Consider the following 220,448-nt stretch of genomic DNA (forward strand, 5'->3'; position numbering starts at 1 on the left):
GGTCGCCGATGGTGATGCGCGCGGTGCCCTCGATCACGACCCACGTCTCCGCGTAGGGATGCCAGTGCAGGCCGGGCCCCTCGCCGGGGTCGTTGTCGACGTAGAAGTACGAGATGCCCGATCCGTGATCGCGCCCCACGAACCGGCGCGTCCGTCCGGAGCCGATGCGGAGCGCGTCGCCGGGGACGATCACCGGTTCGCTCGGCGGTGTCATCGTGGGTGCCATGGTGATCTCGGTGGAATAGGTCGCACTCGTCATCGGATGCCTCGATTCGGTCGTCGGGTCGCCATCCGGGTCAACACTGTCGGATGCCCCATGCGAAGTCGACCCGCCCCGCCGTCGGGCCGACCGCAGGGCGCCGGGGCTCTGGGGCCGACGTGACTCAGGTCGGAACCGGTCCGGAGGACCTGCGCACGACGAGCTCGGGCGGCGGCACGTCGATCGGGCGCACGTCGGTGCCCTCGATCTGCGCGAGGAGCGTCAGCAGGGTCTGGCGCCCGCGGCTGTCGAAGTCGATGCGCACGGTGGTCAGCGGCGGGTCGTAGTACGCCGCCTCGGGGATGTCGTCGATGCCGACCACGCTCACGTCGTCGGGCACGCGGAGGCCGCGCTCCTTGAGGGCGAGCATCGCGCCGAGCGCCATCTGGTCGTTGGCCGCGAGGATCGCGGTCGCGTCGAGGTCGGCGCGGGAGCGCACGGCCTCGTAGCCCGATCGCGCCGACCAGTCCCCGGCGAGGATGCCCGCCGAGGCCACGCCGGCAGCCTCGATGCCGGCCTCGTAGGCGAGGATGCGGTTGCGGCTCGCCGACCAGTTGCGGGGGCCCGCGATGTGCAGCAGCGTGCGATGTCCGAGGCCGACGAGGTGGTCGATGAGCGCGGGGATGCCGACGCCGTTGAGGTCGGTCGGATGCCCCGTGATCGCGTCGTCGGCCTCGGTGTGGATGAACGCGGGCACGCGGAACTCCGTCGTCTCGAACGCGCGCGTCATCTCGTCGGTGTTCGAGAGCGCCAGGACGCCCGCGAGGTCGTGCTGGGTGAGCATCTCGACGGACTCCTCGATCGCCCGCGGGTTGCGCACGTCGAGGGAGATGAAGTCGAGCACGTAGCCGGCCTCGCGCGCCGCGGCGCTCGCGCCCTCGGCCACGCGGCTCGGTCCCACCTGCGAGAGGTCGTGGGTGAGCGCGCCGATGCGGTGCGAGCGGCCCGACTTGAGGCTGCGGGCCGTGAGGTTGGGGCGGTAGTCGAGCTCGCCGAGCGCGCGCTCGACCTTCTCGCGGGTCTCGGGGCGGATGCCCTCGAAGCCCTTGAGGAAGCGGCTCACCGTCTGGTGGGAGACGCCGGCCGCCTGTGCGACGTCGTAGATCGTCGCCGGCTTCTGCTGCGGCGTCCCCGATGACAGCTCCACCGAGGTCGTGCTCTCGCTCATCCCCCGATCCTTCCCGAAGCGCGTGCCGCGTCACGACGCCCCGGAACGGGGGCCATTCGTCACGATGCCGAATTGATGCTTGACAAGCCGATGTTATCGGCAACATTCTGGTTTCCGTCAGATGTTGTCGAAAACATCCTGATCTTGCAGACGCCCGGAGCATCCGGCCAGCCGACAACGGAGTACGCATCAGATGCCTTCCCCCCAGCCCGTCCAGCCGCCGAGCGGCATCCTCTTCGGGGCCGCCTACTACGCCGAGTACCACCGCGACGAGCGCACCGAGACCGACCTCGACCTCATGAAGGAGGCGGGCTTCACGGTCATCCGCGTGGGCGAGTCGGTGTGGTCGACGTGGGAGCCGCGCGACGGCGAGTTCGACCTCGACTGGCTGGCGCCGGTGCTCGACGGCGCGCACGCGCGCGGCATCTCGGTCATCCTCGGAACCCCGACCTATGCGGTGCCGCCCTGGCTGCAGACGGCGTATCCCGAGATCGCCGGCGAGCGCCGCACGGGGGAGCCGATGCCGTGGGGCGCCCGCCAGGAGGTGGACTACTCGCACCCGGCGTTCCGGTTCCACGCCGAGCGCGTCATCCGGGCCGTCGTCGCGCGCTACGCCGACCACCCCGCGGTGATCGGCTACCAGGTCGACAACGAGCCGGGCATGCTGCTCTTCCACAACCGCGGCACCTTCAAGCGCTTCGTGCGCCGGCTGAAGGCGCAGTACGGCGACGTGGAGACGCTGAACCGCGAGTGGGGGCTCACCTACTGGTCGCACCGGCTCTCGGACTGGTCCGACCTGTGGACGCCCGACGGCAACACGCTGCCGCAGTACGACCTCGCGTGGCGGCGCTACCAGGCCGACCTCACGACCGAGTTCATCGCCTGGCAGGCCGGGCTCGTGCGCGAGTACGCGCGCCCCGGGCAGTTCGTGACCACGTGCATCGCCTATCCGCGCCCCGCGCTCGCCGACGAGCAGCTCGTCGAGACCCTCGACCTGACCGCCGGCAATCCGTACTACGCCATGCAGGACCACCTCGACGCCACCCTCGACCTCGAGCCCGTCACGCCGTGGACCACCTCGGGCGTCGCGGCGCTGTTCCGCCAGGCCGACCGCATGTACTCCTCGAAGCAGTCCCGCTTCCTCGTGACCGAGACCGACGCGCAGTCGATCGGCGGCTCCGAGTTCAACCTCCCGCCCTACCCGGGCCAGCTCGAGCAGGCGGCGTTCGCGTTCATCTCGCGCGGGGCGGCGATGATCGAGTACTGGCACTGGCACACGCTGCCCTACGGCACCGAGACGTACTGGGGCGGCGTGCTGCCGCACAGCCTCGAGCCCGGGCGCGTCTACCACGAGCTCGCCGGCGTCGGCGCCGCCCTCGGCGCCATCGGCGACGCCCTCGACGGGTACGAGCCCGACGCCGACGTCGCGATCCTGTGGTCGAACGACAGCCGGTTCGCGCTCGAGTTCTTCCCCCCGCTCGCCGCGGCGGACGGACAGCCCGACCGCACGTCGTACCAGCGGATCGTCGACGCGTTCCACCGCGGCGTCGTCGACGCGGGTGCGCAGTCCCGCATCCTGCACGTCGCACACGCCCACGACCTGGGCGCCGCGGCGCTCGCGAGCCGGTTCCCGGTGCTCGTCGCGCCGGCGCTGTACGCGGCATCCGACGCCGACCTCGACCTGCTCCGCGACTACGCGGCCGCCGGCGGGCACCTCGTCGTCGGCATCCGCACGGGCTATGGCGACGAGGAGGCGCGGGCGCGCGTCGAGGTCGCGCCTGCGCGGCTCGCCGAAGCGGCGGGCGTGCACTACGACGAGTTCTCGAACCTGCGCCACGACGTCGCGGTGGCCGCGACCGAGCCGTTCGCGGCATCCGGTGGCGCCACCGCCCGGCTCTGGGCCGACGGACTCATCGTCGACGGGGCCGACATGCTCGCGCGCTACGAGCACCCGCGCTTCGGCGACTTCCCCGCGGTCACCACGAACGAGCACGGCTCGGGCCGTGTCACCGTGGTCGGCACCGTGCCCTCGCCCGAGCTCGCGGCCGACCTTGTGCGGTGGGCCGTGCCGTCGCCGATCGCCGACGAGCTCGCCGCCGACCGCGCGCTGCCGGTCACCGTGGCATCCGGCTCGCTGCCCGACGGCCGACGCGCCTGGTTCGTCTTCAACTGGAGCTGGACCGAGACGACCGTCACCCTCGACCGCGACGTCACCGACGCGGTCACCGCCGCCGCACACGCGGCCGGCGCCGAACTCCCCCTCGCTGCATGGTCGACGCTGACCCTCATCGACGGGTGAGGCGACCGGGCCCCCCGGTCACCACGCAACCGAATACCAGACAGAACGCACGAGACGCACAGAACCCCACCGAACCGCACATCGAACCGATACGAACCACCAGAGGAAGAAGAAGGTCATGAGGAAGACACCAAGGGCAGCACTGGCGCTGGGCGCCGGCGCCTTCGTCACAGCACTGGTCCTCTCCGGCTGCACCCCCAGCAGCGGCGGCGGCTCCGACCAGGGGCCCGTCAGCCAAGACGAGATCGACAAGGCGATGACCACCCCGACCAAGCTCACGTTCTGGACGTGGGTGCCCGACATCGAGAACGAGGTGAAGCTCTTCGAGGAGAAGTACCCCGCGATCGACGTCAAGGTCGAGAACGTCGGCCAGGGTCTGCCGCACTACCAGAAGCTCCGCAGCGCCATCGAGGCGGGCGAGGGCGCACCGGATGTCGCGCAGATCGAGTACCAGTACATCCCGTCGTTCGTCCTGCCCGAGTCCCTGCTCGACCTGACGCCGTACGGCGGCGACGACCTCTCGAGCGAGTTCGTCGACTGGGCCTGGAACCAGGTCTCGCCCGGCGACGAGGTGTGGGCCGTCCCGCAGGACGTCGGGCCGATGGGCAACCTCTATCGCGAGGACATCCTCGCCAAGGCCGGCATCACCGAGGCGCCGGCGACCTGGGACGATTACGCGACCGCCGCGAAGGCCGTGAAGGACTCGACCGGCTCGTACATCTCGAACCTCGGCGCGACCCAAGCCGGCCAGATGATCGGCTTCTTCTGGCAGGCGGGCGTGAAGCCGTTCGGCTACGACGGCAAGGAGACGGTGAAGATCGACGTCAATAGCGACGAGGCCAAGCAGGTCGCCGACTACTGGACGAAGCTGATCCAGGCCGACCTGATCTCGACCGATGTCGACTTCAATGACACCTGGTACCAGGGCCTCGCGAACGGCAAGTACGCGGGCTGGCTCACCGCCGCCTGGGGTCCGATCTTCCTGCAGGGCACCGCGGAGAGCACGTCCGGCCTCTGGCGCGCGGCGGCGCTGCCGCAGTGGACCGCGGGCGATGAGGTCTCGGGCAACTGGGGCGGTTCGTCCGATGCGGTGCTCGCCTCGAGCAAGAACCCGATCGCGGCCTACGAGCTCGCGAAGTTCATCAACACCGACCAGGAGTCGGCGATGAAGCTCGCGACGGAGCAGTTCCTGTTCCCGCCGCAGGTCTCGGTGCTCGAGGACCCGGCGTTCGCCGACCAGGAGTCGGAGTTCTACGGGGGCCAGCAGGTGAACAAGCTGTTCGCCGACATCTCCACGACCGTCGACACCGACTTCCAGTGGCTGCCGTTCATGGACTACGTGTACTCCAGCTACGAGGAGACGATGGGCACGGTGATCGCCGACAAGGGCGACATCGCCGCCGCGCTCGACACGTGGCAGGACCAGCTCGTGAAGTACGCGAAGGACCAGGGCTTCACCGTCGAGTGAGCCCGCGGGGTGTCCGCCGCACCGCAGCGGCGGGCGCCCCGTCACCCCCTCCCATCCCGCCCCGCCAGCAGAGGGCATCCGTCATCAACCGAGAGTGAGGAGCCGCCGTGTCGTCATCACCGGCGCTCAGCGCCGAGCGCCCGATCACCGCGTCACCGCCGCGCCGCCAGGCCAGCTCGACCAAGCGCAAGCAGCGCGTCGCCGCCTACCTGTTCATCCTCCCGTTCTTCGTCGTGTTCATCACGATGCTCGTGATCCCGCTCGTCTACGCGGGCTATCTCAGCCTGTTCGAGTCGAAGCTCATCGGGGGCGACGTGTTCGTCGGCCTCGGGAACTACCTCCGGGCGCTCGGCGACTCGGCGTTCCTCGCGAGCCTCGGTCGCATGGGCCTGTTCTTCATCATCCAGGTGCCGATCATGCTGGGCCTCGCCCTGTTCTTCGCGCTCGCGCTCGACAGCGGCCGGGCGCGCGGGGCACGCAGCGTGCGGCTGCTCGTCTTCATGCCCTACGCCGTGCCCGCCGTCGTGGCGACCCTGATGTGGGGCTACCTCTACGGACCCGACTTCGGGCCGATCGCCCAGATCGCCCGCGGCCTGGGCTGGGGCACGCCCGACTTCCTCTCCCCGGCGAACATCCTCGGCTCGATGATGAATATCGTCACGTGGGAGTTCGTCGGCTACAACATGATCATCATGTACGCCGCGCTCCGGGCGATCCCGGGCGAGCTGTACGAGGCCGCCGAGCTCGACGGCGCGGGCCAGTTCCGCGTCGCGTGGAGCATCAAGATCCCGGCGATCCGGCCGGCGATCATCCTCACGGTCATCTTCTCGATCATCGGCACGTTCCAGCTCTTCGCGGAGCCGAGCCTCCTGAACGCGATCGCCCCCGACGCGATCACGAACTCGTTCACGCCGAACTACTACGCCTACAACCTCGCGTTCATCAACCAGGAGCTGAACTACGCGGCCGCGATCGCGTTCCTGCTCGGCATCGTCATCGCCGTGCTGTCCTACGTGTTCCAGCTCGCGACCGAGCGCCGAGAACGGAAGACCCTCGCAGAACGGGGGATCCTCCCATGACCTCGCTCGAGACCCGCGCGGCCGTGACAGTGGGCGCCCCTCCGCGCGCGCGCCTCGGCCGGCGCTTCGACCCCGAGAAGCGGCGCAGCACCCTGCTGACCATCCTGCTCTGGCTCGGCGTGCTGTACTTCGTGCTGCCGCTGTGGTGGCTGCTCGTCTCGTCGACCAAGGACAACGCGGCGCTCTTCTCCACGTTCGGCCTCTGGTTCGGCGGCGACCTCTCGCTCTGGGACAACCTGCAGACGCTGTTCACCGTGCGAGACGGCATCTTCACCCGATGGCTGGTCAACACGCTCGTGTACTCCGTCTCCGCGGCGATCGGCGCCACGCTGCTCTCGGCGATGGCGGGCTACGCGTTCGCGAAGTACGACTTCCCGGGCCGCAAGGCGCTGTTCAGCGCGACCCTCGGCGCGATCATGATCCCGCTCACGGCGCTCGCGCTGCCGACCTACCTGTTGTTCTCCTCGGCCGGCCTCACGGACACGCCATGGGCGGTCATCATCCCGTCGCTGGTCAGCCCATTCGGCGTCTACCTGATGCGGGTCTACTCGGCGGACGCCATCCCCGACGACCTCATCGAGGCGGCGCGCGTCGACGGCGCGGGGGAGTTCCGCATCTTCTGGCAGGTCGGCCTGCGCCTGCTCGGGCCGGCGCTCGTGACGGTGTTCCTGTTCTCGCTCGTGGCGACGTGGAACAACTACTTCCTGCCGCTCATCATGCTGAACACCTCGGAGCTCTACCCCGTCACGGTGGGCCTCGCGCAGATCCAGGCGGCGGCCTCCGCCGGCGGCGGCTCCCAGGCGCTGTTCTCCACGGTGATCACGGGCTCGTTCGTCTCGATCCTGCCGCTGATCATCGCCTTCCTCGTGCTGCAGCGCTACTGGCAGTCGGGCCTGGCCACGGGGAGCGTGAAGGGATGAGCCTCAAGTACGGCGGCGACTACAACCCCGAGCAGTGGCCGCGGGAGGTGTGGGACGAGGACGTGCGCCTCATGCAGCGCGGCGGGATCAACCTCGCGACGGTGGCGGTGTTCTCGTGGGCGCGCCTCGAGCCCCGTCCGGGCGGGTACGACTTCGCGTGGCTCGACGACGTGCTCGACACGTTGCACGCGGGCGGCATCCGGGTCGACCTCGCGACGGCCACCGCATCGCCGCCCCCGTGGCTGGCGAAGCGGCATCCCGAGACCCTGCCCGTGACCGAGCACGGCGTGCGCCTCGCGGTCGGCAGCCGGCAGCAGTACTGCCCGAGCTCGCCCGTCTACCGCGAGCACGCGCGGCGCCTGGTCGAACGCATGGTCGAGCGGTACGCGGGCCATCCGGCGCTCGAGCTCTGGCACGTCAACAACGAGTACGGATGCCACGTCAGCCGCTGCTACTGCGACGTGTCGGCCGCGGCGTTCCGCACCTGGCTCGAGGCGAGGTACGGCACGATCGAGGAGCTCAACCGCGCGTGGGGCACCGCGTTCTGGTCGCAGCGGTACGACGACTTCGACGAGGTCGAGCCGCCGCGGGCGGCGCCGACGTTCCGCAACCCGACGCAGCTGCTCGACTTCGACCGGTTCTCGAGCGACGAGCTGCTCGCGCTGCACCGGGCCGAGGTGGAGGTCATCCGCGCGGCATCCGACGTGCCGATTACGACGAACTTCATGGGCTTCTTCAAGCCGGTCGACTACTGGTCGTGGGCCCCGCACGTCGACGTCGTGTCCGACGACACGTATCCCGACCCCGCCGACCCCGACTCGCCGGCGTACGCCGCGATGGTGCGCGACCTCATGCGCTCGCTCGGAGGCGGCGCCCCCTGGCTGCTCATGGAGCAGTCGCCCAGCGCCGTGAACTGGCGGCAGCGCAACGCGCCGAAGGCGCCCGGCATGATGCGCGCGTGGTCGTACCAGTCGGTCGCCCGCGGTGCCGACGGCGTCCTGTTCTTCCAGTGGCGGCAGTCGGCTGCGGGCTCCGAGAAGTTCCACTCGGGCATGGTGCCGCACGGCGGCACCGACACCCGGGTGTGGCGCGAGATCGAGCAGCTCGGCGGCGAGCTGGAGCGGCTCTCGGAGCCAGAGGTCGGCCTCGAGGGCAGCCGCGTGCCCGCGAGTGTGGCCATCGCGCTCGACTGGGACAGCTGGTGGGCGATCGAGCAGCCCGCGTCGCCTACGTCGGTCTCGTACGTGCAGGTGCTGTTCGCGTGGCACCGGGCCTTCACGTCGCTCGGCCTCACGGTGGACTTCGTGCGTGCCGACGGCGACCTCTCGGCCTACCGCGTCGTCGTGGCGCCCGCGCACCTCGTCGCGACCGACTCCGAGGTCGCGTCGCTCGCCGGGTTCGCCGAGGCGGGCGGCACGCTCGTCGTCGGCTTCGGCACGGCCATCACCGACGAGGACCTGCACGTGCGGCTCGGCGGCTACCTCGGCGAACCCCTGCGTCGCGCGCTCGGCCTCCGGGTCGAGGAGTTCGCACCGCCCGCCGCGCCCGACCTCGGCGCGCTCGGCGGGGGCGTTCCGCCCACGGTCGCGCTCGAGGGCGACGTGGTCGGCGGCGCGGCATCCGGCTCGGTGTGGGCCGAGTTCGTGCGCGTCGACGACGCCGAGACGGTCGCGACCTTCACCGAGGGCGCGCTCGCCGGATGGCCCGCGGTGACGCGTCGAGCCGCGGCCGCGAACGGCGCTGGCGGGTCGGCCTGGTACGTTGCGACCCTGCCCGACCGCGAGGCGCTCTCCCGGCTCGCGTCGCACCTGGTCGAGGAGGCGGGCGTCGAGCTGCCGTCGTCACCGGTCGCGAGCGGCAGCGGCGTCGAAGTGGTCCGTCGCGGCGAGCTGACGTTCGTCATCAACCACGGGGCGGATGCCGCGGAGCTGCGCATCGAGGGCACGGACCTGCTGAGCGGGGCCGCGGCATCCGGCCTTCAGCTGCCGTCGCAGGGGGTGGCGATCGTGCGCCCCTGAGGCCCGCTCGGGGAATACCCGGGACCTCCTCCACGTTATCGAGAATGACTTTCAATAAGATGGAGGAGGTCCCCATGAAGGTACGTGCATCGATCAAGTCGCTCGCCGCCCAGCGTGGCGCGAAGGTGGTGCGTCGGCGCGGTCGCACGTTCGTGATCAACCCGTCGAATCCCCGCATGAAGGCCCGTCAGGGCTGACGCGGCGTCACGCTCGCGAATTCGGCGCCCCGGTTCCACGGAACTGGGGCGCCGTCGCGTCTGCACGCGTAGGCTGAGCGCATCATCATCGCCGTAGCGCGGGATGCCGCGCGGGGAGGCAACAGCAATGGAGCTCACGACCGACCTCACGACCGAGAAGATCGCACGCGCGTTCTCGAGCCATCGGTTCGACGTCGCGCTGCCGCATCTCGCCGACGACGTCGTCTGGACGCTGGTGGGGAACAAGCCGTTGCTCGGCCGCAAGAAGGTCGAGAAGGCGTGCAAGGCCACCGCCCACGACCTCGCCGAGGTCACCACCGAGTTCCAGCGCTTCCGCACCGTGGTCGGTGAGGACAGTGTCGTCGTCGACAGCCTCGCCCGCTACAGCGAGCCCGACGGGAACGTCTCGATCGTCGCCTCGTGCGACGTCTACGACTTCGTCGACGGGCGCATCAGCGAGATCGTCTCCTACACGGTCGAGCTCCCCGAGTCGTGATCCCGGGCGAGCGGATGCCGCGCCGGCTCCGTCGCTCGAGTCGTTCTCCACATCCGGGCGCTTCCTGATCCACCGCGGCCCCGCGGCCGCTAGGTTCGTGCCGTGCGCCCGAACACCGCCGTCGTCGCGACGGTCTCCCTGCTGCTGCTCGCCCTGACCGGTTGCGTCGCCCCTACCGCGAGCCCGGCCCCGACCGCCACGCCGTCGCCGTCGTCGTCGCCCGCGGCATCGGCGCTGACCTGCGACGAGCTCGTGCCACCCGAGCTCGTCGCGGCGGCGCTCGAGGGGGCCGACGGCGTGGCGGTCGAACCGGTTTCCGCCGTCAAGGACCGCGACGTGTTCGACGGGATGCTGCTCGAGGGCGTCGGCGGCCTGCCATGCTCATGGCGCGTGGGCAGCGGCATGCCCGAGTACAACGCGCCGAGCGACTGGGCGTACCTGCGCATCGACGTGCTTCCCGAGGCGGCCGACCAGTGGGTGCCGCTGCCGTCCGGGGAGGGTCCGTCGTCCGACACCCGCCGGCTCGCCGGCGTCGACGCCTCCTTCTCGGCGGGCGACCCGGGCTGGGCGTTCTCCGCGCCGGCCGGCGACGCCTGGGTCGACGTGCGCCTCAGCGCCGCCGGCCTCACCGGATCGGGCAGTCGGTTCGCGGGGCTCGACACCTCTGTCGTCGTCGACCGGATCGCGGCGGTCGCGGAGGCGGCGTTCACGACGGTTCAGCAGGCGGCACCCGCGCAGCTCGAATGGCCCGTGCTGGAATCGGCGCCGGGTGAGCCCGACTGCGCCGAACTCCTCGACGGGCCCGGCCTCGCCGCCGCGCTGCAGCTTCCCGAGGGCTCCACCATCGTGGTCGCGCCCGTCGACCCCGGCACGTCCGCGACAGCGGGGCTCCCGGGGGCGGTCCGCGCCGCCGCCGGCGCGTTCCAGTGCCGCGTCGAGGGAGAAGGCTTGAAGTGGACGACGGTCACCGTCGCCCCCGGGCTCGCACCCCTCGTCGACCGCTTCGCAGCACCCGATGGCGACGCGGGGTTCGAACCGCTCGCGCTCACCGGCGCTCCCACCGACGTCGGCGCCGTGATCCAGCGCGACGCCGACGGCGCGCCGTCGCTCGCGTACGTCTCGGTCGCCGGCACGGTGTACGAGGTCGAGGGCTCCGCACCGGCGGCGGTCGTCCAGGCGATCGTCGACCACGCGGTCTGAGGGCGCGCGCTCAGGCGGTCGTCGACTGGGCGTCGCGCGCGGCCTCATCCGCGGACGCGCGCCCGTGCGCGTTGCCCCGGATGAAGATGAGCAGCACGAACGCCACGGCGATGAGGAGGAACGTGGCCGGCCCGGCGAGTGCGAGCAGCGGGTTCTGCGAGGCCGCGTTCGCCTCGTCGACGCCGCCGACCGCGAGGAACGTGGTGGGGTCGGTCAGCGCGTGCAGGATGATCGGCCAGATGAGGTTGCCGGTCACGCGCAGCGTGAGGTACATGAGGAGCCCGAACGCGAACGTGTAGAGCAGGGTGAAGCCGACCGTCGCGATCGACTGCCCCGTGAACAGGTTCACGCTGTGCAGGAGCGCGAAGATCAGGGTCGACAGCGCCGCGACGACCCACTCGTTGTAGCCGCAGCGGCGCAGCAGCGTCACCGCGAGGCCGCGCGTGAGCAGCTCCTCGGAGAGACCGATGAACGCGCCCGCGACGAACGCCATCGCGATCACGCCCGCCGAGTAGGCGCCGTAGTCGATCCCGACGAGGCGCAGCACGATCGGGATGACCACGAGGACCGGGGCGATCCACATCCACCAGCTGCCCTTCACGGGCTGGCGGGCGAACAGCGGCTTCGGCAGCCAGCCGATCGACCAGGCGAACGCCAGCAGCACGATCGACCCGACGATGACCGGCAGCGCGAGGCCCACGAAGACGCTGCCGGGCGTGGCGAACACGTCGGCGTCGGCGAGGCCCTGCGTGAACGGCAGGGCCGCGAACGGCAGCAGCTGATACACGGCCAGGTACACGATCGCGAGCCCGAACGCCTTCCACCAGCCGCCTCGGTCCCAGAAGGCCTTCCAGCCCGAGGTGCGCGTGGTCGTCGTGTCGGTCATCGTTTCCCCCAGGTGTCGTCGGCCGCCGTCTCGTACGGATGCCCCTGCCAACCGTATCCGCGCCGTGGCTCCGCGACCGTAACGCGGCCTCGACGGCCGCCGCGCTCGCCGTGGCCGCCGCGCTCGCGTTCGGGCCGGTCGGCGCGCATGCTGGAGGAATGGCCGCTCGTCGTCGCCCCGGGAAGCCGCCCCGCTGGCTGCTGCGGGCGAGCGCGCCGTTCGCGATCGCCCTCGCGGGGCGCCGCTGGTTCCCGCTCTGGGCCGTCGTGCACCACCGCGGGCGTCGCAGCGGCACGGAGTACGACACGCCCATCGCGATCGTGCCGACCGTGGCATCCGATGTCGTGCTCATCGGACTGCCCTGGGGCCCGACGACCGAATGGGCCCGGAACGTGCAGGCCGCGGGCCGCGCGGTGCTCTCGTGGCGGGGCCGGATCGAGGTCGCCGACGAGCCGCGCGTCGTCGGGCCCGAGGTCGCCTCGGCGCTCGCGAAGCCGCCGTACCGGATGGTGGTGCGCCGCTTCCCGGCGTCGCTCGTGCTGACGCGTCGGTGAGGCATCCCCGTCGCGCCCTGCCGGCACGCGGGGCCCGCACCTGTCACACGCCGCCACCGGGCGGTGTCTCCATGACGAAGGCACACGATGCACGAGTCACAGGAGGAGACGACCATGGACGCGAGGATTCCCCCGACCGAGATCACCGGCCTGTTCGGCGCGGTGGTGAAGGTCGCCAGCCGGAAGATGCTCGGGCAGGTGCCCGACTCGGTCGGCGTGATGTGGCACAACCCCGCCGTGATGAAGGACCTGATGACGATCGGCCGCAAGTCCGAGAAGTGGGACGCGCTCGACCCGACCCTGTCGACGTTCGCGCGCATGGCGACGGCGGCGTACGTCGGGTGCAGCTTCTGCCTCGACCTGCACTACTTCCTGTCGCACGACCAGGGCCTCGACGAGGCACGAGCGCGCGAGGTGCCGCGTTGGCGCACGTCCGACGTGTTCTCGCCGCTCGAGCGCCGGGTGATGGAGTACGCGGAGGCGATGTGCCAGATGCCGCCCGCCGTGTCCGACGAGTTGTCCGCCGCGCTGCTCGACGAGCTCGGTGCGCCGGCGCTGCTGGAGCTCACCGCGAAGGTGGGGCTGATGGACGCGACCGCTCGCATGAACATCGCCCTCGGCATCCGCTCGGCCGAGTTCTCGGCCAGCTGCGGGCTGCCGCCGCTCGCGGAGCGCTCGGCCGCCGACGTAGGCTCGCCCGCATGAGCACCGACCCGTTCGTCGTCCACCGCGGACTGCTGTTCACGGTCGCGTACGAGCTGCTCGGCTCGGCGGCCGACGCCGAGGACGTGCTGCAGGAGTCCTGGTTGCGCTGGTCGCAGGTCGACCAGTCGCAGGTGCGCGAGCCGCGTGCCTACCTCGTGCGCATCGTCACGCGGCAGGCGCTCAACCAGCTGCGCACGGTGTCGCGCCGTCGCGAGGAGTACGTGGGGGAGTGGCTGCCCGAGCCGCTCATCACGAGCCCGGATGTCGCGGAGGACGTGGAGCTCGCCGAGAGCCTGTCGATGGCCATGCTCACGGTGCTCGAGACGCTCGGACCCACCGAGCGCGCGGTGTTCGTGCTGCGCGAGGTGTTCGACGTGCCCTACGACGAGATCGCCGAGGCCGTCGGCAAGACGCCCGCCGCCGTGCGGCAGATCGCGCATCGGGCGAAGGAGCACGTGGCGGCGCGCCGGCCGCGGATCGAGGTCGACCCGGCCGAGCAGGAGCAGGTGGTCGAACGGTTCCTCGCCGCGTTCAACACCGGCGACCTTCAGGGCCTCATGGACGCGCTCGCGCCCGACGTCGTCGCGGTCGCCGACGGCGGCGGCAAGGTGCGGGGCGCCGCCCGCCGGCCCATCGTCGGTGCCGACAAGCTCGTGGCCTACGTGCTCGGCGGCCTCGCGAAGTTCGGCGTCACGCCCGTGGCGACGCCGGCCTGGGTCAACGGCGGCCCCGGTGCGCGGGTCGAGGTCGACGGCGCGATCGTCGCCGCCCTGAGCTTCACCATCGAGCACGGCCGCATCACCCGGATCTTCTCGGTGGCCAACCCCGAGAAGCTCGAGCGCCTCGACACGGAGTCGGCCATCGCACGGTGAGCCGGCGGATTCCGCCGCCGCTCGGTCGCGGGGTTCAGCCCTCGGCCGGGCGACGGCGGTTCCAGTGCGCGAGCTTGCCCGGCGCCGCCGAGAGCCAGAGCTCCCGGATCGTCCCGTGCGCTCCGGCGTCGACGACGAGCACGCCGATGACCGTGCCGTCGTGCAGGCGCAGCGCCAGCCCCGGCGCGCCGTTCACGTGCACGGTCGCGAACGCGGCATCCGGATGCCGCACCCGCAGGTCGTCGAGCGCGCGCGCCACGTGCGCCCGGCCGCGCAGCTCGGCGCCCGTGGGGTCGCCCGTGTCGACCACGATGCTGCAGTCGGGATCGAGGAGGTGCGCCTCCGCGAGGTCGTCGCGTCGTTCGAGCGCGGCGAGCAGGCCCGCGACGAGGGACTCAGGCTGCACGGGAGGTCACGCCGCCGAGCTTGTTCGGGTTCATCATCCAGAGCACCTGGTCGATGCCCTGGTCGGATGCCACGACGGTGAGCACCGCGAAGGTGGTGCCGTCCTTCGACAGCAGCACCGATGGCTGGCCGTTCGTCTCGGTCTCGGTGACGGTGACGCCGTCCCAGAAGTGCGTGTGGAACGCCCGGACGAACTTCGCGACGGTGACCCGCCCGTGCACGGGAAACTTCGACGCGCGCACCACCCCGCCGCCGTCGGAGTACGACACGACGTCCTCGGCGAACAGCCGCTCGAGCTGCTCGAGGTCGCCCGTCTGCGCGGCACTCACGAACGCGGTGAGCAGGCGCTGCTGCTCCGACGTGGAGACCTCGCGCCGACGCTCGCCGGCGAGGTGCTTGCGGGCGCGGCTCACGAGCTGGCGCGCTGCGGCCTCGGAGACCTGGACGATCTCGTGGATCTGCGCGTACGAGTAGGCGAACGCCTCGCGCAGCACGTAGGCGGCGCGCTCGGTGGGCGTCAGCCGCTCGAGCATGACGAGCACGGCGTAGCCGAGGGCCTCGGTGCGCTCGGCACCCAGGGTCGGGTCCTGGCTCGTGTCGACGGGCTCAGGCAGCCAGGGGCCGATGTAGGTCTCGCGGCGGGCGCGCGCGGACTGGAGCGAGTTGATGGCGAGGCGGGTGGTCGTCGTCGCGAGGAACGCCGCCGGATCCTGCACCACCGACCGGTCGGTGCCCTGCCAGCGCAGCCAGGCCTCCTGCACGATGTCCTCCGCCTCGGAGGCGCTGCCGAGCATTCGGTACGCGATGCCGAACAGACGCCGGCGCACGGATTGGAAGACGGCGAGCGCGTCGTCGAGGTTCTCGTCCATCTGCTCATCCTGTCGGTCGGCGGGAGGCGGCGCATCCGCCTCCGCCTGCTCAGACCGGACGGGATGCCGAAGTGTGACGGGCCCGACGGAGATTCGTCCGGCGGTGGCCGCCGGGGGCACGCGAGCCGAGACCGCGCGCACCCCCGGGGTTCGGCCTCGGCTCAGGCGGCGGCGCGTTCGGCGGCCACCGCGCGCACGGCCTCGAGGATCGCGGCGGCGACGGCCTCGGGCTGCGAGACGCTGATGGCGTGCGACGCGCCCGCGACCTCGGTCGTGCCGCGTGAACCGGCGCGCTCGGCGCCGGCCCGCAGCACGGCGGCCGGGATGTTGCGGTCCTCGGCGCCGAAGACGTGCCACGACGGCCGGTCCTTCCAACCGGGCACGGATGCCTCGACGGCGTCCTTGAGCGCAGCCTCGGCGATGGGGCGCTGCGTCGCCGCCATCAGGCCCGCAACCGCCGCGGGCACGTCGGCGGCGAACTGCGCGTGGAACCGGTCGCGCCGGATCACGAGCTCGACGCCGCCGGTCGAGATCGGGTGCGCCTCGATCGCCTCGCCGAGCGTCGAGCCGGGCTCGCTCGCCGAGAGGCCGAATGCGCTGTCGCCCGTCTCGGGCACGAACGCCGAGGCGTAGACGAGTGCGGCCACCCGATCGTGACCGGCGGAGGCCTCGGAGATCACGAGCCCGCCGTAGGAGTGCCCCACCAGCACGACGGGGCCCTCGACGGCGTCGATGACGTCGCGGACGTATGCGGCGTCGCCGGCGAGGCTGCGGAGCGGGTTGGCGGCGGCGATCGAGGAGACACCGGCTTCAGAAAGGCGTTCGATGACGCCGTTCCAGCTGGCGGACTCGGCGAACGCGCCGTGGACGAGCACGACGGTGGGCAGGTGATCGGACATGGAGGTCTTCCTTTCGTACGGAGCGGGTTTCAACCGCTCTGACCGGATCCGGCGTGCGAGTGTGACACCGGTGCGCGACGATCCCCTATCCGAGTGGACGGTTGCTGCGGATGATCCCGTCGGGGTCGACCCGACGCTTCACGCCCGCCAGCCGGTCGACGACGTCGGCCGAGTAGGCGTCGGCGAGCGTCGTCCCGAGCCCGAGGAAGGTGGGCACGGTGGTGTCGCCGCGGTGCCGTGCGACGAGGTCGCGCATCGGCTGCAGCGCCGCCGCTGGGTCGAGCGACGGGTCCATCAGCAGCACCCCGCTGTTGAGGAATCCGCCGGCGCGCACGGCGCCCACGGCCGAGAACTCGGCGCCGAGCTCATCGGCGATCGCGCCGCCGAGCGCGCGCACGCTGCAGCGCATGAGGCCGTGCTCGGCGCCCGAGAGGAACGCGTCGACGAACTCCCGGGCGAAGCCGGCGTCGAGCGTGTCGACGGCGCCGCCGAAGTCCGCGTTCGGCATCGGGTCGACCGGCTCGGCCGCGACGGCGGCGAGCGACCCGATCGTGAACGCCGTGAGCGTGTCGGCGATCGGCTCGGCCACCGAGATGAGCCGATCGGCGTACGAGCGCCCGGTCGTCTCGTCGCCGACGTGCACGAGCGCGACCGTCGCGACGGTCTGGCCGCGCAGCGGCGGGGGAACGAGCGGCAGGTCGGGGAACTGCATCATGCCGACGTCGAGCCCGAGCTCGGGGACGTCGCGGGCGAGCTCGTACGCGGCGGAGATGACGTCGACCGCGTTCCGCGCGGGGAACGCCAGGCTTCCGCCGAAGAGTGCGTCGCCGGGATGGAGCGCGAGCTCGATGGCGGTGATCACGCCGAACAGGCCGCCGCCTCCGCGGAGCGCCCACGCGAGCTCGGCGTCGTCGGCGTCGGTGACCCGGCGCACCTCGCCCGCCGCGTCGACGAGCTCGACGGCGACGATGGAGCGCGCGGGGATGCCGTACCGGCGGCTGAACATGGACTGCCCGCCGTTGATGGTGAGTCCGACGACGTTGACCTCGGGGTTGGAGCCGGCGAGGCCGACGAGCCCCGTTCCGTCGAGGCGCTCGAGCGCGCGGCCCCAGTTCACGCCCGCGCCGACGCGGAGCAGCCGCGCCTCGGCGTCGACCGTGATCTCGTCGAACCGCGACGGCCGGATCAGGATCACGTCGGCGAGGTCGCCGTCGGCGCCGTGGCCGTTCGGCTGCGTGGTCACGCCGTACCCTCCGGTGCGCGCGGCGGCGATGATCGCCTGCACGTCCGCGACGTCGGCCGGCGTGGCGACCGCCGCGGGCCGCTGGTCGACGGCGAGGTTCCACGGCAGGCGTGCCGTGTCGTAGTCGGCGTCGCCTTCGAGCACGAGCGTGCCCTGCAGGTCGGAGCGGAGCCGTTCGAGTGCGGCGCGGTCGGAAACGGACATCTTCATCCCCCATTCGGTCCGGGGCCCACCGTATCGTCCGGCACCGACGTCGCGGAAGGTACGCCCAGCCGTCCGCTCCGCCGTCGGCTCGACGAGCGTAGGGTGAGGGTCGTGCCATCCGCTGCAGACCTGGATGAGGCGGCCGCCACCTTCGCGGAGCTCCGGCCGCGGTTGTTCGGCATCGCCTACCGCATGCTGGGCAGCGTCGCGGATGCCGAGGACGTCGTGCAGGACGCCTGGATCCGGTGGCAGGAGTACGACCGCAGCGCCGTGCGCGACCGGCGGCGTTCCTCGCCACGACGACGACCCGGCTCGCCATCAACGAGCTCCAGTCCGCGCGGGTGCGTCGCGAGGCCTACCTCGGTCCGTGGCTGCCGGAGCCGATCGACACCGGCGAGGACCCCGAACTCGCAGCCGAGCGCGACGAGGCGCTCGACTTCGCCGTGCTGCGGCTGCTCGAACGGCTCTCGCCCACCGAGCGTGCAGCGTACGTGCTGCGGGAGGCGTTCGCGTACCCGTACGACCGCATCGCGGAGATCGTGCAGACGACCGATGCGAACGCACGGCAGCTCGTGAGCCGGGCCCGCCGGCACATCGCCAAGGGTCGGCACGCATCCGTCCGACGGGCCAACCGGGACCGCCTGCACGACGCGTTCCTCGAGGCCGCGCACGACGGCGACCTCGAGGCGCTCGAGTCGGCCGTCAGGCCGCCGCGTCCGCCGAGTTGAGACTCGCGACCTCCACGACCGCCGCGGCGAAGGCCTCGGGCGCCTCCTGCGGCAGGTCGTGCCCGGCGTCGGGCACGTGCCGGTGCACGCGCGGCCCGGTGAAGTGCGCAGCGGATGCCGCGGCATCCGTCGCCGGGAAGTTGCCGTCGGCGAGGCCGTCGAGGGTCACCGCCGGCACGGGGATGGGCGGCAGCTCGGCCAGCCGGGCCTCGAGATCCCGGTAGGCGGGGGCACCGTCGACGTGGCCGAGCCGGTGCCGATACGAGTGGATGACGACGTCGACGTAGTCGGGATTCTCGAATGCCGCGGCGGCGCGGTCGAGCTCGGCGTCGGCGAAGGCCCATGCGGGGGAGTTGCGGCGCCAGATCACCTCGGCGATCTCCCGCCGGTGGGCGGCGAGGCCCGCGCGGCCGCGCTCGGTGAGGAAGTAGAAGAAGTACCAGAAGCCCGCCTCGAGCTGCGGCGGGAGCGGTGCCATCGCGGCGGACAGGTCCTGGACGAGGTAGCCGTTCACCGACACGATGCCCTCGACGCGCTCCGGCCACAGCGCGGCCGCAACGCATGCGGCGCGCCCGCCCCAGTCGTAGCCGGCGAGGACGGCGCGCTCGATGCCGAGGGCGTCCATGAGGTCGATGACGTCCCGGCCGAGCGCGGCCTGCTGCCCCGAGCGAGGGGTCGCGCGATCGCGGAACCGCGTGCCGCCGTGCCCGCGCAGGTAGGGCACGATGACCCGGAAGCCGGCTTCGGCGAGCCGCGGCGCGACGTCCACGTAGCTGTGGATGTCGTACGGGAAGCCGTGCAGCAGGATCACGGGACGGCCGTCGGCCGGCCCGGCCTCGAAGTACGTGACGTTCAGCACGCCCGCCGCGACGTGCCGCAGCGGCTCGAGCCGCTGGAGTCCCTCGCCCATGTGTCGCCCTCCCGGTCAGCGCCCCGGCCTCCGGCCTGGGTCACCAGCGAAGACCGGGCACGCGGCGGGATTGTGACCGGGCGACCGGGTCAGCCCGCGAGGACCGCGTCGAGGCTTTCCCGCACGATCGCGAGGCCCCGGCGGAGCTCGTCCTCGTCGATCGTCAGCGCGGGCAGGAACTTCAGCACCTCGTCGAACGCACCCGACGTCTCGATCACGAGTCCGCGACCGAACGCCTCCTTCGAGATCCGGCCGGCGAGCGTGCGATCGGCGTCGCAGGCGAGCCCGTACATGAGGCCGCGGCCGCGCACGACGAAGCCCTGCTCGGGGTGGTCGGCGGCGATGCGCTCGAGCTCGCTGCGCAGGAGCGCCGACTTCGCAGCGATCGCGTCGGTGAACGCCGAGTCGGCCCAGTAGGTCTCGAGCGCGACCCGCGCCGAGACGAACGCGAGGTTGTTGCCGCGGAACGTGCCGGTGTGGGCGCCGGGCTTCCACACGTCGACTTCGGGACGCAGCAGCACGAGCGACATCGGCAGGCCCGAGCCCGAGATCGACTTCGAGACGGTCACGATGTCGGGGACGATTCCCGACTCCTCGAACGCGAAGAACGCGCCGGTGCGGCCGACGCCCGCCTGGATCTCGTCGAGGATCAGCAGGATCCCGCGGGCGGCCGTCAGCTCGCGCAGGCGGCGCAGCCAGGTGGCGCGCGCGACGTTGATGCCGCCCTCGCCCTGCACCGCCTCGACGATCACGGCGGCGGGCAGGTCGAGGCCCGAGCCCGGGTCGTCGAGCATCTTCTCGAGCAGGTCGAGGGTGTCGACGTCGGCGCCGAGGTAGCCGTCGTAGGGGAGGCGCGCGACGTCGTCGAGGCTGACGCCCGCGGCGGAGCGGTAGTGGCTGTTGCCCGTCGCGGCGAGGGAGCCCAGGCTGAGCCCGTGGAAGGCGTTCGTGAACGCCACGATGGTCGACCGCCCGGTCGCCTGGCGTGCGACCTTGAGCGCCGCCTCGACGGCGTTCGCGCCGGTCGGGCCGGTGAACTGCAGCTTGTGGTCGAGGCCGCGCGGCGCCAGCACGATGCGCTCGAAGGCCTCGATGAACGCCCGCTTCGCCGAGGTGGCCATGTCGAGGCCGTGGATGATGCCGTCGCGCTCGAGGTACTCGATGAGCGCACGCGTGAACGCGGGGTTGTTGTGCCCGTAGTTGAGCACGCCGGCGCCGGCGAAGAAGTCGAGGTATTCGCGGCCGTCGGCGTCGACGAGGGTCGAGCCGGTGGCCCGGTCGAACACGGTCGGGAACGCACGGATGTAGCCGCGCACCTCCGACTCACGACGGTCGAAGACTTCCAGGGCTGCGACGCTGCTCATGGCAGGCGTTCTCCTCTCGAGGCGGGGGACGGTGAATCGACCCTACGTCCTCCAGCCGAGCGTTCCGTGCACGGGGCGTTCGACGGCGAGATGATGGGGGCAGGGGATCGCCACCCCGAGGAGCGACGACATGGCCCTCGACACGCCGAACGGCACCCGGGGCGCACGGCAGCCCGGCCGCAGCCGCATCGAGCAGCGCGGCAATCGCTGGATGGTCGACCGCATCCGTCGCAGGGGCGCGAAGGACGACCGCCAGGTCGTGCTCGTCACCATCGGCAAGCGCACCGGCCGGGAACGGATGAACCCGGTGCGCTCCTTCGCCGAGGCCGGCGGCTCGCGTCTCATCGTGGCGTCCGCGAACGGGGCCGCCCGCAACCCCTCGTGGTACTACAACATGGCGGCGAATCCCGAGCGGGTGCGCATCGAGTTCGCCGGTCAGCGGATCGAGGTGACCCCGTGGCAGCTGCACGGTGACGAGCGGGCGACGGCGTGGCGGCGCATCACCACCGAGGCTCCGGGATTCGCGAAGTACGAGAAGCTCACGGATCGCGAGATGCCGGTCATCCGGCTCACGCCGCGGGAGTCGAGCAGGTAGACGGGGCAGGGTCCTACGCTCGGGGCATGGCCGAGTCGACGACCGCGAAGTACGACGTCAAGCGGGAGCATCGCGAGCTGTACGCGCCCTCGGCGAAGGACTTCGCGATCGTCGAGGTGCCGCCCATGCGGTATCTCGCGGTCGACGGGCACGGCGATCCCAACACCGCGGCGGCGTACCGCGAGGCCGTGCTGGCTCTCTACGCCGTGGCCTACACCGTGAAGTTCGCGAGCAAGCGGAGCCTGGGCCGCGACTTCGTGGTCGCCCCGCTCGAGGGGCTGTGGTGGGCCGAGGATCCGAGCGCGTTCGTGGCGCGCGACAAGGGCGCCTGGAGCTGGACGATGCTCATCGCGCAGCCCGACTGGATCGACGAGCACGCGCTCGCCGAGGCCGTGGCCGCCGTGCGGGCGAAGGCGGCGAAGGCCGGAGACCCGGCGAACCCCGCGCTCGACCTGGTGCGCCTCGAGCGCCTGACCGAGGGCACCTCGGCGCAGATCCTGCACGTCGGCTCCTACGAGGACGAGTCACCGACGCTGGCGCGGCTCCACGACGAGTGGATGCCGCAGCACGGCCTCACCTTCAACGGCCCGCATCACGAGGTGTACCTCAGCGATCCCGGCCGCACCGCGCCCGAGAAGCTGAAGACCGTGCTGCGCCAGCCCGTGCGCCCGGCCTGACCGCACCCACACCCGCGCCCGCGCCCGCGCGGCCCGAGCACGCGGGTGAGACGATTCGGCGGCGGGTGGGACCAGCCGTGGTCTGCTTGGCGCAACCCCGTTCGGGAAGGCCGCCTGAAACCCAGTGCTCCCGCTCTTACCTCACGACTCGACCGAACCTGTCACCATCCCTGACCGACCTGCGCGCGCGGATGTGACGGGAATCGACCGCACCCCAGGTTGGAAACACGCTCGGCTGTGTTCTACTCCGCTCACGTCGGATCCGCCACCTTCCGGTGCATTCCGCACGGCTCGCACGCCCGGCTCTCCCCTGCGGCTCATGTGAAATCCGCCTCACATGAGGCGGCTTCGACAAGTGGCCGGAAGGAAGACCGGCCGCCGGCGACCATGGCGATCGTGACCGCCCGCCATCGAGCCGAGGCTTCGGCGCCGGGCTCCTCACTCAGGGTGGTTCCCCGCGGTGCCGTTGATCGTGAACGGCGTCGTCGCGCCGTCGTACATGACGTGGGCGATGAGCCCGTCGACCGCGTGGGGGAGGGTGTGACAGTGGTCGCTCCAGATGCCCGGGTTGTCGGCGACGAACGCGATGTCGTACGACTCGCCCGGGTGCACGTCGAGCGAGTCGACGATCCAGGGGCTGCCGGATGCCGCGACGCCGTCGCGTGACAGCACGACCACGTGGTGTCCGTGCAGGTGCATCGGGTGCACGTCGCCCGAGTCGTTCCGCAGGTGCATCACGACGATGTCGCCCTCGGACACGTCGAACATCGGCACGTCGGGGAACATGCGGCCGTTGATCGTCCAGAAGTTGCCCGGCCGGCCGTCGATGATGCCGAAGCGCCGAGCGATGACGTACTCGTACGAGCGATCGGGCAGCGTCGGGTCGAAGTCGAGCGGGGCCGGCGAGCCGTAGGCGAGCAGGTCGAGGCTCGTCGACGGCTGGGGCGTCCCTGCGCCCTGAGCCGGTCCCTGAGCCGGTCGAAGGGCCGACGCATCCCCGATGAGCACGCTGCGCGCGCCGCCCGTGTGCAGGCGCACCATCTCGCCGGGCGCGGGCGCCCGCACCGTGACGTCCGCGCGTCCGCCCGCCGGGATGAGCATGCGCTGCCCGACCACGTCGGTGGGCTCGTTCACCTCGTGCCCGTCGGTGGCGACGACGCGGAACGGGGCATCCGACCACACCGAGGCCGTGCCCTGGTCGGTGTTGATCACGCGGACGCGCACGGTCGATCCGGGTGCGGCGTCGACGCGTTCGTCCTCGACCGCGCCGTTGAGGGTCTGCTGGCCGCCGTACACGTGCAGCAGGGCGGTGACGTCGAGGGCGCCCGCCGCGGCATCCGTCGACGCAGCCGATGCCGTCGACGCTGCGGCCGGGTCGATCACGATCGCGCCGAGCAGCCCGCCGACGACCTGCTCGTGAGACACCTGATGCGAGTGGTACCAGTACGTGCCGGCGTCCGCCGCCTCGAACCGGTAGACGTACCGGCCGCCGACGGGCACCGCGTCCTGCGTGATGCCCGCGACGCCGTCGGCCGAGTTCGGCACGTCGATGCCATGCCAGTGCAGCGTCGCCCCGTCGGCCACCGACTCGTTCACGAAGGTGACCTCGACGAGGTCGCCCTGCCGAGCGCGGATCTCGGGTCCGGGCGACGTGCCGTTGACGGTGTAGCCCTCGATCGGGTGGCCGCCGGGCACGTCGATCGTGCCCTGCCGGGCCGTGAGCTCGACGCGCACGTCGGGCGCGCGGTCGGGGTCGGCCGCGAGGTCGGTGACGCTGAGCGCCTGCGCCGAGCCGACGGCGCCGGATGCCGCGGACGCACCCGACCCGGCGGGGCTCCCGTGCCCGCCGTGCCCGCCCTCGCCGCCGCTTCCGCCGCGGCCCATGTCCATGACGGAGTACTCGCCGAGCAGCGTGGAACTCCACGCGAGCGCGCCGGCGCCGAGCGCGGTCGTGACCGCGACGCCGACGACGGCGCACCGCAGGAGATCACGCCGAGAGGGCATCGCTCGTCGCCTCCTCGGAGGACCCGGCCGCGGCGTCGGCACCGGCGCGCGCCGCCCGCCCGCGGAACGCGGCGATCACGGCCGCCACGACGATCGCCGCGGCGTTCGCGCCGTGGATGAGGCCGAGGTACGGGACGTCCATGATCGAGAAGCCGAGCGTCACCTGCAGCGCGATGAGGGCGAGCGTGATCGCGGCCCAGAGCTTCGCGCCGCGGGCGCGCACGAAGAACGACACGATCAGCAGCGCGACGGCGAGCAGCGGCAGCACCACGCCGCCGACGATCCCGTGGATGAAGAAGCCCGACTCGCCGACGCCGCCGGCCGTGCGGCTCTCGAGCAGCGCCTTGTCGACCACGTCGCCGTTCGACACCCGGTTGAGCACGCCGCCGAAGGCGAACGCGATGGCGGCGGCCTGCACGACCACGCCGCCCGCGATGATCCAGGCCAGAGCCGTGTAGTAGACCTTGCGCATGATGTGACTCCCTGTTCGGTGCGGCGCGCCGTCGTGGCATCCGCTCGCCCCCGAGGCTCGTCGAACGGCGTGCGCGCCGGAACGCAGCAGGCCGGAGGTCGCGTGGCGGTCCGCCGCACACCGCATGGAGGCCAGCCGCCAAGGGACGGTGCGGATGCCCCTCTCCCGCGCGCGCGGCGAGAGGAGGACCATGGGAGTGTGCTCCGCAGGTGGGGATGGTTCGCAGCCCTGGCGCCGCTCGGAGCGGCGTGCATGCTGTACACCGTCGTGGCGCGCGGATTCGTGGCGGGCGACGCCGGTCCCGGCCTGACCTGGCCGCTGCTCGGCATCCTGCCGCTGTTCGTGTTCGGCATGTGGCTGCTCACGGTCTCGACGGCGCGCTCGGCCCTGTTCATCGCGTGGGCCGCGACGGCGATGGCCGTGGGCGCGGGCTTCGAGACGTTCCTGCAGATGAACCCCGACGTGGTCCGCGAGCCGTGGTTCCCGTTCCTGAACCTCGTCGGCCTGACCTCGTCGACGGTCGCGTCCGCCGCGTTCATCAGCCTCTTCGCGACCTTCCCCACGGGCATCCCCGAGCGCCGATGGCAGCGCATCTCGGTCGGCGTGTTCTGGATCCCCGTCGTGCTGGCGCCGTTCTCGATCCTGATCGTCCCGCACGTGCTCGCCGTGCAGGTCCACGCCGAGGCGGGCGTCGCGATCCCGAACCCGTTCGCCGTGCCCGCCCTCGCCTGGGCGGCGCCGCTCACGGAGTGGGTGGTCTACGCCTGGCCGGCGGTCTTCCTCGCCCTGGCGGTGCTGATCTCCCGGGCGTTCTTCGGAGATCCGGAGATCCGTGCCCGAACGCGACTGATGGCGTGGCTGACGTTCGCGATCGTCGTGAGCTACTCGATCTCGCTGTTCGTGCCCGAGAACCTGATCGCCAACACCGTGGTGCTCGCGCTGCTCGCGGCCGTCCCGCTCGTGGCGATCCACGGCATCCTCCGGTACGGCGCGTTCGACGTCGCCGTGGAGGATCGCGCCCGCTCCGTCACGCGGTCCTCGAACGTGCTCATCACGGTGCTCTACGGCATCGCCGTCGTCGCCCCCGCCGTGCTCCTCGTCGGCCTCATCACTCCGCTCGGGATCGCCTTCCTCACCGGCATCCTCGCGGTCGCCCTGCTGCCGGTCCGCGGATGGCTCCAGCGGTGGATCCACCGCGTGGTCTTCGGCGACCGCGACCGCCAGCTCGCGATGCTCAGCGAGCTCGGCGCCGAGCTCGAGCGCTCCGCGGACTCGGGTGACCTGCTCAGCCACCTGGCGAGCGCGGTGGCCGACGGACTGGGCGCGACGTGGGTGCGGATCCGGCTCGCGGGGTCGGACGGTGCGTTCGCCGCGTCGCCCGCCGGGATCGCCGGGGAGGTCGGTGGCGATCCGGTCGAGGGGGTCGATCTCGTCCACGCCGACGAGGTCCTCGGCCGGATCGAGGTGGGGCCGCGCCATCGCGGTGAGTACAGCGAGGCCGAGCGGGCGCTCCTGCGCACGGTGGCCGGCCAGGCCGCGGCATCCGTCGCCAACGTGCGCCTCACGGCGCGCCTCGCCCAGCAGCTCGCCGAGCTCACCGCTTCGCGGGAGCGGCTCGTGGCTGCGCAGGACGACGAGCGCCGGCGCCTCGAACGCGACCTGCACGACGGGATCCAGCAGGACATCGTCGCCCAGATCGCCGGACTCCGACTGGCGCGGAACCGGCTCGAGCGCGGCCAGCTCTCCTCGGCCGAGCTGGCGGAGCTGCAGGAGCAGGCCCGCCAGACGCTCACCGACCTGCGGGAGCTCGCGCACGGCATCCACCCGCCGGTGCTCAGCGACAACGGGCTCGTGGCGGCCATCGAGTCGGGCGCGGCGCGGTACCCGATCCCGCTCGAGGTGCATGCGGATGCGCGGGTCCGCGCCGAACGGTATCCCGCCGACGTCGAGACGACCGCCTACTACGTGGTGCGGGAGGCGCTGACGAACACGGCCAAGCACGCGAACGCGAGCCGGGCGTCGGTCGCGCTCGCGCGGACCGACGGGCGGCTGCGCGTCTCGATCAGCGACGACGGATGCGGCCTCGGATCGAGCTCCCCGGGGTCGCCGCCGAGCGGCGGGCTCGCGAACATCCGGGATCGCGTCGCGGCCCTCCGGGGCACGGTCCGCATCTCGGCCGCCGAGCCCTCCGGGGCCGGCACCACGATCGACGTCGACCTGCCCGTCGGCGCCGGCGCGCCCGCGCCCTGATCCGCCGTCACCGCGACACCGCGCCGAGATGGAGGCCAGCCTCCACGCGAGGACACGGAAGGCCCTCTCCCGCGAACAGCCCGGGAGGAGGACGATAAGAGCGTGGACCGCAGGTGGGTGTGCCTCGCGACGCTGGGCCCGATCGGGGTCGCCGCGCTGGTCTACATCGTCGTCGTGCGGGGCTTCATCGAGGCCGACGCCGACCACGGGCTCGCGTGGCCGATCCTCGGAGCGCTGCCGCTGTTCGTGCTCGGCATGTGGCTGCTCACGGTGACGAGGTCGCTCACCGCCGTGCTCATCGCGCTGGCGGCGACGGCGATCCTCGTCGGCTCCGCGTACGAGACGTTCCTGCAGCGCAACATCGAGATCATGGCGGAGCCGTGGTTCCCGCTGTTCAACCTGATCGGCCTCACCGCGGACTCCGTCGCGACGTCGGCGTTCCTCATCGTGTTCGCGACGTTCCCCGACGGCGTGGTCGAGCACCGGTGGCAGCGGATCGCGGTCGCCTTCCTCTGGGCCCCGCTGCTCATGGGCCCGCTGACGCTGCTCACCACGTCGCACGTCGTGATGTCGCCGTGGATCGGCATCAGCGGCGACGCCATCCCCAATCCCTACGTCGTGCCGTGGCTCGAATGGGCCGCACCCATCGTCACCGTCCTCTTCTTCCAGTCATGGCCCGCCGTGATCGTCGGACTCGCGGTGCTGGGCACCCGTGCGCTGTTCGGGACGCCGGAGGTGCGGACGCGCACGCGGGTCATGGCGATCACGGTCGCCGCGGCCGCGGCCGCGTTCGCGATCTGGCCGTTCCTGCCGTGGCCGGAGGTCGGGCAGTACCTCGTGTACGGGGCGCTCATCGCCCTGCCGATCGCCGCCGTGCACGGCATCTTCAAGTACGGCGCGTTCGACGTCGCGCCCGGCGACCGCGGCCGCAACGCCGCACGTTCCGCGAACCTGCTCATCACGGTCTTCTACGCCATCGCGGTCGCGACGCCGGCGATCCTGCTGGCGGGGCGGATCCGCGTCGTGCCCGCGGTGATCATCACGACCCTGGTCGCGGTCGCGCTGCTGCCGGTGCGCACGTGGGTGCAGCGCTGGATCCACCGCCGGCTCTTCGGCGACCGCGAGCGTCAGCTTGAACTGCTGGGCGAGCTGGGCGCGAGCCTCGAGGAGGCCGGCGAGCCGCGCGACCTGCTCACCCGGCTCACCGAGGCGGTGCGCGACGGCCTCGGCGCCACGTGGGTGCGGATCCGGCTCGTCACGGACGACGGCGACCTCGCCGCGTCGCCGATGGGCGCGGCCGGGGACGTGGACGGGGCCTCCGAGCCCGTGCTCTCGGCCGACCTCGTGCGCGGCGACGAGACGCTCGGGCGCATCGAGGTGGGACCGCGTCACCACGGCGAGTACAACGACGCCGAGCGGATGCTGCTGCGCACGGTCGCGGGCCAGGCCGCGGCATCCGTGGCCAACGTGCGCCTCACCGCGCAGCTCGCCGCGCAGCTCGTCGAGCTGACCGCGTCGCGCGAGCGGCTCGTGGCCGCCCAGGACGACGAGCGCCGCCGCCTCGAGCGCGACCTGCACGACGGGATCCAGCAGAACGTCGTCGCCCAGATCGCGGGGCTGCGCCTCGCCCGCAACCGCTTGCAGCGCGGCGAGCTCATGCCGGCCGAGCTCGGCGAGCTGCAGGACCAGGCGCGCGAGACGCTCACCGACCTGCGCGAGCTGGCGCAGGGCATCCACCCGCCGGTGCTGAGCGACAACGGGCTCGTCGCGGCGGTCGAGTCGGGGGTCGCACGGTACCCGATCCCGCTCTCGGTCGAGGCGGATGCCGCGGTGCGCGGGGAGCGGTACGCCGACGACGTCGAGACCACGGCCTACTACGTGGTGCGCGAGGCGCTCGCGAACACGGCGAAGCACGCGAACGCGACGCGCGCCTCGGTCGCGCTCGCCCGCTCGAACGGGCACCTGCGCATCTCGATCACCGACGACGGCCGCGGCATCGGGGCGTCGGCGACGGATGCCGCGGCGACGGCCTCGGCCTCACACGGCGGGCTCGCGAACATCCGCGACCGCGTCGCCGCGCTGCGCGGGACCGTGCGGGTCGCGCCGGCCGACACGTCGGGGCACGGCACGACGGTGCTCGTGGACCTGCCCGTGGGTGATCGCGTTGGATGACACGGGCGTGCTGCGCGTCGTCATCGCCGAGGACAACTACCTCGTGCGGGAGGGGCTGCGGCGCCTGCTCGAGGACTCCGGCGAGATCGACGTGATCGCGTCGGTCGGCAACGGCGTCGAGCTCCTCGACGCGGTGCGCCGGCTCGGCCCCGACGCGGTGCTCACCGACATCCGGATGCCGCCGGGCCACCACATGGAGGGCATCGAGGCCGCGCACGCGATCCGCGCGGCCTCGCCCGACACCGGCGTGGTCGTGCTGTCGCAGCACGCCGACGAGAGCTACGCGCTCGCCCTGTTCGACGACGGCTCGGCGGGGCTGGGGTACCTGCTCAAGGACCGGATCGGCGACCTCGAGGACCTCGTGCACGCGCTCCGCGAGGTGCGCGCCGGCGGATCGGTCATCGACCCGCAGATCGTGGACACGCTGGTGCGGCGGCGCAGCGCGGCCGGCGCGGCGAGTCCGTTGGCGGCCCTGTCGCCGCGTGAGCTCGAGGTGCTGCGCGAGATGGCCGCCGGCAAGACCAACGCGGGCATCGAGCAGGCGCTCTTCCTCTCGTCGTCGACCGTGGAGAAGCACGTCAACGCGATCTTCACGAAGCTGCGGCTGCCCGAGTCGGGCGTGCACCGGCGGGTGGCCGCCGTGCTCGCGTTCCTGCAGAGCTCGAGCGCGTGACGACGATCACTCGAGCAGCTCGACGACCTCGCCGGGCCGCCCGTCGTCGATGAGGCGTGCGACCTGCGTGGCGATCTCGCGTGGGGGGATCAGCGGCCCGGCCCGGTGCTGCTGCGCGGGCGTCAGGGAGGCGAACTCGTCGAGGGCGCGCGGGAGCCCGATCCAGCCTGGGACGACCGCCATCACGCGCACGTCGTCCCCGCGGTCGCCGAGCGAGCTCGTGAAGCGCCGCAGCGCCGCCTTCGCGGCACCGTACTCGGGGGAGGCGTAGGGCTCGTCGCCCTCGCCGGCACTCGAACCGACGTTGACGACCGCGCCGGTTCCGTGAGCGACCGCGTTCCACAGCAGCTGGGTCAGCCGCATCGGCGCCACGAGGTTCAGGGTCAGCGCCCGCTGCCACGCGTCGGCCGGGGCCGCTGGATACTGCCGACCCGGCTGCCAGCCGCCGGCGTTGTTCACGAGACCGCCCACGTCTTCGCGCCGTTCGAGCGCTGCGCCCGCGGCCTCGACGCCCGCGGGTGTGGCGAGGTCGGCCACGACGACCGGAACCGGGCGGCGATGGCGAGCCTCGAGGCGACCCGCTGCTGCGACGGCCGCGGCCTCGTCGCGATCGACGAGGATCACCGGACGACCGCGCGAGGCCAGCTCGTCGGCGATGACGACGCCGAGACCGGAGCCGCCGCCCGTGATCACGACGTGCGAGCGCATATCCCGATCGTTGTCCACCCCTCCGACACGGACACGCCCCCGCCTAGCCTGAGAGGAGCCTCCGGCGGCATCCGATCGCCGGGACGAACGAGGGAGTTGCGATCCAGATGGACATCACCGACAACGGGCCGGAGCCGAACGCGTTCGACATCGAGCGGGCGACGAAGGAGAACGACACCTACCGAACCGTCGCATGGAGCGGGAAGTACCTGCAGGTGACGCTCATGTCGATCCCGGTGGGGGAGTCGATCGGCCTCGAGGCGCACCCCGAGACCGACCAGTTCCTGCGCCTCGACGCCGGCCGCGGCCGAGCCAAGATGGGCCCGTCGAAGGACGACCTCTCCTTCCAGCAGGACGTCTCCGACGGCTGGAGCATCCAGGTGCCCGCCGGAACCTGGCACGACGTCGAGAACACCGGCGACGAACCGCTCCAGCTCTACGTGGTCTACGCGCCCACGCATCACGCCGCGGGCATCGTGCAGGCCACGGCCGAGGACGCCGAGCGCGACGAGGAGTCGGGTCGCGACGAGCCGCCGGCGTGGGCCGCCGAGCCGGAGGGCGGTCAGCCCGAGGACGAGCACGCCTGACGGCGTGCCCGTGGCATCGACTCCGGCCTAGGCGGCGCGGGCCAGCTCGTCGTGCTGCGGACGCGCCGCCCGCGCCACCGGAGCGACGCGCGGCACGCCCGCCGCGACGAACGCCTCGCGCGGGTTCTGCACCGAGAGCAGCGACACGATGTCGCGGCCGGCGACGAGCGCGCTCAGCCAGACGAGGAGCACGCGGAACTTGCGCTCCCACGTCGGGATCGCCAGCACGTGGTAGCCGCGGTGCATGACCCAGGCGAGGAACCCGGTCACCACGAACCGCTTGTACTGGAAGATCCCGCGGCCGAGCCCCAGCGTCGCGACCGCGCCGAGGCTCGCGTGGCGATACGGGCGCGTCCGCCGTCCGTGCAGCACGGCCACGATGTTCGCGGCCAGGCGCTTGCCCTGCCGCACGGCGTGCTGCGCGTTCGGCACCGTGGTCGTGCCGGGGATCGCCAGGTCGGGCACGGCGGCGTTGTCGCCGGCCGCCCACGCGTCCTCGACCGGGAGTGCGTCGGTGCCGACCCGCAGGTCGGGCCGCACGACGATGCGTCCGCGATCGTCGGTGGGCAGGTCGGTGTGCTTCGCGATCACCGGGTGCGCGCCGTTGCCGGCGGTCCAGACGATGAGGTTCGCGTCGAACTCCTCGCCGTTCGACAGCACGACGTGGCCGTCCTCAAGCGAGACCGCCCGCGCGCCGAGGTGGATGTGCCCGCCCCGCTGCTCGAGGTGGCGCACCACCCACGCGCCCGGCTTGTCGGTGACCTCGGGCAGGATGCGCGTGTGCGCCTCGACCAGGTGGAACGACAGGTCGGAGAAGGAGAGCTCGGGGTACTGCTTCAGCAGGTCGGTCGCGAGCGAGAGCAGTTCCGAGAAGCCCTCGACGCCCGAGAACCCGCCGCCCACGAAGACGACGGTCAGGAGGCGACGCCGCTCGGGCCCGTCGGGCAGCGCGGCCGCCCGGTCGAACGCGGTGAGCAGCCGGTCGCGGATCGCGACCGCCTCCTCGACGTGCTTCATGCCGATGGCCACGTCGTCGGCGCCCGGCACCGGGAGCTTGCGCGTGACGGCGCCGGCCGTGACGACGACGACGTCGTACGGGAGCGGGTAGTCCGGGGCATCCGTGGGACGCACCATGACGGTCTTCGTGGCGTGCTCGATGCTCGTCACGGTGCCCGCGATGACCTTGGTGCGCTGCAGGTGCTTGCGCAGCGAGACCGCGGCGTGCCGCGCCTCGATGGAGCCCGCGCTCACCTCGGGGAGGAACGGCTGGTAGGTCATGTACGGGCGGGGGTCGATGATCACCAGCTCCGCCTCGTGCGGCGACAGCTGCTTCTCGAGCTTCCACGCCGTGTAGAAGCCGGCGTAGCCGCCTCCGACGATCACGATCCTTCGCATGAGCTAGTGCTCCTTTCGGTCCTTACACCTGTTAAGACCGGAGAGGGGCCTGATTTGTGACAGCGCTTGCAGTCCCGGGGGTCGCGGGCGGTCGGATGCCGCGAGGCCTGGGTCAGATCGGCAGCGGGCGGTCGTCGACAATCGTCTTCATGACGAGGGTCGACTCGACGCGCTGCACGCCGGGCAGCGCGGCGAGCTGTTCATCCCACAGCCGCTGGTAGGCGGGGAGGTCGCGCACCGCGACCCGCAGCAGGTAGTCGGGGTTGCCGAACAGGCGCAGCGCCTGGATCACCTCGGGGATCTCGGCGACGGCCGCGTCGAACGCCGGGATCGTCGCCTTGTTCGCCTGTTCCATCGTCACGAAGACGAGCGCCCCGAAGCCGAGTCCGACGACCTCGGGGTCGATGACCGCCCGGTAGCCCGAGATGGCACCGGATGCCTCGAGCGCGTGCAGTCGGCGATGCGTGGGCGACATGCTCAGCTGCACGCGGACGGCGAGGTCGGTGAGGCTCAGGCGGCCGTCCTGCTGCAGCTCGGTGAGGATTCTCCGATCGATGGCGTCCATGAGTGGATTCTTCCACTGGAAGCTCCATCCGGGGGCGAACTTGGAAGCCTATTCCGGCCGTCCTTCCGTAGGTTCATCGTGTGCGAACCGGAAGGACCCTCCCATGAACCTCGAGCTGCTGCTCGCGTGCTGGGGCATGATGACGCTCATGGTGGTCGTCCCCGGTCCCGACTGGGCGTACATCATCTCGGCGGGCATGCAGGAGCGGGCCCTCGCCCCGTCGCTCGCCGGCATCCTGGTCGGCTACCTCGCGGCGGTGGCCGCGGTCGCCATCGGCGTGGGTGCTGCGGTGGCGGCGATGCCCTGGGTGCTGGTCGGGCTCACGTTCGCGGCGGCGGGGTACCTCGCGTACCTCGGCGTGCGCGTGCTGCGTGCGCCGCCCGAGGTCGGCGGCGCGGAATCCGGAGCTGCGGTGGCATCCGGTCGCCCGTGGCTGCGTCTCGTACAGGGCGCTGGCGTCAGCGGCCTGAACCCGAAGGGCCTGCTCGTGCTCGTGGTGCTGCTGCCGCAGTTCACCGACGCGGCGAGCGCCTGGCCGATCCCGGTGCAGCTCGCGGTGCTGGGCTTCATCTTCGTGGCGAGCTGCGCGCTCGTCTACTCGGTCGTGGGCGTGAGCGCCCGGGCGGTGCTGCGGGCGCGGCCGTCCGCGATGCGCATCCTGTCGCGGGTCTCGGGCGCGGCGATGGTGCTGCTCGCGGGGTGGCTCGTCGTCGAGCAGGTCACGCACTTCGTGTCCGCGTGACGGCCTGACGGTTCAGTCGTCGGGCATCGATCGCCGGTCGCCCACCGGGCCACCGGCCTTCGGGAAGGCGAGCGAGTCGGATGCGACCCACCACTCCATGACGTCGTACGCGAGCCGCCCGGCGATCACCGACGGGTCGTCGTCCGAGAGGCGAGCAGCCTCGTCGGGGTCGCAGGCGAAGATCGACATGCCGCGATACGACTCGTCGCTCTGCCGGTCGAAGGGCCCGTTCACCACGAGGATGCCGCGGCGTCGCAGATCGGCCCGGTAGGCGAGGTGCCGCGCCTGCAGCGCGTCGAGCTCCGCCTCGGACAGGTCGGGCGCATCGGCCGGCCGCCGCAGCACCACGAGCGTGTAGACGTCGAACGCGTCGGGGATGTTCGGATCGCGTGCCATTGCACGATCCTAGGACTCACCCTCCGCACGCACCTGCCGGGGACTGCAACTCGAGGGTTGCATTATGGTAACGCGTATGCAACTCTGAGATTGCATGTCAACGCGAAAGGAACCATCATGGAGCACATGACCGACAACCCGGCATCCGTCATCGACGAGGGCCAGTTCACCGTGCGGCGGACGATCCACATCGCCGCCCCCGTCGAGAAGGTCTGGTCGGCGGTGACCGACCCCGAGCACATCTCGAAGTGGTTCGGCCGAGCGGACTTCGCCGGCGCCGGCGTCGGCGCGACGGGCACGCTCACGTTCGACGGGTACGGTGCCGTGCCGATCCGCGTCGAGGCGATCGACGAGCCGCGCATGGTCTCGTACCGCTGGGGCAACGACGACGCGAGCGGCGTGCTGCCCGAGCAGCTCGACGACCACTCGACCGTGTTCACCTTCACGCTCGAACCCATGTCGAACGGCACGCAGCTCACCGTAGTCGAGACCGGCTTCGACGTGACGTCCGACCCCGCCGCGAACATGGAAGCCCACCGCGAGGGTTGGAACGGCGAGCTCGACAAGCTCGTCGCCCTGCTCGAGGGCGGCTCATGACCCAGGCGCTGGTCCCCGTGTTCGCCGCACTCGGCGACGAGACCCGGTGGAGCATCCTCGCGGCACTCGGCGAGGGCGACGCGTCGGCGTCCGCCCTCGCCGGGCGCCTGCCCGTCACCCGCCAGGCGATCGCCAAGCACCTCGCCGTCTTGCAGGAGGTCGGCCTCGTCGAGCCCGTGCGCGTCGGCCGCGAGGTGCGGTACCGCGTGATCGGGTCGCAGCTCAGCGACACGGCACACCGCCTCGACGCCATCGGCGCCGAGTGGGACCGCCGCCTCGCCGCCATCAAGGAGCTCGCCGAGGGGCTCTGAGATGGGCGCGACGCCTACATCATCGCCTGGAGCACCTCCGCGGTCTTCGCGTCGTCGCTCGTCGAGAGCACCAGTCGACTGCCGCTCACGACGTATGCGAACGAGATGTTCACGTCGGCGTCGGCCAGCGCTCGTGCCATCCGGCCGAACCCGCCCGGCCTGTCGACCCACTCCTCGGGCAGCGACGGGCTGACCAGCACCTCGGTCTCGCGGTCGACCGTGATGCCAGCGCCCTCGAGTGCGGTTCGACCACGTGCGGCGTCGTCGACGAGGATGTGCACGGTGCTCCGTCCTCCGTCGGCCATGGCGCAGAGCCCCTCGATGTTGACGCCGGCATTGCCGAGCGCCTCGCCGAGTCGTGCCGCTTCACCGGGCTTGTCCTCGAGGCTCAGAAACAGATCCTTCGCCATTGCGGCACCTCCTTCCCAGTGGTCTCAGGTCTACGCCCGAGGCGGTGGGGCGTCAATGGACGTGAGGAAAGCTCAGTAGGGGCGCGGCCCCGGTGCCGGGCTGTTCTCGTCGGCACGGCGCTGTCACAATGGCGTCATCTGACTGGTCCTCGTTCGTAGCCGGCTTGCCGAGGCGAGGACGGAGCGGAGGGGCGCGATGAGCACAGGCGATGGGTCCGAGCGGTTCGAGTATGCCGACCGGGCGGGGTATCCAGACGGCAGCGGCACGCTCGACGAGGGAACGGCGGCACTGGTCGACGAGGTGACGGCCGATGCGCTGCGTGCGGTCGACACGCCGTCGGAGGACGCCGACGCCGAGATCGAGGTGCATCGGTACGACGACCGCGGCGTGTTCGCCGCGACGCTGGAGGGTCGCGAGATCGCGACGGTGCGCTTCGACGTCGATGGCGATCGGATCACCCTGATCACGACGACCGTCGAACCCGAGTTCCGCGGGCGCGGCATCGCGACCGACCTGATCGCCGACGTGCTCGACCGCCTCCGCGATGGCGACGAGCAGCTCACCGTGCTCTGCCCGGTCGTGACCGCCTTCATCGAGGGGAATCCGGAGTACTCGGATCTGCTCGGTTCGGATCGATAGCGGACCGTCCGGGTTCATCACTTCGCCTGCCGGACGTTGGTAGACAAATTTACTGATCAACGGCGATTTCGGGTGCTACTCCGATGTCAGTGGGTGGTGGTGGAATCGGAGTGTGAAGCCTCCGATCGCGCGTCCCGCCACGCCGTCGATCGAGCGCGATCTCGAGGGCGACCTGGCCGACGATCTCGACTCCATCGTGGCGCTGGAGCGCATCGTCCGGGTCGCCCAAGCCGAGCAGCGGCGGCTGGTCCGCCGCGCGCGTGAGCGGGCGGCGTTGCTCGACGGAGTGCACGAGGGCAGCACGTCAAGCGATCGCGAGTTCGCGACCCGATCCTTCATCGCGGAACTCGCGACGACGCTCGTCGTCGCGGAGGCGCGGGCGTTGGGCATGGTCGGTGACGCCGCACGACTCGCCGAGCTCCCATCGGCAGCTGCGGCGTTCACCGTCGGCGACCTCGGGCTCGCGCAGGTGCACACGGTGATGGAGGTCACCTCGGGTGCGTCCGTCGAACTGTCGGCACGGCTCGAGTTGGAGGCGATCGAACGGGCTCCACGCCAGACCAACGCCTCGCTGCGACGCAGCCTGCGACGACTGCGCGAGCGGCTCGAGCCGCGGGCACTCGAAGAGCGCCGCGCGAGCGCGGAGGCCGACCGGCGGGTGTGCGTGGACCCGGCGGCGGATGGCATGGCGTGGCTCAGCGTCTACATGCAGGCCGAGCGCGCCTACGCGATCAAGGCCCGGCTCGACGCGATCGTCGCGAGATCTGCCGAGGTGGAGGCCGCGGGCTCGTCGACTCCCGCAGGCGTCTCGGATGCCGCGTCCCTCAGCGGTGCCGTGGTCGGTGCGTCATCGGACCCGCGTGCACCCGCTGCGGCATCCGTCGCTCGGCCGGACCACCGCACCCTGACCCAGCGCGTCGCCGACCTCGTCGGAGACCTGCTGCCGGCGGGAACCCTCGAGGGCGACCCGACCGGCTTCACCGCCCTCGGCGCGGTCACGCCGCGCATCCTGGTGACGGTGCCCGTGCTGTCGCTGCTGGGGCAGACGAACGAGCCGGCGGAACTCGACGGCTACGGGCCCATCGACGCCGAGACCGCCCGCCGCATCGCCGCGCACGCCCCGAGCTTCCAGCGCATCCTCACGCATCCCGAGACCGGGGCGTTCCTCTCCTACGGCCGCACGTCGTACCGAGTGCCCGCCGATCTCGCCGGCTACCTCGCCGTGCGCGATGGTCGCTGTCGCTTCCCGGGCTGCGGGCGCCGCGCGCGTTCCGCCGACATCGACCACACGGTCGATTGGGCTGACGGCGGCTCGACCAGCCACGAGAACCTCGCCTATCTGTGTCGCAAGCACCACCGGCTCAAGCACCGAACGCGATGGCGGATGACGCAGGAGCACGGCGGCGTCATCCGTTGGACCTCACCGGCCGGCCACATCCTCCGCACCTACCCCGAGCGCCCCTTCATCGCGGTGCCAACCGACGCGGCGCCCGGACCCGAGCCCGGTGAGGCGACGGGCTGCGCCGCGTGAACGGTGCGCCGTCGGCCGCCGCGCGACGGCGTTGATTGTCGGCGTACACCGGGGTGCGATATCCTCGCGCCCAACTCGGGGGAGATCGGAAGCGCGACATGGCAACTGATGGAGGGCGCGCGGACGATCCCGTCACGTTCGCAGGCGGGGTGCTCGATCCGTATCGCCACGTGTGCGCGTTCGTGAACAATCCCGGCGAGGTGAACGCCGTCCTCGATCCGTTCATCAGGCAGGGCATCGACGGCGGCGACCGCCTGCTCTACCTCGTCGATCCCGCCGACACGGCCGCGCCCGTCAATCGGCTCCGGCACCTCGGGTACGACGCCGGAGCGCTGCTCGAGGACCACCAGGCCGAGGTGCGGACGTGGAAGGACACCTACTTGCGGGGCGGCACGTTCGACCAGAGCTCCATGCTCGAGCTGCTCGACGGGATGCTCCTCGGGCAGCAGGCGCCGCGCATCCGCATGGTGTGCGACATGGGCTGGGCGGCATCCGATCACGAAGGGGTCACCGAGGAACTCATCGAGTTCGAGGCGAAGGCCAACTTCATCCACGCCCACCACGAGCACATCGTGATCTGCTCCTACGACGTGACGAAGTTCGACGGCGCGTTCATCATCGACATCCTGCGCACCCATCCGATGGTGCTGCTCGGCGGCATCCTGCAGGAGAACCCGTTCTTCATCCCGCCGTCGGAGTTCCTGGCGGAGCGGGGCGTGCAGGCGACCGGCTGAGGGTCGAGTGGCCATGGATGCCGCGTCGATCGACGGAGTTCCCCAGCCCGAGCCCGACGGCGGCATGGGCCTCGACGTGCGGCGGTGGATGCGGGACATGGCCGCGCTCCACGCGCTCCCCGCGCTGTGGGTGGACCACGAGCCGAACGAGATCGCCACGGGCCTGTTGAGCGTGCTGTTCGGCGTGCTCCAGCTCGACGGCGCATACGCGCGCTTCGAGGATCCCCGCAACGGCGGTCCTCCGCTCGAGACCTGGCGGCCATCGGGACTTGAGCCGCCGGCGGAGGTGCGCATCGCGCTCGATTCGGGCGACGCACCGGCACCGGGCATCATGACGACCGAGGTCGAGGACGCGGACGGCGGTCGGCACCGGATCACGCGCCTCCCGGTCGCCCTGCCGTGGGAGCGGGGCATGGTGCTCGTGTCGGCGGCCCGATCCGACTTCCCGACCGAGCGGGAGACGCACCTCCTGCGCACCGCCGTCGGCCAGGCGGCGATCGCGATCCACACCGCGCGGCGGATCGCGCGCGAGCAGGCCGCGAGAGCCGCCGCCGAGGCGACGCTCGCGCGACAGGGCGAGCTCCTCCGGTCGCTCGTCGACGAGGTGGCGCCGACGCTGGAGTCCCTCGCCTCCATCACGCGGCGGGCCGAGGAGGCGGCGAGAGTGAGCGACACCGGGGGTCCCGGCGACGGGCCGGGTCGTGAGCTCGCCGGCTCCGCGCCGGCGGCATCCCGCCGCGACGACGGGCCGGCACCACGCACCCCGCTGCCGCTGACCCGCCGCGAGACCGAGGTGCTGGGGCTCCTCGCACAGGGATTGAACAACCGGGAGATCGCCGGCGTCATGTGGCTCAGCGACCGCACGGTCGAACGGCACATCACGAGCCTGTACCGCAAGATCGGCGTCGCCCGCCGGAGCGAGGCGACCGCGTTCGCCCTCCGGCACGGCCTCGGCTGATGCGCGCTCGCGCGGAGAGGACGCGACGCCGAATTGAGGGGTTCCCCTCAATTCCCGCCGGAGCTGCCACCCGAGTCGCGGAGGAGTACGGACGCCGCCGCGCTCGGATCGCGGGAGCCTCGAGGCACGGGCATCGACCGAAGGTGTCGGACCCGGCAGACCGAAGGAGCACACCATGACCATCACCGAATCCGGTTCCAGCAGCGCCGCGTCGAGCGACCCCACCGCAGTCCGCCCGTTCACGGTGGAGATCCCGCAGGCCGATGTCGACGACATGTACCGCCGGGTCCGCGAGACCCGCCTGCCCGAGCGCGAGACCGTCGGGGACGCCTCGCAGGGCGTGCAGCTCGACGTCATCGAGGAGCTCGCGAAGCGCTGGGGCGACGGCCACGACTGGCGCGACGTCGAGGCGCGACTGAACGCGCTGCCGCAGTTCGTCACCGAGATCGACGGCCTGGACATCCACTTCATCCACGTGCGCTCCCCGCACGAGGACGCGCTGCCGATGATCGTCACCCACGGCTGGCCGGGGTCGATCATCGAGCAGTTGAAGATCGTCGGCCCGCTGACCGACCCCACGGCGCACGGTGCGAGCGCGTCCGACGCGTTCCACCTCGTCATCCCGTCGCTGCCCGGACACGGCTTCTCGGGCAAGCCCGAGGCGACCGGCTGGGACCCGATCCGCATCGCGAAGGCGTGGGTCGAGCTCATGGACCGCCTCGGCTACGACCGCTACGTCGCGCAGGGCGGCGACTGGGGCAATGCCGTCACCGAGCAGATGGCACTGCTGAAGCCGGCCGGCCTGGTCGGCATCCACACGAACATGGCCGCGACCATCCCCGACGCCATCCAGACCGCGCTCGAGAACCACGAGCCGGCGCCCGCCGACCTGTCGTCGGAGGAGCGGTACGCGTGGGACCAGCTCGCGTTCTTCTACGCGCACGGGCTCGCGTACGCCCAGGAGATGGGCAACCGTCCGCAGACCCTGTACGCGCTCGCCGACTCCCCGGTCGGCCTCGCCGCATGGATGCTCGATCACGACGCCCGCAGCTACGACCTCATCGCGCGGGTGTTCGCCGGGGCATCCGAGGGCCTGACCGTCGACGACGTGCTCGACAACGTCTCGCTGTACTGGCTCACGAACACCGCCGTCTCGTCGGCGCGCCTGTACTGGGAGAGCAAGCTCGCGTTCTTCGCGCCGAAGGGCGTGACGCTCCCGACTGCGGTCAGCGTCTTCCCCGACGAGATCTACGCCGCGCCCCGCAGTTGGGCGACCGAGGCATACCCGAACCTCATCCACTTCAACCGACTCGACCGCGGCGGCCACTTCGCGGCCTGGGAGCAGCCCGACCTGTTCTCGCAGGAGATGCGCGCCGCCTTCCGGTCGCTGCGTTGAGGCGGGCCACGGTGACCGAGATGGACGCCGAGCCGACGCTCGGACCGATCGTGCAGGTCGAGGCCGGCGAGCTGAGCGTCGGCCTGGCCGACCTCGGTCCGGTCGACGGCCCTGCGGTGCTGCTGCTGCACGGGTGGCCGTACGACATCCACAGCTATGCGGATGCCGCCCCGCTCCTCGCTGCCGCCGGGTATCGCGTGCTCGTGCCCCACCTCCGCGGGTACGGCACCACGACGTTCCGATCACCCGACGCGTTCCGGAACGGCCAGCAGGCGGTGTTCGCGCTGGACGCGATCGCCCTGCTCGACGCATTGGGGATCCGCGATGCGGTCGTGGCGGGCTTCGACTGGGGCGCCCGCACCGCGAACATCCTCGCGGCCCTCTGGCCCGAGCGCGTGCGCGCGCACGTCTCGGTGAGCGGGTACCTCATCGGAAGCCGCGCGGCCAACGCGCAGCCGCTCCCGCCCGCGGCCGAGCTCGCCTGGTGGTACCAGTTCTACTTCGCCACCGAGCGCGGTCGGGCCGGCTACGACCGGCATCGTCGCGAGTTCGCCCGGCTGATCTGGCAGACCGCCTCACCGAACTGGGCGTTCGACGACGCCACGTTCGCCCGCAGCGCGGCATCCTTCGACAACCCCGACCACGTCGAGATCGTGATCCACAACTACAGGTGGCGGCTGGGACTTGCGGATGGCGCGTCGCAGCACGACGATCTGGAGCGAAGGCTGGCCGAGCGGCCGCCGATCTCCGTTCCCACCATCACCATGGAGAGCGATGCCAATGGCGCACCGCACCCGGATGCCGCGTCGTACCGCGACGCGTTCACGGGCGCGTACGAGCACCGGCTCGTCACCGGCGGCGTCGGGCACGACCTCCCGCAGGAGGCGCCGCGCGCCTTCGCGCACGCGGTGATCGACGTCGACCGGTCCGCCTGACCGATCCACCCCACATTGGAGGCAGTCATGTCCGATGAACCCCGCAGCGACGATTCCGCCGCCGACGCCGTGATCGAACGGGAGGGCCGCGGCGGCCTGTTCCGCTCCCTCGCCCACCGCCTGGCGGGCGACCAGAACGTGCTTCCCGACGAAGGGCGCCTGCCGTCGTTCGGCCGGGCGACGAGCTGGCTCAACTCCGAACCGCTGACGGCCGAGGGCCTTCGCGGGCGGGTCGTGCTCGTGGACTTCTGGACCTACACCTGCATCAACTGGCTGCGGACCCTTCCGTACCTGCGTGCGTGGGCCGAGAAGTACGAGGACGCCGGGTTGACCATCGTCGGCGTGCACACGCCGGAGTTCGGCTTCGAGTCGGACCTGCGGAACGTGATGCTGCAGACTCGGAACCTCGGCGTGCGCTACCCGGTCGCCGTCGACAGCGACTACGGCGTCTGGAACGACTTCGCGAACCACTACTGGCCGGCGATCTACCTCGCCGACGCGAACGGCCGGCTGCGGTTCCACCACTTCGGCGAGGGCGAGTACGCCATGACCGAGATGGCGATCCAGCAGCTCCTCATGGAGGCCGGGGCGTCGGACCTCGACACCGACCTCGTGATGGTCGAGCCGCAGGGACTCGAGGTCGCGGCCGACTGGCGCTCGCTCGGGTCGCCGGAGACGTACCTCGGCTACCGGCAGAGCAGCGGCTTCGTCTCGGAGCAGTCGGAGCACTACGACCGTCCGCACGTCTACGCCGGAGGGCGCCGGCTCCTGCGGAACACGTGGGACCTCACGGGCGACTGGACGGTCGCGAGCCACGCCGCCGTGCTGAACGAGCCGAACGGGAAGATCTCGTTCGCCTTCCACGCCCGCGACGTCAACCTCGTGATGGGACCTGCGCAGGCCGGGGCATCCGTGCCGTTCCGGGTCACCCTCGACGGTCACCCGGTCGGCGACGCCGGCGGCACCGACGTCGACGCCGACGGCCTCGGCGTGGTCACCGGGCAGAACACGTACCAGCTGGTGCGCCAGCCGGGTCAGGTCGGGGATTCCGTGTTCGAGATCGAGTTCCTCGAGGCGGGCGTCGAGGCGTACTGCTTCACGTTCGGGTGATCGCGGCACTTCGGCGGCGGCGGCGGATGCTTCGGCGACCCGTGTGTGGGCGGGTCGGGGCAGACTGAGCGGATGACGCGAAGCAGCGTGCAGCGGATGCGGGTCTCGCGGCCCGACGGGGCCGAGCTGGCGGTCGAGGTGATCGGCGAGGCGGGGCATCCGCTCGTGCTGCTCGTGGCCGGCGCGGACTGCTCGATGGACTGGTGGCGGCCCGAATTCTGCGAGCTCCTCGTCGCACGGGGGTTGCGTGTGATCCGCTACGACCAGCGGGGCACGGGGGAGACGACGCTCGGTCCGCCGGGCGGGCGGCGCGAGGGACTGCAGACCGCGCTCGAGGATGCGCTCGCCGTGCTCGACGCCGTCGCTGCCGACTCGGCGAGCGTCGCGCACTGGGTCGGGTTCTCCGCGGGCGGGTGGGTCGCGCAGCTCGCGGCGCTCGACCATCCCGACCGGGTGCGGTCGCTGACGCTCGTCTCGACCCGGCCGACGGGTCCCGGGTCGTCCGACGCCGACCTGCCCGAGGTCGCGGACCGGCTGGCGGCGACGTGGGAGCATACACGGCCCGAGCCCGACTGGAACGACCAGACGGCCGTCGTCGCGCACCTCGTCGACGTGGATCGCGACTACGCCGGCGACGAGTTCGACGAGGCGCACGAGCGGGCGATCTGGACCGCGACCGTGCGCCGATCGCCCGGGATGCACCGCGACGAGGGCGGCGCCGACGTCTTCGACGCGAACGTGTACTGGCGGGAACGGCTCGGCTCGCTGCGCGCGCCGACGACCGTGCTGCACGGCACGTCGGATCCGCTCTTCCCGATCGGCAACGGCGAAGCGCTCGCGCGCGAGATCCCGGGCGCGCGGTTCGTGCGGCTTCCGGGGGTCGGGCACGAGCTGCCGCCGCGGGCCTGGGGTGCGGTGGTGGAGGCGGTCGCGACGGCCGCCGCAGAGGCCGGTTCGTCCTAGGAGGTCGGCCCCGCGGCATCCGCTGCGACGTCGATGAGGACCTTGCCGACCGTGCCCGCCTCGACCGCGTCGTGGGCCTCGGCCGTTCGCTCGAGTGGGAAGCGCGTCAGCGGCAGCCCTGCGTCCTCGCCGACGGGCAGCGCGCCGTCCTCGAGGGCGCGGGTGATGTCCTCGGCGGCCGCCGCGAGCGCGTCATCGCCGACGGTGTACAGCAGCAGGAACTGGTAGCGCACGTTGAGCGAGAAGTGGCGGCGGATGTCGAGGGTCATCTCGCTGCCGCCGTCGGTGGCGTAGACCGCCACCGAGCCGTGGTTCGCGAGGACGCGGCTGTTGAGGTCGGCGTTGCGGGCGGGGGAGACCTCGACGACCTGGTCGACGCCGTCGCGCGCGATGGCGCGAATGGCTTTCGCCGCGTCGTCCGCCCGGTAGTTCACGACGTGGTGGGCGCCGGCGGCGGTCGCGAGCGCCGCCTTCTCGGGCGAGCTCACGGTGGTGATGACCCGTGCGCCCGACCAGCGCGCGAGCTGGATCGCGGCGTGCCCTACCGCGCCGGCGCCGCCGGCGACGAGCACCGTACGTCCGTCGAGCGCGCCCGGCCCGAGCCGCGACGGCCCGCCCTCGTGCACGGTGAGCGCACGGTGCGCGGTCATCGCGGGCACGCCGAGGGATGCCCCGAGCTCGAAGCCCGCGGCATCCGGCAGGTGCACGAGCCGCTCTGCCGGCAGCACCGCGAGCTCCTGGGCCGTGCCGGTCGGACGCCCGTGCGCGGCGAGGAACACCCACACCCGGTCGCCAACCACGAACCCGGTGACGCCCTCGCCGACCGCGTCGACGACGCCCGCGCCGTCCTGGTTCGGCACGACCTCGGGGAACGGCGTCGGCCGGCCGGCGCCTGCGCCCGCGCGCGCCTTCCAGTCGGTCGGGTTGACGCCCGACACGACGATGCGCACGCGCACCTCGCCGGGTCCCGGCTCGGCGACGTCGCGGTCGACGAGCTGCAGGACGGAGGACGGGCCGGTCTGGGCGTACGCGATCGCTCTCATGCTGATGGCAACGCCGATTCGGACGCGGTTCTTCCGGGTCGAGTCGAGTGCGACCGGACCGTCGCGCCCACCAGGATGCAGCCCACTCCGAACAGGGCCAGTCCGAGCACACCGGCCTCGATGGGCAGGAGCCCCAGTGCGTAGATCGCGGGCCGAAGCGGCAGCATCGCCATTCCGATCGCTCCCGTGACGATCAGGAGCGGCCCTCGCCATCTCGGATGACCGGAGGACGAGCCGTCGAGGACCTCCGCCAGCCCGGCGAGCGCCAACGCTGCGCCGAGGACCGGCTCGCCGAGATCGAGCCCGGCGGTCGTCAGCGGATCGAACATGAGCAGGAGCCCCATGAGGGCGAGCAGGCCGAGGAACACGGCGACGACGGCCACGATCCGGGCCGCACGCCTCCAGCCCCGGTGGCCGGCGGAGAGCGTCGACAGGAGGAGGAGCGTGCCTCCCGACGTCAGCAGGAGCGCGAGGACTCCGGTCACGTTGTACACCACGAAGAGATCTGATCTGATGACGACGGCGTACCCGAGCTCGGGACGGAAGACGACGTCAGTACCCGCCGGGGGGATGAACCGCAGGTATCCGTGCACGATCCAGAGCGCGCCTCCGATGATCAGCGTCCATCTCGCGGCCGGCCCCTCGCCGCGGAGACGCGCGAATCGACAAGGAGCGGCAGTGCTCATCGTGGACCTCCCGTGCTGTGGGCGTGCGGTGATCCGATGGTCGGAGTCTATGGCTCGTGACTGCGCGAGAATGGAACCCGAGGACGAGGGGTTTCGACATGGTTGAGCACGTGACCGATTCGACGACGGATGCCGCGGGCACGGCGCCGACCGGAGCAGACGAGGCCACGCACGATCACGCGCACTACGCGATCGGATGCCCCGAGTGCTTCGAGGAGCTGCAGCAGAACCACGACTGGTGGAAGGCGCGCCCCGAGGGATCGCGGCTCGTCGGCCTCGTGGTGCCCCGCGCCGACATGCCCTCGGTCGTCGAGCAGCGGAACGACCTGACCCGCTTCGGTGTGGCGATCCTCGACTTCAAGCACCCGGCGCCCGAGATGCCCGAGACCTGGGAGCAGCGGCTCGGCCGCCTGTTCGAGACACTGCAGGCCGGCGACGTGCTCGTCGTCTCGAACGAGCGGGCGCTCGGTCGCACGCCCGACGAGGTCGCTCGCACGATCCGCACGCTGCGCCGCCACGACCTCGTCGTGAAGGTGCTCGGCCGCGGAGCGCCGCACCTCGAAGACGCGCGGGCGTGAGGACCGACCGCGACCTGTCGCGGTGGCGGCTGCACTCGCAGCTGCTCGCCGCGCCGGTCACGGCCGCCGAGCAGGTGGTCTCCACCCTGCTCGCGGTGCAGGCCGAGAACCCCTCGCAGTCGGCGTGGGCGGTGGCCACGCGCACCGCCGCGCCCAGCCAGGAGGACCTCGCCGACGCGATCGCCGACGGTCGCGTGCTCCGCACGCATGTGCTTCGGCCGACCTGGCACTACGTCCACGCGAAGGACGCGCGGTGGCTGCTCGAGCTCACGGCGCCGCGGGTGCTGCCGGTCATCGACCAACAGCTCCGGCCGCTGGCCGAGCGGATGCCGCGGCTCACCGACGCGGTGACGGAGATCCTCGCGGGAACCCCCGATCGCACGCGAAGCGACCTCGCGAGCGACCTCGCCGAGCGACAGGCCGACCTCGGCGTCGATCTCACCGGCCAGCAGCTGATGCTGCTCCTCGGGCACCTCGAGCTGCATGCCCTCGTGTGCAGCGGGGCACCACGCGACGGCGAGCACACCTACGCACTCTTCGACGATCGGGTGCCCGCCGCGCAGGCGTTCGACCGTGACGATGCCCTGACCGAGCTCGCCCGCCGCTACTTCACTTCGCACGGGCCAGCCACCGAGCGCGACCTCGCCTACTGGGCCACGCTTACCCTGACCGACGTGCGCCGCGGCATCGCCGGCGCCGCCGCCGGGCTCGATTCCTTCGAGCACGACGGGCGCACGTTCTGGCACGCGCCCGGCGACGTGCCCGCCGCCGCCGAGCCGGCCGGCCACCTGCTCCAGGTGCTCGACGAGATGTACCGGGGCTACCAGGATTCACGATGGCTGATCGACGCGGAGGGCCTCGCGTCACGTGCGCGCGAGACCGCGATCGGCATGGCGCTGGTCGACGCCCAGCTCGTCGCCGGCATGCGGCGCACGGTCGGCCCGAAGGCGGTCACGTTCGCGCTGTACCCGCATCGCAGGCTTCGCGCACGCGAACTCGAGTCGGTGCACGACGCCGCCGCCCGATACGGCCAGTTCCTCGGCCTCGAACCGCGCGTCGAGATCGAAGACCGCTCCTAGGTCTCCGTCGTCGGCCGGATGACCCGGCGCGCCACGTTCTCGGCCGCGTCCGCCGGGATCTCCTCGGTGATCCAGGGCCCGGTGCCCTCGCTCACGTCGATGATGCCCTCCTCGAGCCAGGTGTAGCGGCCGTCGAGCACGCGCTCGGCGAGGCGTTCGTCCGTGGCATCCGTGTTGTGCCAGAGCTCGTCGAGCAGCCGCTCGGTGCGGTGTCGTGACTGCTCGGCGAACGTGGCGGCGAGCTGGTAGGCCGCCTTGCCCTCGTCGGGCGAGTCCGCGGCGATCATCATCGCCCGCACGCACGAGGCGGAAACGGCGAACAGCTCGGCGCCGATGTCGACGACGCGGGCGAGGAAGCCTTGCTTGTGCTCGAGGCCGCCCTGCCAGCGGGCCATCCCGTAGAAGGTCTCGCGCGCGAGCTTGCGACTCGTGCGCTCGACGTACCGCAGGTGCGGCGCGAGCGCGCCGAACTCGTCGAACGCCGTGGGGATGTCGCCCTTGCCGGCGACGAGCTGCGGCAGCCAGCGTGCATAGAACCCGCTCGCCGAGACCGCGGCCTTGAGCTTGCCGGCGAGGTCCTGGTGCGGATCGATCAGGTCGCCCGCGGCCTTGAGATGCGCATCGACCGCCTCACGCGCGATGAGGAGGCGCATGATCTCGCTCGATCCCTCGAAGATGCGGTTGATGCGCAGGTCGCGGAGCATCTGCTCCGCCGGCACCGCGCGCTCGCCGCGGGCCGCGAGCGACTCGGCCTTCTCGAACCCGCGGCCGCCGCGGATCTGCACGAGGTCGTCGGCGATGCGCCAGCCCATCTCGGACGCCCAGAGCTTGGCGAGCGCCGCCTCGATGCGGATGTCCTTGCGACCCTCGTCGGCGAGCACGCCCGACAGGTCGACGACCGCCTCGAGCGCGAACGTCGTCGCGGCGATGAACGCGATCTTGTGCGCGACGGCGGCGTGCTCGCCGATCGGCCTGCCCCACTGCACGCGCGCGTTCGACCACTCTCGCGCGATCTTGAGGCTCCACTTTCCGGCGCCCGCGCAGATCGCGGGGATCGCCAGCCGCCCGGCGTTGAGCGTGGTGAGCGCGATCTTGAGCCCCTCGCCCTCGCGGCCGATGAGGTTCTCCTTGGGCACGCGCACGTTCCGCAGCGACGTCAGCCCGTTCTCGAGACCGCGCAGCCCCATGAACGCGTTCCGCCGGTGCACGGTGATGCCGGGGGCATCCGCTTCGACGATGAAGGCGCTGATGCCGCCGCGGTGGTCTTCCGACTTCGGCACGCGCGCCATGACGACGAGCAGCTCGGCGACGACGCCGTTGGTGGTCCACAGCTTGGTGCCGTCGAGCACGTACTCCGAGCCGTCCGCGCTCGGCACGGCCGTCGCGCGCAACCGCGCCGGGTCGGAGCCGACCTCGGGCTCGGTCAGCAGGAATGCGCTGATCGCGCCGGTCGCGCAGCGGGGCAGGTACTGCCGCTTCTGCTCCTCGTTGCCCGCCAGCACGAGGGGTTCGGGCAGCCCCACGGACTGGTGCGCCGAGAGCAGCGCGACGACGGCCGGGCTCACGGTGCCGATCATGGTCAACGCGTGGTTGTAGTAGTACTGCCCGAGCCCGAGGCCGCCGTACTCGACGGGGATCTTCATGCCGAAGCATCCGAGCTCAGCGAACCCTTGGTAGACCTCGTCGGGGATGCGCGCGTCGCGCTCGATCTGCGCGCCGTCGACCGTGCGCAGGAAGGCCTCGAGATCGCGCATGAACTGCTCGCCTCGATCGCGCCGATCGGGTGCAGGCCTCGGGTGCGGATGGATGAGGGTGAGGTCGAACTGGCCGAGGTAGAGGCCCTTCGCGAAGCTCGGCTTCCGCCATTCCTGCTCGCGCGCGGCCTCGGCGACGGCTCGCGACTGCTGCTCGTCGACGTGCGGCGCCTGCCGGCCGTCGCCGCGCTGGCCATTGCCGTGCGGCTCCGGCACTGCGCCGCCCTCGGCGGGGGGAACGGCGGACTCTCGGATGGTGGTCACGCGAACCTCCTCGCTCAGCGCCAATCTACGCCGCGCCGGCGACAGGAGGTACGGGTTGACGGGGCGAGGCGGCGCCGCGGGGCACGCCCGAGTTCGAGGTCTCAGCCCAGGAACCGCTCGACTGCCGCGATGAAGCGATCGGGGTCGTCGAGCCAGGGCGAGTGGCCGGCCGACGGCACCACGACGAGCTCGCCTTGCCGGAAACGGGTCGCGTACTCGGCGCCCCGTGCGGGGGGAAGCGCCACATCGAACTCGCCGACGAGCACGAGCACGCGTGCGTCGAGTCGCGCGAGCGCCGCGGTCAGGGCGCCCTCGTCGAAGGCGCCAGACGCGTAGTACTGAGCGGCGGCATCCGCGTTGAGCAGCTCCGCCTGCGCAGCGGCCGACGCTTGCCGCCCGGCATCCCACCGGCCGTGCATGAACGGTTCGATCGCATCCCAGTCGTCATCGGTCGGGGCGCCCGCCCAGATGCGCTCGAACGAGGCGAACGCGGCGGCGAACCAGGGCTCGTCGCGTCGCTGTTCGGCGGTCGTCCGGCGATCGTCGTCGGAGACCTCGAGGCCGACGACGCGCGGAGTGGGGCAGACGAGCACCAGGCGACTGATGCGTTCCGGATGCCGCGCCGCGTACAACACGGCCAGCGCCGCGCCGGCCGAATGCGCGAGCAGGTCCATCCGTTCGAGCCCGAGGTGAGCCCGAAGCGCCTCGACGTCGGCGATCTGCCGGTCGACCCGATACGTCGCACGGTCTGCCGGTACGGGGGAAGCGCCCGTGCCACGCGGGTCGAGCAGGTGCAGGGTGCGGTGCGCGGACAGGCCGCCCAGATCCCCGAGATATGCAGACGCCTTCATCGGACCGCCGGGGAGGCAGACGAGCGGGGCGCCCGTCCCGACGGTGTGGACGGCGAGCAGCGAATCGTCAGGCGCGGTGATCTCGGGCATCTCGCGATCGTATCGGGCGCCGGCAGAGCCGACCCGTCCGGGGTTCCCACCGATGCATACCACCCCCGCATGGCGATACGCTCGGCGGCATCCGACCCGGGAGGGCGATCGCCGATGACACCGAACCCGCCGCGCACCTACCTGTTCGCGTTGACGGATGCCGGTGGCACCGTGCCGCCCGAGGTCGGCGTCGTCCGCCGCGTCGCCGAGCGCGGGCACCGCGTGATCGTCCTCGCCGACGACTCGATGGCGAGCACGGTCGAGGCGACCGGCGCCGAGGTGCGCACGTGGACGCGACCGAGCACGGAGTTCCGCGACTGGGAGCTGCGCAGCCCGATGGCGCAGGCCCGTGGCATGGCCGAGCACATGCTTGTCGGCGCAGCCCCCGCCCAGGCCGACGAGACCGGCGCCGCGATCGACGAGCTCGAACCCGACCTCGTGGTCACGTCGGGCTTCGGGCTCGGCGCGATGATCGCGGCCGAGTCGCGCGACGTGCCCTTCGACCTGCTCATGCCCAACGTCTACGTCCTGCCCGCCGACGGCATGCCGCCGTTCGGCGCCGGCCTGCGGCCCGCCCGTGGTCCGCTCGGGCGCGCCCGTGACGCCGGCATGCGCCGGGCGAGCGCCGCGCTCATCGATCGCTACGCGCTGGGCGACCTCAACCGGGTCCGCACGGCGCACGGACTCGATGCCGTCACGACGCTCTGGGAGCAGATGGGCGGCGCCCGCCGCCAGCTCGTGCTCACCTCGGCAGCCTTCGACTTCCCGGCCACCCTGCCCGACAACGCGCGGTACGTCGGGCCGATCCTCGACGATCCAGGGTGGGCGGATGCCGCGGACTGGCGTCTCCCGCCGGGCGACGCGCCGCTCGTGGTCGTCGCCATGTCGTCGACGTTCCAGAACCACGTGGACTGCCTGCAGCGGATCACCGCCGCGCTCGGCGGCATGCCGGTGCGCGGGCTCGTGACGACGGGGCCGGCGGTGTCGCCGCGGGCGATTCCCGCGGCGGAGAACGTGGTCGTCGTGGCATCCGCACCGCATCGCGACGTGCTGCCGCTCGCCGACGTCGTCGTCACGCACGGCGGCCACGGCACCGTCATTAAGGCGCTCGCGGCAGGCAAGCCGCTCGTGATCCTGCACCACGGACGCGACCAGGCCGACAACGCGGTGCGCGTCACGTCCCGCGGCGCCGGCGTCGCCGTGCCTCGCAGCGCCTCGAGCGCGCGGATCGCTCGGGCGATCGAGACGGTGCGCGACGATCCCCGCTACCGTTCGGCGGCTGGCGAGCTGGGGCAGGCGATCTCGCGGGATGCGAACGACTCGGCGCTGCTCGAGGAGCTCGAGGGGGTTCCGGCGCGGGCTCGATGAGCTCGAGCGCCCCTCCGCGTCTGCTGTCGCGCTGCCTCAGCCGCTGAACCGACGCGGGTCGAGGAACGCGGCATCCGTGAAGTGCTCTTCGCCGACGACCGACTGCGCGACGAGCTCGCCGAGCGCCGACGCGTGCTTGAACGAGTGCCCCGAGCAGCCGCCGCCGACGACGACGCGCGGATGCTCCGTGGCGCCGACGACGAAGAGCGCGTCTGGCGTGTGCGTCATGATGCAGGTCGTCACGCCCGACGGCTCGGGCGCGAGGTCGGGAAACGTCGCGGCGACGAGGTCGCGGATGCCGTCGGTCTCACCGGGGTGCACGACGCGGTCGATCGCGTCGGGGTCGTCGGCGACGAACGGGCCGTCGAACTCGGGGCCGACCTTCGCGTCGAAGCCGCCGAAGCCCTCCTTCGAGCCCGGACCTTCGGCCGGGACCATGCCATGCCCCCAGATCCACGTCTCGTGCCCGGGCACGCTCCGGATGAACACCGGCAGCACGTCGAGGTTCGCGTCATGTCCCTCGCGGGCGCGGAACCACGTCATGATCACGCGATGGGGCGTGAGCGGCAGGTCGGGCACGAAACGGGTGATCCACGGGCCCGCGGTCACGGCGACCCGGCGCACCCGGTACTCCGCGGCATCCGTGCGCACCGTGACGCCGTCGGCGTCGGGCTCGATCGCGACAATGCGCGTGCCGGTGAGGATGCGTGCGCCCGCCGCACTGGCGGCGTCGGCTGCCGCGATGATCGCCGCCTCGGGGCGCAGGATGCCGGCTTCGGGATCCCACACCCCGACGTCGCCCGGATTCGTGCGGGCGTGCGCCGGGAAGCGGCTGGCGATCTCGTCGGCGTCGAGCCGTTCGACGGGCAGGTCGTGGGCCTCGGCGGCCGCGAGCGTGCCCTCGATGATGTGCGAGTCGGGCGGTCCGATCATGAGGCCGCCCGTCTCGAAGAACAGCGACTGATCAGCGGATGCCTCGAGCTCGCGCCACAGGTCGCGGGCGCGCCGCGCGATGGGCGTGAGCCCCGGATGCTCGAGGCACGCCACCCGGAACAGGCGCGTCTTGCCCGTGGATCCGCCCCACGCGTTCCCGGGCTCGAACTGCTCGAACCCGATCACGTCGACCCCGCGCGCGGCGAGCCGCCACGCGGCGCTGGACCCGACGGCCCCGAGGCCGATCACCGCGACGTCCGCGTCGAAGCCGGTGCTGTCGTCGGTGGCGGTGCTCATCCTTCGATTCTCGCGCGCCGGAGTCCTAGTGTTTCGGTCGGTGACGGCTCAGCGGTCGAGCGTTCGCGCGAGCCATGCGTCAACTCGCCGTCAGCCGCGCCGCGATCTGCTCGTACACGGCCGGGTTCGTCGAGTACCCGGTGTGCGAAGCGATGAGGTCCCTCGGATCGTCGACGGGAACATCGACCGGTGGCGTCTTCGCCCACGCGAATGCCTCGGCGGCGAGGAACGACAGCGGATCGCGTGGGTTGTAGAGGTTCAGCCACGGCGCGATGGGATCGCGACGATCCGGCCCCTGGAACTGCGGACTCGCGCCGAGGACGTAGAGGAGCGGGCTCTGGCTCCCCACCGTGACGACGAGGTCGATGCGACCGTCGTGATCGCCGCTCGCCACGTCGATGGCCATGATCCCGCCGAGGCTGTGCCCGACCACGACGACCGGCTGCGACTGGTCCGCGCCGGCGATCTGCTGCGCGACCAGCCGACGGATGTCGTCCACGACGGTCGTCTCGTCGTCGACCCTGAAGTAGTAGACGACGTACTGCAGGAAGTCGGCCAGCACCCGCGACAGTCCCGATCGGTAGCGGGTGATGATGTCGGTGAGCAGCCGCATCGCCACGTCGAAGTCCGGGCGGTTCGCGCCGGCCTCGCGCGCGAAATCGTCCACGAAGGCCTCGACCGGATGCCGCGGGTCGTCGGGATCGGGCCGGCGCGCGTCGACCGGAAGCACGAGGTCGAGGTCCGCAGGAGGCGGGCAGTACTCGTCCCACGGAACGTACACGAGCGTGAAGTCCCTGAGCGTCGGATTCTGCTGGAGCATGCCGGCCACAGCGACCTTGTTGGCCTCATGATCCTGCAGGCCGGTGCCGTGCAGGTAGACGACCGTGCCACCCATGCGAACCACCTCCGCGGTCCAGCGAATCGCGTCGGCGGGGTCGTCGCAACCCCTTCCTCCTCGCATGCCCGCCCGCCGTAGCATCGGAGCATGTTCCTGTTCATCGGCGTGTTCCCGCGTGAGCGGGAGCTCGCGGTGGCGCGCTTCCACTGCGATCGCTGCCATGAGGACGCGGCGCAGCACATCATCGAGACCGGCAGCCGGCTCTGGGTCTTCTTCCTCCCGCTCTTCACGTTCTCGCGTCAGTACGTCGTCGTCTGCGAGCACTGCGGTGCGGTCACGGAGGTCACGCGCGAGTTCGCGAAGCGGGCTGCCGACCTGGCGGCGCACGGCGAGCAGCTGCGCTGAGGCGCGGGCTCGCAGCATCCGCTCGACCGGGTCTCGCGTCAGGCGTTCGCGAGCTCCGAGATCACGATCTTCTTCTGCTGCATCATCATCTGGATCTGCGCGGGCGTGCGCGTCAGCTCGCCCATGTTGGCCGGGATCACCTGCCAGCTCAGGCCGAACCGGTCCTTGCACCACCCGCACTGCTCGGACTCGGGCACGTGCGAGAGCTTCGACCAGTAATAGTCGATCTCGTCCTGGTCGGCGCACGAGACGATGAACGAGATCGACTCGTTGAACCGGAATATCGGGCCGCCGTCGAGGCAGGTGAAGTCCACGCCGTTGAGCGTGAACTGCCCGTTGAGCACCTTGCCCGCCATCCCCTCGAAGTGCTCGTCGAGCGAGGCGTCGGGATACTCGTCGATCCGATTGATGCGCGAGTCCGGGAACACGCTGACGTAATACTCCATCGCCTCGCGAGCGTTGTCGTCGAACCACAGGCACGCCTGGATCGGCGTCACGTCGGCCATCGCTTGACCCCCTTGTCGGATGCGTCGTCTCGCCGGCCACGCTACGCCGATGCCTCGCCGGGATCGAGCGATCCGACGGGCGAAGGGCCGGAGTACGATCCGACCGTGACGACTCCGATCCACCAGACGGATGCCGCGGTGACGCAGTTCGCGGTGCTCGACGCGCTGCTCGCCGGCGCCTACGAGTCGGGCATCCGGGTCGACGAGGCGACCGCGCTCGGCGACTTCGGGCTCGGCTGCGTCGACCACCTCGGAGGGGAGGTGGTCATCCTCGACGGCACGGCGATCGAGTGCACGCTCGACGGTCCGCCGGTGGCGATGGGCGGCGACGAGATCCTCCCGTTCGCGATCGTGTGCCGCTTCCCGGACCTACCGGCGGCCGACCTGCGTGAGCGGGATTTCGCGGGCTTCGCGGCATCCGTCGAGGGGATGCTCGTGAGCCGGAACCTCTTCCACGCGGTGCGGTTCGACGGTGTGCTGTCCGAAGTGCGCGTGCGCGTGACGCCGCGGCAGCACCACCCGTTCCCACGGCTCGCCGACGTGACGAGCCAGCAGGTCGAGACGGTGGCACGCGGCATCCGCGGCACCGTCGTCGGGTTCTGGACGCCTGCCATCTACCAGGGGATCGCCGTCGCCGGGCTGCACCTGCACTTCCTCAGCGAGGACCGGAGCCTCGGCGGCCACGTGCTCGAGCTCGCCGTCGACGCGGGTGAGCTCCGCGTGGCGGCGTTCGCCCGCCTCGACCTGCGGTTGCCGACCGACGAGCTGTTCCTGCGCACGGAGCTCACGCACGCCGAGGACCACCGCATCGTCGCGGTCGAAGGCGGAGGCGCGTCATCTTGACCGCGCTCGCGACACGTCAGACGTGCCCGATCCCGAAGTTCCACGGGGCGAAGATCGTGTTCGACGCGCCCTTCCACTCCCAGGTGTTGATGGCGACCGAATACGCGTTCTCGTACTCGCTGTACGGCTGCTGCTCGCCGATCGGCTCGCCGGTCTCGACACGCACCTGGTCGTAGCCGTTGCCGGTCCATGGCTCTCCGAGCTCGGCCGCGAGCGCCTGCGCATCGCTTCCGGGCTGGTACCCGTTCACCGTCCGAACGATCACGCCGCTGCCCACCGTCGGGGCGCTGAAGTACACGCTCACGTTCAGGTCGATCTGGCCGTAGTCCCCGTATCCGTTCTCGGACACGATCTCCTCGTGGTCGTCGGTCACCATCAGGCCGTCCCACAGGTACTCGGTGCGAGCGGGCGTCTCGATGCTGGCGCCGTACTCGGTCGGCACGGGCGTCGCGCCGAGGACGGTCTCGAGGGCACCGAGGAACGCCGCCGCTTCGGCGTCGTAGGAGAGGGTCGTCACCACGACTCCTTGGGCGTCGAGGAGTTCCAGCTGCTCGGGACGCACGACGATCTCGGTCACCGTCGTGAGCGGATCGATCGGCTCGGGCTCCGCAGTCGGCGTCGGGCTCGCCGTCGCCGGCCCCGCGTCGGGGGTGGGCGACGGCGAGGGGCTGGCCCCGAACGTGCAGCCGGTCAACGTGAGCATGGCCGCTACTGCGATCGCGCCGGCGACCTGTCGGACGGTGGGCTTCATCGGTCTCCGGTTCGTCGGGTCGGGGATGCGCTGCGCTCACTGTATCGGCCAGGTTCACCACTCCCGCGCAAGCCAGTGACATCCGTGCCCGAAGCAGGCAGGCTGGGCGCATGGGGAAGGTGACGATCGCATCCGAGATGACGCTCGACGGGGCATTCGACCAGATGGACCAGTGGTTCGACGAGAACGATGCCGGGGTGCAGCGGGCGTCGGATGAGCTCGTCTTCGGCGCCGACGCGGTGCTGCTCGGCCGGGAGAGCTACGAGTTCTTCCGCGAGTACTGGCCGAAGCAGACCGATGACCGCGGCTTCGCGGTGCACTACAACGCGCTGCCGAAGTACGTCGCATCGAGGACGCTGACCGGCCCGCTCGACTGGAACGCGACCCTCATCGAGGGCGACGTGGCCGAGGCGGTGCGGGGCCTGCTCGGCCAGTACGACTCGATCATCTCGCACGGCTACGGCAAGCTGGCCGCCGAGCTCGTCGATGCCGGCCTCGTGGACGAGATCCACGCCGGCATCCACCCGTTCCTGGTCGGCAACGCGAAGGACCGGTTGCGCTCGCCGCATCCGGTCGGCCTGCGCCTGCTGAGCCTGGAGACTTACGAGTCGGGGATCATCGCGGCGAGGTACGCGCCGACTTCGTAACGCGCGAGCTCCGCAGCCGAGGCCCCGTGCCCGCTCTTGACGCGAGGTGAACGGCTGGGCCACCGTGACTGCATGGGGGAGCGTGCCGAGACGCACATCGGGCTGCGGGTGCTCGGTTGGACGATGGGGCTCTTCTGGCTCGCCCTGTTCTTCGGCCTCGTCGATCTCAGCGTGCCGCTGGTCATGCATGACCGCCCCGAGTTCTACGCGAACTACCTGCTCTCCACCGGGTGGGGTGTGCTGTTCACGTTCTTCGTCGGCCTGCCGCTGTGCTTCCTCGGCGTGCGCTCCGACTGGATCTGCGCCGCCCTGATCAACGCCGTCGCCGGTATCGCCGTGCTGATCGCGGCGATCGCGTCGGGACAGCCCGCCCAGCTCATCATCGTCGTCGGGCTCCTGGTGCCGCTCGTCGCCGTCTGGAACTCCGCCAGGTTCAGCGACCACCCGGGCATCGCGCTCCGACGCCTGCTGGGGGAACGCGTCAGGTTCGTCGCCCGGCTCCCGCTGCTCGTCCTCGCGCTCATCGCGGTTCCGCCGGCGGTCGTCTACGCGGCGCAGATGATCGAGGCCGCCCGCACCGGCGTCCCCGAGCCCGAGATCACCTGGGACCTCGAGCACGCCCCGGTCCAGGCGGCCTTCGCGCTGGCGATCCCGCTCGCGGCGGCGGCGCTGGCGCTCATGCTCGCGGGGTGGCGGCCGATGGCGTGGCTCATCGCGGCGGGAACGGCCTGGTTCGGGGTGGTCAGCATCGTGTTCCCCGACCACTTCGGCAGCTGGGGATCGTTCTGGGGGTGGATGGGCGTGGCGTGGTCGGTTGCCCTCGCACTCGTGGCGCTGGTGCCGCGCCGGCTCAGCCGACCTGCTCGGCCAGCGCGACGATGATGCCCGCCGGGCCCCGCAGGTAGCAGAGCTTGTAGATGCCCTCGTAGTCGGCGACCTCGCCGAGCAGCTCGGCTCCGTGCGGGCGCAGGCGCGCGAGCGTGTCCTCGAGGTCGTCGACGGCGAACATCACGCGGTGCAGGCCGAGCGTGTTCGGCGGCGGGCTCGCAGGTGACGCAGCGGATGCCTCGGGCGCGAAGTACTTGGTCAGCTCGAGCCGGCCGTGGCCGTCGGGCACGCGCATCATCGCGATCTCGCTCCGGACACCGTCGAGGCCTACCGACTGGTCGGCGTACCGGCCTTCGATGAGCTGGCGGCCCTCCACCTCCATGCCGAGCTCGGTGAAGAACGCGATCGCCGCGTCCAGATCGTCGACGACGACGGCGACGTTGTCCATGCGCTGGATGCTCATGGTTCGAGCGTAGGCACGGCCACCAACATGCGCGCAAGTGCAACCCGAGGGTTGCGCACACGCCAGACTAATGCAACCATGGAGTTGCACATGATTCCTGAATGGAACGGAGGCGGCGCGATGCTGCTGGACGACAAGGTGGCCGTGATCCACGGCGGTGGCGGTTCGATCGGAGCGGCTTCGGCTCGAGTGTTCGCGCGCGAGGGGGCACGGCTCTTCCTCTCGGGGAAGAGCCTGCCCAGGCTGGAGGCTGCGGCATCCGCTGCCCGGGCCGAAGGGGCGGAGGTCTCGATCGCCGTCGTCGACGCGATGGACCAGGCCGCGGTCGACCGTCACGTCGACGAGGTGGGGGATGCCGCGGGCCGGATCGACGTCGCCCTGAACGCGGTCGGGTTCGACCACGTGCAGGGCCTGCCGATCGGCGAGACGTCGCTCGAGGACTACCTGCACCCCGTGGTCGGGTACCTGCAGACGAACTTCGTCACCGCGAAGGCCGTGTCGCGGCACATGATCGCGCGGGGGAGCGGCGTGATCCTCACGATCTCGACCCCCGGTGCCCGGCTCACCGGTCGCGGGCTCATCGGCAACGCCGCCCAGTCGGCCGCGCTCGAGGGCTTCTCGCGGGCGCTCGCCGGCGAGCTCGGACCCGACGGCGTTCGGGTCGTCTGCGTGCGTCCGCACGCGATGTCGGATGCGCTCGAGACCTCGTACACGCGCGAGATGTTCGGACGCATCGCCGACGCCGGCGGGGTTCCTCGCGACGAGTGGTTCGCGGGCCTGGCTGGCATGACGCTGCTCGGTCGGCTGCCTGTGCTCGACGAGGTCGCGGAGTACCTCGCGTTCGCGGCATCCGATCGCGCGGCTTCGATGACCGGCGCGATCGCGAACCTGTCGGCGGGTGCGCTCGTCGACTGAGACTCCGGTCGTCGAGTAGCGCCCGCCGAAGGCGGACGCGTATCGAGACGCACGCATCCCGGTCGTCGAGTAGCGCCCGCCGAAGGCGGCCGCGTATCGAGACGCATGGTTCCCACCGCAGGGTCTCGATACGCGTCGCTCCGCGGCGCTACTCGACCACCGGGGCTTCCCTCACTGCGAGTCCTCGAAGAACAACCCCGCATGCTCCTCCGGCCAGTCCGTCGCCCGACGGGTCCGCGCGTCGACGTGCGCCACGACCATGAGGCACGTCGCGACGGTCGTGCCCGCGGCATCCGTCATCGTGCATTCGATCATCGCGTCGGGGCCCCGGAATTCGCGGACGAACGAAGTGATGGTGATGTCCTGGTCGGCCCCGACCGACTTGATGAAGTCGATCTCCATGCGCCGGATCCAGGTCATGAAGCCCAGCGTGCCGAGCGTCGGGAGGTCCCAGCCGGCGTACTTCGCGAGCCCTTCCATGCGGTGGTCGGTGAAGTACCGCGCGTAGTTGCCGGTGCTCACGTGCTGGAACGGGTCGAGCTCCGAGAAGGCGATGCGGTGCGTCGTCTCGTAGACGACCGGCCTTCTGGTCATCCCGATCAGTCGATCCGCGCGAGGAACTCCAGCACCCGCTGCGTGAGGAGCCGCGCCGCGTCGGCGTCGTAGCTCGGCAGGCTGGAGTCCGCGAAGTAGTGCTGGTCGCTCGGGTAGAGGAAGAGCTCGGCGTCGTCGGCGGATGCCACGAGCTGACGTGCGGCGTCGACGTCGCCTTCCTCCATGAAGATCGGGTCGGCGTCGCCCCCGTGGATCTGCACCGGGACGCCGGCCGGCCACTCGCCGAACTCCGACGGCGGGAGGCAGGAGTAGAAGAACAGCGCGCCGCGCGCGCCGGCGCGGGTCTGGGCGAGCATCTGCGCGGGCACGACGCCGAGCGAGAAGCCGCCGTACACGAGCTCGTTCGGCAGCGACTCCGCTGCGCGCTCGCCGCGCGCCATGATCTCGTCCCAGCCGACCTCCTTGGCGTAGCCGACGCCCTCCTCGATCGTGCCGAAGGTGCGCCCGTCGAAGAGGTCGGGCGTGTGCACCGTGTGGCCCGCGTCGCGGAGCTGGTCTGCGAAGGCGTGCAGGCCATCGGTCGGTCCGAGCGCGTGATGGAAGAGCAGTGCGTCAGCCATGTGGTTTCGTCCCTCGATCGAGTGTGTCGCCGAACGCTCGAAACCTACTCGGTCGGACCGACACTGTCGACGGGTGGACATGCGACGTGCAGCACCACGCGGCATCCGTCGGCCCGACTCACCGGCACGCCGCTCTGTCACACTGGAATCGTGACTCCGGAGGAGCGCCGCGACGCGAGCGTCGTCATCGACCGGCTTGCGGCGGCTATGAACGATCACGACCTGGATCGGATGGTCGCGCTCTTCCACCCTGACTACGACAGCCGGCAGCCCGCGCACCCGGGCCGAGCGTTCGTCGGACGTGAGCAGGTCCGCGCGAACTGGGGCGCGATGTTCGCCGGCGTGCCGGACTTCTCGGCCGAGGTCGTCCGCTTCGTGCAGGACGGCGAGCTGAACTGGTGCGAGTGGGCGTGGCACGGCACCCGATCGGACGCACAGTCGTTCGAGGTTCGCGGCGTGACGCTGTTCGAGATCCGCGACGGGCTCATCGTCGCCGGGACGCTGTACGTGGAGGACGTCGAGCAGGAGCCGGTGAGCATCGAGGACGCCGTCGAGGGCCTGTCGGGCACGAGGCCCACGAGCCCAACGAGCCCAACGAGCCCAACGAGGCCCACGCAGCCCGAGTGACGCCGTCGGCGCCCTCAGCTCAGCGCGACCAGCAGGCTCAGCACCGCGAGGATCGTCACGACCGGCGTCATCACGTACCGCTCGGGCTTGCTGCGCGAGATCGCGTTGAGCGGGATGCCGATGACGAAGTACGCGAACACTACCCACATGCCGACCGTCGACACGACATCGGGCACGACGTCGATGAGCCCCGCACGATCCAGCGCCAGCACCGCGATGATCGCGTAGATCACGATCGAGACGAGGCTGCCGATCCGGAGCCTGCCCGGGAGCACCCGGTGCTGCCCGCCCCAGGCGAAGCGGCCGAGTGGCGCCCCGAGCGCGAGCGCGAGCTGGAACACCGCGAGGAGGCTCAGGATGACGACGAGGGCGATCGCAGCGGGCACTCCGCGAGCCTATCGGCGCACGCGCCGCCGAGGCATCCGCTCGCTCACACCTCGAGGAACGGGCGCACCTCGACTCGGCGGTTGCATGCCTTCGATCCTGCGGCCATGAGCTCGAGCGCGACGTCGAGGTCGGGCGCTTCGATGATCCAGAAGCCGGCCATGTGCTCCTTCGACTCGATGAACGGCCCGTCGGTGAACACCGGCTGCTCGCCGCGGCCGTCGATGACCGTCGACGTCTCGGGCGCGGCGAGACCGCCGGCGAACACCCAGTGGCCACCAGCTCTGAGCCTGTCGTTGAACTCGTCGATCGCGACCATCTCCTCGTCGGTGCCGGAGTTCGTCGTGTCGTCGATCACGGAAACCAGGTACTGCATCTCACACCTCCTGAAACCAAGGACATTCTCTCCGCGTAGCCCGGGCTCACGCATACTGCGGGCGGCCGCCGGGCCGGTACGTCTGCACGGTGATGCCGGTCGGGAACGTGCGCGACTCCAGCAGCTCGAGCGCGAAGTCCCTGCCCGTCTCAGGGAACAGCCGCGTGCCCGCGCCCACGATCACCGGGCAGACGATCAGGGTCATTTCATCGACGAGCTCGTGCTCGAGCAGCCAGCGGATCAGCTGGCCGCTGCCGTGCACCTGCAGCTCGCCGCCCTGCTGCGCCTTCAGGTCGCGGATCGCCGCCTCGAGATCTCCCGAGAGCACGGTCGTGTCGGCCCACTGGGGGTCGGTGATCGTGTTCGACGCGACGTACTTGGGGCGCGAGTTCAGCGAGCTCACGAACGGGTTGTCGAAGTCGTCCTGCACACCCCAGTACCCGGCGAAGAGCTCGTAGGTCCGTCGCCCGAACAGGAACGCGTCGGCGCGCAGGTAGTAGTCGCCGATGTAGCCGACCGACTCCTCGTCGCCGAGCGGCAGCGCCCACCCGCCGCGGTCGAAGCCCGGGTCGAGCTCGGGGTTGTTCCCGCCGTTCGCCTGCATCACGCCGTCGACGGTGATCTGCGTGTTGGTGATCAGCTTCATGATCGTGGTCCTCTCGCGTGGCGCCCACCCTGGGCAGCCTCTCACCATTGCTACGAACACGGATGCCGCGATCGGACAACTTCGCGGAAATTTCTCGGTCACCTGCCTGAGCCCCGAGCCCGCAACCTGGTTTCGCTCAGCGCGAATCAGCGACCCTGCCCGTTGTCACGCACCGACAATTGGGACATGGTCGAGATCTCCGACGACGACTTCGAGCGCATGGTCGGCGAGGTGTACGACGCGCTGCCCGACGACATGGTGCGCGGACTCGAGAACGTCGCGATCCTCATCGCCGACCAGCCGCCCGGACAGTGGCCTCGGCTCTACGGGCTCTACAGTGGGCGCCCGCTGAAGATGCGCGGCGTCTACGGGTACGGTGAGCTTCCCGACCGCATCACGCTGTTCAAGAACAACATGCAGGCGCGCAGCGCCGACCTGGTTGAGCTGCGCGCGCGAGTGCGGATCACGCTCGTGCACGAGATCGGCCACTACTTCGGGCTCGACGACGCCCGACTCCGAGAGCTCGGCTGGGCGTAGGGGCACCGCGCGGCATCCGCGTGAGCCGGTCGGTCGGTGTCGGCAGGAAGCTGAGCATGCGACCTCGCCGACGTGGCCCGCTTCGCCGAAGTGGCCAGCTTCGCCACCTCGATCACGCCTGCGGTGCCCTCGATGCGCCCGCACTCGTTGACGCACAACGAGCATTCGTGCCGCGCGCACAGCAAGCATTCGTGCCCTGTGCGCGACCGAGCGCTCGAGCAGAGCCGCGTCACGCCGCCTGACGTCGATGCAACTCGGATCGGGCCCGGCCACCGAGTCGTGGGACCTGCGCCGGGTCGACGTGCGGTGGTGGGATGAACCACACCTCGCTCGGACCCGGGCGAATCTGCCATCCCTCACGGTGGATCATGTGATGGCAGAAGCTGCAGAGCAGGACCCCGTTCGAGAGGTCGGTTGCGCCGGTATCTCGATGCCACCAGTCGATGTGATGCGCCTCGACGTACGCGATGTTCTGGCCGCAGGAGGCGCATCCGCCGTCGCGCTCGCCGAGGGCGAGTCGTTGCGCCCTGGTGAAGAGCCGGGCCGCCCGTCCGAGATCGAGTGGGAGGCTGTCGCCACCGAGGACCGCCGGGATCAGTTCCGCATCGGCCGCCATGCGGCGCGCCGTGCCGGCTGAGATGGGGTGGTCGTGACCGTCGAACTGCGCGTGTCCCAGCCCGCTGACGAGGGCGTCGAGGTCGACGCGGACCACGACCGTGGTCTTCACGAGCGGCGTGAGGGTCTGCGTGCAGCCGAGCGCGTGGCGAGCCAGCGCCGCGAGCGCGTCGGCCTGGATCTGCGGGATCGACCGGTGGTCGTCGACGACGGGGTGGGCATCGCTCTCGCCTGGTTCGCGTCGCCGCAGCACGTCGCTGACCAGCGCCTCGATCGCCGCCTTCACCGGCGCAGCGCTCTCGGGGTCGAGGCGAGCGTGCAGGTTGACCATGCCGCGCCCGTCTTCACGCATCGTCAGTGAGCGCTCCATCCGGAGCAACTCCTCGCGGGGCTCGACTCCGTCGGGATCGAGTCGCGCCTCGGCCTCGCGCACTCCGCGAACGAGCGTCTCGAGCGGCACCGTCGCTGCCAGGTCGACGAGTGCCGCCTCGACGAGGTCGATGCTGCCCGCCTCGGCCCTCGTCGACGCCCGGTCGAGCATCGAGGTGATCGCGGAGGCGGCCTCGATGCCGATCCTCGCCGCATCCAGGGCAGCGGCGACATGCGGATGCCGCGGTGGCAGCCGCTCACCCGTGAACATCTGCCGTTGCGCGGTGGCGGTGCCCACGGCGATCAACTTCGCAGCATCGGAACGGGATGCTCCCGTCGACGCGGCGATGAGTCGCACCGGGTTGTGGAATCCCTGGGCCTTTGCGAGTCCGGCGTCGCCGAACTCCCGCCCGGATCGCTTCGTCACCTCGGCAGCGACCCTCGCGAGCATGACGTCGACGTCTCGCCGAACCATCGCGAGCGCATCCGTGACCCGCACGAGCCCACGGTCGCTCATCTGCTCGACCTCGACCTGCGCGCCTCCGCCGACGACACCCATCGCCGGCAGGGAGCCGGCCCACGCCTCGCACAGCGCCGCGACGTCGCGCTCGAGTGCGGCGAGCGGCAGCGGCAGCGGCAGCGGCGGCTCGAGCTGCGGGCGGTGGTCCATGCTTCGATCCTGCACCCACCCACCGACATCCGATGGCGCGCAGAAACCCGAGATGATCAGGTATTTACCTGTGGAGAACTCCACGCGGCATCCGCCTGTGGAGGACAAGTCGCGCTGTCAGCTACCCCGCCGCTCGGCAGCCCAAGCCCGCCCGAGCGCCCCGAGCGTCTCACCGACCAGCGCCGCGAACTCGCGGATGTTCGCCTCGTCGGATTCGTCGAAGTCGCGCCCACCGCTCTTGTCGCTGAGCTGCAGGATGCCGTGCTTCCGACCGTCGTCGCTGTAGACGCTCGTGGCCAACCATCCCCGCATCGGCGGGTGTGCGTCGGCGAACGCGCCGAAGCCCTCGTAGAGCGGATGCGACAGCACCTCGGCATGGGTCAGGCGGATGACCTCGCCGCGTGGGATCCTCATCCCGTGCAGGCCGGCGCCCTTCGGGTCGACTCGGAAGTCCCGGAACGCCGCGTACTTCTCGCTCATGCTGAAGTACTTGCGGGCCTCCGACGATTCGTCGCCGATCCAGAGCTTGACGGCCGCCAGCTCGGCGCCGGTCAGCGCGCGGGCGATGTGGCACGTACGGCGCAGCAGCACGTCGAGCCGAGCGGCGAACTCGGGCTCGAGCGAGGGATCCGCCAGGATCGGCGTGATCTCGATCCCGATCTCACCGGGCTCCATGGCACCAACCTAGCGCGCGTTTCCTACCCGACGCAGTCACTGCTCGACGTGGCCGCCACCGACTCCGGCAGCACCGGCAGCAGCGCCCTGACCACCTTGGCGAACTCCTCGCCGGTGCCGCCGTCGCCGTTGCCGACCAGGGTGAGCACGGCCCCCGAGCCGACGAAGTACTGCACGTGCGCGCCGTATCCCGGTTCGGCGCCGCTGTGGCCGAGGTCGAGCGGGCATCCGGAGTCGGGGTCGAAGTGGACCAGCACGCCGAGCCCGTACCCGTACCCCTCGGGCATGGTGCCGGGCGCCCGATCCTCGATGCGTGCGGCCTGCAGCTCGGGGGTGAGCCCGTACCCTTCGCCGAGCGCGACGCCCCAGGTGTGGAGGTCGTCGATCGTCGAGAGCATCGCGCCGGCCGCCCAGGCCTCGTGGTTGGACCAGTCGGTGGTGTCGGTGGGCTGGGGGAGCTGCGGGCAGAACCCGGAGTACCCGCGGTTCAACGGCTCCGCCAGCAGGCCGTCGGGAGCGAAGCGGCTGCGCGTCATCCCGAGCGGCTCGAGCAGGTGCTCGTCGATGAGCGTGCCGAGGTCGGTGCCGGTCGTCTGCTCGAGGATCCGGCCGAGCAGGAAGGTGTTGAAGCCCGAGTAGTTGTCGCCCTCGCCGGGGGCGAAGTCGGCACGCGGCGTCGACGCGCCGATCGCGATCATCTCGTCAGGGGTGATCGTCGAATACGGATCAGCGCAGATCCGGTCGATCTGCGCCTGGCCCGGGCTGCCGATGCCGCTCGACATGTTCATGATCATGCGCACGGTGATCTCGGATGCGAGCGGGAAATCGGGATACCACTCGTCGATCGTGTCGTCGAGGCTGAGTCCGGCCTCTCCGTCGCCGATCACCTGCAGCGCGACCATGCCGACCAGCGTCTTGGTGATGCTCCCGACCTTGGACTGGTTGGCGCGGTCCATGGGCTCGTTCGAGGCGAGGTCCGAAACGCCCCGGGTCGCCACCCACTCCGCTTCCCCGGGGACCCAGAGCCCGACGGTCACACCGGGCATACCGGATGCCGCGAAGCCGTCGTCGAGCGCGTCCTCCAATCGCGCCCGCACGTCGGCATCGAGCGAGGCGGCAGCAGCAGTCGGCGGCGACGAACCATCGGCCACCGGCGTCGCGACGCATCCGCTCAGCACGAACGCGGCGATCGTGGCGACCGTGACGACCGCCCATCTCGAGTTCCGCATCGCAGGCCCCCTCGGCGTCATTCGCGACACTACGCCGCGGGCGCTCGGCGCTGCCGAAGGGGTCCGCCCCACTTCTGGGGTCGATCGGCGTCAGCGCGCCCGATCCAAGCCGGCACCTCGCGCCGAGGTCAGCGGCCGACCCGCAGGTCGCTCCATCCGAACCCGCCGGCCTCGGGGAGTGCCCCGCGAATCTGCGCAGCAGTGAACATGCGCCGCGGTCGCAGGTCGTCGGGCACGGATGCCGCGGGCGGCGCGGCATCCGTCACGCCCTCGGCCAGCATGCGCACCTGCGCCTTCGAGACGAGCGGCACCTTCATCGTCCACTCGGCGACCTGCGCGAGCGCGTACTGCGCCCACACCGGCCACGGCACGACGACCACGCGGCGGTCGACGACGGATGCCACGCGCCGCACGGCCTTCGAGAGCATCAGCTGCTCGGCGCCCACGACCGCGACGGACTCGCGCGACATCCGCCCGTCGACCGCGGCTTCGAGGATGTCGGTGAGGTCCTCGATCGGGATGGGCCGGATCGGCAGCTCACGGAACCCGACGGTCGCGAAGACCGGGACCGTCTGCACGGTGTGGCTGAGGTGATCGATGAGGTGGTCGCCGCGGCCGTAGATCATGCCGGCCTTCAGGATCGTGAAGTCCAGGCCGGAGTCGCGGATGAGCTCCTCGGCCGCCCACTTCGACTCGTGGTACGGCGATCCGCAGTCGGGCCGTGCCCGCAGGAAGCTCAGCATGATGACCTTGCGGACGCCGGCCCGCTTCGCCGCCTCGATCACGTTGGCGGTGCCCTCGAGGTGCACGCGCTCGTACGTCTGGTCGCCGATCTCGCGGTTGATGCCGGCGCAGTGCGCGACCACCTCGCAGCCTGCGAACGCGGCGGCGAGGGCATCGACATCGCCGGTGTCGACCCCGGTGCGGCGCGAGATGATGACGGATGCCTCGGGCCCGAGCCGTTCGGCCAAGTGGCGTCCGACGAAGCCGGTGCCGCCGGTGATCGCGGTGCGGGGATGGGTCACGTGGCGAGTCTAGGGTTCCTGCGAGTGCGCACTCACCGCACGTGCCTGAGCTTCATGGGGTTGCCGACGCCGTGGATGGCGGAGATCCGGTCGTCGGCGAAGTCGAGGGCGAGCACCGACACGACCCGACCACGGCGGCGGGCGACGACCCCGGGTTGCGCGTTCACCTCGGCGACCTCGAAGTCGAGGCCGAGTCCGCCGACGCCGGCGAGGAACTGTCGGGCGACCGACTCGGCGCCGACGACCACTTCGGTCGGTGCCTCGGGGTAGATGCCGCCCGAGTCGAAGTGGCCCGTGGCATCCGCGGCGAGCACCGCGACCAGGCCGTCGAGGTCGCCGTCGGATGCCGCGGCGGCGAATCGCTCGGACAGGCGGCGGGCGGCAGCGGGATCGACGGCGAACCGGGCGGCGCCCTGCGCGGCGATCCGCTTCCGCGCCCGCGACGCCGACTGCCGCGCGCTCGCCGGGCTCACCCCGAGGACGTCCGCGATGCGGTCGAACCCGAGGTCGAAGACGTCGTGGAGGAGGAACGCCGTGCGCTCTGCCGGCGTGAGCTGTTCGAGCACCACGAGCAGCGCCATGCGGACCGAGTCGTCGAGGGTGACGCGGTCCTCGGGGAGCGTGCGCTCGTCGGTGACGATGGGCTCGGGCAGCCACGGCCCGACGTACGCGCGGCGCGAGTGCTCGTGCGCTCGCAGCCGGTCGATCGCGAGCCGCGACGCGACGGTGACGAGCCAGGCGCGCGGGTCCTCGAGCGGCGCGGCGGCCGGATCGTCGTCGCGGGCGAGGAGCCGCAGGTAGGTCTCCTGGGTGACATCCTCGGCCTCGGCGACGGAGCCGAGCACTCGGTAGGCGACGTCCCGGACGACGTGCCGGTACTCGATCCACAGGTCGGCGAATTCGGTCATGACAGGGAGACGATCCACCCTGCACGAATGTGACGCAAGCACTGATGTCGAGAACGGATGCCGCGCCGGATGTCACATCGACCACGGTTCATCCGTCTCCTCTGCATGAACGAGACCTCCGAACAGTCCCGAGCCCCCGAGCCGCATGTCGCCGGCGGGCCGCCCCGCCGAGTCGTGGAGGCGACCGCGCCGGTCGCCCGCGCCCTGGCGGGACGGCGGTGGGTGCCGCTCTGGGCCCTCGTCCGCCATCAGGGGCGGCGCAGCGGCACCGCGTACGAAACGCCCATCGCCGTCGTGCCGACGTCGGATGCCGCGATCGTGATGATCGGCCTGCCGTGGGGCGCGAAGACGAACTGGGCGCGCAACGTCGTCGCGGCGGATCGGGCCTCGCTTCGATGGAAGGGGCGCGACGTCGAGGTCATCCATGCGCGGATCGTCGACGGCGCGGAAGCGGAGCGGCTCGCGAAGGCGCCGTTCCGTCCGGTGCTCAAGCGCTTCCCCGCGGCGATCGTGCTCGACCGGGTCTGATCGCGCGGCATGGTTCCGCGAGCGCGGCGCTTAGCGCGGCCCGCGCCGCCGACCGAACAGCCCGGCGAACACGGCATGCAGGAACGGGATCACCGACAGCACCATCAGCGTGATGCCCCACACCGGCTCGTCGTTGCGCAGCAGGACGCCGCCGAGGAACAGGCCGACGAACAGGACCGCCGAGACGACCCGCTGGGCCGCGTTCTCGAGTCGCACCATCCGGTGCTCGATCTTCGGCGACGTCGCGGTCAGTCGCCCCTGCTCGACGCGGTCCGCGAGCGCGTCCATGCGCTGCGGCAGCGCGGCGAGCGTGCTCGCGTACGACAGCGCCTGCTGTCCGAGCGCCTGCACGAAGTTGCCGCGCTCGTCGCGCAGGAGTTGCGCGGCGTAGGGCTCGACGGCATCCCACATGTTGAAGTCGGGGTCGAGTGAGCTGCACATGCCCGAGGTCAGCGACATGGCCCGGATGATGAGCAGGAAGTTGTCGGGCAGCGTGAACGGCAGCGCGCGCACCACCTCGCCGAACTCGATCGCGAAGCTGCGCAGCTCGCGCTCGTCGACCTGTCGCACCTCGGCCAGGCCCATCCCGCCGAAGCGCGCGAACAGCTCGGACATCGCGCGCTCGAGCTCCGCGGTCTCGGCCGACGGCAGCAGGATGCCGACGCTCCGGATGCTCTCGACAAGACGCTTCCCGTCGCGCGCGGCGACGGCGAGCATGAGCTGCTGCAGGCCGCGACGCAGTCCGTCGGGGACCTCACCCATCATGCCGAAGTCGATGAACGTGAGGCGGTAGGCTGGTGACGGGCGAGCGGATGCGGCATCCGTCACCCTCGAGGCCGGCGACGCGGCATCCGTCGCCCGCTCGACCGGCGTGACGAAGATGTTGCCGGGGTGCGGGTCGGCGTGGAAGAAGCCGTCGCGGAAGAGCTGGTCGAACATGACGGTCGCGAACTGCTTCGCGACGGCCTTCGGGTCGATGCCCGCCGCGCGCAGGGCCTCGAGGTCGTTGATCTTGATCGCGGTCACGTCGGCGAGCGTCAGCACCCGGCGGGTCGTGCGCTCCCAGACGACCTCGGGCGCGGCGACGCGCGGGTCACCGGCGAAGCTCGCGGCGAACCGCTCGGCGTTGGCCGCCTCGTGCAGGTAGTCGATCTCCTCGAGGCTCGTGGTGGCGAACTCCTCGACGAGGGCGGGGGCGTCGACGTGGTTCGCGACGAAGCGCACGCGGTTGAGCCATCCGGCGACGCGGCGCAGTGCCGAGAGGTCGACGTCGACGATCGTCTCGATGCCCGGTCGCTGCACCTTGACGACGGCCTCGTCGTAGCCCATGTCGGCCGCGTCGATCGGCGAGAGCGTGGCGCGGTGCGCCTGGCCGAGGGATGCCGCGGCGAGCGGTGTCGGGTCGAACGACGCGTACGCCCGCTCGAGCGGCATGCCCAGCTCGGCCTCGGCGAGCTGCCGGATCGCGTCGAAGGGGACGGGCGGCACCTCGTCCTGGAGGCCGGCGAGCTCGCGCGTGATCTCGGGCGGCAGCACGTCGAGTCGCGACGACATGTATTGACCGACCTTGATCATGAGGCCGCCGAGGTCGACCGCGAGCGCGTGGAAGCGCCGGGCGATCGTCGTCAGCCGCGCTTCGCGCCCGCGCGCCGCGACCTTGCCCAGCCCGATCCGCGGCAGCACGAGCTCGTACCACCACGTCTGGACGATGTATCGGGCGGCGAACCGGAGGATCCGCCGGTAGCGGGCGCGAGTGTTCCCCACATCGGGCATCCTGCCTGCTGGACGCCGACGTGTCGAGGGCACCGAGTCAGCCCTGGGCGAGGATCGAGTAGAGCCGACGACGCGCGTCGTCGAGCACCTCGACCGCCTGCTTCACCTGCTCGGGCGTGCCCGAACGCTGGATCTGAGCCGCCGCCTGCGCGAGCTCGATGCCGGCCTTGGGCAGTGCGCCCATGCCGCCGCCGAAGTCGCGACCGCTCGAGCTCTGCCACGGCGCCGGGCGATCAGCGGATGCCTCGGCCTCCGCCCGCCCTGCCTCGGTCAGCGAGTAGGTCTTGCGGCCATCCGCCTCCTCGGCGGTGACCAGTCCTTCGTCGGTGAGCAGCTGCAGCGTCGGATACACCGAGCCCGCGCTCGGCTTCCACGCGCCGCCGCTGCGCTCGGCGATCTCGCTGATGATCTGGTAGCCGTGCATCGGCTTCTCGGCGAGGAGCGCGAGCACCGCCGCGCGGACGTCGCCGCGGCCCATGCGCGGGCCGGCCTTCTGCTCGAACATGCCACGGAGTTGGTTGAGGGCGTCCCACAGGTTGGGGCCTTGGCCGCCTTGTCCCCAGTTGCTCGAGGCGCCGCCGAAGCCGCTGCCCATGTACGAATCGCTCATGATGACCTCCCTGAAGTGGGGCCCTGGTCGGGTCTCGACGATATATCAACGATATATCGTTCGGCGGGTTCGGGGTAGACCGCGAATCCTCGTCGAGGCACCCCAGGCTTCTGGAGATGAACTCTCTCTCTCTCTCTCTCTCTCTCTCCATTTCTGGAAGCGCTAGTGCCTCAGTGAGTGAATGCGTTCTCGGCGACTGTTGGTCGACCGGTGTACCTGCAAATCTTGAGATGTCAACTTGGAGGTACCCACCGGCGCGCGGAGTCGTGACTAGGGCAACTGCCTAAGCGACCGGCATGTAGCGTTTCCTTCGTGACCGCGACTACCGAACCGACACCAACGCACGCGCAGTTGCTCGGCGAAATCATCATGGAGTGGTCAAAGGTTTCTCCTCTCTTGGAGGAACTCTTTGCCCAACTCGCCAGTCTGGATGACCCGTACGTCCTTCGAGTACTACTCGAGCGCGTCCGCGATGCCCAGCTCGACGAGGTATGCAAAGCTCTGTCGGGGCGGCTGGTACCCGAGGAGAAGCAGGACGTACTCGATTGGCTCGAGCTCGTGAAGCGCGCTCGCGCGAGACGCAACGAATACCTGCACGGCGTCTATCTTCCTCATCCTCGCGAAGGCGACGGAGAGGTGCACACTCACATACTCGGGCGTGCGCGTCTCGACCATCAGAGAGGAGTCGCCGAGCCTCGCCTGACCAAGCTGACGCGCTCAGATCTGACTGAGTTCCGTGATTCGGTTCTGATGATTCAGCACATGTTCCCGCCGTTTCTTCAGGCGCCGTCTCATTTAGGGGTGTAATCCATTTCGCTGGCCCCGGTTACCCCGGGGCCTCTCGTGCGGCGCGATGTCGTGGCGGCTCAATTGTGTCAACGCGGCAATCGGTCTTCCGGCTATGCGGGCTCAGGCCCAGCGCTTGAGTTGTCTACAGGCGCTCTCGTGAATGGATTCCAACGGTCGACTGCGATTAGGTTGACGCCTGCGATCGGCGATTCGTGGACCACCGGTACGCGATCGGAACTCGAGCGGCTTGGCGGAATAACACCGGACATCCTCGTCGATGTAGTGACACCGTAGTTTGACGAACCGTGCGGCGAAGGTTCGAGAGCGGCGAGATTGCGGATAGAGTCGTGCTCTGCTGCGGGGGAGGCGAGATTGACGGAGCCTGAGTTGTTCACGCTCGGCCGGGTGGGTTCGATAGACGCTGATGCCGACGAGGCTTGGGTAGAACTCCTCAGCGGCGGCACGGTGCTTTACACGGTCGACGATCTGCCAGACGATACGCTCGGCACCCTGGTGAACGTGGGCATGCGTACCGGCAGCCTCCATCCTGCGCCGCATGAAGCCATCTGGCCGCGAACAGCGAGGAATGTTGGAACCCTCAAGTACATTGGCGGCCACCGAATCCTGATGGAATTCGCCGGAGCGATCCGGGCGCTCGACGTAAATGACGTTGTCGAACCCCGCGTGGACGCGGGGTACGTATTCGACGACTCTCAGCAGCGGTGGTGTCCCCTCACGGACCAGGAATCGGCAATCATCGTGCAGACTGACGAGAGCGTCTCTCCGTTCAATGTGGAGGCATACGACGTTGACCCGCAGGCATCAGCGGCATACGGAGGTATGAGCGAGACAGTAGGCGAACTGATTCGGCTCCTCGAGATCAACTTTGAATCTCGAGATGTTGGGAGCGGGCCAGACCAGAACCGACCAAAGCCGCCCGCTGGCGCCGTCTTCTTCGGGCCGCCCGGAACGGGAAAGACCCATCTTGCGCGCACAGTAGCCAAGACGCTCGGCGCTGACCTCATCACTGTCAATGGTCCTGAGCTAATGGACAAGTATCTGGGGTCGACGGAGCGCGCGTTCAGGTCGCTGTTCAGCCTGGCTCGCGAAAGGCCGCGATCGATCATCTTCATCGATGAGTTCGACACGATTGGTTCTCGTCGCGGGCCTGATGTGCACGAGGCGATCAATAGACAGGTTGGGCAACTGCTGTCGCTGATGGACGGAGCTGCTTATGCCACCAAACCGTTCGTCATCGCCGCGACGAATCGCCTTGAGGACGTTGACCCAGCGTTCCTTCGACCGGGCAGGTTTGACTTTCCAGTCGAATTCAAACTGCCGTCGACCGTCGAACGCCTCGCAATTCTTACCGCGCAAGCGGCGTCGTTCAGCATCAGCGAGGCCGCGTGTCTGCCATGGCTTGCTGCCTCAAGCAACGGATGGTCTCCTGCGGAACTTGCTCTTATCTGGACGGAGGCCGACGGTTGGCGTGCTGCTGACCGCAGAGCGCACGTAACTCTTGAAGACATTGTGCGGGGTTACGAGCGAGCACGGGATCAACATTCAGTGATTCTTCGTGCAAGTGACTCGGTAAGTGCGAAAGGCGCGTAGGGGTGGGCTTCCTTTGGTGGCGGCGAGCGGAAGTTTCGCCGATTCGCGAGTTTGTATATCTGAACGAAGTCAGCGTTGAGAGCCTCCTTGCCTCTGTTGACGGAGAGATTCTGGTCGAAAGCACGCGCACGAGCTCACGGTCAACGGAGGTCGGCGTCTCGGGGTCTGTCGACGGTCTGTTCGAACAAGCGAGCTTTTCCCCGAGTCTCAAGAATGTTCGGGGACGACAGGTTCAAGAGCTCCGGAAGTCAGTAGCGCAATCCGCATTTGCCAGGTTCAGGCAACGAAACGCGCATCGATTCGCGATTCAGGGGCTTGGAATGACGAAGTTGCGCCGGCGCGACGTGGCGAACATCGCGCGACGGGACGCCAAGTCGCTTCGCCGCTGGAAACAAGGTATCCCGCTGACCGAGCTCGAACGGGGCGCACTCATCGAGATCGACTCTGACCTCACAGCCGCAGACATCTTCCGGGTGAGGACGGCCATGGTCGCTGTCTCAGACGTGATGGAGGCATACCCGACGTTCCTCTCATTAGAGCAACGAGAGATATTCAAGACCACGCGACCGTTGACGGACCTTATCGATAGGTTGAACGGGGGCGCAATACCTGTGGTCGGACACAAACCGAAGCTCGTGATTGAAGAGATCGAGGACGTGGAGTGGCTCGTCGCAGCCCTCCCGGATGAGTCCCCCTCGGGGCGGGGCGTCACGATCGACAGCGTTGTCCAGCCGCAATGGTTTTGGGGGGATCCGGGGCGAACCCTCTTCCAGAACCACCGGTTTCGGGTTTTGTGCCGTGTGGTTTCGGCGACCCTTTCGCCACGGGCGGCAAGCTCCTATGTTGGCACGATACTGCGGACCATCAATGATGAGCTCGCCGAGACCGTAGATGGGCTCGGACCAATGTTCTTGGGCGCGCTAAGGAATGGTCACCAGCGAGGTAATAGGGTCACGTCGACATCCCACGAGCTGTTCGATTGGTACGTGACGGCTTTATCAGCGCATGCTGCGCCCTCCATCGACGATGTCGAAATTGAAAGGATCTCGGGGTCGTTCGATGTTTCCACGGCCAACTTGACCGTCGATCAGCAGTTGCGACTGTTCCGGTCGATCGACGACGTCGTATTCGCAAGTGCGCCCGATGTTTCTGAAGAAATAAAGGCTGCCCTTCGCGACGAGGCGCGCACCAAATTCGGCTTGTGGCCGTGGGCTTCTGGGGCCGCGTCGGTGGCTCCGCAACCAGATGAACATCTGGAGTCTCAATACCTAGAAGTCGAGATCGTCGCTGTCTACTGGTAGCCCCGCAGGGCAACATCGTCCGCGGCCTGCTGAAGCCCGTACGCGCCGCGGACGGAATCAAACGCGACGGGAATACCCACGCCCCCACGGCGTTGAACTTGAGCGTACTCAACTCAAGTTCCCCAGGAGGACTAGGTGCCCGAAGACTTCAGCGACACCGGCGCGAACTCGTTCGACGAGTTCCTCGCCCGGTATCTCGCGGGTGAGCAGGCCAGGCAGGCGCGGTCGATCGACCTCAGCCGGTTCCTGACCGCGCGCACCCAGAGCATCCTGCAGCGTGCCGGCAAGTTCGCGCTCGAGCGCGGACAGACCGAGCTCGACGCGCTGCACATCCTGCGCGTCATCGTCGAGGACGAGGCGGTCACGCAGGCGATCCAGCGCATCGGCGTCGCGCCGGAGCGCATCGTCACCGCGACCGAGGCGCGGCTGCCCGCGGCATCCGAGACTCGCATCGACGAGCTCAGCGAGCGCGCGAACGCGGCCACCATCACGCCGTCGGCGTCTCGCGCGCTGTTCCACGCGTACCAGGTCGCGAGGTCGAGCGGCTCGACGTACATCGACCCCGAGCACCTCTTCTTCGCGCTCGTGCTGGGGCAGGATGCCCCTGCGGGCCAGGTGCTGGCGCGCGCCGGCGTGACCGCCGAGGCGCTCACGGAGCAGATTCGTGAGGGCGTCGAGGGTATCGGTGACGAGGGTCTCGATACGCGTCCGACTGCGTCGGGCGCTACTCGACCAGCGGACAGCGATACTCCCATGCTCGACAAGTTCGGCATGGACCTCACCGAGCGCGCCCGCGACGGCGAGCTCGACCCCGTGATCGGACGCGTCGACGAGATCGAGCAGACGATCGAGATCCTGAGCCGCCGCACGAAGAACAACCCCGTGCTGATCGGCGAGGCCGGCGTCGGCAAGACCGCGATCGTCGAGGGCCTCGCCCGGGCGATCGTCGAGCAGTCGGTGCCCGAGGCTCTGCTCGGCAAGCGCGTGATCTCGCTCGACCTGCCCGGCATGCTCGCCGGCACCCGCTACCGTGGCGACTTCGAGGAGCGCCTCACCAAGACCATGGAGGAGATCGCCGCGCACAGGGGCGAGCTCATCATCTTCATCGATGAGATCCACACCGTGGTCGGTGCGGGCGGCTCGGGCGACGGCGGCACCGACGCGGGCAACATCCTCAAGCCGCGCCTCGCGCGGGGTGAGCTGCACCTCGTCGGCGCGACCACGCTCAAGGAGTACCGCCAGATCGAGAAGGACCCGGCGCTCGAGCGTCGCTTCCAGCCGGTCAAGGTCGGCGAGCCCTCGATCGAGGACTCGGTGCTGATCCTGCAGGGCCTCAAGCCTGCGTACGAGCAGCACCACGGCGTCGAGTACACGGATGCCGCGATCCGCTCGGCCGTCGAGCTGAGCGCCCGCTACCTCAGCGAGCGCGTCCTGCCCGACAAGGCCATCGACCTCATCGACCAGGCCGGTGCGCGACTGCGCCTGCGCCTCGGTGTGAAGGTGGACGTGTCCGAGCTCATCGGCCGACTGGCCGAGCTCGAGGCCGACAAGAACGCCGCCGTCACGGCCGAGCACTACGAGGAGGCGTCGCGCATCCGCGACGAGATCTCGAAGGTGCAGGACAAGCTCGACGACGCGACGGCCGACGCCATCAAGCGGGGCAAGGTCGCGCAGGCGCAGGCCGGCTTCGACGGGCTCAGCCAGCAGAACGAGACCATCATCGACGAGGCGCAGATCGCCGCGGTGATCTCGCGGGCGACCGGCATCCCGGTCAACCGCCTCACCGAGGGCGAGCGCGAGCGCCTCGCCGAGCTCGAGCAGGAGCTGCACGCCCGGGTCATCGGGCAGGACGACGCCGTGACCGCCGTCGCGCGCGCGGTCCGCCGCAACCGCACCGGCATGGGCGACGCGAAGCGTCCGGTTGGATCGTTCCTGTTCCTCGGCCCGACCGGCGTCGGCAAGACCGAGCTGGCGCGTGCGCTGGCCGACCGGCTGTTCGACGACGAGGGTGCGATCGTCCGCTTCGACATGAGCGAATTCGGCGAGCGGCACACCGTGTCGCGGCTCGTCGGCGCCCCTCCCGGCTATGTCGGGTACGACGAGGCCGGCCAGCTTACCGAGCGCGTTCGTCGGAACCCGTACTCGATCGTGCTGTTCGACGAGATCGAGAAGGCGCACCCCGACGTGTTCAACCTGCTGCTGCAGGTGCTCGACGACGGTCGCCTCACCGACGGCCAGGGTCGCACGGTCGACTTCCGCAACACGGTCGTCGTGATGACCTCGAACCTCGGCTCCGAGTTCCTCGCGTCGCGGTCGGGTGCGCTCGGCTTCGTGGCGTCGACGGATGCCGCGGCGAACGGCTTCTCGTCGCAGGACGACGTGCGCCAGCGCGTCATGGGCAAGCTGCGCGAGGCCATGCGCCCCGAGTTCCTGAACCGCATCGACGAGATCGTGCTGTTCACGAAGCTCACGCAGGAGCAGATCGCCCAGATCGTCCGGCTCATGCTGGGCGCGACGGTCGCGCGGCTCTCGGCTCGCGAGGTCGGCTTCGAGGCCACGGATGCCGCGGTCGCCTGGCTCGCCGAGCACGGATACGAGCCCGAGTACGGTGCTCGCCCGCTGCGCCGCCTGATCCAGCGCGAGGTCGAGGACCGGATCGCGGACCTCTTCGTGACCGGCGCTCTCGGCGACGGCGAGGCGGTACAGGTCGACGCGGTCGACGGGCAGCTCGTCGTCACCCCGGTGGCGCGCGCGACCGTGGAGCTGCCGGCGGCGGCGTAGTGCCGGTGGTCGAGTAGCGCCCCGGCTCTCGGTGGTCGAGTAGCGCCGCCGCAGGCGGCGCGTATCGAGACCCACGCACCCCCAACCGAAGGCCCGGCCCCTCATGACGAGAGGCCGGGCCTCCGTCGTGCCCGCATGATCTCAGGGCCCACCCCGAGAACATGAGAACCCCTCAGGACTACCATCAGAGGAGAGCGATAGGCACTGGTCATGTCTGGGGGATCGGGCGAGCGCGAGCAGCCCAAGCAAGCTGGATCGGGGGATCCGCGACCCGTGTGGCGCCGAGCAGGCGTTTGGATCGGGGGCGTAGTCGCGGCTGCACTGGCGACCGTCCTCGCCGGTGCGATGACTCGAGGGTTCGGGTGGTTCGTAGACGACGTGGTGCCGATCCCTGGGGATCCCGTGAAGGTCCGAGTCGATGCCGCACCCCGAGCGGATGACGTCGTGCTGTCGCCCGAGGCATCACTGTCGGCCGATGAGCTCGCATACCTCGCCGGGCTGCCGATGGAGGTGCAGGTCCGTTGGCTGCAGGAGAACGAGGGCGGCAACGTCTCGGGAACGCGGGAGGTCACCCTGTACCTCACTGGTAATCGAGCGAACACCGTGCGGGTCACCGACGTGAGCTCGGAGGAGAGCTGCGAGCCGATCTCGAGGGGCACGCTGGTGCGGATGACCGCGGGTCGCGGGGCGGGCGTGGACTCGGAGGTCATGAGCATCGACGTGGGCGAGGGCGCGTCGGAGGCCTACGCGGCCGACCCCAGCGGGCAGCATCAGGCCTATTTCCCCGACCGCACGATCACGCTGGCGCGTGGCGAGGAGGTGCCGGTCGTGGTCGACCTTATTCCCGCCTTCAACGGATCGATCTGCCGGGTGGAGCTGGACCTCACAGTGTGGGACGGCAGTGCCGAGCGGACCCTGCGCATCTCGGGCCCGGACGGTCCCTTCGTGGTCATGTCGATCGAGCGCTACGAAGACGAGGACGAGTACGGCACCGTCTACCTCGGCGGCGAGGTCTGCCGGCAGTATGTGCCGGCCCCACCAGACTGGAGCAGCAACCCGCCCTGCGGCGAGGGGAACTTCGCCTATTAGCGGTGGTGGTCGCGGGACGCGGCCGTCAGGGCCGCGCGCGCAGCTCCCGCGTCGCCGCTCGATACGCGTCCGTCGCGGTCGCGAGGTACGTCGCGAGCCCCTCGAGCTGGTGCTCGTCGAGCCCGGTGAACGCCTTGCTGACCGGCTCGCGCACGACGCCGAGCACCTCCGCCATCCCGTCGGGCATGCGGCCGGTCGCTTCGACCATGACGCGGCGCCGGTCGGCGGGGTCGGGCACGCGCCGCGCGACATCCGATGCCTCGAGCCGGTCGATCAGGCGAGTGGTGGCGCCCGTGCTGAGCGCCAGGCGCTGGGCCAGCTCGCCGCTCGTCATAGGGCCGTCGACGTCGAGCACGTTCAGGGCCTGGTAGTCGGTCGCGCCGATGCCGACCTCGTCGGCCGCCGCGAGGTGGAACATCACGATCGCCGCGAGGTAGCGGCGATAGCCGGCGGAGAGGCGCTCGAGGTCGTCCGTTGCCATGATCGCTGCCCTCCGGTAATATCTGCATGCATGCAACTAATGCATGCACGCAGATAACTCTACGGGAGACGCCATGGACGCGACCACCACCACGCCGGACACGATCGAAGCCGCCCTGGCGCGCCTCAGCGCCGCGTGGGATGCCGGTGACGCCGCCGCCTACGCGCGCGAGTTCACCGACGACGCGACCTACGTGATCTATGCGGGCATCGTCTACGAGGGTCGCGACGCGATCGAGCGCGGCCACCTTCCCGTCTTCGAGAAGTGGCGAAAGGGCAGCCGCATGCGCATGCGCGTGCGTTCGATCCGTCACCTCGCCGACGACGTCGCGGTCGTGCTGACCGAGGGCGGTATCGGCACCCGACGCATCCCGATCGACAAGGTGCAGACCTTCACGATGGTGCGTCGCGACGACAGCTGGCAGTGCGCTGCGTTCCAGAACACGAAGAAGAACCGGCTCTTCATCCGGATGAACCGCATCTTCGACCCGTCGCGGTAGGCGACTCGGATGCCGCGGCGGCGGCCACCCGGCGGGTTCGGTGAGAGCCCGACCTCTGGCGGTCGAATCCGACCGCGCCTATGCTGACCGGGTCACAGCGGACTCGATGAGGAGCGGCGATGCGTTCGACAGGGTGGTCGGCAGTCCCGGGATCAGGATCGACAGGTCGGGTCAGTGGTCGCCGGAGTGATCGGAGCCTGAGGCGCCGCGCCGCGGCATCCGTCGCCGCGATCGCGCTCGTCAGCGCCGCGCTCTTCGGTGGAGCGGTTGCCGCGAATGCTGCGCCGAAGCCGTCGCAGGCTCCGGGCGCCCCCGGTGCCCAGGCGACGTGGACCACGGGAGCGAAGCAGGGGGTCGGCACCTCCACGACCACCGACTCGAAGGTTTGGTACACCCTGTCCGAGGGCACGCTGGCCGAGGTCTACTACCCGCGGGTCGACGTGGCGAACAGCCGCAGCTTCGAATTGATCGTGACCGACGGCTCCACGTTCACCGACCTCGAGTCGCGCGACACGACCCACGAGGTGAGCCTCGCCGACTCGCGGGCACTCATCTACACCCAGGTCAACACCGACAAGGACGGTCGCTACCAGATCGTCAAGACGACGTTCACCGATCCCGCCCGGTCGAGCGTGATCATCCAGGTGTCGGTCCGCTCGCTCGACGGCGGCACGTACCGCGTGTTCGCCCAGTACGACCCATCGCTCGCGAACAGTGGCCGCCACGACTCCGCCCGGTTCTGGCGCGGTGCGCTCGTCGCCGAGGACCTCGCCGGCGACCCGGGCACCGGCGCCGACCCCATCGCCAGCGCGCTCGTCGCCGACAAGGACTTCGTCGCGACCTCCAACGGGTTCGCCGGGGTCAGCGACGGCTGGACCGATCTCGCGGGCGATCACCGCCTCGATCACCGCTACGCGGAGGCGACCGACGGCAACGTCGTGCAGACCGCCGAGCTGAAGCTCACCGGCCCGACGAAGAACGCCTCGGCGACCCTCGTGCTCGGATTCGGGGCATCCGCCGATGCCGCGCGCTCGACCGCGATCGCGAGCCTCGGCAAGGCGGGCAAGGGCGCCGACGCGGCCGCCGGGGCCTACGCCGACGGCTGGCACCACTACCTCGACAGCGTCAGCGCGCCGCCGGCGAGCGTGGCCGGCGATGCGGAGCTCACCACCCAGTACCAGGTCGCCGCGATGACGCTGAAGGCCCACGAGGACAAGACCTACCGCGGCGCGAACATCGCGTCGCTCACGATCCCGTGGGGCCAGACGCAGAATGCGAACGAGGCCGGCGTCGGTGGATACCACCTCGTGTGGGCTCGCGACCTCTACCAGGTCTCGACCGCGCAGATCGCCCTCGGCGATTCGGAGGCCGCGAACCGCTCGCTCGACTACCTCTTCGACGTGCAGCAGAAGAGCGACGGGTCGTTCCCGCAGAACTCGCTGCTCGACGGCACGCCGTACTGGGGCGGCCTGCAGCTCGACGAGGTCGCCTTCCCGATCGTGCTCGCCTGGGCGCTCGGGCGATCGGATGCCACGACCTACGCCGAGCACGTGAAGACGGCCGCCGACTTCCTCGTCGCCCACGGCCCGTCGTCGCCGCAGGAACGCTGGGAGGAGGAAGGTGGCTACTCGCCCAGCACCATCGCCGCCGAGATCGCCGGACTCACGGCTGCGGCGTCGATCGCCGCATCGAACGGCGACGAGGCATCGGCCGCCATCTACACGGGCGTCGCCGACGACTGGCAGCGGCGGGTGCAGGACTGGACGTTCACCACCACCGGCCCGCTCGGCGACGGCCGCTACTACGAGCGCATCGACGACAACGGCAACCCGAACGACGGGCACACGCTCGACATCAACAACGGCGGCGGCGCCTGGGACGAGCGCTCGATCGTCGATGCCGGATTCCTCGACCTCGTGCGCCTCGGCGTCAAGCCGCCCGCGGATGCCGCGATCGTCGAATCGCTGCCCGAGGTCGACGCGACGATCAAGGTCGACACGCCGAACGGCGCGCTCTGGTACCGCTACAACCACGACGGCTACGGCGAGAAGGCCGATGGGTCGCCCTACGACGGCACCGGCGTCGGCCGCCTCTGGCCGCTCCTGTCGGGTGAGCGCGGCGAGTACGAGCTGGCGAACGGCCGTTCGGCCAGCACGTTCCTCGACACGCTCGCGGCGACCGCCAACGACGGGTACATGATCCCCGAGCAGGTCTGGGACCAGCCGGATGCCGCGGGCTTCCTGCTCGGCGAGGGCACCGGCTCGGCGACGCCGCTGGCATGGTCGATGGCGGCGTTCGTTCGGCTCGCGCAGTCCATCGATGCCGGGCGGCCGATCTCGACGCCCTCCGTCGTGGCGGACCGGTACGCCGACGGCGCGCTTCCCGCCGGCCCGAGCCTCTCGGTGACGGAGCCGATCGCCGGCGCCGTCACCGCGGAGTCGAGCGTCACGGTCGCGGGCTCGACCGACGCGGCATCCGTCTGGGTGGCGGCCGGAGGGCACGCCGTCCAGGCATCCGTCACCGGCGGCGCGTTCACCGCAGAGGTGCCCGTCGTGCTCGGCGCCAACACCATCACCGTGGTGGCGGTGGGCGCCGACGGCGGCACGACGGCCGTGCAGGTGCGGATCACGTCGACGAACTTCGGCACCGCGGTCGGCACGGCGGACGACCCCGTCGGCGATGACAATGGCCCCGGGGACTACGTGTACCCGACGAACAGCGCCTTCAACCCGGGAGCGTTCGACCTCACGCAGCTCGGTGTCTACGACGACGGCACCTCGATCAACTTCGTCACCACGCTCGCCGGCGAGATCAACAACCCGTGGGGCGGCAACCAGATGTCGGTGCAGCGGGTGGACATCTACGTGAGTTCTGATGCAGCGGGCGGCGCGGTCGCGGCCCGGCCCGGCACCAACGCGAACCTCGCCCACCCCTACGACTTCGTCGTGGGCGGGTCGGGCTTCATCCAGCCGGCCGTTCGGGATGCGACGGACGCGGTGCTCGCGAACGCCACCCTGCTCGTGCTGCCGGCGACGCACCAGATCGCGATGTCGGTGCCGAAGGACGTGTTCGACGGGGTCGACCTCGCGGCCGCCACGTACCAGGTGGCGCTGATGTCGCACGCGGATCCGAACGGCGAGGGCACCGGCGGTATCCGACCGGTCTACGACTACGACTACTGGAACACCAGCCCGAACATCGGCATGGGATGGATCAAGGAGTACCGCTTCGGCGGCGGCGCCGGCGTCTGGACCGGCGACACCGAGGCTCGTGACACCGACACGCGCGACCCGAACACCATCGACGTGCTCGTGCCCGACGGCGCCGCACAGTCGACGGTGCTCGACTGGCGCGCCGGGTCGCCCGTGGTGCTGCCGTACGTGCCATTGGGGTAGCCGAAGCTGCCCTCAGGCGCTCGGCACCCGGAACAGCTCGGTGCGGGCGACCACCCGATCTCGCTCGACGGCGAGCTCGAGCCGCCGCGGATCGGCGAGGTACGCGTCGAGCAGCGCCTGGCTCGGAACTCGGTACAGCTGCACCTCCACCGGGTGCTCGGGCCCGCGGTCGCTGCGGATCCGCTCCGTCACCTCGATGCCGTAGTCGGGCAGCAGCGCCAGCACGCGATCCTCGTAGGCGACGAGGTCGTCGTCGAGCCCGGGCTTTGCCCAGAGCAGGCAGCACATCGTGAACGCGGCATCCTGGGGTGACGACTGCGTCTGCTCTGTCGGCTGCCAGGGCTCGGCGGATGCCGCAGCCGCCGCCTCGGCGGACCGGGTCGTCCAGCGCCCCCGCCGCAGCATGCCCTCGACGCCGACGTAGCCCGCGCTGTGCACGAACATCGCGACGAACGCGGTCACGAGGAGCGCAGCGCCGGCGATCCAGCTGACGTCCCAGAACGTCGTCACCATGCCGGCGATCGCGGTGCCCATCGCAAGCGACCGGGCCACGGTCACGCTGCGCGATGTCGCGAGGCGATGGCGGTACAACTCCTGCCAGTTCAGCACGATGAGGGCGGCGAGCAGCGGGATCGCGACCGCGAAGAGCACGATGCTCGCCAGCCCGAGCGGCGACGGCGCGGCATCCGTGATCAGCGGCTGCACCAGCACGACGCAGATGCCGACGAGACCGCCGTACATCAGGTTGTTCTGTCGCAGCCATTCGTCGGCGACCTTCGGATCGCGCTGCAGCGCCTGCTCGACGTACTCGTCCTGCATGAACCCCTCCGTTCGGATGCCACTCGTGATTCTGGCATTGCGGGGGGAGGCGTCTCGATACGCGTCGCCTTCGGCGGCGCTACTCGACGACCGGAGTTCGGCGGCGCTACTCGACGACCGGAGGCGCGTCATGAAACGTGGCATCCGCCGTCTCTCAGGGTGAAGGCAGACCTGGAAGGGACAGCGGGATGGCGAATCACCTCGAGTACGTGCACGGACCGCTCGGCGAGGTATCGGTGCTGCCCTGCGCCTGCCCGCGCCTCGCCGACCACCCGCGTCCGACGTCGGCACGCCGCCTGCCGACCGGGCGGCACCTGCGCGGTCGCCGGCGCGTCGAGGCGGTCCCGCGCGCATCCCGCGCACGGCACGCGGCCTGAAGCGACCTCGCCGGATCAGATCGAACGGAGCAGCGCCCAGAGCCCGATGGCTCCGGCGCCGCCGGTGGCGGCCGCCACTCGTGGCCCCTTCGCGCGACCCAGCTTGACGAGGCCGAGGGCGGCCAGCGCTCCCAACCCGAGCAGCGCGAGCCATGAGACGAGCCTGAGGCCGACGAGCCGGCTCGCACGAGAGAACATCGACGACGTGGCGTCGTCGGGGCCGGGATCGCTCGACCCGTCGTGCAGGTACCGGGCGATGGCCGTGAGCTGCGCCTCGTTCTCGAGCGCGGCACCGTGCCCTCCGTGGAACCGGCGGGACTGGTCGAAGTTCGCCATGGCCACGTTCTCGAAGCCGTCGACCCCGGCCGTCCCGACATCCGCGCTGCCGAGGCCGCGCAGCCACGAACAGAGGATGCCGACGGGGACGTCACTGGTCGCTCGGTCGATCCGGACGTCGCCGGGTTCCCAGCCGTTGCCGTCGTCCTTGCGGATCTGCTCGTCGTCGAAGAGCCGCTGCCAGTCGTAGCGACGGGGGAGCACCGTGCCGGCGAGGTAGATCCGCTTGAAGCGCATCGCCGGGACCCGGTCGAGCGCCCGGGCCATCATGTACGTGCCGTTCGAGTGGCCCGCGAACACGAACCGGTCGGGGTCGCGCGTCGCGTACGCGTCGCCGTAGAGCTTCAGGAACTCGTGCACCTTGCGTCGCCGCGTGCCGGGCAGGGCGAACTCCATCGCACTGAAGTAGCCGGTGTCGGGGCTGATCACCTTCGTCTGCTCGGATCCCGATGCCGCCTTGTAGGCCGTGCCGAGATCCTGCACCCAGGTGCCGAGCGCCGACGCGCGGATGCCGTGCAGGATGAACGCCGTCGCTTCGGGCTTCGGCGTCTGCCGCTCGTCGAGCGTCTCGTCGGAGCGCCCCATGATCGCGGTCTTCAGCTGCAGGTACCGGCGCTGCGGATCGGGCGCCGTGTCGATCGAGATGAGTCCGCCGTGGTCGGCGCCCGGGATCTCGTAGACCTTCGCACCGGGCATGAACCGCTGGTCGACGATGTCGTCGTGCGTGACCAGCCAGTCGGAGGTGCCGAGCACCTGCACCACCGGCGGGCGCTCGACCTTCGCGCGATACGCCTCGAGCCAGCGCAGGCGCAGATCGGTGATCCAGTAGCCCCCGGCCTGCACCTTCTCGAACGTGAAGTCGTAGAGGGGCGTGGCGATGGCGTAGGCGAGCCGCCACGCGAGCGGCGTGCCCGGGGCATCCGTGCGGTACCCGGCGTTCGGGCTGCCGAGCAGCACGATGCGCCTGACCAGTTCGGTCCACGGGCGGCCGGGTCGCTCGGGCGTCGATGCGTCGTGCAGGAACGCGGCGCGGGCGAGGATGCCGCCGAAGCTGTGCCCGGCGAGGATGATCGCGTCGGGCGGCTCGACGTCGTCGGAGAGCTCGCCGGTCCAGTCGCGGAGCTGCGCCGCGAGATGCCGGACCACCTGGTCGAGGTCGGTGCGCGAGGTGGCCGTCAGCCCGTGCTCGAACACCTTCACGCGCCAGTTCGGTGCGAGGTCGTCGCTGAGCCGCTGCACGAGTCCCTGCCAGAGCGGCGCACCTCTGCGCGTTCGGGCCGGCAGCCCGGGGATGAAGACGAAGAGCCCACGCTTCACGTCGTGGAGCTTCGGGTCTCGGATGTCGGCGTCGTCCATTGCGCGGCCCCCTCGCTCGCGGTTCGGCGCCACCATGCTAGCGACCCCGGGGCCTGCGGCCATTGGGGAACGCACTGAACTTCGCGTGCAGCGGGGGCGCTTGTGGCGTTGTGGCGTTGTGGCGTCGGGTCCGCGGAGGGAAACGTCGTCTCCGATCGAGCAGGAATCGAGAAGCCTGCCAAGTTCGCCAGGCGTAGCGTCGGGGACATGAACACGCAGACCACGAACATCACCGCCATCGACTCCATCACGCTCGATGCAGCCGACCCCGAGGCGGCCCAGCGCTTCTACGCCGACGCGTTCGGCCTCACGACCCAGGTGCGCACGCGCCGGTCGGATGCCGCGAGCACCGGCTTCCGGGGTTACACCATGTCGCTCGTCACCTCGCAGCCCGCGAACGTGCGGGCGCTGTTCGACGCCGCCGTCGCGGCGGGCGCGACTGTGCTCAAGCCCCTCGCGAAGTCCCTCTGGGGGTTCGGCGGCCTCGTGCAGGCGCCCGACGGCGCGATCTGGAACCTCGCCACCTCAGAGAAGAAGGACACCGCGCCCGCCTCGAAGGAGTTCGAGCACATCGTGCTCCTGCTCGGCGTCGACGACGTGAGCGCGAGCAAGCGCTTCTACGGCGACCGCGGCCTTGCGATCGCGAAGAGCTTCGGCAGCTACGTCGACTTCGCGACGCCCGAGAGCCCGATCGGCCTGGGCCTCTACAAGCGGCGCGCGCTCGCCAAGACGGCCGGCGTCTCCGAGGAGGGCGGCGGCTCGCACCGCATCCAGGTCAACAGCGACGCGGGCTCGTTCACCGACCCCGACGGGTTCGAGTGGGGAAGAGCGTCGGCCTGACGCATCCGGGCCGATGTGCCGAAATGCCGAAGTGGAGAGGTCTCGATATGCGTCGCCTTCGGCGGCGCTACTCGACCACCGGATGCTTGATCGCGCGTCGCGTCACGGCTGGTGGTCGCCGACCCCGTCGGCGTGGCGGTGCACCACCCGCCACTCGCCGTTCTCGCGGCGGTAGACCTGCGTCGCACGGAGGGTGAGCGTGCGCGGCTCGCCGTCGATCGAGGTCGTGAAGCGCTCGTAGCCGACCGTGTAGGCCATGTCGTCGACGACGTCGAACGAGATCAGGTCGAGCTCGTAGCTCGTGCAGTCCGAGAAGGCCACGGCGAGCACCTCGAACGCCTCGACGAGCTGGTCGCGGCCCACCGCGTTGCGCCACGCGCCGAGCACGCTCACCGGCTCGGTACGGGACCAGATGGCCTTTCGCGGGCCCTCGTCGCCGTCGAGCATCGCCCGCTCGGCGTCGACGAGCGCGGTGTCCACCCAGGCCAGGAAATCGTCTCGGTCGCTCATGGAATCAGGATCCTCCGACTCGGCGCCGCGCACAATCGCCGCGCCGACGAGCGCCGCGGCGAGCGCCCCTACCGTCCCCGCTCGTGCGCCCAGATCGCGAGCTCGACGCGGTTGCGGGCGCCGATCTTCGCCATGATGCTCGCGATGTGCGTCTTCACCGTGCTGAGCGAGACGTGCAGTTCCTGCCCGATCTCGGTGTTGCCGAGGCCGCGGGCGACGCCGGCGAGCACGTCCTCCTCGCGGTCGGTGAGCGGTGACGACGGGCGGGTGACCGGCACGTCGGCGGCCGAGCGTGAGGTGCCGCCGGCCCCGCGGGCTCCGGCGAACGCCTCGATGAGCCGCACCGTCACGTTCGGGTCGATCAGCGCATCCCCGCGCGCGGCCGCGTGCACCGCCTCGGCGAGCAGCGTCGGTCCGGCGTTCTTCAGCAGGAAGCCGCGAGCGCCCGAGCGCAGCGCCTCGTAGACGTACTCGTCGAGGTCGAACGTCGTGATCACGACGACCGGGATCGGGTCGGCGACGTCGGGTCCGGCGAGCTCGCGGGTGGCCTCGAGGCCGTCCATGACCGGCATCCGGATGTCGAACAGGCACACGTCGGGCCGGATGCCGCGCGCCAGCGCCACGGCCTCCGCACCATCGACCGCCTCGCCCACCACCTCGATGTCGGGCTGCGCGTCGAGGATGAGCCGCAGCCCGGTGCGCACGAGCTCCTGGTCGTCGGCGATGAGCACGCGCACGGTCATGTCGCCCATCCTGCCCGCGGCAGCACCGCGGTGACCGCCCACCCGCCGCCCGGCGCCGGTCCGGCCTCGCACGTGCCGCCGAGCAGGTCGGCCCGCTCGGCCATGCCGGTGAGTCCGTAGCCGGGCACGGCGGATGCCACGGACTCCCCGTCGTCGCGCACGTCGAGCCGCACACCCGCGCCGTCCACCCGCACGTGCACGTCGACGCGCGTCGCGGCCCGGGCGTGCCGACGCGCGTTCGTCACGGCCTCCTGCGCGAGGCGGAACACCGCGGCGGACACCGGGGGAGGCAGGGAGTCGACGTCGCCGTCGACCTGCACGTCGACCGTCGGGCCCGCGGCATCCGATCGCGCGAGCCGCCGCAGGTCGTCGAAGCCGGGCGTCGGCGCGCGCTCCGCGGCATCCGTGCGCCGCAGCACCCGTACCATCGACCGCAGCTCGTCGAGCGTGCGCGACGCCTCGCCCTCGATGACGCGCAGCACGTCGACCGCGGCGGCCGGATCGCCCTGCGCGACCACCGTGCCGGCCTGCGCCTGGATCGCGATGGCCGACACGTGGTGCGCCACCGTGTCGTGGAGGTCGCGCGCGAGCTGCTCGCGCTCGAGGAGCCGCATGCGGTCGAGCTCCCGGGCGCGGGCGCCCGAGCGCCAGCGGAACGCGACGCCGAGCGTGCTCGTCGTGACGACGACCGCGAGTCCGCCGATGACGTCGGTGACGGTCGGCGCCGAGTACACGAGCGAGAGCAGGATGCCGCCGAGCACGAGCGCCCCGCCGCCGAGCATCGCGCGGCCCGATCCCCAGCGGAACACCGCGTAGACGAGGATCAGGAAGTACGCCGTCGTGAACAGCTGCGGATCGCCGCCTGCCGCGAGGCTGATGACCGTGCCGACGCCGAAGGCGATCGCGAGCATCGTGAACGGCCGGATGCGCCGCCAGAGCAGCGTGGGCACGAGCGCGATGAGCAGGATCGCCCAGAGCCACCGCGATGGGACATCCGTTCGCAGCAGCGCCTCGAGCAGGGCGAGCGGCGGGATCACGGCGACGAGCACCCAGTCGCGCCAGACCCGGCGCGGCGGTGGCGGGGACGCCGGCGGCGCATCCCACAGCGCCCGGGCGGGGCTCGTCATGCCCTCATGATAGGTGGGCACGGTTGGCCCGACGACGGATGACGAGCTCGGCGACGGCGAGGTTGATGACCCAGCCGGCGCCCATGAGCACCGTGTGCATCACCTGTCCGGGCTGGCCGAAGTACAGCGTCCACGGCAGGAACGTGAACACCTGCGTGCCCGCGCCGAGGCCGATCGCGTAGGCGCGGGTCATCCAGGCGCTGTGCGTGGTGACGTCGCCGCGGCGGATCGCGACGAACGCGAACACGATCGCCCCCGCCATGGCCGTGCCGAACACGAGTCGCATCACGTACAGCCCGGGACCGTTGATCGAGGGCATCGCGTAGAACAGCGTCATCCACAGCGCCGACAGCGCCGAGACCAGGCCGGCCGGGGCGACGATCCGCCCGGCGATCCGGTGCCAACGCCTCCGCCGCAGTGAGGGCGCGAACTGCAGCGCGCCGAGCACGAGGAACACGCTCGAGCCGACGATGTGCGCGATCACGGGCACGGGGGAGGCGAAGAACCGCGCGTTCTCGGGCGTCACGGTGCCGCCGGTCGTGAGGTCCGTGACGCGGAACGCGCCCGCTGCGATCGGGACGAGGCTGAGCGCGATGAGCCCCGCGGGCACGAGCCACTCGGGGCGGCGCCTGCGGGTCCGCGGCATCGTGGCTGCGACGGTGGTGGAGGTCATGCCTCGATGGTCGCGCCGACGGTGCAGGCGACACATCGGCCGTGCGGTCCGAGTGCATCGGCCGATCGGCCGAGGCGCTACCCCGAGGCGACCCGGCGACGGCGGGGCATCGCCAGCACGAGCACGACGCCCACGATCGTGACGAGCGGGCTCGCGACGAGCGCCGTGGACGCCCACTGCCCATTGATCACGAGGTTCACGAGGAACAGCAGCGCGGGCGCCGCGACGAGCAGCGCGGCCCACCAGCGGCCGCGGAGCAGGATGCCGCACACGCCCGCCGCGAGGTTCACCACGATGCTGAGCACGAACAGCGGCGTGGGGTTCGAGAACCTCGTCTCGAAGCCCGCGCCGTTCAGCGCCGCGGTCAGCGCGCCGAGCACGACGGCCCCCGCGGAGGCCACGGCCAGGAGCACCCAGACGACGATGAGGACGATCCGGAGCGGACTGCGCGCTGCGCTCGGCGATGACGTCACGCGGTCAGGATATTCGGTGACAGGATGTCGCGTGTGGAGGCCGATTTCGAGCGGGCCGTCGCGCGGCATCGTCACGAGCTCCTGGTGCACTGCTACCGCATGCTCGGCTCGGTGCACGACGCGGAGGACGCCGTGCAGGAGACGCTGCTGCGCGCTTGGCGGGCCACCGACCGCTTCGACCCGACGCGCGCCTCGCTGCGCACCTGGCTCTACCGCATCGCGACGAACGCGTGCCTCACCGCGCTCGAGTCCCGCTCGTCGCGTCCGCTGCCGTCGAGCGTCGGTCCGGCCTTCGACGATCCGGATGCCCCGCTGGTCCCGAACCTCGACGTGCCCTGGCTCACGCCGATCCCCGGCGACCCCGAGGCGTCCGCCGTCGAACGGAGCCGACTGCGGCTCGCGCTCGTCGCGGCGCTGCAGCTGCTGCCCGCCCGGCAGCGCGCGGCGCTCATCCTGCGCGAGGCACTCGACCTGCCGGCCTCGGAGGTGGGGGAGTCGCTCGGCATGACGACGGCCGCCGTCAACAGCGCCCTGCAGCGGGCGCGGGCGACGCTCGCGCGCACGGGCGTGGATCCCGAGGCAGCCGTCGAGCCGCCCGCCGAGCAGCGGGCCGTGGTCGACCGCTACGTGGAGGCCTTCGAGCGCGCCGACGTGCCCGCGATCACGGCGCTGCTCGCCGACGACATCGTGCTCGAGATGCCGCCGAACATCAACTGGTACGCCGGGCGCGACGACTACGCCGGCTTCATGCGCCGCGTCTACCGCCTGCGCGGCACCGGCTGGCGCACCGAGCCCATCTGGGCGAACGGCGAAGCGGGTTTCGTCGCGTACGTCGACGGGAGGCTGCACACCCTGCAGGTGCTCACGGTGGCCGGCGGGCGCGTCACGCGCACATCGGTGTTTCAGGCGCCCGAGGTGTTCGCGGCGTTCGGGCTCGTCGGTGAGGGCTGAGCTCGCCGCTCGCGGTACGAGGTTCACGCGATCCGTCGACGGCCGATGAGTTTGCGCCTCGCCGCCGGTAGGTACTCGTGGGACCGGCACACGGCCGGACCGCGAGTCGAAGGAGCACGACCATGGGCAAGGTCATCGTCATCGAGTTCATCACCCTCGACGGGGTCGTCGAGGACCCCGACGGGCGGGGCGGAGCGGGCTTCGGCGGCTGGGCGTTCCGCTTCGGCGTGGAGGCGATCGCGGGCGACCTGTTCGGCATCGTGCCGGCGCTCGACCCCGGCGTCCTCCTGTTCGGCCGTCGCACGTGGGAGCACCTCGCGCGCCTGTGGCCCGAGCGCTCCGACCCGTTCTCGACCGCGATGAACCGGGCGCGGAAGGTCGTCGTGTCGCGCGGCGAGGTCGAGCTCGGCGCGTGGGAGCACTCCGAGCGGCTGGACGGCGATCTCGTCGACGGCGTCACCCGCCTCGCGGGCGAGGGCGACGTCGTGATCATCGGGAGCCTCAGCATCGTACGCGAGCTGCAGGCGGCCGGGCTGGTCGACGAGTATCGGCTGTTCACGTTCCCCACGGTCGTCGGGGATCCGCACGCGGAGCGGCTGTTCGCGACCGCCGTGGAGCTCGAGCTCGTGTCGATCGAGACGAGGGGGCCGGCGACGTTCAGCGTGCTCGCGGCGTGAGCGAAGCGGCATCCGTCACCTGAACGAAGCGAGCGAACGGGCTCGGCGACCTGGACGTCGCCGAGCCCGTTCGCTCGTCAGCCGGTTTCGAGCATTCGTCCGAATCGGACTTGACAGCCCGGCCATCGCGATCTACAGTCGTCGTTCAGATGGTCAGACCATCTAATGTTCCGAACTTCGATCCGCTCAGGCCGGACCGATCGATACAAAGGAGTAGGGGTCCGTGAACCTGTTCTCGCTCATGCAGCAGCGCACCGCCGCGTCGGGGCCGATCCGGGTCGGCGTCGTCGGCGCCGGCAAGTTCTCGTCGATGTTCCTCACGCAGGCCGTCGGCAGCGCCAACATCCACGTGGTCGGCGTCGCCGACATCAACGTGCCGAAGGCCAAGGAGGCGCTCGCCCGCACCGGGTGGCCCGCCGAGCGGTACGCCGCGGCATCCATCGACGAGGCCCTGCGCACCGGCGGCACCGTGGTGCTCGCCGACTCGACCGAGCTGATCACTCACCCGTCGGTGGAGGTCGTGCTCGAGATCACGGGCAACCCGCTCGTCGGCACGTACCACGCCGTGACCGCGATCGACCACGGCAAGCACGTCATCATGGTGAACGTCGAGGCCGACTGCATGGTCGGCCCGATCCTCCAGCGCCGCGCCCAGGCCGCGGGCGTCGTCTACTCGATGGCGTACGGCGACCAGCCCGCCCTCATCTGCGAGCTCGTCGACTGGTGCCGCACCGTCGGCTTCGACGTCGTCGCCGCGGGCAAGGGCACGAAGTACCTGCCCGAGTACAACTACTCGACGCCCGACACGGTGTGGAACTACTACGGCTTCACCGACGAGCAGCTCGCATCGGGCGACTACAACCCGAAGATGTTCAACTCGTTCCTCGACGGCACGAAGTCCGCCATCGAGATGGCCGCCGTCGCGAACGGCACCGGCCTCCTTCCCCAGGACGAGGGCCTGCTGTTCCCCGCCGCGAGCAAGGACGACCTGCCCACGGTGTTCCGCGAGCGTTCGCTCGGCGGCTCGCTCACGCGTCGCGGCACGGTCGAGATCGCCTCGAGCATGTACCGCGACGGGCGCGAGGTGCCCGACAACCTGCGCTGGGGCGTCTACGTGACGTTCGAGGCGGTCACCGACTACGCGGTGCAGTGCTTCGCCGAGTACGGCGTGCACACCGACGAGACCGGCCGCTACGGCTCGCTCTACCGCCCGTACCACATGATCGGCCTCGAGCTCGGGGTCTCCATCGCCGCCGCCGTCGTGCGCGGCGAGGCCACCGGCGCGCCGACGGGCTTCCGCGGCGACGTCGTCACCACCGCGAAGAAGGACCTCCGCGCCGGCGAGACGCTCGACGGCGAGGGCGGCTTCACCGTCTTCGGCAAGCTCGCCCCCGCGCACGTCTCGCTCGACCGGCACGCACTGCCGCTCGGCCTCGCGCACGGCGCGAAGCTCATCCGCGACGTGCCCAAGGACAAGACGGTCTCGTGGGACGACGTGCAGCTCGACGAGTCGCAGTTCGCCGTGCAGATCCGCCGCCAGCTCGAGTCGGAGTTCCGCGCCGAGCACGCCGCCGAGGGTGCGGCCGCCGCAGCCTGAGGGCTGTCAGACGGTCAGACATCGGAGACTACGATGGACGCACACGACATGAGGGTCGGCCTCGGCCGGCGACCGGAGGGGCATCCACGTGGTCACGGCGAACGACGGCTGGGAACCGGTACAGCGCATCCGCACCTACGAACAGGTGATGGCGCAGATCGAGCAGCGCATCCTCGACGGACGGCTGAAGGCGGGCGACAAGCTCCCGAGCGAGCGAGAGCTCGCGCAGTCGCTGGGGGTCTCCCGACCCTCGCTCCGCGAGGCGATGCGGGTGCTCGAGGCGCTCGGCCTGGTGGACATCCGGGTGGGCGGTGGACCCGACGGCGGAGCCGTCCTCGTCCAGACCCCCGGCGACGGCGCAGCCAACCTGCTGAAGCTGCAGATCGCACTCGCGCACTTCAGCTGGGACGACGTCCTCGAGACGCGGCTGACGCTCGAGACCTGGAGCGTCGAGGAGGCCGCCTACCGAGCTGACGACGACGACCACCGTGAACTCGCCGAGATCCTCGACAGGATGGACGATCCGACCATCGACTCGGCGGAGTTCAACCGCCTCGACGCCGCCTTCCACCTGCGGATCGCGGAGTCGACCGGGAACGCGCTGACCGCCCACCTCATGAGCTCGCTGCGCACGGCCATCCATCGCCAGATGGTGGAGATGTACGCGGAGCTCGAGGACTGGCGGGAGACCGCGAAGACCGTCCGGGCCGAGCACCGCGAGATCCTCCAGGACATCGTGGATCGCGACGGACCCGCTGCGGCCGATGCCGTACGACGACACATCACCGACTTCTACAAGATCAACCCCCGCGGCGGGAGCGCCGTTCCGAGCTAGCCTCGGTTCACTCCCGTCCGGTACGAGGCCGCCAGGGCTTCACTATCAAGGGAGATATGAACCGATCATGACGACCATGACCGTCCGACCCGAGACGCGGGCAGCCAACGGCTCACCCGACAAGCTCCGCACCGCCATCGGCAGTGCCGTCGGCACCACCATCGAGAACTACGACTTCCTCGCCTACGGCACGGCCGCCGCGCTGTACTTCAACGAGGTGTTCTTCCACTCGGAGGACCCCGTCGTCGGCCTGCTGCTCGGCTTCGGCACGTTCGGCATCGGCTTCGCGATGCGCCCGCTCGGCGGCGTGATCGGCGGCTACCTCGGCGACAAGATCGGCCGCAAGCCGGTGCTCGTCGGCGCGCTGCTGCTCATGGGCATCTCGACCGTGCTCATCGGCGTCCTGCCGACGTACGCGCAGGTCGGCATCCTCGCGCCGATCCTCCTCACGCTGATCCGCATCATCCAGGGCATCGCGTTCGGTGCCGAGTGGGGCGGCGCGATCCTGATGACGTTCGAGCACGCGCCGTGGAAGCAGCGCGGTCGATACACCGCGATCCCGCAGGCGGGCGTCCCGCTGGGCCTCCTCCTCGCGAACCTCGTGTTCCTCTGGTCGACCAACCTCGACAGCGAGCTCGCCTGGCGCCTGCCGTTCCTGCTCTCGTCGGTGCTCATCATCGCGGGCCTCATCATCCGGGCGAAGGTCTCGGAGTCGCCCGAGTTCGTGGACACCAAGACCGCCGGTCTCGTCGTGAAGAACCCCCTCAAGGAGGTCTTCAAGAACGACTGGCGCAACATCCTCCGCGTCATCGCGCTGCGTCTCGCCGAGTCGGGCGGTTTCTACGTGATCGTCACGTACATGCTCTCGTACCTCACGAGCGGCGACGAGCCGATCACCGACCGCGCCACGGCGCTCACCGGCCTCATCGTGGCGGCGGCCCTCGGCCTCTTCACGACGATCCTGTTCGGAACGCTCACCGACCGCATCGGTCGCAAGCCCGTGTACTTCTTCGGCACGATCCTGCTGATCGCGTTCGCGTTCCCCATGTTCCTACTCGTGAACACCGGCATCCCGTACGTGATCGTGTTCGTCTACGTCGTCGCGATGGCGATCATCCACGACTCGCTCGCCGGCACGCAGGGCGCTTGGTTCTCCGAGCTGTTCAACACGAACACGCGCTCGTCGGGCGCCTCGGTCGGCTACCAGTTCTCGGCCGCCATCTCGGGGTTCATCCCGCTCATCGCGACCGCCGTCGCGGTGCCCCTCGGCTGGGGCGGCGTCGCGATCGTCTACATGGCGTGCGGCGTGCTCGGCCTCATCGGCACCGTGCTGACCCGCGAGACCTGGGGCAAGCGGCAGCGCGACGAGGTCGACGCGATCATCGCCCGTTCCTGACCGCCGCGGTGGGGCGGGGCATCGGATGCCTCGCCCCACCGTTCGGTCGTTCCGCCGGCGCCCGCTCCGGCTCAACGGCGCTCGCGGCATCCACCCACCACCCGACGAGGAAGTGACCCATGAAGACCATCGTGCTCGACGACGACCCCACCGGCACGCAGTCCGCGACGGGGGTGACGGTGCTGCTCGACTTCGACGCCGAGATCCTCGCCGAGGCGCTCGCCACGGCGGACGCCGTGTACCTGCAGACCAACAGCCGCGCGCTGCCCGAGGACGAGGCCGTCGCCCTGGCCCGTCGCATCCGTGAGGATGCGCTCGCGGCATCCGCTCGCCTGGGCGTCGACGTGCGGTTCGTGCTGCGCGGCGACTCGACGCTGCGCGGTCACGTGTTCGCCGAGACCGAGGTGTTCCTCGACGACGCGGCGGTGATGCTCTTCGTGCCGGCATTCCCCGACGGCGGACGCACCACGCGAGACGGCGTGCACTACGTGCGCGTCGACGGCGTCGACCTGCCGGCGCACGAGAGCGAGTACGCCGCCGACCCCGTGTTCGGGTTCGGCACGGGCGTGCTCGTCGACTACGTGGCCGAGAAGGCGCCGGCCCGGGCGGCCGTGCACGTGCCGCTCGACGCGGTGCGTGGCGGCGAGCTCGGCCGCATCCTGGCCGAGGCGCCGGCGGGCAGCGTCGTGCTGCCCGATGCCGTCGACGACGGCGACATCCGACTGATCGCCGAGGCGACGGATGCCGCGATGCAGCGCGGCGCGACGGTCGTCGTGCGCTCGGCGTCGCCGCTGGCCGCCGAGCTGGCGGGCGTCGCGAGCCGGGGGCTCCTACGGACGCCGCTCGTCGAGGGCGACGGACCCGTGCTGCTCGCGTGCGGATCGCACACCGCGGGCGCGACCGCCCAGCTCGAGGCGGTCGTCGCCGAGTGGGGCGCGCCCGCTGTGATCGACACGGATGCCGCGCTCGCGGATCCCGCCGCGGCGGGACACGCGGCCGCCGACGCCGCTCGCGCTGCGCTCGCCGACCGCCCGCTCGCGTTCGTCACGACCGGCCGCGACCGGTCGGCGACGCACAACACGCTCGCCCACGGCGAGCGGGTCATGACCGCGCTCACGACCGCGGTGCAGGACCTCGTGCCCGACGTCTCGGTCGTCGTCGCGAAGGGCGGGATCACCTCGGCCGAGGTCGCCCGCACCGGCATCGGCGCGCGCTCGGCACTCGTGCTCGGCCAGGTGCTGCCGGGCGTCTCGGCATGGCGCATGGCGAGCCGCGACGGGCGCGAGGTGCTGTACATCGTGGTGCCGGGCAACGTCGGCGGACCCGACACGCTCGTGCGCGTGCTCGACGCGGTGGGGGCGCGGGCGGTCAGCTCGGTCTGAGCGGCGCGCCGCGGAACATCCACTTCGCGCGAAGCCGGTGCCGGAGTACCGGAGTGCCGGCGCCGAGGTCTGGTTCCGGATTCTGGTTCCGAAGTTCCGAAATCCGTCCGAAGTTCCGAAGTTCCGAAGTTCCGAAGTTCCGAAGTTCCGAAGTTCCGAAGTTCCGAAGTTCCCCAGTCTCGTCTCGCGACGGCGTAGCGTTGTGGCGCTGTGGCGTTGTGGCGCGGCATCCGGGAAGTGACATGATCGGCGAATGGACCGCGACGAAGCGCCGGCGATCGACGTCACCGTGATCGTCGACGTCGCCAACGTGATGGGGTCGCGTCCCGACGGATGGTGGCGCGACCGGGCCGCGGGCGCCGCACGCGTCATGGACGGACTGCCGGCGCTCGTCGGGCGGGTGGTCGACGGACCGGATGGCGCGGCCCTGCGCATCGCGCGCGTCATCGCGGTCATCGAGGGCGCCGCGAAGGCGGCGGCATCCGTGCCGGGCATCGACGTGGTGCGGGCGCCGCACGACGGCGACGGCGCGATCGTCGACACCGCGAATGCGTTGGGCGGCACCGGGTCCGAGCCCGCCGAGCGCGTGCTTGTGGTGACCGCGGATCGCGGGCTTCGGACGAGACTCGGCGACCACGTCCTCATCGCCGGACCGGGCTGGTTGAACGCCCTGCTCGGCCGCTAGCCTTCGGCTGGGGAGGAGGTCTGCCCGACCGCCCCTCGCCGATCGGCGAGAATGGGGCGGTGACGACCACCACCGACATCCGGCTCGGCGACCTCGCCGACGAGCGGGTCATCCGCCTGCTCACCGACCACCTCGACGACATGTTCGCGACCTCGCCGGCCGAGAGCGTGCACGCCCTCGACGTCTCGGGGCTGTCGGTAGCCGAGGTCACGTTCTGGACCATCGGCGACGCCGACGGGCTGCACGGCTGCGTCGCCCTCAAGGAGCTCGACCCCGAGCGCGGCGAGCTGAAGACGATGCGCACGGATGCCGCGGCGCGCGGCCGTGGGCTCGGTGCGCGCCTGCTCGAGCACGTGCTCGCCGAGTCCGCCCGGCGCGGCTACCGTCGCGTGAGCCTCGAGACCGGATCGCAGGAGTTCTTCCGCCCGGCCCGCACCCTCTACGCGAAGTACGGCTTCGTGGAGTGCGGCCCGTTCGGCGACTACGTGCTCGACCCGAACAGCGTGTTCATGACCCTCGAGCTCGCACCGGAGGCTTGAGCCGCACCCTGCGGACCGTCGTGTCCGTTTCGTGATCCGATGCCGCTACTGTCGGAGGCGCTCCGTCCAGTAGCGTGATCGGACGGACGGTCGCGCCGCGGGCGCTCGAACGAGAAGGATTCCCGGCCTGTGACCTCTGTTGCGCCACGCACGATGCGCCACCCCTATCTGCTCATGGCTCTCGTCGCGGCATCCGCGATCGTGATCGGCGGGCTCAGCGTGACCCGTGCCTCGATGATCGAATCCGAGGCTCGCGCCGAGCTGACGTCCGAGTTCGACCACGTCGTCGCCGACCTGGCACTCGTCGACGACCGCGCCGTGGCGGCCCGCACCGTCGAGGAGACGGCGCAGGAATGCGTGGATGCCGAGGCCGCGCGCATCGGGCCGGTGCTCGCGGCATCCGCCCGGTTTTCGACGTCGACCGTCGCGCTGGCCGGCGCCACGGTCGGACGCTCGACCACCGCGCAGGCCGCGGAGCCCGCGGTCGTGCTCAATGCCCGGATGCTCAGCGTGACGCCCGTGCTGCCTGCCCCCGGGGCCGACATCGAGCAGCTGCGCACCGCGCTCGCGCAGGCCCGAGCGGTCCGAGCGGATGCCGGCGCCGCTGCGCATGACGCCGAACTCGCCGCCGCCGAGCGCCACGTCGCCTGCGACGCCGCACGCCGCGCTGTCGCCGAAGCGGTCGCCGAGGTGGGGCCGCGCACCGACGCGGTCATCTCCGCGAGCGGTCTCGCGTCGGCCGAATCGGTCGCCGAGCTGCGCGGGGCCCGTGACGCCGTGCTGGCGACCGAGGGCGAGGCGACCGGCGCGGACGCGCTGCCGCGGTGGATCGCAGCGGCATCCGTCGTCGAATCGACGCACGCCACGGCGAACGCGGCCGCCATCGCGGCGGCCGAACAGGCGGCGGCCCGCTTCGCGAGTCCGACCACGGGCAGCGCACCGCGCGCGGGTTCGTCGGGTCCGGCCTACCTCTTCCACCCCGAGTGGCGGGTGCTGACCCCCGAGGAGGTCGCCGCGCTGGGGATGCCGCCGGGATCGATCATCCAGGAGGTTCCGCCGGGGTACTACACGCCGACCGGTCCCACCGTCGACTGACGCGGCACGCCCGGCCCGCGGTGTCGCGCGGGCCGGGCGTTCGGGCGATCGTGGGATCCGATCACGCCGCTTCGGCGATCTCCTCGAGCGGGGACTCGATGACCGGGATCGCCCGGGCCTCGGGCCGGACCGGACGGGTGCGCCCGAGGAACGGCGCGAGGCCGCCGATCACCGCGAGCACCGCGCCGATCACGAAGGCGGCGACGTAACCCGACTCGGCGGGTAGGCCCCCGGCGCCGAGCGTGGCGCCGATCGCGGCGGCGAACACGGTCGTGCCGATGGCACCGCCGATCGTGCGGATGTTCGCGTTCATGCCGGTCGCGATGCCCACCTGGTCGGCCGGCACGCTGCGCACGATGAGGTTCGGCGTCGACGAAGTGACGAGGCCCGTGCCGAGGCCGAGCACCGCGGCGGCCGCGGCGAGCGTCCACACGTTGCCGTGCAGGAACGCGATCCCGAGCGAGGCGAGCGCCGAGAGGAACGCGCCGAGCGTGAGCTGCGCCGCGAACGGCAGCACGCGGCTCAGCGGTCCGGCGACGAAACCGACCGAGGCCATGGTCACGAGCATCGGCAGCATGATGAGTCCGGCCGTGCTCGCGTCGACGCCGAGGCCGTAGCCGCTGGAGGTCGGCGTCTCGGCGAGGCGGGGCAGGTACGCCCACACGCCGAACATGGCCGCGCCCGTGAGGAGGGCGGTGACGTTCGTGGTCCACACGGCGGGCAGCCGCATGATCTTCATGTCGACGAGCGGGTTGCGCGAGCGGAGCTCGACCGCGACCCAGGCCGAAGCGAGGATCGCCGCGACGACGAACAGGCTGAGCACGATGGGCGAGCCCCAGCCCCACTGGTTGCCCGAGCTGAGCGGCAGGAGCAGGGCGACGAGCCAGCCCGAGAGGAGCACGGCGGCGAGCACGTTGATGCGGCCGGTCGCCCGGGTGGTCGTGCGTGAGAGGCCGAAGTAGCCGAGCGCGAGCCCGGTGGCGGCGAGCACGAGCGGCAGGGCGAAGAGCCCGCGCCATCCGATCACGGCCGAGACCGGACCGGCGATGACCGTGCCGAGCCCGCTGCCGACGGCCATGATCGCCGAGAGGCCGCCGATCGCGCCGGCGAGGCGTGCGGGCGGGAAGGCGTCGCGCACGAGCCCGAAGCCGAGCGGGAACACCGCCGCGCCGAGGCCCTGCAGTACGCGGGCGAACAGCATGACGGTGAGGTTGGGCGCGAACGCCGAGAGCAGCGAGCCGACCGCCACCGCGCCGAGCGCGAGGAGGTACATGCGGCGACGGCCGACGAGGTCGCCGGCGCGGCCGAGCAGCGGAGTGGCGACCGCCGCGGAGATGAGCCAGGCGGTGAGCATCCAGGTCTGGCCGACCGCGTCGGCGCCGAGGTCGGCGCCGATCGTCGAGAGCACGGGGATGATGAGCGATTGCAGGCTGGCGACCGCGGTGAAGCTGGTGGCCACCGCGAGGAAGGTGATGCGAGATGCAGACAAGCGAAGACGCCTTTCGATCAGGCGGGAGGGGATATACTGGAGGGAGACTCCGATCGGAGGCTGCCTCCGCTTACTACTGTAGCGGAGGGTGCCTCCACTTTGCAAGGTGGTGTTCCCGTGACCGATCCGGCGCTCCGCGCGCTGCTCGACGAGCGTCGTCCGACGCGCGCCGATGCGCGGCGCAACTTCGACGCGCTCATCGAGGCGGGCCGCGCGGCCTTCGCCGAGCACGGGCTGGATGCCTCGCTCGAGGACATCGCCCGCCGGGCCGGCGTCGGCATCGGCACGCTCTACCGCAACTTCCCCACGCGCGACGCGCTCGTGGAGGCCGTGTACCTCGACGAGGTCGCAGGCGTCGCGTCCTTCGCCGAGGAGCTCGACGACGCCGAGCCGTTCGACGCGCTCGCGGCCTGGCTGCGCCGGTTCGCCGACTACGCGAGTCGCAAGAAGGTGCTGCTCGAGGGGCTGAACCGCGACTCCGAGCTGCTCCAGGCCTGTCGCGGCATCATGTACGAGTCGGGCGAGCCGCTGCTTCGTCGCGCGCAGGCGGCCGGTGAGGTCCGGCCCGACGTCGCGATCGACGACGCCGTGCGGCTCGTCGCGGGCGTGGCGGGCGTCGCGTTCCCCGACGCCGAGCAGCGCGAGCGCGTGGTCGACCTCGCGCTCGACGGCCTGCGCACCCGGTAGCGACCGGCCGGGCCCTCGTGGCGCCGCGCCGCTGGTGGCAGGATGTGCACCGAACGGGCACCGGTGCACGGCCGTCGGCCGCGATGCCCGCTCCGGAGGGGAGGACGTGATGGACGACCTGCGGGGAACGGCGACCGAGCGGCTGGCGCAGCTGCGGTCCGGTGATCCCGGCGACGCGGACTGGCTGCACCGGCAGCTCGTCGCGGCGCTCGAGGGCTGGGAGACATCCGAGGACCAGGTGCAGGAGTATCGCGAGGCGCGCGAGGACTACTGACCCGCGACGCGCGGGATCAGCGAGCGCGACGACCCGGGTCAGGCAGCGCGCGAGACCACGAGGAAGAACGCCCCGGTCGGGTCGGCGAGCCCGGCGCTGCGGCCCGCCGCCACGTCCGACGGCGGATCGACCACTGTGCCGCCCGCCGCGACGGCGCGCGCGACCGTGTCGTCGACGTCCTCGACGCCGAACGCCACTCGCCACGCCGGCCCCTCGTCGGGCCCGAGCGACCCGGCCGCATCGACGATGCCGGCGTGCTGCTGCCCGCGACGCTCGAACACCGCGTACCGCGGCTCGTCGTCGCCGAGGGCGAGGCTCCAGTCGAACGCGTGCGCGTAGAACTGCGTCGCCGCGTCGAAGTCGCTCGCCGCGAGCTCGAACCACACGGCGCTGCCGGGCTCGCCGAACACGTCGAAGCCCTCGACGATGCCCGGCTGCCAGTAGCCCACCACGGCGCCCGTGCCGTCGATCGCCATGCCGATCACGCCGCGCGTCGGCACGACCATGGGCTCGAAGAGCACCGTGCCGCCGGCCTCCGCGATGAGCTCGTCCGTCGTCGCGGCGTTGAAGGTGAGCAGGAACACGGTCCAGTGCGGCGCCGACACGTCGTCGTCCGTGCGCATGCCGATCCCGCCGACCCGCTTGCCGTGCAGGCGGAACACGCGGTAGCCGCCGAAGCGCTCGTCGACGACGTCCTCGGCCTCCCAGCCGAACAGCGCCGCGTAGAAGGCGGATGCCGCGTCGACATCCGTCGTGCTGAGGTCCACCCAGGCCGGGGCGCCCGGCACGAGGTCATCGGGTCCGGGCATTCGGGCTCCCCCCTGGTTGCGGTCGCCTGGGCGACGACCGTCCGTCCGCGCATGCTAGCAGCGTCGGACTTCGGGTCGGGAGAGATCAGGACGCCGCGGGAACGCCGAGGCGCGCGAGGATGCCCTCGCGACCCCACTCCATGACCTGGTCGTGGTTCCGGGTGAGCGTGCCGCGCGCGATGGGGCTGAGCGCCCGTAGGAGGCGGTTCGTCGTGCGCACCTGCCAGAGGTACACCGCCCGGGTGCCGCGGTCGGTCGGCTCGGTGGTCCAGCGGCCGACCCCCTCGAGTTCCCCGGTCGACCGGGCCTCGATGAGCCGGAGCGGCTCCACCCGCACGACTTCGACCCGGTAGTGCAGTCGATAGGGCAGCCGGCCGCGGGTGACGAGGTCGCGCACGTTGCCGACGCCGTGGGCGTCGCCGTCCCGCACGAAGTCCACGCGCTCGAACCCGCGCCACCAGGTCGGCCACGCGTCGACGTCGAGCAGTTCGTCCCACACCCGTTCGACGGGCGCGGGCAGCTCCCACACCGTCGTGAACTCGAAGTCGGATGCCGTCGCCATGTCCTGCCTCCACGATCCGTCGTGCCTGCCGTCGAGACCCCGACGGTCGAGACCGATGATGAGAGAACGGCGTCAGGGTACCCCGAGGTTCACTCGACCGGCAGATCTGCGTCAGGCCGTCGCGATCGCCGCGCCGACCTCCTCCTCGACGAGGTCGGCGTTGATCCCCGCGCCGGCGAGGCTGCCCGCGGCCATCGCGTACGGCACCGACGAACGGCCGTCGGTCACGTTGCCGGCGGCCCACAGCCCGGGCACGCTCGTGCGTCCCATCGGGTCCACGGTGACCCAGCGCCCGCCCATCGGGTGCTCGGCCGTCTCGGCGCCGAGCGCGAGGAGGATCCCGTCGTTGGGGTGCGGGGCGGGTCCGACGAAGATCGCGTCGACCGGGGCATCCGTGCCGTCGGCCAGTCGGATGCCGCGGAGCGCGCCCTCGCCGTCGGCGATCACCTCGACCACCGCGCGGTCGTCGATGCGGATGCCGCGCGCGAGCATTCCCGCCCGCTCCTCGTCGGGCAGCTCGACGCCGTGCCCGTGGAACGTGACGTCGGCCGAGAGCTGGCGCATGAGCTGCGCCTGGTGCACGTTCGCGGCGCTCGACGCGATGACGGCGATGCGTCGATCGCGCTGCTCCCACCCGTCGCAGTACGGGCAGATGAACGCGCCGCGTCCCCACTGCTCGGCCAAGCCGGGGATCTCGGGCAGCTCGTCGCGCAGCCCCGACGCCACGAGGAGCCGACGCGCCAGGTGACGGCCGTCGTCGTCGAGCACGACCTCGAATCCGCCCTCGGCGACGGATGCCGCGGCCACCTCGCCGGGGCGCACCGTGACGCCGTCGTACCGCCCGAGCTCCGCCCGCCCGGCGGCCAGCAGGTCGAGCGGGGAGGTGTGGTCGCGCCCCAGCACGCCGTGCATGTGCCCGGCGAAGCGGTTGCGCGGCCGGCCCTCGTCGACGACGAGCACGCTGCGGCGCGAGCGGCCGAGCATGAGCGCGGCGCTGAGGCCCGCGCTCCCACCGCCGATGATGATGACGTCCCACGAGTGCTGCTGCATGCTTCCGATGCTGGCCCGATTGAATGGCAAGGTCGCTTGCCGCAACGGCAACAACCGCGCGACGTGAACGGATGCCGCATGCCCCACGATCCCGACCACCGACCCGATGGCGACCTCGACGCCGTGCTCGACGCGGTCGCGCCTCGGCTGCGCGCCCTGCGCACCCGACGGGGACTCACGCTCGCGGAGCTCTCGGAGCAGACCGGGATCTCGGTCTCGACGCTCTCGCGACTCGAGTCGGGCGGCCGCCGTCCGACGCTCGACCTGCTCATCCGGATCGCCGGCGTCTACCGCGCGAGCCTCGACGACCTCGTCGGCGCGCCGCAGATCGCCGACCCGCGCGTGGCCCCGCGGCCGTTCTACCGCGGCGGACGGGCGATCATCCCGCTGACCCGCAGCAACCCCGACGTGAACGCCTTCAAGATGGTGCTGCCGGGACATCCGCCCGACGCGCCCGTCGGGCAGCGAGCGCACGAGGGCTATGACTGGATCTACGTGCTCAGCGGGCGCGTCCGCCTCGCGCTCGGCGACGAGGAGATCGTGCTCGAGCCGGGCGAGGCCGCCGAGTTCGACACCCGCACGCCGCACGGCACCGCGAGCGCGTCGCTCGAGCCGGCCGAGATCATCAACCTGCTCAGCGCGCAGGGGGAGCGGGTGCACCTGCGCGAGCGGGCCGGCGACTGAGCCGGGCGGCACGGCGAAGTTCGCAGCCGATGCGCAGCGACATCCGCTCGATCACGGGTTAACGTCGAATATGGCGGAGCGGGAGCTGCGGAGCGCGGGCGGCGCGCGCTGGCGGCTGCGGTCGCGCTCGCCGCGTTCGCACCAGGAACTGCCGGCGTGGACGGCCGCGCTCGTCGAGGGCGACGACGCCGGGTACTTCGGTCCCGGCAGCGCCGTCTGGGCCGTGAACGGCGCGCTGCCGACGCTCGTCGCCGGCATCCGCGCGCTGCTGCTGCAGACGCTCCATCCGGGCGCGATGGCGGGCGTGCACGACTGGTCGCGGTACCACGAGGACCCGCTCGGGCGTCTCGACGGCACCATCCGATGGATCGCCACGACGACGTTCGGCGACCGTAGGGCCGCTGAGGCGGCATCCGCTCGCGTCGCCCGGCTGCACGAGCGCATCACCGGCACCTACGTCGACGCCGCCGGCTCCGAGCGGGACTACTCGGCGAGCGACCAGGTGCTGCTGCGCTGGGTGCACGACGCGTTCACCGAGGCGTTCCTCGGCGCGCACGCCACGTGGGGCGGGCCGATCCCGGGCGGTGCCGACGCGTACGTGCGCGAATGGGCGGAGGCGGGGCGGCTGATGGGCGTGGTCGACCCACCGACCTCGGTCGCCCAGCTCGACGCCGAGCTCGAGGCGTTCCTCCGCGAGGCCAAGGTCGACGAGCGCGTGACCCAGGCGGTGCGGTTCATCCGCAAGCCCGGACTGCCCGGCCTCACCGGGCGCGTCTACCCGATCCTGTTCGGAGGCGCCGTCGCGTCGCTCTCGCCGCGGTACCGGGAGCTGCTCGGCCTCCGGCGGCCGTGGTGGCCCGCGATGACGATGACGCGGATCATGCTCGCGTCGGCCGCCCGCGTGCTCGGATCGGTGTCGCCGAGCGAGCGGAACGCGCGCGCCCGCATCGCCCGGCTGGCCCGCGAGACCGCGCACGAGTCCGACCCGCAGGCGGCCTGAGCTTCCCTGAGCTCCCGCTCCACCGCTGGCGTCGTCGGGCGGATGCCGCGCGCCCGCGACCGCTTGTGCGGATTCCGTTGACACGACGCTGCTGCGGGCATAATCTGACCCCGAGGTTTACCACTGATTATCGAAGGTTTTCTAATATGCAACCTGAGCACCGCCCCGCCGACGAGCCGATCGGCCCCGTCGACGCGAGCGTCGTGCCGCGATTCGCGGGCATCGCGACTTTCGCCCGGCTGCCCCGACTCGACGAGGTCGACCACGCCGACATCGCCGTCGTGGGCGTGCCGTTCGACAGCGGCGTGAGCTACCGCCCAGGGGCGAGGTTCGGCCCCTCGCACGTCCGCGAGGCATCTCGGCTGCTGCGGCCGTTCAACCCGGCGCAGCGGATCTCGCCGTTCGCGGTGCAGCAGGTCGTCGATGCCGGCGACATCGCCGTGAACCCGTTCCGCATCGAGGAGGCCGTCGAGCAGATCGAGGCCGGCGCCCGGGCACTCGCAGAATGGGCCGACCGGCTCGTCGCGATCGGCGGCGACCACACCATCGCACTGCCCCTGCTCCGGGCGGTCGCCGACCGCCACGGGCCCGTCGCCGTGCTGCACTTCGACGCCCACCTCGACACCTGGGACACCTACTTCGGTGCGCCCATCACGCACGGCACGCCGTTCCGCCGCGCGTCGGAGGAGGGGCTCATCGACCTCGAGGCGAGCATGCACGTCGGCACCCGCGGTCCGCTGTACGGCGTCGACGACCTCACCGACGACGCCCGCCTCGGCTTCGCGATCGTGACGAGCGAGGACCTCGAGGAGCACGGCGTCGCCGCCGCGATCGAGCGGATCCGCGCGCGCATCGGCGACGCGCCGCTCTACATCTCGATCGACATCGACGTGCTCGATCCCGCGCACGCGCCCGGCACCGGAACGCCCGAGGCCGGGGGACTCACGAGCCGGGAGCTCCTGCGCATCATCCGCGCGCTGTCCGATCGGCGCATCGTCGGCGCCGACGTCGTCGAGGTCGCGCCGGCGTACGACCATGCCCAGCTGACCGGCGTCGCGGCATCCCATGTCGCCTACGAGCTCATCAGCGCGATGGCGCCCCGCGAGACGAAGGAGGAGTCCGATGACCGCTCGTGAACCCGACCGGCAGGAGGTGCTCGCGGCTGCCGACGCGATCGTCGACGCCTTCGCCGCCACCGATGGCGACCGATACTTCGCGACCTTCGCGCCCGAGGCCACGTTCGTGTTCCACACGGAGCCCGCGCGACTCGACGACCGCGCGGCCTACGAGCGCCTCTGGGCCGAGTGGGTCGACGGCGGCTGGTCCGTCACGTCGTGCACCTCGTCGAACCGGCACGTGCAGACGTTCCCCGGCGGCGCGGTGTTCGCGCACGACGTCGACACGTCCGTCGAGACCGGCGACGGTCCCGACACCTACCGCGAGCGGGAGACCATCGTCTTCCGCGCCGACGGCGACCGCCTCGTCGCCGTGCACGAGCACCTCTCCCCGTTCCCCGGCTGACCCCGCCCGCGGCATCCGACCGCCACACCCCCACCCAGGAGGAGCAATGTCGCTCTACTCACGCCTCGACCGCCGCCTCGAGCAGCAGGCCGACAACGCCGGGCCCGTGCGCGGCACGCTGTCGCTGCTCCGGATCGGCATGATCTGGCTCGCCGCGAACCTCGTGGTGACGACCCTGCTCACGGGCACGCTCTTCGTGCCCGGGGTCGACTTCGGCACGGCGTTCACCATGATCGTGCTCGGCACGCTCGCGGGGGCGGTCGTGCTCGCCGCGGTCGGCAACATCGGCACGCGCACGGGACTCCCCACGATGGCGCTCACGCGCGGGTCGTTCGGCACCCGCGGCAGCTACCTGGCCGTCGTCGCGAACGTCGTGATCCTGATGGGATGGAGCTGGGTGCAGGCGATGCTCGCCGGCGTCACGGTCGACTACCTCGTGCACAGCCTGACCGGCTTCTCGAGCCCGATCCTGTTCTCGGTGCTGGCGCAGACGCTCGTCGTCATCCTCGCGATCTTCGGCCACGAGGGCATCGCCCGCGTCGAGCCCTGGCTCGCCGTGCTGATGCTCGTGATCATCGCGTGGATCTTCATCGTTGCGTTCACTACGTTCACGCCGGCCGAGTTCCAGGCGATCCCGGTCGACCCGGCGATCGGGTACTCGCCGGTGATCGTGCTCGACATCGTCATCGCCACCGCGATCTCGTGGACGGTCCTGTCGGCGGACTTCAACCGGCTCGCGAAGAGCAGCCGCGCCGGCATTCTCGGCTCGGGAATCGGCTACACGCTCTCGACGGTCATCTCGATGACGCTCGGCCTCACGGCGTTCGCCTACGTGATCCTCGCCGGCGGCGACGCGGTGCCGTTCGACCCGGCCACGATCGTGGCCGAGTTCGGGGCGCCGCTCGCGATCGTGATCTTCCTGTCGGTCATGGCGACGAACACCATGGTCGTCTACGGCATGGTCACGTCGGTCGTGCACGCGCGCGTCGGTGGGCGGCTGAAGTTCCTGCCCACCGCGCTCGTGCTCGGGGCGATCTCGATCCTCGGCGCGACCTGGCTCGCGCTGCTCACGCAGTTCACGAACTTCCTCGTGCTCATCAGCTCGCTGTTCGTGCCGGTGTTCGCGATCATGATCGTCGACTACTACCTCGTGAAGCGGTCGTCGTACACCGCCGACATCCTGCGCCCACGGGGCGGACGCTACTGGTACGCGGCCGGCGTCAACTGGATCGCAGTGGCGGTCTGGGTCATCGGCGCGCTCACGTCGTACCTGCTCACCTACGTGTGGCCGTCGCCCATCGGCGCGACCATCCCCGCGTTCGTGCTGAGCTTCGTGCTCTACCTCCTCGCGATGCTGCGCGAGCGGTCGCGGCATCCGCGCGAGCCCAGCGTGCACCTCAGCGAGGCCGACGCGGCGGCCGCGGCCGGCGAACGCGCCGAGGTGGGCTGAGCGTGGGCATGCGAGAGCTGAGCCATCGCATCGCGACCGGGATGCAGGTGTACCCGGGCGACCCCGGCGTCGAGATCGGTTCCGCCCTCGAGGTGGCGCGCGACGGCGTCGACGTCGCGCAGCTGCGCCTCGGCTCGCACACCGGCACGCACCTGGATGCCCCGTCGCACACCGTGCCCGGCGGGCGCACGACCGGGCGCATCGGCCTCGACGAGCTCGTGGGGGAGTCGCTCGTCGTGCACCTCGACGACCTCGCGCCTCGACAGCGCTACGGCCTCGCCGAGCTCGCCTCGGCGTTCGCCGGTGGGCTGCCCGAGCGGGTCCCGCCGATCGTCGTCGTCGACACCGGGTGGGCGTCGCGGTTCGGCACGGATGCCGCGCTCGAGCATCCGGCGCTCGACCCCGAAGCCGCCGCCGAACTGCTGCGGCGCGGCATGCGCGTGCTCGCGGTCGACACGTTGAGCCCCGACCCCACGGGCGGCGACGGATTCCCCGTGCACGACGTGGTGCTCGGCGGCGATGCGCTCATCGTCGAGAACCTGACCGGGCTCGACGGCCTGCCCGAGCGCGTGCGGATCGGGTTGTTCCCGATGCCGATCGACGCCGACGGCGCGCCCGTGCGGGCGGTGGCGTTCGTCGACTGAGCGCGTCGGCGCGGCGGGGCCCGGGCCCGGCTATCGGTCGCGCCTACCGCCCCGCCCAGCGCAGCACGCGCAGGGCGCGGAGCGTGTTCCAGCGGCTCGGCTCGCCCTCGGGCTCGTCGAGCGGGAAGAACACCTCGCCGCGACGCGGCTTGGCGGCGGGCCACCGTTCGTCGTCGCGCCGCTGGTCGAGCACCAGCCCGATCGCGTCGTCGACGCGGGCGTCGGGCGGGTCGCCGGTCTCGCGCAAGTAGTCGAGCGCGCGGAGCACGTCGTAGTGCCAGTACGGCGGGAACGCGAAGTCGAGGTACCGCTCGAGCACGAGCTCGCCGGTCGATCGGCGGCGGAACAGGCCGCGCTCGAGCAGGTACTCCTCGCCGCGCCGCCGCGACTCGGTGATCTCGGCGGGTGCATCTGGAACGGCTCGCTCGTACGCGAGGAACCCTTCGATGACGCACAGCGTCGAGTCGAACGACGACCGCGTCGACTCCTCGGGCGGATCGCAGTTCCACCCGCCGTCTTCGAGCTGCTGCTCGAGCAGCATGCCGATGATGCGGTCGCTGCCCTCGCCGAGCACGCCGAAGTACGCACCATGGGCGAGCACGCCGCCGTTCACGCACTCCTCGACCTCGCCCTGGAAGTACGGGCGATGCTCCCACCAGCGCCACGTCACGCCGTCGCGCACCCGTTCGATCGCGGCCCGGACCTGCGGCGCGGCGGGATCGGCGCCGAGCCGGCGCAGGTCCTGCAGGATCCAGTGCGTGCCGCGCCGATCGCCGTCTTCGCCGTACTCGTCTCCGCCCCAGTAGCCGTCGTCGGCCTGCAGGGCGAGGAGCCGTGCGCCGACGCCCTCGGTCGCGACGCGGGACCGCTCGCCGGCGACCGCGTCGGACGGTGCGTCGAGCAGGTCGCGCATGACCTGCCAGCGGATGGCGGGATCGGATTCGAGCAGCCACTCGGTGACATCCATCCGACCATGGTTCCGGATGCCGCCGACACCCGACAGGGGTTGACCGCTCAGTCGGGGCGGCGGGCTCCGGGTCCGGGGATGGAGACGACCTCGTCGGGCGCGTGTTCCACGCCGTCCTCGTCGAGGAACGCCAGTCGCACGGGACGACCGCCGGCCGTGTAGACCGAGGCCGGGCCGTGCCCGCTCGGGCGGAACTCGTCGCCCCATTCGATGATCGACGCCAGCACGGGCTTCAGCGCGCGGCCCGCGTCGGTGAGCACGTACTCCTCGCGCTCGCGCTCGCCGGCCTCGCGGTAGGGGCGCCGCTCGAGGATGCCGGCGTCGACCAGTCGCGCGAGGCGGTCGGTGAGCACGTCGGGCGCGACGCCGAGCCGCGTGCGGATGTCGGCGAACCGCGTGCGGCCGCGGAACGCCTCGCGCACGATGAGCAGCGACCACTTCTGCCCGATGACCTCGAGGCTTCGGGCGATCGAGCAGCGCTCGTCGGGGTCGAAGGAAGCCATGCCAACCATTCTCGCACACTGGGTTGGAAAATCCGACTCAGCATGCTAACTTGGTGATTCCAACTCAGGAACATGCGGAAGGCGCAGGATGACCCTCAGCACTCGTGGAAGCTTCTGGACCGCGGCATCCGTGGCCGGCCTGGCCCTCTGGGCGAGCGGCGCGCCGACCATCGTGTACCCGCTCTTCGCGGCCCAATGGCAGGTCGAGCCGTCCGTCACCACGGCGATCTTCGCGATCTACCCCGTCGTGCTCGTGCCGGTCCTCATCGTGTTCGGCAACCTGTCCGACGTGATCGGCCGCCGTGCGGTCATCCTGCTCGGGCTCGGTGCGCTCGGCCTCGGCTCGATCGCCTTCGGGCTCGCCCCCGACCTCACCTGGGTGTTCATCGGCCGGGCCCTCATGGGGGTCGGCGTCGGCCTCTCGCTGAGCCCGGCGACGGCCGCGATGGTCGAGTTCGGCGGACGCGACGGCGCGCGGCGCGCGAGCTCCGCGACGACGGCCGCCACGGCCACCGGGCTCGCGCTCGCCACCGTCGTGGGCGGCGCCCTCGTGCAGTACGCGCCCTGGCCGCTGCACCTCAGCTTCTGGGTGCTCACCGCCGTGACGGCGATCGTCGCCGTCTTCGCCGCGGGGCTGCCGCGCCACACCCGCGACGAGGCCGCCGGCCCGTGGCGTCCGCGGCTGCCGCGGATGCCGCGCGAGGAACGACCGTCCTTCGTCGCCGGCACGCTCGGCATCTCGGCCGCGTATGCGATGGGCGCCATCTTCCTGGCGCTCGGCGCGCAGATCGCACGCGACCTCGTGCGCAGCGACAACGTGTTCGTCGACGGCGCGATCATCGCGCTCTCGGCGGTCGTCATCGGCATCGTCGCGGTGCTCACGCGCCGACTCCGTCCGCGGCTCGCGGTCACGCTCGGGCCGCTGTTCGCGATCGCGGGGCTCGGGCTCTTGATCGTCTCGGGTCTCGCGCACTCCCTGCCGGCGTTCCTCGCGTCGTCGGTCGTCGCCGGCGCCGGCTACGCCCTCATGTTCTCGGGCGGCCTCGGCCTCGTCACCACGAGCGCGCCCGCGCACGAGCGGGCCGCGGTCATCTCGGCGGCCTACGTGGTCGGCTACCTCCTGCAGGCGCTCGCCGCGCTCGGCCTTGGCGCGATCGCGACGGCGTCGGGCCTGCAGGCCGCGCTCGACCTGGGCGCGCCGCTCATCCTCCTGCTCGGCGTCGCGGCGCTCGTCGTCGCGAACCTGCCGCGGCGTCGCGTCACGGTCACGGCGTAGCCGGCTGCCGCCCGGCCGCCGCTCCGGTCGGCCCGACGTGGTCGCTCGGCCCTCGCGCGTCGTGACGCCCGCGCCCTAGGCTCGGGACACGTCGTCCGACGCACGGGGGAGGGCCCGACATGTCCCAGCAGTCTCGCCACGTCACCACGCTGACCGGATCGAAGCCCGTCTTCGCATCCGACGGCGGCACGATCCAGCAGCTCACCGCCGACGACTTCGGCATCCTCCGCCGGCTCTCGATCAAGCGGATCGTGCTCGAGCCGGGCGCGATCCGCGAGCCGCAATGGAACGTGAACGCGAACCAGCTCGCGATCGTGGTGTCGGGCCGCGTGCTCGTGTCGACGCTCGGCAACGCCGACAGCTTCTCCTCGTTCGTGGTCGAGGCCGGGCAGATGTACCACGTCGAGTCGGGCGCGATCTACCACATCGAGAACGTGGGCGACGAGACCGCGGTCGTGATCGCGGCGCTGCGCACGGGCCATCCGCGGCACTTCTCGTTGCAGGACAGCTTCAGCGCGATGACCGACGCGGTGCTCGGCAACACGTACGACCTGCCCGCGTCGGCGTTCGCGGCGTTCGATCGCGCTGGCTCGTCGCAGATCTCGCGACGCACGGGGGCGGCCGACATCCCGTCGACGGCGGGGCTGCCGAACGCGCGGCTGTTCGACATGGTCGGCCAGGTGGCGCCGCTCTCGTACCCGTACGGCAGCGCGAACCTCGCGCGCAAGCAGTTCTGGGCCGCGCTCGAGGACATCTCCATGTACCGCCTGCGCATCGCCGACACCGGCATGCGCGAGCCGCACTGGCACCCCGTCACGGCCGAGATGGGCTTCGTCGCGGCGGGCAACGCGCGCATGACGATCCTCGACCCCGACGGCTCGCTCGACACCTACCTGCTGGAGCCCGGCGACGTGTACTTCGTGCCGCGCGCCTACCCGCACCACATCGAGAACGTCGGCAGCGGGTCGCTCGACTTCCTCATCTTCTTCGACCAGTCGACGCCGGGTGACGTCGGCTACCGAGCGACCGCATCGGCGTTCTCGCGGGAGGTGCTCTCCGCCGCGTTCGAGGTGCCCGAGCGCGACCTCCCGCAGTTCCCGTTGACGCCGGTCGACCCGCTCATCGTCGCCCGGCCGAACCCCGTCGACCCCGTCGGCTGAGGCGCGCAGGGTTTCCGGCCGGTTACGGATGCCTCGTGCGCGGCAATCGGGTCTGGCGCAGTGCCCCGTGGCATCCCTAGGCTGAACCTCGTCGGACGGGATCTGGCTCCCATCCGCCGTCGGGGCAGGGGGAGCGACGTGGCGCAGTGGTTCTACGAGTCGCCCATCTGGATCACCCTGCCGGTGTTCATCGGCGGGTTCGTGGTCATCTCGTGCCTGGTCGTGCTGGCGCTCCGGCCGCTCGTGCACAAGCTCGTGACCGACGGCAAGGAGTGGGACCGCGCGCTCGCCCACGTCATCGGCACGTTCGGGATCTTCTTCGGCATCCTGCTCGCCCTCGTCGCGGTCTCGGTGTACGAGAACTTCGCATACGCACGCGACACGGCGGTCGAGGAGGCCGGACGCGTCGGCGCGCTGTACCGTGCGACGACCCTCCTCGACGCGGCGGACGAGATCCCGCTGCGCACCGAGCTCGACAAGTACATGCACGCGGTCATCGAGGAGGACTGGCCCGATCAGCGGCGGGGCGTGCTCCCCTCGGCGAGCGACGCGCAGGTCGACGAGTTCGAGGACCTGCTGAGCCAGATCAAGGCCGATCCGGGCAACGAACAGGCTGCGTTCCAGCAGGTGCTCGCCACGTGGGACCTGTTCATCGAGGCGCGTCGCGCGCGCATCGACACCACAGCCCTCGAGCTGCCGATCCTCCTCTGGCTCGTGATCTGGGTGGGTGCTGCGGTCAATGTCGTGCTGCTCGCGTTCATCGACGTTCGCAACCCGCGCCTGCACGTGCTCATGGTGGGCCTGCTCTCGTTGTTCATCGGCCTCGTCATCTTCGCGACGGCCGACATGGACCGACCGTACGCGGGTTCCATCTCGGTGGGGCCCGACGCGTTCGAGCGCGTGCTCGAGCAGGTGGTCGAGGCCGACAACTGACGCGCGAGGGAGAAGTCCGCCCGGCATCAGGCCGCGACCGTGAGTCGCAGGTCGACCGTGTCGCCGACCTCGAGCCCCTCGGCGTCGCGCACCCACGCCTTCAGCGGCACGATGTAGCCGCCGTCCTTCGGCCAGAGCGACGTGGTCCACTCGCTGCCGCCGACGCGCACCGTCACCGGGATCATGCCCCAGCCGTAGGTCACGGCCGGGGAGATCGCCTCGATCGCGGCCGCCTCCTCGTCGGGAACCGTCACGAAGTGCCACGGCGCCGGCCCGCGCCAGAACCACAGCGTGCCGCTGAACACGAGTTCCACGCCCCCCAACGTAGCGGTCGTGCTCGCGCTCGTCGGCTGAGGTCGGTCAGGCGCTGAGCGCGAGCTCCGCGTCGAGCAGGTCGAGCAGCAGCGGCGCGGATGCCGCGGCCGGCGCGCCCGTGATGGCGGAGACGACCCACTCGGGCGTCGCGTCCGGCGGGAGCTGCAGCGTGACGAGTCCCGACGCCTGCGGCTTCGCGGCGACGTGCTGGGGCACGAGCGCGATGCCGAGCCCGCGGTGCACGAGGTCGAGCAGCGTGTGCACGTCGTTCACCGCGGCGCTCACCCGGCGGGGCACGCCGTGCGTCGCGCATGCCTCGTCGTTGAGCGTGCGCACCGCCCACGACTCCTGGAAGTCGACGAAGTCGAGATCGCGCAGGTCGGCCCACTCGACGCGCTCCGCGCCGGCGAGCGGATGCTGCGGCGGCACGAGCAGCACGATGGGACGTCGTCCGAGCTCGTGCCGGCGGAGGCGCGTGACCTGTCCGCCGCCCGCCACGAACGCCACGTCGAGCGTGCCCTCGTTCACGCGCGCCGCCAGCTCGTGCGAGCCCGCCTGCGTGAACTGGAGCTCGACGAGCGGGTAGAGCAGGTGCACGCGCTCGAGCAGCGCGTTCACGTCGACCATGCCGAGGCACTGCTCCGCGCCGACGCGCAGGCTCCCGGAGAGCTCGTGGGTGGCCCGCACCACGGCGTCGCGGGCCGCGGCCGCCTGGGCGAGCATCGTGCGGGCGTGCGGGAGCAGCGCCAGGCCCGCGTCGGTCGGCACCACGCGACGCGTCGTGCGGTCGAAGAGCGTCGTGCCGAGCTCCTCCTCGAGCCCGCGGATCGCCGCCGAGAGGCCCGACTGCGACACGTGGCACACCGCCGCGGCGCGCGTGAACTGCTGCTCGTCGGCGAGGGCGACGAGGTACTCCATCTGCCGCAGATCCATTCATCGACCCTTCTTCTGAATGGCATGAGAACTAGTTGTTGGACTTCTAGTTTGAGCGTTCCTATCGTGAACAGGCAACCTCGCAACGAAAGGATGCTCCATGCAGCAGCGAACCATCGGCCCTCGCACGGTCAGCGCCATCGGACTCGGCGGCATGCCGATGTCGATCGAGGGTCGGCCCGACGAGGCCCGGTCGATCGCGACCGTCCACGCCGCCCTCGAGGCCGGCGTGACCCTCATCGACACCGCCGACGCCTACCACCTCCACGCCGACGAGGTCGGCCACAACGAGGAGCTCATCGCCCGTGCGCTCCGCGCCTGGGGCGGCGACACGTCCGACGTGCTCGTCGCCACGAAGGGCGGCCACCTGCGGCCCGGCGACGGCTCGTGGACCCAGGACGGCCGACCCGAGTACCTGAAGGAGGCCGTGAAGGCGTCGGCCCGCCGGCTCGGGGTCGAGGCGATCGGCCTCTACCAGTTCCACCGGCCCGACACGCGCGTGCCGTACGCCGACTCGGTGGGCGCGATCCGCGACCTGCTCGACGAGGGCGTCATCGAGCTCGCCGGCATCTCGAACGCGAACGTCGCCCAGATCGACCTGGCGAACGAGATCCTCGGCGGCCGGCTCGTGTCGGTGCAGAACCAGTTCTCGCCGGCGTTCCGGTCGAGCCTCGGCGAGCTCGAGCACTGCGCCGCCCTCGGGATCGCGTTCCTCCCGTGGTCGCCGCTCGGCGGCATCGCCCGCGCCGGCGCGGTCGGCCAGCGCCACGGCGCGTTCCAGCGCGTCGCCGACGCCCACGGCGTCAGCCCGCAGCGGGTCGCGCTGGCGTGGGAGCTCGCGCTCGCGCCCGTCGTCATCCCGATCCCGGGCGCCTCGCGTCCCGAGAGCATCCGCGACTCCGTGCGCGCCGTCGAGCTCGAGCTCACGGCCGACGAGCTCGCGTCGCTCTCGGACGTCGAGGAGCTCGCGGCCTAGCGCCGCCCCGCATCACTCACCGAGGGCGGATGCCGCGGCCGCGTCGTCGCGGCATCCGCCCACCTCGAACCAGGAGCACCATGAAGACCATCACCCTCGGCGCCGACCTCGCCGCCCCCAACGTCGTGCTCGGCCTGATGCGCATCTCGAAGATGAGCGACGATGCCGTGCGCGAGCTCGTCGGCACCGCCCGCGACGCGGGCATCGACTTCTTCGACCACGCCGACATCTACGGCGACGAGCTGCACGGCTGCGAGCGCCGCTTCGCGGAGGCGATGCAGCTCACGCCGTCGGAGCGCGAGCAGGTCACGATCCAGTCGAAGGCCGGCATCGTGAAGGACGGCCCGTACTTCGACTTCTCGTACGAGCACCTCATCGAGGCGGTCGACGGATCGCTGCGCGCACTGCAGACCGACTACCTCGACATCCTGCTGCTGCACCGGCCCGACGCGCTCGTCGAGCCCGACGAGGTCGCGCGTGCCTTCGACGAGCTCGAGGCATCCGGCAAGGTGCGCGCGTTCGGCGTCTCGAACCACACCCCGGCGCAGATCGACCTGCTGAAGAAGTCGGTGGCGCAGCCGCTCGTGGCCAACCAGCTGCAGCTGTCGATCACGCACGCGCCGATCATCGCGCAGGGCGTGGCCGCCAACATGCAGGGCACCGACCAGGCGCTCACGCTCGACGGCGGCGGCATCGTCGACTACTGCCGCCTCAACGACATCACGATCCAGGCGTGGTCGCCGTTCCAGGCCGGGTTCTTCACCGGCGTGTTCCTCGGCTCGCCCGACTACCCCGAGCTCAACGCGGTCATCGACCGGCTCGCCGCGAAGTACGACGTGCCCACCATCGCGATCGCGACCGCGTGGATCACCCGCCACCCCGCCGGCATGCAGGTCGTGCTCGGCACGACGACGCCCGAGCGGGTCGCCGCGGCGGCGCAGGGATCGGACGTGCCGCTGACGCGCGCCGAGTGGTACGAGCTGTTCCGCGCGGGCGGCTACCGCGTGCCCTGAGTCTCAGGCGAGCCGGATCGACACCGCCGCCTCGGGCGTCGCCACGCGGAAGCTGAGGCTCTCCTCGAGGTAGAGGTCGACCGTCTCGGCGTCGTGGGCGGCGTAGCCGATCGAGAGGTCCTCGCCGACCTCGAGCAGGTAGTCGCCGCCGCGCATGCTCAGCACGACGCCGCCGTCGAGCCCGGGCACCCACTCGATCGGGCCGCCGAGCAGGTCCTCGAGGCGGCGCACGAGCGGATACCCGCCCGCGTCGCTGGCCTCGACCACGGCGGTCCAGTCGGCCGGACCGAGCGCGAGCGCGTACGGGCCGCCGATCCCGGAGTGCTTGAGCGTCGCGACTGCCGAGGCGACAAGGTCGTCGTAGCCCGAGGTGCCGCCGTCGTGCCGGATCGGGTCGTGCGGCGACGACGGCACGATGCCGGCGATGCCCACGGCGTCCCACCCGTTGAAGACCGCGGCGTTCTCGACGCTCGCGATGCGGTGCGCCGCCTCGTCGAGCGCGCCGAGGTCGACGTCGACGGCGCCGCGCGAGGCGTTCACGAGCTCCTCGCGCTGCAGCGAGAAGTCGGCGCGCACCTCGGTGAGCGGGAGCACCCGGCGCGTGCGGGCGATGACCTGCTCGGCCGGGGCCGACACCACCGGGCCGACGCGTCCGAGGTTCGTCGCGGAGTGCTCCCACCCGTGCGGGCCGGCGAAGTCGACGAGGCGCCGGGCGCCGAGTGCGACCGTGAGTCGGTCCTTCGCCTCGGCGTCGAGCAGCTCCCAGCCCTCCGACGAGATGGGCGCGAGGCGGCGCAGCAGGTGGTCGGTCATGAGGTGGTCTCCTTCGGGGCGTGCGGGCGCAGGGAGCCGATCCCGAGCGAGGCGCTCGGGCCGGCCGAGTCGGGTGCGGCCTCCGACGGGAACGCCGGCGGGTTCGCGGCATCCGCTGCATCGGATGCGTCGGCGAGCCCGCGCAGCACGGGGTTCGACGGCGCGAAGAACGTCGTGCCGGTGACGGCCCGCGAGACGTCGAGGATCTTGTCGTGGAACCCCGCCGGCTGCCCGATGAACATGCGGTGGATCATGAGCTGGATGACCCACAGCCGGCGCGAGTAGCCGATGAAGTACGTGCCGAACTCGCCCTGGCCGGGCCGGCCGAACGGCATGTTGTCGCGGAGGATCTGCAGCTCCTCGCCGTCGTCGCCCACGATCGTCGTGAGCGTCTTGTGCGCGAACTGCGGGCCGGGCGCGTCGTCGAGCTCGACGTTGTCGAGCTTCGTGCGACCGATCACCGCCTCCTGCTCGGCGGTGGAGAGCCGGGCCCACGCGTCGAGGTCGTGCAGGTACTTCTGCACGACGACGTAGCTGCCCCCGGCGAAGTCGGGATCCTCGTCGCCGATGTGCGTCATCTCGGCCATCTCGGCGCCGATCGGGTTCGCCGTGCCGTCGACGAAGCCGAGCAGGTCGCGGGCGTCGAAGTACCGGAATCCGTGCGTCTCGTCGGCGACGGATGCCGCGACGCCGAGCTGGTCGAGCAGCAGGCGCTCGAACTCGAAAGCCAGGTCCTGCCGCTCGGCACGGATGTGGAACAGGAGGTCGCCCGGCGTCGACGGGGCCGCGTGCACGGCGCCCGCGATCGGCGGGAAGGCGTGCAGCTCGCTGGGGCGCGCGCCGGGGGAGAGGCGGTCCCACAGGTCGCGACCGAGGCCGACGACACACGAGAGGTGCCCGTTGAGGTCGCGGAACCCGACCGTCTTCACGAGGTCGTCGATGCCCGACACGACGTCGCGCACCGTCGCGAGGGCCGCGTCGTCGGCGCCGACGGTCATGACGAGGAAGACCGCGAAGCGCGACAGCGGCGCGTCGACCTGCTGCGCATCGATCGGAACCCGCTCGCCACCCTGCATCCCCGCACCTCCCAGGGTGCCCACGATACCGACGGGCGGCGCCTCGCGGCATCCGGAAATCAGGTGTTCCAGAGACGCAGCTTCTCGGGGTTGCGCATGATCCAGACGCGGGAGATCCGGTCGTCGCGCACGTCGAGCACGGCGACGCTGTCCACGACGCCGCCCTCCGCGAAGGCGAGCGTGAGCCCGTCGGCGGTCTCGTGCACGGAGACCTCCATGACCGAGCCTCGCTTCTCCTGCAGGCCGAGGATGAACCGCGCGACATGGTCGGCGCCGAGCACCGGTCGGCGCGCCGCCGAGGCGTGGCCGCCGCCGTCGGAGACGAGCACCACATCGGGATCGAGCACCGAGAGCAGCTGGTCCAGTTCGCCCGTGCTCGCCGCCGCGATGAACGCGCGCACCACGGCATCGTGCGCCTCGCGCGGCGCGGACCCCGCTCGACGCTCGCGGACATGCCGGCGCGCGGTCGAGGCGAGCTTGCGGCACGCGTCGGGGGAGCGCCCCACGACCTCCGCGATCTCGGCGAACGGCATCGCGAACACGTCGTGCAGCACGAAGGCCACCCGCTCGGCCGGCGTCAGCGACTCGAGCACGATGAGGAGCGCGGTGGCCACGGACTCGTCGAGCGTGACGCGGTCGAGCGGGTCGGCCGACGGCGGGTTGGCGAACATGCCGGCCCCGCCGGGCAGCGGCTCGGGGAGCCACTCGCCCACGTACCGCTCCCGACGGGCCCGCGCCGAGCCGAGCTGGTCGAGGCAGACGCGGCTCGCGACGCGCGTCAGCCACGCCGCCGGATTCTCGATCACGTCGCGCTCGGCCGGCGACATCCGGTACCAGCGTGCGTACGTCTCCTGCACGGCGTCCTCGGCGTCCGCGACCGTGCCGAGCATCCGGTACGAGAGGCTCATGAGCATGGTGCGCTCGGCCTCCAGCGCCGCCTCGTCGAACCCCTCGGGTGCCGTCGTCATGCCTCCACCTTCCCATCGGATGCCGCATCCGCCCTCTTCGGTCCGACGACGTGGCGGCACCCGATGTGAGCCCCGACGTCACATTCCGGCGGCCTGCGCCGTCGAAGGTGATGTGAACACCAACTGGAGACGCGGCATCCTGTGGGCCCTCAACGCGCTCGGCGCATTCGTCGGCGTGTGGGCGCTCGCCGCACCGCGCAGCTTCTACGACGCCTTCCCGATGCCGGGCGTCCTCGGCGCCTGGGTCGCCGGCGACGGCCCGTACAACGAGCACCTCGTGCGCGACGTCGGGTCGCTCTACCTCGCGCTCGTCGCGGCCGGGGTGGTCGCGGCCCTCATGCGCCGGGCGGATGCCTCGGTCGCGGTCGGCGTGGCCTGGCTCGTGTTCTCCGTGCCCCACCTCGCCTATCACGTGGGGCACCTGCACGGGCTCGCACCGCTCGACGCGATCGCGCAGCCGATCGCGCTCGCCGCGACGCTCGTGCTCGCAATCCCCTTGTGCCTGCCACCGCGCCGGCGCACGATCAGCGAAGGAGAGGACGCATCATGAGGATCGCCGTCGCCGGAGGAACCGGCACCGTCGGACGCCACGCGGTGGACGCCGCGCGCGAGCGCGGACACGAGGTCGTCGTGCTGACCCGCTCGAACGGCATCGACCTCGTGTCGGGCGAGGGGCTCGACGACGCGCTGCGAGGCGTCGACGTCGTCATCGACGCGAGCAACCTGATCACCACGTCGACGAAGAAGGGCACCGAGTTCTTCACCACGGTCACGCGCAACCTCCTCGCCGCGGAGCAGCGCGCCGGCGTGCGGCACCACGTGAGCCTGTCGATCGTCGGCATCGACCGTGCGCCGTACGGCTACTATGCGGCGAAGCTCGCGCAGGAGCGCGCCGTGGAGGCGGGCGGCGTGCCGTGGACGATCCTGCGCGCGATGCAGTTCCACGAGTTCGCCGGCCAGCTGCTCGAGGGGCTCACGGTCGCGGGCGTGCACCTCGCACCGCGGGTGCGCACGCAGCCCATCGCCGCACGGGAGGTGGGCGAGCGGCTCGTCGAGCTCGCCGAGGGTGCCCCGATGGGGCACGCTCCCGAGATCGCGGGGCCCAAACAGGAGCAGCTCGCGGACATGATCCGCACGCTCGCCCACGCCACGGGGTTGAAGGGTCCGGTCATGGCGATCTCGCTGCCGGGCAAGCAGTACGCGGCGATGCGTCGCGGCGAGACCCTGCCCGGCCCCGGCGCGACCATCGGGCACCAGACGTTCGACGAGTGGGTCGCCGAGCAGGCGAGCGTCACGCAACGCTGAGGTGGTCAGCGCTCCTCGGGGTCGGCGCCGCGGGCGGCGCGCCCGCCGTCGACCGGGAGCACGGCGCCGGACACGAAGCTCGAGGCATCCGAGAGCAGGAAGGCGACGACCTGTGCGACCTCGGTGGCGTCGCCCTCACGGCCGAGCGGATGCAGCGCGGCCACCTGTCGCTCGACCGCGGCGCGCGCCTCGGCATCGAGCGAGTCCAGCAGTTCGTCGGAACGCTCGGTGCGGATGGAGCCCAGCGCAATCGCGTTGCAGCGGATGCCGTCGGGACCGTAGTCCACCGCGACGGCGCGGGTCAGGCCCTCGATCGCGGCCTTCGCCGTCGCGTACGGGAGCGCGCCGCGCACGGGGCGCTGCGCCTGGTGCGACGAGACGTTGACGATCGAGCCCGCGACCCCGGTGCGACGGAACTCGTCGACCGCCGCCGCGCAGCCGGCGACGGCGAGGCGCAGGTTCGCCTGCACCGCATCGAGGGTGGCCGCCGCGCCCGCCTCGTGCAGCCACGCGTCCCGGAAGATCGCCGCGTCGTTGACCCAACCGTGCAGCCCGCCCAGCCCGCGCGCCCGCTCGATCGCGGCATCGAGGACCGCGTCATCGGCGGCGTCGCCGACCACCGAAGCCGCGCGCGCCGGATCGCCGGTCGCGACGAGCGCGTCGGGCTCCTCGAGCCAGTCCGCGGGCGTCGTGTCGACGACGACGACCGCGTGTCCCTCGGCGAGCAGGAACTCGGCGATGCGGCGCCCGATCCCGCCGGCGCCTCCGGTCACGACGTGCACGCGATGCGGCATCCGCATCCCGCCATGCTCGGCGACAGCCCTGCGGTCCGCAACCCCTTGCGGCTCAGCGCACGGCGTGCCCGAGCCATGCCTCGAGGATGCGCCCGCGCAGCGCGTTGCCCCGCTCGGCGAAGACCCGCTGCCGGCGCACGTGCTCGGCCTTGCCGTCGGACGTCTCGATCCGCACGGGCTCGCCGCCCCACGGCGCCATCTCGTACGGCGACGCCTGCATGTCGAGGTAGCGGATGTCGCGGGCGAGCTCGAACGCGTCGAGCAGCAGCTCGCCCGGCACGAGCGGACCGAGCTTCACCGCCCACTTGTACACGTCCATGCCGGCATGCAGGCAGCCGGGCTGCTCCAGCTCGGGTTGCGTCTCGCGGGTCGGCGCGAAACGGTTGCGCGGCACGGCATCGGGCGTGAAGAACCGGAACGCGTCGATGTGCGTGCACCGCAGCTCGTGCGCCTCGACGACCGCGTCGGTCGCGTCCTGCCCGAGCCGCAGGGGCACCGGATGCCGGTGCTCGCGCTGCCGGTAGACCATCGCCCACTCGTGCAGGCCGAAGCACCCGAACTGGCCCGGGCGCGACGCGGTGAGGCGCAGCATCCGCTCGACCGCGCGGAGCAGGGCGGGCTTCTCCTGTCGCATGGCGTCGTGGTCGACCACGAGCGAGGCGGGCGTCGACCCCGCCGTGTACCAGCGCCACTCGGCGCGAGGGGTGCTCGCGGCATCCGCGAGCTCGACGCCCGCGCCCGTGCCAGCGGCGCAGGAGGCTCGGCGAGTACGCGTAGTAGGTGAAGAGGAAGTCCTCGATCGGATGCCGCTCGCCCTGCGTCGCGCGGGCGCGATGTCCGGCGGTGAGGGCGTCGGCCCGCTCGGCGTGCGCCTGCTCGCGGGCGCGCCGGACGTCGGCGTCGAGCACGATCGTCGGCGCCGCGAGGGACCCTGCGAGCGGCATCCCTCGAGGATACGTCGGGTCTCCGGTGATCCGGCGGAGTCGGCTGGTGGCGCCAGTCGGCTCGACCCGTCAGCCCTCGTCGATCTCCTCGAGCTCGAGCTCGTGCCCGTGCCCGTTCTCGTTCTCGTGCTCGTGCTCGTGCTCGTGCTCGTGCTCGTGCTCGTGCTCGTGCTCGTGCTCGTGCTCAGGCTCGGCCTCGGCCTCGGCGTTCGCGGTGCGCCGACCGCGGCCGACCGACCAGCCGAGGATCGCCATCTTCAGCGCGAGCAGGAATCCGCCGAGCGTCAGCGGTGTGAGCTGCCGGTCGGGCTCGGCGAGGGAGTCGCGCCACACGCGCTCGAGCGGGTAGCCGATGGTCATGATCGCGCCGAGCACGCCGAGGAGCCGGGCGAGGAAGACGGGCGGGCGCGGCGTGACGAGGAGGACGAGCGTCGCGACGCCCTGGACCACGAGCATCGGCGTCGGTGCGGAGAGCGCGGTGCCGTCGAGCCAGTGCCGCTGCCGGAGCTGCGCGCCCGGCCGCGGCTGCACGAGTGGGATGTCGGCCACGCGTTCCTCGCGGAGCGCCTTGCGCAGGCCCGCGACGCCGAGGAGGAGCTGCACCAACGAGACGAGTCCGAGGATCCGCATGGCGCCATGCTGGCACCGCCCTCGGGTGGCGGCAAGGGCAGGGCGTCGCGCCAGCGGGCGTCGCGTCAGGCGGGTGTGATCTCGTCGACGAAGCCGTGCGCCTCGCCCAGGATCGCGCGCCAGCGCTCGGGGCCCGCGTCGTAGGGCACGACCGCCCACTCGCGCATCGGCCGGCCGCGCATGACCATGTTGTCGAGGCCGAGCTCGTCGACGCGCTGCTCGGACAGCTTCACGACGAGGTCGCCCGCGTTCGACGCGAACGCGAACATCTTGCCGCGCACCGACAGTGCCTCGGAGCCGAACATGCGCGTCATCGCAACGTCGGGCGTGGCGAGCAGGTCGCTGCCGACGTCGGCGAGCCGTTCGACGGCTCGGGCTCGCTCGGGATTGGGCTTCGCCATGTCGCGATGCTACGCCCGGCCACCGACACGGGCCGTGGCATCCGCTGCGCGACCCCCCCACACGGGCGCGCGGCATCCGCTCACCGTCGCGCCCGCGGCATCCGTCAGTGGTAGCGGCCGCTGTAGGCGTTGAGCGCGGGCTGCCCGCCGAGGTGGGCGTAGAGCACGTTCGAGTCCTTCGGGATGGTGCCCGTCGACACGAGCTCGATGAGCCCGGCCATCGACTTGCCCTCGTACACGGGGTCGATGATGACGCCCTCGAGGCTGCCGGTGAGCCGCATCGCCTCGTCGGTCGACTCCACCGGGATGCCGTAGTAGTCGCCCGCCCAGCCCTCGAGCACGGTGACCTCGTCGTCGCGCACCTCGCGTCCGAGGCCGATGAGCTCGGCCGTGTTGCGCGCGATGCGCGCGACCTGGTCGCGGGTCTCGTCGATCTTCGCCGAGGCGTCGATGCCGATGACGCGACGAGGACGGCCGCCGAAGTTCTGCTCGAGGTCGGCGAAGCCGGCGATCATGCCGGCGTGCGTCGAGCCCGTGACCGAGCACACCACGATCGTGTCGAAGAACACGCCGAGCGCCTCCTCCTGCGCGGCGACCTCGTGCGCCCAGTTCGCGAAGCCGAGGCCGCCGAGCGGGTGGTCGGATGCCCCTGCCGGGATCGCGTACGGCGTGCCGCCGGCCTCCTCGACGTCGGCGATCGCCTGCTTCCACGACTCGCGGAAGCCGATGCTGAAGCCTGCGGGGGAGAGGCGCACGTCGGCGCCCATGAGCCGCGAGAGCAGGATGTTGCCGACGCGGTCGTTCACCGAGTCGGGCCAGTCGACCCAATGCTCCTGCACGAGGACGGCCTTCATGCCGAGGTGCGCGGCGACGGCCGCGACCTGGCGGGTGTGGTTGGACTGCACGCCGCCGATCGACACGAGCGTGTCGGCGCCCTTCGCGAGGGCGTCGGGCACGAGGTACTCGAGCTTGCGCGTCTTGTTCCCGCCGAACGCGAGGCCGCTGTTCACGTCCTCGCGCTTCATCCAGATGCGGGCGCCGCCGAGGTGGGCGCTGAGCCGGTCGACGGGGTGGATCGGGCTCGGACCGAACGTCAGCTGGTGACGGGGGAAATCGGCGAGGGCCATGGTTCTCTCCTTCAGGGGGTGGGGGTGACGGCGGCCGCGGACTCACCCGGGATCGCGTCGTCGATGGCCTCGTCATCGTCGTCGAAGTGGAGCAACCGGCCGAGGGTCGACCAGTTCTCGCGTGCGGCGGCGCCGCCCTCGTCGGCGAGTCCGGCGGCGCAGAGCTCGATGATGCGATCGTGGTCGCCCACGGACCCGCGCCCGGCGAGCGACCCGAACCGGGCGCGCTCGAGGCGGCGCAGGAGCGGCGTGACCTGCTCGAGCAGCCCGGGCAGCAGCGGGTTCGCGCTCGCCCGCACGGCGACGTCGTGGAACTCGTCGTCGGCGACGATCGCGGCGCCGATGTCGTCGTCGCGGAGGGCGTGCGCGAACTCGGCGTTCGCGTCGCGCATGGCGTCGAGGTCGGCCTCGGTGAGCTGCGGCACGGCCTCGCGCACGGCGAGCTCGTGCAGGCTCGCGGCGATGCGCTGCGCCGCGAGCGCGGTGCGCGTGTCGAGCGGGGCGACGACCGTCTGCTTCGCGCGGCGGGTGTGCACGAGTCCGGCGGTCTCGAGCCGCGCGATCGCCTCGCGGATCGGCGTGCGGCTCACGCCGAGCCACGCCTCGAGCTCGGGGTCGCGCAGCCGCTCGCCGGGTGCGAGCTGGCCGCTGACGATCGCGTCGCGCAGCTCGCGATACGCGTAGTCGCGCAGCGAGGTGGGGCGCTCGGCGCGAGCGTTGGGAAGCGGCATGCAATATATTGCAGCGGATGCCGTGAGCCCGTGTCAAGCCGGCGCGAATGTTCGGACGGAACTCCGCCGTGCTCAGCGGGGGGATCGGCGACGGCCCTCGAGCAGGCTCACCATCTGCTCGGTCGTCACGCGGAGGAACTCGGACGAGAGGTCCTCCGCCGCCCAATGGCGGCCCACGAGCTTCGCCGGGACGAGGAACGCTGCGGGCCTGGACGAGTGGAGTGCGAGTTCCGTGCCGTGCTCGTCGTCGGCCAGCACCCACCGGAGGGGGACACGCCGCACGAGATGCTCGCCGAAGGCCATCGCGATCGCGTTGACCATGATCGTCGGGTCGTCCCGCTCGGGCGGGTTGATCCGTCGCCAGCTGCCGACCGCGCTCTCGTAGGCCGACCGGATCCGGTCGAGGTCGTCGAGGTCGGCGCCCGGCCGGGTGACGAGCTCGACGTGGGCGCTGATCCAATCCCGCTCGGGCTCTCCGATCTCACGCAGCCGCGGGAGCGGCGCGGCGTCGGCGGGCGCCGAGCGCTTGGAGAACAGGGGCACCCGGGTATTCTCTCCCGGCCGATCCCGAGACGCATGCTCGAGCACGACGCTCATTCGGGGTACACGATGGGACATCCCGGGCGGAACCCGGTGGGGTCACGCGGCGGCCGGGCGTGTGACGCACCGGCCGCCGCGAGGGGTCATGCGTCGAAGCGGGCCCCGGCGGGGTCGGTCGGGAGGGCCAGGAGGATGAGCAGGATGATGCCGCCGACGAAGGGGATGAGTCCGAGGAAGTAGAAGGGACCGGGACGGTTGGTGTCGTGCAGGCGGCGCCAGCAGAGCGCCAGCCACGGGACGATCGTGCCGAGGCCCCAGGCGATCGCCAGCACGAGGCCGATCCAGTAGGCCGGACCGAGGACGAGGACGCCCTGGTCGTTGACGACGGCGCCCGAGATGCCGATGCCGTAGGTGATGCCGTAGATCACGATGCCGACGATGGCGTTCACGAGGAACCACCACCAGAACTCGCTGCGGCTCGCGCGACCGGTGAACGTGGCGTACTTCGTGAAGAACCGGCGGATGGACTGTCCGAAGGACGCGCCGTACAGCGGCTGCGAGAGCGGGACGTCGGTGGTTGCAGTGGTGGTCATGAGCTCCTCCAGGTAGGTGCGGATGCTGCGGGTGCGCGTCAGCGTAGCGGTCGGGTCGTTCCGCCGTCCTTCTTTCGCCCGCGCCACGCCGGGCGAGGTGCCGGGGCATGGGTGGATGTCGCCGGTGCGGCGTACCGTGTGCGGCATCCGACGATCCAAGGAGGCATCACCATGGCGAACCTCGTCGTGCACTTCGAGATCCACGCGACCGAGCCGCAGCGGCTCGTCGACTTCTACTCCGAACTGCTGGGATGGAGCTTCACCCAGTACGGCGACACGTATTGGGTGATCGACACGGGCGAGGGCTCCATCGGCAACGTCGCCGGCCAGCCCGGCATGGGCATCAACGGCGGGCTCACGAAGCGCGAGGGTCCGGCACCCGAGATAGGCGCGCCGGTCAACGGCGCCAACTTCGTGGTGGGCGTCGACGACGTCGACGGCCTCATGCGCCGGGGCATCGAGCTGGGGGCGACCGAGGCCCTGGCCGCAGCGGACTGGCCCGGCATCGGCCGGGGCGGGTACCTGCTCGACCCCGACCACAACGTGTTCGGGCTCATCTCGCCGGTGCTCTCCGACGGGACGGTCGCGATGGGGATGGACGCGGAGCAGGGATGAGCGGTCCGGTCGTACGAGGACGGCCGGCGCGGAGAGGTCCGCACCGGCCGTCGCCTCGGGTCGAGCGACGTCTCAGCGGTCGAAGCGTGCGCCGGCCGGGTTGGTTCGGAGCGCGAGGAAGACGATCACGAAGACGACCCCGAACGGAACGATTCCGATGAGGTAGTACCAGCCCGGGCGGTTCGTGTCGTGCAGTCGCCGCCAGACCAGGGCCAGGAACGGGACGATCGTGGCGAGCCACGCGACCGCGCCGATGCCCCACATCGTCCAGTAGCCGGCCCCGTAGGCGATCTGTCCGTCTGCGGCTACGGTCACGGCGGATTCGGCGGCCCCGGCGGCGGGGATGTAGATCGCGAGGTAGACGGCCGCGTAGACGAGGTATGCCCACCAGAACTCGCTGCGGCTCGCACGCCCCGAGAACGTGGCGTACTTCAGGAAGAACCGCTTCAGCGCCTCGATGAAGGATGCGCCGTACAGCGGCTGGTACAGGGAGTCGGCAGCGGAAGCGCGAGCGGCGGGGGACTGGACAGTCGGGGACTCGACGGCCATGGGGCTCCTCGGGGTTCGGGTCGGGATGCAGGGATGGATCCGGGAGATCCGGACGCCATCATGTCGGCGCGGCGGCCCGGTGCGCAAGAGTCCTTCCGAACCGGCTGCCGTGATGTCCGACGCACCTGCGAGACTGGCCGGGTGCTGCTCGATGAGCTCGTTACCACGTCCGACACCGTCGCCGCCACGCGCTCCCGGCTGGCCAAGGTCGATGCGCTCGCCGCGCTGCTCGTCCGGCTCGAGCCCGACGAGATCGCGCCGGCGATCGGGTTCCTCGTCGGCAAGCCTCGGCAGGGTCGCGTCGGCGTGGGCTGGCGCAGCGTCGCCAACGTGATGGGCGAGCCCGCCGCCGAGGCGTCGCTCACGGTCGGCGACCTCGACGCGCTGCTCGATCGCCTCGGCGCCACCGCGGGCAGCGGTTCGGCGGCCGAGCGCACGCGCGACCTGCGCGACCTGACGTCGCGAGCCACCGAGCGCGAGCAGGGCTTCCTCGCTCGTGTGCTCCTCGGCGAGATGCGCACGGGCGCGCTCGAAGGCGTCGTGACCGACGCGATCGCGCGCGCCGCCCAGCGACCGGGCGACGTGGTGCGACGCGCGGCGATGCTCTCGGGCGACCTCGGCGAGACGGCGCGGCTCGCGCTCACTGGCAGCGAGCAGGAGCTCGAGTCCGTTGGCCTCGAGGTGGGCCGGCCGGTGCTGCCGATGCTGGCGGCGACCGCCGCCACGGCGTCGGCGGCGCTTGCGGTGACCGGCGAGGCATCCGTGGAATACAAGCTCGACGGAGCGCGCATCCAGGTGCACCGCTCGGGCGACGACGTGCGCGTCTTCACGCGCAACCTCGCCGACATCACGCACCGGCTCCCCGAGGTCGTCGAGGTCGTGCGACGGATGCCGGTGCGCGACGTCATCCTCGACGGCGAGACGCTCTCGCTCGACGAAGAGGGCGCGCCGCGCCCCTTCCAGGAGACGATGTCGCGCTTCGGTGCGGATGCCGCACGCGAGACGCTGCTGCATCCGTGGTTCTTCGACGTGCTGCACGTCGACGGGCGCGACCTGCTCGACGAGCCGCTCGCCACGCGCATCGCCGAACTCGAGCGCGTGGCCGCGGGCCACCGCATCCCCGGCGAGGTCACCTCCGATCCCGAGGTCGCCGAGCGGGTGTCGCGCGACGCGCTCGCCGCCGGCCAGGAGGGCGTCGTCGTGAAGGCGATCGGGTCGCCGTATGCCGCGGGCCGCCGCGGCTCGAGCTGGATCAAGGTCAAGCCCGTGCACACGTACGACCTCGTGGTGCTCGCCTGCGAGTGGGGCTCGGGCCGCCGCACGGGCTGGCTGTCGAACCTGCACCTCGGCGCACTCGACCCGACCGGGGAGTTCGGCGAGCCCGGCGACTACGTCATGGTCGGCAAGACGTTCAAGGGCCTCACCGACGAGCTGCTGCGCTGGCAGACCGAGTACTTCCAGGAGATCGAGGTCCGCCGTACGGCCAACACCGTCTGGGTGGCACCGACCACGGTCGTCGAGATCGCGATCGACGGCGTGCAGCGCTCGACGCGGTATCCGGGCGGCATCGCGCTGCGATTCGCGCGCGTCAAGCGCTACCGCGACGACAAGCGCCCTGAAGACGCCGACACGATCCAGACGCTGCGTGGGCTGCTGCGCGGGTAGGCGGGTCGACGTCGCGAACCGCGGCCCGATCAGATGGTCGTGCGCATCCCGCCGTCGATGACGATGTCGGCGCCGGTCAGGTTGGCGAACCGGGGGCTCGCCAGCACGGCGATGAGGTCGGCGACCTCCTCGGGTCGAGTGAAGCGTCCGGTGATCATCCCGCTGGCGGCACCGCGCTCCACGTCCGCGGCCGCCGCGCCCGTCTCCCGGGCGACCGTCTGCGCCACCCCGTCGGCACCGAGCCAGAGGTCGGTCGCAACCGGACCGGGGCTGACGGTGTTGACTCGGATGCCGTCGGGTCCGACCTCCTTCGACAGGGCTTTCGAGAAGCTCAGCACTCCCGCCTTCGCCGCACTGTAATCCATCACCAGCGGGTCGGGCAGCTTCGAGTTCTCCGACGCCACGTTGACGATCGCGCCGACCGACCCCATGCGCGGGAGTGCTGCACGACACATCCGCACGGTCGAGAGGAGATTGACCTCGAAGGTCTGCTGCCAGTGCGAGTCGTCGATCGAGGCGAATCCGCGAGGGCGCACCGGGGCGAAGCCGACGTTGTTCACGAGGATGCCGAGCGGGCCCTCGAGCGTGTCGAGCACGCGCCCTGCGGCGTCCGGCTGGGAGAGGTCGGCCTCGAGGAACCGGAACCCGGAGTCTGCCAGCAATGCCTCGACGTCGTCGGTCGCGGATCGCGAGACGCCGATGACCCGCGCTCCCTCTCGCAGCAGCGCTCGGGCGGTCGCGAGCCCGATGCCCTTGCCGGCTCCCGTGACGATCGCCGTCGTGCCGTCGAGTTGGAGGTCCATGGCGCCACAGTACGGGCGACGCGTCGTGCCGTCGAGTGGACCGTGTCGCCCGATCGTCGGCTATCGTCTGGCCATGACCCGAACCGCCCTGCGGGCGGCGCGCTGCGCCCCCGCACTCCTCGTCGCGCTCGCGCTCGCCGCCTGCACCGCCCCCGCGGCCCCCGTCGCCCGCGACACGGCGACCGCGGCATCCGTCGACTGGAGCGTCATCGAGTCGGAGGTGCAGCGCGACCTGCAGGCGGTCGATGCGTTCTGGGCGGAGTCGTACGTGGAGTCGTACGCGGGGGAGTTCCGGTCGCCGTGGAACGTCTGGTCCTTCGACAGCGCACAGCAGGATGCGCCGGTGATGTGCGCGGGCGAGCTGATCCCGTCGGACAACGCGGTGTTCTGCCTCGCCGACGACAGCGTCGTCTGGGACGAACAGCTCATGCGGCCGGCGTGGGCGGCCGGCGAGGGTCCGCTCGCGGCCATCGTCGCGCACGAGTGGGGGCACGTCGTGCAGTTCCAGACCGGCTTCACCGGGCACTGGACCGCCCTCGAGCTCCAGGCCGACTGCTTCGCGGGCGCGGCGCTGGCCGGGCTCGCCGCGTCCGACCAGATGACGTGGGACGACGCGGAGCTCGAGCGCGCCGCGGACGCACTCGCGTCGCACGGCGACCCCGAGCCGTGGACCGCGCCCGGCGACCACGGTGACGCGGCGGAGCGCGGTGAGGCGTTCCGCGTCGGCCTCGAGGGTGGCGTCCCCGCCTGCGCGACGGATCCGCGCGGGCGCGGCGCGGAGGCTCCCGCCGGGGCGGGCTGAGCGGGCGAGCGACGACTGGCCGGCCGGATGCGCGGTCAGCCGACCGCGGCCAGCGCGCGCGGGAGCTCATCGCAGAGCTCCCGCGCCAAGAACCCCACCGGCGCGATCCGAGCGGCCAGCCGATCACCCGACGTCGCATGGGCGAACGTCCCCCAGACGGCGGCCTGCGCGGCATCCGCCCCTCGCGCGAGCAGCCCGGCGACCGCACCCGCGAGCACGTCGCCGCTGCCCGACGTGCCGAGGCCGGGACCTCCCGCCCCGACGCTCCAGCGGCCGCCGTCCTCGTCGGCGATCTCCCCGTAGCAGGTGACCGAGGCACCGTAGCGGCCGGCGATCTCGGCGACGGCGGCTCGTGCGTCGTCGACGTCGCGGCCGAGGAGGATCCCAGCCTCCTCAAGGTTCGGAGTGAGGACCGTCTCGGCCGGCAGCACCAGGTCGTCGAGATCGGGAAGCACGCCGAGCGCGAACGCGTCCAGGACGAGACCGGTGTGCGCCGCGATCCCCTCGCAGACCTCGGCGACGGTGCGGAGCGCGATCCCGGGCTCGACGAAGCCGGGGCCCACGACCACGGCGTCGGCGGACTCCAGCTCGTCGCATGCATCATCGGCCAGCACGGCGCCGCGGCCGTCGGCCAGCGCGACGACCCCTGCCTCGGGCACGGCGATCGCCACGCGCCCGGCGATCGACTCGGGCACCACGAGGGTCAGTCGACCGGCTCCGACGCGGAGCGCGGCGAGGCCCCCGAGCACGACCGCGCCCGGTGTCCGCGCCGAGCCGCCGACGACCACGACCCGCCCGCGCGCGTCCTTCGAGCCGCCGGGCGCGGGCAGGGGCCAGTCGCGCAGCAGTGCCGCGTCGACGGGCACCGGCTCACGTCGGCGTGACATCCGCGTCTCCCGGATGCAGCGTCACCGCCGCGCCCTCGGCGCGCAGGTGCTCGACCATGCCGAACCCCACCAGTCGGAACCGGCCGTCGGCGCGTTCGAGCTGCGTGATCGAGGCGTTGCCGACGACGTTCGCCTGCGCGAACTCCAGCAGTTCCCCTTCACTCCATCCGAGGAGCACGTACAGGGACACCATCACCACGGCATCGTGCGCCATCACGAACGCCCGGTCACCGGCGGTGTCGCCGAAATCGCGGAAGAACGAGCGCAGTCGCAGGGCGACATCCGCCCACGACTCGCCGCCCGGCGGCCGGTGGTAGAACTTGCCCAGGTGGCGCCGGCGCTCGAACTCGGTCGGGACCCGCGCCTGCACGCCGGCGCGGGTCAGGAGGTCGAGCACGCCGAGCTCGCGATCGCGGAGTCGCTCGTCGGCGAACACGACCGGCGCCGCGACCCGGGCGCCCATCGCGATCTCGAGCGACTGGCGGGCGCGCACATAGGGCGAGGTCCAGTAGGAGTCGAATTCCGGGAGCCGCGGCCGCAGCCAGCGGCCGAGCGCTTCGGCCTGGTCCACGCCGACCGGCGACAGCGGCACATCGGCATCCCGGGGCTCCAACGGGATGACCTCGAGTCCTTCCGCCTCCGCCCTGGACGCGGCGACGTTGCCCATGCTCTCCCCGTGCCGGGCGAGCCACACCTCTCGCACCACGAGTCCTCCTCCGTTTCCCGGCGGTCCGTCCGATCCTTTCGCAGCACGCGGTCGAGGGGAACCCGTTGCGATCAGGGGCCGAGGTGAGGCAGTCCTCCGAAGAAAGACGTCACATCGCACGAAATGCGACGTCACGCGGCTTCCCAATGTTGACGTCAACATGTATCGTCGTGCCCGGGCGTGTTGACGTCAACACGCCCGCACCACCACACTTCGACGGCGAAAGAGGACGACGTCAATGACGATGTCTCATGGCAGACGACGACTCACCGCGCTCACCGCGAGCGCCGCACTCACCGGTGCACTGCTGGCAGTGCCGATCGCCGCGGCGGCCCCGGCCTCCGCGGCGGACGGCACCACCATCACCCCCAATCCCGCCTACGCGGGTGAGGCGTTCGAGGGCTGGGGCACCAGCCTGGTCTGGTTCGCGAACGCGACCGGCGGCTACCCCGCGGAACTCCGCGAGGAGCTCTACCAGGCGGTCTTCGGCGAGGACGGCCTGGACCTGAACATCGCGCGCTACAACATCGGCGGCGGCAACGCGTCGGACGTGCAGGACTACCTGCGTCCGGGCGGCGCGGTCGAGGGCTGGTGGACGGCGAACCCCGGCGGCGACGCCGGCACCTACGGCGGCGTCTCCACGAAGTACGCCGACCGCAACACGCTGCTCGCCGCGTGGAACGCCGACGACCCGGCGTCCTACGACTGGGACGCCGACGAGACGCAGCGCTGGTGGGTCGAGCGGCTCGCCGCCGACGACCAGATCACGCACTGGGAGACCTTCGCGAACTCCGCGCCGTACTTCATGACCGAGAGCGGCTACGTCTCGGGCGGATTCAACGCCTCGTCCGAGCAGCTGAAGCCCGCCGCGCAGGCGCAGTTCGCGACCTACCTGGTCAAGGTCACCGAGCACCTCGAGGACGAGTACGGCATCGATGTCGACACCATCGACCCGTTCAACGAGCCGAACACGAACTACTGGGGCACGACATTGAGCAACGGCAAGCCCGTCGGCGGCCGCCAGGAGGGCATGCACGTCGGCCCCGCACGGCAGGTGCCGCTCGTCGACGCCGTGCGCGCCGAGCTCGACAACCCCGCCACGACGACCGACGCGGGCCTCGCCGCCATGGACGAGACGAACCCGACCACATTCGCGACGAACTGGGCCGCGTACCCGGCCGCGTCGCGCGCCAAGGTCGATCGCATGAACGTGCACACCTACGGCACGTCGGGTCGGCTCACCGTGCGCGACCTCGCCAAGCAGGCCGACACCGACCTCTGGATGAGCGAGATCGAGGGCAACTGGGTGAGCGGGAACAACCCGCTCAGCATCGAGAACGGCCTCGGCATCGCGAGCCGCATCCAGGACGACCTGCGCGAGCTCGAGCCGAAGGCGTGGGTGCTCTGGCAGCCCGTCGAGGACCTGTACAACATGGAGCCGCAGGCGGAGAACTCGAACTGGGGCTCGATCTTCATCGACCTCGACTGCACGCCGTACCAGGAGTCGGCCGGCACGGTCTGGAAGTCGGCCCGCCGCGTGGCCGCCGCCGGCGGCGACTCGACGAAGGTCGCCGAGTGCGGGGTCTCGATCAACTCGAAGTTCAACACCATCCGCAACTTCACGAAGTACATCCACGAGGGCGACCACCTCATCGCGGTCGACGACACGTCGAGCACGGCGGCGATCCGCGGTGACGGCACGGGTGCGACGATCGTGCACAGCAACACCGCGGCATCCGCACGGCAGGTCACGATCGACCTGTCGAACTTCGGCGACATCGCGGAGGGCGCCACGGTCACGCCGGTCACGACCACGCAGGCGAACTCCGCCGCCGACCCGACCTCGAACTCGCTCGTGACGGGCACCGCGGTGGCGATCGACCACGAGGCGCGAACCGCGACGCTGACCGTGCCGGCCAAGTCGGTGACCACGTTCGTCATCGACGGCGTCTCGGGCGTCTCGGCGGGTGCCCCCGCGCTCCGCGACGGCCACCGCTACCAGTTCGTCGGCGCGCAGAGCGGCAAGGCGCTGAGCGCCGGCACGACGGGTGCGGCCACCACGATCCGCAACCTGGCGACGGATGCCGCGGCGGCGACGCCGCAGGCGTGGACCGTCCACGAGGTGGCGGCGGGCGAGCGCGAGGCCACGCGACGCGTGGTGCTCGAGGCATCCGACGGACGCGTGCTCGGCGCGACGAGCGCCGGCACCGACCTGCGCACCGTTGGCGTCGATGCCGCAGCCGGCAACGCAGCGACCCGCTGGATCGTGAACACCACCGACGGCCGCTCGTACTCGCTCGTCAACGAGCAGCTCGGACTCGCGCTCGACGTGAACGGGCAGTCGACGACGAACGGCGCGACGGTCGGCGTGTACGGCTCCAACGGCGGCACCAACCAGGCGTGGGATCCGCGCGACCTCGCACCGCTCGGCGGCCAGACGGTCGCCGCCCGCACGCAGGCGGGCGTCGCGCCCGTGCTGCCCGAGACGATCGTGCCGCGCTATGCGTGGGGCGCCGGCGTCCCGGTCGCGGTCGCGTGGCAGCTGCCCGCCGAGGGCGCGTGGACGACGACCGGCCGCGTCGAGGTGCCCGGCACCGCGACCGACGTCTTCGGCCAGCAGGTCGTGGTGACGGCGCTCGTCGACGTCGGCGGGCTCACGGCGTCCGACCCGGTGTCGATCACGGTGGCCGCGGGCGCCTCGCTCGCCGCCGTTCAGGCCGCGGCGCCGGCGAACGTGCCGGCACGGGTCGGGGCATCCGAGAACGCGTTCGACGTGCCCGTGACGTGGGACTGGACCGGCGTGGCGGATGCCGCGTTCGGCCAGGTCGGCGTCGTGCGGGTGCCCGGCGCGGCATCCGCGGACGGTGCCTCGCTGCCCGCGGCGCTCTCGGTGCTCGTCACCGCGGGGACGCTGCGGAACTTCAACCCCGACGCCGGCACGACGGCCTCGGCGAGCTCCACCGAGTCGGGCTACCCCGCCGACCGCACGCGGAACGGCGTGCTCGGCGACAAGGGCTGGTCGAACTGGGTGGCGTCGAACAAGCCGACGCAGTCGACGCTGACCTACCAGTACGCGGCGGCGCACCAGGTGCAGCGCGTGTCGGTGCAGTTCTACCGCGACGGCACGACGAGCTGGGCGCAGACCATGCAGGTGCAGGTGCGCGGCACGGATGGGGCGTGGACGCCTGCGCCCGGCTGGGAGTCGTTCAAGCCGGTCGTGTCCCCGGCCGGCGGCAGCGCGCCGACCGTGATCGCCGAGTTCGCGCCGGTCACTGCGACGGGCGTGCGCGTGATCATGAACGCCTACGCGAACACGCACCTCATCGTGTCGGAGGTCGAGGTCTCCGAGGCGGTGCCGGCGCCCGCCGCGGTGGCCGACCTCGCGGTGCTGCGCCTCGACGGGGTGACGATCGGCGGGTTCGACCCGGCGAAGCGCGCCTACACGGTCGACGTCGACGGCGGACGACTGCCGGCGGTCGACGCGATCGCGATCGACCGGGCCGCGACCGTGCGGACCACGCAGCCGACGACCGCGAACGGCGGCGTCGGGACCGTGGTCGTGACCTCGGCCGATGGCACGGCTCGCGCGGAGTACTCCGTGACGATCCGCCGCCACGCGGTGATCGACGGGCTCGCGCTCGCCGACCGTCCGCGCGTGGGCACGCCATCGTCGGCGGTCGGCACGCTGAACCCGGCCGACGGCGAGATCGCCTACCAGTGGTTCCGCAACGGCCTGCCGATCTCGGGTGCGACGGATGCCACGTACACCCCGGTCACGAACGACGCCGGCAAGCTGCTCAGCGTGCGCGTGACGGTCTCGGCGGACGGGGTCGCGTCGGCGACGGCCGAGACGCCGTCGCAGCGGATCCTGGCGGCGAACTCCGCCAAGCCCTGATCCTGGCGCCTCGAGGGGCGGTCGTCGCATCCGCGGCGGCCGCCCTTCGGCCTGCCTGCGGCGGGCGCGAGGTCAGGGGCTCGGGTCAGCCCGCGTTGCTGCCCGAAATGCATGAGAATCCGCGACATGGGCGCCCAGCACGAGGCATCCGCTGGATTCTCATGCATTTCGTGAGTGCGGACGGGCGCCGAGATCGCCTCGACGAGGCAGCACGGCGCAGCTGAGCGGCTGCCGCGCGCTCGCCAGCACGGCGCGGCTGAGCGGATGCCGCGCGCTCGCCTCGCCCGCTCACGCGAGTCAGGCCCGCGGCGCCGCGCGCTCACCTCGCCCGCTCGCGCGAGTCAGCCCCGCGGCGCCGCCGAGCTCTCGCGCACGACGAGCTCGGTCGCGACGAGGGTGCTGTCGTCGCGCTCGCCGGACTCGACCTCGTGCAGCAGCGCCTCGACCGACCGGCGGCCGACCTCGCCGAAGAACTGGCGCACGGTCGTGAGCGGCGGCCAGAAGCTGCGCGACTCCTCCATGTCGTCGAAGCCGACGACGCTCACCTCGCCGGGCACCGCCCGGCCGGTCTCGTGCATCGCGCGCAGCACGCCGAGCGCCATCTGGTCGTTGGCGGCGAAGACCGCGGTGACCTCGGGGTTCTGCGCGAGCTCGAGCCCCAGCTCGTGACCCGACTCGCTCGACCAGTCGCCCACGAGCACGGGCGGCACGTCGGCGCCGTGGGCGCGGAGGGTCGCCTCCCACGACTCGCGCCGGTGCGTGGCCGAGTACGAGCGCTCGGGACCGGCGACGTGCCACACCGTGCGATGGCCGAGGTCGAGCAGGTGCTCGGTCGCGAGGCGGGCGCCGTGCGCCTGGTCGGTGTCGACGACGGGATAGCGGTCGCGCGCGGTCGAGTCGACCACCACGACGGGCAGCCCGGCGGGCAGCACCACGTCGTTCTCGTCGAGGAGGTGCGCCTCGACGATGATGATGACGCCGTCGACCGCCTCCTCGCTGAGGCGATCGAACGCGACCGAGACCTCGCCCTGCGTCGGATGCGGCACGGGGATGAGCGTGATCGAGTAGCCGGCGTCGGCCGCCGCGACCGCGATCGCGTCGAGCGTACGCATGTTGCCGAAGCTGGAGAGCGTGAACATGATGACGCCGATGCTGTGGAACCGGCCCGACCGCAGCGCGCGGGCGGCGCTGTTCGGCCGGTAGCCGAGCTTGCGCATGGCCTCGAGCACGCGTTCGCGCGTCTCGGGGTCGACGTTGTCGCGGCCGTTGGAGACGCGGGAGACCGTCTGGCCCGACACGTTCGCCTCGCGGGCGACGTCGGCCATGGACGGTCCGCGTCGTCGGCCGGGCGCGGCCTGCGCTGGGGTGGTGACGGTCGTCATCGGTGCTCCTTCGTGACTACATCATGCCCCGTGGCTTGCATGTTCACGTCAACATGCTATCGTGATCCCACCGCATGTTGACGTGAACATGCCCGCGATTGGAAGTACTCGATGACAGCGACGTCCGCACCGGCACCGCCTCGCGGTGCCCCGGCCCCAGAGCCCCCGCGCATCCGATCCCGAGCCCGCAGCGAGTGGAAGGGCCTGGCGTTCACCGCTCCCTTCCTCATCGTGTTCCTGCTCGTCTTCATCGCGCCCGTCGCCTACTCGGCCTACCTCAGCCTCTACCGCGAGCAGCTCGTCGGCGGCAACGCGTTCGTCGGCCTCGACAACTACCTCGAGCTGTTCACCGACCCGCAGTTCTGGGAGGGCTTCGGCCGGGTTGCGCTGTTCCTCCTCGTGCAGGTGCCGATCATGCTCGGCCTCGCGCTCGTCGCGGCGCTCGCCATCGACAGCGCCCGCCTGCACGCGTCGGGCTTCTTCCGCATCGTGATCTTCCTGCCCTACGCGGTGCCCGCGGTCGTGGCCGTGCTGATGTGGGGCTTCATCTACGGCGACAACTTCGGCCTCGCGGCGAACATCAACGACTGGCTCGGGTCCGACGTGCTCACGCCGTTCGCCCGCGAGTGGATCCTCGTCTCGATCGGCAACATCGTGACCTGGGAGTTCGTCGGTTACAACATGCTGATCTTCTACTCGGCGCTCCGGGTCATCCCGACCGACCTCTACGAGGCGGCCGAGCTCGACGGCGCCGGCCCGATCCGGGTCGTCACCGGCATCAAGCTGCCCGCCCTGCGCGGCGCGATCGTCATCGCCACGATCTTCTCGATCATCGGCAGCTTCCAGCTCTTCAACGAGCCGAACATCCTGCGCACGCTCGCGCCGAACATCATCACGACGTACTTCACGCCGAACATGTACGCCTACAACCTCTCGTTCAACGGCCAGCAGTACAACTACTCGGCCACCGTCGCGATCGTCATGGGCGTCATCACCGCGGTCATCGCCTACGTCGTCCAACTCCGCGGTTCGCGGAAGGAGGAGCGATGAGCACCACCGCTGAGACCCTGGGCACGGATGCCGCGGGCACCGTCCGCCCCGAGGCATCCGTCGCCCCCACCGCCGTCGCCTCGAGCGCACGCGCCGAACGCGCCGCGCCAACCGGCCGCCCGACCCGCCGCCGTCGCAGCTCGCTGCGACCCCGCAAGTCGGTGGCCTTCACGCTCATGATGTCGATCCTCGTGATCTACAGCCTGCTGCCGCTGGCATGGCTCGTGATCAACGCCACGAAGACGCAGGCCGGGCTGTTCTCGAGCTTCGGCCTCTCGTTCGGCGACGAGTTCGTGCTGTTCCAGAACATCTGGGAGACGCTGACCTACCGCGACGGCATCTTCCTGCGCTGGTTCGGCAACACGCTGCTCTACGTGGTCCTCGGCGCCGGCGGCGCGACGCTGCTCGCCACGCTGGCCGGCTACGGCCTCGCGAAGTTCCGCTTCGCCGGCCGCCGCGCGATCTTCGCGGTCGTGCTCGGCGCGATCGCCGTGCCGGGCACCGCGCTGGCCGTGCCGACGTTCCTCATGTTCAGCCAGCTCGGCCTCACGAACACGCCGTGGGCGATCATCATCCCGTCGCTCATCAGCCCGTTCGGCCTCTACCTGATCTGGGTCTACGCGGTCGACTCGGTGCCGACCGAGCTCCTCGAGGCGGCGCGCATGGACGGGGCAGGGGAGTTCCGCACGTTCTTCACGATCTCGATCCGCCTGCTCGCGCCCGGCATCGTGACCGTGCTGCTGTTCACGGTCGTCGCGACCTGGAACAACTACTTCCTGCCGCTGATCATGCTGAGCGACCCGACCTGGTACCCACTCACGGTCGGCCTCAACCAGTGGAGCGCGCAGGCCACGGGCGTCAGCGCGCAGCCCATCTACAACCTGGTGATCACGGGCTCCCTGCTCACGATCATCCCCATCATCGTCGCGTTCCTCGGCCTGCAGCGGTTCTGGCAGTCGGGGCTCAGCGCCGGGAGCGTCAAGCAGTGACCGAGCGGCACCGCACGACCGACCTCGCCCCACATCCCGCTCGACCGGAGCGTCCTGCCCCGGACCACATGGCACAACGAAGTGAAGGGAAGCATCACATGGCCAACCCCCGTCCCGCCGTCCGGCGGACCCTGACGATCGCGGCCGCCGCGCTCGCGATCGGCGCGCTCGCCGCCTGCTCGTCCGGTGGCGGCAGCACCTCGGCCGGCGGCAGCGCCGACGACCTCGACGCCGCCCTCGAGGCCGGCGGCAAGCTCACCTACTGGAGCTGGACCCCCAGCGCCGAGGCGCAGGTCGCCGCGTTCGAGAAGGCGTACCCGAAGGTCGACGTCGAGCTCGTCAACGCGGGCACGAACACCGAGGAGTACACCAAGCTCCAGAACGCGATCAAGGCTGGCTCGGGCGCACCCGACGTCGTGCAGATCGAGTACTACGCCCTGCCGCAGTTCGCCCTCTCCGACGCGCTCGTCGACCTCGGCGACTACGGCCTTGGCGACCTCGAGGACCAGTACAGCGCCTCCACCTGGGGCGCCGTGAACGTCGACGGCAAGCTCGTCGGCTTCCCGCAGGACTCCGGCCCCATGGCGTTGTTCTACAACAAGGCCGTCTTCGACCAGTACGGCATCGCCGTGCCGACCACCTGGGACGAGTACGTCGCGGCCGCGCGCCAGCTGCACGCCGCCGACCCGACGAAGTACATCACGTCGGACACCGGCGACGCGGGCTTCACCACGAGCATGATCTGGCAGGCCGGCGGCCGTCCGTTCGCGATCGACGGCACCGACGTGACCATCGACCTCGCCGACGAGGGCACCCAGAAGTGGACCGGCGTCTGGAACCAGCTCGTCGAGGAGGACCTCCTCTCGACGACCCCGGGCTGGAGCGACGAGTGGTACAAGGGCCTCGGCGACGGTTCGATCGCCACGCTCGTGACGGGCGCCTGGATGCCCGGCGTGCTCGAGTCGAGCGTCGCGGACGCGGCGGGCGACTGGCGCGTGGCGCCGATCCCGACCTACGACGGCACGCCCGTCACGGCGGAGAACGGCGGCGGCGGCCAGTCGGTCACGAAGCAGTCGAAGAACCCGGCGCTCGCGGCGGCGTTCCTGCGCTGGCTGAACAGCGACCCCGCGTCGATCGACGTGTTCCTGCAGAGCGGCGGCTTCCCGTCGACCACGGCCGAGCTCGACGACCCCGAGTTCCTCTCCCTCGAGTCGGACTACTTCGGCGGCCAGAAGATCAACGAGGTGCTCACGCAGGCGTCGAAGGACGTCTCGAAGGGCTGGTCGTACCTGCCGTACCAGGTGTACGGGAACAGCATCTTCGGCGACACCGTCGGACAGTCCTACGCGAACAAGGCCGACCTGAACGACGGCCTCGCCGAGTGGCAGCGCCAGCTCGTCGACTACGGCAACGAGCAGGGCTTCACCGTCGGCGAGTAGCCGAGATCGACCGCCTCCGCTCCGCGGGTTGAGGAGCAGCCGAAGGCCGTGTCTCGAAACCCGCTCGCCACCGCGGCGGGTTTCGAGACGGCGATTCGCGCCTCCTCAACTCGCGGAGCTGTTCCACCACGACCAGAAAGAACGACCCACGTGACCGCAGTGTCCCGCTTCGCCATCGGCACGACCGACTTCGAGCTCGACGGCCGGCCGCACCGCATCCTCGCGGGCGCGCTGCACTACTTCCGCGTGCACCCCGACCTCTGGGCCGACCGGATCCGCAAGGCCCGGCTCATGGGCCTCAACGCGATCGAGACCTACGTCGCGTGGAACCAGCACGAGCCGCACCGCGGAGAGTGGCGCGCCGACGGCGACCTCGACCTCGGGCGGTTCCTCGACCTCGTCGCGGCCGAGGGCATGCACGCGATCGTGCGTCCTGGCCCCTACATCTGCGCGGAGTGGGACAACGGCGGCCTGCCCGCGTGGTTGTTCCGCGACCCCGAGGTCGGCGTGCGCCGGTCGGAGCCGCACTACGTCGCGGCCGTCAGCGAGTATCTCCGTCGGGTGTACGAGATCGTCGCGCCGCGTCAGGTCGACGTGGGCGGCCCGGTCATCCTCGTGCAGATCGAGAACGAGTACGGCGCGTACGGCAGCGACAAGGCGTACCTCGCCGAGCTCGTCCGGGTGACCCGCGAGGCCGGCATCTCCGTACCTCTTACGACGATCGACCAGCCGACCCCGCAGATGCTCGCCGACGGCAGCCTGCCGGGCCTGCACCTCACGGGCTCGTTCGGCTCGCGAGTGCCCGAGCGCCTCGAGACGCTCCGCGAGTTCCAGCCCACCGGCCCGCTCATGTGCATGGAGTTCTGGTGCGGCTGGTTCGACGACTGGGGCTCGCACCACCACACGACGGATGCCGCGGCATCCGCCGCCGAGCTCGACGCGCTGCTCGCGGCGGGCGGCTCCGTGAACGTCTACATGTTCCACGGCGGCACCAACTTCGGGCTCACGAGCGGGGCGAACGACAAGGGACGGTACGCGCCCATCACGACGAGCTACGACTACGACGCGCCGCTCGACGAGGCGGGGCATCCGACCGAGAAGTACTGGGCGTTCCGCGACGTGATCGCGAAGTACGCCGACGTGCCCGACGAGGTGCCCGAACCGCGCCCCGAAGCGCCCGAGCTCGTGGCGCCGCTGCGCGTGGGGCCCGCGGTGCTCGAGGTCGCGGCCCGCCTCGGCGACGAGACCCGCCACGAGCGGATCCCGACGTTCGACGAGCTCGGCCACGACCGCGGCGTCGTGCTCTTCGCGACGCGGCTGACCCGCGGCGGAGCCGGCGTGCTCACGGTCGGCGAGGAGGTGCGCGACCGCGCCTGGGTGCTGCTCGACGGCGTCCAGGTGGGCGTCATGTCGCGCGACGCGCATGAGCGCGCGGTCGTGCTGCCCGACGCCCGTGGCGAGCTCGTGATCGTCGTGGAGGACCAGGGTCGGGTGAACTACGGCGTCCGCCTCGGTGAGCACAAGGGCCTCATCGGCGGGGTGGCGCTCGACGGCGTCGAGCTCGCCGACTGGTCGGTGCGCCCGGTCGACCTCGACCGCGTCCCCGAACTGGCCGCGCACGGCCGCGCCGACGGATTCGCCGCGGGGCCGACCCTCGCCTGGGGCGAGTTCGAGCTCGACGCGCCCGCCGACCTGTTCGTCGACACGCTGCACTGGGGCAAGGGCCTCGTCTGGGTGAACGGCTTCCTGCTTGGGCGCTACTGGCGGCGCGGGCCGCAGCGCACGCTCATCGTGCCCGGACCGGTCACGCGCGCCGGGCGCAACGAGGTGGCACTGCTCGAGTTCGAGACCATCGCCGAGCCGGTGCTGCGCGCGCTCGCCGCGCCCGAGCTGGGGCACACCGAGATCTGAGCGACGGATGCCGCGAGGCGGCCCGGCCGGGGCGACTTCCGTCGCCCGCCGGAATGCATGAGATTCCGGCCGATGGTCGCCTCGGCACGCCCAGTAGGCGTGATCTCATGCATTTCCGAACGGGACCGGACCGCTCGCAGAGATCACGAACAGGGTGCCCGAGGGGTCGGGCGCACTGAGGGGCGTCGGGTCGGCGGCGCGTCTCGATACGCGTGCCGCTTCGCGGCGCGCTACTCGACGACCGGGCGTGTCGCTTCGCGGCGCGCTACTCGACGACCGGGCGTGCGGCTTCGCGGCGCGCTCCTCGGCGACCGGGGTGTGCCGCTTCGCGTCACTCCAGGACCGGGGAGTCGAGCTGGGAGATGTCGACGCCCGTGACCGGCTCGCCCGTGTGCTCGTAGACGAGGGCGATCGCGCCCTTCGGGAACGTGATCGGCTGCTGCACGAGGGAGAACGCCGCCGGGATCGTGGCCGTGCCGAAGAGGCGCTTGCCGCTGCCGAGCGTGAGCGGGTACACGTACAGGTTGAGCCGGTCGACGAGGTTCGCCTCGAGCAGCGAGTCGACGAGGTCGCCGCTGCCGATGACGTGGATCTCGTCGAAGCGCTCCTTCGCCGCGCGCACCTCGGCGGCGACATCCGTGATCACGGTGGTGCCGTCCCACGACGGGTCGGTGAGGGTGCGTGAGGCCACGAACTTCGGCACGGCGTTGAACTTCGCGGCGATGGGATCGTCCGCGCTCTGTTCGGGCCAATAGCCCGAGAAGATGTCGTACGTCTTGCGTCCGAGCAGGAGCGCGTCGATGCGGTCGATGCCGGCGCCGATGACGGCGCCCGACTCGTCATCGAAGTACGCTCCCTGCCAGCCGCCGTACTCGAAGCCGCCCTCGCGGTCCTCGTCGGGGCCGCCGGGCGCCTGGTACACCCCGTCGAGCGTGATGAAGAGGTCGACGGCGAGAATGCCCATGATGTGCTCCCTTCGCGTCCATCCCAAATCTCCCGTGGCGTCGAACGTGCGTCAACCCTTGCGGATGCCGCTGAATCACGCTGAGGTGGAGGCATGGACAGCGGGCGGCCGTGATCGGCCGCCGCCGGCGGCACGACGACGACAGCGTGGACGTGCGGATCGCCGGCGGCGTGGTGCGTGGCGTGCGGGAACGCGGGCTGCTCGCCTGGCGCGGCATTCCCTACGCGGCCGCACCCGTCGGGAGGCTGCGATTCGCGAGCCCGATCGACGTGGTGCCGTGGCCCGGCATCAGGGACGCCGCGGGCTTCGGGGCCATCGCACCGCAGCCGATCCGCAATCCCCTCGTCCATCCGCCCATCGCGGCGATCACGGCCGACGAGGACTGCCTGACCGTGAACGTGCACGCACCGGTATGGGACGACTCAGCCTCGACGCCCCTGCCAGTCATGGTCTACATCCACGGCGGCGGCTACAGCGCCGGATCCGCGCGGGACTTCTCGGGACAGGGCGAGGGGTTCGTCCGGGACGGGCGAGTGGTCTACGTGAGCTTCAACTACCGGCTCGGTGCGCTCGGATACCTGGACTTCAGCCGCTACTCGACGCCGCAGCGATCGTTCGCCAGCAATCCCGGCCTCCGCGACCAGGTCGCGCTGTTGCGGTGGGTGCGCGACAACATCAGCGCCTTCGGCGGCGACCCCGCGAATGTCACCGTGTTCGGCGCGTCGGCGGGCGGGAACGCGGTGACGACGCTGATGGCGACGCCTTCGGCGCGCGGGCTCTTCGCCCGGGCGATCGCGCAGAGCCCGCCGTCCAGCGCCGTCTACCCCTCGTCGCTCGCCGCGCGGTGGGCGGGGGAGTACGTCGAGATCCTCGGTGGGATCATCGGCCGGCGGGAGCGGCAGGATCGCGACGGGGAGCGCGACGCGGGCGGCATCCGCCGGTCACCGCAGGAGCTGCTCACCACCGCGACGCCGAACGACCTCGTGGCCGCCTGCGCCGTCCTCCAAGCGCGGACACCCGACGACTATCCGGGTGCGTTCTGCCTCGCACCCGTGATCGACGGGGACCTCCTGCCGCGATACCCGATCCGGGCGTTCCGCGACGGGACGGCCCACCGAGTGCCGCTCATCATCGGCACGAACGATCGCGAGGGCGCGATCTTCCGCGGTCGCGTCGACATCCTGCCGCGCACGCCGACGCGGATCGAGGCCCTGTTCACGCGGGCGCCCGTCGGCGCACGGCAGGCCATGCGCGACGCCTATCCCGGGCTGCCCGCGCGGCGGCCGGCGGCGGACTTCGGCGGCGACTTCGGCTTCTGGTTCCCGAGCACCCGCGTCGCGGACTTCCACTCGCGCCACGCGCCCGCCTGGTCGTACCGCTTCGACGTCGCGCCGCGCCTGCTCGAGGTGCTCGGGCTCGACGCGACGCACGGGGTCGAGATGTTCGCCCTCTTCGACCGGACCGACCTCGCCCTCGCCCGGATCATGACCGTCCTCGGTGGGTACGAGGAGTACGCCGCGGCCGGAGTCCGCATGCGTGCGATGTGGTTGCGCTTCGCGGCCGATGCGCCGCCCGACGACGGTTGGCCGCGATACGACGAGCGAGATCGGGCGACCCTCATCATCGACGAGGTGGATCGCGTCGAGCATGATCCCCGCCGCGATCGGCGGCGCGCGTGGAGCCGGTTCCTTCCCGCACTGGCCGGATGACGTCCCATAGGGAACGCATGGGCGACCCACAGCCGCCGGCTGGAAGCGGCGTCCATGCTGGGGGTCCCAACCTCGGAAGGAGCGACCCATGGCCACCGACCCCCGCTGGATCGACGAGCACGGCGACGAGATCGACGAGGACCACCGTGGACTCGTCTACGACATCCGCACGCTGGTCGATCGCCGCCGCGCGCTCGGCATCTTCGGCGGCATCGGCGCGACCGCGCTCCTCGCGGCGTGCGCCGGCCCCGACACGTCGTCGACCGCGTCGGCGAGCGCAGCGAGCACGCCGAGCGCCTCGGCATCGGCCGAGGCCCCTTCGACGGCCTCGGGGAACACCGCACCCGTGACCGAGGTGCCCGACGAGACCGGCGGACCCTACCCGGGCGACGGCTCGAACGGCGTCAACGTGCTCGACGACTCGGGCATCGTGCGCAGCGACATCCGCTCGAGCTTCGGCTCGTCGACGACGGTCGCGCAGGGCGTGCCGCTCACGATCGCCCTCACGGTGCGGGATGCCGCGACGGGCAGCGCGCTCGTCGGCGCCGGCGTCTACCTCTGGCACTGCGACCGCGACGGCGGGTATTCGCTGTACTCGAACGGCCTCGCGAACGAGAACTACCTGCGCGGCGTGCAGGAGACCGACTCGACCGGCACGGTGCGGTTCACCTCGATCTACCCCGCCTGCTACTCGGGTCGGTGGCCGCACATCCACTTCGAGGTGTACTCGGATGTTGCCAACGCCGTCGCCTCGGGTCCGATCGTGAAGACCTCCCAGATCGCGCTTCCGCAGGAGGTCAACGACCTCGTGTACGTCACCTCGGGCTACGAGCAGAGCGTGCGGAACGCGTCGCAGGTGAGCCTCGCGAGCGACAACGTGTTCGGCGACGACGGCGGCATCCATCAGATCGCGAGCATGTCGGGGTCAGTGGCGAACGGGTACACGGCGGCGCTCACGATCGGCGTGTGAGCGAGAGCGCCGGTCAGATGACGACGTCCTCGGGCTGGGCCACCGTGCCCGCGTAGTCGGCGTCGACCAGGATCGGCAGGTGGTCGCTCGACCCGCGGGGGAGCGTCTCGACGCGGCGGATGTCGAGCCCGACCGACGTCGCGAGGTCGAAGTGCCCGCGGAAGAACTTGTACCGCGTGTACGTGCGGGCGTCGCTCAGCGTGAGCTCGTAGCCGACCTCGCGCACCTTCTCGGCGAGGTTGTCCTTGAAGACGGGGTAGTTGTAGTCGCCGACCATCAGGGTCGGCAGGTTCGGGCCGAGGATCTGCAGCTGCGCCAGCGCCGACTTGATCTGGTGGCGGCGCAGCGAGTTCAGGGCAGTGAGCGGCGCGGCGTGGAACGACGCGACGACCACCTCGCGGTCGTGCTCGAGGTCGAGCAGGCGCACGCCGACGAGGCGCTCGTGCGCCGGGCGCAGGATGTGGTCGTGCAGCGACTTCTTCAGCGCGAAGCTGCGCACGATGCGGAACTCGTAGCGGTCGGGCCGGTAGTAGACGGCGAGGCCGAGGCGGTTGCCGCTGGTCGAGCTCGCGAGCTCGAGGTGGCCGATGTGCTGCGGGAGGTCGGTCGTGTCGCATTCCTGCAGGCAGATGAGGTCGGGAGCGTACTTCTCGTCGAGCGCGGCGAGCTCGTTGACCGCGCGGTGCTTCCGGAGGTTGTAGCTGACGACCTTCACCAGCACAGCCTACGCAGGGCCGCGGGGTGTGTGACGTCCTTGACAGCGACCTCGCGGTATCCTCGCGGCTGCGTCAGGGGAACCGCCGCAAGCCGAGCGATCCTCACCCGGATTGGGGCTGACCGCCGCCATCGCACGGGCGTACCGTGCGGATCGGTGCGCCCGCGCAACGACGTCACGGGCGCCCGGGGGGAGGACGCCATGTCGCGTCGCACACGCCGGATCCCACTGCTCGCAGCCGCGGCGGCCGCAGCCGCGATGCTGCTCGTGCCGCCGACGTCGGCGCTCGCCGCACCGGGCGTGGCGGCCGCGCCGGGCGGCGCCGGCCCCGCCATCCGCGGCACGGTCGTCGCCGACGGTTCGCCGGTGCGTGGGTCGACCGTGCGGTTGTTCGCGGCGGGTGAGGCGCCCGGCGAGGCGACCTTGGTCACGACGGCGATCACGGATGCCTCGGGCTCGGTCGACCTGCGACTGCGCAACGCGGTCGACGACGATGCCGTGCTCTACGCGACGGCGCGGGGCGGCACGGTGCGCGGTTCGGCGATGCCCGCCACGGTCGAGCTCGCCGTGTCGCTCGGCGACCTGCGAAAGGGCGGCGTCGTGATCGACGAGCTGTCGACGGTCGCGGCCGGCACGTCGCTCGCGCAGTTCGCCGTGGGCGGTGCCGTGGGGGGTGCGTCGCCCGGGCTGCAGAACGCCGCGCTCATGCCCCGGAACCTCGTCGACCTCTCGACGGGCGCCGCGACGCGGTTCCTGCTCGAGGCCCCGAACGGTCCGGCGACGGAGACGCTGCCGACCGTCAACTCGCTCGCGAGCATCATCGCGGGGTGCGTGGCGGGGACGAACGACTGCGCGGCGTTCCTGGACGCCGCGACGGACGCCCGGGGCATCCGACCCGATACGACCTGGGAGGCCATGACCCTGCTGCCTGCGAACCCCTCGGGCGACCCGGCCGGCGTGTTCGCGCAGGTGCCCGCGAACCCGCGGTTCACGCCCGTGCGCACCGACGCGCCGGCGGCATGGATCGTGGCGCTGCGGTTCTACGGGAACGGACGCCAGTTCAACGGCCCCGGCAACATCGCCTTCGACGCCGAGGGCAAGGTCTGGACGAACCAGAACGCCACCGTGTCGAAGCTGGCGAAGAAGGTGTGCCCTGGGCTCGAGCTGTTCCGCGTCGATCCGTATTCGAAGGGCAGGCCGGTCGACACGTACACGGGCGGCGGCCTCAACGGGTCCGGCTTCGGGATCTCGATCGACACCCGGGCGCACGTCTGGGCGAGCAACTTCGGCTTCACGGGCTCCGAATGCGCCGGGCCGCCTCCCACGTCGAACAGCGTGTCGGAGTTCACCGCGGTCGGGCAGGCGATCTCGGGCCCGCTCGGCTACCTCGACGGGCCGATCTCCTGGCCGCAGGGCATCGTCTCCGACACCGATGGCGACATCTGGACCGCGAGCTGCGGCACCGACTCGGCCGTGATCTACCCCGACGGCGACCACACGCGAGCCTTCACGGCCCACGCCGCGGGGCACCCGGTCGTCATCCGCCGGGCGTTCGACGTCGCGCAGAGCGCGACGGGCACGGTCTGGGTGACCGCGAACGAAGGTCATGAGATCTTCGCCTTCACATCCGACGGCGAGCAGGTGCCCGGCTCGCCGTTCGGGGACTCGACGACGTTCGACCACGCGCTCGGCGTGGCCAGCGACAGCCTCGGGAACGTGTGGGTGGCGAACTCCGACGTGGTCAACATCCCGTGCGCGCCCGGTGAGGACCTCGAGGCGCCGTCGGGGCCGGGACTGCAGGGCAGCGTTTCGCTCGTCGGGCCCGACGGCTCGATCCAGCAGTTCGAGGGTGCAGGGATGACGATCCCGTGGGGCATCGCGGTCGACGGCGACGACAACGTGTGGGTCGCGAACTTCGGGCAGCAGCGCGTGTCCTACCTGTGCGGCGCGAATCCGGACACGTGCCCGTCGGGCCAGGTCGGCGCGCCCATCTCGCCGGCGGGCACCGGGTTCGCGTTCGACGGCCTCCAGCGCAACACGGGCGTGCAGATCGACGGGTCGGGCAACGTGTGGCTGGCGAACAATTGGGACGAGATCCCCACCGACGGCCTCGCCGATCCGTTCGGCGACGGCCTCGTGGTCGTGCTCGGCGTCGCCGCCCCGATCGCGATGCCGCTCATCGGCTGGCCGCGCCAGCCCTGACGGCGGATCGGTCCCGTCGGGAGTCGACCTCCATGCCCTCCGGTCGTGCGGCCGCGGCGGCCTCCGGTCCGGCGATCGCCTCGAGCCGGCCGAGCGCGGTGCGCGTGCGGGTCGGGTCGCCGTTCGCCCAGTGGGCGGCGGCCAGGAGGGCGAGTGCCGTCGCCTGGTGGCCCTCGTCGCCGGCCTCGTTCGCGATCGCGAGCGCCTCCTCGAGGCGCGGCAGGCTCGCGATCGCCGACGGTGCCCGGTCGGCTTCGAGGAAGAGCGTGCGGGTGAGGCAGCGCACGTCGCCGAGCCGCCGGAACGAGGCCTCGAGCTCGTCGAGCCGCATCGCGACCTCCGTCACCCCGAGCTGCTGCTGGACGAGCGCAGCATGCGCGAGCTCATGCGCGTTCCCCGCCTTCGTCGCGTAGTCGACGCACTCCGCCGCCCACTCCGCCGCGCGTTCCGGCTCGAGGCCCGCCTGGGCGGCGACCGACGCCATCATGTAGCGGGCGTTGTTCACGTGCATGGCGTCGCCCGCGAGCGCGAACGCGTGCATGGCGGCGTCGAACTCCGCGATGGCCGCTGCCGGATCGTCGAGCGCCGCACCGCGCAGCGCGATCCCGCGGAACTGGTGCACCGAGGCCACCGACCACTCGTCGCCGAGCTCGCGGGCGAGTCGTTCGGCCTCGGCGAGGTTCGCGAGCGCCTCGGGGCCGCGGTCGCGATAGGCGTCGGCGAGGCCTGCGAGGTGGTGCGCGTCCCGGCGGGAGGCGGCGTCGTCGCCCGCCGTGGCCAGTGCACGCGCCGCGAGGTCGTCGACGAGCGGCAGGTCGAGGTAGGCGATGCCCGCCCCCATCACGAGCAACTGGGCGGCGTCGGCGTCGGCGACCACGCGCTCGTCGCGTGCGGCCATCGCCACGGAACGGACGCTGTCGACGTCCGAGCCGTACTGCTCGATGCCGACCGACAGCGTGGCGGCGAGCGGCAGGGCCGTCGGATGCCGCGATGCGATCGCCCAGCGCAGCGCTGCGTTCACCTCGGGGCACAGGCGCTCCGAGATGTGCATCGCGTCGTGGCTGTCGTCGACCCGGGCGCGCTGGATGAAGTACGCCGCGACGCCGGCGTGGTAGACCGCGTGCTGCTCGAGCACCTCGCGGATCGTCGCCGCGTCGGTGCGGGCACGGACGAACTCGCGCAGCACCGCGAGCAGCCGGAACCGGCGCGGCGAGCCCCCGGCGGGGACGAGCATGGAGTGGTCGAGCAGCCGCATGATCACGCCCTCGACCCCGGGCTGCGTCACCGCCGCCGCGAGGTCCACGTCGAACGTGCGCGGGAGCGCCGCGAGCCGGCAGAGCACCTCCCGCTCGTCCTCGGCGAGCAGGTCCCACGTCCACTCGAAAGTGGTCTCGAGCGTGCGATGCCGCCCGGCCGGCGCAGCGCGGTCGAGCGCGGCGAAGTCCCGCTCGAGCCGAACGGCGAGCTCCTCGAGCCCGAGGTACCTCGAGACGGATGCCGCGAGCTCGATCGCGAGCGGCAGTCCGTCGAGCCGCTCGCAGATGCGCTCCGCGAGCGCACGGTCGGAGGCGGTCAGCGGCTCGCCCCGCGCGGCGAGCCGATCCAGGAACATCGCGAGCGCGGCGGCATCCGCCCCCTCGACCGAGAGCGGCCCGAGCGCGTACACGTGCTCGGCCGGGTCCCCGAACGGCGTGCGGGTCGTCCCGAGGATCCGGACCTGCGGAGCGTCGCGGAGGATCCGCCGCGCCGCCGCCTGCACGGCCGGACCGACCCGGTCGATGTTGTCGAGCACGAGCAGGTACGGGTTCGACGAGAGCGCGAATGCCACGGACGCGAGCACGTCGCCGCCGGGCACCGCCTCGAGGTCGAGCGCTCGCGCGATCCGGGCGACCACGTCGTCGGGCTCGGCGTGCTCGAGCTCCACCACGATCGGATGATGGTCGTGCCGGTGCCGGTTCGCGAACTCGAGCGCCAGCCGTGTCTTCCCGACGCCTCCCGGACCGGTGATCGAGACGCACCGGTGCGCTTCGGTGAGCGCCGCGAGCGCTTCGAGCTCGGCCGTGCGGCCGACGAATCGCGTGTCCGGCAGGCGCACGGATGCCTCGCGCCGCTCGCCGGCTGCAGCCATCAGCTCGGCGCGGCTCTCTGCTCCGAGCTTGCGGCGGAGGCTCGCGATGTGGCTCTCGACCGTGCGCACGGAGATGAACAACTCCGATGCGATCTCGGGGTTGCTCAGTCGCCGCTCGACCGCGGCCAGGATCGCGCTCTCGCGCGGGGTCAGCGTCTGCCCCGGCACGGCGCCGAGTCTAGAGGCGAATCCGCGTTGCCGCACGGGTTCCCGGCGCACCGGCGGCCGCGCGAGCCGGCGCGGAGGCACGTCGTCTGGTGGACGAGCGAGCCTCCGCAGCGGCTCGGAGGCGGTCTCCGCGGCGCTCATCGCAGCGGTCTGGTCGGCGGCCTGCTCGGCCGGCGGTGCGGCGATCGGCGCTGCGATCGGCCGGGTCGGGGTCACACGGCGCCGCCGACCGCGGGCCGGGTCGGCATGACCGGGCGCAGGCGGCTGGGCAGCAGCTGGCGGATGCTCCGACGCGGGCGCGCGGCATCCGTGACGCCGGTGCCGGCCTCGCCGGTCTCGGCGAGGCGCTCAGCGACGACGCGGCGGCGCTCGAGGTCGCGCAGGAGGCGCTGCTCGCCCGCCCGTCGCAGTTCGAAGACCTGGTAGTCGGTGCTGAGGTTCATGATCGTGCTCCTCGGGGTCGTGCAGGGGGAGGTGATGGTGGGGGTGGGATCAGCTCCGTCGCGCGGTGAACAGGAGGTACTCCCATTCGGTGCCGCGGTCGGAGCCGTCGAGCCCGTGGGCTCGTCCGAGCTCGGCGAGCGCCTGGTCGAGCGCGCGCACCTGCTCGGGGTCGTCCGCGATGCGGTTGTAGACCGCGATCGTCGGGCCGTAGTGGTGCTTGAAGTAGTCGCGGAACTCCTCGCCGGTGCGGAACCGGTCGAGCTTCACGGTCTCGCGCACGGCCTCGACGTCGGTCACCCGGTCGCCGAGGAGGTCGCGGACGTGCTGCTCGTCGCCCCACAGGGGCGCGGGCTGTGCGCCCTCGGGCAGCGGCGCCGCGAAGGGCTTCATGGTCTTGAACATCTGCCCGATGAAGCCCTCGGGCGTCCACGCGATGAGTGCGAGGCGCCCGCCGGGCTTCACGACGCGCAGGAGCTCGTCGGCCGCCTGCTCGTGGTGCGGCGCGAACATGATGCCCACCGTCGAGAGGGCCACGTCGAACTCGGCGTCGCGGAACGGCAGGTGCTCGGCGTCGGCCTCCCGCCACTCGAGCTCGGCGCCGGCTTCGGTCGCAAGGCGGCGTCCGACGTCGAACAGCTCGGGCGCGAGGTCGCTCGCCACCACGGTCGCGCCGCGGAGGGCGGCGGGGATGGCGGCGTTGCCGCTGCCGGCGGCGATGTCGAGCACGCGCTCGCCGGGGCGCACATCGGCGGCCGCGACGACGCGCGGGCCGAGCTCCCAGATGAGGTCGGACGCGAGCGTGGGGTAGTCGCCCGACGCCCACATCGCGCGGTGCTTCTGCTTGAGCGCGCGGTCGGCGTCGGACTGGACGGATGCGCTGTCGGTCATGGGGGTGATCTCCTCGATGAGGTCGGTCTGGTTCATGCGTACAAGGCTGCTGGGCGGGCACGGATGCCGCATCCGTGCGCGGCACGGAGATTTCCTCAGTGCTCGCACGGGGAGGTGGGTGGTACCGGTGGTTGAGGAGCGCCCGGCGGAGCCGGACGCGTCTCGAATACCCCCGCGGTGCGGGTCTCGAACGCCCGCGGTGCCGCCCTGCCGGGGGTCGCCTAGGCTGGAACACGTGCTGCTCGCCCTCATCCGCCATGGTCAGACCGACTGGAACCTCGCCGGCCGCATGCAGGGACGCACCGACATCCCGCTGAACGAGACCGGCCGCGCGCAGGCGCTCGCCGCCGCCGCCCCGCTCGCCGCGGAGCCGTGGGACGTCGTCGTCAGCTCGCCCCTCGATCGGGCGCGCGAGACCGCCGCGATCATCGCGCAGGAGCTCGACCTGCCGGTCGGCGGGGCCTACGACGAACTCATCGAGCAGGACTTCGGAGAGGCCGAGGGCACGCTCGTCTCGGAGCTCGACGTGCGCTGGCCGAAGCGCGACTTCGCCGACATGGAGCCCGACGTGGAGGTGGGGCCCCGCGGCATCCGTGGCCTCGACCGCATCGCGGTGGACCACCCCGGCGCGCGCGTGCTGGCCGTCGCGCACGGCACGCTGATCCGCTTCACCCTCGCTGCGATCTCGGGTCACGACCCGCGCCACTATCCGCGCCTCGACAACGCGTCGTCGTCGTACGTGCGATTCGACGACGCGTGGGGCGTGCTCACCATCGGCGGTGCGCCCGCGGGCGAGGCGCTGGGCGTCGTCGAGGCAGCGATGGCCGAGGCCGACGCGCGGCTGGGCGTCGTGGGCTAGCTTCCAGCTCCTTCGGCAGTGTCGGCGGCGGCTTCGGCCTGCGACTCGAACGCGCGTGTGCGTGCGAGTCCGTCGAGGATGATGTCGAGACCGAACTCGAACTCGTACTGGTCGTCGCACCATCCGAGGGTCGAGTCGGGATCGTCATGGCGCACGACGGCGAGCATCGCCGCGAGGTGCGGCACCATCGCGGCCAGCTGCGCCAGGTCGGTGTCGTCGCCCGAGTCGTCGTCCTCGCCGAGCTCCTGCGAGAACCCGAACATGCGGCTGCCGAGCGCGTGCATCGCGTGGTGGATGAGGTCGTACGACAGTCCGCCCGAGCGCAGCGTGCCGACGACCGAGTCGACGTAGCGGGCGGTCGTCGGTGCGAGTCCGCTGCGGCTGTCGAGCAGGGCGGGGGCCCACGGATGCCGCAGCATCACGCGACGCGCCCCCAGGATGCGGGCGCGCAGGGCGGCCTGCCACGCGGCATCCGTCTCGGGCACCTCGAAGCCGCCGACCTCGCGCTCGATCTCGGTGAAGACGAGCTCGACGATGCCGTCGAGGATCGCCTCCTTGTTGGGCACGTGGTAGTAGAGCGACATCGCCTCGACGCCGAGCGTCTCGGCCAGGCGGCGGACGGTGAGGGCGTCGATGCCGGCGGTGTCGGCGAGTTCGACTGCGGCGGCGAGCACGCGTTCTCGCGAGAGCGGTGTGCGGCGACCGGTCTGCTGCGTCGTCGAGCTCATGGTCGCCTCCTTCCTGCAGTCTCGAGTGTCTCAGCGCTGATCGCTCGTTGCGAGTCTTGGACCAACGTACGAGGGTCCGGGACATCCGGTGTTCAGACTCTCGACAATCGCTCGATTCCACGCTACCTTACGTCGTAAGACTTACAACGTAAGGCAACGGAGGTTCGAGATGGACACCACGACGAAGACTGCGACGGCGACCGCGACGATGCGGGCGGCGGTGGCGCGTCGATTCGGCGGCCCCGACGTCGTTCGGGTCGAGGAGGTGCGGCGGCCGGTGCCGAACGCCGACGAGCTGCTCGTGCGCGTGCACGCCAGCACGGTCAGCATCGCCGATCACCGGATGCGCAGCCGCGACCTGCCCGAGGGACTGGGGATCATGATCCCGGTGGCACTCGGCGTCTTCCGTCCGCGCAAGCCAGTGCTCGGGATGGACATCGCGGGCGTGGTCGAGGCGGTCGGCGACGAGGTCGAGGGGTTCGCGCCGGGCGACGAGGTGGTCGCGATGCTGGGTGGCGACTTCGGCGGGCACGCGGAGTACGCGCGGGTGCCGATGTCGAAGGCGATCGCGCGGAAGCCGGGGAACCTGTCGTGGGACGAGGCCATCGCCCTGGTGTTCGGCGGCCACACCGCCCTGGCGTACCTCGCCATGGTCGAGATCGGGCCCGGCTCCGAGGTGCTCGTGAACGGGGCATCCGGTGCCGTGGGCACGGCGGTCGTGCAGCTCGCAGCCCTTCGCGGGGCTCGAGTCACGGCGGTCACGAGCGCCGGGAACGCGAACCTCGTCACGTCGCTCGGCGCCCACCGGGTGATCGACTATCGGGCGGCGGACTTCGCGCGCGACGGTGCGACGTACGACGTGATCGTCGAGTGCGTCGGCAACGCACCGTTCGACCGGGTGGAGGGCTCACTGAAGCCCGGCGGAGCACTGCTGCTCGTGGTGACCGGCCTGCGCGGGATGCTGCGCGCGAAGCGCGACACCCGGCGCAGCGGCAAGCTCGTCACGACGTCGGGCGAGCGCGTGAGCCACGAGGACTTCGCGGAGCTCATGCGGCTCGCGGAGTCGGGGGAGTTCCGGCCGGTCATCGATCGCGCCTACGATCTCGACGAGGTCGCCGAGGCGCACCGGTACGTCGACGGCGGGCACAAGCGCGGGAACGTGGTGCTGCGGATCCGCTGACGCATCGGCCGCTGTCCTGTCGGCGATGGTCGCATTGTGACGGGCGCGTCACGGTCGTATGACGGTCTTGGCGAAACGAACGTCCGGCCCCCGGAACCCGCCTCGAGCGGACGTATGATGCGGAAATGGAGGCACCGGCCAGCACCACACTGGTCGTCGTCGGTGACGAGGCGACGTCGGCCATCCACGCGCTCGAGCGGTACGCGAACGTGCGGGCCGCGACCTTCGACGAGGTCTCCGACGATGACGTTGCGCGCTGGTCGGCGTCCGCCACGGCGCCCTACGTCGTGCACGACCACGATCCGCTGGCCCATGTCGCGAACGCCTGGGTGGAGTTCTTCGACGACCAGTCGACCTACGGAGTGCTCGAGCTCGAGATCGACCGTGCGCTCGAGGCCGCCGGTCGGCACGAGATGAACGTGCCCGACTACTACGTCGTGCTGCAGCCCGAGCACATGGCGGCGACGTGGAAGCACTGGTGGCTCGGGGTCCTCGCCGCGGAGTCGCCGACGCGAGTGATCCCGTGGCCGGCCGCCGATGATTCGCTCGCGAAGCTGCTGCGGCACCTGCCGACGGGTCGTGCGTGGCCCGACGTCGAGTCGTGGCTGCCGCGGGTGGTCGGTGCCGTGCCCGATCGGGTGGGGCTCGGCGGGAACTGATCGGGTGCAGGGTGCCTGCATGGGTCGAAACCCACGGCGGCGCCGCAGACTCACGCGGCGGGCTGCCTCGAGGCACTCAATGGCACTCTGTGCAGGGTCTCGTTCGTGGCACCCCGCGCGTCACGCGGCGGGTGCTCTGGGTGGTCGTTCGTGTTGGTCGGCGAGGCGGGTGGGGGATTTGGTTGTGGGGCGCCAGGTTCCGGTGGGGTCGAGCCATCGGGGTGGTCGGAGGTGCGGGACGCCGCGTGCCATGCGGATGATCCAGCCGGAGGTGTCGATGGTGCGGTGGTGGAACCAGCACAGGAGGACGCCGTTGTCGGGGTGGGTGGGTCCGCCGTCGGCGGCGGGGGTGACGTGGTGGATCTCGGTCCATGCGGCCGGGATGGTGCAGCCGGGGATGATGCAGCCACCGTCGCGGAGGGTGATCGCACGGCGCTGGTGGGCGGTGAAGCAGCGTTCGGGCGAGCCGAGCGCGAGGATCCGGCCGGTGTCGTCGAAGGTGACGGTCTGGGTGCCGCCGGTGCAGATCATGTGCCGCGCCGCGCGGAGTGAGATCGGGGTGTCGATGCCGTCGGCGTGCGCGACCCCGCGCCCGGAAGTGAGGTCGGCGGCGCGGACGCTGACCAGGACGGTGGGTGCGGCGCCGCCGATCGTGGGGTGTTCCCCGGAGCGGGCCGCGGTGTCGATGATCGCGGCGAGCACGTCGTGGCGTTGCTGATCGGGGCTGCGGTCCTCACCGGATTCCGCCGCCCGCGCCCGGTCGTGATCGGTCTGGAATCCGCCGCCGACGCGGGGTGAGCGGTGCGCGTCGAAGAGGCGGGTGAGCTTCGCGGCGACCTCGGGCAGCAACTCGCCCGTGACCGGGATGAGCCCATCACGCAGGGTGCGGCCGAGCCGGAATCCGCGCCGACGCATCGCCCGCTCATCAGCGGGCTCGGCGCCGTCGGGGTCGAGGAACACCGCCCACGCCTGCGCCTGGACCCGGAGTTCGTCGGCGGTGCATCGCACCGGCGCCCCGTCACCGGACCCGGTCGCTTCGTTCACGAGTGCCTGTTCGGCGGCGGCGAGCCGGGCGGGGTCGGCGAACGGGCGGGTGCGGTCGAGTTCGCGGATGATCGAGGCTGCGGCATCCGCCCCGACCGCGCCTGTAGCCAGCGCGTCCGCCACCGAAGGGAAGCGGGCTACGCCGGGCTCGCCCGCGAACCCGTCGCGCACGCGGGTCGCCGCACCGAGGCTGACGCGTCGGCGTGCCTCGAATCCGGACACCTGGGTGACTCGCTCGAGCAGCTCGACCGCGGACCGGCACCCCTTGCGGGTCGAGAGGCGTTGGTCGCCGAGCTCGACCCGGGACCGCTCCGCGACCTCACCCGCGACCGCGACCCGGTGCGCATCGACGACCCGACCCAGCGCCTCGAGGGCGCCCGCGTTGACGAGGAGCTCGTCATCGGTCCAGGCGGCGGGCGCATCGAGCCTCAGCGCATCGAGCAGGCGCGACCGTACCTCGTGGTGGGTGTCGCTGATGCCGGTCATGAATCCATCATCACAGCACCCACCGACATCCCGTTCACACGAAAAGGCCAGATCAGCCTGTGAATAACATCACCGACTGACGGCCTGTTGAGGACAAGTCGCCGAGGTCGGAGGGCGGTGAGGGCCATGGGAGTGAGCTGAAGGTGGGAGTGATTGGGCACGAATGCCGCGAGCCCCCTCCGGCCCGCCCCATCCGTCACCTCAGGGGCGCGACGAACGCACCCTACGAGTGCACCCGCAGGTCCACCCACACGAGCCGGTGGTCGCTCGACGGGAACGGGAACACCCCCGTCAGCCGGAACAGCGGATCCCGGAGTCGATGCCCGATCGGTGCCATTCGTCAGCGCGCAGCGTCCGCAGCCCCGGCCAGCACCGCGTCGACCTCCGCGATCCACCCCTCCTTCTCGTGCGGCTCGGCGAAGCTCGCCGTGAACGAGTTGCGGGCGAGCGTCGCGAGCGCAGCGGCATCCAGTGGCAGCGCCGAAGCGATCGCGCGGTAGTTGTCGTCGATGTAGCCGCCGAAGTAGGCCGGGTCGTCACTGTTGACGGTGACGACGAGTCCCGCGGCCATCATCGCGGGCAGCGGATGCCGCGACAGCTCGCGCGGCGCCGTGCCGAGCGCCACGTTCGACAGCGGACAGACGGTGAGCGGCATCCGCAGCTCGGCGAGCCGCCGCACGAGCTCGGGATCCTCCATCGACCGGTTCCCGTGGTCGACCCGCTCGACGTGCAGCACGTCGACCGCGTCGCGCACGTACTCGGGCGGGCCCTCCTCACCCGCGTGCGCGACCAGGTGCAGGCCCTCGGCCGCGGCGCGTGCGTAGACGTCGGCGAACAGCGGCGGTGGGAATCCGACCTCGGTCGACACCATGCCCAGGGCGACGTAGTGCTCGCGGAACGGCAGGATCACGTCGAGCATGTCCATCGCGGCATCCGCCCCGCGCTCGCGCAGGAGGCAGGGGATGAGCGCGACCGACATGCCGAGCTCGCGCCGTGCCTCGTCGAGCGCCGACGCGAGGCCGCCGATCACGGCCTCGAACGGAATGCCGTTGCCGAGGTGCGTCTGCGGGTCCAAGAACATCTCGGCTCGGCGCACGTTCGCTCGGTGCGCACGCCGGAGGTAGGCGCTCGCGAGGTCGTGGAAGTCCTGCTCGGTGCGCAGCACCCGCAGGTTCGCATACAGGCGGTCGAGGAACTCCTGAAGGTCGGCGAACGCGTACGACTCGCGCAGCACGTCGGGGTCGTCGGTGGGCAGGGCGATGCCGTTGCGGCGCGCGAGCTCGACGACGAGCTCGGCCTCCATCGTGCCCTCGAGGTGCACGTGCAGCTCGGCGGTCGGCCAGTCGGTCGTCACGGTCCCGGTCCCGGTCCCGTTCGTGGTCGTGGTCTCGGTCACGGATGCTCCTTTCGTTCCTTCTCCGCCACCGAATCCCCCTCGGCGTGCCGCTTCAGCGCCGCCAGCAACCGCTCGCTCTCGCGCGCGTAGCGCCCGACGATCACCGAGCGCAGGAACCCGATGCGTCGCGGGATGCCGAGCTCGACCGTGCGCGTCACGCGCGCGCCGATGGCCGTCGCCGAGACGGACATGGTCACCGTGCTGTCGATCGTGCCGGCCAGCCGGGGACGCAGGGTCATCGGCTGCCGGAACGCGATCACGTCGGGCCGCGCGACGGCGATAACCATGCCGCGGCGCACGCCCTGGCGGCTGTGCTCGACGTAGGTGGTGCCGACCTCGACGGGCGGCGGCGAGATCTCGCTCGTGCCCTGGTAGTCGGTCGACGACGTGAGCCAGCGCCCGTAGCCGTGCAGGTCCGCGACGAGGTCGAACACCGACTCGGGGGAGGCGGCGATGTCGACGTGCCGCTCGATGGTCGTCGTCACGCCTCCAGCGTCCCACCGTCGGCCGCGCGTGCATAGCGTTGCGCGTACGTGCGCAGCAGTGGCGCGAGCTCGGGCGGCGATTCGACGGTGAAGTCCATGTTCAGCATGCCGATGTACGCGGCGATCGTGTCGAGCGAGTCGGCGCCGGTGACGAGCACCGACTCGTCGTCGGACACCGCCTCCACGACGCCGACGGTGGGGTTGATACGCGCGATCACGGCCTCGGCCGGGGCGGCGACGCGGAAGCGCGCGTGCACGTTCCATCCGCTCATCGCGATCGAGCGCATCGCGAAGGCCGTGTAGTCGCCGCCGGGCAGCGGGCTGGGCTCGAAGCGGCGGCGCGTCGGCATGCGCGGCTCGATCCAGTCGGCACGGTGGACGCCCCACTCGCCCGAGTGCGGATCCCGTCCGACGAGGTACCAGCGGCGCTGCCAGCTCAGCAGGCGATACGGCTCGACGAGCCGCGGAGTGCCGCGGTCGTCGAAGCGCAGCCACTCCATGTCGCGGATGGCGGCGGCGATCGCGGCGAGCACGGCGTGGTCGACCTCGGGGTCGGGGGCATCCGTGCCGATGTTCTCGGGCGCCTTCTCGACCACCGCGCCGATCGCCGCGACAGTGGGACGGAGGTGCGACGGCAGCACCTGCTCGAGCTTCGCGAGGGCGCGGGCGCTCGACTCCTCGATGCCCGTGATGCCCGTGGCGACCTGGAGTCCGATCGCCACGGCCACCGCCTCCTCGTCGTCGAGCAGCAGCGGGGGGAGCTTGCCGCCCGCGCCGAGCCGGTAGCCTCCGGCGGAGCCGCGCCTGGCATCGACGGGGTAGCCGAGCTCGCGCAGCCGGTCGATGTCGGTGCGGATCGTCCGGGGTGAGACCCCCAGCCGCTCGGCGAGCTCGGCGCCGGTCCAGTCCGGGCGCGCCTGCAGCAGCGACAGCATGGCGAGCAGTCGCGCGGCCGTGTCGGACATGCCCCCAATTCTGCCCGGCGATCCCGGCCATCCGGTCGGATCACCATGGACGCCGGCCGACTTCCGCTGTATATTCAACAACTATCAATTATAGAAACTGCGCTGCACGGCCGCAGTTTCCGTGGCATCCGATCGAAGGAGATCAGCCATGTCGGATCAGAGCCTCTACGAACGCCTCGGCGGCGTCTTCGCGATCGCCGCGGTCGTCGACCACTTCAGCGACGCGGTTGTCCGGAACCCGATCGTCGGCCAGCAGTCGCAGAACCCGGCGCTCCGGGAGTGGCACACCCAGAACCTCGGTCGGCTTCCCGGCCTGAAGTTCATGCGCACGCTCTGGGTGTGCAACGTCGCGGGCGGGCCGTTCGAGTACACCGCGACGGTGCCGGGCAGCACGACGCTCGGCCTCGAGGAGGCGCATCGCCGGCTCCACATCTCGCCCGACGAGTTCGACGAGGTGGCCGCCGAGCTGGGCCGCACCCTCGACGCCGTCGGCGTGCCCGAGCAGGACAAGGGCGAGGTGCTCGCAGCCTTCGCCGCCCACAAGGACGAGGTCACCCAGGGCTACCGGGGTTGAGTGGAGTGTTCGCAGCCCTTCGACACGACGGCGAGCGCAATTCTGACAATTAGGAATCGAACGTTCCTAATGACGCCGTAGCGTCGGAGACATGACGAACACCGCGAACACCACCGCCACCGACATCCGCCCGTTCCGCGTCGAGGTCGACCAGGCCGAGCTCGACGACCTCATGGACCGCCTCGCCCGCACGCGCCTGCCGCAGCCGGCGCCCGGCGACGACTGGAGCTACGGCACGCCCAACGCGTACCTCCGCGACGCGGTCGAGCAGTGGCGCACGACCTACGACTGGCGCGCCGAGGAGGCGCGCATCAATGCCGTGCCGCACTTCATGACCGAGATCGACGGGCAGCCGATCCACTTCATCCACGTGTGTTCGCCGCACGCAGGTGCGACGCCGCTCCTGCTCGCGCACACCTACCCCGGTTCCTCCGTCGACTACCTCGACCTGATCGGCCCGCTCGTCGACCCCGTCGCGCATGGCGGACGCGCCGAGGACGCCTTCGACGTCGTGGTGCCGGATGCCCCGGGCTTCGGCTTCTCCAACCCGGTCACCGAGCCCGGCTGGGCGACCGCCCGCGTCGCCCGGGCCTACGACGAGCTCATGCGCCGCCTCGGCTACACCGAGTACGGCATCCACGGCTCCGACAACGGCGCGATGGTCGCCCGCGAGCTCGGCCTGCTGAACCCCGACGGCTTCCTCGGCCTGCACGTGCTGCAGCTGTTCTCGTTCCCGTCGGGCGACCCGGCCGAGTTCGAGCGCCTCGAGCCGCAGGACTACGCGGGGCTCGAGCACATGCAGTGGTTCCAGTCGGTGGGCGGCTACAACACGATGAACGCGAGCCGCCCCCAGACCGTCGCCGTCGGCCTCAGCGACTCGCCGGTCGGCCTGCTCGCCTACAGCGAGCTGTTCAACTCCTTCGGCAACGGCACCTCGCTCGTGCCGCTCGAGAAGATCCTCACCGAGGTCACCGTGAACTGGTTCGCCAACGCCGCGGCCGGCATGAGCCGCGTCTACCTCGAGGACGCACGCGCCCAGGGCGAGCCGCAGGTGAACGACGCGCCGACGGGCGTGGCCGTGTTCAAGGACGACTTCCAGACGATCAAGGTCTTCGCCGAGCGCGACAACTCGAACATCGTGCACTGGAGCCGCTTCGAGCAGGGCGGGCACTTCGCCGCGCTCGAGGTCCCCGACGACGTCGTGGGCGACATCCGGGCGTTCTTCGCCACGCTGCGCGGCTGAGCGCCGACACGATCGAGACCATCGGATGCCGCGGGGCGAGGGCTCGCGGCATCCGCTCACGTCTGCGGGCCCCCGCGAGCGCTGGGGCCTCGCTCAGTCGTTCGGCGGCAGCGCGAGTGCCCGGATGCGGAGCACGATGAACTCGGCCGGCCGGATCGGCGCGAAGCCCACGACCACCGTGAGTTCACCCCTGTCGAGGTCCTCCCGGGTGATGGTCTCGCGGTCGCACTTCACGAAGTACGCGCGATCGGGGCTGTTCCCGTGGAACGCCCCGGCCCGGAACAGGTCGTGCAGGAACGTGCCGATCGACGCGCGCACGTCCCGCCACAGGGCCCCGTCGTTCGGCTCGAACTGCGTCCACTGCAGCCCGCGGTCGATGGCCTCCTCGAGCATCAGGGCCGTGCGTCTCACGGGCACGTACTTCCACTCGCTCGCCGCGGCATCCGCACCCGCGAGCGTTCGCGCGCCCCAGACGATCGGCCCACGACCGGGGAACGTGCGGAGGGTGCTGACGCCGAGCTCGTTGAGCGCCTCCGCCTCCCGCTGCCCGAGGCGGAACTCGAGGCCGTCGGCGCCGCGCAGGTCGGCGTCGGTTCCGGCCGGTGCCGACCACACGCCCTGCGCAGCGTCGGTTCGGGCGATCACGCCGGCCACGGTCGCGACGGGGGAGAAGGTCTCGACGGCGCCCGCCTGCGCCGGGTCCGAGCGGCGGAGCCGCGGCGCGTAGAGCGCGGCGTTGGGGCTCGCCGTGCCGACGGCGGCCACTGCGCCATCCCGCATCGCGTGCTCGATCGCCGCCGCGCTCGTCCACGACGGCGGCGGATCGACGAGCAGCATCGCGCGGCGCCGCTCGCAGAACGCGACCGCCTCGGCGACGATCTCCCGAGCCTGCTCGTCGGCCGCCGACTCCGAGGGGAGTATGAGCAGGTTCACCGGATCGACCCGCTCGAGTGCGGCGAGTCCCGCGCGCACCCCCTCGATGCCGGCATCCTCGACGCGTGCGACCACCGCGGAGCGACCGCCGTTCTCGAAGTACGAGGCCAGCCCGCGCCGCAAGGGGGAGGAATGCAGCTCGCCCCAGATCGCGTCCTCGTCGGTGCCCCAACCGTCGAACTCGTCGGAGTCGACGACGATGAGGTCGTCGGGGCCGGGAGCGAGGCCGACGAACGCCGGGATGGCCGTCGCCGGCATGTCGATCGGATGCTCCATCAGCTGCCTCCCCGTCGAGCGGATGCCGCGATGCCTCGGGCCGAGCCTCCTCCGGGCCGGTCGCGGTGTCAAGGTGGGGATGCGTGGCCACCCGTGTGCGTCGCCGGGGTCACGGCGACGGCGCGGAGCCGGAGCTCCGCGCCGTTCGCGTGTCGCGCACGCTTGTGGGCCGCCGCGTTGGTCAGGCCGCGGGAGCCGCGGTGGCGGGCTGGGCGACCGCGTGCTCGAGCGCCCAGGCAAGCGCGTAATCGGCGACTTCCTCCCAGCCGTCCTGGCTGACGATGCGGTGCGTGCGGCCGGCGAACTCTCGGTAGTCCACGGTCGCCGGGCTGCCGGTCGAGCGGTACTTCTTCACGATCGCCCGGCCGATGGCCGGCGGCACGACGTGGTCGATCTCGCCGGTGATCACGAGCAGCGGCGCGCGCTCGGCACGGGCGTAGTCGACGTGGCTCACGCCGCCCCGCTCGTTCAGCGTGGACGCGACGCCCTCGAAGAAGACGCGGTTGTAGGAGTTGACGGCCTGGTCGGCCCAGACGCGGTCGGACTCGGCGCGCGAGAGGTCGTTGCCGAAGGTGAAGTGGAAGTGCGACTTCGAGATCGGCCTGGCGCCGTTGCGGTCGAACGGGTTCGAGAGGATCGGCGTCCCCGTCCAGAGCGTCGAGAGCGGGAGGGTCGTGATGCCGGCGGTCTGGCCGGGCTCGACGCCGACGTAGGCGACGCCGAGGCCGCGGTCGGCGAGCATCTGGGTGATGACGCCGCCGAAACTGTGTCCCATGATGATCGGCGTGCGGGGGAGGGCGCGGATGATGCGCTCGTAGTGGTCGGCGATCTGCTTCAGGCCGACGCCCTTGACTGCTGCCGGGTTCGAGCGGATGTCCTCGACGCTGCGGTCGTCGATGCCGGGCCAGCCCGGGACGATGACCTCGTGGCCCTGCGCGCGGAAGCGCTCGGCCCAGGTGTCCCAGCTCTTGGGGGTCATCCAGAGGCCGTGGACGAGGACGATGGTGGCCTTGGTGGGGTCGGTGGCGGTCATGGTTTCCTGCTCCTTCGAGGTGATGCGAATCCGTGCTGATGGTGGTGCTCGGCCTGCGTTGGCTCTGCGCTGATCGATCTTAAAGCAGAACGACCGTTCTGTCTTGCTGAGAGTGAACATATCCCGCCGTGCCGACCGATGTCAAGCAAAAAGAGAAAGATCGTTCTATCATTTTTCACATGGCCACTCGAACGACCCCGTCCGGCACGTCCGCCGCCCGCGACCGACTCCTGCGCACAGCGTCGGAGCTCTTCTACCGCGAGGGCATCCACTCGGTCGGCGTCGACCGGATCATCGCCGAGGCCGGCGTGACCCGCGCGACGTTCTACCGGCACTTCCCGAGCAAGGAGGACCTCGTCGAGGCGTACCTCGGCGTCGAGGATGCGAACATCCGCGGCGCGTTCGAGGCCGCCGAGGCATCCGGGGCCGAACCGAAGGCGCTCGTGGGACTCGTGATCGAGAGCCTCGCCGACGACGTGGCCCTGCACCACACGCGCGGATGCCCCTTCATCAACGCCGCGGCCGAGTACCCCGACGCCGACAGCGGCGTTCGCATCGCCGTGGCCGAGCACCGCGCCTGGTTCCGGTCGACGCTCGAACAGCTGCTCACCGCGGCCGAGGCGCCCGATCCCGAGGGTGCCGCCGCCGAGCTCGTGCTCGCCCGCGACGCCGCGATGGTCGGCGGCTACCTCGACGGGTGGGACCGCGTGCGGCCCGCGTTCGTGGCATCCGCCAACCGCATCGCTGGCGTGTCGGCCTGAGGGCGGCGCTGATGCCCGACGCGGGCGTTCACGCGGTGGCGGATGCCGCGGGCGCGGCCGGCGCCGCCGGGCGACGCGTGCGCCACAACATCACGACGAGCAGGTACAGCACGCCCAGCGCGCCGGTGATCGCCGCGAGCAGCATCCAGTCGACGGGACCCGTGCCACCCGCGAACGAGAGGCCGACGACGACGGTCGAGCCGATGCATCCGAGCGACCGGGCCGTCTGGAAGAGGCCGGCCGCCTGGCCCTCCTGGTCGGGCGGCGCCGCCACGTAGAGCGACTGCGTGATCGAGATGAGCACGAGCACGTACGGGATGCCGATGATCGCGGTGACGGCGAGGATGACGAGCGGCGCCGTCGAGACGCCGAGCAGGAGCAGCGACAGCGTCGAGATCGCGAGCGCGACCGCGCCGATGACGGATGCCGCGCGGAGACCGCGCCGGTCGATGAGCTTCTCGGCCCACGGGGTCACGAGCGCGTTGAACGCGGCGAGCGGCAGGAGCAGCAGGCCGATCACGTCGGTGCGGTAGCCAGCGTGGTCCTCGAGGTACTGCGGGATGCCGAACAGCGCGCTGTAGAACACGAGGTTCGCGAGGATGAAGACGACGTAGACGCGGACGAGGGCCACGTTCGCGGCGAGCAGGCGGAGGTCGATGAACGGAGTCGACGCGCGCAGCTCGCGCCACGTGAACAGCGCGCCCGCCGCAAGCACCACCGGCACGAGCAGCCAGGTCGGGTCGCTCGTGAGGTCGAGCAGGAACACGAGCAGCGCCACGATCGTGACGACGAACAGGAGGATGCCCGGCACGTCCGCGTCGCGCAGCACCGTCCGCACCGGCGTGTGCGCACGTGGTGCGTCGCGGGGCACGAGCAGGTGCGTCCAGATCAGCGCGATCGCGGCGAGCGGGATGTTGATCCAGAAGATCGCCTGCCAGCCCCCCAGGACGAGCAGCACGCCGCCGATGACGGGACCCACCGCTGCCGAGCTCGTGTCGATGAGCTGGATGCGCCCGATCATCTTCGGTGCGGAGCCGCCCGAGCGTGCGGCGATGGCGTGGAGCATGGCGGCCGCCGCGGGGAACGTCGTGGCCGTGCCGATCCCGAGCAGGATCCGCACCGCCAGCAGCCACGCGAACGTCGAGGCGAACGGACCCAGGGCGCCAGCGATGATGGTGATCACCATGCCGGCCGCGAACACGCGACGGGCCCCGTACTGGTCGGCGAGCCGCCCCATGAGCGGCTGCAGCACCGCCGAGGTGAGGTAGAAGGCCGAGATCACCCAGGTGACGGTCGCGACGTCGACGGCGAACTCCTGCCGCAGCGTGCTGAGCGACACGGCGGTCATGCCCGAGTTCAGCGCGCTGAGCGCGGTGCCCGTGCAGAGCGCGGCGATGACCCAGCCCGACCGCGGCGGCGTCTTCGCCCGCGGTGCTCCGGGCGCGGGGGAGCTCACGACACGCCCGCCAACTCGGCGAGCCTCGCGACCCCCGACCCCATGTTCGCCTGCATGCGGTGCAGCGCGTCGTCGAGCCGGGCGCTCCGCTCGCCGGGCGGCGTGCGAACCGGATTCAGCGCCACGCCGTCGGCCCACGCCTTGATGTCGGGCTCGGCGCCGAACGAGCTCGAGGCGCGAGCGCCGAGCACCGTCATCCGCGCCCAGTCGGCGAGCGAGTTGCCGTATGGCGTCGGCGGGCACAGGCGGTTCTTCTCGGCGTCGTCCTCGCGGGTCGCCTCGACGTAGCCGACGAGGGCCGCGCCGAAGCACGGGAAGCCCGCTCGGATGGGCTGGAGCGTGATCGCGTCCGGCGTCCAGACGGGCACGAGCGGCGGCTGCCGCAGACCGTCGCCGGCGCAGTGCACGACGAGGGCGTCGGCGGGGATCGCCACCGACGCGTCGGCGAACGCGATGCGACCGCGTTCGACGCTCGCGATGTGCCCGTGGCGCACGACGTCGTCGATGGTGCGCAGCGCCTCGAGCTCCCAGCGTCCGAGCGTGGGCGCCTTGGCCATGGTGGGAGTCACTGCGGGATCGATCCGCAGCATGATGCCGGCGTCCTCGAGCCGGAAGAAGAGGTCGTCGAGGGATGCCGCGTCGGTCGCGGCCCGCATCAGGTCGGCGACCATGCCGAGGAAGATCGCCGGGTCGGGCTGGATCACCGCGCGGTTCAGCATCCAGGGATCGCGCGGGCGGATCCAGGTGATGGCGTCGGCGTCCACGCTACGCGACAGGAGCCAGATGCAGGCGTCGGTCGCGGTCTTGCCCGACCCGACGATCACGTACCGGCTCGGCGCCGCGTGGAGGTGCGCCAGTTCGTTGACGGGCACGACCCGCACACCGTCGGCGACCGCGAACGGCGGCGGCTCCTCGGCCGGGATCACCGGGGACAGGTGGTGCGCGTCGACGATGCGGCAGTCCACGGGCACCTCGTACCGCTCGCCCGAGACGCGCGACGCGAACGTCCGCTCGCCGAGGAATTCGCACCCGGCGAAGTGCTCCACCCGATCCGACTCGAGCAGGCGGTCGGCCAGGACGTGCTCGTAGTAGGCGCAGATCTCGGCCTTCGTCGCGCGCTCCTGCAGTCCGGTCTCGGGTCCGCGCTGCTGGAGGCGGCCGCCGCCGAGCAGGGTCGACGCGACCCCGTAGAAGGCCGACGATTGGTGCAGGCGCACGAACGGGTAGGCCTCGAGCCAGTGTCCGCCGACGGCGTGCCGTCGGTCGACGATCGCGACGCGGGCGCCGGGCGCATGGTCGACGAGGGCGTCGGTGAACGCCATCCCGGTGGCGCCGGCCCCCACCACGAGGTAGTCCGCGTGGACCACGTGGGTCACGGGAACCACTGAAGCACTCCGCGCACCCGGGTGTCCACACCGGCGCACGGTGCGTCGCGGTGTTGCGGCCCGGCTTCGCCGGTTCCGGTCGCCGACGCTAGGGTCGAGGCATCCGTTGTCCGCGGCCGCGGCGCCGACGTGCCCGTCGCACCGCAGCCGACCGCGCCGGCCCACCGCCCGAGAAGGAACCGCCCCCGGAGATGACCGTGACCTCGTCGAAGCCGAGCCGCGCCGGTGCCGCCGCCACGTGGTGGAGGGCCCAGCGCAAGCGGGTGATCTGGTGGACCGTGATCGCGCTCGTCGCGCTCGTCGTCGTGGTGCTCGTCGCCCGCTGGCTGCGCACGTTCCCGGCGGTCGAGCAGTTCGTCGAGACGTACCCCGGCATCGTCCCGCCGCCCGAGGGAACGCCCGTCGGCATCCCCGCGTGGCTCGGCTGGCAGCACTTCCTCAACTCGTTCTTCCTGCTGCTGCTCGTGCGCACCGGGTTCCAGCTGCGGTCGAAGCAGCGCCCGCCCGGCTTCTGGACGCGGGACAACTCCCGCTGGCCGCGCACGAAGCGGAACCCGCGCCGCATGGGGATCTTCCTCTGGTTCCACCTCTGGCTCGACGTGTTCTGGGTGCTGAACGGCGTGGTCTACGTCGTCCTCCTGTTCGCGACCGGGCAGTGGCTGCGCATCGTGCCCACCGACTGGGCGGTCGTCCCCAACGCGCTCTCGGCGGCGCTGCAGTACGCCTCGCTCGAGTGGCCGACCGAGAACTCGTGGGTCGTCTACAACGCGCTGCAGCAGCTCGCCTACTTCACCGTCGTGTTCATCGCGTCGCCGCTCGCGATCCTCACGGGCCTGCGCCTCTCGTCGATCTGGCCGCTCGAGGGGCCGCTGGTGCGCGCGTTCCCCGAGAAGCTCGCGAAGGCCGTGCACTACCCCGTGATGCTGTTCTTCCTCGCGTTCACGTTCGTGCACGTCGTGCTCGTGTTCCTGACGGGGGCGCTCGCGAAGCTCAACCAGATGTACGCCGCCCGCGACGCCGACGACTGGGTCGGGTTCGCCGTGTTCGCGGCATCCGTCGTGGTCATGGTCGTCGCCTGGGTGCTCGCGAAGCCGCCGCTGCTGAAGCGCATCGCCGCGACGTCGGGTCGCGTGCAGGGCTGACGCCGTCGCTCCCTGAGCCCGTCGCTCCCTGAGCCCGTCGAAGGGAGCCGCAGGGCTGACGCCGTCGCTCCCTGAGCCCGTCGAAGGGAGCCGCAGGGCTGACGCCCGGCCGACGGCGCGGTAGCGTGCCGGAGTGGCCACGCCGCTGATCGACGACGACGAGCTCGACGACCTCGAGCGCGAGTTCGTGGCGCGCGTGCGCGGGCGCGTGCTCGAGATCGGCGCGGGCGACGGCGAGAACTTCGGCGCGTTCGACCCCGACGTGGAGTGGCAGGGCCTCGAGCCCGACGCGACGCGCCGTGCCGAGCTCGCGACCCGCGCGAAGGAGTGGCGGCACGCGGCGGTGCCGCTCGACGCGAAGGCCGAGGCGATCCCGCTGCCCGACCACTCCGTCGACGCGGTCGTGGGCACCTACGTCCTGTGCTCGGTGACCGACCAGGCGGCCGCGCTGGCCGAGGTGCGCCGCGTGCTCGTCCCCGGCGGACGCGTCGTGTTCGTCGACCACGTGCAGGCGCCGCCGCGCACGCTCAAGCGGTTCGTGCAGGCGGTCGCCACCCCGATCGCGAAGCGCGTCTGCCACGGATGCCACTGGGATCGCGACACCGAACGGGCCCTCGTCGAGGCGGGCTTCACGGGCACCGACGTGCGGCGGCTCCGCGTGCGATCGATGCCCTTCGGCCCGGTGCCGATGCTGCTCTTCGACGGGCGCGCGCCCGGGCCGTGAGCGTCCCGTTCCCCTCGAGCGTCCTGTTCCCGTCGAGATGCAGGAACTTCTTCGCGGCACGCCCTGGCGACGCGGCATCCGCCCGGCGTGTCGGCCGGAACGTCCTGCATTCGGATGCTGCGGGTCAGCTCGGGACCTGGGCGGGTGGCAGGGGCTGGGACGGCGGCGTCGCCGCGGTCGCCGCGGCCGCGGCCGCGTCGAGCGCCGAGCGGGCGAGGAACGTCGATCCCGCGACCGCGGCGGGCATCGCGATGATCGCACCGAACGGGATCATGAAGCACAGCTGCGTGGCGATGCCGAATCCGAAGAGCTGGGCGCGGTGCCCGCGCAGGATCGCCCGCCGCCGGGGTCCGTCCATGCCGCGCGCCTCGAACGGTCGCGACGTGAGCTCCATGGCGAGCAGCCGCCCGGAGAGCACCACGCCGAGCGCGGGCGCGAGCACGGCGCCGACCACCGGGATGAACCCGATCAGGCCCACGCCGATCGCCGTGACGAGGGCGAGGCCGATGAGCCCGATCCCGTCGCGGACGGTGCGCCAGAACCCCGTTCCCTGCTCGGGAACCGGGCCGCCGACGGTGCCTTCGACGGCGCGCCAGATCCGCTCGTAGAACGGGTCGCCGACGATGAGCGTGAGCGCCGTGAACGTCAGGGCCGCGAACACCACAGCCCCGCCGAACAGCACGGCGCCGACGAGCACCTGCACGACCATGGGCCAGGGGTCGACCCAGTCGTCGGCGAACGGCGTCATCCAGTCGGCGATGCCCGCGAGGTTCACGGCAAGGGCGGAGAGTCCCGCGACGATGAGCACGAACACGATCGCGGCCGGGATGACGCCGAGCATCATCACGCCCGGGCGCCGGCCCCAGAAGCCGAACCCGCGCAGCAGCATCCCGACACCCGAGAAGAACCGGCCCACCACGTGCACCACTCTAGGATGGGCCTGCCGCCGGGCCGTCGGGGCTTGACGGCGGGGAGGGCGGCATGGTGATCGAACGCGACGTGCGCCTCGCCGACGGGCGTGTCCTGCACGCGTACGACAGCGGGGCGGATGCCACGACGCGCCTCGTGCTCGCCTGGCACCACGGCTCTCCGCAGACGGGCGCCCCGCTCGAGCCCGTGCTGTCCGCGGCGTCGGCGCGCGGCATCCGCGTGATCTCGTACGCACGACCGTCGTACGGCGGCTCGTCGGCGCACCCCGGACGAGACGTCGCGTCGGCCGCCGCCGACCTCGTGGCGGTCGCCGATGCGTTCGGCGTCGAGCGACTCGCGTCGATGGGCGCGTCGGGCGGCGCGCCGCACGCGCTCGCCGGCGCGGCGCTGAGGCCCGACCGGGTCGCCGCGGTCGTGACGCTCGCGGGCCTCGCGCCGTACACCGGCGCGTTCGACTGGTTCGACGGCATGCGCTCACCCGGGGCGCTCCACGCGGCGCGGCGCGGTCGCGATGCGCGGGTCGCGTTCGCCGAGGTCGACGAGTGGGACCCCGAGCAGTTCATCCCGGCCGACTTCGCGGCGCTCGACGGGAACTGGTCGTCCCTCGGTGCGGACGTCGCGCGCTCCGAGGCGTTCGGCCCCGACGGCCTGATCGACGACGACGTCGCGTTCGCCGCGTCGTGGGGGTTCGAGCTCCAGGACGTCGCTGCGCCCGTGCTGCTCGTGCAGGGCGAGCTCGATCGGGTCGTGCCCCGACGGCACGCCTCGTGGCTGCTCAGCCGACTGCCGAACGCGACACTCTGGATGCGACTCGACGACGGCCACGTGTCGGTGCTCGACGTCGTGCCCGACGCGATGGACTGGCTGCTCGAGCGCGTGGGCTGAGGCGCGGCGCTCGGGTACGGCGAGCCGTGCCCGCTACACCAGCGAGTCGAGCGCCCCCACCAGGTCGCGGTGCAGGTCGTCGACGTGCTCGAGCCCGACCGAGAGCCGCACGAGCCCCTCGGGGATCGTCGGCTGCTCGAGCGGCCACCGCCGGCGGCGCTCGAGCGTCGACTCGACGCCGCCGAGGCTCGTCGCGTGCACCCAGAGGCCCGTGCGCTCCGCGAGGGCCTCGGCCGGCTCTGCGCCGCCGCGCACGACGATCGACACGATCGCGCCGAAGCCGGGGTAGCGCACCTCCTGCAGCGCCGGGTGCCCCTCGAGCCGGCGCACGAGCTCCTGCGCGTTGGCCTGCGCGCGCTCGAGGCGCACGGGCAGCGTCCGCAGCCCGCGCAGCGCGAGGAACGTCTCGAGCGGCGCCGGGATCCCGCCCGTGAGGGAGCGGCGCTGCACGACCGCGTCGGCGTGCTCGGGCAAGGCCGCGACGACCGCGCCCATGAGCACGTCGCTGTGGCCCGAGATGTACTTCGTCGCGGAGTGCACCACGAGGTCGGCGCCGAGGGCGAGGGGCTGCTGCAGCAGCGGGGTCGCGAACGTGTTGTCGACCACGACGAGCGCGCCGTGCTCGCGCGCCGCCGCGACGATCGCCGGGATGTCGGCGACCTCGAGCGCGGGGTTGGTGGGCGACTCGAACCACACCATGGCGGCGCCCTCGGCCGCCGCGGCGACGGCCGCCGTGTCGGTGATGTCGACGTACACGGCCTGCAGACGGCCCTTCGCCTGGAGGTCGTCGAGGAGGGCGACCGTGCCGGTGTACGAGTGGCGCGGCGCCACGACGGTGCCGCCCGGTTCGACGAGGTCGAGCACCGCCGCGATCGCGGCCATGCCCGATGCGAATGCCACGCACCGGCCGCCCTCGAGCGCGCCGAGGGCGTCCTCGAACGCCGTCCAGGTCGGGTTGCCGTAGCGGCCGTACACGAGGTCGCCGCCGGCGACGAACGTCGACGAGAGGTGCACCGGCACGCTCATCGACGCGTCGGGCTCGTGCGGCGGCCGCCCGGCGATGATGGCGACGGTGTCGGGGTGGAGGGCCGGTGCGCCGGCCTCGGTCGTCTCGTGCACTGCGGTGCCTCCCGGTGGTCCAGAGGGGGAGCGGATGCCGCGGCGGCGGCAGGCGCACCGGCCAGCGTAACCCGGGGATGGTGGACGTGACGCGGCATCCGTTACCATATGTGAAAGCAGCATTCATATATGAAAGTCAGGTCACGCTGATGTCGGAGCTCGTCGAACGCGGTGCCGCGCGCACCCGATGGATCAGGTCGCGGATGCCGCTGCTCGCCGCGGTGCGCGACGAGTTCGCCGAGCGCCGGCCCTTCGACGGCCGCCGTGTGGGGATGTCGCTGCACGTCGAGCCGAAGACGGCCGTGCTGCTCGAGGTGCTCGCCGCGGGCGGCGCCGAGATCGTCGCGACCGGCAACCACGGCTCCACGCAGGACGACGTCGTGGCGTTCCTGCGCGGCCAGGGCATGACCGTGTTCGGCGCGCGCGACGACACGCTCGCCCAGCACGAGGCGAACGTCGCATCCGTGATCGAGGCGCGGCCCGACATCCTGCTCGACAACGGCGCCGATCTCGCCGCCGGCATCGTGGCCGCCGGCCTCGCCGACGGCGTGGTGGGCGGCACCGAGGAGACGACGAGCGGCGGCATCCGGCTGCGGGCGGAGCTCGCGGGCCGCATCCCGTTCCCGACCATCGTCATCAACGACAGCGCGCTGAAGGCGATCGGCGAGAACCGGCACGGGGTCGGCCAGTCGGTCGTCGAGAGCATCATGCGCATCACGAACCTCATGATCCCGGGGCGCCGGTTCGTGGTCGCGGGCTACGGCTGGTGCGGGCGCGGCATCGCGCAGTACCTCCGCGCGTTCGGGGGCCGCGTCGCCGTCGCCGAGATCGACGAGCTCAAGGCGTTCGAGGCCGCGCTCGACGGCTACCGGGTCGCCGACCTCGGCGAGCTCGCCGAGTGGGGCGAATTCTTCATCACCGCCACGGGGCATCCGGGCATCATCACCGACGACATCGTGGATCGCATGCCCGACGGCGCGGTGCTCGCGAACGCGGGCCACTTCCCATGGGAGATCGACGTCGAGTCGCTCTCCGCCCGCGCGACCGAGGTCACCGAGCTCGACGCCGCGATCGAGCGCATCGACCTGCCCGACGGGCGGCACGTGATCCTGCTCGCCGGCGGACGCATGGTGAACCTGGCGGGCCGCGAGCCGAAGGGCAACTCGCTCGAGGCCATGGACCTCGGGTTCCTGCTCCAGTCGCTCTCGCTCGAACGCGTCGCGACCGCCGCGTCCACGCTCGTGCCCGGGGCGCAGCCCGTGCCCGACGACCTCGAGCGCGAGATCGCCCGCCGGTTCGTGCGCGCGCTCGGCGCCGACCGCTGACGGCCGCGACGGGGCATCCGATGGCCGAGCGCAGCACCGAACGCACCGAACGCACCGAACGCGGCACGGACTACTCCGCCCCCGCCCTCGACAAGGCGCTCGACATCCTCGAGCTCCTCGCGGGGGAGGCGGGCGGACTCACGCAGACCGAGATCGCCGAGCGCGTCGGCCGGAACGTGAGCCAGATCTACCGCGTGCTCGCGACGCTCGAGCGGCGCGGCTACCTCACGCGCGACGACCGGTCGGGCCGCTACGTGCTCTCGATGGCGCTGTTCGACCTCGCGCACCGGCACCCGCCGCTGCGCGGGCTCGTGCAGCTCGCCACGGGCCCGATGCGCGGGCTCGCCGACCAGGTGCGCCAGTCGTGCAACCTCGGGATCGACGACGCCGGCGCCGTGCGCATCGTCGCGCAGGCGGAGTCGCCCGCCGACTTCGGCTACCACGTGCGGGTCGGCGCGCGCTTCCCGCTCGAGTCGACCGCGACGGGTGCGGTGCTGGCCGCGGGCACCGATGCCGCGACGTCCACCGCGCTCGAACCCGGCGAGGCCGCGCAGCTCGACGACGGCTGGCTCGCCCGGCCCGACCGGCTGCAGGCGGGCGTGACGGATGTCGCGGTCGCGATCACCGACCGGCGCGGCCACACGGTCGCGGCGCTCACCGTGCCGTACGTCGCGACGTCGTACAGCGCGGTCGGACTCGACGAGGTCGTGGCGGCGGCACGAGCGACGGCTGCGGAGATCTCGGCGCGACTCGGCGGGATGCCGGTCGCGGCAGGTAGCCTCGAAGGGTGAGCCGCACCGTCTGGACCGTCATCGGCGTGATCGTCGCCGTCATCATCGCGTGGTTCGTCGTGGACCTGCTGTTCAGCCTGCTGTGGTTCATCGGCAAGCTCGCGATCGTGGCGGTCGTCGCGGTGATCGTGTTCTTCGTGCTCCGGGCGCTCGTGCGTCCGTCCGACGACCGGCGCGAGATCGAGCGCTGAGCGCGGCGCCGGGCGCGCGACGGCCTGGCGGGTGTCGGTTCGGACGGCGTCAGCTCGACGCGTGCGCGACCTCGCGGTGGGGCATCCGCTCGCTCGCCATGACCCGCGCCGTGATCGGCAGCACGATCGAGCGCGGCATGATGCGCGCGAAGACGGCGCTCATTCGGTTGCCGCGCCCCGAGACGACCGAAGGCGCCGTGCGCCGGGCGTCGAGGGCGCGCATCGCCGTCGAGACGACCTCGGCCGGCGTCTGGTAGTCGCCGACGCGCGCCTCCTCGGTGCCGACGACCTCGAAGAACTCGGTGCGGGTCGCGCCGGGGCAGAGTGCCGTGACGCGCAGTCCGGTCTCGCGCGTCTCCCAGGCGACGGCCTCGGTGAAGCTCAGGACGAACGCCTTGGTCGCGCCGTAGACGGCCATCGACGGCACCGGCTGGAACGCCGCGGTGCTCGCGACGTTCACGAGGATGCCGCGTCCCGACGCGGTCATCTCGGGGAGGAACGCGCGCGTAAGCGAGACGAGCGCGCCGACGTTGAGTCGCACCTGCTCGTCGATGCGCGCGGCGTCGGCCTGCGCGAAGGCGCCGTGCATGCCGAAGCCCGCGTTGTTCACGAGCGAGTCGACGGTCAGGCCGCGCTCGCGTACGAACGCCACGAGCCCGTCGGTCGCGCCGTCCTCCGAGAGGTCGAGGCCGAGCGTGGGCACGTCGACGCCGTGCGCCTCGGCCAGTTCGTCGGCGAGGGCGACGAGGCGCTCCTCGCGACGGGCGACGAGCACGAGGTTCGCGCCGCGGTCGGCGAGCGTGCGGGCGAACTCGGCACCGATGCCCGAGCTCCCTCCGGTGACGATGGCGGTGGTGCCGACGTGGTTGCGGGTCATCGGGGATATCCTCGTTCGAACGTCATCTGCGAGACGGGCCGTGCGGCCGTTGATGTAGTCAGTGACAACATCATGCGTTCGGGCGTGGCATGTTGTCAATGCCTACATTGCGGATAGACTCGATCCGTGACCGTCACGACCAGCTACCACCGCGAGAACCTGCGCGAGACGCTGCTCGATCTCGCCGAGCGCACGGTGCAGCGGTCGGGCGTCGACGCCCTCTCGCTGCGGCAGCTCGCGCGCGACGCGAACGTGAGCCACGCCGCGCCCGCGCGGCACTTCCGCGACAGGCGCGCGCTGCTCGACGCGCTCGCGCTCGACGGGTTCGAGCGCCTGAACCGCGTCATGGCGGATGCCGCCGCGACGCCGGGCTCGTTCGACGAGCGCTTCCGCGCCGTCGCGACGGCCTACGTGACGTTCGCCGTCGACAACGCGGCCCTGCTCGGACTCATGTACACCGTGAAGCACGAGGCCGACGCGAGCGACGCCCTCCTCGAGGCCGGTCGCGGCAGCATGCGCGCCGCTGTGGACCTCATCGCCGCGGCGCAGGCGGCCGGCGCGATCGTGCCCGGCGATCCCGAGCGGTACGCGCTCGTCGCGTTCGCGAGCGTGCACGGCGTCGCGGCGCTCGCGACGGGCGACCTGCTCGACGGCGTGTCGGTCGAGGACGCGACCGAGGCCACGGTCGACGTGCTGCTCCGCGCCATTCGCGCCTGACGAACTCCGGCACCGCCGGCACGGCGACCTACCCGGCTCGACGCGTCCGACCCCAGGGCTTGAACACCGAGAGCGTCATCGCCACGACGAGGGCGGTCGACGACACGATCGGTGGGAAGACGAGCGTCGCGGGCATCGCCGGAGCGCCGCCGTCGGCCAGTGCCACCCGTCCGGCCTCGCCGACGGCCGTGACGCCGGGCCACAGCACGAGCACCACGAGGGTCACCAGCACGATGTTCACGACGAGCTTCACGAGCACCCACCAGTAGCGGACGAGCCCGTACTTCGTGCCGAGCCCGAGCAGCACGCCGGTCGCGAGCGTGAGCAGTCCGACCACGACGAGCGGCCAGGTGGCGACCGCGGCCATGGTCGCGGCCGCCGCGCCGGCGCCGGTCGGGTCGCCGAGCAGGGCCGTCCCGACCAGGATCCCGAGCACGAGGTCGAGGCCGAGCCAGACGCCGGCGGCCGCGATGTGGACGAGCAGGAGGAGCTTCCGTACGCGGGTCGGCAGCGGCATCCGGATGACGCGGGCCCCCGCCCCGGGGCGCGGTGCGGCCGGCCTCGCCGGGGCGGTTCGGGACCCTGCCGGACTCGGCGGAGCGGTGCGCGTGGCGGTGGACATGACCTCCACGATGCCCGGGGTGCGGCGGCGGGGCATCCGCTCGCCGGAGTCACCTGCGGTACGCCCGTGGTCGTACATCGAGGAGGCCGACGGATGCGGCACGGGGGAGCGGCGCGGTTCAATGGACCATGCGACTCGTCGTGCTCACGGGCGCCGGCATCTCGGCGGAGAGCGGCGTGCCGACGTTCCGCGACGCGGGCGGGCTCTGGGAGGGGCACCGCGTCGAGGACGTCGCGACGCCCGAGGCGTTCGAGCGCGATCCCGACACGGTGCAGCGCTTCTACGACCTGCGGCGGCACGCCGTCGCCCAGGTCGAGCCGAACCCGGCGCACGACGCGCTCGCCAGGCTCGAGCGCACGCTGGGCGACGACCTGCTCGTCGTCACGCAGAACATCGACGACCTGCACGAACGAGCGGGCTCGCAGCGCGTCGTCCACATGCACGGTGACCTGCTCACCGCGCTGTGCGCGAACTGCGGCGCGCGCACGCCCGTCACGGCCGACCTCGTCGAGCGGCCGCCGTGCCCGGTCTGCGGTCGGCGGATGCTGCGACCCGACGTCGTGTGGTTCGGCGAGATGCCGTACGAGCTCGACGCGATCGACGAGGCGCTGCTCGCCTGCGACGTGTTCGCCGCGATCGGCACGTCGGGCGCGGTGTACCCAGCCGCGGGCTTCGTGATGACCGCCGCCGAGTGGGGCGCGCGCACCGTCGAGCTCAACCTCGCGGCGAGCGAGATCACCCCGCTGTTCGACGAGGTGCGGCACGGCCCGGCGAGCCTCGAGGTGCCCGCCTGGGTCGACGAGGTGGTGGCGGCGCCGAGTGACGGACGCCCGTCCTAGACTCGCGAGGGACCGTCGCCGCACCGCAGCGGGCGACGAGAAGGGGCAGCATGTCGTTCCAGGCGTATCTCGACAACATCGAGGAGAAGACGGGGCTCACGCCGCGGCAGTTCATCGAGCTCGCGCACGAGAAGGGCTACGACGACCCGTCGGTCAAGGCGGGCGTCATCGTCGACTGGCTGAAGGCCGACTACGACCTCGGGCGCGGCCACGCCATGGCGCTCGTGCACGTCATCAAGAAGGGCCCGACGATCGACGCGAAGCACGTCGACTCGGGCGGCACGCACAGCGACGCGAGCGACACGCTCTGGCTCGACGGCAGGGCGACGAACCCGGGCAACGCGTAACGCGGGCGGACCGGCGGGCGTCAGCCCGCGGCATCCGGTCGGGACTCGCGCTCGCGCTCCGGCTCGGGTGCCGGACGGCCCGCCTCGAGCGCGCGGATCAGCGACGCCGAGTCCCACGGCCCCATGTGCCGCTTGCCGCCGATGAAGAACGTCGGCGTCGAGTGCAGGTCCATCATCTCGGCGTCGAGCTGGTCGTCCTCGACGCGCCGGATCACTGCGGGGGAGCGCAGGTCGGCGGCGAACTTCTCCATGTCGAGCTCGAGCTGCCGCGCGTACTCGAAGAGATCGTCGGTCGTGAGCTCGTCCTGGTTCGCGAAGAGCGTGCGCGCCATCTCGATGAACTTCCCCTGCAGGGCCGCGGCCTCGTACGCCTGCGCCGCCTCCTTCGCGTGCGAGTGCACGGTCTCGAGGGGCAGGTGCCGCCACACCCACCGCACGTCGTCGCCGAAGTGCTCGATGACCGCGTCGATCGACCCCGTCGCGCGACTGCAGAAGGGGCACTCGAAGTCACCGTACTCGGTGATCTGGAACGGGGCGTCGGGCCGGCCGCGGAAGTGGTCGCGCTCTGGATCGAACGGCCGCACGAGGACCTTGCCGATGGGCACGGGCGGGCGCAGGCGGTCGCCGACGACGAAGATCGCCCAGCCCAGTGCGAACGAGATGACGGATGCCGCGAGCACGCCCACGCGCGCGAGGTCCTGCGTCTCCTGGTCCTCGATCGCGAGCCCGACGATGAACAGCGCGATCGTGAACCCGATGCCCGACAGCGCCGCGCCGCCCGCGATGCGGGGCATCGTGAGGCCCGGAGCCAGGCGGCCGAGCCGCAGCATCCGCACCAGCGCGGTCGCACCCGTGATGCCGACGAACTTGCCGATCACGAGGCCGGCGATGATGCCCCACGTGAGCGGTGACGACACCGCGGCGCTCAACGTCTCGGGGTCGAGGCGCACACCGGCGTTCGCGAGCGCGAAGATCGGCAGCACGAGGAAGTCGATGTACGGCGCCCACGCCGACTGGAGCCGCTCGTTGATCGAGATCGAATCGCGCAGGCTGCGGGTGGCGGCGCGCGCGTAGGCCGTGTTCGGCGACTCCCGGAACGCGCGCGTGAGCTCCGCGGCCCGCTCGACCTCGTTGCGCTGCGGCGGGAACACGGGGATGAGCAGCGCGACGGCCACGCCTGCGAGGGTGGGGTGAACGCCGGCGGCGGCGACCGCGAGCCACAGCGCGAAGCCGAGCACCGTGTACGCCGGGCCGCGGCCCGCGGGCAGGAACCGCACGAGGGCGAGCAGCACGAGCAGCACCGCGACGATCGCGAGCGGCACGACGTGCAGGCCGTGGTTGTAGAACACCGCGATGACGACGAGCGCGCCGATGTCGTCGACCACGGCGAGGGTCAGCAGGAACGTGCGCAGGCGAGCCGGGAACTTCGGCCCGATGATGGCGAGCGCCCCGAGCAGGAACGCGGTGTCGGTCGAGATCACGACACCCCACGCGTCGGCCTGGCCGGTGTTCGCGTTGAGCATCAGGAAGATCAACGCCGGCAGGATGAGCCCCGCGATGGCCGCGATCACCGGGACCGCGGCGCGCGAGCGATCGGTGAGCTCGCCGATCGTGAACTCGCGCTTCACCTCGAGGCCGACGATGAAGAAGAAGAACGCCATGAGCCCGTCGTTGACGAGCTGGTGCAGGGTGAGCTGGGCGGAGAAGGACCCGATCGTCACCTGGATCGGGGTCTGCCAGAACTCCTCGTACGTCGAGCCCCACGGCGAGTTCGCCCAGACGATCGCGATCACGGTGCCGAGCAGCAGGAGCATCGCGGCGCTGCGGTCCGTCGTGCCGCCCTTCTTCAGGGCGCGTCGCACCGACGCGACGGTGGTGGCGCTGACGCCGGGGGTCGTCATGCGGTGCGGGCCGTGACTACCGTGGCGCGCGGATCAGCGACCAGAGGGCCGCAAGGAGCAGGACGCCGCCCACGGCGCCGATGAGGCCGAGGATCGACCAGAGCACGGTTTCCACATCCATGGCGCACCTCCGGGGTTCCCGCCCATTCTGGCAAGAGGAGTCCCGTCGGGACCAGTGCCTGTGCACAGTTGACCCGGCAGCGGCATCCGTGCGACCCCAGCGTCAACCCGTTGACCGCACGCGGCGGCGGGTCGGACGCTGGGTGCATCGATGGAGGAGGGTGCACCATGACCGACCCGCGAGACCACGCCGAGCGACACGGTCCGACCGAGCACACGCCCGACACCGGCCGGCCGGAGGACACCGAGGTCGGCCAGCGGAACGCCGCGAGCGACCTCATGACCGACGACGACCAGCCCGGCCCCGACGCCGACCAGCTCGACGCCGACAACCCGGTCGAGGAGGACACGATCGAGACGCTCGACCCCGAGAACCCGCCTGCATGACCGCGCCGCAGCCGCGGCATAGGTGAGGCAAACCTAACAAAGAAATAGCGGCTGATCTGCGAAAAAGACCGCCGGGGGTACTGCGGGAGTCGGCCGTGGAGGGCTAGCATCGCCCGTAACGCACGGTCGGAACCGCCTCAGGAGGTCACCATGAGCATGACGCTCGACGAACTGCCCGCCGTCGCCGAGTGTTCGGTGAGCGGCTGCTCGTACAACGACCACTCGCACTGCCACGCGGCCGCGGTCACGATCGGCGGTGCGGTCGGCGACGCCGAGTGCGCGACCTTCATCCCGCTCGGCACGAAGGGCGGCCTCGACAAGGTGGTCAGCCACGTCGGCGCCTGCCAGCGCGCCGAGTGCATCCACAACGACTCGCTCGAGTGCACCGCGGCATCCGTGCGCATCGGACCCGGCGCCGACGACGCCGACTGCCTGACCTACCAGCCCGCCTGACCGGCTCGACGAGCACGCGCCCGCGACCGGCTGACCCGTGACTCGGACTACGCCGCGCGGGCGAGCTCGGCGCGCGACTCGCGCACGCCCCTGAGCGCCGCGGCCCACGGCACGAGCTGGTCGAGCTGGGTCGCCAGCATGCCCTGGTGGTAGGCGGCGGGCGTGAAGTTCACGTACTGCTCGAAGTCGGTCATGAGGGAGAACGACACCTGCTGGCGGACGTCGGCGACCTGCAGCTCGCCGAGGATCAGGCGCAGGTGCTCGGCGGCACGGGTACCGCCCGCTGCACCGTAGCTGACGAGCCCGGCGGCCTTGTCGTTCCACTCGCCGTAGACGAAGTCGAGCGCGTTCTTGAGGGCGCCCGAGGTGGAGTGGTTGTACTCGGGGGTCACGAAGATGTACCCGTCGAACGAGTCGACCTTCTCGGCCCAGGCCTTCGTGTGCGCCTGCGCGTACTGGCCCATGCTCGGCGGCACGGCCTCGTCGAGGTGCGGCAGCGCGAAGTCGGCGAGGTCGACGAGCTCGAACTCGGCGTCGCTGCGCCCGGCGGCGTGCTCGAGCACCCACTTGGCGACCTGGTCGCCGACGCGACCGGGTCGCGTGCTGCCGATGATGATGCCGATCCTGACTGCGGTCATGGAGAGGTCCTTCCGGGAAGTAGTTGACGTGTCAGCACAATGGTTGACGCGTCATCATAACCCAAGAAGATGACATGTCAACCAAATCTCGGGTAGGCTGGCGTCATGTCCGTGGTGTCCGAGATCGACGAGGCCGACTGGGCGCTCTGGCGCGGCTTCCTCACGATGCACCGCGACCTCATGCGCGAGCTCGACGGCCGCCTCCAGCGCGACGCGGGCATCTCGCAGGCCGACTACTCGGTGCTGCTCACGCTGTTCGACGCGCCCGACCGGCGGCTCCGTCCGGGTGCGCTCGGCGAGGCGCTCGGCTGGGAGAAGAGCCGGCTCTCGCACCAGCTCACGCGCATGGCCGCGCGCGGGCTCGTCGAACGCGCCGAGTGCGTCACCGATGGGCGCGGCTCGTGGGTCGTGCTCACCCGCGACGGGCGGCGCACGCTGCTGCACGCGCTGCGCGACCACGCGGCGTCGATCCGGAGCCTGTTCCTCGACGCGCTCGCTCCCGACGAGAAGCGGGCGATGGCGCGGGCGTCCGAGCGCGTGCTCGAGCGGCTCGACGAGGCGGCATCCGATTCTGCTCTGAGCGGATCGGCCTGACGCCCGCCGCGGCCCGCGATTAGCCTCGGCACATGGGCAAGGTCGTGGAGTTCTCGCGGGCGACCGGCCCGCGCGCGTCGAAGCCGCTCTGGCGGCACGTGCTCGGCGAGGTGCTGCGCGAGGAGCGCCTCGTCCAGGAGCGGATCCTCACCGAGGTGGCCGCCGCCGCGGGCGTCTCGCCGCAGTACCTCTCGGAGATCGAGCGGGGGCGCAAGGAGCCGTCGTCCGAGATCCTCGGGTCGGTCGCCGACGCGCTCGGGCTCGAGCTGTTCGACGTCGTGCACCGGGTCGGGGAGCGCCTCGGCGCGCGGCTCGATGTCGAACGTCGGGAGGCCGAGCGCCGCGAGCGCCTGCTCGTCGAGGCATCGTTCGCGTTCCGCGCCGGCGTGGTGCCGGGGCATCCGCTCGACCTCACCGGTACGGATGCCGCGGGCACGATCGTGCTCGCCGGCGCCACCCTCGCAGCGCCCGCCGACGTCTTCCTCCTCGCCGCGTAGCACGACGGCGCCTCGCCCGGGAAGCCCTCGCCCTAGAAGAGGGTGAAGCCGCCGTCGACCTTGACGATCCAGCCGGTCATGAAGCTCGACGCGTCGCTGGCGAGGAAGATCGCGACGGGCCCGAGCTCGTGGGGGAGCCCGTAGCGCTTCATCGGCGCCGGGTCGACGACGTGGGGCGTGAACTCGGGCCGGTCGACGGGCGACATCTCCGTGAGGAAGTAGCCGGGTGCGATCGCGTTGACCCGGATGCCGTACGGCGCCCACTCGGCCGCGAGTCCCTCGGTCAGGTGGTGCACGGCGGCCTTCGAGGTGAGGTACGAGACCTGCCACCGCGTCTGGTTCACGATCTGCGCGGACATCGATCCGATGTTCACGATCGTGCCGCCGCCGCGCTCGGCCATGCGGCGGGCGACGGCACGGCTGCAGTACCAGACGCCGTCGACGTTGACCGACATGACGTCGCGCCACACCTCGTCGGGCGCGTCGAACGCCGCGCCGCCGATGCCGATCCCCGCGTTGTTCACCAGCACGTCGATCGCGCCGAACTCGTCCTCCACCTCGGCGACCGCGCGCTCGACGTCGTCGACGTCGGAGACCTCGAGTCGAACGCCGTACGCGCGGATGCCGGCCTCGGCGAGCTCGTGGGCGGCGCGGTCCGCGGCATCCGAGGTCGTGGCCGTGACCGCGACGGCGGCTCCGGCTTCGCCGAGCGCCTGCGCCATGGCCCGGCCGAGCCCGCGACTGCCGCCGGTGACGAGCGCGGTCTTCCCGCGCAGGGAGAAGGTGTCGAGTGCGTTCATTCGGGACTCCTCTGGTTCGGGACTGAGTGGTTCGGGACCTGGGCCCTCGGCCTCAGTCGACGAGCGGGACTCGCGCGTCCGACGCGAGCGACGTGCGGGCGGCGAGCGCGACGCGGAGGGCCGCGATCGCGGCCTCCGTCGGGCACCGGTCGGGCTCGGCTTTGGTCTCCACGCACTCCAGGAAGTACCGGGCCTGCGTGAGGAACGGGTCGTCGGACGGCTGTGCGGCATCCGATGCGTCGACCGCGTCGGTGCCCGACGTTCCGACGACATCGAGCCCGCTGCGGAACTCGGAATCGGAGGGCAGGTCGGCGACGCTCAGGACCTGGGCGACACCGCCGTTGGCGTACTCCACCGTCGTCGCGACCGGAGCGCCGAAGTCGCCGGCGCGCTCCCCGGTCCCGACGCTGCGCACCGCGACCGGGGTGCCGAGCAGCAGGTTGGCCTGGTCGAAGTCGTGGATGGCGAAGTCGACGAGGATCCCGCCCGAGCGTCGCTCGTCGTCGAACCACGATCCGCCGGGCGGACTCGACGAGAGCCGGGCGGCGCGGACCGCGCGAACCGGGCCGACCGACCCGTCGGCGACCCGGTCGGCGAGCTCCGCGTACTGGCGCATGAACCGGACGACGTGCGCGACCATCAGCACGCCCGTGCTGCGACGGGCGGCCTCGGCGACCGCCTCGGCGTCGGCCACGGTCAGCGCGATGGGCTTCTCGAGCAGCACGTTCCGCCCGTGGCTGAGCGCCTCGATCGCGATCTCGGCATGGGACGGGGTCGGCGTGCACACCGAGAGGAGGTCGACCTCCGCGTCGGCGAGCACGTCCTCGAGCCGCGTCACCCAGCGGGCGTGCGGCGCCGCGTCGAGCTGCGGCCGGGTCCGGGGCGACACGACGTACGCGATCGCGTCGCCGAGCCCGGCCCGGCTCCAGGCGCCGGCGTGCGCCTGCGCCATGCGCCCCGCGCCGACGATGGCGATGCGGTGCGCCGTCATCGCGCCGGTTCGAGCTCGTGCACGTCGAAGATCCGGTCGAGCACGAGGCCCCCGGCCCCGAGGATGCCGGCGTGCTCCTTCGCCTGGCTTACGACGATGTCGAGCTCGTCGGTGATCATCGGGAGGCACTCGAGGTAGATCGCCGACCGCACGCCCGCGACGAACGCCTCGGCCTCGCCGAGGATGCCGCCGAGGACGAGCCGCTGCGGGTTGAAGAAGTTCATGATCGTCGCGAGGACGCGCCCGACCCGGGTGCCGGCCTCGCGGAGCATCCTGGTCGCGAGGGGATGCGCGTCCCTCGCGAGCGCGAGGACGTCGTCGACGCTCTCGACCTGCACGCCGGCGTCGCGGAGCGCGCGGACGATCGCTCGGCCCCCGGCGACGGCGTCGAGGCATCCGGTGCGCCCGCATGAGCACAGCACGGGCGGCGCGTCGGGGACGGTGACGTGGCTGATGTCGCCCGCCATGCCGTGGTGGCCATGGTGCAGCGAGCCCGACGCGATGACGCCGCAGCCGATGCTCGAACCGACCTTCACGAAGACGAGGTCGGCGACGCTCCGATCGAGCCCGTGCTCGCCGAGCGCCATGAGGTTCGCGTCGTTGTCGACGACGGTGGGGAGCCCCGTGAGGTCGGACACCGCGGCGGCGACATCGACCCCGTTCCATCCCGGCATGCGCGAGGGCGACACCAGCGTCCCGGTGCGGGAGTCGACCGGCCCCGGCACCCCGATGCCGTATCCGCGCAGGCGCTGCCCCGGCTCGGCGTGCTCCGCGACGAGGGCGTCGGCGACGCCGACCATCCAGGTGAGGATCGGCTCGACGCCCTCGGCGATGTCGATGCGTTCGCGATGCGTGGCGATGAGCCGGCCCGAGAGGTCGAGGAGTCCGAAGGTCGCATGCTGCGAGCCGAGGTCGACGGCGCACACGACGCCGGTCGACGGGTCGACCTCGAGTGCGCGCGGACGGCGACCGCCCTGTGAGACACCCATGCCCGCCTCGCGCACGTAGCCCGCATCGATGAGCACGTCGACGCGTTGCGCCACCGTCGTGGGCGACAATCCGGTGACGCGGGCGATCTCGGCGCGAGAGCGCGCCTGCCCGCTGCGGATGAGACCGAGCATGGCGCCGGCCGAGGCCTGATGCCGAAGCACGTCGTTCGAGCCGTTCATCGCCCCGGATCCCTTCCTCCACGTGTGACGCCGAGTCCTCGACGCTGAGTGGTGCGTCCGAGACTACTGCACGTCCATTCATCCAAAACTGGATGAAGAAAATGCATACTTGCACCTTTGAGAGGATGTTAGTACGCTCGCCGCAACAACCCGACGATGATGCGAGGAAAGATGCCAGCAACGGAGCCCCGGCCCATGGTCAGCCTGCGGGGTGTCGACAAGTACTTCGGCGACCTGCACGTGCTCAAGCACATCGACCTGACCGTGCAGGCGAGCGAGGTCGTCGTCGTGGTCGGCCCGTCGGGCTCCGGCAAGTCGACGCTGTGCCGGTCGATCAATCGACTCGAGTCCATCGACGCGGGCGAGATCCGCGTCGACGGCGAGCTCCTCCCCGTCGAGGGCCCGGCCCTCGCCTCGCTGCGCGCCGACGTCGGCATGGTGTTCCAGTCGTTCAACCTGTTCGCGCACCGCACGGTGCTCGAGAACGTCACGCTGGCGCCCGTCAACGTCCGCCGCGTGCCGAAGGCCGAGGCGAAGCGGGAGGCGATGGAACTGCTCGAGCGCGTCGGCATCGCCGACAAGGCCGGACACCTGCCCGCCCAGCTCTCCGGCGGACAGCAGCAGCGTGCCGCGATCGCGCGCGCGCTCGCGATGCGTCCCAAGGTCATGCTCTTCGACGAGCCGACCTCGGCGCTCGACCCCGAGATGGTCGGCGAGGTGCTCGACGTGATGACCTCGCTCGCCGCGGAGGGCATGACGATGATCGTCGTCACCCACGAGATGGGCTTCGCGCGCCGAGCCGCCGACCGCGTCGTCTTCATGGACCAGGGGCAGATCGTCGAGGAGGCGGCCCCCGACCGGTTCTTCGATGCGCCCGACTCCGAGCGCGCACGTTCGTTCCTGGCCTCCGTGCTGTCGCACTGACCCCGTTATCCCACCGACCCCTGCTTTCGCACTGACCCCCCGGTCGGACCGACCCCGCGGGGTCGCCCGAGACCTTCACCACCCCGACCACCCCAGAGGAAGGACGCACTACCCATGTTCCGGATCACACGACGAAAGGCTGTCGCCGGCGCCGCACTGGCCGCCGCAGCCCTCGCCCTCACCGCGTGCTCGAGCACCACGAGCCTGCCGGGCGACGAGAACGACGCGGATGCCTCGGCCGAGACGAACTCCGTGTTCGCCGACGCGCCGATCGCCGCCGACGACCTGATCCTGCCGGGCTCGACGATGGAGCGGATCAAGGAGCGCGGCAAGCTCGTCGTCGCCGAGGCGCTCGACGCGCCGCTGCTCTCCCAGCAGAACCCGACCGACCCCGACAGCGTCGAGGGCTTCGACGCAGACCTCGCCAAGCTCCTCGCGATCTACATCCTCGGCGAGCCGAACGTCGAGATCGTCCCGCCGGCCACCGAGACCCGCGAGGCGATGCTCCAGAACGACACCGTCGACGTCGTGTTCAACACGTACACGATCACGCCCGAGCGCGCCGAGCAGGTCTCCTTCGCGGGTCCCTACTTCGAGTCGGGCCTGGCCGTCGCGGTCAAGAGCGACAACGACGACATCACGGGCATCGAGGACCTCGACGGCAAGGAGGTCATCGTCGGTGCGAACACGCCCGCCGTCACCGCCGTGCCCGAGCAGGCGCCCACGGCCAACGTCACCGCGTTCGCGACGGACCCGGCCGCCGTGCAGGCACTCCTCCAGGGCCGCGGCGACGCGTACGTGCAGGACTACACGCTGCTCGCGAGCAACGCCGCGAACGACTCCTCGCTGAAGGTCGTCGGGACGCCCTTCACGAAGGAGCCCTACGGCATCGGCCTCAAGCACGGCGACGACGACTTCAAGTCGTTCGTCAACGACTGGCTGCTGTCGATCCAGAAGAGCGGTCACTGGGCCGAGGCCTGGAAGACGACCCTCGGCACCGTCACCGACTCCGACGTCCCCACGGCGCCCGAGATCGGCTCCGTCCCCGGTTCCTGATCGACGCGGGTGCGGCGCGCCGACCGGCACGCCGCACCCGCTCCGACCGGCGCACCGCGCCAGTGAGTGCTCATGAATCCCCTCATCGACAACCTCGGCCTCGTGCTCGAGGCGCTCGGCACGACCCTGATGATGGCCGTCGTCGCCGGGGTCGGCTCCATCCTGCTGGGCGTGCTCGTCACCGTGGCCCGGGTGAGCCCCATCCGCGCGCTGCGCGTCGCCGCCTTCGGGTATGTGCAGTTCTTCATCAACGTGCCGCTGCTCGCCCTCCTCCTGCTCGCGGTGTTCGCCCTGCCCGATGCCGGGCTCATGCTCCCGCTCACGCCGACCGCGATCATCGTGCTCATCGTGTACGAGGCCGCCTACGTCGCCGAGGCCGTGCGCAGCGGCGTGAACACGGTCGCCGTCGGGCAGCTCGAGGCGTCCCGAGCGCTCGGACTCACGCTCGCGCAGTCGCTGCGACTCGTGGTCCTTCCCCAGGCGCTCCGCGCGGTCGTGCAGCCGATCGGCAACGTCATGATCGCCCTCGCCATGAACACGGCACTCGCCGCCGCGGTCGGCGTCGTCGAGCTGACGGCCGCCGTGAACAAGATCAACCTCGTGGCCGCCCAGCCGATCCTCATCTTCTCGAGCGCCGGCGTCATCTACATGGGCATCGCGCTCGTCATCGGCCTCGCCGCCGGCCGGGTCGAACGAAAGGTGGCGATCGTCCGATGACCGCCCAGCTGATCCCCGACCGCCCGACGGCCGTCCGCCGCCAGGACCGGGCACCCCGGTACGCGGCCGCGTTCCTCTACGACGAGCCCGGTCCGCTCGCGAAGCGCCGCCACCTCATCGGCTCCATCGTGAGCTGCGTGGTGTTCGCCATCGTCGTGGGCCTCGGACTGTGGCAGTTCGCCTCCCACGGGCAGCTCGACGCCGAGAAGTGGGTCCCCTTCACCGATCCCGCCGTCTGGCAGTACCTGTTCGTCGGTCTCCTCGGCACGCTCGAGGCGACCGTGGTGGTCGCGGTGCTCGGTGCGGCCCTCGGCGTCGTGCTCGCATTCGGACGCATGAGCCACCGCCCCTGGGTCCGCGGCCTGAGCGGCGCGTACATCGAGATCGCCCGCACGGTGCCCGTGCTGCTCGTGATCTACCTCATGCTGTTCGGACTCCCGCAGATCGGCATCAACGTGCCCACGCTCTGGAAGCTCGCGATCCCGCTGATCATCGCGAACTCGGCCGTGTTCGCCGAGATCATCCGGGCGGGCGTGCTCAGCCTGCCGCGAGGGCAGCGGGAGGCGGCGCTGAGCCTCGGCATGCGCTCCACGCAGGCCACGCGCCTCGTGGTGCTGCCGCAGGCCGTGCGCAACGTGACGCCGTCGCTCGTGACGCAGCTCGTCAGCCTCATGAAGGACACGTCGCTCGGGTTCATCGTGGCGTTCACCGAGCTGCTCTACCGCGGCCAGGTCCTCGCGACGTACCTCCACCTGCTCATCCCGACCTACCTCGTCGTGACGCTCATCTACCTCGTCGTCAACGGGAGCCTCTCCGCGCTCGCGGCGCACCTGCAGCACCGCCTGCACCGCACAGGTTCGCCGATGCCCCGACTCCCCCGTCTCCCCGCCCTCTCGGGCGCCGCCAGGAAGGCCTCGTGATGCCCCACCCGTCCACCGTGCACCCGACCGATCCCGCGCTCGCCGAGCTCGCGGTCGTCGAGCGCTCGGGCATGATCGAGAGCCGCCACTTCGGCTCGATCGTCGCGATCGGACCGCGGGGGGAGACGCTCCTCGAGCTCGGGGCGCCCGACGCGCGCATCCTCCCGCGCTCGACGGTGAAGCCGCTGCAGGCGCTCGCGTGCCTGGACGCGGGCGCCGACCTCCGCGGCCCCGAGCTGGCGATCGCCGCCGGCAGCCACACGGGCGAGGACGAGCACGTTCGTGTGGTCGAGGGCATGCTCGAACGCGCCGGCCTCGACGAGTCCGCGCTGGGCTGCCCGGCGGATCGCCCCGAGGACGAGCCGACCTTCGAGCGACTCCTCCGCGCCGGTGCCGCACGGACGCCGATCCGCATGAACTGCTCGGGCAAGCACGCGGCGATGCTCCTCGCGTCCGCCGCGAACGGCTGGTCGACGCACGACTACCTCGACCACGGCCACCCGGTCCAGCAGGCGGTGCGCCGCACGATGGCGGAGGTCACCGGCGTCGCGGTCGGGCACGACGCCGTCGACGGGTGCGGGGCTCCGCTCTTCGACACCACGGTCCGGGGCCTGGCGCAGGCGTTCCGTGCGCTCGTGCTCGCCGACCCGGCGACGCCGGCGGGGCGGGTCGCGGCCGCGATGCGCGCGCACCCGTTCTACGTCGGCGGCGCGGGCCACCAGAACTCCCGGCTCATGGAGACCGTCCCCGGCGCGCTGGCCAAGGGCGGCGCGGAGGGCGTGATCGGCGTGGCGGCGCCCGACGGCACCGCCGTCACGATGAAGATCGTCGACGGCAATCCAAGGGCCACGACGTTGCTGGCCCTCGACGTGCTCGACGCGCTCGGCGTCGACGTCTCGGGCGCGGGCGAGCTCGCGCGGGTTCCGGTGCTCGGCGGCGGTCGCCCCGTCGGCGCGGTCGGCATCGGTGCCGACCTCGACGCGGCGCTGCGCGACCGGGCGGCCGCACGATGACGCTGCTCGAGGTCTGCCTCGACGACGTCGACGGCGCCCCGGTCGCCGAGGCCGCCGGAGCCGACCGTCTGGAGCTCTGCGCCGCGCTCGGTGACGGGGGCATCACGCCGAGCCTCGGTACCGTGGCCGCGGTGTTCGACCGCGTGCACCACGTCGGCGTGCAGGTGCTCGTCCGCCAGCGACCGGGCGACTTCGTCTTCAGCAACGCCGAGCTCGAGGCCATGGCCGCCGACATCCGGGCGATCCGTGCCCTTCCCCGCCCCGAGAACGTCCGGCTCGGGTTCGTCATCGGCGCGCTCACGCCCGCCGGAACCATCGATCGCGCGGCCACCGAGCGCCTCGTGGCGGTCGCCCGAGACGTGCCGGTCACCTTCCACAAGGCGTTCGACCAGACGCCCGATCAGCTCGCCGCGCTCGACCAGCTCGTCGACCTCGGCATCGAGCGGGTGCTGACCTCGGGCGGGGCCGCCTCTGCGCTCGAGGGTTCCGCGCGGCTCGCCGAGCTCGTCGCGCACGCCTCCGGCCGCATCGCGGTACTCGCCGGGGGCGGGGTGCGCCCCGACCACGTCCAAGCGCTCGTCCGGACGACCGGTGTCCGCGAGGTCCACCTCCGTCCGGGCGCGGCGGTGCCCAGCGCGGCGCTCGCCAGCACGATCGACGCCTCGCCGACCGCACGCAGCTACGATCCCGGCCACCGGATCGCGACCTCGGGAGAGCTCGTCGCCCGCATGCGGGCCGCCCTCGACCTCACGAGGGCGAGCGCATGACCGGCGACCATCACCGCCGGACCGTCCTCGCGGTCGATCTCGGCGGCACCACCATGAAGGGCGCGGTCGTCGACGAGCGCGGCAGCACGCTCGCGCGACGCACCGTGGCGACGCCGTCGCACGACGTCGAGATCACCCTCGTCGAGCTCTTCACCGAACTGCGCGATCTCGCCGTGACCGCGGCGACGACGCCGGTCGGGGCGGCGGTCGTGACGCCGGGGTCGGTCGATGAGTCGCGCGGCGTGGTGCGGTACGCGTCGAACCTCGGGTGGCAGGACATGCCGCTGCTCGACGTGCTCGCGTCGGCCCTCTCGTTGCCGGTCGCCGTGGGTCACGACGTGCGGTCGGCGGGACTCGCCGAGCAGCGCTTCGGCGCGGCGCGGGGTCGCGACGACTTCGTCCTCATCCCGATCGGCACGGGCGTGGCCGCCGCCCTGGTGACCCGCGGCGGCACCGTGACCGGGGCCACGGGCGCCGCCGGCGAGTTCGGCCATATCCCCGTGATCGCCGGTGGCGAGCCGTGCGCCTGCGGCCAGCGCGGATGCCTCGAGGTCTACGTCTCGGGTGCCGGCCTCGCGAGGCGGTACGCGGCGGCCGGCGGCGGCGAACGCAGCTCGCGCGAGATCGTCGGCCGACTCGGATCGGACGCCATCGCCGATCGCGTCTGGACGGAGGCGGTGGGCGTGCTCGCCCAGGGGCTCAACATCCTCACCCTCCTGCTCGACCCCGGCGTCATCGTGCTCGGCGGCGGGTTCTCGCGCGCGGGTGACGCGCTGCTCGAGCCGCTCGCCGAGCGGATGACCGCGGGCCTGGCGTGGCGCGAACGACCCGAGGTCCTCACGAGCGAGCTCGCCGACGAGGCAGGCCGCATCGGCGCCGCGATCCTCGCGTTCGGCGCGGCCGGGCTCGGCGAGGTCATCGACGCGTGGTCCGCGGCATCCGTCATCGGGTCGACGCGTACGCCCCAGCGCTCGCCGGTGCCGGTGCGGTGAGCACGTGGTCGGCGAGCCCGTAGGCGACCGCGTCGGCCGCCGGCAGGATGAGGTCGCGGTCGGTGTCGTGCCGCAGCGTCATCACGTCGCGGCCGGTGTCGGCCGCGAGCGCCGCCTCGAGCTCGGCCCGCACGCGCAGCACCTCGTCGGCGTGCAGGATCAGGTCGGGCACCGTGCCGCGACCCTGCGTCGACGGCTGGTGCAGGGTGACCTTGCCGTGGGGGAGGATCGCGCGCTGGCCTTTCGCGCCGCCGGCGAGCAGCACCGCGGCCGGCCCGCCGGCCTGGCCGACGCACGTCGTCGCGACATCCGGCCGGATGTGCTGCATCGTGTCGTAGACCGCGAGCGCCGCGCCGGGCGAGCCGCCGGGGGAGTTCAGGTAGAGGCTGATCGGCACGTCGCTCGACTCCGACGCGAGGTGGAGGAACTGGGCGATGAGCACGTTCGCGACGCCGTCGTCGATCTCGGTGCCGAGGTAGACGATGCGCTCGGAGAGCAGGCGGCTGTAGACGTCCATCGAGCGCTCGGCGTTGCCGCGCTTCTCGACGACGTAGGGGATCGTGTAGGTGCTCATGCCGGCACCCGCAGTCCGGCGACGGGTCGTGCGCTGCTGCCGAAGAGCTCCTCCGAACCGTGCACGACGCGGTCGATGAAGCCGTAGTCGACGGCCTGCTCGGCGGTGTACCAGCGGTCGCGCAGCGAGTCCTGGTTGATGCGGTCGAGCGGCTGGCCGGTCAGCTCCGCGGTGATGCCGAGCACGACGTCGCGTGTATACCGCAGGTCGTCGGCCTGCAGCTCGACGTCGACCGCGGTGCCCCCGATGCCGGCCGAACCCTGATGCATGAGGATGCGCGCGTGCGGCAGCGCGAACCGCTTGCCCGGCGTGCCCGCCGTGAGCAGGAACTGGCCCGCGCTCGCCGCCCACCCGACGGCGATCGTGGTCACGTCGTTCGGGATGGCCCGCATCACGTCCATGATCGCGAGCATCGCCGGCACCGAGCCGCCGGGCGAGTTGATCCAGAAGCGGATGTCCCGGCGCGGGTCGTCGGCCGCGAGGGTGAGCAGCTGCGCGATGAGCCGGTTGCCGCCGGCCTGGTCGAGCTCCTCGCCGAGCACGATGATGCGCTCGTGGAACAGGCGCCGGGTGAGTTCCGCGTCGATGGGCTGGACGGGTGGTGGGGTCTCGTGATCGCTCATGCCCCCAGCCTGCGACCCGAGCGGATGCCGCGGACTCGACGCTGCCCTCGGCAGCACTGCCCTCGGCGGATCGGTGATCGAGTAGCGCCCGGCGCAGCCGGACGCGTATCGAGATGGAGACGGGTCTCGATACGCGTCGCGCTTCGCGCGGCCCTACTCGACCACCGGCCGTCACCCCATGCGGGCGGCGGCCGGACCCTCGCTGAACTGGCACGAGGTGGCGGTGAGGCGCTCGTCGGGGTCGAGGCGCGTGAGCACGGCGCCCGCGATCTGGTAGAGCTGCTCGAGCTGGTCGGGCGAGAGCGCGTCGAGGACGTTCGCACGCACGGTGTCGACATGGCCCGGCGCGGCGGAGGCGAGCAGGTCGAGGCCCGCCTGCGTGATCGTCGCGTTCGTCGCGCGGCGGTCTTCAGGGCACGGGAAGCGCTCGATGAGTCCGCGCTCCTCGAGGCGCCGGGCGACGTGGGAGAGGCGGGGGAGGGTCGCGTTCGTGCGGGAGGCGAGCTCGGTCATGCGCATCGTGCGGTTCGGGGCATCCGCCAGCGACATCAGGGCCACGTACTCGAAGTGGGTGAGCCCGGCGTCGCGCAGGAGCTGCGCGTCGAGCGCACCCGGGAGCAGCTCGGCGAGCGCGATGAGGCGCACCCAGGCCGCCGATTCCTCGGTGTTCAGCCATCTCGTGTCGGTCGCCATGACTCCATCCTACCGCATTGGTTGACGCGACAACTGATTGTGCGTATGATGGTGGTTGTACCTACAAGTAATTGCGTCCCAACGGGCGCAGGGAGGACGACATGACCACCGTCAGCATCATCGGAAACGGCAACATGGGCACCGCCATCGGCGGCATCGTGGCGGCCGGCGGCAACACCGTCGAGTTCGTCGGACGCGACGCGAGCGAGCCCATCACCGGCGACCTCGTCGTGCTCGCCGTTCCGCACACCTCGCTCGACGAGATCGTGGCCGCCCGCGGCGCCGAGCTCGCGGGCAAGGTCGTGGTCGACATCACGAACCCGCTGAACTTCGAGACCTTCGACTCCCTCGTCGCGCCCGCCGACGGCTCGCGCGCGAGCGAGCTCGCCAAGTCGCTGCCCGAGTCGCGCGTGCTCAAGGCGTTCAACACGAACTTCGCCGCGACGCTCGCCACGAAGACCGTCGGCGACGCGCACCCGACCACCGTGCTCGTGGCCGGCGACGACGACCTCGCGAAGCAGGCGCTCATCGACATCGTGCGCGCCGGCGGCGTGAACGCGGTCGACGCGGGCTCGCTCTCCCGTGCTCGCGAGCTCGAGTCGGTCGGCTTCCTCCAGCTCACGCTCGCCGTGCAGGAGAAGGTCGGCTGGAACGCGGGCGTCGCGCTCGTCGCCTAGTCGCGAGCCCGCCGGGCGAACGGGTCTCGAGACGGCGCCGCGCGCCTCCTCGACCCGCGGAGGGGACGGCGCTGCGCGCCTCCTCGACCCGCGGAGGGGACGGCGCTGCGCGCCTCCTCGACCAGCGAACGAACGGATGCCGCGGTGCTACGCCTGCCCGCGGAGGTACACGAGCTGCGCTCGAACGGATGCCTCCGCGGCGGGCCGCACCGCGGCATCCGTGTCGGCGTAGACGAGGTCGGTCACCTGGGCGACCGTCGCCTCGGCCCCGAGCTTCGCGAGCGCGTCGCGGATCTGGTCGAGGCGCTCGGCGCGGTGCGCGAGGTAGTCGTCGGCGATCGAGGCGAGGTCGCGCAGCACCGGTCCGTGTCCGGGCAGCACCGCGACCGGCCCGCCCGCGCGCTCGCCGAGCGTGCGCAGGCGGCGCAGCGACTCGAGGTACGGCCCGAGGGCGCCGTCGGGGTCGGAGATGATCGTCGTGCCGTGGCCGAGGATCGTGTCGCCCGTGAGCACTGAGCCGTGGTCGCCGTCGCCGGGCAGGTGGAAGCTCACCGAGTCGGCCGTGTGCCCGGGCGTGGCGACGACCTCGAGCTCGATGCCCGCCACCTGGAGCCGCTCGCCGTCGACGATCGGCTCGGCGTCGAGGCAGTACTGCGCGTTGATCGCCCGCGCGGGCGCGCCCACGAGGCGGGCGAACTCGTGGAGCGCCTCGCTGTGGTCGGGGTGGTGGTGCGTGAGCAGCACCAGCTCGACCGTGCCGAAGCTCGCGAGGTGCTCGAGGTGCTCGGCGATCGAGGGCCCCGGGTCGACGACGACCGCTCCGGCCGATCCCGGTCGGCGCAGCACGAAGGAGTTCGTGCCGTCGAGGGTCATCGGCCCCGGGTTCGGCGCCCGCACGAGGGTCGCGAGCGGCGACACCGCCTCGCTGTCGGGACCGCGCAGTCGTGGCAGGTGCATGTCGGCAGTGTATCGAGCGCGGGCTGCATCCGGCCGGGAGTGATCGGTGCGCGTCCGACCCGACCGTCCTAGTCTGGGTGGATGGACAGCGACCTTGAATCCCTGACGAACGACGAGGTTCCCGGGGCGGCGGCGACCGTCGTGCTGCTGCGCGACGGCGAGCGGGGCCTGGAGGTGCTCCTGGCCGAACGCCCGCGCGATCGGGGCTCCTTCGCCGGAGCCTGGGTCTTCCCGGGCGGCGCCGTCGACGACTCCGACGCCCTCGGCGGCCCGATCGACACCGAGGATGCCGCGCGGCGCGCCGCGGTGCGCGAGACGCAGGAGGAGATCGGGCTCGAGCTCGACCGCTGGGACCTCGTCCCCTTCTCGCACTGGACCCCGCCGAAGGGCTCGCCGAAGCAGCTGCGCACCACGTTCTTCGCGGTTCGGGTTCCCGAGGGCGAGATCCGCCCGGCGCCCGACGAGGTCATGGCGGTCGAGTGGCTGCGACCCGTCGACGCGCTCGACCGACACGCGGCCGGGGCGATGACGCTGTGGCCGCCGACGTGGGTGACGCTGCACGGACTGCAGCGCGCGAGGTCGGTCGACGAGGCGCTCGCCGAGCTGCGCTCCGGGCAGATCACGCCGTACGTCAGCCGGTTCAGCGAGGACGGCCGGACCATCATCTGGCAGGAGGACGACGAGTACGCCGACGAGCGCCGCCTCCGCGAGAACGACCCGGCCGTGCCCGACGAGGGACCCGACGCCGAGGGCACCCAGCACCGGCTCGTGATGGACCGACTGCCGTGGATCTACACGAACACCATGGGAGCCGGGTTCTGAGCGCGTGACCGACGTCGTCGACGTCACGGTCGTCGGCAGCGGGCCGAACGGGCTCGTCGCGGCGGTCGTCGCCGCGCGCGCCGGGCTCTCGGTCCGCGTGTTCGAGGCCTCGTCGTCGATCGGCGGCGGGGTGCGATCGGCGGGGCTGACGCTGCCCGGATTCCAGCACGACGTGTGCTCGGCTGTGCATCCGGCGGCCCTCGCGTCGCCCGTCTTCCGCCGCCTCGGGCTGCTCGACCGCATCGAGTGGATCGTGCCCGAGGTCTCCTATGCGCACCCGCTCGATGGAGGTCGCGCCGGGGTGGCGTGGCGGGACCTCGATCGCACGGTGGAGGCGATCGGCGGCGCCGACGGCCGTGCGTGGCGGCGGCTCATCGCGCCGCTGCTCGCCCGGCAGCGCGGGGTCGTGTCGTTCACCGGCTCCCAGCTGCTGCGGATGCCGGGCGACCCGATCGCGGCGGCGCGGTTCGGGCTGCGCGCGCTCGAGCAGGGCACGCGCCGCTGGAACGCCCGGTTCTCGCGCGACGTCGCGCCGGCCATGTTCACGGGCGTCGTGGCACATGCCGCGGGCGGCATGCCCTCGCTCGCGTCGGCGGGCGCCGGCCTGCTGCTCGCCATGCACGGGCACGGGGTCGGGTGGGGCTTCCCGAAGGGCGGCTCGCAGCAGATCGCCGACACGCTGGCGAACGAGCTCCTCTCCCTCGGCGGCCGCATCGTCACGGATGCCCCGGTGACCTCGCTCCACCAGGTGCGGGGGAGTCGCGCGGTGCTGCTCGACACCGCGCCCGACCTGCTCCTGTCCGCCGACCTGCCGGGCCGTTACCGGCGGGCCTTGCGGAGGTACCGCTACGGCTCCGGCGTGGCGAAGGTCGACTTCGCGCTCGACGGTCCGGTGCCGTGGACGAATCCCGAGGTCGGGCTCGCGCCCACGGTGCACCTCGGCGGCAGCCGCGAGGAGATCGCCGCCGCGGAGAACGCGGTGCGGGCCGGACTCCAGCCCGGCGTGGACGACGCGGCACCGCAGCATCCGTACGTGCTCGCGACGCAGCCGACCGTGGTCGACCCGAGCCGCGCGCCCACCGGCAAGCACGTGCTCTGGGCCTACACGCACGTGCCGGCCGGCTCGACGCTCGATGCGACCGAGCTCGTCACGCGCGAGGTCGAGCGGTTCGCGCCCGGATTCCGCGACCTCGTGCTCGCGTCGGCGTCGCGCTCGGCGGTCGAGATCGGCGCGCAGAACGCGAACTACGTCGGCGGCGACATCTACGCGGGCGAGCTCTCGATGCGGCAGTTCGTGAAGCGGCCGGTCGTGTCGACCAAGCCCTGGCGCACGCCGCTCGAGGGCGTGTACCTGTGCTCGAGCGCGACGCCGCCCGGGCCGGCGGTGCACGGCATGAACGGGTGGTGGGCGGCGAAGCTGGCGCTGAAGGAGCGGTTCGGGATCGAGTGAGGACGGTTCCGGTGGTGGCGTAGCGCCGGCCGCAGGCCGACGCGTATCGAGACCCTGCGTGCCGGTCTCGATACGCGTCGCGCTCCGCGCGGCGCTCCTCGACCACCGGTCGGACGCGGGCGTAGCGTGAGTACGTGGACTGGCTCGACTGGTTCGACGCGCACGACTACGAGATCGCCCGCCAGGTGCTCCAGCGCGGGGTGGCCGCGCTCGCGTTCGTCGCGTTCCTCTCGACGCTGAACCAGTTCCGGCCGCTGCTCGGCGAGCACGGGCTCCTGCCGGTCCCGGAGCTCCTGCGCATCGCGCGACGGCTGCGTGGGCCGACGCTGTTCCGCTGGGGCTACACCGACGGGCGCCTCGTCGCGATCGCGATCACGGGCATGGTGCTCGCGGCATCCGTCGTGCTCGGGGTGCCGCAGCTGGGCCCGCCGTTCGTGCCGATGCTCGTGTTCCTGGCGCTCTGGATCCTCTACCTCTCGATCGTGAACGTCGGCCAGACGTTCTACGGCTTCGGGTGGGAGATGCTGCTCTGCGAGGCCCTGTTCACGATCGCGTTCCTCGGCTCGAACGACCAGCCGCCGCCCATCACGATCATCGTGCTCGTCTGGTGGCTCGTGTTCCGGCTCGAGTTCGGCGCGGGCATGATCAAGATCCGCGGCGGTCGCGAGTGGCGCGACCTCACGGCGCTCATGTACCACCACGAGACGCAGCCGATGCCGAACCCGTTGAGCCGGCAGGCGCACCTGCTGCCGAAGTGGTTCCATCGCGGCGAGGTGCTCGGCAACCACTTCGCGCAGCTCGTCGTGCCGTTCCTGCTGTTCGTCCCGGGGCCGGTCGGCTCGATCGCGGCGACGATCGTCATCCTCACCCAGCTGTGGCTCATCGTCACCGGCAACTTCGCCTGGCTCAACTGGATCACGGTCGTCCTCGCGGCATCCGCCATCACCGACTCGGCCTGGCACTGGCTCGTCCCGGCGATCCCGGCCGACCTGGGCACGGATGCCGCGACGACGCCGATCTGGTGGTTCGCCATCGTCGCGGCGGTGACCGTGCTCCTCGTCGTGCTGAGCTGGTGGCCGATCAGGAACCTGCTCTCGCGGCGGCAGCTCATGAACGCGAGCTTCAACCGGTGGATGCTCGTGAACGCCTACGGGGCCTTCGGCACGGTCACCAAGCGGCGCATCGAGATCGTGGTCGAGGGCACGCTCGACGAGTTCCCCGACGACGCGTCGGAGTGGCGCGAGTACGCGTTCAAGGGCAAGCCCGGAGACGTGCGGCGGGTCCCGCGGCAGTTCGCGCCGTACCACCTGCGGCTCGACTGGCTCATGTGGTTCCTGCCGCTCGGGCGCATGTGGGAGCCGTGGTTCGAGGTGTTCCTGCTGCGGCTGCTGCAGGCGGATGCCGCGACGCTCGCCCTGTTGCGCCACGACCCGTTCGACGGCGAGGCGCCCACGTGGGTGCGGGCGCACGCGTACCACTACCGGTTCTCGACGCACGCGGAGTACCGGAAGACCCGGCAGCGCTGGATGCGGACGTTCGACCACGAGGTGATCGGGCCCGCCGGGCTGCCGTGAAGCCGGTCGTCGAGTAGCGCCGCGCGCAGCGCGACGCGTATCGAGGCGCGGGGTCGAGTACCCCGGTCGTCGAGTAGCGCCGCGCGCAGCGCGACGCGTATCGAGACGCGGTGGTCGAGTACCTCGGTCGTCGAGTAGCGCCGCGCGCAGCGCGACGCGTATCGAGACGCGGTGGTCGGTCGGGCGAGGTCGCCACGTCTCGATACGCGTCCGCCTCCGGCGGGCGCTACTCGACGACCGGAGCGCGGCGGGCGCTACTCGACGGACGGGGACGCGACCGGAGCGCGGCGGACGCTACTCGACGGCGGGCGCTACTCGACGACCGAAGCCCGCTCCGCCGGACGATGCTCGATGTCGTCGACGTGCGCGCGCGGCATCGCGACGGCGCCGGCGATCGTCGCGACGGCCGCGATCGCGACGCCGAGGAACACCGCGGCCGAGGCCCCCTGGATCGCAGCGGCGGAGTGGGCGCCGAGCCCCGAGGCGTCGATCATCGCGTTGGCGACCGCGCCGAAGATCGCGACGCCGACGGCGCTGCCCATCGAGCGGAGGAACATGTTCGCCCCCGTGACGACGCCGCGCTCCTCCCACGGCACCGACGACTGCGCGGCGATGAGCGTCGGGGAGGCCACGAGGCCGAGTCCGAGGCCGACGACGAAGCACGCGAGCGCGGTCGTCACCGGGTTCGGCACGAACGTCGCCGCGACGAGGGCGGCCGTGCCGAGGACGGCGATCCCGAGGCCGAGGAACGCGGTGTTGCGGAACCCGATGCGCAGGAACAGGCGCCCCGACTGCGACGCCGAGATCGGCCACCCGAGCGTGAGGGCGGCGACCGCGAGCCCGGAGATGAGCGGCGTCGCTCCCGCGGAGACCTCGAGGAACGTGGGCACGTACGACGTCAGGCCGATGAGCACCGCGCCCACGCCGAACGACATGAGCGAGGTCGTGAGGATGAGCCGCCGCGAGAACACCCAGAGCGGCAGCACGGGCTCGGCGGCCCGCCGCTCGATGAACACGAACGCGACGAGCAGGAGCGCCGCGATCGCGAACGCGGCGATGCTCTGCCACGAGTCCCACGCCCAGGCCTGGCCGCCCTCGAGCACGGCGAGGATCAGCAGCGTGAGCCCGACCGTGAGCACGGCTGCGCCCGCGATGTCGATGCGGTGCTTCTTGCGCTCCACCGTCTCGTGGTAGTTCCGGATGAGCATCCACGCCGCGAGGATGCTCAGCGGGATGTTGACGAAGAAGATCCAGCGCCAGGAGAGGAACTCGGCGAAGACGCCGCCGAGCGACGGTCCGATGACGGATGACGCGGCCCACACGCTCGCGATGTAGCCCTGCACGCGGGCGCGCTCGCGCACCGTGTAGATGTCACCCGTGATGGTGATCGACACGGGCAGGACGGCGCCCGCGCCGAGGCCCTGGATCGCGCGGAAGACGATGAGGGACGTCATGTCCCACGCGAAGCCCGCGAGGATCGAGCCGACGAGGAAGGTGCCGATGCCGACCAGGATGATCGGCTTCCGGCCGATCGTGTCGGCGAGCTTGGCGTAGACCGGCACCGAGACGGCCTGGGCGAGCAGGTAGATCGAGAACAGCCAGGGGAACTGGGCGAAGCCGCCGATGTCCGCCACGATCGAGGGCACCGCCGTCGCGAGGATCGTCGCCTCGATCGCGACGAGCCCGGTGCACAGCATCAGCGCGATCAGCACCGGCCCGCGTTCGGAGCGGAATCCCACGGCGGTCTGCTCGGTCACGTTCCTCCTCATCGCCGCGGCTCGCTCGTGTCGGGCGCGATGAAGCGCCCCACACCGAAGAGACAACGCGTCGGACCGGGATCCATTCCCGCTTCGCGGCATCCGATTCGCCGGCCCGCACGCACGTCGCGACCTGCCCTGTCAAGGGGATCCGCCCGATGACCGGGTCGGACAGACTGTCGTGTACGCATGGATGACCCGTGTGGTGCGCCACCCGAGACGACGTACGACCACAGGAGCCCACGTGAACGACCCGTACCCGGCCGATCCGGCGACCGCCGCCGCGTCGCGCCATCGCTACGACTTCCTCGATCACCTCGGCTCCGGCGGCATGGCCGACGTCTACCGTGCGCGCGACACCGAGCTCGGTCGCGACGTCGCGATCAAGGTGTTCCGCGACGACGACGGGACCATCGCCGACCGGCAGCGCCAGGAGCGCGAGATCCACCTGCTCGGCACGCTGAACCACCCCGGGCTCGTCGGCGTCCACGATGCCGGCACGCTCGTGCATGACGGCCACCCGCGTCGGTTCATCGTCATGGAGCTCGTCGAGGGTCGTTCGCTCGCGCACCGCCTGGCCCGGTCGCCCATGAAGCCCCGCCAGGTCGCGGACATCGGCGCGCAGCTGGCCGACGCACTCAGCTACGTGCACGCACGATCGATCGTGCACCGCGACGTCAAGCCCGAGAACGTGCTGCTCGACGAGACGCCCGCGCTCGGCTACACGCTGCTCGCGAAGCTCGCCGATTTCGGCGTCGCGCAGTTCGTCGACGGATCCCGTCTCACGAGCGACGGCGCCATCATGGGCACGGCGGGCTACATCTCGCCCGAGCAGGTTCGAGGCGATGAGATCGGCACGCCGACCGACGTGTACTCGCTCGGGCTCGTGCTCCTCGAGTCCCTGCGCGGCGAGCGGGAGTACACCGGCAGCGCCATCGAGGCGGCGCTCGCGCGGCTGCACCGGCCGCCCGCGATCCCCGAGGAGCTGCCCGAGGACTGGCGCGCGCTGCTCCGGGCGATGACCGACGACGACCCGGCGAAGCGGCCCACGGCGCACGACGTCGCCGCGACGTTGCGCGACATCATCCGGTCGATGATCTCCGAGGGGCGCGGCAAGCACGAGCGCGGACGCCGCACAGGGAGGGCCAGTCGTCCGACCGCCGCGCGCACCGCGGTGCTGGCCAGCTCGGTGATCGGCGGGGCCGTCGTGCTCGTCGTCACGGTCGTCGGGGCGGTCCTCGGTGCCGGAGCGCTCTGACGCCGCCACACCGGCGCGGCGCGAGGCGCCCGCGCGCGGAGCGCGTAGCGTCACTCGCATGTGGAGACGCAGGCAGGCCCCGGTCGTCGATCCGCCGCCGGTCGCCGAGATCACGACGGATGCCGACGTACAGGCCCCCGAGGTGAAGATCCACGCGTTCCGCATCGGTTTCGTGGGCGCGATCGGCGTGCTCCTCGCGCTCCTGCTCGGCGGCATCGTCGGCCAGCTCGGCACGGTGATCCTCTACGTCGCGCTGGCCCTGTTCCTCGCCCTCGGGCTCGACCCGGTCGTGAGCTGGCTGCAGCGACACGACGTGCCGCGCTGGCTGGCCATCCTGCTCGTGTTCGTCGTGGTGATCGGCCTGTTCGTCGCCCTCATCGCCACCATCGTGCCGATCGTCGTCGAACAGACCACGAAGATCATCGACGATTGGGACTCGATCGTCGAGGGCGTGCAGAACAGCGACTTCGTGGCGTGGATCGCATCCATCGGCGGCGAGGGCCTGAGCCTCGACGCCGCGATCAACTCGGCGGTGGACTGGCTCGGCGACCCCGCCAACCTCGGCGCCCTCACGGGCGGCATCCTCGCGGTCGGAGCCGGCATCGCGGGCGGCCTCACCGGCGCGGTGATCGTGCTGATCCTCACGCTCTACTTCCTCGCCTCGCTCGACGCGATGAAGCGCTACTCCTCGCGGTTCGTACCGGCGAGCCACCGCCCGCAGTTCCGGTCGGTGGCCGAGGAGGTCACGGGGTCGGTCGGCCGGTACGTCATCGGACAGGTGAGCCTCGCGTCCATCAACGGCGTCCTGAGCCTCATCTACCTGTCGATCATCGGTGCGCCCTTCCCGATCCTGCTCGCGTTCATCGCCTTCCTCGCCTCGCTCGTGCCGCTCGTCGGCACGCTGACGGGTGCGATCATCATCACGCTCACGTGCCTCACGGCATCGCCGGCGACCGCGATCGCCGCGGGCATCTACTACCTCATCTACATGCAGGTCGAGGCCTACGTGCTGAGCCCGCGCATCATGAACCGCGCGGTGGCCGTGCCGGGCGCACTCGTCGTGATCGCGGCCGTGGCGGGCGGCACACTCGGCGGCGTGCTCGGCGCGCTCGTCGCGATCCCGGTCGCGGCGTCGCTCATCATCATCGTCGAGAAGGTGATCTTCCCGCGTCAGGACGCGATCTAGTCCTGTCCGGCCGCCCCCGGCGTCGGCGAGCCCGCTCGAACGCTGCGGCCGGCGGTGCGAGCGGTCGCCTGCCGCCCCTGGACATGACGGATGCCGCGACGCGGCGTCGCGGCATCCATCGTGCTGACCGGGGTGAAGGCGGTCAGGTTCGGAGGACCGAGCCGCCGGCGCGGACGCGGCTGAGGGCGTCGACGGTGGCGGCGAGGATGAGGACGCTGCCGGTGACGACGAGGTTCACGCCCGCGGGCAGGTTGAGCAGGCCGAGGCCGTTCGTGATCACGGCGATCACGAGCGCGCCGATCGCGGCGTGCATGAGCCGGCCGCGTCCGCCGAAGAGGCTGACGCCGCCGACGACCGCGGCCGCGACGCCGGACAGGACGATCTCGCGTCCGGCGGCGGCGTCGACCGAGCCGACCTTGCTGATCGAGAACAGGCCCGACACGACCGCGAGGGTGGAGCAGCAGATGAACGCGGTCCAGCGGATCAGCATGACCTTCACGCCCGAGCGACGGGCCGCCTCGGCGTTGCCGCCGATCGCGTAGAGGTAGCGGCCGTACCGCGTGCGGTCGAGGACGAACGTGCCGATCCAGAGGATGACGAGCACGATCGGGACGACGATCGGGACGCCCTCGACCACGCCGACGGACTGTCCGCGGTCGCGGCTGAGGATCGCGATCGCGGCGCCGCCGACGACGGCGATCACGCCGAGCTTGATCCACACGAGCGAGATGGTGCGGTTCGCGACGCCGGCCCGCTTGCGGCGGGCGCGGTCCCAGAAGGACGTCGCCGCGGACACGGCGAGGATCACGGCGAGCATGGCCCAGCCCGCCCAGACGGGCATGTTCGAGTTCTGGATCGCGGTGATCTCGGGGATCTGCACCCGGTAGAGCCCCCCCGCGCCGATGATCCAGAGCGTGATGCCCTGGTAGCCGAGGAATAGGCCCAAAGTCACCACGAACGATGGGATGCCGACCCTCGCGACGAAGAACCCGATGAACGTGCCGGTGAGGATGCCCACCAGGAACGCGACCGCCAGCGCGATCGGCCACGGCACGCCGTTCACGTTCACGAGCACGATGAACAGCGCCATGGTCATGCCGGACGTGACGCCCGCGGACAGGTCGATCTCGCCGAGCAGGAGCACGAACACGAGCGCCATGCCGAGCATGACGAGGGTCGCGGCCTGGGTGAGCAGGTTCGCGAAGTTCCGCTCGGTGAGGAAGAACGGGCTGAGGAAGCTGAACAGGATGGTCAGCACGACGAACCCGCCGACCGCGGGCAGGGCGCCCATGTCGCCGGAGCGCAGGCGCTGGATGTACGCGCGGACCTGGTCGGCGAGCGATCCCTCCTGGCCGGAGCCGATGCGGTCGGCCGCGACGTCGGTCACCGACGTGTCGGGTGCCGGCGACGTCTTCTGCGTGCTCATGCGGTCGCTCCCTGCGGCGTCTTCGCGCCGGTGATGTAGCCGACGACGTCGTCGCGGGTGGTCTGGTCCGCGTCGAGGGTCGCGACCATCTGCCCGAGGTACAGGACGCTGATGTAGTCGGCGACCTCGAACACGTCGGCGAGGTTGTGGCTGATGATGATGACCGCGACGCCCTGCTCCGCGAGGCGCTGCACGAGGTGCAGGACCTGCTCGGTCTGCGCGACGCCCAGGGCCGCGGTCGGCTCGTCGAGGATCACGAGGCGCGCCTTCTTCAGCACCGCGCGGGCGATGGCGACGGTCTGACGCTGGCCGCCCGAGAGGCTGGACACCTTCTGCCGCACCGACTTCACCGTGCGCACCGACAGCGAACGGAGCGTGTCGGACGCGTCGCGTTCCATGCGGCCCTCGTCGAACGTGCCCCACTCCGTCTCCTCGCGACCGAGGAACATGTTCTGCACGATGTCGAGGTTGTCGCACAGTGCGAGGTCCTGGTACACGACCTCGATGCCCAGGCGGGCCGCGTCGCGCGGGGTGTGCAGGTTCACCGGCTCGCCGTCGAACCGCACCACGCCGTCGTCGTACGGCTGCACGCCGGCGAGCCCCTTGATCAGGGTCGACTTGCCCGCGCCGTTGTCACCCACCAGCGCGGTGACCTTGCCCGGGTAGGCCCGGAGGTCGACGCCCTTCAACACGCTCACGGGACCGAAGCTCTTCACGACCCCTTCGAGCTCGATGATCGGCGTTCCGGCGCCGTCCCTGCTCGCATCCATGCCGCTTCCTTTCGACGACGACGCTGTCTGGCTCTCAGTGTGGCACTCGGGAGCCGAGGCCGGGAGGGGGAGATCGGGCCCCGGGCCCGGCGGTCGCCCGCCGGGGCCCGAGGCCCGGATCAGAGGTTGCGTACTACTGGATGCCGAACTCGGTGCACTTGGCCGCGACCTCGCCCTGGCAGAGCTCGGACGCGTCCGCGTCGCCGGCGTCGACGACGTCCTTCACCTTGTCGGGTCCGACCAGCTGAGGCGTGACCGCGATGTACGGCGTGCCGTCCTCGAGCTCCTGGTCCGCCGTCGGCGTCTCGCCGCCGAGCAGCTTCGTGGCCAGGTCGACGGCCGCGTCGGCCTCGAGCTTGATCGGCTTGTAGACCGTGGCGGTCTGCTTGCCGAGCAGCACGTTCTGCAGGCCGGCGATGGACGCGTCCTGACCCGAGACCGGAACGACGAGGCCGTTCTTGTCGAGGATCGTGATCACGCCCGCGGCGTTCGTGTCGTTGGCGACCCACACCGCGTCGACCTTGCCGCCGAGCGAGGTCAGCGCCTGCTCGAAGTTGGTCGCGGACTTCTCGCCGTCCCACACGCCCGGAGGCTCGGCGGCCGGCTTGATCCCAGCGGCCTCCATGACCTCGACGGCGCCGTCGTGGAACATCTTCGCGTTGCCGTCGGCGGGGTCACCGCCCATGTACACGACGACTGCGGTCTTCGGGTCCTTGCCGGCAGCGGCCAGGCCGTCGACGATCGACTGGCCCTCGAGACGCCCGACCTCGGCGTTGTCGAACGACACGTAGTAGTCGGCGCCCTCGATCGGGCGGTCGTAGGCGATGACCGGGATGCCCTCGGCCTTGGCCTTCTCGGCCACGGCGGCGCCTGCGCCGTTGTAGTCCACGAGCAGCATGACGCCGCAGCCCTTGCTGAGCTGCTGGTCCGCGATCGTGGCGTACTTGTTGGTGTCACCCTGCGCGTTCTGGATATCAGTCTCGAACCCGGCGGCCGCGAGGCCGTCCTCCAGGTACGGACGGTCGTTGTTCTCCCAGCGCGGTGACGACGCGGCATCGGGCAGGATCACGCATGCGCGCGACGCCGCCTCGGCACTCCCCGTCTCGCCGCCGGAACCACCGCTCGAACACGCCGCCAGCAGCAGCGCCGAAACCCCGGCGACCGCAGCGACAGAGACCAATGAAGACGTCTTCATGGCTCTCCCCTTCTTCAAGGTTGAGGTCGACCCCTCCGGGTACCCCCGTCGTCCTCGGCGGCGGCACTGTCATCATGCGCCCAAATGTCCTGACGCCGAACAAAAGGTTGATAACACTTCCGTAACTTACTGACGAGACAGTAAGTGAGCGTTCCGTGGGAATCCGGGGGCGCAGGGGGAGCGCTCTCACGCAAGCCCCCCGGACTGGGGTGGAGTGGCCGCGATCGGAATCCGCTTACCGCCCGCTGGGGCCTGTTCCGCGAATCCGGCGACAGGGGTCAGGGGTCAGGCGTGATCAGGGGTCGGGCTGCGCGAGCGACGCGGGCGGCGCCCGCGCTCAGAACCAGATGCTGAGGTGCGGCGTCCGCTCGGAGGCGAACATGCGGTCGGCGAGCACGAGCGAGCGCGGCGCGGTCTCCGTGATGCGGGCGGCACGGGCGAGCAGCGACGGCCGCACGCCGCCGAGGTAGATCGCCCCGAGCTCCTCGATGCCGAGCCGCAGGCCGGGGCCCGTGGCATCCGAGGCCTCGATCGGCTCGACCTCGGCCCGGCCGCGATCGTCGATCGTGAGGCGGAACCGGCCGCGCGCATGACGCAGGGCGTCGGACACGTCGAGGACGAGCGTGCCGGAGGTGCCGTAGCGGCGGGCGCGCAGCGCCTCGATCGGGTCGAGGATGCGCACCCAGAGGTGGTCGTCGACGTCGGTCACGCTCACGGCGCGCGGGTCTTCGAGGAGCCACGGCAGCGGCTCGTCGACCGAGCGGAGCCGGGCCCGGACGCCCGTGACGAAGTCCTGCTCGATGAGGAAGCGCCAGAGCGCGCGCTCGGCGTCGTCGGTCGCCGCGACGAGGAAGTCGAACTCGAGGAAGCCGGGCTGGTTCGGCTCGCGCGCGATGCGGTAGGCCGCGAAGCCCTGGGCCTGCCCGTGCTCGTCGTCGTACCGCACGGCGCGGATCGAGCGGGCGCCGTCGCCGTCGGGGTCGACGAGTCCGAGGGCGCGATCGAGGATCCCGGGCCAGCGGTCGATCTCACCCGGCGTGCGGGAGACGGCGCGGCGCGCGATGGCCGGCGCCGCCTCGCGCAGGTCGGATGCCGCGACGAAGTGCACGCGGCCCGGGGCATCCGGCCCGACCCAGTGGGTGCGTCGGCGGTCGACGGTGATCGTCGCGGCCTTCGCGGCGGGCGCGAACCCGAAGCGGCCGTAGATGGTGGCCTCGGTCGCCGTGAGCATGGCGACAGCGGCGCCGGCGGCGCGTGCGTTCGCGAGTTCGCCCTCCATGAGGGCGCGGGCGATGCCGCGGCGCCGATGCGTGGGGGAGACGGTGACGGCGCTCACAGCCCACGCGTCGACGCTGCGTCCGCCGGGCACGCTCAGCCCCGTCGGCCACGCGTCGACCGTGGCCACGGGGATCTCGGGCTGGGCGGCGGTCGGGTCGTAGACCCCGTGCACGCGGCGCTCGGAAGCCACGGAGAGGTCGTAGTCGCGGTCGACGTCGCGGGGTCGTCCGTGATGGAAGCCGCGGTTCTCCGCCTCGATCCAGGCGTGCATCGCGTCGCGGTCCGCCGGGTCGAGCAGGCGGTATTCGAGCCCGTTCCGTGCGAGCGCGGCGGATGCTGCGGAGTCGAGCGGGATGCTACGGGGATCGAACGGCATCCCGCCAGCGTAGCGACCGAGGCTGATCGACGGCACAATGGAGGCATGACCGGGCAAACGCTTTCCCAGATCGAGCACGCCATCGACGGGCGGCATCCGCTGCGGTCCATGCTGCGCCTGCTCGACCTGCATCGCGGGCGCGTGCTCGCGGCGATCGGCTTCTTCGCGCTGAAGGACACGCCGCTCTGGCTGCTGCCCGTCGTCACGGCCGGGGTCATCGACGTGGTCGTCGCGGGCGGCCCGCTCTCGACGCTCGCCATCTGGGCGGGCGTCGCGCTCGTGGCGCTGCTGCAGAACTACCCGAACCACGTCGCGTACACGCGCCTCTTCATGGGCGCGGTTCGCTCGACCGGCGCCGACCTGCGGAACGCGCTCGCGGCGCGCCTCCAGTCGCTCTCGATCGGCTTCCACTCGCGGGCGAACTCCGCGATCGTGCAGACGAAGGTCGTGCGCGACGTCGAGAACGTGGAGGTCATGCTGCAGCAGACGGCGCATCCGCTGCTCTCGGCGACCATGGTGCTCATCGGCGCGATCGTCATGACGGCGATCAACGTGCCCGCCTTCCTGCCCGTGTACGCGCTCGCGATCCCGCTGGCCGTGCTGTTGCGCGCGATCCTCAACCGCCGCAGCGCCGCCCGCAACGAGACGTTCCGCCGTGAGGTCGAGCAGTTCTCCGCCCGGGTCGGCGAGATGGCGACGCTCATGCCGATCACGCGTGCCCACGGCCTCGAGCAGACCGCGGTGCGCCGGGTCGCGCACAGCGCCGAGGGCGTGCGCACCGCGGGGTTCGCGCTCGACCTGCTCAACGGTCGGTTCGCGTCGCTGTCGTGGGTGAGCCTGCAGCTGCTGGGGGTCGGATGCCTCGTGCTCGCCGCCTGGATCTCGATCACGGGGTTCATCCCCATCACGCCCGGCCAGGTGGTGCTGCTGAGCTCGTACTTCGCGCTGCTCACCGGCGCGGCCACCAACCTGCTCATGCTGCTGCCCGTCATCGCGCGCGGCACCGAGTCGATCCGCTCGATCGCCGAGGTCGTGCAGGAGCCCGACCTCGAGTTCAACGAGGGCAAGCGCGCGGTGGCCGACGTGCGTGGCGGCATCCGCCTCGACCGCGTGCAGTACCGCTACGACCTCGGGATCCCGCCCGCGCTCGACGACGTCTCGCTCGACATCCGGCCCGGGGAGACGATCGCCTTCGTCGGGTCGTCGGGCTCGGGCAAGTCGACGCTGCTCAACCTCGTGCTCGGGTTCCTCCGGCCCACCCGCGGGCAGGTGCTGCTCGACGGCATCGACATGGAGGAGCTCGACCTTCGCACGTTCCGCCGCTTCGCATCGGTCGTGCCGCAGGAGTCGGTGCTCTTCGAGGGGACGATCCGCGAGAACATCGTCTACGGCCTCGGCGAGGTGAGCGACGAGCGCGTACTCGCGGCGCTGCGCGACGCCAACGCGCTCGAGATCGTCGAGGCGCAGCCCGAGGGATGGGACACGGTCGTCGGCGAGCGGGGCGCCCGGCTCTCGGGCGGACAGCGCCAGCGGCTGTCGATCGCGCGAGCGCTCGTGCGCGACCCGCGCGTGCTGCTGCTCGACGAGGCGACGAGCGCGCTCGACCCCGAGTCCGAGGCGAAGATCAAGGGCGCGCTCGAACACCTCATGCGCGGGCGCACGACGCTCGTCGTCGCGCACCGGCTCTCGACGATCCGCAGCGCCGACCGCATCGTCGTGCTCGAGCGCGGACGCGTCGTCGAGGTCGGCTCGCACGACGAGCTGCTCGCGGCGGGCGGGCGGTACGCCGAGCTCGACCGGGTGCAGTCGGCGTAGCGCGGAAGCCGGCGCCGGCGCGCGTCCGAGCGTTCAGCCGCCGGTGTGCGGCCCGAGGTGCTGGTGCACGGTCGAGATCACGACCGAGCCCTCGCCGACGGCCGAGGCCACGCGCTTGATCGAGCCGCGCCGCACGTCGCCCACCGCGAAGAAGCCGGGCATCGACGACTCGAGCGGGTACGGGTCGCGGCCGCTCCCGAGCCAGGCGCGTCGTCCGCCCTCCTCGAGCACCTCGGGGCCGGTGATCACCGAGCCCCACTGGTCGCGCAGCACTTCGGGCGGCAGCCACTCGGTGTGCGGGCGCGCCCCGATGGTGACGAAGACGGCGTCGGCGGGCACCGAGACGCGCTCGCCCGAGTCCGACCGCTCGAGCACGACGTGGTCGAGCCGGTCGACGTCGTGGGTGGCGCCGGCGTCGACGACGTGGGAGCCCGTGATGAGGCCGACGCCCGCGGCATCCAGCTGGTCGATAAGGTACTGCGACATGCTCGCCGCGAGCGACGGCCCGCGCACCACGAGCGACACCGATTTCGCGTAGCGGGCGAGGTGCAGCGCCGCCTGCCCGGCGGAGTTGCCGCCGCCGACCACGAGCACGTCGCGATCGGTCTGCGCGCGCGCCTCGACGGAGGAGGCGCCGTAGAACACGGAGGAGCCGACGAACGGCGCCAGCCCGGGCGCCGCGAGTCGCCGGTAGGTCACGCCCGTCGCGAGCACCACCGCGCGGGCCCGCACGACGTCGGCCGCCGCGCCGTTGGCCCCGGCCGCCGAGACGGCGAGCTCGAACCCGTCGTCGACCCTGCGCACGGCGGTGACGCGGCGCGTGTGCGCGAAGCGTGCGCCGAAGACCCAGGCCTGCTGGTACGCGCGCTGCGCGAGCTCGGAGCCGGAGACCCCGCGAGAGAAGCCGAGGTAGTTGCGGATGAGCGAGCTCGAGCCGGCCTGCCCGCCGATCGACTCGCCCTCGAGCACGAGCGTGTCGAGTCCCTCCGACGAGGCGTACACCGCCGCGGCGAGGCCTGCCGGACCCGCGCCGATGACGACCACGTCGACGGGCTCGTCGGGCAACGACGTCGTGAGCCCGTATGCGCGGGCGAGCTCCGCGTCGTCGGGGTCGACGAGCACGCGGCCGTCGGCCGTGCGCACGAGCGGCACGCCGGTGTAGGTCACGCCCGCGGCATCCAGCATCGCCACCGCGTCGTCGGCCGAGGGATCGAGGTGGTCGGCCGGCACGCCCGCCCGCGCGAGGCGGTTGCGCAGCTCGTGCGTGCGCGGCTGCGAGACGTCGCCGATGACCGTGTAGGCGCGGTGGCGCTTGCCGGCCGCGGCCTCGTGCTCGCGCAGGAAGTCGGTGATCGCCCGGTGGAACGACTCGTCGGGCGAGTGCGTCGGCCGCACCACGTAGTAGTCGATCTGCACGTGCGTCATGAGCTGGAGCACCGCGTCGGACGTGACCCGGTCGGCCCACGAGCCCCACTCGATCACCAGGCCGCGGCGCACGTCGGGGAAGCGGCGGCGGGCTGCGGCGAACACGCTCTCGTGGTCGTCGACCGGGGACGCGTCATCCGACAGCACGAGCGCCATGCTCCCGCCCTCGGTCGCGAGCTCCTCGATCGCCGCGACCGCGCTCGCCGGGCCGTCGGCCTCGACCACCCGGTAGTCGTCGGCGTAGCGTCGGCGCAGCGGCTCGAGCAACGAGGCGCGCACGCCCTCGTCGGCCGACACGACGAGGATCACCGGTGGGCCGGCGGAGTGCACCCGAGCATCCATTCGACTCCCCCCGGAGCGGCGCGACGAGCGGCGGAAGGCCGCCACGGCGCCACTGTACCGCCGGGCCGCGGCGAGCCGCCAGCATGCCCGACGAGCCAGCCCCGTGCTGGGTATTTACAGGCGGATGCCGCGGGGAACAGACTCGAAGGCATGAGCCCCGCCGATCCGGCGATCCGCACGCCAGACCAGCGACTGCGCGTGTTCGTGAGCTCCACGCTCAGGGAGCTCGCGCCCGAGCGCCGCGCCGTCCGCGCCGCGATCGAGCAGCTCAACCTCGCGCCCGTGATGTTCGAGCTCGGCGCGCGGCCGCATCCGCCGCGCGACCTCTACCGCGCCTACCTCGCGCAGAGCGACATCTTCGTCGGACTCTACGGCGAGCAGTACGGCTGGGTCGCGCCGGGGGAGGAGATCTCGGGGCTGGAGGACGAGTACCGCCTCTCGCCGGCGGGCATGCCGAAGCTCGTGTACGTGAAGGACGACGGCGATCGCGAGCCGCGCCTGCGCGAGCTCCTCGACCGCATCAAGGCCGACGACCGCTCGTCGTACGTGCACTTCGCCGACGCCGAGGAGCTCGCGGAGCTCGTGCGCGGCGACCTCGCGACGCTGCTCGCCGAGCGGTTCGCGCGCGCGGCCGAGCCCACCGGGACGCCGTTCGCGTCGATGGACGGCACGGTCGAGCTCCCCTCGTCGCTGACGTCGCTCATCGGGCGCGACCGCGAGGTCGCCACCGTCGCCGAGCTGCTCGCCGACGACGACGTGCGGCTCGTCACCCTGACCGGCCCCGGCGGCATCGGCAAGAGCCGGCTCTCGATCGAGGCCGCGAACCGCGTGCGCGACCGGTTCCCCGGCGGCATCGCATTCGTCGACCTGGCGCCCGTCACCGACCCGTCGCTCGTGTCCGCCGCCATCGCGAACGCCCTCGGCATCATCGACAACGGCGACGGCACGCTCGACGAGAAGCTGCGCATGGCCGTGCGCGACCGCCGCCTGCTGCTGCTGCTCGACAACGTCGAGCAGGTCGTCGACGCTGCGCCGGTCATCCGCGCGCTGCTGGCGGATGCCCCGCACCTCACGGTGCTCGCCACGAGCCGAATCCTCCTCCGCATCAGCGGCGAGCACGGCGTCGAGCTCGGCCCGCTCGTCCTTCCCGACATGCATCGCGGCACGACCGTCGCGCGGGCGCTCGCCACGCCGTCGGTCGCGCTCTTCGTGCAGCGCGTGCGGGCGGCGAAGCCCGACTTCGAGCTCACGGCCGAGAACGTGGAGGACGTCGAGCGCATCGTGATCGCCCTCGACGGGGTGCCTCTCGCGCTCGAGCTGGCCGCCGCGCGCGGCCGCGTGCTGACGCCGTCCGAGCTCCTCGACCGGCTCGACCAGCGCCTGCTGGTGCTCGGCGGCGGCGCCCGCGACCTGCCCGAGCGGCAGCGCACGATCCGCTCCACGATCGAGTGGAGCACGCAGCTGCTCACGGCGACCCAGCAGGAGCTGCTCGCCCGCCTCGGCGTCTTCTCGGGGGTGTTCACGCTCGACGCCGTCGAATGGCTCGGCGAGGGCATCCCCGACGCCGATACGCTCGACGACCTCGCCGCGCTCGTCGACGGGAGCCTCGTGCGGCAGCAGGACCGTGGCGATCGCGCGGTGTTCAGCATGCTCTCGACCGTGCGGGAGTACGCCCGCGACCGGCTCGACGGTCGCGAGGACCTGCGCGAGCTGCGCGACCGGCACGCCCAGTACTACGTGCGACTCGGCGAGCAGGCCGAGTACGAGCTCGAGGGCGCCACGCAGCTGGCGTGGATCGCGCGCCTCGCCGAGGAGGACGACAACCTGCGCGCCGCCGTGCGGCACCTGCTCGACACGCGGCAGTGGTCGATCGCGGCGCACTTCACGTGGACGCTCTACGTCTACTGGTGGGTCGACGGCCACCTCGGCGAGGTGCACGCCTGGATGCAGGAGGTGCTCGACTCCGGCGACGAGCTCGACACCCCGACGCGCGCGCGGGCCCTCTACTTCACGCGTGCGATCGGGTTCTGGCAGGACCCCGACGAGCTCCTCGTGCCGGGACTCGGCGAGAGCGCCGCGCTGTTCCAGACCGAGGGAGAGCGGTCGGGGGAGGCGCTCGCGCTCATCTCGCTCGCCCTCGCGCTGCTGGCGTCGCGCGAGCCCGACGTCGGACGGGCCGGCGAGGCGCTGCAGGGCAGCCTCGGCCTGTTCCGCGAGGCCGACGACAACTGGGGCGAGGCGATGGCCCTCGTCACGATCGGGCGGGTCTCGCTCCTCAGTCGCGACGTCCGCGGGGCGCTCGAACGCTTCCGGGAGAGCCTCGCCGTGGCGCAGCGGCAGCACGACGCCCTCGGCGAGGCGATCGCGCTCCACCACCTCGGCTGGGCGGAGCTGCTGCTCGGCGACTTCGCCGTCGCTCGCGACTGCTTCGAGGAGAGCCTCAGCGAGTCGACGCGACTGCATCACGACGACGGCGTCGCGTACGGGCTCGAGGGACTCACGGCGGTCGCCGCGGCTGCGGGCGACCTCGCGCGCGCAGGCACGCTGCTCGGCGCCGCGCAGATCGTCCGCGAACGCACGGGCCTGTACAACGCGCCGTCGTTCTCGTTCCACCAGCAGTTCGTCGATCCCATCCTCGCGGGCGAGGGCCGCGAGGAGTTCGAGGCCGCCCGCGCGCGCGGGCGCCGCATGCACGTCGACGACGCGGTCGCGTTCGCGCTGCAGCACGAGCCGGCGGATGCCGCGGCATCCGCCCCCTGATCATCGAGCCCCGCGGCATCCGCCCCACCGAGGAGGGACCATGAGCGAGACGGCACCCGGCACCGACGCCCCCGAGCGTCACCGCTCCGGACCCGAGGACCGCGTGCTCCCGTTCACCCGGGTGCTCGCGTTCGTCATCATCCCGTTCCTGGTCGCGGCGGCGTTCCTGCTGCTGGTGCTGCCCGGCGCCACCGAGCAGCACTTCGCGTGGACCATCCAGCCGCCCGTGACCGCGATGCTCCTCGGCTCGGCGTACGCGGGCGGGATCTGGTTCTTCGTGCAGGTCGCGGTGCAGCGGCGCTGGCACCGGGTGCGGCACGGCTTCCCCGCAGTGCTGGTGTTCGCGACGCTGCTCGCGATCGCCACGTTCCTGCACTGGGATCGCTTCCACTTCGGGCACATCTCGTTCATCACCTGGGTGGCGCTCTACATCTCGACCCCCGTGCTCGTGCTCGTGGCGCTCGTCCTGAACCTCCGCCAGGACGACGGGATGCCCGAGGGAGACGACATCGAGATCCCCGGGCCTTGGCGGTACGTGCTCGCGCTCGTCGGCGCGGCATCCACCGTGACCGGGCTCGTGCTCTTCATCGTGCCGTCGCTGCTCATCGGCTCGTGGGCGTGGGAGGTCACGCCCCTCACCGCGCGCGTCGTCGGCGCGGTGCTCACGCTGCCCGGCCTCGTGAACGTGTGGATGCTCTGGGACGACCGCTGGTCGGCGTTCCGCCGCGTGTTCCAGGCGCAGCTGGTGAGCCTCGCCTGCATCCTGCTCGCGATCGCCGTGCGCCTGGCCGACTTCGACTGGAACCGGCCGAGCGCGTGGTTCTTCGCGATCGGGATCGTCGTGTCCGCCGGCGTCTACGCACTCTTCTACTTCTCGCTCGAGCGACGCGCCACGCGTAGCGTGTAGGCGGGAGACGCGCCGACCGGCGCGCAGGAGGGGGATCGATGGGCTGGACCGAGGAGTTCCTCGTGGACGCGTACGTCTTCGGGTATCCGCTGGTGTACAACGTGTCGTCGATGCAGGCGATCGCGACGCACGGGCTCGGCTCGTTGCCGCCGTCGGGCATCAACCGGTTCGCGCACGCGACCAAGCTCGGGTCGCCCGAGGACACGTTCGTGAGCATCAACAACGACACGGTGTACGCGATCGCGGTGCTCGACCTCTCCGGCGGCCCGCTGCTCCTGCACGTGCCCGACACCGACGGCCGGTACTACGTGCTCCAGTTCGTCGACGCGTGGACGAACAACTTCGCGTACGTCGGGCGGCGCGCCACCGGCACCGCCGAGGGGACGTTCCTCATCGCGCCGCCCGGATGGTCGGGGACGGCGCCCGACGGCGTCCCCGTCATCCCCGCGCCCACCGACCTCGCGGCGATCGTCGGACGCATCGCCGTCGACGGCGAGGACGACCTGCCCGCGGTCGCCGCGCTGCAGCCGCAGTTCACACTCACCCCGCTCGACGGGAACGCGCCGCTGCGCGGCATCCCGCAGCCGCACGGGGAGATCCCCGAGCACCTGCGCTTCTGGGAGCTGCTGCGCGCCTGGAGCCTCGCCTTCCCGCCCGCGAAGCCCGATGTCGACTACCTCCATCGCTTCGCGGACTACGGCCTCACCACGCGGGGCAACCCCTACGGGGTGGTCGCACGCGATCAGGAGGAGCACCTCGCGAACGCGTTCGTGGAGGGCCGCAACCGCGTCGAGGACCTCTCGAAGCCCGACCCCGCCGCCGCCGTGAACGGCTGGCAGGGCTGGCCGCACGGCTTCGACTACAACGTCGACTTCCTCGGGCCCGGCACGATCGACGCGCCGGAGTGGCGGATCGCCGATCGGACCACGGCGTACGCCACGCGGGCACGATCCGCCCGCAACGGGCTCTGGGGCAACCACGGCTACGAGGCGGTCTACGCGGAGGTCTTCGTCGACTCCGACGGCGACCGGCTCGACGGGTCGCACGCCTACGAGCTGCACCTCACCGAGCTGCCGCCGGCCGACGCGTTCTGGTCGATCACGATGTACTCGGTGCCCGACTTCTACCTCGTCGAGAACACGATCGAGCGCTACTCGATCGGCGACCGCACGCCCGGCCTCGTCACCGGCGAGGACGGCTCGCTCGTCATCCGCATGCAGCGCGAACGGCCCGACGACGAGGCCGCGGCGGCGAACTGGCTGCCGACGCCAGAGGGGCCCTTCCGTCCGATGCTGCGGGTGTACCAGCCGCGTGCGGAGATGATCGACGGCACGTTCGCGATGCCGGCGATCACGCGGGTCCAGTCCGCGGGTTGAGGAGCGCCCGGCGGAGCCGGACGCGTCTCGAAACCCGTCTGCGCAGGCGGGTTTCGAGACGGCGCCGGGGCGCCTCCTCAACCCGCGGAGGGTGCCCGGTCGTCGAGGAGCGCCGCGGTTCCGGTGGTCGAGGAGCGCCGCCGGAGGCGACGCGTATCGAGACGCAGCACGGGTCTCGATACGCGTCCGGCTCCGCCGGGCGCTACTCGACCACCGGGTGGGGGCTCCGCCGGGCGCTACTCGACCACCGGAGCGGGCGCTACTCGACCACCGAGAGGGGCACGGATGCCGCGAGGTGCGGCACCACCGCGGCCTCGAACGCCGCGGCGGTGCGGGCGACGACCTCGGCGAACGGCGTGTCCCACAGTTCCTGGTTGAAGATCTCGACCTCGATGTCGCCGGCGTAGCCCGTGGCCTCGACGGCTGAGGTGAGCGACGCGAAGTCGATCACGCCGTCGCCCGGCTCGTGCCGGCTGAGCAGCACGTCGGCGGGCAGCGGCGTCTTCCAGTCGCAGACCTGGTAGGTCGCGATGCGTCCCTCGGCGCCCGCGCGAGCGATCTGCGGCAGCACCTCGGGGTCCCACCAGATGTGGAACGTGTCGACCGTCGCGCCGACCACCGACGGATCGAACGGCGCAGCCAGGTCGAGCGCCTGCTTCAGGGTCGACACGACCGCGCGGTCGGACGCGTACATGGGGTGGAGCGGCTCGATCGCGAGCGTGACGCCGGCCGCCTGCGCCTCGGGGGCGAGCTCGGCGAGGGCGTCCGCGACCTGCGCGCGGGCGCCGACGAGGTCGCTCGATCCCTCGGGGATGCCGCCCGCGACGAGCACGAACACGGCCCGCGAGCCGGGTGCGCCGGCGGCGGCGAGCGTCGCGGTCTCCTCGATGCCCCGGCGGTTGTCGTCGATCGCCGCGCGGCGAGCCGGACCCTCGGGCACGGTGAAGAAGCCGCCACGGCAATAGGTCGAGAGGCGCAGGCCCGAGTCGGCGAGGCGTCGCGCGGCCTCGTCGAGGCCGACCGCCTGCACGGGCTCGCGC

General features: G+C 71.5%; 222 protein-coding genes and 1 pseudogene (2 of these 223 running past the window's edge). 120 read left to right on the plus strand and 103 right to left on the minus strand.

The features are described from left to right. On the minus strand, positions 1-226 hold the 5' portion of the coding sequence (locus ACFVN5_RS14745; RefSeq protein ID WP_376955988.1) for a cupin domain-containing protein. The gene continues 143 nt to the left of window position 1, outside the view; only the first 226 of its 369 coding nucleotides appear in the window; the start codon lies at positions 224-226; its stop codon lies beyond the left edge, outside the window. 157 nt (positions 227-383) lie between these two features. After that, positions 384-1,427: a LacI family DNA-binding transcriptional regulator gene (locus ACFVN5_RS14750; RefSeq protein ID WP_376955989.1), complete on the minus strand. Its 1,044-nt coding sequence runs from the start codon at positions 1,425-1,427 to the stop codon at positions 384-386. A gap of 193 nt (positions 1,428-1,620) precedes the next feature. Between ACFVN5_RS14750 and ACFVN5_RS14755 the strand changes: the two genes are divergently transcribed. The 8 genes from ACFVN5_RS14755 (at position 1,621) to ACFVN5_RS14790 (ending at position 11,104) form a co-directional block, all read left to right on the plus strand. Further along, positions 1,621-3,726, plus strand: coding sequence for a beta-galactosidase (locus ACFVN5_RS14755; RefSeq protein ID WP_376955990.1), 2,106 nt, complete (start codon positions 1,621-1,623; stop codon positions 3,724-3,726). Positions 3,727-3,844: 118 nt separating this feature from the next. Continuing rightward, the gene (locus ACFVN5_RS14760; protein WP_376955991.1) at positions 3,845-5,194 is read left to right on the plus strand and encodes an ABC transporter substrate-binding protein; all 1,350 of its coding nucleotides are present in this window, start codon (positions 3,845-3,847) and stop codon (positions 5,192-5,194) included. Between the two features lie 107 nt (positions 5,195-5,301). Further along, positions 5,302-6,273, plus strand: coding sequence for a carbohydrate ABC transporter permease (locus ACFVN5_RS14765; protein WP_376955992.1), 972 nt, complete (start codon positions 5,302-5,304; stop codon positions 6,271-6,273). After that, a complete protein-coding gene (locus ACFVN5_RS14770; RefSeq protein ID WP_376955993.1) occupies positions 6,270-7,193 on the plus strand; it encodes a carbohydrate ABC transporter permease in 924 nt (307 codons plus the stop codon). The genes ACFVN5_RS14765 and ACFVN5_RS14770 overlap by 4 nt, the downstream gene beginning before the upstream one ends. Continuing rightward, entirely contained in the window at positions 7,190-9,211 is a 2,022-nt protein-coding gene (locus ACFVN5_RS14775) for a beta-galactosidase (protein ID WP_376955994.1), read from the plus strand. Before ACFVN5_RS14770 ends, ACFVN5_RS14775 begins: the two co-directional genes overlap by 4 nt. A 74-nt stretch (positions 9,212-9,285) precedes the next feature. Next, positions 9,286-9,408: a 50S ribosomal protein L36 gene (gene rpmJ, locus ACFVN5_RS14780; protein WP_148732402.1), complete on the plus strand. Its 123-nt coding sequence runs from the start codon at positions 9,286-9,288 to the stop codon at positions 9,406-9,408. 127 nt (positions 9,409-9,535) lie between these two features. Then, positions 9,536-9,904, plus strand: a complete 369-nt coding sequence (locus tag ACFVN5_RS14785; protein WP_376955995.1) for a nuclear transport factor 2 family protein — start codon at positions 9,536-9,538, stop codon at positions 9,902-9,904. A gap of 102 nt (positions 9,905-10,006) precedes the next feature. Further along, the gene (locus tag ACFVN5_RS14790; RefSeq protein ID WP_376955996.1) at positions 10,007-11,104 is read left to right on the plus strand and encodes a hypothetical protein; all 1,098 of its coding nucleotides are present in this window, start codon (positions 10,007-10,009) and stop codon (positions 11,102-11,104) included. 10 nt (positions 11,105-11,114) lie between these two features. Here the strand turns inward: ACFVN5_RS14790 and ACFVN5_RS14795 are convergent, their stop codons facing one another. After that, positions 11,115-11,990, minus strand: coding sequence for a CPBP family intramembrane glutamic endopeptidase (locus ACFVN5_RS14795; RefSeq protein WP_376955997.1), 876 nt, complete (start codon positions 11,988-11,990; stop codon positions 11,115-11,117). Between the two features lie 38 nt (positions 11,991-12,028). Between ACFVN5_RS14795 and ACFVN5_RS14800 the strand changes: the two genes are divergently transcribed. The 3 genes from ACFVN5_RS14800 to ACFVN5_RS14810 all read left to right on the plus strand — a co-directional run bounded on the left by ACFVN5_RS14800 (position 12,029) and on the right by ACFVN5_RS14810 (position 14,121). After that, positions 12,029-12,544, plus strand: a complete 516-nt coding sequence (locus ACFVN5_RS14800; protein WP_376955998.1) for a hypothetical protein — start codon at positions 12,029-12,031, stop codon at positions 12,542-12,544. 87 nt (positions 12,545-12,631) lie between these two features. After that, positions 12,632-13,249: a carboxymuconolactone decarboxylase family protein gene (locus ACFVN5_RS14805; protein WP_376955999.1), complete on the plus strand. Its 618-nt coding sequence runs from the start codon at positions 12,632-12,634 to the stop codon at positions 13,247-13,249. Continuing rightward, a complete protein-coding gene (locus ACFVN5_RS14810; RefSeq protein ID WP_376956000.1) occupies positions 13,246-14,121 on the plus strand; it encodes an RNA polymerase sigma-70 factor in 876 nt (291 codons plus the stop codon). The genes ACFVN5_RS14805 and ACFVN5_RS14810 overlap by 4 nt, the downstream gene beginning before the upstream one ends. A gap of 34 nt (positions 14,122-14,155) precedes the next feature. Here the strand turns inward: ACFVN5_RS14810 and ACFVN5_RS14815 are convergent, their stop codons facing one another. From ACFVN5_RS14815 to ACFVN5_RS14830, 4 genes are all read right to left on the minus strand, one after another. Beyond that, a complete protein-coding gene (locus ACFVN5_RS14815; RefSeq protein WP_376956001.1) occupies positions 14,156-14,527 on the minus strand; it encodes a hypothetical protein in 372 nt (123 codons plus the stop codon). Further along, on the minus strand, positions 14,517-15,395 hold the full coding sequence (locus ACFVN5_RS14820) for an RNA polymerase sigma-70 factor (RefSeq protein WP_376956002.1): 879 nt from the start codon (positions 15,393-15,395) through the stop codon (positions 14,517-14,519). Before ACFVN5_RS14820 ends, ACFVN5_RS14815 begins: the two co-directional genes overlap by 11 nt. A 161-nt stretch (positions 15,396-15,556) precedes the next feature. Beyond that, positions 15,557-16,294, minus strand: coding sequence for an alpha/beta fold hydrolase (locus ACFVN5_RS14825; protein ID WP_376956003.1), 738 nt, complete (start codon positions 16,292-16,294; stop codon positions 15,557-15,559). An 85-nt stretch (positions 16,295-16,379) separates the two neighbouring features. After that, positions 16,380-17,741, minus strand: coding sequence for an FAD-binding oxidoreductase (locus tag ACFVN5_RS14830; protein WP_376956004.1), 1,362 nt, complete (start codon positions 17,739-17,741; stop codon positions 16,380-16,382). Positions 17,742-17,986: 245 nt separating this feature from the next. On the opposite strand from ACFVN5_RS14830, the gene ACFVN5_RS14835 reads away from it, so the two are divergent. Continuing rightward, a complete protein-coding gene (locus ACFVN5_RS14835) occupies positions 17,987-18,469 on the plus strand; it encodes a sigma factor-like helix-turn-helix DNA-binding protein (RefSeq protein WP_376956005.1) in 483 nt (160 codons plus the stop codon). Here ACFVN5_RS14835 and ACFVN5_RS14840 read toward each other — a convergent pair. Together ACFVN5_RS14840 and ectB are read right to left on the minus strand one after the other, a co-directional pair. Next, a complete protein-coding gene (locus ACFVN5_RS14840) occupies positions 18,444-19,379 on the minus strand; it encodes an alpha/beta fold hydrolase (RefSeq protein ID WP_376956006.1) in 936 nt (311 codons plus the stop codon). The genes ACFVN5_RS14835 and ACFVN5_RS14840 overlap by 26 nt on opposite strands. A gap of 89 nt (positions 19,380-19,468) precedes the next feature. Next, entirely contained in the window at positions 19,469-20,743 is a 1,275-nt protein-coding gene (gene ectB, locus ACFVN5_RS14845) for a diaminobutyrate--2-oxoglutarate transaminase (protein ID WP_376956007.1), read from the minus strand. A 130-nt stretch (positions 20,744-20,873) separates the two neighbouring features. Between ectB and ACFVN5_RS14850 the strand changes: the two genes are divergently transcribed. Then, positions 20,874-21,338, plus strand: coding sequence for a nitroreductase/quinone reductase family protein (locus ACFVN5_RS14850; RefSeq protein ID WP_376956008.1), 465 nt, complete (start codon positions 20,874-20,876; stop codon positions 21,336-21,338). A gap of 26 nt (positions 21,339-21,364) precedes the next feature. Next, on the plus strand, positions 21,365-22,015 hold the full coding sequence (locus ACFVN5_RS14855) for a GyrI-like domain-containing protein (RefSeq protein WP_376956009.1): 651 nt from the start codon (positions 21,365-21,367) through the stop codon (positions 22,013-22,015). 438 nt (positions 22,016-22,453) lie between these two features. On the opposite strand, the gene ACFVN5_RS14860 is transcribed toward ACFVN5_RS14855, so the two are convergent. Both ACFVN5_RS14860 and ACFVN5_RS14865 read right to left on the minus strand, forming a co-directional pair. Beyond that, complete coding sequence (locus tag ACFVN5_RS14860; protein WP_376956010.1) at positions 22,454-24,019, minus strand: multicopper oxidase family protein; 1,566 nt, start codon at positions 24,017-24,019, stop codon at positions 22,454-22,456. Next, positions 24,003-24,491 carry a hypothetical protein gene (locus ACFVN5_RS14865; RefSeq protein WP_376956011.1) on the minus strand — a complete coding sequence of 163 codons (489 nt, stop codon included), beginning with the start codon at positions 24,489-24,491 and terminating at the stop codon, positions 24,003-24,005. The genes ACFVN5_RS14860 and ACFVN5_RS14865 overlap by 17 nt, the downstream gene beginning before the upstream one ends. A gap of 252 nt (positions 24,492-24,743) precedes the next feature. On the opposite strand from ACFVN5_RS14865, the gene ACFVN5_RS14870 reads away from it, so the two are divergent. The 3 genes from ACFVN5_RS14870 to ACFVN5_RS14880 all read left to right on the plus strand — a co-directional run bounded on the left by ACFVN5_RS14870 (position 24,744) and on the right by ACFVN5_RS14880 (position 29,586). Then, entirely contained in the window at positions 24,744-26,741 is a 1,998-nt protein-coding gene (locus ACFVN5_RS14870; protein WP_376956012.1) for a histidine kinase, read from the plus strand. A 102-nt stretch (positions 26,742-26,843) separates the two neighbouring features. After that, entirely contained in the window at positions 26,844-28,913 is a 2,070-nt protein-coding gene (locus ACFVN5_RS14875) for an ATP-binding protein (protein WP_376956013.1), read from the plus strand. Further along, a complete protein-coding gene (locus tag ACFVN5_RS14880) occupies positions 28,906-29,586 on the plus strand; it encodes a response regulator (protein ID WP_376956014.1) in 681 nt (226 codons plus the stop codon). The genes ACFVN5_RS14875 and ACFVN5_RS14880 overlap by 8 nt, the downstream gene beginning before the upstream one ends. Positions 29,587-29,592: 6 nt before the next feature. Here ACFVN5_RS14880 and ACFVN5_RS14885 read toward each other — a convergent pair whose 3' ends face one another. Continuing rightward, the gene (locus tag ACFVN5_RS14885) at positions 29,593-30,294 is read right to left on the minus strand and encodes an SDR family NAD(P)-dependent oxidoreductase (RefSeq protein ID WP_376956015.1); all 702 of its coding nucleotides are present in this window, start codon (positions 30,292-30,294) and stop codon (positions 29,593-29,595) included. A 101-nt stretch (positions 30,295-30,395) separates the two neighbouring features. On the opposite strand from ACFVN5_RS14885, the gene ACFVN5_RS14890 reads away from it, so the two are divergent. Further along, positions 30,396-30,881 carry a cupin domain-containing protein gene (locus ACFVN5_RS14890; RefSeq protein ID WP_376956822.1) on the plus strand — a complete coding sequence of 162 codons (486 nt, stop codon included), beginning with the start codon at positions 30,396-30,398 and terminating at the stop codon, positions 30,879-30,881. Positions 30,882-30,908: 27 nt separating this feature from the next. Here the strand turns inward: ACFVN5_RS14890 and ACFVN5_RS14895 are convergent, their stop codons facing one another. Then, positions 30,909-32,276, minus strand: coding sequence for an NAD(P)/FAD-dependent oxidoreductase (locus ACFVN5_RS14895; protein ID WP_376956016.1), 1,368 nt, complete (start codon positions 32,274-32,276; stop codon positions 30,909-30,911). A 112-nt stretch (positions 32,277-32,388) separates the two neighbouring features. Then, entirely contained in the window at positions 32,389-32,841 is a 453-nt protein-coding gene (locus ACFVN5_RS14900) for an Lrp/AsnC family transcriptional regulator (protein WP_376956017.1), read from the minus strand. A gap of 103 nt (positions 32,842-32,944) precedes the next feature. Here ACFVN5_RS14900 and ACFVN5_RS14905 point away from each other — a divergent pair, with 103 nt between their 5' ends. Next, positions 32,945-33,583, plus strand: a complete 639-nt coding sequence (locus ACFVN5_RS14905; protein ID WP_376956018.1) for a LysE family translocator — start codon at positions 32,945-32,947, stop codon at positions 33,581-33,583. 12 nt (positions 33,584-33,595) lie between these two features. Here the strand turns inward: ACFVN5_RS14905 and ACFVN5_RS14910 are convergent, their stop codons facing one another. Next, positions 33,596-33,979 (minus strand): YciI family protein, encoded by a 384-nt coding sequence (locus ACFVN5_RS14910; protein WP_376956019.1) that lies wholly within the window; start codon positions 33,977-33,979, stop codon positions 33,596-33,598. A gap of 117 nt (positions 33,980-34,096) precedes the next feature. Between ACFVN5_RS14910 and ACFVN5_RS14915 the strand changes: the two genes are divergently transcribed. Both ACFVN5_RS14915 and ACFVN5_RS14920 read left to right on the plus strand, forming a co-directional pair. Continuing rightward, entirely contained in the window at positions 34,097-34,576 is a 480-nt protein-coding gene (locus ACFVN5_RS14915) for an SRPBCC family protein (protein ID WP_376956020.1), read from the plus strand. Further along, positions 34,573-34,887, plus strand: coding sequence for an ArsR/SmtB family transcription factor (locus tag ACFVN5_RS14920; RefSeq protein WP_376956021.1), 315 nt, complete (start codon positions 34,573-34,575; stop codon positions 34,885-34,887). Before ACFVN5_RS14915 ends, ACFVN5_RS14920 begins: the two co-directional genes overlap by 4 nt. A 14-nt stretch (positions 34,888-34,901) precedes the next feature. Here ACFVN5_RS14920 and ACFVN5_RS14925 read toward each other — a convergent pair whose 3' ends face one another. Then, positions 34,902-35,297: a hypothetical protein gene (locus ACFVN5_RS14925; protein ID WP_376956022.1), complete on the minus strand. Its 396-nt coding sequence runs from the start codon at positions 35,295-35,297 to the stop codon at positions 34,902-34,904. A gap of 196 nt (positions 35,298-35,493) precedes the next feature. Here ACFVN5_RS14925 and ACFVN5_RS14930 point away from each other — a divergent pair, with 196 nt between their 5' ends. The 8 genes from ACFVN5_RS14930 to ACFVN5_RS14965 all read left to right on the plus strand — a co-directional run bounded on the left by ACFVN5_RS14930 (position 35,494) and on the right by ACFVN5_RS14965 (position 43,564). After that, positions 35,494-35,937, plus strand: a complete 444-nt coding sequence (locus ACFVN5_RS14930; protein ID WP_376956023.1) for a GNAT family N-acetyltransferase — start codon at positions 35,494-35,496, stop codon at positions 35,935-35,937. 112 nt (positions 35,938-36,049) lie between these two features. Next, a complete protein-coding gene (locus ACFVN5_RS14935; RefSeq protein WP_376956024.1) occupies positions 36,050-37,468 on the plus strand; it encodes a DUF222 domain-containing protein in 1,419 nt (472 codons plus the stop codon). 98 nt (positions 37,469-37,566) lie between these two features. Next, positions 37,567-38,202, plus strand: coding sequence for an MEDS domain-containing protein (locus ACFVN5_RS14940; RefSeq protein WP_376956025.1), 636 nt, complete (start codon positions 37,567-37,569; stop codon positions 38,200-38,202). 13 nt (positions 38,203-38,215) lie between these two features. After that, entirely contained in the window at positions 38,216-39,160 is a 945-nt protein-coding gene (locus tag ACFVN5_RS14945) for a LuxR C-terminal-related transcriptional regulator (protein ID WP_376956026.1), read from the plus strand. Between the two features lie 175 nt (positions 39,161-39,335). After that, positions 39,336-40,556: an epoxide hydrolase family protein gene (locus tag ACFVN5_RS14950; protein WP_376956027.1), complete on the plus strand. Its 1,221-nt coding sequence runs from the start codon at positions 39,336-39,338 to the stop codon at positions 40,554-40,556. A 20-nt stretch (positions 40,557-40,576) separates the two neighbouring features. After that, complete coding sequence (locus ACFVN5_RS14955) at positions 40,577-41,491, plus strand: alpha/beta fold hydrolase (RefSeq protein ID WP_376956824.1); 915 nt, start codon at positions 40,577-40,579, stop codon at positions 41,489-41,491. A 27-nt stretch (positions 41,492-41,518) separates the two neighbouring features. Further along, a complete protein-coding gene (locus tag ACFVN5_RS14960; protein WP_376956028.1) occupies positions 41,519-42,601 on the plus strand; it encodes a thioredoxin in 1,083 nt (360 codons plus the stop codon). 72 nt (positions 42,602-42,673) lie between these two features. Then, positions 42,674-43,564: an alpha/beta fold hydrolase gene (locus ACFVN5_RS14965; RefSeq protein WP_376956029.1), complete on the plus strand. Its 891-nt coding sequence runs from the start codon at positions 42,674-42,676 to the stop codon at positions 43,562-43,564. On the opposite strand, the gene ACFVN5_RS14970 is transcribed toward ACFVN5_RS14965, so the two are convergent. Both ACFVN5_RS14970 and ACFVN5_RS14975 read right to left on the minus strand, forming a co-directional pair. Further along, positions 43,561-44,607 carry an NADPH:quinone reductase gene (locus tag ACFVN5_RS14970; RefSeq protein ID WP_376956030.1) on the minus strand — a complete coding sequence of 349 codons (1,047 nt, stop codon included), beginning with the start codon at positions 44,605-44,607 and terminating at the stop codon, positions 43,561-43,563. The genes ACFVN5_RS14965 and ACFVN5_RS14970 overlap by 4 nt on opposite strands. Beyond that, the gene (locus ACFVN5_RS14975) at positions 44,604-45,293 is read right to left on the minus strand and encodes a hypothetical protein (protein WP_376956031.1); all 690 of its coding nucleotides are present in this window, start codon (positions 45,291-45,293) and stop codon (positions 44,604-44,606) included. Before ACFVN5_RS14975 ends, ACFVN5_RS14970 begins: the two co-directional genes overlap by 4 nt. Before the next feature lie 98 nt (positions 45,294-45,391). Between ACFVN5_RS14975 and ACFVN5_RS14980 the strand changes: the two genes are divergently transcribed. Both ACFVN5_RS14980 and ACFVN5_RS14985 read left to right on the plus strand, forming a co-directional pair. Continuing rightward, entirely contained in the window at positions 45,392-45,871 is a 480-nt protein-coding gene (locus ACFVN5_RS14980) for a dehydrogenase (RefSeq protein ID WP_376956032.1), read from the plus strand. After that, the gene (locus ACFVN5_RS14985; RefSeq protein ID WP_376956033.1) at positions 45,868-46,950 is read left to right on the plus strand and encodes a winged helix DNA-binding domain-containing protein; all 1,083 of its coding nucleotides are present in this window, start codon (positions 45,868-45,870) and stop codon (positions 46,948-46,950) included. The genes ACFVN5_RS14980 and ACFVN5_RS14985 overlap by 4 nt, the downstream gene beginning before the upstream one ends. On the opposite strand, the gene ACFVN5_RS14990 is transcribed toward ACFVN5_RS14985, so the two are convergent. Both ACFVN5_RS14990 and ACFVN5_RS14995 read right to left on the minus strand, forming a co-directional pair. Beyond that, positions 46,947-48,968, minus strand: a complete 2,022-nt coding sequence (locus ACFVN5_RS14990; RefSeq protein WP_376956034.1) for an acyl-CoA dehydrogenase family protein — start codon at positions 48,966-48,968, stop codon at positions 46,947-46,949. The two genes, ACFVN5_RS14985 and ACFVN5_RS14990, sit on opposite strands and share 4 nt — an antisense overlap. A gap of 101 nt (positions 48,969-49,069) precedes the next feature. Then, positions 49,070-49,909: an alpha/beta fold hydrolase gene (locus tag ACFVN5_RS14995; protein WP_376956035.1), complete on the minus strand. Its 840-nt coding sequence runs from the start codon at positions 49,907-49,909 to the stop codon at positions 49,070-49,072. A gap of 69 nt (positions 49,910-49,978) precedes the next feature. Here ACFVN5_RS14995 and ACFVN5_RS15000 point away from each other — a divergent pair, with 69 nt between their 5' ends. After that, a complete protein-coding gene (locus ACFVN5_RS15000; RefSeq protein ID WP_376956036.1) occupies positions 49,979-51,277 on the plus strand; it encodes a glycosyltransferase in 1,299 nt (432 codons plus the stop codon). Between the two features lie 36 nt (positions 51,278-51,313). Here the strand turns inward: ACFVN5_RS15000 and solA are convergent, their stop codons facing one another. Next, complete coding sequence (gene solA / locus ACFVN5_RS15005; RefSeq protein WP_376956037.1) at positions 51,314-52,507, minus strand: N-methyl-L-tryptophan oxidase; 1,194 nt, start codon at positions 52,505-52,507, stop codon at positions 51,314-51,316. 79 nt (positions 52,508-52,586) lie between these two features. Next, positions 52,587-53,402, minus strand: a complete 816-nt coding sequence (locus ACFVN5_RS15010) for an alpha/beta fold hydrolase (protein ID WP_376956038.1) — start codon at positions 53,400-53,402, stop codon at positions 52,587-52,589. A 90-nt stretch (positions 53,403-53,492) separates the two neighbouring features. Between ACFVN5_RS15010 and ACFVN5_RS15015 the strand changes: the two genes are divergently transcribed. After that, the gene (locus ACFVN5_RS15015; protein ID WP_376956039.1) at positions 53,493-53,750 is read left to right on the plus strand and encodes a zinc-ribbon domain-containing protein; all 258 of its coding nucleotides are present in this window, start codon (positions 53,493-53,495) and stop codon (positions 53,748-53,750) included. Positions 53,751-53,788: 38 nt separating this feature from the next. Here ACFVN5_RS15015 and ACFVN5_RS15020 read toward each other — a convergent pair whose 3' ends face one another. Further along, positions 53,789-54,256, minus strand: coding sequence for a VOC family protein (locus tag ACFVN5_RS15020; RefSeq protein ID WP_376956040.1), 468 nt, complete (start codon positions 54,254-54,256; stop codon positions 53,789-53,791). A gap of 105 nt (positions 54,257-54,361) precedes the next feature. Here ACFVN5_RS15020 and ACFVN5_RS15025 point away from each other — a divergent pair, with 105 nt between their 5' ends. Then, the gene (locus ACFVN5_RS15025) at positions 54,362-55,099 is read left to right on the plus strand and encodes an acetolactate decarboxylase (RefSeq protein ID WP_376956041.1); all 738 of its coding nucleotides are present in this window, start codon (positions 54,362-54,364) and stop codon (positions 55,097-55,099) included. A 16-nt stretch (positions 55,100-55,115) separates the two neighbouring features. On the opposite strand, the gene ACFVN5_RS15030 is transcribed toward ACFVN5_RS15025, so the two are convergent. Next, on the minus strand, positions 55,116-55,850 hold the full coding sequence (locus ACFVN5_RS15030) for a hypothetical protein (protein WP_376956042.1): 735 nt from the start codon (positions 55,848-55,850) through the stop codon (positions 55,116-55,118). Between the two features lie 110 nt (positions 55,851-55,960). On the opposite strand from ACFVN5_RS15030, the gene ACFVN5_RS15035 reads away from it, so the two are divergent. Next, positions 55,961-56,497 (plus strand): dihydrofolate reductase family protein, encoded by a 537-nt coding sequence (locus tag ACFVN5_RS15035; protein WP_376956043.1) that lies wholly within the window; start codon positions 55,961-55,963, stop codon positions 56,495-56,497. Positions 56,498-56,569: 72 nt separating this feature from the next. Next, entirely contained in the window at positions 56,570-57,379 is an 810-nt protein-coding gene (locus tag ACFVN5_RS15040) for a hypothetical protein (protein ID WP_376956044.1), read from the plus strand. Here the strand turns inward: ACFVN5_RS15040 and ACFVN5_RS15045 are convergent. Beyond that, entirely contained in the window at positions 57,348-57,788 is a 441-nt protein-coding gene (locus ACFVN5_RS15045; RefSeq protein WP_376956045.1) for a VOC family protein, read from the minus strand. The two genes, ACFVN5_RS15040 and ACFVN5_RS15045, sit on opposite strands and share 32 nt — an antisense overlap. A 90-nt stretch (positions 57,789-57,878) precedes the next feature. Between ACFVN5_RS15045 and ACFVN5_RS15050 the strand changes: the two genes are divergently transcribed. Then, the gene (locus ACFVN5_RS15050; RefSeq protein WP_376956046.1) at positions 57,879-58,703 is read left to right on the plus strand and encodes an SDR family NAD(P)-dependent oxidoreductase; all 825 of its coding nucleotides are present in this window, start codon (positions 57,879-57,881) and stop codon (positions 58,701-58,703) included. Positions 58,704-58,874: 171 nt separating this feature from the next. Here ACFVN5_RS15050 and ACFVN5_RS15055 read toward each other — a convergent pair whose 3' ends face one another. After that, positions 58,875-59,297 (minus strand): acyl-CoA thioesterase, encoded by a 423-nt coding sequence (locus tag ACFVN5_RS15055; protein WP_376956047.1) that lies wholly within the window; start codon positions 59,295-59,297, stop codon positions 58,875-58,877. A gap of 5 nt (positions 59,298-59,302) precedes the next feature. Next, entirely contained in the window at positions 59,303-59,878 is a 576-nt protein-coding gene (locus tag ACFVN5_RS15060; RefSeq protein WP_376956048.1) for a dienelactone hydrolase family protein, read from the minus strand. 150 nt (positions 59,879-60,028) lie between these two features. On the opposite strand from ACFVN5_RS15060, the gene ACFVN5_RS15065 reads away from it, so the two are divergent. Beyond that, positions 60,029-60,505: a nuclear transport factor 2 family protein gene (locus tag ACFVN5_RS15065; RefSeq protein WP_376956049.1), complete on the plus strand. Its 477-nt coding sequence runs from the start codon at positions 60,029-60,031 to the stop codon at positions 60,503-60,505. A gap of 14 nt (positions 60,506-60,519) precedes the next feature. On the opposite strand, the gene ACFVN5_RS15070 is transcribed toward ACFVN5_RS15065, so the two are convergent. From ACFVN5_RS15070 to ACFVN5_RS15080, 3 genes are read right to left on the minus strand one after another with little or no spacing between them, the layout of a single operon-like run. Continuing rightward, positions 60,520-60,891 (minus strand): hypothetical protein, encoded by a 372-nt coding sequence (locus tag ACFVN5_RS15070; RefSeq protein ID WP_376956050.1) that lies wholly within the window; start codon positions 60,889-60,891, stop codon positions 60,520-60,522. 44 nt (positions 60,892-60,935) lie between these two features. After that, entirely contained in the window at positions 60,936-61,265 is a 330-nt protein-coding gene (locus ACFVN5_RS15075) for a YciI family protein (protein WP_376956051.1), read from the minus strand. Positions 61,266-61,311: 46 nt separating this feature from the next. Beyond that, entirely contained in the window at positions 61,312-61,911 is a 600-nt protein-coding gene (locus tag ACFVN5_RS15080) for a dihydrofolate reductase family protein (protein WP_376956052.1), read from the minus strand. 186 nt (positions 61,912-62,097) lie between these two features. On the opposite strand from ACFVN5_RS15080, the gene ACFVN5_RS15085 reads away from it, so the two are divergent. After that, a complete protein-coding gene (locus ACFVN5_RS15085; RefSeq protein WP_376956053.1) occupies positions 62,098-62,448 on the plus strand; it encodes a metallopeptidase family protein in 351 nt (116 codons plus the stop codon). Positions 62,449-62,677: 229 nt separating this feature from the next. On the opposite strand, the gene ACFVN5_RS15090 is transcribed toward ACFVN5_RS15085, so the two are convergent. The 5 genes from ACFVN5_RS15090 to ACFVN5_RS15110 form a co-directional block, all read right to left on the minus strand. Then, positions 62,678-64,102, minus strand: a complete 1,425-nt coding sequence (locus ACFVN5_RS15090; protein WP_376956054.1) for a DUF222 domain-containing protein — start codon at positions 64,100-64,102, stop codon at positions 62,678-62,680. Between the two features lie 117 nt (positions 64,103-64,219). Further along, positions 64,220-64,777: a GAF domain-containing protein gene (locus tag ACFVN5_RS15095; protein ID WP_376956055.1), complete on the minus strand. Its 558-nt coding sequence runs from the start codon at positions 64,775-64,777 to the stop codon at positions 64,220-64,222. Between the two features lie 23 nt (positions 64,778-64,800). Beyond that, entirely contained in the window at positions 64,801-66,006 is a 1,206-nt protein-coding gene (locus ACFVN5_RS15100; protein ID WP_376956056.1) for a serine hydrolase domain-containing protein, read from the minus strand. Between the two features lie 128 nt (positions 66,007-66,134). Further along, positions 66,135-67,031 (minus strand): SDR family oxidoreductase, encoded by an 897-nt coding sequence (locus tag ACFVN5_RS15105; protein ID WP_376956057.1) that lies wholly within the window; start codon positions 67,029-67,031, stop codon positions 66,135-66,137. Positions 67,032-67,063: 32 nt separating this feature from the next. Next, the gene (locus tag ACFVN5_RS15110; protein ID WP_376956058.1) at positions 67,064-67,939 is read right to left on the minus strand and encodes a sigma-70 family RNA polymerase sigma factor; all 876 of its coding nucleotides are present in this window, start codon (positions 67,937-67,939) and stop codon (positions 67,064-67,066) included. A 105-nt stretch (positions 67,940-68,044) separates the two neighbouring features. Between ACFVN5_RS15110 and ACFVN5_RS15115 the strand changes: the two genes are divergently transcribed. Further along, positions 68,045-68,467 carry a nitroreductase family deazaflavin-dependent oxidoreductase gene (locus ACFVN5_RS15115; RefSeq protein ID WP_376956059.1) on the plus strand — a complete coding sequence of 141 codons (423 nt, stop codon included), beginning with the start codon at positions 68,045-68,047 and terminating at the stop codon, positions 68,465-68,467. A gap of 30 nt (positions 68,468-68,497) precedes the next feature. On the opposite strand, the gene ACFVN5_RS15120 is transcribed toward ACFVN5_RS15115, so the two are convergent. Further along, the gene (locus tag ACFVN5_RS15120; protein ID WP_376956060.1) at positions 68,498-70,240 is read right to left on the minus strand and encodes an ABC1 kinase family protein; all 1,743 of its coding nucleotides are present in this window, start codon (positions 70,238-70,240) and stop codon (positions 68,498-68,500) included. A gap of 37 nt (positions 70,241-70,277) precedes the next feature. Further along, entirely contained in the window at positions 70,278-70,850 is a 573-nt protein-coding gene (locus ACFVN5_RS15125) for a PadR family transcriptional regulator (RefSeq protein WP_376956061.1), read from the minus strand. A 312-nt stretch (positions 70,851-71,162) separates the two neighbouring features. Here ACFVN5_RS15125 and ACFVN5_RS15130 point away from each other — a divergent pair, with 312 nt between their 5' ends. From ACFVN5_RS15130 to ACFVN5_RS15150, 5 genes are all read left to right on the plus strand, one after another. Next, entirely contained in the window at positions 71,163-71,657 is a 495-nt protein-coding gene (locus ACFVN5_RS15130; protein WP_376956062.1) for a hypothetical protein, read from the plus strand. Positions 71,658-72,026: 369 nt separating this feature from the next. Beyond that, entirely contained in the window at positions 72,027-73,250 is a 1,224-nt protein-coding gene (locus tag ACFVN5_RS15135; protein ID WP_376956063.1) for an ATP-binding protein, read from the plus strand. A 320-nt stretch (positions 73,251-73,570) separates the two neighbouring features. Next, positions 73,571-74,551, plus strand: a complete 981-nt coding sequence (locus ACFVN5_RS15140; protein WP_376956064.1) for a hypothetical protein — start codon at positions 73,571-73,573, stop codon at positions 74,549-74,551. A gap of 135 nt (positions 74,552-74,686) precedes the next feature. Beyond that, positions 74,687-77,332 (plus strand): ATP-dependent Clp protease ATP-binding subunit, encoded by a 2,646-nt coding sequence (locus ACFVN5_RS15145; RefSeq protein ID WP_376956065.1) that lies wholly within the window; start codon positions 74,687-74,689, stop codon positions 77,330-77,332. Between the two features lie 402 nt (positions 77,333-77,734). Then, positions 77,735-78,421, plus strand: a complete 687-nt coding sequence (locus tag ACFVN5_RS15150; RefSeq protein WP_376956066.1) for a hypothetical protein — start codon at positions 77,735-77,737, stop codon at positions 78,419-78,421. A 25-nt stretch (positions 78,422-78,446) separates the two neighbouring features. On the opposite strand, the gene ACFVN5_RS15155 is transcribed toward ACFVN5_RS15150, so the two are convergent. Next, the gene (locus ACFVN5_RS15155; protein WP_376956067.1) at positions 78,447-78,902 is read right to left on the minus strand and encodes a MarR family winged helix-turn-helix transcriptional regulator; all 456 of its coding nucleotides are present in this window, start codon (positions 78,900-78,902) and stop codon (positions 78,447-78,449) included. Positions 78,903-78,975: 73 nt separating this feature from the next. Here ACFVN5_RS15155 and ACFVN5_RS15160 point away from each other — a divergent pair, with 73 nt between their 5' ends. Both ACFVN5_RS15160 and ACFVN5_RS15165 read left to right on the plus strand, forming a co-directional pair. After that, complete coding sequence (locus ACFVN5_RS15160) at positions 78,976-79,401, plus strand: SgcJ/EcaC family oxidoreductase (protein ID WP_376956068.1); 426 nt, start codon at positions 78,976-78,978, stop codon at positions 79,399-79,401. Positions 79,402-79,520: 119 nt separating this feature from the next. Next, entirely contained in the window at positions 79,521-82,796 is a 3,276-nt protein-coding gene (locus tag ACFVN5_RS15165) for a glucan 1,4-alpha-glucosidase (RefSeq protein WP_376956069.1), read from the plus strand. A 12-nt stretch (positions 82,797-82,808) separates the two neighbouring features. On the opposite strand, the gene ACFVN5_RS15170 is transcribed toward ACFVN5_RS15165, so the two are convergent. Then, a complete protein-coding gene (locus tag ACFVN5_RS15170; protein WP_376956070.1) occupies positions 82,809-83,615 on the minus strand; it encodes a hypothetical protein in 807 nt (268 codons plus the stop codon). 188 nt (positions 83,616-83,803) lie between these two features. Here ACFVN5_RS15170 and ACFVN5_RS15175 point away from each other — a divergent pair, with 188 nt between their 5' ends. Continuing rightward, positions 83,804-83,992, plus strand: a complete 189-nt coding sequence (locus ACFVN5_RS15175; RefSeq protein WP_376956071.1) for a hypothetical protein — start codon at positions 83,804-83,806, stop codon at positions 83,990-83,992. A gap of 15 nt (positions 83,993-84,007) precedes the next feature. Here ACFVN5_RS15175 and ACFVN5_RS15180 read toward each other — a convergent pair whose 3' ends face one another. Beyond that, complete coding sequence (locus ACFVN5_RS15180; RefSeq protein WP_376956072.1) at positions 84,008-85,684, minus strand: alpha/beta fold hydrolase; 1,677 nt, start codon at positions 85,682-85,684, stop codon at positions 84,008-84,010. Between the two features lie 207 nt (positions 85,685-85,891). Here ACFVN5_RS15180 and ACFVN5_RS15185 point away from each other — a divergent pair, with 207 nt between their 5' ends. Next, on the plus strand, positions 85,892-86,524 hold the full coding sequence (locus ACFVN5_RS15185) for a glyoxalase (RefSeq protein ID WP_376956073.1): 633 nt from the start codon (positions 85,892-85,894) through the stop codon (positions 86,522-86,524). Between the two features lie 102 nt (positions 86,525-86,626). On the opposite strand, the gene ACFVN5_RS15190 is transcribed toward ACFVN5_RS15185, so the two are convergent. The 5 genes from ACFVN5_RS15190 to ACFVN5_RS15210 all read right to left on the minus strand — a co-directional run bounded on the left by ACFVN5_RS15190 (position 86,627) and on the right by ACFVN5_RS15210 (position 90,050). Continuing rightward, positions 86,627-87,034, minus strand: coding sequence for a YybH family protein (locus ACFVN5_RS15190; RefSeq protein ID WP_376956074.1), 408 nt, complete (start codon positions 87,032-87,034; stop codon positions 86,627-86,629). A 68-nt stretch (positions 87,035-87,102) separates the two neighbouring features. Next, positions 87,103-87,777 carry a response regulator gene (locus ACFVN5_RS15195; protein ID WP_376956075.1) on the minus strand — a complete coding sequence of 225 codons (675 nt, stop codon included), beginning with the start codon at positions 87,775-87,777 and terminating at the stop codon, positions 87,103-87,105. After that, positions 87,774-88,904, minus strand: a complete 1,131-nt coding sequence (locus ACFVN5_RS15200; protein WP_376956076.1) for a sensor histidine kinase — start codon at positions 88,902-88,904, stop codon at positions 87,774-87,776. The genes ACFVN5_RS15195 and ACFVN5_RS15200 overlap by 4 nt, the downstream gene beginning before the upstream one ends. 4 nt (positions 88,905-88,908) lie before the next feature. Further along, the gene (locus tag ACFVN5_RS15205) at positions 88,909-89,577 is read right to left on the minus strand and encodes a DUF2306 domain-containing protein (protein WP_376956077.1); all 669 of its coding nucleotides are present in this window, start codon (positions 89,575-89,577) and stop codon (positions 88,909-88,911) included. Between the two features lie 77 nt (positions 89,578-89,654). Continuing rightward, positions 89,655-90,050 (minus strand): hypothetical protein, encoded by a 396-nt coding sequence (locus ACFVN5_RS15210; RefSeq protein WP_376956078.1) that lies wholly within the window; start codon positions 90,048-90,050, stop codon positions 89,655-89,657. A 33-nt stretch (positions 90,051-90,083) separates the two neighbouring features. On the opposite strand from ACFVN5_RS15210, the gene ACFVN5_RS15215 reads away from it, so the two are divergent. The 9 genes from ACFVN5_RS15215 to ACFVN5_RS15255 all read left to right on the plus strand — a co-directional run bounded on the left by ACFVN5_RS15215 (position 90,084) and on the right by ACFVN5_RS15255 (position 99,207). Beyond that, entirely contained in the window at positions 90,084-91,001 is a 918-nt protein-coding gene (locus tag ACFVN5_RS15215) for an RNA polymerase subunit sigma-70 (RefSeq protein WP_376956079.1), read from the plus strand. A gap of 122 nt (positions 91,002-91,123) precedes the next feature. Further along, positions 91,124-91,678, plus strand: coding sequence for a dihydrofolate reductase family protein (locus tag ACFVN5_RS15220; protein WP_376956080.1), 555 nt, complete (start codon positions 91,124-91,126; stop codon positions 91,676-91,678). Between the two features lie 223 nt (positions 91,679-91,901). Next, the gene (locus ACFVN5_RS15225) at positions 91,902-93,275 is read left to right on the plus strand and encodes an NAD(P)H-dependent oxidoreductase (protein WP_376956081.1); all 1,374 of its coding nucleotides are present in this window, start codon (positions 91,902-91,904) and stop codon (positions 93,273-93,275) included. An 88-nt stretch (positions 93,276-93,363) separates the two neighbouring features. Further along, positions 93,364-94,110, plus strand: coding sequence for a FadR/GntR family transcriptional regulator (locus tag ACFVN5_RS15230; RefSeq protein ID WP_376956082.1), 747 nt, complete (start codon positions 93,364-93,366; stop codon positions 94,108-94,110). Between the two features lie 67 nt (positions 94,111-94,177). Further along, positions 94,178-95,506: an MFS transporter gene (locus ACFVN5_RS15235; RefSeq protein ID WP_376956083.1), complete on the plus strand. Its 1,329-nt coding sequence runs from the start codon at positions 94,178-94,180 to the stop codon at positions 95,504-95,506. 119 nt (positions 95,507-95,625) lie between these two features. Further along, positions 95,626-96,888, plus strand: coding sequence for a four-carbon acid sugar kinase family protein (locus ACFVN5_RS15240; RefSeq protein WP_376956084.1), 1,263 nt, complete (start codon positions 95,626-95,628; stop codon positions 96,886-96,888). A gap of 253 nt (positions 96,889-97,141) precedes the next feature. After that, on the plus strand, positions 97,142-97,573 hold the full coding sequence (locus ACFVN5_RS15245; RefSeq protein WP_376956085.1) for a hypothetical protein: 432 nt from the start codon (positions 97,142-97,144) through the stop codon (positions 97,571-97,573). Positions 97,574-97,632: 59 nt separating this feature from the next. Next, a complete protein-coding gene (locus tag ACFVN5_RS15250) occupies positions 97,633-98,112 on the plus strand; it encodes a GNAT family N-acetyltransferase (RefSeq protein ID WP_376956086.1) in 480 nt (159 codons plus the stop codon). 153 nt (positions 98,113-98,265) lie between these two features. Further along, complete coding sequence (locus ACFVN5_RS15255; protein ID WP_376956087.1) at positions 98,266-99,207, plus strand: hypothetical protein; 942 nt, start codon at positions 98,266-98,268, stop codon at positions 99,205-99,207. Between the two features lie 61 nt (positions 99,208-99,268). Here the strand turns inward: ACFVN5_RS15255 and ACFVN5_RS15260 are convergent, their stop codons facing one another. After that, positions 99,269-100,696 carry an MFS transporter gene (locus ACFVN5_RS15260; protein ID WP_376956088.1) on the minus strand — a complete coding sequence of 476 codons (1,428 nt, stop codon included), beginning with the start codon at positions 100,694-100,696 and terminating at the stop codon, positions 99,269-99,271. A 117-nt stretch (positions 100,697-100,813) separates the two neighbouring features. On the opposite strand from ACFVN5_RS15260, the gene ACFVN5_RS15265 reads away from it, so the two are divergent. Beyond that, positions 100,814-101,383, plus strand: coding sequence for a TetR/AcrR family transcriptional regulator (locus ACFVN5_RS15265; RefSeq protein ID WP_376956089.1), 570 nt, complete (start codon positions 100,814-100,816; stop codon positions 101,381-101,383). Positions 101,384-101,492: 109 nt separating this feature from the next. After that, a complete protein-coding gene (locus ACFVN5_RS15270) occupies positions 101,493-101,657 on the plus strand; it encodes a hypothetical protein (RefSeq protein ID WP_376956090.1) in 165 nt (54 codons plus the stop codon). A 38-nt stretch (positions 101,658-101,695) separates the two neighbouring features. On the opposite strand, the gene ACFVN5_RS15275 is transcribed toward ACFVN5_RS15270, so the two are convergent. From ACFVN5_RS15275 to ACFVN5_RS15285, 3 genes are all read right to left on the minus strand, one after another. Then, the gene (locus tag ACFVN5_RS15275) at positions 101,696-102,466 is read right to left on the minus strand and encodes a VOC family protein (protein ID WP_376956091.1); all 771 of its coding nucleotides are present in this window, start codon (positions 102,464-102,466) and stop codon (positions 101,696-101,698) included. Between the two features lie 85 nt (positions 102,467-102,551). Next, complete coding sequence (locus tag ACFVN5_RS15280) at positions 102,552-103,028, minus strand: SRPBCC family protein (RefSeq protein WP_376956092.1); 477 nt, start codon at positions 103,026-103,028, stop codon at positions 102,552-102,554. Positions 103,029-103,139: 111 nt separating this feature from the next. After that, the gene (locus tag ACFVN5_RS15285) at positions 103,140-104,078 is read right to left on the minus strand and encodes an NAD(P)/FAD-dependent oxidoreductase (protein WP_376956093.1); all 939 of its coding nucleotides are present in this window, start codon (positions 104,076-104,078) and stop codon (positions 103,140-103,142) included. A gap of 78 nt (positions 104,079-104,156) precedes the next feature. Between ACFVN5_RS15285 and ACFVN5_RS15290 the strand changes: the two genes are divergently transcribed. The 6 genes from ACFVN5_RS15290 (at position 104,157) to ACFVN5_RS15315 (ending at position 109,377) form a co-directional block, all read left to right on the plus strand. Continuing rightward, on the plus strand, positions 104,157-104,762 hold the full coding sequence (locus ACFVN5_RS15290) for a helix-turn-helix domain-containing protein (RefSeq protein ID WP_376956094.1): 606 nt from the start codon (positions 104,157-104,159) through the stop codon (positions 104,760-104,762). Between the two features lie 70 nt (positions 104,763-104,832). Next, complete coding sequence (locus ACFVN5_RS15295; protein WP_376956095.1) at positions 104,833-105,762, plus strand: oxygenase MpaB family protein; 930 nt, start codon at positions 104,833-104,835, stop codon at positions 105,760-105,762. Positions 105,763-105,908: 146 nt separating this feature from the next. After that, positions 105,909-106,898 (plus strand): agmatinase, encoded by a 990-nt coding sequence (gene speB, locus ACFVN5_RS15300; protein WP_376956096.1) that lies wholly within the window; start codon positions 105,909-105,911, stop codon positions 106,896-106,898. Continuing rightward, positions 106,885-107,283, plus strand: a complete 399-nt coding sequence (locus ACFVN5_RS15305) for a YybH family protein (RefSeq protein ID WP_376956097.1) — start codon at positions 106,885-106,887, stop codon at positions 107,281-107,283. Before speB ends, ACFVN5_RS15305 begins: the two co-directional genes overlap by 14 nt. 46 nt (positions 107,284-107,329) lie before the next feature. Beyond that, positions 107,330-108,733 (plus strand): purine-cytosine permease family protein, encoded by a 1,404-nt coding sequence (locus tag ACFVN5_RS15310; RefSeq protein ID WP_376956098.1) that lies wholly within the window; start codon positions 107,330-107,332, stop codon positions 108,731-108,733. An 8-nt stretch (positions 108,734-108,741) separates the two neighbouring features. Continuing rightward, on the plus strand, positions 108,742-109,377 hold the full coding sequence (locus tag ACFVN5_RS15315; protein WP_376956099.1) for a cyclase family protein: 636 nt from the start codon (positions 108,742-108,744) through the stop codon (positions 109,375-109,377). Between the two features lie 43 nt (positions 109,378-109,420). Here the strand turns inward: ACFVN5_RS15315 and ACFVN5_RS15320 are convergent, their stop codons facing one another. Then, entirely contained in the window at positions 109,421-110,344 is a 924-nt protein-coding gene (locus tag ACFVN5_RS15320) for a hypothetical protein (RefSeq protein ID WP_376956100.1), read from the minus strand. A gap of 47 nt (positions 110,345-110,391) precedes the next feature. Further along, positions 110,392-110,847 (minus strand): winged helix-turn-helix transcriptional regulator, encoded by a 456-nt coding sequence (locus ACFVN5_RS15325; protein ID WP_376956101.1) that lies wholly within the window; start codon positions 110,845-110,847, stop codon positions 110,392-110,394. A gap of 88 nt (positions 110,848-110,935) precedes the next feature. On the opposite strand from ACFVN5_RS15325, the gene ACFVN5_RS15330 reads away from it, so the two are divergent. The 3 genes from ACFVN5_RS15330 to ACFVN5_RS15340 all read left to right on the plus strand — a co-directional run bounded on the left by ACFVN5_RS15330 (position 110,936) and on the right by ACFVN5_RS15340 (position 114,216). Next, on the plus strand, positions 110,936-112,123 hold the full coding sequence (locus ACFVN5_RS15330; RefSeq protein WP_376956102.1) for an MFS transporter: 1,188 nt from the start codon (positions 110,936-110,938) through the stop codon (positions 112,121-112,123). A 119-nt stretch (positions 112,124-112,242) separates the two neighbouring features. Beyond that, positions 112,243-113,283 carry a cupin domain-containing protein gene (locus ACFVN5_RS15335; protein WP_376956103.1) on the plus strand — a complete coding sequence of 347 codons (1,041 nt, stop codon included), beginning with the start codon at positions 112,243-112,245 and terminating at the stop codon, positions 113,281-113,283. A 138-nt stretch (positions 113,284-113,421) separates the two neighbouring features. Next, complete coding sequence (locus ACFVN5_RS15340) at positions 113,422-114,216, plus strand: DUF4239 domain-containing protein (RefSeq protein WP_376956104.1); 795 nt, start codon at positions 113,422-113,424, stop codon at positions 114,214-114,216. Positions 114,217-114,242: 26 nt separating this feature from the next. On the opposite strand, the gene ACFVN5_RS15345 is transcribed toward ACFVN5_RS15340, so the two are convergent. Next, a complete protein-coding gene (locus tag ACFVN5_RS15345) occupies positions 114,243-114,530 on the minus strand; it encodes a DUF1905 domain-containing protein (protein ID WP_376956105.1) in 288 nt (95 codons plus the stop codon). 46 nt (positions 114,531-114,576) lie between these two features. Next, positions 114,577-115,464 (minus strand): LysR family transcriptional regulator, encoded by an 888-nt coding sequence (locus tag ACFVN5_RS15350; protein WP_376956106.1) that lies wholly within the window; start codon positions 115,462-115,464, stop codon positions 114,577-114,579. Between the two features lie 100 nt (positions 115,465-115,564). On the opposite strand from ACFVN5_RS15350, the gene ACFVN5_RS15355 reads away from it, so the two are divergent. Further along, positions 115,565-116,440: an aldo/keto reductase gene (locus ACFVN5_RS15355; protein ID WP_376956107.1), complete on the plus strand. Its 876-nt coding sequence runs from the start codon at positions 115,565-115,567 to the stop codon at positions 116,438-116,440. An 80-nt stretch (positions 116,441-116,520) separates the two neighbouring features. Continuing rightward, on the plus strand, positions 116,521-117,453 hold the full coding sequence (locus ACFVN5_RS15360; protein WP_376956108.1) for an aldo/keto reductase family oxidoreductase: 933 nt from the start codon (positions 116,521-116,523) through the stop codon (positions 117,451-117,453). A gap of 3 nt (positions 117,454-117,456) precedes the next feature. On the opposite strand, the gene ACFVN5_RS15365 is transcribed toward ACFVN5_RS15360, so the two are convergent. Genes ACFVN5_RS15365 through sigJ form a run of 3 tightly spaced genes read right to left on the minus strand, consistent with a single transcriptional unit; the run spans position 117,457 to position 120,310 of the window. Further along, complete coding sequence (locus ACFVN5_RS15365) at positions 117,457-118,266, minus strand: family 1 encapsulin nanocompartment shell protein (protein WP_376956109.1); 810 nt, start codon at positions 118,264-118,266, stop codon at positions 117,457-117,459. Beyond that, positions 118,263-119,342 (minus strand): Dyp-type peroxidase, encoded by a 1,080-nt coding sequence (locus ACFVN5_RS15370; RefSeq protein WP_376956110.1) that lies wholly within the window; start codon positions 119,340-119,342, stop codon positions 118,263-118,265. Before ACFVN5_RS15370 ends, ACFVN5_RS15365 begins: the two co-directional genes overlap by 4 nt. 59 nt (positions 119,343-119,401) lie before the next feature. Continuing rightward, on the minus strand, positions 119,402-120,310 hold the full coding sequence (gene sigJ / locus ACFVN5_RS15375) for an RNA polymerase sigma factor SigJ (protein WP_376956111.1): 909 nt from the start codon (positions 120,308-120,310) through the stop codon (positions 119,402-119,404). A gap of 112 nt (positions 120,311-120,422) precedes the next feature. Here sigJ and ACFVN5_RS15380 point away from each other — a divergent pair, with 112 nt between their 5' ends. Both ACFVN5_RS15380 and ACFVN5_RS15385 read left to right on the plus strand, forming a co-directional pair. Then, positions 120,423-120,860, plus strand: a complete 438-nt coding sequence (locus tag ACFVN5_RS15380; protein WP_376956112.1) for a hypothetical protein — start codon at positions 120,423-120,425, stop codon at positions 120,858-120,860. Beyond that, the gene (locus ACFVN5_RS15385) at positions 120,857-121,615 is read left to right on the plus strand and encodes an SDR family oxidoreductase (protein ID WP_376956113.1); all 759 of its coding nucleotides are present in this window, start codon (positions 120,857-120,859) and stop codon (positions 121,613-121,615) included. The genes ACFVN5_RS15380 and ACFVN5_RS15385 overlap by 4 nt, the downstream gene beginning before the upstream one ends. A 5-nt stretch (positions 121,616-121,620) precedes the next feature. Here the strand turns inward: ACFVN5_RS15385 and ACFVN5_RS15390 are convergent, their stop codons facing one another. The 8 genes and pseudogenes from ACFVN5_RS15390 to ACFVN5_RS15425 all read right to left on the minus strand — a co-directional run bounded on the left by ACFVN5_RS15390 (position 121,621) and on the right by ACFVN5_RS15425 (position 127,522). After that, the gene (locus ACFVN5_RS15390) at positions 121,621-122,415 is read right to left on the minus strand and encodes an SDR family NAD(P)-dependent oxidoreductase (RefSeq protein WP_376956114.1); all 795 of its coding nucleotides are present in this window, start codon (positions 122,413-122,415) and stop codon (positions 121,621-121,623) included. Between the two features lie 46 nt (positions 122,416-122,461). Further along, positions 122,462-123,353: pseudogene (locus tag ACFVN5_RS15395) on the minus strand (3-methyladenine DNA glycosylase). 69 nt (positions 123,354-123,422) lie between these two features. Then, a complete protein-coding gene (locus tag ACFVN5_RS15400; RefSeq protein WP_376956115.1) occupies positions 123,423-123,983 on the minus strand; it encodes a hypothetical protein in 561 nt (186 codons plus the stop codon). 65 nt (positions 123,984-124,048) lie between these two features. Next, a complete protein-coding gene (locus tag ACFVN5_RS15405; protein WP_376956116.1) occupies positions 124,049-124,384 on the minus strand; it encodes a hypothetical protein in 336 nt (111 codons plus the stop codon). A gap of 104 nt (positions 124,385-124,488) precedes the next feature. Next, on the minus strand, positions 124,489-125,511 hold the full coding sequence (locus tag ACFVN5_RS15410) for a 1-aminocyclopropane-1-carboxylate deaminase (RefSeq protein ID WP_376956117.1): 1,023 nt from the start codon (positions 125,509-125,511) through the stop codon (positions 124,489-124,491). An 11-nt stretch (positions 125,512-125,522) separates the two neighbouring features. Next, positions 125,523-126,242, minus strand: a complete 720-nt coding sequence (locus ACFVN5_RS15415) for a GntR family transcriptional regulator (RefSeq protein ID WP_376956118.1) — start codon at positions 126,240-126,242, stop codon at positions 125,523-125,525. A gap of 72 nt (positions 126,243-126,314) precedes the next feature. Next, positions 126,315-126,785 (minus strand): DUF3806 domain-containing protein, encoded by a 471-nt coding sequence (locus tag ACFVN5_RS15420; protein WP_376956119.1) that lies wholly within the window; start codon positions 126,783-126,785, stop codon positions 126,315-126,317. A gap of 140 nt (positions 126,786-126,925) precedes the next feature. Next, positions 126,926-127,522: a DUF805 domain-containing protein gene (locus tag ACFVN5_RS15425; RefSeq protein ID WP_376956120.1), complete on the minus strand. Its 597-nt coding sequence runs from the start codon at positions 127,520-127,522 to the stop codon at positions 126,926-126,928. A gap of 24 nt (positions 127,523-127,546) precedes the next feature. On the opposite strand from ACFVN5_RS15425, the gene ACFVN5_RS15430 reads away from it, so the two are divergent. Continuing rightward, positions 127,547-127,990, plus strand: a complete 444-nt coding sequence (locus ACFVN5_RS15430; RefSeq protein WP_376956121.1) for a VOC family protein — start codon at positions 127,547-127,549, stop codon at positions 127,988-127,990. 72 nt (positions 127,991-128,062) lie between these two features. On the opposite strand, the gene ACFVN5_RS15435 is transcribed toward ACFVN5_RS15430, so the two are convergent. Further along, on the minus strand, positions 128,063-128,539 hold the full coding sequence (locus ACFVN5_RS15435) for a DUF805 domain-containing protein (protein ID WP_376956122.1): 477 nt from the start codon (positions 128,537-128,539) through the stop codon (positions 128,063-128,065). 141 nt (positions 128,540-128,680) lie between these two features. Here ACFVN5_RS15435 and ACFVN5_RS15440 point away from each other — a divergent pair, with 141 nt between their 5' ends. Continuing rightward, a complete protein-coding gene (locus ACFVN5_RS15440; RefSeq protein ID WP_376956123.1) occupies positions 128,681-130,204 on the plus strand; it encodes an ATP-dependent DNA ligase in 1,524 nt (507 codons plus the stop codon). Positions 130,205-130,233: 29 nt separating this feature from the next. On the opposite strand, the gene ACFVN5_RS15445 is transcribed toward ACFVN5_RS15440, so the two are convergent. Continuing rightward, entirely contained in the window at positions 130,234-131,007 is a 774-nt protein-coding gene (locus ACFVN5_RS15445; RefSeq protein WP_376956124.1) for an SDR family NAD(P)-dependent oxidoreductase, read from the minus strand. A 73-nt stretch (positions 131,008-131,080) separates the two neighbouring features. On the opposite strand from ACFVN5_RS15445, the gene ACFVN5_RS15450 reads away from it, so the two are divergent. Beyond that, a complete protein-coding gene (locus tag ACFVN5_RS15450; protein ID WP_376956125.1) occupies positions 131,081-131,809 on the plus strand; it encodes a hypothetical protein in 729 nt (242 codons plus the stop codon). A gap of 35 nt (positions 131,810-131,844) precedes the next feature. Here ACFVN5_RS15450 and ACFVN5_RS15455 read toward each other — a convergent pair whose 3' ends face one another. Both ACFVN5_RS15455 and ACFVN5_RS15460 read right to left on the minus strand, forming a co-directional pair. Then, the gene (locus ACFVN5_RS15455) at positions 131,845-132,696 is read right to left on the minus strand and encodes an NAD(P)H-hydrate dehydratase (RefSeq protein WP_376956126.1); all 852 of its coding nucleotides are present in this window, start codon (positions 132,694-132,696) and stop codon (positions 131,845-131,847) included. Continuing rightward, positions 132,680-133,402, minus strand: a complete 723-nt coding sequence (locus ACFVN5_RS15460) for a histidine phosphatase family protein (RefSeq protein ID WP_376956127.1) — start codon at positions 133,400-133,402, stop codon at positions 132,680-132,682. Before ACFVN5_RS15460 ends, ACFVN5_RS15455 begins: the two co-directional genes overlap by 17 nt. Before the next feature lie 238 nt (positions 133,403-133,640). Between ACFVN5_RS15460 and ACFVN5_RS15465 the strand changes: the two genes are divergently transcribed. After that, positions 133,641-137,297, plus strand: a complete 3,657-nt coding sequence (locus ACFVN5_RS15465) for an RICIN domain-containing protein (RefSeq protein WP_376956128.1) — start codon at positions 133,641-133,643, stop codon at positions 137,295-137,297. Positions 137,298-137,638: 341 nt separating this feature from the next. Here the strand turns inward: ACFVN5_RS15465 and ACFVN5_RS15470 are convergent, their stop codons facing one another. Beyond that, positions 137,639-138,679 carry a LacI family DNA-binding transcriptional regulator gene (locus ACFVN5_RS15470; protein ID WP_376956129.1) on the minus strand — a complete coding sequence of 347 codons (1,041 nt, stop codon included), beginning with the start codon at positions 138,677-138,679 and terminating at the stop codon, positions 137,639-137,641. A 111-nt stretch (positions 138,680-138,790) separates the two neighbouring features. On the opposite strand from ACFVN5_RS15470, the gene ACFVN5_RS15475 reads away from it, so the two are divergent. From ACFVN5_RS15475 to ACFVN5_RS15490, 4 genes are all read left to right on the plus strand, one after another. Next, a complete protein-coding gene (locus ACFVN5_RS15475) occupies positions 138,791-139,729 on the plus strand; it encodes a carbohydrate ABC transporter permease (protein ID WP_376956130.1) in 939 nt (312 codons plus the stop codon). A gap of 176 nt (positions 139,730-139,905) precedes the next feature. Further along, complete coding sequence (locus ACFVN5_RS15480) at positions 139,906-140,718, plus strand: carbohydrate ABC transporter permease (RefSeq protein ID WP_376956826.1); 813 nt, start codon at positions 139,906-139,908, stop codon at positions 140,716-140,718. Positions 140,719-140,816: 98 nt separating this feature from the next. Next, entirely contained in the window at positions 140,817-142,157 is a 1,341-nt protein-coding gene (locus ACFVN5_RS15485; RefSeq protein ID WP_376956131.1) for an ABC transporter substrate-binding protein, read from the plus strand. Positions 142,158-142,316: 159 nt separating this feature from the next. Next, entirely contained in the window at positions 142,317-144,068 is a 1,752-nt protein-coding gene (locus tag ACFVN5_RS15490) for a beta-galactosidase family protein (protein ID WP_376956828.1), read from the plus strand. Between the two features lie 331 nt (positions 144,069-144,399). Here the strand turns inward: ACFVN5_RS15490 and ACFVN5_RS15495 are convergent, their stop codons facing one another. Beyond that, entirely contained in the window at positions 144,400-145,032 is a 633-nt protein-coding gene (locus tag ACFVN5_RS15495; RefSeq protein WP_376956132.1) for a dihydrofolate reductase family protein, read from the minus strand. 146 nt (positions 145,033-145,178) lie between these two features. Between ACFVN5_RS15495 and ACFVN5_RS15500 the strand changes: the two genes are divergently transcribed. Both ACFVN5_RS15500 and ACFVN5_RS15505 read left to right on the plus strand, forming a co-directional pair. Then, positions 145,179-146,741, plus strand: a complete 1,563-nt coding sequence (locus tag ACFVN5_RS15500) for a carboxylesterase/lipase family protein (protein ID WP_376956133.1) — start codon at positions 145,179-145,181, stop codon at positions 146,739-146,741. 88 nt (positions 146,742-146,829) lie between these two features. Beyond that, positions 146,830-147,711 (plus strand): intradiol ring-cleavage dioxygenase, encoded by an 882-nt coding sequence (locus ACFVN5_RS15505; RefSeq protein WP_376956134.1) that lies wholly within the window; start codon positions 146,830-146,832, stop codon positions 147,709-147,711. 13 nt (positions 147,712-147,724) lie between these two features. On the opposite strand, the gene ACFVN5_RS15510 is transcribed toward ACFVN5_RS15505, so the two are convergent. After that, positions 147,725-148,426: an endonuclease/exonuclease/phosphatase family protein gene (locus ACFVN5_RS15510; protein ID WP_376956135.1), complete on the minus strand. Its 702-nt coding sequence runs from the start codon at positions 148,424-148,426 to the stop codon at positions 147,725-147,727. Positions 148,427-148,627: 201 nt separating this feature from the next. Here ACFVN5_RS15510 and ACFVN5_RS15515 point away from each other — a divergent pair, with 201 nt between their 5' ends. Continuing rightward, on the plus strand, positions 148,628-150,628 hold the full coding sequence (locus ACFVN5_RS15515; protein ID WP_376956136.1) for a hypothetical protein: 2,001 nt from the start codon (positions 148,628-148,630) through the stop codon (positions 150,626-150,628). On the opposite strand, the gene ACFVN5_RS15520 is transcribed toward ACFVN5_RS15515, so the two are convergent. From ACFVN5_RS15520 to ACFVN5_RS15530, 3 genes are all read right to left on the minus strand, one after another. Further along, positions 150,603-152,924, minus strand: coding sequence for a LuxR C-terminal-related transcriptional regulator (locus ACFVN5_RS15520; RefSeq protein WP_376956137.1), 2,322 nt, complete (start codon positions 152,922-152,924; stop codon positions 150,603-150,605). The two genes, ACFVN5_RS15515 and ACFVN5_RS15520, sit on opposite strands and share 26 nt — an antisense overlap. Before the next feature lie 212 nt (positions 152,925-153,136). After that, on the minus strand, positions 153,137-153,367 hold the full coding sequence (locus ACFVN5_RS15525; protein ID WP_376956138.1) for a hypothetical protein: 231 nt from the start codon (positions 153,365-153,367) through the stop codon (positions 153,137-153,139). Positions 153,368-153,416: 49 nt separating this feature from the next. Then, positions 153,417-154,292, minus strand: coding sequence for a class I SAM-dependent methyltransferase (locus ACFVN5_RS15530; protein WP_376956139.1), 876 nt, complete (start codon positions 154,290-154,292; stop codon positions 153,417-153,419). A 199-nt stretch (positions 154,293-154,491) separates the two neighbouring features. On the opposite strand from ACFVN5_RS15530, the gene ACFVN5_RS15535 reads away from it, so the two are divergent. Beyond that, on the plus strand, positions 154,492-155,115 hold the full coding sequence (locus tag ACFVN5_RS15535; RefSeq protein WP_376956140.1) for a histidine phosphatase family protein: 624 nt from the start codon (positions 154,492-154,494) through the stop codon (positions 155,113-155,115). Here ACFVN5_RS15535 and ACFVN5_RS15540 read toward each other — a convergent pair. After that, positions 155,112-155,843, minus strand: coding sequence for a TetR/AcrR family transcriptional regulator C-terminal domain-containing protein (locus ACFVN5_RS15540; RefSeq protein ID WP_376956141.1), 732 nt, complete (start codon positions 155,841-155,843; stop codon positions 155,112-155,114). The genes ACFVN5_RS15535 and ACFVN5_RS15540 overlap by 4 nt on opposite strands. Before the next feature lie 169 nt (positions 155,844-156,012). Here ACFVN5_RS15540 and ACFVN5_RS15545 point away from each other — a divergent pair, with 169 nt between their 5' ends. Further along, positions 156,013-157,023: an NAD(P)-dependent alcohol dehydrogenase gene (locus ACFVN5_RS15545; protein WP_376956142.1), complete on the plus strand. Its 1,011-nt coding sequence runs from the start codon at positions 156,013-156,015 to the stop codon at positions 157,021-157,023. A gap of 125 nt (positions 157,024-157,148) precedes the next feature. After that, positions 157,149-157,682, plus strand: a complete 534-nt coding sequence (locus ACFVN5_RS15550; RefSeq protein ID WP_376956143.1) for a hypothetical protein — start codon at positions 157,149-157,151, stop codon at positions 157,680-157,682. A gap of 120 nt (positions 157,683-157,802) precedes the next feature. On the opposite strand, the gene ACFVN5_RS15555 is transcribed toward ACFVN5_RS15550, so the two are convergent. The 4 genes from ACFVN5_RS15555 to ACFVN5_RS15570 all read right to left on the minus strand — a co-directional run bounded on the left by ACFVN5_RS15555 (position 157,803) and on the right by ACFVN5_RS15570 (position 162,058). Further along, the gene (locus ACFVN5_RS15555; RefSeq protein WP_376956144.1) at positions 157,803-159,212 is read right to left on the minus strand and encodes a DUF222 domain-containing protein; all 1,410 of its coding nucleotides are present in this window, start codon (positions 159,210-159,212) and stop codon (positions 157,803-157,805) included. Positions 159,213-159,552: 340 nt separating this feature from the next. After that, positions 159,553-160,608 (minus strand): adenosine deaminase, encoded by a 1,056-nt coding sequence (locus ACFVN5_RS15560; protein WP_376956145.1) that lies wholly within the window; start codon positions 160,606-160,608, stop codon positions 159,553-159,555. Then, on the minus strand, positions 160,605-161,093 hold the full coding sequence (locus ACFVN5_RS15565; RefSeq protein ID WP_376956146.1) for an SRPBCC family protein: 489 nt from the start codon (positions 161,091-161,093) through the stop codon (positions 160,605-160,607). The genes ACFVN5_RS15560 and ACFVN5_RS15565 overlap by 4 nt, the downstream gene beginning before the upstream one ends. Beyond that, complete coding sequence (locus ACFVN5_RS15570) at positions 161,090-162,058, minus strand: helix-turn-helix transcriptional regulator (protein WP_376956147.1); 969 nt, start codon at positions 162,056-162,058, stop codon at positions 161,090-161,092. The genes ACFVN5_RS15565 and ACFVN5_RS15570 overlap by 4 nt, the downstream gene beginning before the upstream one ends. A 148-nt stretch (positions 162,059-162,206) precedes the next feature. On the opposite strand from ACFVN5_RS15570, the gene ACFVN5_RS15575 reads away from it, so the two are divergent. Together ACFVN5_RS15575 and ACFVN5_RS15580 are read left to right on the plus strand one after the other, a co-directional pair. Continuing rightward, complete coding sequence (locus tag ACFVN5_RS15575) at positions 162,207-162,632, plus strand: group 1 truncated hemoglobin (RefSeq protein ID WP_376956148.1); 426 nt, start codon at positions 162,207-162,209, stop codon at positions 162,630-162,632. Between the two features lie 91 nt (positions 162,633-162,723). Beyond that, entirely contained in the window at positions 162,724-163,875 is a 1,152-nt protein-coding gene (locus ACFVN5_RS15580; protein WP_376956149.1) for an epoxide hydrolase family protein, read from the plus strand. A 93-nt stretch (positions 163,876-163,968) separates the two neighbouring features. Here the strand turns inward: ACFVN5_RS15580 and ACFVN5_RS15585 are convergent, their stop codons facing one another. Then, the gene (locus ACFVN5_RS15585; protein ID WP_376956150.1) at positions 163,969-165,084 is read right to left on the minus strand and encodes a phage tail sheath family protein; all 1,116 of its coding nucleotides are present in this window, start codon (positions 165,082-165,084) and stop codon (positions 163,969-163,971) included. 181 nt (positions 165,085-165,265) lie between these two features. Then, on the minus strand, positions 165,266-166,117 hold the full coding sequence (locus tag ACFVN5_RS15590; protein WP_376956151.1) for an alpha/beta hydrolase: 852 nt from the start codon (positions 166,115-166,117) through the stop codon (positions 165,266-165,268). 179 nt (positions 166,118-166,296) lie between these two features. Between ACFVN5_RS15590 and ACFVN5_RS15595 the strand changes: the two genes are divergently transcribed. Then, positions 166,297-166,878 carry a TetR/AcrR family transcriptional regulator gene (locus ACFVN5_RS15595; protein ID WP_376956152.1) on the plus strand — a complete coding sequence of 194 codons (582 nt, stop codon included), beginning with the start codon at positions 166,297-166,299 and terminating at the stop codon, positions 166,876-166,878. 28 nt (positions 166,879-166,906) lie between these two features. On the opposite strand, the gene ACFVN5_RS15600 is transcribed toward ACFVN5_RS15595, so the two are convergent. Together ACFVN5_RS15600 and ACFVN5_RS15605 are read right to left on the minus strand one after the other, a co-directional pair. Continuing rightward, complete coding sequence (locus ACFVN5_RS15600; protein WP_376956153.1) at positions 166,907-168,334, minus strand: MFS transporter; 1,428 nt, start codon at positions 168,332-168,334, stop codon at positions 166,907-166,909. Beyond that, positions 168,331-169,710 (minus strand): NAD(P)-binding protein, encoded by a 1,380-nt coding sequence (locus tag ACFVN5_RS15605; RefSeq protein WP_376956154.1) that lies wholly within the window; start codon positions 169,708-169,710, stop codon positions 168,331-168,333. Before ACFVN5_RS15605 ends, ACFVN5_RS15600 begins: the two co-directional genes overlap by 4 nt. Before the next feature lie 200 nt (positions 169,711-169,910). Between ACFVN5_RS15605 and ACFVN5_RS15610 the strand changes: the two genes are divergently transcribed. Both ACFVN5_RS15610 and ACFVN5_RS15615 read left to right on the plus strand, forming a co-directional pair. After that, positions 169,911-170,861: a cytochrome b/b6 domain-containing protein gene (locus ACFVN5_RS15610; RefSeq protein WP_376956155.1), complete on the plus strand. Its 951-nt coding sequence runs from the start codon at positions 169,911-169,913 to the stop codon at positions 170,859-170,861. A 133-nt stretch (positions 170,862-170,994) separates the two neighbouring features. Continuing rightward, entirely contained in the window at positions 170,995-171,585 is a 591-nt protein-coding gene (locus ACFVN5_RS15615) for a class I SAM-dependent methyltransferase (RefSeq protein WP_376956156.1), read from the plus strand. Between the two features lie 124 nt (positions 171,586-171,709). Here the strand turns inward: ACFVN5_RS15615 and ACFVN5_RS15620 are convergent, their stop codons facing one another. Beyond that, a complete protein-coding gene (locus ACFVN5_RS15620) occupies positions 171,710-172,504 on the minus strand; it encodes an EI24 domain-containing protein (RefSeq protein WP_376956157.1) in 795 nt (264 codons plus the stop codon). Positions 172,505-172,566: 62 nt separating this feature from the next. On the opposite strand from ACFVN5_RS15620, the gene ACFVN5_RS15625 reads away from it, so the two are divergent. Beyond that, positions 172,567-173,400: an alpha/beta fold hydrolase gene (locus tag ACFVN5_RS15625; RefSeq protein WP_376956158.1), complete on the plus strand. Its 834-nt coding sequence runs from the start codon at positions 172,567-172,569 to the stop codon at positions 173,398-173,400. Between the two features lie 33 nt (positions 173,401-173,433). Here the strand turns inward: ACFVN5_RS15625 and ACFVN5_RS15630 are convergent, their stop codons facing one another. Then, positions 173,434-174,519, minus strand: a complete 1,086-nt coding sequence (locus ACFVN5_RS15630; protein ID WP_376956159.1) for a trans-sulfuration enzyme family protein — start codon at positions 174,517-174,519, stop codon at positions 173,434-173,436. 149 nt (positions 174,520-174,668) lie between these two features. Here ACFVN5_RS15630 and ACFVN5_RS15635 point away from each other — a divergent pair, with 149 nt between their 5' ends. From ACFVN5_RS15635 to ACFVN5_RS15645, 3 genes are read left to right on the plus strand one after another with little or no spacing between them, the layout of a single operon-like run. Next, entirely contained in the window at positions 174,669-175,844 is a 1,176-nt protein-coding gene (locus tag ACFVN5_RS15635; RefSeq protein ID WP_376956160.1) for an adenosylhomocysteinase, read from the plus strand. A 20-nt stretch (positions 175,845-175,864) separates the two neighbouring features. After that, positions 175,865-176,635 (plus strand): IclR family transcriptional regulator, encoded by a 771-nt coding sequence (locus ACFVN5_RS15640; protein WP_376956161.1) that lies wholly within the window; start codon positions 175,865-175,867, stop codon positions 176,633-176,635. Beyond that, positions 176,632-176,826, plus strand: coding sequence for a hypothetical protein (locus tag ACFVN5_RS15645; protein ID WP_376956162.1), 195 nt, complete (start codon positions 176,632-176,634; stop codon positions 176,824-176,826). The genes ACFVN5_RS15640 and ACFVN5_RS15645 overlap by 4 nt, the downstream gene beginning before the upstream one ends. 49 nt (positions 176,827-176,875) lie before the next feature. Here the strand turns inward: ACFVN5_RS15645 and ACFVN5_RS15650 are convergent, their stop codons facing one another. Continuing rightward, positions 176,876-177,703: an SDR family NAD(P)-dependent oxidoreductase gene (locus ACFVN5_RS15650; RefSeq protein WP_376956163.1), complete on the minus strand. Its 828-nt coding sequence runs from the start codon at positions 177,701-177,703 to the stop codon at positions 176,876-176,878. A gap of 126 nt (positions 177,704-177,829) precedes the next feature. On the opposite strand from ACFVN5_RS15650, the gene ACFVN5_RS15655 reads away from it, so the two are divergent. Next, positions 177,830-178,420, plus strand: a complete 591-nt coding sequence (locus tag ACFVN5_RS15655) for a TetR/AcrR family transcriptional regulator (RefSeq protein WP_376956164.1) — start codon at positions 177,830-177,832, stop codon at positions 178,418-178,420. A gap of 28 nt (positions 178,421-178,448) precedes the next feature. Here ACFVN5_RS15655 and ACFVN5_RS15660 read toward each other — a convergent pair whose 3' ends face one another. After that, positions 178,449-178,937, minus strand: coding sequence for a hypothetical protein (locus tag ACFVN5_RS15660; RefSeq protein WP_376956165.1), 489 nt, complete (start codon positions 178,935-178,937; stop codon positions 178,449-178,451). A 233-nt stretch (positions 178,938-179,170) separates the two neighbouring features. Between ACFVN5_RS15660 and ACFVN5_RS15665 the strand changes: the two genes are divergently transcribed. Both ACFVN5_RS15665 and ACFVN5_RS15670 read left to right on the plus strand, forming a co-directional pair. Continuing rightward, entirely contained in the window at positions 179,171-179,881 is a 711-nt protein-coding gene (locus tag ACFVN5_RS15665) for an NAD-dependent deacylase (protein ID WP_376956166.1), read from the plus strand. Positions 179,882-179,931: 50 nt separating this feature from the next. Further along, positions 179,932-180,228, plus strand: coding sequence for a DUF4287 domain-containing protein (locus ACFVN5_RS15670; RefSeq protein ID WP_376956167.1), 297 nt, complete (start codon positions 179,932-179,934; stop codon positions 180,226-180,228). 20 nt (positions 180,229-180,248) lie between these two features. Here the strand turns inward: ACFVN5_RS15670 and nhaA are convergent, their stop codons facing one another. Beyond that, a complete protein-coding gene (gene nhaA, locus ACFVN5_RS15675; protein WP_376956168.1) occupies positions 180,249-182,129 on the minus strand; it encodes a Na+/H+ antiporter NhaA in 1,881 nt (626 codons plus the stop codon). A 288-nt stretch (positions 182,130-182,417) separates the two neighbouring features. Between nhaA and ACFVN5_RS15680 the strand changes: the two genes are divergently transcribed. Together ACFVN5_RS15680 and ACFVN5_RS15685 are read left to right on the plus strand one after the other, a co-directional pair. Next, entirely contained in the window at positions 182,418-182,636 is a 219-nt protein-coding gene (locus ACFVN5_RS15680) for a hypothetical protein (RefSeq protein WP_376956169.1), read from the plus strand. 150 nt (positions 182,637-182,786) lie between these two features. After that, the gene (locus ACFVN5_RS15685; RefSeq protein ID WP_376956170.1) at positions 182,787-183,089 is read left to right on the plus strand and encodes a DUF1540 domain-containing protein; all 303 of its coding nucleotides are present in this window, start codon (positions 182,787-182,789) and stop codon (positions 183,087-183,089) included. 47 nt (positions 183,090-183,136) lie between these two features. Here the strand turns inward: ACFVN5_RS15685 and ACFVN5_RS15690 are convergent, their stop codons facing one another. Beyond that, on the minus strand, positions 183,137-183,727 hold the full coding sequence (locus ACFVN5_RS15690; RefSeq protein ID WP_376956171.1) for an NADPH-dependent FMN reductase: 591 nt from the start codon (positions 183,725-183,727) through the stop codon (positions 183,137-183,139). Between the two features lie 105 nt (positions 183,728-183,832). Between ACFVN5_RS15690 and ACFVN5_RS15695 the strand changes: the two genes are divergently transcribed. Both ACFVN5_RS15695 and ACFVN5_RS15700 read left to right on the plus strand, forming a co-directional pair. After that, positions 183,833-184,321: a MarR family winged helix-turn-helix transcriptional regulator gene (locus tag ACFVN5_RS15695; protein ID WP_376956172.1), complete on the plus strand. Its 489-nt coding sequence runs from the start codon at positions 183,833-183,835 to the stop codon at positions 184,319-184,321. A 32-nt stretch (positions 184,322-184,353) separates the two neighbouring features. Beyond that, positions 184,354-184,818 (plus strand): helix-turn-helix domain-containing protein, encoded by a 465-nt coding sequence (locus ACFVN5_RS15700; RefSeq protein WP_376956173.1) that lies wholly within the window; start codon positions 184,354-184,356, stop codon positions 184,816-184,818. Positions 184,819-184,850: 32 nt separating this feature from the next. On the opposite strand, the gene ACFVN5_RS15705 is transcribed toward ACFVN5_RS15700, so the two are convergent. Genes ACFVN5_RS15705 through ACFVN5_RS15715 form a run of 3 tightly spaced genes read right to left on the minus strand, consistent with a single transcriptional unit; the run spans position 184,851 to position 187,778 of the window. Beyond that, entirely contained in the window at positions 184,851-185,618 is a 768-nt protein-coding gene (locus ACFVN5_RS15705; RefSeq protein WP_376956174.1) for an SDR family NAD(P)-dependent oxidoreductase, read from the minus strand. A gap of 52 nt (positions 185,619-185,670) precedes the next feature. After that, on the minus strand, positions 185,671-186,609 hold the full coding sequence (locus tag ACFVN5_RS15710) for a Gfo/Idh/MocA family protein (RefSeq protein ID WP_376956175.1): 939 nt from the start codon (positions 186,607-186,609) through the stop codon (positions 185,671-185,673). Then, positions 186,606-187,778: an ROK family transcriptional regulator gene (locus ACFVN5_RS15715; protein WP_376956176.1), complete on the minus strand. Its 1,173-nt coding sequence runs from the start codon at positions 187,776-187,778 to the stop codon at positions 186,606-186,608. The genes ACFVN5_RS15710 and ACFVN5_RS15715 overlap by 4 nt, the downstream gene beginning before the upstream one ends. A gap of 171 nt (positions 187,779-187,949) precedes the next feature. Between ACFVN5_RS15715 and ACFVN5_RS15720 the strand changes: the two genes are divergently transcribed. From ACFVN5_RS15720 to ACFVN5_RS15750, 7 genes are all read left to right on the plus strand, one after another. Then, entirely contained in the window at positions 187,950-188,702 is a 753-nt protein-coding gene (locus tag ACFVN5_RS15720) for an amino acid ABC transporter ATP-binding protein (RefSeq protein ID WP_376956177.1), read from the plus strand. 114 nt (positions 188,703-188,816) lie between these two features. After that, positions 188,817-189,758 carry a glutamate ABC transporter substrate-binding protein gene (locus ACFVN5_RS15725; RefSeq protein ID WP_376956178.1) on the plus strand — a complete coding sequence of 314 codons (942 nt, stop codon included), beginning with the start codon at positions 188,817-188,819 and terminating at the stop codon, positions 189,756-189,758. A gap of 72 nt (positions 189,759-189,830) precedes the next feature. Continuing rightward, the gene (locus ACFVN5_RS15730; protein WP_376956179.1) at positions 189,831-190,475 is read left to right on the plus strand and encodes an amino acid ABC transporter permease; all 645 of its coding nucleotides are present in this window, start codon (positions 189,831-189,833) and stop codon (positions 190,473-190,475) included. Further along, complete coding sequence (locus ACFVN5_RS15735; protein ID WP_376956180.1) at positions 190,472-191,395, plus strand: amino acid ABC transporter permease; 924 nt, start codon at positions 190,472-190,474, stop codon at positions 191,393-191,395. The genes ACFVN5_RS15730 and ACFVN5_RS15735 overlap by 4 nt, the downstream gene beginning before the upstream one ends. Continuing rightward, complete coding sequence (locus tag ACFVN5_RS15740) at positions 191,395-192,408, plus strand: asparaginase (protein ID WP_376956181.1); 1,014 nt, start codon at positions 191,395-191,397, stop codon at positions 192,406-192,408. The genes ACFVN5_RS15735 and ACFVN5_RS15740 overlap by 1 nt, the downstream gene beginning before the upstream one ends. Beyond that, complete coding sequence (locus ACFVN5_RS15745; RefSeq protein WP_376956182.1) at positions 192,405-193,175, plus strand: copper homeostasis protein CutC; 771 nt, start codon at positions 192,405-192,407, stop codon at positions 193,173-193,175. Before ACFVN5_RS15740 ends, ACFVN5_RS15745 begins: the two co-directional genes overlap by 4 nt. After that, positions 193,172-194,167: an ROK family protein gene (locus ACFVN5_RS15750; RefSeq protein ID WP_376956183.1), complete on the plus strand. Its 996-nt coding sequence runs from the start codon at positions 193,172-193,174 to the stop codon at positions 194,165-194,167. Before ACFVN5_RS15745 ends, ACFVN5_RS15750 begins: the two co-directional genes overlap by 4 nt. Here the strand turns inward: ACFVN5_RS15750 and ACFVN5_RS15755 are convergent. The 3 genes from ACFVN5_RS15755 to ACFVN5_RS15765 form a co-directional block, all read right to left on the minus strand. Next, entirely contained in the window at positions 194,118-194,741 is a 624-nt protein-coding gene (locus ACFVN5_RS15755) for a ClpP family protease (protein WP_376956184.1), read from the minus strand. The two genes, ACFVN5_RS15750 and ACFVN5_RS15755, sit on opposite strands and share 50 nt — an antisense overlap. Further along, positions 194,738-195,364 (minus strand): ClpP family protease, encoded by a 627-nt coding sequence (locus tag ACFVN5_RS15760; protein WP_376956185.1) that lies wholly within the window; start codon positions 195,362-195,364, stop codon positions 194,738-194,740. The genes ACFVN5_RS15755 and ACFVN5_RS15760 overlap by 4 nt, the downstream gene beginning before the upstream one ends. 171 nt (positions 195,365-195,535) lie before the next feature. Beyond that, a complete protein-coding gene (locus ACFVN5_RS15765; RefSeq protein ID WP_376956186.1) occupies positions 195,536-196,057 on the minus strand; it encodes a MarR family winged helix-turn-helix transcriptional regulator in 522 nt (173 codons plus the stop codon). 101 nt (positions 196,058-196,158) lie between these two features. Here ACFVN5_RS15765 and ACFVN5_RS15770 point away from each other — a divergent pair, with 101 nt between their 5' ends. After that, positions 196,159-196,734: an NADPH-dependent F420 reductase gene (locus ACFVN5_RS15770; RefSeq protein ID WP_376956187.1), complete on the plus strand. Its 576-nt coding sequence runs from the start codon at positions 196,159-196,161 to the stop codon at positions 196,732-196,734. A gap of 147 nt (positions 196,735-196,881) precedes the next feature. Here ACFVN5_RS15770 and ACFVN5_RS15775 read toward each other — a convergent pair whose 3' ends face one another. Continuing rightward, positions 196,882-197,691 carry an MBL fold metallo-hydrolase gene (locus ACFVN5_RS15775; RefSeq protein ID WP_376956188.1) on the minus strand — a complete coding sequence of 270 codons (810 nt, stop codon included), beginning with the start codon at positions 197,689-197,691 and terminating at the stop codon, positions 196,882-196,884. Positions 197,692-197,772: 81 nt separating this feature from the next. On the opposite strand from ACFVN5_RS15775, the gene ACFVN5_RS15780 reads away from it, so the two are divergent. The 3 genes from ACFVN5_RS15780 to ACFVN5_RS15790 all read left to right on the plus strand — a co-directional run bounded on the left by ACFVN5_RS15780 (position 197,773) and on the right by ACFVN5_RS15790 (position 201,537). Further along, entirely contained in the window at positions 197,773-198,513 is a 741-nt protein-coding gene (locus tag ACFVN5_RS15780; protein ID WP_376956189.1) for an NUDIX domain-containing protein, read from the plus strand. A gap of 4 nt (positions 198,514-198,517) precedes the next feature. Continuing rightward, positions 198,518-199,963, plus strand: a complete 1,446-nt coding sequence (locus ACFVN5_RS15785) for a phytoene desaturase family protein (protein ID WP_376956190.1) — start codon at positions 198,518-198,520, stop codon at positions 199,961-199,963. Positions 199,964-200,097: 134 nt separating this feature from the next. Beyond that, complete coding sequence (locus ACFVN5_RS15790; RefSeq protein WP_376956191.1) at positions 200,098-201,537, plus strand: lipase maturation factor family protein; 1,440 nt, start codon at positions 200,098-200,100, stop codon at positions 201,535-201,537. Between the two features lie 311 nt (positions 201,538-201,848). On the opposite strand, the gene ACFVN5_RS15795 is transcribed toward ACFVN5_RS15790, so the two are convergent. Beyond that, positions 201,849-203,306, minus strand: coding sequence for an MDR family MFS transporter (locus ACFVN5_RS15795; protein WP_376956192.1), 1,458 nt, complete (start codon positions 203,304-203,306; stop codon positions 201,849-201,851). A 232-nt stretch (positions 203,307-203,538) separates the two neighbouring features. Here ACFVN5_RS15795 and ACFVN5_RS15800 point away from each other — a divergent pair, with 232 nt between their 5' ends. Continuing rightward, on the plus strand, positions 203,539-204,552 hold the full coding sequence (locus tag ACFVN5_RS15800) for a serine/threonine-protein kinase (protein WP_376956193.1): 1,014 nt from the start codon (positions 203,539-203,541) through the stop codon (positions 204,550-204,552). A gap of 58 nt (positions 204,553-204,610) precedes the next feature. Further along, positions 204,611-205,738, plus strand: a complete 1,128-nt coding sequence (locus ACFVN5_RS15805) for an AI-2E family transporter (RefSeq protein WP_376956194.1) — start codon at positions 204,611-204,613, stop codon at positions 205,736-205,738. Positions 205,739-205,880: 142 nt separating this feature from the next. Here the strand turns inward: ACFVN5_RS15805 and ACFVN5_RS15810 are convergent, their stop codons facing one another. The 4 genes from ACFVN5_RS15810 to ACFVN5_RS15825 all read right to left on the minus strand — a co-directional run bounded on the left by ACFVN5_RS15810 (position 205,881) and on the right by ACFVN5_RS15825 (position 210,783). Next, entirely contained in the window at positions 205,881-207,164 is a 1,284-nt protein-coding gene (locus tag ACFVN5_RS15810) for a sugar ABC transporter permease (protein WP_376956195.1), read from the minus strand. Beyond that, positions 207,161-207,934: an ATP-binding cassette domain-containing protein gene (locus tag ACFVN5_RS15815; RefSeq protein ID WP_376956196.1), complete on the minus strand. Its 774-nt coding sequence runs from the start codon at positions 207,932-207,934 to the stop codon at positions 207,161-207,163. The genes ACFVN5_RS15810 and ACFVN5_RS15815 overlap by 4 nt, the downstream gene beginning before the upstream one ends. A 133-nt stretch (positions 207,935-208,067) precedes the next feature. Then, positions 208,068-209,129, minus strand: a complete 1,062-nt coding sequence (locus ACFVN5_RS15820) for a sugar ABC transporter substrate-binding protein (protein WP_376956197.1) — start codon at positions 209,127-209,129, stop codon at positions 208,068-208,070. Between the two features lie 337 nt (positions 209,130-209,466). Then, a complete protein-coding gene (locus tag ACFVN5_RS15825) occupies positions 209,467-210,783 on the minus strand; it encodes a GNAT family N-acetyltransferase (RefSeq protein WP_376956198.1) in 1,317 nt (438 codons plus the stop codon). A gap of 45 nt (positions 210,784-210,828) precedes the next feature. On the opposite strand from ACFVN5_RS15825, the gene ACFVN5_RS15830 reads away from it, so the two are divergent. Next, complete coding sequence (locus ACFVN5_RS15830) at positions 210,829-212,598, plus strand: ABC transporter ATP-binding protein (RefSeq protein ID WP_376956199.1); 1,770 nt, start codon at positions 210,829-210,831, stop codon at positions 212,596-212,598. A 33-nt stretch (positions 212,599-212,631) separates the two neighbouring features. Here ACFVN5_RS15830 and ACFVN5_RS15835 read toward each other — a convergent pair whose 3' ends face one another. Then, positions 212,632-214,353, minus strand: coding sequence for an FAD-dependent oxidoreductase (locus ACFVN5_RS15835; RefSeq protein ID WP_376956200.1), 1,722 nt, complete (start codon positions 214,351-214,353; stop codon positions 212,632-212,634). Between the two features lie 162 nt (positions 214,354-214,515). Between ACFVN5_RS15835 and ACFVN5_RS15840 the strand changes: the two genes are divergently transcribed. Genes ACFVN5_RS15840 through ACFVN5_RS15850 form a run of 3 tightly spaced genes read left to right on the plus strand, consistent with a single transcriptional unit; the run spans position 214,516 to position 219,408 of the window. Then, on the plus strand, positions 214,516-217,125 hold the full coding sequence (locus ACFVN5_RS15840) for an ATP-binding protein (protein WP_376956201.1): 2,610 nt from the start codon (positions 214,516-214,518) through the stop codon (positions 217,123-217,125). 40 nt (positions 217,126-217,165) lie between these two features. Beyond that, on the plus strand, positions 217,166-218,032 hold the full coding sequence (locus tag ACFVN5_RS15845) for a hypothetical protein (RefSeq protein ID WP_376956202.1): 867 nt from the start codon (positions 217,166-217,168) through the stop codon (positions 218,030-218,032). Positions 218,033-218,070: 38 nt separating this feature from the next. Beyond that, on the plus strand, positions 218,071-219,408 hold the full coding sequence (locus ACFVN5_RS15850; protein WP_376956203.1) for a DUF1254 domain-containing protein: 1,338 nt from the start codon (positions 218,071-218,073) through the stop codon (positions 219,406-219,408). Between the two features lie 259 nt (positions 219,409-219,667). On the opposite strand, the gene ACFVN5_RS15855 is transcribed toward ACFVN5_RS15850, so the two are convergent. Next, positions 219,668-220,448, minus strand: the 3' portion of a protein-coding gene (locus tag ACFVN5_RS15855) for a sugar phosphate isomerase/epimerase family protein (protein WP_376956204.1). 110 nt of this gene lie beyond the right edge of the window; 781 of the gene's 891 nt are visible here — the last part of the coding sequence; its start codon lies beyond the right edge, outside the window; its stop codon occupies positions 219,668-219,670.

It is taken from the genome of Agromyces sp. NPDC057865, from assembly GCF_042796995.1.
Taxonomy (GTDB): domain Bacteria; phylum Actinomycetota; class Actinomycetes; order Actinomycetales; family Microbacteriaceae; genus Agromyces.

What these genes read in the sequence shown, in the direction of transcription:
- ACFVN5_RS15585 (WP_376956150.1), bottom strand. Translation starts at nt 165,084, where the DNA reads ATGGAGCATCCGATCGACATGCCGGCGACGGCCATCCCGGCGTTCGTC.
- ACFVN5_RS15410 (WP_376956117.1), bottom strand. Translation starts at nt 125,511, where the DNA reads ATGGCCCTCGCCGATTTCCCCCGTCACCAGCTGACGTTCGGTCCGAGC.
- ACFVN5_RS15575 (WP_376956148.1), top strand. Translation starts at nt 162,207, where the DNA reads ATGTCGGATCAGAGCCTCTACGAACGCCTCGGCGGCGTCTTCGCGATC.
- ACFVN5_RS14925 (WP_376956022.1), bottom strand. Translation starts at nt 35,297, where the DNA reads ATGGCGAAGGATCTGTTTCTGAGCCTCGAGGACAAGCCCGGTGAAGCG.
- ACFVN5_RS15745 (WP_376956182.1), top strand. Translation starts at nt 192,405, where the DNA reads ATGACGCTGCTCGAGGTCTGCCTCGACGACGTCGACGGCGCCCCGGTC.
- ACFVN5_RS15750 (WP_376956183.1), top strand. Translation starts at nt 193,172, where the DNA reads ATGACCGGCGACCATCACCGCCGGACCGTCCTCGCGGTCGATCTCGGC.
- solA (WP_376956037.1), bottom strand. Translation starts at nt 52,507, where the DNA reads ATGAGCACCGCCACCGACGACAGCACCGGCTTCGACGCGGACGTCGCG.
- ACFVN5_RS15765 (WP_376956186.1), bottom strand. Translation starts at nt 196,057, where the DNA reads ATGGCGACCGACACGAGATGGCTGAACACCGAGGAATCGGCGGCCTGG.
- speB (WP_376956096.1), top strand. Translation starts at nt 105,909, where the DNA reads ATGCAACCTGAGCACCGCCCCGCCGACGAGCCGATCGGCCCCGTCGAC.
- ACFVN5_RS15355 (WP_376956107.1), top strand. Translation starts at nt 115,565, where the DNA reads ATGCAGCAGCGAACCATCGGCCCTCGCACGGTCAGCGCCATCGGACTC.
- ACFVN5_RS15625 (WP_376956158.1), top strand. Translation starts at nt 172,567, where the DNA reads ATGGTGATCGAACGCGACGTGCGCCTCGCCGACGGGCGTGTCCTGCAC.
- ACFVN5_RS15115 (WP_376956059.1), top strand. Translation starts at nt 68,045, where the DNA reads ATGAACGAGACCTCCGAACAGTCCCGAGCCCCCGAGCCGCATGTCGCC.
- ACFVN5_RS15670 (WP_376956167.1), top strand. Translation starts at nt 179,932, where the DNA reads ATGTCGTTCCAGGCGTATCTCGACAACATCGAGGAGAAGACGGGGCTC.
- ACFVN5_RS15270 (WP_376956090.1), top strand. Translation starts at nt 101,493, where the DNA reads ATGGACGACCTGCGGGGAACGGCGACCGAGCGGCTGGCGCAGCTGCGG.
- ACFVN5_RS15125 (WP_376956061.1), bottom strand. Translation starts at nt 70,850, where the DNA reads ATGAGCGATTCGTACATGGGCAGCGGCTTCGGCGGCGCCTCGAGCAAC.
- ACFVN5_RS15570 (WP_376956147.1), bottom strand. Translation starts at nt 162,058, where the DNA reads ATGTCCGACACGGCCGCGCGACTGCTCGCCATGCTGTCGCTGCTGCAG.
- ACFVN5_RS15275 (WP_376956091.1), bottom strand. Translation starts at nt 102,466, where the DNA reads ATGCCCGGACCCGATGACCTCGTGCCGGGCGCCCCGGCCTGGGTGGAC.
- ACFVN5_RS15530 (WP_376956139.1), bottom strand. Translation starts at nt 154,292, where the DNA reads ATGAACCAGACCGACCTCATCGAGGAGATCACCCCCATGACCGACAGC.
- ACFVN5_RS15155 (WP_376956067.1), bottom strand. Translation starts at nt 78,902, where the DNA reads ATGGCAACGGACGACCTCGAGCGCCTCTCCGCCGGCTATCGCCGCTAC.
- ACFVN5_RS14885 (WP_376956015.1), bottom strand. Translation starts at nt 30,294, where the DNA reads ATGCGCTCGCACGTCGTGATCACGGGCGGCGGCTCCGGTCTCGGCGTC.
- ACFVN5_RS15075 (WP_376956051.1), bottom strand. Translation starts at nt 61,265, where the DNA reads ATGCAGTACCTGGTTTCCGTGATCGACGACACGACGAACTCCGGCACC.
- ACFVN5_RS15110 (WP_376956058.1), bottom strand. Translation starts at nt 67,939, where the DNA reads ATGACCGAATTCGCCGACCTGTGGATCGAGTACCGGCACGTCGTCCGG.
- ACFVN5_RS15720 (WP_376956177.1), top strand. Translation starts at nt 187,950, where the DNA reads ATGCCAGCAACGGAGCCCCGGCCCATGGTCAGCCTGCGGGGTGTCGAC.
- ACFVN5_RS15450 (WP_376956125.1), top strand. Translation starts at nt 131,081, where the DNA reads ATGACCCGAACCGCCCTGCGGGCGGCGCGCTGCGCCCCCGCACTCCTC.
- ectB (WP_376956007.1), bottom strand. Translation starts at nt 20,743, where the DNA reads ATGAGCAGCGTCGCAGCCCTGGAAGTCTTCGACCGTCGTGAGTCGGAG.
- ACFVN5_RS15285 (WP_376956093.1), bottom strand. Translation starts at nt 104,078, where the DNA reads ATGCAGCAGCACTCGTGGGACGTCATCATCATCGGCGGTGGGAGCGCG.
- ACFVN5_RS15705 (WP_376956174.1), bottom strand. Translation starts at nt 185,618, where the DNA reads ATGAACGCACTCGACACCTTCTCCCTGCGCGGGAAGACCGCGCTCGTC.
- ACFVN5_RS14755 (WP_376955990.1), top strand. Translation starts at nt 1,621, where the DNA reads ATGCCTTCCCCCCAGCCCGTCCAGCCGCCGAGCGGCATCCTCTTCGGG.
- ACFVN5_RS15430 (WP_376956121.1), top strand. Translation starts at nt 127,547, where the DNA reads ATGGCGAACCTCGTCGTGCACTTCGAGATCCACGCGACCGAGCCGCAG.
- ACFVN5_RS15465 (WP_376956128.1), top strand. Translation starts at nt 133,641, where the DNA reads ATGACGATGTCTCATGGCAGACGACGACTCACCGCGCTCACCGCGAGC.
- ACFVN5_RS15540 (WP_376956141.1), bottom strand. Translation starts at nt 155,843, where the DNA reads ATGAGCTCGACGACGCAGCAGACCGGTCGCCGCACACCGCTCTCGCGA.
- ACFVN5_RS15175 (WP_376956071.1), top strand. Translation starts at nt 83,804, where the DNA reads ATGGCGAATCACCTCGAGTACGTGCACGGACCGCTCGGCGAGGTATCG.
- ACFVN5_RS15415 (WP_376956118.1), bottom strand. Translation starts at nt 126,242, where the DNA reads ATGCCGCTTCCCAACGCTCGCGCCGAGCGCCCCACCTCGCTGCGCGAC.
- ACFVN5_RS15255 (WP_376956087.1), top strand. Translation starts at nt 98,266, where the DNA reads ATGCGCCACCCCTATCTGCTCATGGCTCTCGTCGCGGCATCCGCGATC.
- ACFVN5_RS15740 (WP_376956181.1), top strand. Translation starts at nt 191,395, where the DNA reads ATGCCCCACCCGTCCACCGTGCACCCGACCGATCCCGCGCTCGCCGAG.
- ACFVN5_RS15055 (WP_376956047.1), bottom strand. Translation starts at nt 59,297, where the DNA reads ATGACCAGAAGGCCGGTCGTCTACGAGACGACGCACCGCATCGCCTTC.
- ACFVN5_RS15330 (WP_376956102.1), top strand. Translation starts at nt 110,936, where the DNA reads ATGACCCTCAGCACTCGTGGAAGCTTCTGGACCGCGGCATCCGTGGCC.
- ACFVN5_RS14960 (WP_376956028.1), top strand. Translation starts at nt 41,519, where the DNA reads ATGTCCGATGAACCCCGCAGCGACGATTCCGCCGCCGACGCCGTGATC.
- ACFVN5_RS14795 (WP_376955997.1), bottom strand. Translation starts at nt 11,990, where the DNA reads ATGACCGACACGACGACCACGCGCACCTCGGGCTGGAAGGCCTTCTGG.
- ACFVN5_RS15335 (WP_376956103.1), top strand. Translation starts at nt 112,243, where the DNA reads ATGTCCCAGCAGTCTCGCCACGTCACCACGCTGACCGGATCGAAGCCC.
- ACFVN5_RS15610 (WP_376956155.1), top strand. Translation starts at nt 169,911, where the DNA reads ATGACCGTGACCTCGTCGAAGCCGAGCCGCGCCGGTGCCGCCGCCACG.
- ACFVN5_RS15715 (WP_376956176.1), bottom strand. Translation starts at nt 187,778, where the DNA reads ATGAACGGCTCGAACGACGTGCTTCGGCATCAGGCCTCGGCCGGCGCC.
- ACFVN5_RS15830 (WP_376956199.1), top strand. Translation starts at nt 210,829, where the DNA reads ATGACCGGGCAAACGCTTTCCCAGATCGAGCACGCCATCGACGGGCGG.
- sigJ (WP_376956111.1), bottom strand. Translation starts at nt 120,310, where the DNA reads ATGACGACGGCACCCGAGGGGTTCGACGAGGCGGCGCTGGAGGCCGAG.
- ACFVN5_RS15080 (WP_376956052.1), bottom strand. Translation starts at nt 61,911, where the DNA reads ATGAAGCTGATCACCAACACGCAGATCACCGTCGACGGCGTGATGCAG.
- ACFVN5_RS15140 (WP_376956064.1), top strand. Translation starts at nt 73,571, where the DNA reads ATGACGAAGTTGCGCCGGCGCGACGTGGCGAACATCGCGCGACGGGAC.
- ACFVN5_RS15840 (WP_376956201.1), top strand. Translation starts at nt 214,516, where the DNA reads ATGAGCCCCGCCGATCCGGCGATCCGCACGCCAGACCAGCGACTGCGC.
- ACFVN5_RS15120 (WP_376956060.1), bottom strand. Translation starts at nt 70,240, where the DNA reads ATGCCCGATGTGGGGAACACTCGCGCCCGCTACCGGCGGATCCTCCGG.
- ACFVN5_RS14865 (WP_376956011.1), bottom strand. Translation starts at nt 24,491, where the DNA reads ATGCGCAAGGTCTACTACACGGCTCTGGCCTGGATCATCGCGGGCGGC.
- ACFVN5_RS14825 (WP_376956003.1), bottom strand. Translation starts at nt 16,294, where the DNA reads ATGTCCGATCACCTGCCCACCGTCGTGCTCGTCCACGGCGCGTTCGCC.
- ACFVN5_RS14980 (WP_376956032.1), top strand. Translation starts at nt 45,392, where the DNA reads ATGGTTGAGCACGTGACCGATTCGACGACGGATGCCGCGGGCACGGCG.
- ACFVN5_RS14775 (WP_376955994.1), top strand. Translation starts at nt 7,190, where the DNA reads ATGAGCCTCAAGTACGGCGGCGACTACAACCCCGAGCAGTGGCCGCGG.
- ACFVN5_RS15040 (WP_376956044.1), top strand. Translation starts at nt 56,570, where the DNA reads ATGGGGGAGCGTGCCGAGACGCACATCGGGCTGCGGGTGCTCGGTTGG.
- ACFVN5_RS15725 (WP_376956178.1), top strand. Translation starts at nt 188,817, where the DNA reads ATGTTCCGGATCACACGACGAAAGGCTGTCGCCGGCGCCGCACTGGCC.
- ACFVN5_RS15445 (WP_376956124.1), bottom strand. Translation starts at nt 131,007, where the DNA reads ATGGACCTCCAACTCGACGGCACGACGGCGATCGTCACGGGAGCCGGC.
- ACFVN5_RS15775 (WP_376956188.1), bottom strand. Translation starts at nt 197,691, where the DNA reads ATGCACCTGCCACGACTGCGCGGTCCCGACAGCGAGGCGGTGTCGCCG.
- ACFVN5_RS15310 (WP_376956098.1), top strand. Translation starts at nt 107,330, where the DNA reads ATGTCGCTCTACTCACGCCTCGACCGCCGCCTCGAGCAGCAGGCCGAC.
- ACFVN5_RS15365 (WP_376956109.1), bottom strand. Translation starts at nt 118,266, where the DNA reads ATGACCGACCACCTGCTGCGCCGCCTCGCGCCCATCTCGTCGGAGGGC.
- ACFVN5_RS15205 (WP_376956077.1), bottom strand. Translation starts at nt 89,577, where the DNA reads ATGACCTCCACCACCGTCGCAGCCACGATGCCGCGGACCCGCAGGCGC.
- ACFVN5_RS15200 (WP_376956076.1), bottom strand. Translation starts at nt 88,904, where the DNA reads ATGACGAGCCCCGCCCGGGCGCTGTGGGATGCGCCGCCGGCGTCCCCG.
- ACFVN5_RS15485 (WP_376956131.1), top strand. Translation starts at nt 140,817, where the DNA reads ATGGCCAACCCCCGTCCCGCCGTCCGGCGGACCCTGACGATCGCGGCC.
- ACFVN5_RS14930 (WP_376956023.1), top strand. Translation starts at nt 35,494, where the DNA reads ATGAGCACAGGCGATGGGTCCGAGCGGTTCGAGTATGCCGACCGGGCG.
- ACFVN5_RS15735 (WP_376956180.1), top strand. Translation starts at nt 190,472, where the DNA reads ATGACCGCCCAGCTGATCCCCGACCGCCCGACGGCCGTCCGCCGCCAG.
- ACFVN5_RS15240 (WP_376956084.1), top strand. Translation starts at nt 95,626, where the DNA reads ATGAAGACCATCGTGCTCGACGACGACCCCACCGGCACGCAGTCCGCG.
- ACFVN5_RS15495 (WP_376956132.1), bottom strand. Translation starts at nt 145,032, where the DNA reads ATGGGCATTCTCGCCGTCGACCTCTTCATCACGCTCGACGGGGTGTAC.
- ACFVN5_RS15100 (WP_376956056.1), bottom strand. Translation starts at nt 66,006, where the DNA reads ATGCGGAACTCGAGATGGGCGGTCGTCACGGTCGCCACGATCGCCGCG.
- ACFVN5_RS15480 (WP_376956826.1), top strand. Translation starts at nt 139,906, where the DNA reads ATGATGTCGATCCTCGTGATCTACAGCCTGCTGCCGCTGGCATGGCTC.
- ACFVN5_RS15680 (WP_376956169.1), top strand. Translation starts at nt 182,418, where the DNA reads ATGACCGACCCGCGAGACCACGCCGAGCGACACGGTCCGACCGAGCAC.
- ACFVN5_RS14995 (WP_376956035.1), bottom strand. Translation starts at nt 49,909, where the DNA reads ATGCCCGAGATCACCGCGCCTGACGATTCGCTGCTCGCCGTCCACACC.
- ACFVN5_RS15515 (WP_376956136.1), top strand. Translation starts at nt 148,628, where the DNA reads ATGTCGCGTCGCACACGCCGGATCCCACTGCTCGCAGCCGCGGCGGCC.
- ACFVN5_RS15160 (WP_376956068.1), top strand. Translation starts at nt 78,976, where the DNA reads ATGGACGCGACCACCACCACGCCGGACACGATCGAAGCCGCCCTGGCG.
- ACFVN5_RS14785 (WP_376955995.1), top strand. Translation starts at nt 9,536, where the DNA reads ATGGAGCTCACGACCGACCTCACGACCGAGAAGATCGCACGCGCGTTC.
- ACFVN5_RS15010 (WP_376956038.1), bottom strand. Translation starts at nt 53,402, where the DNA reads ATGGGTGGCACGGTCGTCTACCTGCACGGCACCGGCCTGCAGGATCAT.
- ACFVN5_RS15290 (WP_376956094.1), top strand. Translation starts at nt 104,157, where the DNA reads ATGCCCCACGATCCCGACCACCGACCCGATGGCGACCTCGACGCCGTG.
- ACFVN5_RS14840 (WP_376956006.1), bottom strand. Translation starts at nt 19,379, where the DNA reads ATGGGCGAGGGACTCCAGCGGCTCGAGCCGCTGCGGCACGTCGCGGCG.
- ACFVN5_RS14855 (WP_376956009.1), top strand. Translation starts at nt 21,365, where the DNA reads ATGGCCGAGTCGACGACCGCGAAGTACGACGTCAAGCGGGAGCATCGC.
- ACFVN5_RS15815 (WP_376956196.1), bottom strand. Translation starts at nt 207,934, where the DNA reads ATGGATGCGAGCAGGGACGGCGCCGGAACGCCGATCATCGAGCTCGAA.
- ACFVN5_RS14805 (WP_376955999.1), top strand. Translation starts at nt 12,632, where the DNA reads ATGCACGAGTCACAGGAGGAGACGACCATGGACGCGAGGATTCCCCCG.
- ACFVN5_RS15845 (WP_376956202.1), top strand. Translation starts at nt 217,166, where the DNA reads ATGAGCGAGACGGCACCCGGCACCGACGCCCCCGAGCGTCACCGCTCC.
- ACFVN5_RS15795 (WP_376956192.1), bottom strand. Translation starts at nt 203,306, where the DNA reads ATGAGGAGGAACGTGACCGAGCAGACCGCCGTGGGATTCCGCTCCGAA.
- ACFVN5_RS15710 (WP_376956175.1), bottom strand. Translation starts at nt 186,609, where the DNA reads ATGACGGCGCACCGCATCGCCATCGTCGGCGCGGGGCGCATGGCGCAG.
- ACFVN5_RS14895 (WP_376956016.1), bottom strand. Translation starts at nt 32,276, where the DNA reads ATGCGAAGGATCGTGATCGTCGGAGGCGGCTACGCCGGCTTCTACACG.
- ACFVN5_RS14760 (WP_376955991.1), top strand. Translation starts at nt 3,845, where the DNA reads ATGAGGAAGACACCAAGGGCAGCACTGGCGCTGGGCGCCGGCGCCTTC.
- ACFVN5_RS15810 (WP_376956195.1), bottom strand. Translation starts at nt 207,164, where the DNA reads ATGAGCACGCAGAAGACGTCGCCGGCACCCGACACGTCGGTGACCGAC.
- ACFVN5_RS14910 (WP_376956019.1), bottom strand. Translation starts at nt 33,979, where the DNA reads ATGGCACGCGATCCGAACATCCCCGACGCGTTCGACGTCTACACGCTC.
- ACFVN5_RS15650 (WP_376956163.1), bottom strand. Translation starts at nt 177,703, where the DNA reads ATGACCCGCAACCACGTCGGCACCACCGCCATCGTCACCGGAGGGAGC.
- ACFVN5_RS14820 (WP_376956002.1), bottom strand. Translation starts at nt 15,395, where the DNA reads ATGGACGAGAACCTCGACGACGCGCTCGCCGTCTTCCAATCCGTGCGC.
- ACFVN5_RS15195 (WP_376956075.1), bottom strand. Translation starts at nt 87,777, where the DNA reads ATGACCGTGCGCGTGCTCATCGCCGACGACCAGGAGCTCGTGCGCACC.
- ACFVN5_RS15770 (WP_376956187.1), top strand. Translation starts at nt 196,159, where the DNA reads ATGACCACCGTCAGCATCATCGGAAACGGCAACATGGGCACCGCCATC.
- ACFVN5_RS15235 (WP_376956083.1), top strand. Translation starts at nt 94,178, where the DNA reads ATGACGACCATGACCGTCCGACCCGAGACGCGGGCAGCCAACGGCTCA.
- ACFVN5_RS14950 (WP_376956027.1), top strand. Translation starts at nt 39,336, where the DNA reads ATGACCATCACCGAATCCGGTTCCAGCAGCGCCGCGTCGAGCGACCCC.
- ACFVN5_RS15425 (WP_376956120.1), bottom strand. Translation starts at nt 127,522, where the DNA reads ATGCCGCACACGGTACGCCGCACCGGCGACATCCACCCATGCCCCGGC.
- ACFVN5_RS15525 (WP_376956138.1), bottom strand. Translation starts at nt 153,367, where the DNA reads ATGAACCTCAGCACCGACTACCAGGTCTTCGAACTGCGACGGGCGGGC.
- ACFVN5_RS15035 (WP_376956043.1), top strand. Translation starts at nt 55,961, where the DNA reads ATGGGGAAGGTGACGATCGCATCCGAGATGACGCTCGACGGGGCATTC.
- ACFVN5_RS14800 (WP_376955998.1), top strand. Translation starts at nt 12,029, where the DNA reads ATGCCCCTGCCAACCGTATCCGCGCCGTGGCTCCGCGACCGTAACGCG.
- ACFVN5_RS14860 (WP_376956010.1), bottom strand. Translation starts at nt 24,019, where the DNA reads ATGCCCTCTCGGCGTGATCTCCTGCGGTGCGCCGTCGTCGGCGTCGCG.
- rpmJ (WP_148732402.1), top strand. Translation starts at nt 9,286, where the DNA reads ATGAAGGTACGTGCATCGATCAAGTCGCTCGCCGCCCAGCGTGGCGCG.
- ACFVN5_RS15030 (WP_376956042.1), bottom strand. Translation starts at nt 55,850, where the DNA reads ATGAAGCCCACCGTCCGACAGGTCGCCGGCGCGATCGCAGTAGCGGCC.
- ACFVN5_RS15320 (WP_376956100.1), bottom strand. Translation starts at nt 110,344, where the DNA reads ATGGATGTCACCGAGTGGCTGCTCGAATCCGATCCCGCCATCCGCTGG.
- ACFVN5_RS15825 (WP_376956198.1), bottom strand. Translation starts at nt 210,783, where the DNA reads ATGCCGTTCGATCCCCGTAGCATCCCGCTCGACTCCGCAGCATCCGCC.
- ACFVN5_RS15350 (WP_376956106.1), bottom strand. Translation starts at nt 115,464, where the DNA reads ATGGATCTGCGGCAGATGGAGTACCTCGTCGCCCTCGCCGACGAGCAG.
- ACFVN5_RS15170 (WP_376956070.1), bottom strand. Translation starts at nt 83,615, where the DNA reads ATGCAGGACGAGTACGTCGAGCAGGCGCTGCAGCGCGATCCGAAGGTC.
- ACFVN5_RS15580 (WP_376956149.1), top strand. Translation starts at nt 162,724, where the DNA reads ATGACGAACACCGCGAACACCACCGCCACCGACATCCGCCCGTTCCGC.
- ACFVN5_RS15390 (WP_376956114.1), bottom strand. Translation starts at nt 122,415, where the DNA reads ATGCGGATGCCGCATCGCGTGCACGTCGTGACCGGAGGCGCCGGCGGG.
- ACFVN5_RS14955 (WP_376956824.1), top strand. Translation starts at nt 40,577, where the DNA reads ATGGACGCCGAGCCGACGCTCGGACCGATCGTGCAGGTCGAGGCCGGC.
- ACFVN5_RS14905 (WP_376956018.1), top strand. Translation starts at nt 32,945, where the DNA reads ATGAACCTCGAGCTGCTGCTCGCGTGCTGGGGCATGATGACGCTCATG.
- ACFVN5_RS14750 (WP_376955989.1), bottom strand. Translation starts at nt 1,427, where the DNA reads ATGAGCGAGAGCACGACCTCGGTGGAGCTGTCATCGGGGACGCCGCAG.
- ACFVN5_RS14770 (WP_376955993.1), top strand. Translation starts at nt 6,270, where the DNA reads ATGACCTCGCTCGAGACCCGCGCGGCCGTGACAGTGGGCGCCCCTCCG.
- ACFVN5_RS15850 (WP_376956203.1), top strand. Translation starts at nt 218,071, where the DNA reads ATGGGCTGGACCGAGGAGTTCCTCGTGGACGCGTACGTCTTCGGGTAT.
- ACFVN5_RS14900 (WP_376956017.1), bottom strand. Translation starts at nt 32,841, where the DNA reads ATGGACGCCATCGATCGGAGAATCCTCACCGAGCTGCAGCAGGACGGC.
- ACFVN5_RS15755 (WP_376956184.1), bottom strand. Translation starts at nt 194,741, where the DNA reads ATGAGCACCTACACGATCCCCTACGTCGTCGAGAAGCGCGGCAACGCC.
- ACFVN5_RS14945 (WP_376956026.1), top strand. Translation starts at nt 38,216, where the DNA reads ATGGATGCCGCGTCGATCGACGGAGTTCCCCAGCCCGAGCCCGACGGC.
- ACFVN5_RS15700 (WP_376956173.1), top strand. Translation starts at nt 184,354, where the DNA reads ATGGGCAAGGTCGTGGAGTTCTCGCGGGCGACCGGCCCGCGCGCGTCG.
- ACFVN5_RS15405 (WP_376956116.1), bottom strand. Translation starts at nt 124,384, where the DNA reads ATGGCGAAGCCCAATCCCGAGCGAGCCCGAGCCGTCGAACGGCTCGCC.
- ACFVN5_RS15020 (WP_376956040.1), bottom strand. Translation starts at nt 54,256, where the DNA reads ATGGCCGACGTGACGCCGATCCAGGCGTGCCTGTGGTTCGACGACAAC.
- ACFVN5_RS15050 (WP_376956046.1), top strand. Translation starts at nt 57,879, where the DNA reads ATGATTCCTGAATGGAACGGAGGCGGCGCGATGCTGCTGGACGACAAG.
- ACFVN5_RS14970 (WP_376956030.1), bottom strand. Translation starts at nt 44,607, where the DNA reads ATGAGAGCGATCGCGTACGCCCAGACCGGCCCGTCCTCCGTCCTGCAG.
- ACFVN5_RS15295 (WP_376956095.1), top strand. Translation starts at nt 104,833, where the DNA reads ATGGCGGAGCGGGAGCTGCGGAGCGCGGGCGGCGCGCGCTGGCGGCTG.
- ACFVN5_RS15550 (WP_376956143.1), top strand. Translation starts at nt 157,149, where the DNA reads ATGGAGGCACCGGCCAGCACCACACTGGTCGTCGTCGGTGACGAGGCG.
- ACFVN5_RS15015 (WP_376956039.1), top strand. Translation starts at nt 53,493, where the DNA reads ATGTTCCTGTTCATCGGCGTGTTCCCGCGTGAGCGGGAGCTCGCGGTG.
- ACFVN5_RS15470 (WP_376956129.1), bottom strand. Translation starts at nt 138,679, where the DNA reads ATGACGACCGTCACCACCCCAGCGCAGGCCGCGCCCGGCCGACGACGC.
- ACFVN5_RS14850 (WP_376956008.1), top strand. Translation starts at nt 20,874, where the DNA reads ATGGCCCTCGACACGCCGAACGGCACCCGGGGCGCACGGCAGCCCGGC.
- ACFVN5_RS15185 (WP_376956073.1), top strand. Translation starts at nt 85,892, where the DNA reads ATGAACACGCAGACCACGAACATCACCGCCATCGACTCCATCACGCTC.
- ACFVN5_RS15280 (WP_376956092.1), bottom strand. Translation starts at nt 103,028, where the DNA reads ATGGCGACGGCATCCGACTTCGAGTTCACGACGGTGTGGGAGCTGCCC.
- ACFVN5_RS15640 (WP_376956161.1), top strand. Translation starts at nt 175,865, where the DNA reads ATGGCCGAGCGCAGCACCGAACGCACCGAACGCACCGAACGCGGCACG.
- ACFVN5_RS15180 (WP_376956072.1), bottom strand. Translation starts at nt 85,684, where the DNA reads ATGGACGACGCCGACATCCGAGACCCGAAGCTCCACGACGTGAAGCGT.
- ACFVN5_RS14830 (WP_376956004.1), bottom strand. Translation starts at nt 17,741, where the DNA reads ATGTCCGTTTCCGACCGCGCCGCACTCGAACGGCTCCGCTCCGACCTG.
- ACFVN5_RS15165 (WP_376956069.1), top strand. Translation starts at nt 79,521, where the DNA reads ATGCGTTCGACAGGGTGGTCGGCAGTCCCGGGATCAGGATCGACAGGT.
- ACFVN5_RS15660 (WP_376956165.1), bottom strand. Translation starts at nt 178,937, where the DNA reads ATGCCGCTGCCGACCCGCGTACGGAAGCTCCTCCTGCTCGTCCACATC.
- ACFVN5_RS14940 (WP_376956025.1), top strand. Translation starts at nt 37,567, where the DNA reads ATGGCAACTGATGGAGGGCGCGCGGACGATCCCGTCACGTTCGCAGGC.
- ACFVN5_RS15190 (WP_376956074.1), bottom strand. Translation starts at nt 87,034, where the DNA reads ATGAGCGACCGAGACGATTTCCTGGCCTGGGTGGACACCGCGCTCGTC.
- ACFVN5_RS15690 (WP_376956171.1), bottom strand. Translation starts at nt 183,727, where the DNA reads ATGACCGCAGTCAGGATCGGCATCATCATCGGCAGCACGCGACCCGGT.
- ACFVN5_RS15455 (WP_376956126.1), bottom strand. Translation starts at nt 132,696, where the DNA reads ATGTCACGCCGACGTGAGCCGGTGCCCGTCGACGCGGCACTGCTGCGC.
- ACFVN5_RS15305 (WP_376956097.1), top strand. Translation starts at nt 106,885, where the DNA reads ATGACCGCTCGTGAACCCGACCGGCAGGAGGTGCTCGCGGCTGCCGAC.
- ACFVN5_RS15060 (WP_376956048.1), bottom strand. Translation starts at nt 59,878, where the DNA reads ATGGCTGACGCACTGCTCTTCCATCACGCGCTCGGACCGACCGATGGC.
- ACFVN5_RS14975 (WP_376956031.1), bottom strand. Translation starts at nt 45,293, where the DNA reads ATGAGCACTGCCGCTCCTTGTCGATTCGCGCGTCTCCGCGGCGAGGGG.
- ACFVN5_RS15685 (WP_376956170.1), top strand. Translation starts at nt 182,787, where the DNA reads ATGAGCATGACGCTCGACGAACTGCCCGCCGTCGCCGAGTGTTCGGTG.
- ACFVN5_RS15085 (WP_376956053.1), top strand. Translation starts at nt 62,098, where the DNA reads ATGGTCGAGATCTCCGACGACGACTTCGAGCGCATGGTCGGCGAGGTG.
- ACFVN5_RS15220 (WP_376956080.1), top strand. Translation starts at nt 91,124, where the DNA reads ATGGGCAAGGTCATCGTCATCGAGTTCATCACCCTCGACGGGGTCGTC.
- ACFVN5_RS15780 (WP_376956189.1), top strand. Translation starts at nt 197,773, where the DNA reads ATGGACAGCGACCTTGAATCCCTGACGAACGACGAGGTTCCCGGGGCG.
- ACFVN5_RS15555 (WP_376956144.1), bottom strand. Translation starts at nt 159,212, where the DNA reads ATGACCGGCATCAGCGACACCCACCACGAGGTACGGTCGCGCCTGCTC.
- nhaA (WP_376956168.1), bottom strand. Translation starts at nt 182,129, where the DNA reads ATGACGACCCCCGGCGTCAGCGCCACCACCGTCGCGTCGGTGCGACGC.
- ACFVN5_RS14920 (WP_376956021.1), top strand. Translation starts at nt 34,573, where the DNA reads ATGACCCAGGCGCTGGTCCCCGTGTTCGCCGCACTCGGCGACGAGACC.
- ACFVN5_RS15760 (WP_376956185.1), bottom strand. Translation starts at nt 195,364, where the DNA reads ATGAGCGATCACGAGACCCCACCACCCGTCCAGCCCATCGACGCGGAA.
- ACFVN5_RS15000 (WP_376956036.1), top strand. Translation starts at nt 49,979, where the DNA reads ATGGCGATACGCTCGGCGGCATCCGACCCGGGAGGGCGATCGCCGATG.
- ACFVN5_RS15385 (WP_376956113.1), top strand. Translation starts at nt 120,857, where the DNA reads ATGAGGATCGCCGTCGCCGGAGGAACCGGCACCGTCGGACGCCACGCG.
- ACFVN5_RS15595 (WP_376956152.1), top strand. Translation starts at nt 166,297, where the DNA reads ATGGCCACTCGAACGACCCCGTCCGGCACGTCCGCCGCCCGCGACCGA.
- ACFVN5_RS15325 (WP_376956101.1), bottom strand. Translation starts at nt 110,847, where the DNA reads ATGGCTTCCTTCGACCCCGACGAGCGCTGCTCGATCGCCCGAAGCCTC.
- ACFVN5_RS15695 (WP_376956172.1), top strand. Translation starts at nt 183,833, where the DNA reads ATGTCCGTGGTGTCCGAGATCGACGAGGCCGACTGGGCGCTCTGGCGC.
- ACFVN5_RS15400 (WP_376956115.1), bottom strand. Translation starts at nt 123,983, where the DNA reads ATGCGGATCCTCGGACTCGTCTCGTTGGTGCAGCTCCTCCTCGGCGTC.
- ACFVN5_RS15635 (WP_376956160.1), top strand. Translation starts at nt 174,669, where the DNA reads ATGTCGGAGCTCGTCGAACGCGGTGCCGCGCGCACCCGATGGATCAGG.
- ACFVN5_RS14965 (WP_376956029.1), top strand. Translation starts at nt 42,674, where the DNA reads ATGACGCGAAGCAGCGTGCAGCGGATGCGGGTCTCGCGGCCCGACGGG.
- ACFVN5_RS15820 (WP_376956197.1), bottom strand. Translation starts at nt 209,129, where the DNA reads ATGAAGACGTCTTCATTGGTCTCTGTCGCTGCGGTCGCCGGGGTTTCG.
- ACFVN5_RS15730 (WP_376956179.1), top strand. Translation starts at nt 189,831, where the DNA reads ATGAATCCCCTCATCGACAACCTCGGCCTCGTGCTCGAGGCGCTCGGC.
- ACFVN5_RS15245 (WP_376956085.1), top strand. Translation starts at nt 97,142, where the DNA reads ATGGACCGCGACGAAGCGCCGGCGATCGACGTCACCGTGATCGTCGAC.
- ACFVN5_RS15370 (WP_376956110.1), bottom strand. Translation starts at nt 119,342, where the DNA reads ATGCAGGGTGGCGAGCGGGTTCCGATCGATGCGCAGCAGGTCGACGCG.
- ACFVN5_RS14810 (WP_376956000.1), top strand. Translation starts at nt 13,246, where the DNA reads ATGAGCACCGACCCGTTCGTCGTCCACCGCGGACTGCTGTTCACGGTC.
- ACFVN5_RS15545 (WP_376956142.1), top strand. Translation starts at nt 156,013, where the DNA reads ATGGACACCACGACGAAGACTGCGACGGCGACCGCGACGATGCGGGCG.
- ACFVN5_RS15360 (WP_376956108.1), top strand. Translation starts at nt 116,521, where the DNA reads ATGAAGACCATCACCCTCGGCGCCGACCTCGCCGCCCCCAACGTCGTG.
- ACFVN5_RS15590 (WP_376956151.1), bottom strand. Translation starts at nt 166,117, where the DNA reads ATGACCGCCACCGACCCCACCAAGGCCACCATCGTCCTCGTCCACGGC.
- ACFVN5_RS15805 (WP_376956194.1), top strand. Translation starts at nt 204,611, where the DNA reads ATGTGGAGACGCAGGCAGGCCCCGGTCGTCGATCCGCCGCCGGTCGCC.
- ACFVN5_RS15505 (WP_376956134.1), top strand. Translation starts at nt 146,830, where the DNA reads ATGGCCACCGACCCCCGCTGGATCGACGAGCACGGCGACGAGATCGAC.
- ACFVN5_RS14915 (WP_376956020.1), top strand. Translation starts at nt 34,097, where the DNA reads ATGGAGCACATGACCGACAACCCGGCATCCGTCATCGACGAGGGCCAG.
- ACFVN5_RS15475 (WP_376956130.1), top strand. Translation starts at nt 138,791, where the DNA reads ATGACAGCGACGTCCGCACCGGCACCGCCTCGCGGTGCCCCGGCCCCA.
- ACFVN5_RS15045 (WP_376956045.1), bottom strand. Translation starts at nt 57,788, where the DNA reads ATGAGCATCCAGCGCATGGACAACGTCGCCGTCGTCGTCGACGATCTG.
- ACFVN5_RS15665 (WP_376956166.1), top strand. Translation starts at nt 179,171, where the DNA reads ATGCGACTCGTCGTGCTCACGGGCGCCGGCATCTCGGCGGAGAGCGGC.
- ACFVN5_RS15435 (WP_376956122.1), bottom strand. Translation starts at nt 128,539, where the DNA reads ATGGCCGTCGAGTCCCCGACTGTCCAGTCCCCCGCCGCTCGCGCTTCC.
- ACFVN5_RS15090 (WP_376956054.1), bottom strand. Translation starts at nt 64,102, where the DNA reads ATGGACCACCGCCCGCAGCTCGAGCCGCCGCTGCCGCTGCCGCTGCCG.
- ACFVN5_RS15095 (WP_376956055.1), bottom strand. Translation starts at nt 64,777, where the DNA reads ATGGAGCCCGGTGAGATCGGGATCGAGATCACGCCGATCCTGGCGGAT.
- ACFVN5_RS15315 (WP_376956099.1), top strand. Translation starts at nt 108,742, where the DNA reads ATGCGAGAGCTGAGCCATCGCATCGCGACCGGGATGCAGGTGTACCCG.
- ACFVN5_RS14870 (WP_376956012.1), top strand. Translation starts at nt 24,744, where the DNA reads ATGCTGTACACCGTCGTGGCGCGCGGATTCGTGGCGGGCGACGCCGGT.